Source organism: Pseudomonas sp. MC6 (assembly GCF_054790575.1).
The window spans coordinates 5330438-5557141 of sequence record NZ_CP186504.1 but is presented as its reverse complement, the minus strand read 5'-3'; the positions used below and the strand labels follow the sequence as shown (position 1 = coordinate 5557141).

Below are 226704 nucleotides of genomic sequence, written 5' to 3'. Positions count from 1 at the left end.
CGACATGGGTTTCTACGACGCCATCGAAGACATCATCATCAAGACCCCGGAGCGTCGTCAGACCCTGCTGTTCTCCGCGACTTATCCAGTGGGCATCAAGCAACTGGCGTCGAAGTTCATGCGTGATCCGCAAACGGTGAAAGCCGAAGCGTTCCACGATGACACGCAGATCGAGCAGCGCTTCTACGAGATCTCCCCGGAAGATCGTATGAGCGTGGTGACCAAAGTCCTGCACCACTTCCGCCCGGCTTCATGCGTGGCGTTCTGCTTCACCAAGCAGCAAGTGCAGGAAACCGTTGATCACCTGACCGCCAAAGGCATTTCCGCCGTCGGCCTGCACGGCGACCTGGAACAGCGTGATCGCGATCAGGTGCTGGCAATGTTCGCCAACCGCAGTACTTCGGTACTGGTTGCCACCGACGTCGCCGCACGCGGTCTGGACATTGATGCGCTGGACATGGTGATCAACGTCGAACTGGCGCGCGATTCGGAAATCCACATTCACCGCGTTGGCCGTACCGGTCGTGCTGGCGAGAAAGGCATCGCGATCAGCCTGGTTGCTCCGGGCGAAGCGCACCGCGCGCAAGCCATCGAACAACTGCAGAAATCGCCGCTGAACTGGGATCAGGTCGATAACCTCAAGTCCCAGGGTCTCGCCCCGCTGCAACCGCCGATGACTACGCTGTGCATCGGTGCTGGCCGTAAAGACAAGGTTCGTCCGGGTGACATTCTGGGTGCATTGACTGGCGATGCCGGTATTCCAGGTGCACAGGTTGGCAAGATCGCGATTTTCGACTTCCAGGCTTATGTAGCCGTTGACCGCACCGTGGCCATGCAGGCCTTGCAGCGCCTGAATGACGGCAAAATCAAAGGCCGTTCGTTGCGCGTCCGCATCCTGTAAACGATCTTCCATTTAACGAAGATCCCTTGTGGGAGCGAGCCTGCTCGCGAAGGCAATCTGTCAGTCGACATCAATGTTGAATGACACACCGCTTTCGCGAGCAGGCTCGCTCCCACAGTTTGTTTTGTAGCGACCCACCATGAGGACACCGTTTTGCGCTCTACCGAAGTCGTGATCATTGGCGCTGGCGCCGCTGGGTTGATGTGTGCACTGACCGCCGCCGGGCGTGGGCGTCAGGTGTTGCTGCTCGACCACGCGAACAAGGCCGGCAAGAAAATCCTGATGTCGGGCGGTGGCCGCTGCAATTTCACCAATATGTACACCGAGCCGAGCAATTTCCTCTCGCAGAACCCACATTTCTGCAAATCCGCTCTGGCGCGCTACACACAGTGGGATTTCATCGGCATGGTCGGCAAACACGCCGTGCCCTATCACGAGAAAAAACTCGGCCAGTTGTTCTGCGATAACAAATCCAGCGACATCCTCGAAATACTCCTCACCGAGTGCGATCAGGCCGGCGTCGAGCTGCATCTGGACACGTCGATTCAGACCATCGAGAAGGTCGAAATCGGTTACCTGCTCGACACCACCCTCGGCCAGATTCAGTGCCAGTCGCTGGTAATCGCCACCGGCGGTCTGTCGATCCCGACGCTGGGCGCCACCGGTTTCGGTTACCAAGTGGCCAAGCAGTTCGGCCACGAATTGCTGCCGACCCGTGCCGGGCTGGTGCCATTCACCATCACCGATCAGCTCAAGGAACTCTGCACCGAGCTGTCCGGCACTTCGGTGGATTGTCTGGTCAGCTGCAACGACCAGAGCTTTCGCGAGAACATCCTGTTCACTCACCGTGGCCTCAGTGGCCCGGCGATTTTGCAGATTTCCTCGTTCTGGGAATCCGGCGACACGGTGGAGATCAACCTGCTGCCGGATCATGACGCGGCGAGCTGGCTGCAACAGCAAGTGGCCGAGCGTCCGAACAGTGAATTGAAAACTCTGCTGGGTGAGATTTTCACCAAGAAGATGGCCAATCTGCTGGCGGACAACTGGTTCGTATCCAAGCCGATGAAGCAGTACACCCACGCCGAACTGGCGGAAATCGCCGAGAAGCTCGGCAGCTGGAAAGTCGTGCCGGCCGGGACTGAAGGTTATCGCACGGCCGAAGTGACCCTCGGCGGCGTCGACACCCGCGAAGTGTCGTCGAAAACCATGGAATCGCTGAAAAGCCCGGGCCTGTACTTTATCGGTGAAGTGCTCGATGTCACCGGCCACCTGGGCGGCTTCAACTTCCAGTGGGCCTGGGCCTCCGGTTACGCTGCCGCGCAGTACGCTTAACTGAAGGCCAAATACAAAACCCTGTAGGAGTGAGCCTGCTCGCGATAGCGGTGAATCAGTCGATGAATGCATTGGCTGACACACCGCTATCGCGAGCAGGCTCACTCCTACAGTTGTTATGTGTGATGCAGTAAGGAACACTTTTTGCTGTCAGATGTGATCGGCGCCATTGCGTCGGCGTCATTACTGGCTCAATTTAGCGGCATCGCCTCGGAAGGCCTTCGCACTTCATGTCCTCGACCTCGTTTCGTCAGTCTTTGCGGCGCCTGTGGGCGCTGGATAAATTCAGCTACAGCGTGCGGGTGTTCATCGCCCTGACCGGCAGCATGGCGCTGTGTTGGTATCAGGATGAAATGGGCCTGCTGATCCCGTTGTTCCTGGGGATTATCGCCAGCGCCCTGGCCGAAACCGACGACAGTTGGCAAGGCCGCCTTAACGCCCTTGCCGTAACGCTGGTGTGTTTCAGCATCGCCGCGCTGTCGGTGGAATTGCTCTTCCCCTACCCCATCGTGTTTGCCATTGCTTTGGCGCTGGCGAGTTTCGGCCTGACCATGCTCGGTGCGCTCGGCGAGCGTTATGGGGCGATTGCCTCGGCGACGTTGATTCTGTCGGTGTACACGATGATCGGCGTTGATCAGCGCGGCGGTGCGGTCACCGATTTCTGGCACGAACCGATGCTGCTGGTCGCCGGTGCGGCGTGGTACGGCTTGCTCTCGGTGGTGTGGCAGGCGCTGTTTTCCAACCAGCCGGTGCAGCAGAGTCTGGCGCGCTTGTTCCGTGAACTGGGCTTTTACCTGAAGCTGAAATCCTCGCTGTTCGAGCCGATCCGGCAGATGGACGTCGAAGCGCGGCGCCTGGAGCTGGCCCAACAAAACGGTCGCGTGGTGGCAGCGCTGAACAGTGCCAAGGAAATCATCCTGCACCGCGTCGGCAACGGCCGTCCCGGTTCGAAAGTCAGCCGCTATCTGAAGCTGTACTTCCTCGCTCAAGACATCCACGAACGCGCCAGCTCCTCGCACTATCCGTACAACGCGCTGGCCGAAGCGTTCTTCCACAGTGACGTGCTGTTCCGCTGCCAACGCCTGTTGCGCCAGCAAGGCAAGGCCTGCCGCGCCTTGGCCGAATCGATCCAGATGCGTCAGCCGTTCATTTACGACGCGAGTTTCGCCGAAGCCCTGAGCGATCTCGATGCGTCCCTCGAACACTTGCGTATTCAGAGCAATCCGGCCTGGCGCGGACTGCTGCGTTCACTGCGCGCACTGGCCGCCAACCTCGGCACCCTCGATCGTTTACTCAGCGACGCGAGTAATCCCGATGCCTTGGCCGATGCGACCGATAGCAGCCTGCTCGACCGCTCGCCGCGCAACCTCAAGGATGTGTGGATTCGCCTGCGCACGCAGCTGACGCCGACCTCTTTGTTGTTCCGCCACGCTCTGCGACTGCCCTTGGCGCTGAGTATCGGCTATGGCATGGTGCATCTGATTCACCCGTCCCAGGGTTATTGGATCATCCTCACCACTCTTTTCGTCTGCCAGCCGAACTACGGCGCGACCCGGCGCAAGCTCGGTCAGCGGATCTTCGGCACCGCCATTGGCCTGACCGTGGCGTGGGCGCTGTTCGATCTGTTCCCGAGCCCGTTGGTGCAGTCCTGTTTCGCCATCGCTGCCGGCGTGGTGTTCTTTACCAACCGCACCACCCGCTACACCTTGGCGACGGCAGCGATAACCATCATGGTGCTGTTCTGCTTCAACCAGGTCGGCGACGGCTACGGGCTGTTCCTGCCACGGTTGTTCGATACGCTGCTGGGCAGCCTGATTGCCGGCCTGACGGTGTTCCTGTTCCTGCCGGACTGGCAGGGTCGACGCCTGAACAAAGTGCTGGCCAACACCCTGACCTGCAACAGCATCTACCTGCGCCAGATCATGCAGCAGTACGCCGCCGGCAAAAGTGACGACCTCGCCTATCGGCTGGCCCGACGCAACGCGCACAACGCCGATGCGGCGCTGTCGACGACGTTGGCGAACATGCTCATGGAGCCGGGGCATTTCCGTAAGGAAGCGGATGTCGGTTTTCGCTTTCTGGTGTTGTCGCACACGTTGTTGAGTTATCTGTCGGGGTTGGGCGCGCATCGGGAAACTCAGTTACCCGCTGATGTGCGCGAGCATTTGATCGATGGCGCCGGAGTGAAACTGGCGACGAGCATCGACGAAATTGCCCAGGGGCTAGCCAACAAGCAGCCGGTGGCGATTCAGAGTGATGAAGAAGAAGCGCTGGCCAATGAGCTGGAGCAGATGGCTGATGAGATCGATGAAGGGCAGCGGTTGGTGCAGACGCAACTCGCGTTGATTTGCCGGCAACTCGGACCGTTGCGCACGTTGGCGGCGCACTTGATCAAGGACAGCTCAGAAATCAGCGGCGGCTGACAGGGCGTCATCGCGAGCAGGCTCACTCCTACAGGGGAACGCATTTCAAATTGTAGGCCTTCGCCTGCTCGCGATAGGGACATCAGCCACACAGAGGATTCTGGATCAGCCTTCACATCCCATGCTGCCTCAACAACTTGTCATAACTCCCGTCCGCCTTCATCGCCGCAATCGCCTTATCAAACCCCGCGACAATCTGCTCATGCTGCGGATTCTTCAGGCTGACCAAAATATGCAGGCTGTTCTCACTCAACGGCTTGGGCAAAAACTCCACTGAATTGCGCACCTTGGCCGATTCGCGCGCCAGGTAATACTTCGCCACATACTCGTCTTCCAGCGTCAGCTTGACCCGATCCGCCGCGAGCATGCGCACGGCCATGGCGAAGTTATGCACAGGGACTTTCTGCAACGCCGTGTCGGCATCGAACGGCGCCGAATAGGCGTAGCCGCGCACCACCGCAATCGGATAAGTGTGCAGTTGCTGCAGATTGGAATAATCAAGTGGCGTGTCTTTGCGCTTGAGAAAGCGGATGCGGTTGAGCAGGTATTCACCGGAAAACTGGCCGAGCTTGGTCCGTTCGTCGTTGTACCAAGCGTTGACCAATACATCGTAGCGGCCCTCGCCAACGCCAAGCAGTGCCCGTGCCCAAGGTACCTGCTCGTAACCGCTGGCATAACCGGACCGGGCCAGCGCAGTTGTGACGATGTCGGTGGCCAGTCCGCCGTTGACCAGCGTGTCGTCGGTAAAGGGTGGCCAGATATCAAACACCAGCCGCAGCTTGTCCGCTGCAGCGGTCTGAGCCAGCAAGAGCAGTCCGGTCAAAGCAAAGGCTCGATGCAAACGCGGCATGCTTGAAAATCCTTAGCGGGCGAGTTGCCCAGCATGTTTTCAGTCAAAACCCCAAGGCCCCTTACCGGCAAAACCCAGGCCCTAACATTAGCTCATTGCAGCCAGTGCACAGGGCTCTCCAGCAGATTACACAAAGTCGCCGAGGCTGCGAGAAAGGAATGATGGCATTTTGACCTTTGTCACAGACTCTTACGCCATAAAGACATCTTTGCCGCAGGCGCTTAGTATCGGGCGACACGTTCAAGGAATCGGCAAATGACAATCGAATGGGTCTGCAAACATCACAGTGATCTGGGCAAGGAACAGCTGTACGCGCTGTTGAAGCTGCGCTCGGACGTGTTCGTGGTTGAACAGAAATGCGCTTATCCGGACCTCGACGGTCAGGATCTGGAAGGCGATACCTATCACCTGATGGGTTGGGAAGATGACCAGTTGATGGCGTACCTGCGCCTGCTGGATCCGGAATCCCAGGGCGGAGACGTGGTGATCGGCCGCGTGATTACCGCACCACAGGGACGCGGCAAAGGGCTGGGTCACGAGATGATGGAGCAGGCGCTGAAGCAGGCCGAGAAGCATTGGCCGCAAGTGCCGATCTATCTGTCGGCGCAGGCGCATTTGCAGGGGTATTACGGTCGGTACGGGTTTGTTGTGGCGGGCGAGGAGTATCTGGAGGATGACATTCCACATATCGGGATGCGTCGTGCCTGAAGAGCCCCTCACCCTAGCCCTCTCCCAGGGGGAGAGGGGACTGACCTTATTGTCTTGCGGCAGACATCGACCTGAAAAACCGAGTCGATTATGGATTCACAGCAACACTTTCAGTTCGGCGTACCTCTCCAATATCCCCCAATCGGCCCCCTCTCCCTCCAGGAGAGGGCTGGGGTGAGGGCATTTAGGGATACTCAAGCACTGCCTTGATCTGCCGCAAATTACGCTCGATCCACCCGCGATCAATCGCCCCCCACTCACGAATCCGATAGCGCCCGGCGTGATTGCGCGCGCCCTCTTCCTGCTCGAACTCACAAACGATATCCAGATCCGCCAACGCCGCAATCGTGTCCTGCGCCGTGCGCCGGGGCATGCCGGTCACTTCGGTCAGCGTCGGCACACTCGGCGCCAGACCGCTGTCGATCAGGTACGCCACATACAAGCGACGGTAGAAACTGCTTTTGGTCTTGCTGACGTCCATCCACACCTTCCTGGTTGCGTACTGTTAAGCCTACAGATCCCGCCACGTCAGGTACACGCGCAGATCAAACTCGACCTGGTGATACCCCGGCAGCATGTGCTCGCACAATTTATAGAACGCCTTGTTGTGATCCGATTCCTTGAAGTGCGCCAGTTCATGCACGACGATCATTTTCAGAAAGTCCGGCGCGGCGTCCTTGAACAACGAGGCGATACGAATCTCTTTCTTGGCCTTGAGCTTGCCGCCCTGCACCCGTGAAACCGTGGTGTGCAGACCGAGGGCGCGGTGGGTCAGGTCGAGGCGGTTATCAAACAGCACCTTGTCGATGGCCGGGGCGTTGCGCAGGTATTCCTGCTTCAAGTCCAGCGCGTAGCTGTACAAGGCTTTGTCGCTCTGCACATCGTGCCGCCCTGAATAGCGTTGATTCAGGTATTCACCCAGACGCTCTTCGGCGATCAGTTGGCGCACCTGGTCCTGCAATTGCGCGGGATAGGCCTGGAGGTACTTCAACACAGTCATGGACGAGCAACACGGTTCGAAAAAGGTGCGCCAGTGTAGCGAATTCAACCGGGCAGCGCGCTCCAGTCAAACGGTTCGGCGAAGCTGGCCGCATCCTCGGCGATCAATGGCCGCGCGACGAGGAAGCCCTGCACATATTCACAGCCGTGGGCTTGCAGCCATTGGTATTGCTCGATGGTTTCCACCCCTTCGGCAATCACCAGCAAACCGTATTGCTTGCACAGACTGATCACCGTGCTGACCAGTGAGGCGTCGCGTTTCGAGTCAGGCAATCGCGCAATGAGATGGCGATCAAGCTTGAGCGTATCCAGCTCCAGATCGCGCAGATGCGCCAGCGAACACGGCCCGGAGCCAAAATCGTCCAACGCAACGCGCACGCCGAGATGACGCAGCAAACGCAGCTGTTTGCGGGTTTCGTCAGGGTTTTGCATCAGTGCTTCTTCGGTGACCTCGACCTCCAGTTGCCGGGGTTGCAAGGCATGTCGCTCCATGACCTGGCGCAATTCGGTGACCAGATTCGGCAGGCTGAACTGGGTGTTGCTCAAACTCACGCCGAGCACCAGATCCTCGGCAAACAGGGTTTCCCAGGCTTTGCGCTGACCGGCGCCGCGATGATAAATCCAGCTGCCGAGGCGGCTGATCAGCCGCGCCTCTTCCAGCAGCGGCAGGAACAAACCCGGCGGCACATCGCCGACACTCGGATGCTGCCAACGCAACAACGCTTCGAAACCGCGAATCTGGCCAGTGTCGATGGCCACTTGCGGCTGATACACCAGATTGAAATCGCGGTTCTCGATGGCGGCCCGCACGCTTTCCTCGAGCATCAGCCGCGAACGGGCCCGGCCGTTCATTTCATGATCATAGAAACGATATTGCTGACGCCCGGCGCGCTTGGCTTCGTACATGGCGATGTCCGATGCGCGCAGCAGTCCGTCGAGGTTGGAGCCGCAATCCGGATAAGTGGCGATGCCGATGCTGGCGCCGAGGGCGATGTCCAGCCCTTCGATCTGCTGACAGATCGACACCCGCTCAATGAGTTTCTCGGCAATCTTCGCCGCTTGCTCGGGGAATTCCAGATCGAGCAACGCGGTGAATTCGTCGCCGCCCATGCGCGCGAGAATGTCGAACGGCCGCAGACAGGCTTTCAATTGCTCGGAGACCCAACGCAACACCCGATCGCCGGCATCGTGACCGAGTGAATCGTTGACCCGTTTGAAGCCATCAAGATCCAGATACAGCAACACCCAACTGCTATCACTGCGTTCACCACGCAACAGCAAGTTTTCAACGGTCTGGTAAAAGCCGCGACGGTTGAGCAAACCGGTCAGTGGATCGGTGACCGCTTGAAATTCGAGCTGCTGGTGCAAGTGACGCACCACCGACATGTCCAGCACAGTCACCACCATTGCGTGCTGCTCGGCGGGCAACGCCGCGCAGGACAGGGCCACCGGCACCTGCTGGCCGGGCGCGGTGCGCAGCAAGGCGTCGTGCAATCTTAATGTTTCGCCACGCTTGTAGCCGGCATAAAACTCGGAATCAGCCCACAGCGGAATGTGCGGCTTCTGCAGATAATCGAGAAATTCTTTACCTTCCAACTCCTTCACCGGCGCATTCAGCAACCGCGAAATCGCCGGATTGGCAAAGCGGATCAAACCGTCCTCGCCCACCACCAATATCCCCTCGGCGGCGTTATCCAGCACCGAGGCATTGAAGGCGCGCGCCACTTCCAGGTCATGACTCAGGCGCTGCAAGGCGCGGCGATTGCGCTGGTGTTCCAGCAACGCCTGCACCTTGGGTTTGAGGATCTGCGGGTCGAACGGCTTGAACAGGTAATCCACCGCGCCACTGGCGTAGCCCTTGATCACGGCGTCCTGGGACTGTTCATTGGCGGTCAGAAAGATGATCGGCGTCAGGCGCGTGCGCTGGCTGCCGCGCATCAGCCGCGCCACCTCAAAGCCGTCCATGCCCGGCATCTGCACATCCAGCAGCACCAGGTCGACGTCATGCGAGAGCAAAATATTGAGCGCTTCGAAGCCGGAAGCCGCAGTGAGGACGTGCCAATCCTGACGCTGCAGCAACGCGCGCATGCTGATCAGATTTTCAGGGTAATCATCAACGATCAAAAGGACAGAGCTGCCTTCACTTGGCGGGGGTTGCGCGCATTCCATGCTGCTTCTCTTGTCGGGACTTTCGGTCGGTTTCCGGTAAAAACCGCACACATACTGAGCCTTCACTCTAGTACTGGATCCAAGAAAGCAGAAGCTGTCATCAGGCCATCATTTAACCAAAGCGTGAATTTGCCGACTAACGGTCACCGCTGAAGCCCCCGGAAACCGGCAGAGATGGCATTTCGACAGGATGTTGACGTCAATCATCTGCCAAACGGGCGTTAACAAATTTCCCCTCTACGCTTATAAAGGCCGCCCCAAAACGTGCGGGCTAGAGCTTCTGGCACGTACGTGCAGTGAACTTTGAGTGGAAGAACCGACATGATCGATCTCGCAACCTGGAACCTCAGCGTTCCCGTTGGCAGCCCGCCATACACCGTCGAAACCTCAAAACTGGTGAACGGCTTCAAAGATCAGTACTTCCATTCCGACACCGGCACCTTGTTCTTCTGGTCACCGGTTACCGGGTCAAAAACCGAAAACGCCATCTACCCCCGCACCGAACTGCGCGAAACCTACAGCAACGGCACCTTGCGCAACTGGTATTACCCGGACGCCGACAACCTGCTGCGCGCGACCCTCACGGTGAACAAAGTGCCCAGCTCCGGCAAGATCGTCATCGGCCAGATTCATGCTTATGAAAGCCAGAAGCCGATGGTCAAACTTGAATATCAGTACAAGACAAAAACCGAAACCGGCAACCTGGTGATCAAAGTGCGAATGCACCCCGATGACGACGAAAGCCGTGTCATCACCCTTGCCACCGGGGTCAAACTGGATCGCGAATTCAACTACCTCATCCACTTGAGCCCCGGCGGCGCGTTGGGTGTGAGTGCGGCGGGATATCAGTGGGATTCACAGATCAGTGCAACGTGGCGGAATAAGCCGTTGTACTTCAAGGCTGGGGTTTATGTGCAGGACAACACCGGGTATACGAGTGAGGGGGGGCAGGTGACTTTCAGCAAGCTAGATATCGATCACGACAAATAAATCTCCTAGTTCGCACTAACAGGTGATAACACCGATAAACCGGCAGACTATATGAGTCTGCCGTACGGCATCAGACCAATGTCAGCTGCGGTTTTCTTAGAACTCAAAATCACCTTTTACTTCAAAGACCCCTTCCTCAGAGAGATTAAAAACTCCTTTGGGACGGTCCCCGCCTCTGGTCAAACGAAAAGTACCACTAGCATTTTTATCACCGCTCACCCAATCAAATTCTAAATGAGCCCAAATCGGGCCATGATCATTTCCCTCTAGCTTATATTCCTCACCAACGACAAGACCTCTTTTAAATTTAACCCCCATATAATATTCATGACCATCAAAAGTCCTATACTTTGGATTAAGATAAAAAAATTCTTTATCAGCGTACAAACCTTCATTGTTAAGTTTGAGCGGGTGAGAACCATACTCTGGATGTTTGTAAGTGATATTCAGGTCACCGGCAACTTGTGTTTCAACTTCCAATTCGATTTTCATTTCTTCGCCCTACAAAATAAGTAAGTTCAAAGCTTAATTTTCCGACTGGCCCGACACACCTGTCATATCTGACAGGTTTTTATATCAATAAGAAATATATTCAATACTTTTAATACCCAAAATCTCCGCTGATCTACTATTGCCCGCCAACTCACTGCGCTCAGTCAAGTGCAGAAAAACCATTTTACGGTGGAATATTCGTTCAGTTGAAACGCTCGGTGCTGGGTTGACCTGTTCTCCAAAACCTTTACTGAAAGTCACAGAACCCAACTGTGGGAGCTGCCGAAGGCTGCGATATTTTGACTTTGTCTGTTCAAGATCAAAAGATCGCAGCCTTCGGCAGCTCCTACATTTAAACGTGGTTGTTTAGATCGGCCGGCGGTTACTTCCGGATGCCTACAACAGCTTGCGTCGTTGCCTACGGGTAGGCCAGAATCCGCCGGCTTGTGCGCCTGGCGAGCCATCGGTAACTTGATTCGCGTCACTGATTTCCAGTGATCGGGTTTAGTAGCCCGTGGTGTTTTTCAGTTATGTGCAAAGCGCATCCGTCGGTCATTGCTGTCCGACTTGATGGTGGCTGTGTGCAGGGCGCTTCGGCGCGCCGGTCAATGCTGAATACTCCCCGGTCTACTAACCTGCGCACAGCTGCCACCCTTCTTTTAGTAGAGAAGACGAAGCGGCTCCATCAGGAGTTTTCAGCTAATGATTAAATCAACGCCACACCCGCCAGAAACAGATCCCGCATCCCCCTACGAATCCCTCGATTCCAAAAAACTCAACGACGCCGCCGAACGCGCCCTAGACCATTACCTCAAACCCTCCGCCTTCATCATGGCCAGCACCCATAAACCCGAGCCCATGTACCTCGCCAACCCGAAGTACAACACCGAATCCCTGCTGGCCAACGCCAGCGAAACCCTGGGTTCAGCCAGCGAAATGCTCAACAACTTCGCCGCCATGCTCGACACCTCACACCGCAAGACTGCGCTGGGAATTGCGCAGGTCGTCATGCTCGGTGAACTGGCGGTGAATCAGGCACTGGATCATGTCGAATTAAAGGAATAACCGCCCACAAAAAAACCCGCCTCATGGCGGGTTTCTTATGCAAAATGGATTAAATGTTCCGCATACGCTACATTGACATAAAGATGTTACGGTAGCGCAACATGGATTACTCTCTATTGATCACCCGTCTCGGCATTCAATTACGTGAAAGACGTGTAAATCGTGGCCTGACGCAGGCGCAGCTTGCCGATCTGGCGGGACTGACGCGATACAAGGTCATCGCGGTGGAGAAAGGCACCCTTTCTGTCGGCATGATCGCTTACGCGCGCGTTTTGGCTGCTTTGGACTGCGAACTCTCGGTGGTTCCAGCAACGATGCCAACCCTTGAAGAGATTGGAGATTTATTCGAATGAAAATGGCCTCTCTTCAAGTCAGTACCCCTGAAGGTAACAGCGGCAGACTTTTCAGCGATGCCGAGGATTTCACTTTTCGTTATCACGAAGATGCATCGCCACAACTAGCGATCAGCCTCTTGATGCCTGTACGGCATGACGAGTTTCGTCGGCGTGAGTTGCACCCAGTTTTTCAGATGAACCTGCCAGAAGGCTACGTACTGGAGCAGTTACGCAACCGCTTGGACAAGACTGTGAACGTCGACCCAATGCTGCTACTGGCGCTTTCCGGAAGTACATCGCCCATTGGCAGGGTTCACGTACGCTCTGAAACCGTTGATGCCTTGTTGCAGGCGCAAGAATTTCCGGGAGAAAAACTCGAAGAGATTCTCACGTGGGACGGCACGGAAGATATCTTCGCTGACATGCTTGATCGTTACATCCTGCGGGCAGGCATTTCAGGTGTTCAACCCAAATTGCTGGTGCCGGAGCGGCAAGAAATAGCGTTGCCGAGAGTGACATCCAAAACCTCGGATCTGATCATCAAGAGTGGCAGAGACGAATTCCCGGGCCTGGCGATCAACGAATTCCTTTGCATGTCCATGGCGAAAGAGGCGGGGATTCCCGTTCCACCGTTTTACCTTTCCGACAACGCCAAGCTGTTTGTCATGCGTCGATTTGACCGCGACGACCAACTCAAGCCGATTGGGTTTGAAGACATGGCGGTGCTGATGGGGCTGTCGGCTAATCAGAAGTACAGCAAAAGTTATGCGGCAATCGCTAAGGCTGTTCGAGTGTTTTGCCCGGCGAAACACTTGCGTACGTCGCTTGATCAACTCTTCGATAGCGTCGCCCTGAGCTGCATCGTCGGAAACGGCGACGCTCATTTGAAAAACTTCGGATTGCTCTATTCAGAACCGACGCAACGGGATGCGCATCTGGCGCCGGCTTACGACATCGTCAACACCACGGCCTATATTCCAGAAGATGTTTTGGCATTGGATCTGGCGGGCAACAAGTCAATGTTCGCCTCACGACAAGGGCTTCTGGAATTTGCCCACACCTGTGAAATCGACCAACCCAAGGAGCGCATTCAGCATCTGCTCGCCTCGGTTGAAGCCGTACTCGAGCGCTATCCTCAATATCGCGAACAGGCGCCTCATGTAATCAACGCCATTGAGCACGCGGCAGCGCCATTTTCTTTGACTTTTGGATAGCTTCGTTACTGCGAGCCCCCCCACAAATAACCCGCCTCCTGGCGGGTTATTTATCAGAACGATTTAAAACATCAACATGCCCCCTTCGACGCGCCCCTGAATTCAGCATAAAAGTAATAACCCAGAACAAATCTATCGCCAATAAACATTAAAACCTGTCAGTTATTACAGGTTCGCTTTATAAAATAACCGCCTAACATCCCTCAAGCCAAGAGTAAACACAGAAATACAACTGGCTGAACTTGCCTCATTCAGAAATCAGGCAAGATCCCATAAACATTACAAGGAGTAATAAATATGGCTAACGAAACACGTATCACAACCATCCGAAAAGACGTAAACGCCTTTTTCATTACCGGAACATCCGTTCCTAACCGCAGGATCTACGTCACACTATCTCCACACGGCGCGACTCAGTTAGGAGAAGGAGATTCTAACGGAAACGGAAATTTTGGATTTTTAATTAGTTTCCCAAAGAAAGGCTCACAAGATGTTGTTGCAACAGCCTTGGTAAATGGGCTCGCTGACAACACAAAATGGTCAGACGTATATAAGTTCACGGTTGAATAGTTTAAAAACTTTTGAAACCTATACTATCTGCTTTAACCAACTGTAAAAAACCGCCTTTCAGGCGGTTTTTTATTTATGCAGTTAAAAAACAGCCCGAGCTGAAGCCAAATGTTCGACTCCCCTCCAATAAAACTGAAATATAGAACGCCGCCACCTGATGAGCACCCGATCCTGGCAAACTTCACTTCGAGCGTTTCTTCCTCGCATCCAATACAGGCTTAAGCTTCAACCCCGATCCAACCGAATTATTCAAGGCAACTGTACGCCCGGCATCCCATTCGCGTTGCATCCCCACAAACAATTCAGTATCCACTCGCGACCGATGAGCAGTCAGTGCCTGACTCATTGCCTCAGCTATCCGGTCGATGATCAATGCCGGCCTATCAACCGCGCAGTGTTTGCGACCGAACTCGATCAGTTGCTGGCGATCGGGATAGTCTTTGGTTTTATTCATTTTGATTGCCAGGGTCCGGCCAACCAGTGACCGCCCGGACTTCGGGTTGTAGTTTTCATAGACCGTGGTGGTCGTAACATCGTAAATCGGGGCTAACTGCACGGTTTCTGGAGCCGCGGGCTGCGTGTATATCACGCCGAAGTTCTTCAAATGTGCATCGCCATTGCGCACCATCACCGAAAGGCAGACTGACGAAAAGTATCGCTCCAGCTCTCGTATCGGTTCGGCATGGCGACATACCTGGCGGATGACAGCCGCGAGGATTTCATAGCTCTGCGAATACTTGTAATTGTCGTGAGGATCTTTGTTCAGACCCAACAGTACCGCCATGTCTTCGAAGCCGAGCCGGCCGGACGCCGTCAGGTCAAACCGCTCCATGACAAACAGCTCGCCGCTCTCGGAAAGCCAGAACGGTGGCGTTTCCAATCCTGCCAGCCTCGCCGCCTCCAGACACAGAAACTCGTTCTGGGCCAAGTGCTCATACTCCTCGGCTCCTGATTTAACGATGAGATCGGAACTGAGCATGGTTTTTCGGCCGCCAGTGAGCTTGTCCAGGTCAGGCACCAGTACCTTGGGCTGCACTCCGGAAATACCCGACTCAAAGTAGGTTTCAACCAGAAAGTTGAAAACACCCTGAGAGGCGTCGGCAGACAGAATGTCTTGTAAACCGACTTGGGCATGCACGGCGCTAGGTGGCTCAGTCGGATTCTCATAGGTGAGGCGACCAATCTGATTGCCGCCAATGACCGAAAGCAGGCGCATTTCATCGACCTGCATATGCTTGGCCATCCGACGTTTGATCTGATCGGCCAGAAAACCTTCCGGCACATTCATATCGAAGATCGGGTGCAGCACATTGCTCACCGCGGGCGTCGGGTCATAGGGCATGACCAACGAGACTTCTCGAGACGCTTCTGCCGCCTGGTAGGCAAACGAGAACTGCGAACCTTTGGACAGCTCACCCGCGCAGCCTTGCGGCGTCATGACGTTGAGTCGTTTGACCTTACTCATCATGCTCTACCAGATCGGCAAGCGACTTGAGATCGATTCGGTTGTCGACAATTTCGAGCGCCATGCCCAACGCGGCAATCACCCGGAACACAGTATAAAAAGCGACGTTTTCACCGGCCTCAAGATCGATGATGGTCTTGCGACTGCATTTAGCCTTGTGCGCTAGTATTAGCTGACTGTAGCCCTTGGCTTTTCGCAGCTGACGAATGCGTTCGGCGAAAATCGCAGGATTATTCAGGATCAAAATGTCACCTATATGGGACTTTAAGCTGATAAAAATCATTAAAGTTCACTATAGGTGACATTTCAAGTGCGGATTTCCAAGTATCGCTACCAAAAATTTCACCCACAAAAAAACCCGCCTCACCGGCGGGTTTCTTATCGAAGCAGTTTAACGCTCAGGCTTAGTTAACCTTAGCGTTCAACTCCCCCTTCAGATAACGCTGGTACATCGCTTCCAGCGAGATCGGTTTGATCTTCGAAGCATTACCGGCAGTACCAAACGCTTCATAACGAGCGATACACACATCACGCATCGCCGTCACAGTCGCGCCGAAGAATTTACGCGGGTCGAATTCGCTCGGGTTGGTGGCCATCAGGCGACGCATCGCACCGGTGGATGCCAGGCGCAGGTCGGTGTCGATGTTGACCTTGCGCACGCCGTGCTTGATGCCTTCGACGATTTCTTCAACCGGTACGCCGTAGGTTTCTTTGATGTCGCCGCCGTACTGGTTGATGATCGCCAGCCACTCTTGTGGCACCGAGGACGAACCGTGCATCACCAGGTGGGTGTTCGGGATGCGCTTGTGGATTTCCTTGATGCGGTCGATCGCCAGCACGTCGCCGGTAGGTGGCTTGGTGAACTTGTAGGCGCCGTGGCTGGTGCCGATGGCGATGGCCAGGGCATCGACCTGAGTGCGTTTGACGAAGTCAGCGGCTTCTTCCGGGTCGGTCAGCATTTGGCTGTGATCCAGAACGCCTTCGGCGCCGATGCCGTCTTCTTCACCGGCCATGCCGGTTTCCAGCGAACCCAGGCAGCCCAGCTCGCCTTCTACCGAAACGCCGCAGGCGTGCGCCATGGCCACGGTTTGTTGGGTAACACGGACGTTGTAGTCGTAGTCGGTCGGGGTCTTGCCGTCTTCGCCCAGCGAGCCGTCCATCATTACCGAGCTGAAGCCCAGTTGGATCGAGCGCTGGCAGACGTCAGGGCTGGTGCCGTGATCCTGGTGCATGCACACCGGGATGTGCGGGAATTCTTCGATCGCGGCCAGGATCAGGTGACGCAGGAATGGCGCGCCGGCGTATTTGCGAGCGCCGGCCGAAGCCTGGACGATCACCGGGGAGTCAGTCTTGTCAGCGGCTTCCATGATGGCGCGCATCTGCTCAAGGTTGTTGACGTTGAAAGCTGGAACGCCGTAGCCGAATTCGGCTGCGTGGTCCAACATCTGGCGCATGCTGATAAGTGCCATTGTGTGTGTCTCTCCCGGTTGAGGGTCGTTAATCGTGCCAGCCTGCCGGAGCGGCGGCGGCTATTCAAGTGATTGCAGATCGGGGGTTGAGGCCCGGTCTGGTGATTCGATAAAGCCAATTCTTCAGAACTGCGCAGAACCCCTGTAGGAGTGAGCCTGCTCGCGATAGCAATCTTTCAGTCAATATTGCAGCGACTGTCAGGCCGCTATCGCGAGCAGGCTCACTCCTACAATGGGCCTGCGGTGTTGCAATTATTCAGCCTTGCAGCCGCGGCCGATCAGGTCATTGGTGGCGACCCAGTACACCAGGCCTTCCTCTCCCTTGACGTGAAACGCCAGCATGCCGTCGCTGTACAGCGTGCCCGAGGCGCCTGGCTCTTCTTTCAGGCGATAGACCTGATCACCGCCACCCAGTCGAACGTCGACTTCCTTCTGGCCGGCATCGACGTAGCGCCACAGCACTTTGGCCTGGCTGTCGCAGGTCCAGGTGGTCCAGTTGTCCGCCGGAGTAGACGACTGAAACAGGTTCAACTGCGCGCAACCGCCCAACAATGCCAACGCCGCAATGGCGATCAAGCCTTTCATCCGTGTTCCTCGACTGACGGCACACGCCGCCAGCCCTGAGTTAAAGAGTCAGACCCGTCAAGGACAACCATGTTCCTTGGCCGGGGTTTGCGTCTCGTATTTGTCCAGACCGTCCGGCCCCGAGCGCTTGTTCAGCACCGGGTTGGTTTCGGCCTGCCAGTCGGCCTGATAACAGCCCTTCTGCGACTCGCTCGGCGCCGGCGTGGCTTCGGCCTTCGGGTTACTCCCGCAGGCCACCAGCGTACCGGTCAGCAACAACAGCGCTAACGACTTGACCATGTAAACACTCCTTTGCCTGGCCAAACGGGCGGCCTCAGGCCTTGGCCCGGCTTTCCAGGACTTCAACGGCTGGCAGCACTTTGCCTTCGACGAATTCGAGGAACGCGCCGCCACCGGTGGAAATGTAGGAGATTTGCTCAGCCACGCCATATTTATCGATCGCAGCCAGAGTGTCGCCACCGCCGGCAATCGAGAACGCAGCGCTGTCGGCAATGGCCTGAGCCAGCACTTTGGTGCCGTTGCCGAACTGGTCGAACTCGAACACGCCGACCGGGCCGTTCCACAGAATGGTTTTCGACGATTTCAGCAGTTCGGCGAAGTTGGCCGCGGTTTGCGGGCCGATGTCCAGAATCATGTCGTCAGCCGCGACGTCAGCGATCAGCTTGACGGTGGCTTCTGCGCTTTCGGCGAATTCTTTGGCAACCACTACGTCAACCGGCAGCGGCACGCTGACTTTCGCAGCGATGGCGCGTGCGGTGTCGAGCAGGTCCGGCTCGTACAGCGACTTGCCGACCGGGTGACCAGCAGCAGCGAGGAAGGTGTTGGCGATGCCGCCGCCGACGATCAATTGGTTGCAGATCTGGCTCAGGCTGTTCAGCACGTCGAGTTTGGTCGAGACCTTGGAGCCGGCAACAATGGCCGCCATTGGCTGAGCCGGTGCGCCAAGGGCTTTGCCCAGTGCGTCCAGTTCAGCGGCCAGCAGTGGGCCAGCGGCGGCGACTTTGGCGAACTTGGCCACGCCGTGGGTCGAACCTTCGGCGCGGTGAGCGGTGCCGAAAGCGTCCATCACGAACACGTCGCACAGGGCCGCGTATTGCTGGGCCAGTTCGTCAGCGTTCTTTTTCTCGCCCTTGTTGAAGCGCACGTTTTCGAACAGCACGATGTCGCCAGCCTTGACGTCCACGCCGCCCAGGTAATCAGCCACCAGTGGCACTTCACGGCCCAGCGCCTTGCTCAGGTAGTCAGCAACAGGCTTGAGGCTGTTCTCGGCGGAGAACTCGCCTTCGGTCGGCCGGCCAAGGTGCGAGCAGACCATCACGGCCGCGCCTTTTTCCAGGGCCAGCTTGATGGTCGGCAGCGAAGCCAGGATACGCGCATCGCTGGTGACAACACCGTCCTTGACTGGGACGTTGAGGTCTTCGCGGATCAATACGCGCTTACCTTGCAGATCGAGGTCGGACATCTTCAACACGGTCATGGGTCGCACTTCCTACGGTTTTTTTGAAGTTGCTGTTTGCAGATAGTGTTCTGCAACGTCCAGCATTCGGTTGGCAAAACCCCATTCGTTGTCGAACCAGGCCAGGATGTTCACCAGCTTGGGGCCGGAAACACGGGTCTGACTGGCATCGACGATGGCCGAATGTGGGTCATGGTTGAAATCACAGCTGGCGTGCGGCAACTCGGTGTAAGCCAGCAGACCTTTGAGCGGGCCATTGGTGGCGGCTTCGCGCAGGATCCGGTTGACCTCATTGGCGTCAGTCGCGGTGGCGGTCTGCATCGTGATGTCGAGGCAGGACACGTTGACCGTCGGCACGCGTACGGCTTTGGCCTGAATTCGCCCGGCAAGTTCCGGCAGCAGACGCTCGATACCGCGCGCCAGACCAGTGGACACCGGGATCACCGACTGGAACGCCGAACGGGTGCGGCGCAGGTCTTCGTGGTGATAAGCGTCGATCACCGGCTGATCGTTCATCGCCGAGTGAATGGTGGTGATCGACACGTAATCGAGGCCGATCGCCTTGTCGAGCAAGCGCAACAGCGGCACGCCGCAATTGGTCGTACAGGAGGCGTTGGACACCAACAGTTCGTCGCCGGTCAGGCAATCCTGATTGACGCCATAAACGATGGTGGCGTCGACATCCGCCTCGCTGGCCATCGGCTGCGAGAACAACACGCGTGGCGCGCCGGCGTCGAGAAAGCGCTGGCCGTCTTCACGGGTGTTGTAGGCACCGGAGCATTCCAGCACCAGATCGACGCCCAGCGACGCCCAATCGATGCCTTCGGGAGTAGCACTGCGCAGGACCTTCACGCAGTCGCCATTAATATGCAGACAATCGCCTTCTACTCGCACTTCGCCCGGAAAACGGCCGTGGGTGGAGTCAAAGCGTGTCAGGTATTCGATGCTGGCCATGTCCGCCAGATCGTTGATCGCGACAATTTCAAACCCGGCTTTCTCGCCTCGCTCAAACAACGCACGCAAGACGCAACGACCAATCCGGCCGTAGCCGTTGAGTGCAACTTTGTAGGGACGCGGTTGAGGCATGGGGTTCTCGATTACCGTGGTGAATCAGAAAGCTCTTTATTGTCTGAACCGACGCTATCGCGAGCAGGCTCACTCCTACACGGGCAACGTAAAACCCTGTAGGAGTGAGCCTGCTCGCGATGGCGTCAGCCCGGACAACACAACTGTCTGACTTAGTCTTCCAGCAGCTCTTCCGCCTGACCCAGGATGTTTTCCAGGGTGAAGCCGAACTCTTCGAACAGTGCCGAAGCCGGAGCCGATTCGCCGTAAGTGGTCATGCCGATCACGCGACCTTCCAGACCCACGTACTTGAACCAGAAGTCGGCGTGAGCCGCTTCGATCGCGATACGCGCGCTGACCTGCAACGGTAGTACCGCCTGCTTGTAGCCCGCGTCCTGAGCATCGAACACGCTGGTGCAAGGCATGGAAACCACACGCACCTTGCGGCCCTGCTCGGTCAGTTTGTCGTAAGCCTGAACCGCCAGACCCACTTCCGAACCGGTCGAAATCAGGATCAGCTCAGGCTCGCCTGCGCAGTCCTTCAGCACGTAACCGCCACGGCTGATATCGGCAATCTGGCCGGCATCACGTTCCTGGTGCTGCAGGTTCTGACGCGAGAAAATCAGCGCCGAAGGGCCGTCCTTACGCTCCAGAGCGTTTTTCCACGCCACGGCCGATTCAACGGCATCGGCTGGACGCCAGGTGTCGAGGTTCGGTGTGGTACGCAGGCTGGTCAGCTGTTCGATCGGCTGGTGAGTCGGGCCGTCTTCGCCCAGACCGATGGAGTCGTGGGTGTAGACGTGGATCACTTGCTTCTTCATCAGCGCCGACATGCGTACGGCGTTGCGCGCATATTCCATGAACATCAGGAAGGTCGCGCCGTAAGGCACCAGGCCGCCGTGCAGGGTCACGCCGTTCATGATCGCGGTCATGCCGAATTCGCGCACGCCGTAGTACATGTAGTTGCCGCTGGCATCTTCAGCGCTGACACCTTTGCAACCTTTCCACAGGGTCAGGTTGGAACCGGCCAGGTCAGCCGAACCGCCGAGCAGTTCCGGCAGCAGCGGGCCGAACGCGTTCAGGGTGTTCTGGCTGGCTTTACGGCTGGCGATGGTTTCGCCTTTGGCCGCAACTTCAGCGATGTAAGCCGAAGCTTTTTCCGAGAAGTCAGCTGGCAGCTCACCGCTCAGACGACGCACCAGTTCGTTGGCTTCGGTCGGGAATGCAGCGGAGTAGGCAGCGAAACGCTGATCCCACTCGGCTTCGGCCGCGCGACCTTTTTCCTTGGCATCCCACTCGGCATAGATATCGGCCGGGATTTCGAACGGGCCGTGGTTCCAGTTCAGCGCCTGACGGGTCAGCGCGATTTCCGCGTCGCCCAGTGGAGCGCCGTGGCAGTCTTCTTTGCCCTGCTTGTTCGGCGAGCCGAAACCGATGGTGGTCTTGCAGCAGATCAGGGTCGGCAGCGGGCTCTTGCGCGCGGTTTCGATGGCAGTCTTGATCTCTTCCGGATCGTGACCGTCAACGTTGCGGATCACCTGCCAGTTGTAGGCTTCGAAACGCTTCGGGGTGTCATCGGTGAACCAGCCTTCGACTTCGCCGTCGATGGAGATGCCATTGTCATCGTAGAACGCGATCAGCTTGCCCAGGCCCAAAGTGCCGGCCAGCGAAGCGACTTCGTGGGAAATGCCTTCCATCATGCAGCCATCACCCAGGAACACGTAGGTGTGGTGGTCGACGATGTCGTGGCCTGGACGGTTGAACTGCGCGCCCAGTACTTTTTCAGCCAAGGCGAAACCGACGGCGTTGGCCAGACCCTGACCCAGCGGGCCGGTGGTGGTTTCAACACCCGGGGTGTAACCGAATTCCGGGTGGCCCGGGGTGCGGCTGTGCAGTTGACGGAATTGCTTGAGGTCGTCGATCGACAGGTCATAACCGGTCAGGTGCAACAGCGAGTAGATCAACATCGAGCCGTGGCCGTTGGACAGCACGAAGCGGTCACGGTCGGCGAACGATGGATTGCTCGGGTTGTGCTTGAGGTAGTCGCGCCAAAGCACTTCGGCGATATCTGCCATACCCATAGGGGCACCGGGATGGCCGCTGTTGGCTTTTTGCACGGCATCCATGCTGAGGGCACGAATGGCGTTGGCACGCTCACGACGGCTAGGCATCGCTGATCTCCTGGGTTCTGGTAAGTCGAAACGGAAAAAAGGAGGGCATTTTCCCTCACCGGGGCGCCTCGGGGCAATGACAGATAGTCATCGGGGGGCGTTTTTCCAATGGATAGCGGCGCTTTCTGTTGGTGAAACCTTTCCGCTACTCGTTTGTAGAGTTAACCGGTTGGAGAGAAGTGCCATTTATCGAGCAATATCAAAACTTTTTGATATTGGCCTTGCGATGAATTCCCCCCGTCTCTAGACTGCGGCCCTATGAATTTACGCGTGCCTTCCATTCGCCATGACGATTGCGACGAGCTGGCGGCCCTGTGCAAGGCCGGCGGCGATCCGTTGCGGCTGAATGTCTTGCGCGCGCTGGCCAACGATTCGTTCGGTGTTCTGGAGTTGGCGCAGATTTTCGGCATTGGCCAGTCCGGCATGAGTCATCACCTCAAGGTACTGGCACAAGCCGACCTGGTGGCGACCCGCCGTGAAGGCAACGCTATTTTCTATCGCCGCGCCCTGCCCCACAGCGAACTGCTCGGCGGCAAGTTGCACGCGGCATTGTTAGAAGAAGTCGACAATCTGGATCTGCCCGACGATGTGCAAGCGCGCATCGAGCAGGTTCACGGCCAACGTGCCGCCGCCAGCCAGGACTTTTTCGCCCGGGTGGCGGAGAAATTCCGTGCCCAGCAAGACTTGATCGCAGGCCTGCCGCAGTACCGTGACAGTGTGCTGGCCCTGCTCGACAAACTGAACTTCAATGGTGCAGCCACGGCCATTGAAGTCGGCCCCGGCGATGGTGCTTTTCTGCCGGAGCTGGCCCGTCGCTTCGGCACCGTAACCGCGCTGGACAACAGCCCGGCGATGCTCGAACTGGCGCGTCAGGTATGTGAACGTGAACAGCTGGCTAACGTCAGCCTGCAATTGGCCGATGCATTGAACGGTACAAGCCTTCAGGCCGATTGTGTGGTGTTGAACATGGTGTTGCACCATTTCGCCGCGCCGGCCGATGCGCTCAAGCACATGGCCGACCTGCTGCAACCGGGCGGTAGTCTGCTCGTGACAGAGTTATGTAGCCACAACCAGAGTTGGGCCAGGGAGGCCTGCGGTGATCTGTGGTTGGGGTTTGAACAGGACGATTTGGCCCGTTGGGCCACCGCTGCGGGACTCGTTCCCGGGGAAAGCCTCTATGTAGGCTTACGTAATGGTTTCCAGATCCAGGTCCGCCACTTTCAGCGACCGACTGGCGACACTCACCATCGGTAAATTCAGGAAAACATCGAGATGAGCGAATACTCCCTCTTCACCTCCGAGTCCGTGTCCGAAGGGCATCCGGACAAAATCGCCGACCAGATTTCCGATGCGGTGCTGGACGCCATCATTACCCAGGACAAACACGCACGCGTTGCCGTGGAAACCCTGGTCAAGACTGGCGTGGCAATCGTTGCCGGTGAAGTGACCACCAGCGCCTGGGTCGATCTGGAAGAGATCGTGCGTAACGTGATTCTCGACATCGGCTATAACAGCTCCGACGTCGGCTTCGACGGCGCGACCTGCGGCGTGATGAACATCATCGGCAAGCAGTCCCCAGACATCAACCAGGGTGTTGACCGTGCCAAGCCTGAAGATCAGGGCGCCGGCGACCAGGGCCTGATGTTCGGCTACGCCAGCAACGAAACCGACGTTTTGATGCCAGCACCGATTACCTTCTCGCACCAGTTGGTACAGCGCCAGGCCGAAGCCCGTAAATCGGGTCTGCTGCCTTGGCTGCGTCCAGACGCCAAGTCGCAAGTGACTTGCCGTTACGAAGGCGGCAAGGTTGTCGGTATCGACGCTGTTGTTCTGTCGACCCAGCACAACCCTGAAGTGTCGTACAAAGACCTGCGCGAAGGCGTGATGGAGCTGATCGTCAAGCACGTGCTGCCTGCCGAACTGCTGAGCAAAGACACCCAGTTCCACATCAACCCGACCGGCCAGTTCATCATTGGCGGCCCGGTAGGTGACTGCGGCCTGACCGGTCGCAAAATCATCGTCGACAGCTACGGCGGCATGGCCCGTCACGGCGGCGGCGCGTTCTCCGGTAAGGATCCATCGAAGGTTGACCGTTCGGCTGCCTACGCTGGCCGTTATGTTGCCAAGAACATCGTCGCGGCCGGCCTGGCCGAGCGTTGCGAGATTCAGGTTTCCTACGCGATCGGCGTGGCTCAGCCAACTTCGATCTCGCTGAACACCTTCGGCACCGGCAAGATCAGCGATGACAAGATCGTCAAACTGGTCCGTGAAGTGTTCGACCTGCGTCCATACGCAATCACCACCATGCTCGATCTGCTGCACCCGATGTACCAGGAAACTGCAGCGTACGGCCACTTCGGTCGCACGCCAGAGACCAAGACTGTTGGCGAAGACACTTTCACCACCTTCACCTGGGAAAAAACCGATCGCGCCGACGCCCTGCGTTCTGCTGCTGGCCTGTAAGCCTCCCCGGCGGTACAAAAAGCCCCGCACGGCTCACGCCCTGCGGGGCTTTTTCATGCCTCGAAAAGAGCAAAAGATCGCAGCCTTCGGCAGCTCCTACAAGTGAAACGCACGCCTCCTGTAGGAGCTGCCGAAGGCCGCGATCTTTTGATCTTCATAACTGAAACACGATGCAAAACACCCAGCCGTTGCTGCTCTGAATCCTGACTAATCTTCAAGCATTCCCCTGAGCAAGGACGCTCAACATGCTTGCCACGCTGCGCCTTTTTTCAATTCTTCTGCTGAGCTTCACCCACCTGATCGCTTACGCCGCTTGCCCTGACTGGCCTGTCCGCACCGCGCAAAACGAAATCGCCACCCTGCAAAAAAAGATCAACCAATGGGACGACGCCTATCACCGCGAAGGTCGTTCACTGATTGCCGATGAGCTCTACGACCAATCCCTTGCGCAACTGAACGAGTGGCGAGCGTGCTTCAAACTCCCCTCTCCACCCGCCCCCTTACGCACAGCCTCAGGTTCGATCGCCCACCCCATCGCCCATACCGGCCTGGATAAACTGCATAAAGCCGAGGCGGTGGAAACGTGGCTACGCGATCGCAAGGATGTCTGGGTACAACCCAAAGTCGACGGCGTTGCGGTGACGCTGATTTATCGCGCAGGCGTTCTGCATCAGGCCATCAGTCGCGGTGATGGGGTTCGTGGCCAGGACTGGACGCCATCAGCGCAGAAGATCGGCGCCATTCCTCAACGCCTGACACAACCGCTGGATCTGCTGGTGCAGGGCGAACTCTACTGGCGCTTGAACGAGCACGTGCAAGCGCGATCCGGCAGCGTTAACGCCCGTTCCACCGTCGCGGGCCTGATGGGACGGAAAACCCTGGATGCCGAGCAAGCCTCCGGCATCGGACTGTTCGTCTGGGACTGGCCACAAGGCCCAGCGCAATTGCCCGAGCGAGTCGCCACGTTGGCGACGCTGGGTTTCGCCACGATTGAACCGTACAGTCATCTTGTCCCCGACTTTACTGCCGCACAGAAATGGCGCGATCACTGGTATCGCTCGCCCCTGCCGTTTGCCACTGATGGCGTGGTATTGCGCCAGAGTCAGCGCCCACCCGCAGAACGTTGGCAGGCGCGCGCTCCATTTTGGGCAGTTGCTTGGAAGTATCCCTTTGCTCAAGCGCTGGCCGAAGTGCGCAAGGTCAACTTCAAGATCGGGCGCACCGGGCGTATCACGCCAGTACTCGAACTCAAACCCGTCATGCTCGATGACCGGGAGATCAAACGGGTTAGCGCCAGTTCCTTCAAACGCTGGCAAGACCTGGATATCCGCCCCGGTGATCAAGTGGCAATCAGCCTCGCCGGCCTGACCATTCCACGACTTGACAGTGTTGTGCTGCAAGCCGCCGAACGCACAGACCTCAACATCCCCAACGCCGACGACTTCCACAGCTTGAGCTGCTGGCAACCCACCACCGGCTGCGAAAGCCAGTTTCTCGCCCGCTTGACCTGGCTCAGTGGCAAGCAGGGGCTGGCGATGCAGCATGTCGGACGCGGCACTTGGGAGAAACTTCTGGAAACACGCCGCGTGAACAACCTGCTCGATTGGTTGACCCTCGACGCGCCAGAGCTTGCTAACATTGCCGGCTTCGGCGAGCGCAGCAGCCAACGCCTGATGAACAGCTTTCACAGCGCTCGCCTGCAGCCGTTCGCCCAGTGGCTCAAGGCCTTGGGCTTGCCGCCAACCGGTCAGGCACAACTGCCTGACTCATGGCAGGCGCTGGCACAACGTGACACCGAACAATGGCAGGCCGAAGCCGGTATCGGCCCGGGACGTGCGGCGCAACTGAGCGCATTCTTTCGCGATCCGCAGGTACTGGCTTTGAGCGAAACCTTACATGCCGCCGGAATCGACGGTTTCTGACCACGCAATCCCGGCGCGCCGGGAACCCATCGGCCACTGAGGCGCTCCAACAGCGCAGTGCCCGACCGACCCGATTGCCTATGCACATGGAGCTTTTATGAAATTTCTCGCACCGCTCGCCATGCTGACCCTTTGCGGCGTAATGGCCGCCCCCGTCATGGCCGAAGAAGACGCCCCGGGCCTGACCGGTTGCGCCGCCAAGAAGCAGGGCATCATGAATCAGATCGAACAAGCCAAGTCGCGCGGCAACACCGATCAACAGGCCGGCCTGCAAACGGCGCTGGATGAGGTTACAAAAAACTGCACCGACGCGGGTCTGAAGAAAGAACGCGAAAACAAGGTGCTCGAAGCCAAGCACGAAGTGAGCAAGCGTCAGGCTGATCTCGACAAGGCCATGAAAAAAGGCGATCCGGAGAAGATCAACAAGCGCAAAGACAAGCTAGCCGAGTCGCGCAAAGAACTGCAGGACGCGCTGGACGAAATCGACAAGTAAAAATCAACAGATCGCAGCCTGCGGCAGCTCCTACCCTGATCAATGCAGGAGCTGCCGCAGGCTGCGATCTTTTAAAGATCAATGATCGCGAAACTGTTTATGGCAAGCGCTGCAGGCATCTTCAACTTTCTGCACCGCAGGCCCGAGATTGCTGGCCTTGTACGGCTGAACCTGACTGGCGATCACCAATTCACCGGTGGCGGCTTCCAGGGTGCGGGCCATTTCCTGAAACTGCGCCTGTTTCTGCCAGACATCATCCTTGGCGCTGGTGTGATCTTCTTCACGAACCTGCGGAAAATGCTTCCACGGTTCATGGGACAACGCATCGAGCTTGACCGCGCCTTCGGCGAACTTCGGTCCGTCGAACGGAATGCGTCCACGCAACATGCCGCCCAGATCTTCGCCGGTCTTAAGCATCTGCTTGAAGATCGCCTTACGTTGGCCCAGCGGGGAATTCGGATCGACGCCGCCACAGGCGGAAAGGGTCAGACAGGCCAGCAATACAACAGAAATGCTTTTAAGAGTCATGGTGGCTTCAGGTCACGGAATTCGGCGGCCAGTATCCTCGCGTCACCGCCAAACACCAATAGCCCTATTAAAAATACGGGTTGCTCGAGCGCATGGAGCACTCGGCCAACCGGCACAGGAATCACTCCATGAACAGCCGCTTCCAGGCCTGGCGTCAACCGCTCATCGCCACCCTTCCACTGCTGGCGATCCTCGCCGGCTGCACCGGTGGCGAAACCGCCAAGCCAAAAACCCACGCGCTGGCTACTTATTCCAGCGCCACCTGGGAAGCCTTGCCGGCGGTATCCGATAGCGATCTGGTCGCCGGTTTCGGTTCGTGGCGCAGCGCCTGCACCCGACTCAAAGCTGATGCGGTCTGGGGCACAACCTGCGCGGCAGCGGCCAATGTTCCGCAGAGCGCCACAGAGATTCGTGCGTTCCTCAAACAGAATCTCGATGTCTACGGCCTGCGCGCTGAAAACGACAACCCCAACGGGTTGATCACCGGCTACTACGAACCGGTCTACCCCGGCAGCCTCACGCCCACCGACACGGCCAATGTGCCGGTGTATGGTGTGCCCGAAGACATGATCATCGTCTCGCTGGAAAGCATTTACCCAGAGCTAAAGGGCAAGCGCCTGCGCGGTCGCCTTGAGGGTCGAGTACTCAAACCTTACGACGACGCAGCCACCATCGAATCCAAAGGTGTGAAAGCCCCGGTGGTTGCCTACCTGACCGACCCGATGAATCTGCAATTTCTACAGATCCAGGGCTCCGGACGCATTCAGACAGAAGACGGCAAACAGCTGCGCATCGCCTACGCAGACCAGAACGGCCATCCGTACCGCCCAATTGGCCGCTGGCTGATCGAGCAAGGCGAGCTGAAGAAAGAAGACGTGACCATGAGCGCGATCAGCAACTGGGCCAAGGCCAATCCGTCGCGCATCCCCGAACTGTTGGGTAGCAACCCGAGCTATGTGTTTTTCACCCGCAACCCGGACAGCAATGAAGGCCCACGCGGTTCGCTGAACGTGCCGCTGACGGCTGGTTACAGCGCAGCGGTGGATCGCAAAGTGATTCCGTTGGGCAGTCTGTTGTGGCTATCAACCACTAAACCGGATGGCACTGCACTGGTGCGCCCGGTGGCAGCGCAGGATACCGGCGGCGCGATTGCCGGTGAGGTTCGTGCAGATCTGTTCTGGGGCACCGGTGATGCGGCCGGGCAACTGGCCGGGGACATGAAGCAGCAGGGGCAGATCTGGATGCTTTGGCCTAAAGGCGCGGCGTTGCCGCAAGTGCCGCAGGTGGCCGACAAACCTTAAAAAGCAAAAGATCGCAGCCTGCGGCAGCTCCTTGTATGTTGCCCTCACACCAGTCAATTGAGATCTAAGCTCGCTGGTGCGGACATACGAAGATGTGTTTCTGGGGGAGACCGATCGCTCCTAAAGGCAGGACTTGCTCCTGACCTTGTCTGTAGAGAGGTCCCCCCGCCTCATTGCCCACCACGAAGAGTATCGAGAAGCCGACAAGTCGGACTTCGCATTACAAGGTTGCAGTGGCATGAAGTTCGAGGTCAGGGGAACCAGGATGCATTTCTAACCCAGTTCACTCGGAGTTGAAAGCATGAGCATGCATGTCGGTTTGGATGTGGGGTCTCGCACGACCGCCATGGGCTGGCGCAACGACGGCCGTTTTGCAGGGGCCTGCAACATCGACCAAACACCCGCCGGGCGCAAAGCAGCGGTCAACAGGTTGCTCGAGCTCAAGCCTTTATCCGTAGTGATGGAGGCCACCGGCATCTATTACCTGGATTTGGCCATGGAGCTCACCGCGGCGGGTTTGCCCGTTTCGGTTATCAACCCGAAGAGCTTTCATAACTTTGCCAAGCTGATGCTGAAAAACAGCAAAACCGATGCGATCGATGCCCAGTTGCTAGCCGAATACGGCGAACGCATGAGCCCAAAATTGTGGACGCCGCCCACGACCATACAGTTGGAACTGCGGGCTATCGGAAGGCATATCAATCGTTTGACGTGTCATCGCACCCGAGCCAAGAACGAGCTGCATGCGCTGAAAGCTACTCAAACAACCGTGAAAATGCTGATTGAAGACGAAGAAGAAGCCATTGAAGCTTTTGACAAGCGAATCGAGCGTTTCAGGCTCGCAGGTCGGGCGCTGATCGACAACTGCCCGACGCTAAGCGCCCAGTTTGGGCACATGATCGCAGCGCCGGGCATGGGCGAAATTTCAGTATTTGCGGCACTGGCTGAATTGACGACCTTGCCAGTGACACTTAAGTCCGCGCAGGTCAGCCGACATGCAGGACTCGATGTGCGGCTTACGCAATCAGGTACCAGCATCGATAAACCTGGGCGGATAAGTAAGGGCGGAAACGCCTACCTACGTTCAGCGATGTACATGCCAGCGCTGACTGCCATACGTTGCGACAGCAACGTGAAAGCCTTTTACGAAGCGTTGATCGGGCGAGGGAAGAGAAAGATGCAGGCTATCGTCGCCGTCATGCGCAAATACCTGACCGGCTTGTGGGCCTGCATGCGAGCCGGCGAAGATTTCAATACGGCCAAGCTTTTTTGCGCAAAAGATCTCGCAAAAGCTTGACCGTGAACAGAGTATCTACAGGAGTACGTATTCCTCTGTAGGAGCTGCCGCAGGCTGCGATCTTTTGATCTTGCTCTTTTTACACCGACACAAAGAAGAACGAAGCAATCAACCCCATCCCCACAAACCACACCAGCGAGCGCAAGATCGCCCAGTCCGCCAGGTAGCAAATGATGTACAGCAGGCGACTGGTAATAAACATCACCGCCAGCACATTGACCGTCACCAACTGCGCGGTTCCCACCAAGTGCGCAACGATCACCGCCGCTGCAAACGCCGGCATCACTTCAAAGCTGTTCAGTTGCGCCGCGTGCGCCCGACGGGCCACACCGTTGAGACTTTCGAGAAAATCACGCGGATCGTGGTTATCACTCAGCCGGTAGCCACCCACGGCTTTCGCCACGCCAGTGCAGACATACGGCAGAAAAATCGCAATCAACACACACCACAGAGCCACCGTCATAACGCCGTCCTTTTTTCGAGTTATAGAATTCGCGGGCCGTTAGAACTTCATCACCAGCATGCCGATCAGCACCAGCCCACAGGCTAAGAGCCGCGGGCGGCCAAAAGGTTCTTTCAAGTAGCGCATGCCGAACAGCACCACCAGAATCACGCTGATCTCACGCAATGCCGCCGCCTCCGCAATCGAGCCCAACTGCATCGCCCACAGCACCAGAGCGTAGCTGGCCAGTACGCAGAAACCCACCGCCAACCCCAGCTTCCATTGCTCACGCCAGAACAGCATGAACGCCGGACGCTTGGCGACCCACGCCAGCAAGGGAAACGGCCAGGCGCTGAGCAGCGTGACCCAGACCAGGTAATCCAGTGGATGCGACCAGCGACGCAGTGCCTGGCCGTCGATGTAGGTGTAGCAACCGATGCACAGGCCGATCAGCGCCACTACCGGCAACATCGACCATGGCAAATGCTTGCCACCGCCGCCCTGCCACAGCAGACAAACCATACCGAACGGGATCAGCATGATGCCGAAGATTTGCTGCGTGGTGAGCACTTCACCGGCGAAGATCAGCGTCAGCGCCAGCACTATCAGCGGCGACAAACCGCGCATCAGTGGATAGACCAACCCGAGATCGCCGACCCGATACGCCTGAATAAGCAGATAGCGATACAGCAATTCAAACGCTGCCGACGCCAGAATCCACGGCCAGATTTCCATGGGCGGCAAGCTCACGAATGGAAACGCGATGGCAACGACCAGCAGCGCCACGGTGTCCATGCACGCCACCACCAGCAGTCGCTCGGCGCTGAACTTGATTAACGTATTCCACGTCGCATGCAACAGCGCCGCCATCAGTACCAACCCTGTCGCCAGCACGTTCCACTCCTTATTGTTGTTAGCGAGCCAATTAGTCAGATTATTGATTCGCGATGTGTCAGCAGCTGTTTATACTGCAAGCGACCACGCCGCACTCAGTTGCGCACAGAAAAATACCAATAATTCCCGCCTGCACCGCCCTCCTTCGAGATCGGTCGTCGGCCTGCGTATGCCTGATCAAAGCGTCAAGACTACCGACAGAGACCTTGCGCATGCCACTCGCCTTGCTTGCCCTCGCTGTTGCCGCGTTCGGCATCGGCACCACTGAATTCGTCATCATGGGCCTGCTGCCCGATGTTGCCCGCGATCTTGCCGTGAGCATTCCCCACGCGGGTCTGCTGATCACCGGTTACGCGCTGGGCGTGGTGTTCGGCGCGCCGATCCTGGCGATCGGCACCGCAAACATGCCGCGCAAAGCGACGCTGCTGGGCATGACGCTGATGTTTATCCTCGGCAACGTGCTCTGCGCCCTGGCGCCGAACTATGCGACGCTGATGGCCGCTCGCGTGGTCACTGCACTGTGCCACGGCGCGTTTTTCGGTATCGGCTCGGTGGTCGCCGCCGGACTGGTCGCGCCGAACAAACGCGCACAGGCGATTGCGATGATGTTCACCGGCCTGACCTTGGCCAACGTCCTAGGCGTGCCGCTGGGCACGGCGCTCGGGCAATACGCCGGTTGGCGTTCTACCTTCTGGGCGGTCTCGGTGATAGGAGTGATTGCGGCCCTCGCGCAGTGGTTCTGGTTGCCGAAACACATCCCGATGGACAAGGCCAACCTCGCCAGCGAATTCAAGGTGCTGGGCAAGGTCAACGTGTTGCTGGCACTGGGCATGAGCGTGTTGGCGTCGACCAGCCTGTTCAGCGTGTTCACCTACATCGCACCAATCCTGCAGGACATCACCGGCGTCAGCCCGCATGGCGTAACGGTGATGCTGCTGTTGTTCGGTGTTGGTCTGACCGGTGGCAGTATGCTCGGCGGGCGTCTGGCTGATAGCCGTTTGCTGCCGTCGCTGGTCGGCGTGGCGCTGGCCGTTGTGGTGATTCTGGCGGCGTTCAGTCAGACCAGCCGTTCGGTGGTGCCGGCGGCGATCACGCTGGTGCTGTGGGGGATTTTTGCTTTTGCGCTGTGTCCGATCTTGCAACTGCTGATCATCGATCAGGCGCATGAAGCGCCGAATCTGGGCTCGACGTTGAACCAGAGTGCATTCAACCTTGGCAACGCGGCGGGTGCGTGGATCGGCGGGCTGGTGGTGGCCAGTGGCGCGGATCTGGCGGACTTGCCGTGGACCGGTGCGCTTGTTGGCGTATTGACGGTGCTGACAGCGCTGTTTTTCATCTATCTGCAACGTCGCGGCGCGGCTGCGGTCAATGTGTCCGGCTAATCGTGTTGTGCCAGAAAGTGCCCTCACCCTAGCCCTCTCCCAGAGGGAGAGGGGACTGACCGTGTTGAATGTTCGAGTTGCATCGACCTGAAATTTCGAGCCGAACTCAGGCCCTGAAAGACTTGAAGATCTGCTCCCTTTCCCCCTCTCCCTAAGGGAGAGGGCTGGGGTGAGGGGGCTCTTGATCTCATCACACCATCAACTGTGTCCCGATCCTGACTCAACCCATCCAACCCCTGCACCAAAGATTCGGTGCGCTATCTTTCACCCCTCATCCAAAGGACCCCGGATGCTTGAACTTGTCGCCGCTTTCATCTGCCTCACCACCCTCCTCACCTTCGTCAACTTCCGCTTCATCGGCCTGCCGCCGACCATCGGCGTGATGGTTACCGCACTGCTGTTCTCGCTGATCCTGCAAGGCCTGAGCGTGCTCGGCTACCCCGACCTCGAAGAACGCGTGCAGCAGCTGATCGGTCAGATCGACTTCGCCGATCTGCTGATGAACTGGATGCTGTCGTTCCTGCTGTTCGCCGGCGCCCTGCACGTCAACCTCAACGATCTGCGCAGCTACCGCTGGCCCATCGGCCTGTTGGCGACCTTCGGCGTGTTGATTGCCACTGCGGTGATCGGCAGCCTCGCCTATTACATCTTTGCCCTGTTCGGCTGGCACGTGAGCTTCTTGTATTGCCTGCTGTTCGGCGCGCTGATTTCGCCGACCGACCCGATCGCGGTGCTCGGCGTGCTGCGCACCGCCAACGCCTCGAAACCGCTGAAAACCACCATCGTCGGCGAGTCACTGTTCAACGATGGCACGGCTGTAGTGGTGTTCACCGTACTGCTGGGCATCGCCCAACTCGGCGAAACCCCGACCATCAACGCCACCGCGATGCTGTTTGTTCACGAAGCGATTGGCGGTGTGCTGTTCGGCGGGCTGATCGGTTATCTGGTCTATCGAATGATCAAGAGCGTCGAGCAGCATCAGATCACTGTGATGCTGACCTTGGCGCTGGTCATCGGCGGTTCGGCGATGAGCACCGAGATTCACGTTTCCGCACCGATCGCGATGGTGGTGGCCGGTCTGATCATCGGCAACCTCGGGCGCAATCTGGCGATGAACGACATGACCCGCCGTTATCTGGACGGTTTTTGGGAGTTACTCGATGACATGCTTAACGCGCTGCTGTTCGCGCTGATCGGCATGGAGCTGTTGCTGCTGCCGTTCAACTGGCTGCACGTGGCGGCGGCGAGTGTGTTGGCGGTGGCCATTCTGCTCTCGCGCCTGCTCACGGTGGCCCCGGCGATTCTGCTGCTGCGCCGCTGGCGGACAGTGCCCGCCGGCACCATCCGCATTTTGACCTGGGGCGGTTTACGCGGCGGTGTCTCGGTGGCACTGGCGCTGGCCCTGCCGCTGGGCCCGGAGCGCGATCTGCTGCTGAGCATCACTTACATCGTGGTGCTGTCGTCGATCCTGTTGCAGGGGCTGACCATCGGCAAACTGGTCAAGCACGCGACTCGCAACGAACCCGCGACCACCAGCGAACCTGCTCACCACTGATCATTTTTTGATCTCCTGCGGATCCGGTTTCTCGGCCTGATCCGCAGACTCCTTCGGCGCCCCGCTCTCACTGCGAATCTGCGCATGGCTGATCAGCGCAAAGATAAAGCTGCCACCAATGATGTTGCCCGCCAGCGTCGGCCCCGCGAAGACCATCCAGAAATCACTCCACGGCAACTCGCCGGCAAACACCAGATACGACACCTCCGCCGAACCCACCACGATGTGGGTGAAATCGCCGAGCGCCATCAAATAGGTGATGAGGATGATGATCCACATCTTCGCGCTCTCCATGGACGGAATCATCCAGACCATGGTGGCGATCATCCAGCCAGACACGATGCCTTTGGCGAACATCTGGCTGGCGTGGTTTTCCATGACCTTGCGGCCGATTTCAAGGAAGGCAACGTCGGTCTTGCTGTCGAAGATCGGCAGTTCGAGCATCACGTACGCGACCAGAATCGTGCCGCACAGGTTGCCGACCAACACCACCGTCCACAGGCGGATCAGCCGGCCGAAGTTTTGCAGGGTCGGCTTGGTCATGACCGGTAGCACTGCAGTCAGGGTGTTTTCGGTGAACAGTTGCTGACGGGCGAGGATCACCGCGAGAAAACCTGCGCAATAGCCGAAACTGGCGATCACTTTGAATTCGTCACCGTCGGGCAGGCGCGAATTGAGCAGGCCCATGCCCATCAGCGACAGGCCCATGGTCAGCCCGGCCGCCAGCGCCGACCACCAGAGTGCGGCGATGCTGCGCTCCAGTTCCTGATCGCCCTGAGAGCGAATAATTTCATGCAGAACGGCCGCGCGGGGCGGCTGGTTTTTCTCGACTTCGTGCTGTTCTTTGGCCGAGAGGTCGGGGGTTTTGCCGTCGGTGGGAGTGGTCATGGCGTGGGAACCGTGGGGGTGGTGTTTACCTACGACCCCGGCGGTTCATGGCTGTTCAGTGGCCAGATGATTCTTCGCTGACTTTGAAACCGTCATCGCGAGCAGGCTCACTCCTACATGGACTGCGCTGTACCTGTAGGAGTGAGCCTGCTCGCGATGAAGCCGACGCTGATGTCACTTGGTAACTAATTCATCTTCCTGAAACTGATCTTTCACATATTTGATTTCAGTGCGGCCATGCGGTGCCGGCAAGCCGTCTTCACCGAGGTTCACAAACACCATCTTCTCGACGGTCAGAATGCTCTTGCGGGTGATCTTGTTGCGCACTTCACAAGTAAGTGTGATCGAGGTGCGGCCGAACTCGGTGGCGGTGATGCCCAGTTCGATGATGTCGCCCTGGCGCGAGGCGCTGACGAAGTTGATTTCGGAAATGTACTTGGTCACCACGCGCTGATTGCCCAACTGCACGATGGCGTAAATCGCCGCTTCTTCGTCGATCCAGCGCAACAGGCTGCCACCGAACAGGGTGCCGTTGGGGTTGAGGTCTTCGGGTTTTACCCATTTGCGGGTGTGGAAATTCATCTTCACTCCTGAGTGTCTTGCCGAACGATGGACGGTATCTTGGCAGACTGAGCGGTCAGGCTCCATGCGGCTTCGACTATGGTCGTCATTAACGATCTTCATCTGGCCGACAGAAACCCTTTGGAAGATCAGTCTAGACGGCTATAATCGCCACCGTTTCAAAACGGTAACGTTCACTTGCTACCGTTTTCCCGCCACCTGTCCGAGGGGCGCTGCAGCAGGTTCAACCTGTCAGGCTCGGATGGGGCGTTGACCGGCCTCAGGCTGGACACTAAACGCACAACGGCGCCCATTCGCATACATTACGAATGGAGGCTCTTCATGAGCGCTGTTATCACGCCTGCAGATTTTAACGATTACAAAGTTGCCGACATGTCCCTGGCTGCCTGGGGCCGTCGCGAAACCATCATCGCCGAATCGGAAATGCCGGCTCTGATGGGTCTGCGTCGCAAGTACTCCGGCGAACAGCCGTTGAAAGGCGCCAAGATCCTCGGCTGCATCCACATGACCATTCAGACTGCCGTGCTGATCGAAACCCTGGTTGCCCTGGGTGCCGAAGTGCGCTGGTCGTCGTGCAACATTTTCTCGACTCAGGATCAGGCTGCTGCCGCTATCGCTGCTGCCGGCATCCCGGTTTTCGCCTGGAAAGGCGAAACTGAAGAAGAGTATGAGTGGTGCCTGGAACAAACCATCCTGAAGGATGGCGCGCCATGGGACGCCAACATGATCCTCGACGACGGCGGCGACCTGACTCAGCTGCTGCACGACAAGTACCCACAAGTACTGGATCGCGTTCACGGCGTGACCGAAGAAACCACCACCGGCGTACACCGTCTGCTGGACATGCTGGCCAAGGGCGAGCTGAAAATCCCGGCCATCAACGTCAACGACTCGGTGACCAAGTCCAAGAACGACAACAAGTACGGCTGCCGTCACAGCCTGAACGATGCGATCAAGCGCGGTACCGACCACCTGCTGTCCGGCAAGCAAGCGCTGGTCATCGGTTACGGTGACGTGGGCAAGGGCTCGGCTCAGTCCCTGCGTCAGGAAGGCATGATCGTTAAGGTTTCCGAAGTTGACCCGATCTGCGCCATGCAAGCGTGCATGGACGGTTTCGAACTGGTTTCGCCGTTCATCGACGGTATCAACGACGGTTCCGAAGCGAGCATCGACAAAGCGCTGCTGGGCAAGATCGACCTGATCGTGACCACCACCGGTAACGTCAATGTTTGCGACGCGAACATGCTCAAAGCCCTGAAGAAGCGCGCTGTGGTCTGCAACATCGGTCACTTCGACAACGAAATCGACACCGCTTTCATGCGCAAGAACTGGGCATGGGAAGAAGTGAAGCCACAGGTACACAAGATCCACCGTACCGGCCCGGGCGCTTTCGACGCGCAGAACGACGACTACCTGATCCTGCTGGCCGAAGGCCGTCTGGTCAACCTGGGTAACGCCACTGGTCACCCAAGCCGCATCATGGACGGTTCGTTCGCCAACCAGGTGCTGGCGCAGATCTTCCTGTTCGGTCAGAAGTACGCCGACCTGTCGCCAGCCCAGAAAGCCGAGCGTCTGACCGTTGAAGTACTGCCGAAGAAACTCGACGAAGAAGTGGCCCTGGAAATGGTTCGCGGCTTCGGCGGCGTGGTCACGCAACTGACCAAGCAACAGGCTGACTACATCGGCGTGACCGTCGAAGGCCCGTTCAAGCCGCACGCTTACCGCTACTAAGACAAGAGCAGCTGCGAGCTTCTAGCTTCAAGCGGCAAGTAAGGTCAAAAGCCGGACTTGTCGTGCGAAGCCTGAGGCTCTGCCATCATTTCAAAACAGCGTCAGGCTACAGGCTACTTGCACAAGAGATCAGCGCACCTCCGCTCCTCTTGCAGCTCGTAGCTTGCAGCTTGTGGCTGGAGGTCCCCTCCGATGTCTCAAGACCGTCGCTACAGCTTCGAGTTCTTCCCGACCAAGACCGATGCTGGGCATGAAAAACTGCTCGCCACTGCGCGTCAGCTGGCCACTTACAACCCCGACTTCTTTTCCTGCACCTATGGCGCTGGTGGTTCGACCCGTGATCGCACCCTCAACACCGTTCTGCAACTGGAAAGCGAAGTCAAAGTACCGGCCGCACCGCACCTGTCGTGCGTCGGCGACAGCAAGGACGACCTGCGCGGCCTGCTGAACGAGTACAAGGCGGCCGGCATCAAGCGCATCGTCGCCCTGCGTGGTGACCTGCCGTCTGGCATGGGCATGACCAGCGGTGAGCTGCGTCACGCCAATGAACTGGTGGAATTCATTCGTGAAGAAACCGGTGACCATTTCCACATCGAAGTTGCCGCTTACCCGGAGATGCATCCGCAAGCACGCAACTACGAAGACGATCTGGCCAACTTCGTGCGCAAGGCTCGCGCCGGCGCCGACAGCGCGATCACCCAGTACTTCTTCAACGCCGACAGCTACTTCTACTTTGTCGACCGTTTGCAGGCGCAGGGTGTCGATCTGCCGATCGTGCCGGGGATCATGCCGATCACCAACTACAGCAAACTCGCGCGCTTCTCCGATGCCTGCGGTGCGGAAATCCCGCGCTGGATCCGCAAGCAACTGGAAGCCTACGGCGATGACACTCAGAGCATTCAGCGCTTTGGTGAGCAAGTCGTCAGCGAGATGTGCGAACGCCTGTTGCAGGGCGGCGCACCGGGGCTGCATTTCTATTCCATGAACCAGGCTGAGCCTAGTCTGGCGATCTGGAATAACCTGAAGTTGCCTCGTTAAGCATCAAAGAAAAATCAAAAGATCGCAGCCTTCGGCAGCTCCTACAGGGGTGTCGCAGCTGCGATCTTTTGCTTTTAAAGGCCCGAAACAGAGCTTGTGCAGCCACTTTCTGGCTCTTTCGCATTTCTCGTCGTAATCTCAAGCCATGCCTTTGATCACGCAGTTATTCGCCGTGCTGGTTTTTGCTTGCCTGAGCTTCGCCGCTCGAGGCGAGAAACTCCGTATTGTCACCGAGCCATGGGCGCCTTACGTCTATGAAGAGAACGGTAAGAACCTCGGACTGGATTACGAAACCACAGCCATCGTCTTCAAACGGCTGGGCATAGAAGTCGAATGGCAATTCCTGCCGTGGAAGCGTTGCCTGTCGATGCTTGAAACCGGTCAGGCCGATGGTGCTCTGGATATCTTTCACAGCGCTGAGCGCGACGCCACCCTGCTCTACCCGAGCGAACCGCTGTCGGACGTCGAGTTCGTGATGTTCTACGCCAACGACCGGCCGCACCCGTTCAGCAAACTCGAAGAACTCAAAGGCCTGACCATCGGCACTTCGCCCGGCTATCTTTATAGCCCCGACTTCCGCGAATCGACTTTATTTACACGCGAACCCGCACCGACCCACGAAGCCAACTTCGGTAAATTGGTGCGCGGTCGAATCGACTTGCTGATCACAGATCGCCGCGTTGGCCAGCATTTGCTCGATGAGCTGAACATTCGCGATCAGATCACTGAGAACCCCACAGTTATTAGCCGTCAGAGCCAGTTTCTCGCAGTTCGGCGCAATGCCGGCATGGATTTATTGGTGCAGCGGTTTGGCGCCGAGCTCAAGCGCTTCAAGCGCGAACCGGCCTATGCGGAGCTGAGCGCACGCTACGGCGCCGCCCCCACCAGCAGCCCTTCAATGAATTCAGCCACCGCCAACAGCAAAACCGTTGAGCAGCAGGAAAGCGGCGCGCAGTGATTGCTCTGTTATACTCCGGCGTTCCCGCCAGGCTCACGCCCGGACGCCCGGAACCGTAACAGGCCTCTCGACCCGCTACAGCGCAGCTTTGCAGCCCGCGCGAGCGCTCCAGACGTGCCTTCGGAACCGCAGCAGGACCGGACGGGATTGCGTCCTCTTAAACGTGATTCGCGCCAGGCAAGACTCCCATTGGGCCAAGCCCTAACTAAAACAGGATTACTCATGTCCTTTGCTTCCCTCGGTCTCTCCGAGGCTTTAGTCCGCGCCATCGAAGATGCGGGCTATACCGAGCCTACTCCGGTGCAACAGCGGGCCATTCCCGCCGTGTTGCAAGGTCGCGACCTGATGGTTGCGGCACAGACAGGTACCGGTAAAACCGGCGGTTTCGCCCTTCCGATCCTGGAGCGGTTGTTCCCCAACGGTCACCCGGACAAATCCCAGCGTCATGGCCCGCGCCAACCGCGCGTACTGGTCCTGACCCCGACCCGCGAACTCGCGGCCCAGGTACACGAGAGCTTTAAGATCTACGCCCGTGACCTGAAATTCGTCAGCGCCTGCATCTTCGGCGGCGTCGGCATGAACCCGCAGGTTCAGGCCATGTCCCGTGGCGTCGATGTACTAGTTGCCTGCCCGGGTCGCTTGCTCGACCTCTGTGGCCAGGGCAGCGTTGATCTGTCCCACGTGGAAATCCTCGTCCTCGACGAAGCCGACCGCATGCTCGACATGGGTTTCGTGCACGACGTGAAGAAAGTCCTCGCGCGCCTGCCGTCCAAGCGTCAGAACCTGCTGTTCTCGGCGACCTTCTCCAAAGACATCACCGACCTCGCCGGCAAGCTGCTGCACAACCCGGAACGCATCGAAGTGACGCCGCCGAACACCACGGTCGAGCGCATCGAACAACGCGTGTTCCGTCTGCCGGCCAGCCACAAGCGTGCGCTGCTGGCGCACCTGATCACCGCCGGCGCGTGGGAACAGGTGCTGGTGTTCACCCGCACCAAGCACGGCGCCAACCGTCTGGCCGAGTACCTGGACAAGCACGGCCTGCCGGCTGTGGCGATCCACGGTAACAAGAGCCAGAACGCGCGCACCAAAGCGCTGGCCGACTTCAAGGCCAACCAGGTGCGCATCCTGGTTGCCACCGACATCGCCGCACGCGGTCTCGACATCGATCAGTTGCCACACGTGGTCAACTTCGAACTGCCGAACGTCGATGAAGACTACGTGCACCGTATCGGCCGTACTGGCCGTGCCGGTCGTTCGGGCGAGGCGATCTCGCTGGTCGCGCCGGACGAAGAAAAACTGCTGAAAAGCATCGAACGCATGACCAAACAGAAAATCGCCGACGGCGACCTGATGGGCTTCGATTCGAGCACCATTGAAGCCGAGAAGCCGGAAGTGCGCGAGCGTCCGGACGTGCGCAACCCGCGCAATCCACGTGGCCCACGCGGCGACGGGCCGAATGGCGGCGGCGGTGGTGGCGGTCGTAAAGACAAAGGCAAGGACAAGGGCAAAGAGAAGCCGGCCGGTGAACGTGGCGAGCGTCCTGCCCGTCAGCAGAAACCGCGCGAAGGCACTCCGAGCCGCGAACAGCGTCCGAGCCAGCCGCCGCGTGCAGCGGCTGATCGTGCGCCGGACGAGTTCCTCGACGACGATGTGGATAACTTCGGTAACCGCGTTGACTACGTGCCGAAGCCTGCTCCTGCCGGCGGCCGTGGTCGTCGTCCTGGCGCACCGGCTCAGGGCGCAGGCGCAGGTTCGGGCGCACCACGCGGCGGTCAGTCGCAGGGTCGTCAGAATGGTCCCCGCAACAGCAACGGTTCGAGCACTGGTACCCCGCCAGCCAAACGCAGCGGCGGCCCGCGCAACGGCGCACCGCGTGATGGTCAGTCGGGTCGTCGCGACGATTCCGCTTCGTCCTCGCGCAACCGCCGTCCAGCCCGTGACGATCAGCCACGCAGCGAGCCAGCCGTGCAGAACCCGCGCAGCAACGGCCCGAAGATCATGCACAAGGAATCGAAAGCCGACCGTTTCCCGACGCCTGAGCAACTCGATCAACTGCCAAGCCGTCCGCGTGGTGAAAAACCAGCCTTGCTGACCCGCAATCGCTGAGTTAACACCGCCATAAAAGATGCCCCGCCTCGCAAGAGCCGGGGCATTTTTTATGCCGCAACAAATACCCCTGAATCACCGCATATCCCCTGTGGGAGCGAGCCTGCTCGCGAAAGCGGTCATTCAGCCAACATCATTGCTGACTGACCCGCCGCCTTCGCGAGCAGGCTCGCTCCCACAGGGGATGTGTGTGTGGCGGACAATAAAAAACGCCCCCGGCCTTTCGACCGGGGGCGTTTTTCTGTGGCGGGGGAAAGTTATTTAACTTTCACGCCTTCCAGCGAGATGTCCAGATCCGCAGTTTGCGAGGTAGGACCTGGGCCCTTGATCCCGAAATCGTTCAGGTTGAGGGTGGTCTTGGCGTTGAAGCCAGCACGCTCGCCGCCCCATGGATCCTTGCCTTCGCCGTTGAACGTAGCCTTGAAGGTCACAGGCTTGGTCACGCCGTGCAGGGTCAGGTCGCCGGTCACGTCAGCCGTCTTTTCACCGGTCGATTTAACGGCGGTGGAGACGAACTTGGCATCAGCAAACTTGCCCACGTCCAGGAAGTCTTTGCTGGCGATGTGCTTGTCACGTTCAGCGTGGTTCGACCACAGGCTGGCGGTTTTAACATCAACCGAGATCTTGCTGGCTTCAGGCTTGGCCGAATCCCACGAGAAAGTACCGTCGAAATCTTTGAAAGTACCGTGGATGAAGCTGTAACCCAGGTGGCTGATTTTCCAGTCAACGAAGGCGTGCTGACCTTCCTTGTCGATTTTGTAGTCCGCTGCCATGGCCTGGACCGAGAGCAGTGCAGAACCGATTGCCAGAGCGGCCAGAGTCTTTTTCAACATGCTTTCTTTTCCTTTGAGTCGAGGTTGAATTTCAGGCTTTGCGACCGAGCATTCGCGTCAGGGTCGCATCACGATCAATAAAGTGGTGCTTCAATGCTGCCAACGCATGGAGACCGGAAAAAATTACCAGCGCCCACGCCAGCCAGAGATGAATCACCCCAGCGGTATCTGCCTGATCCGGTAGCCCGGAAACCAGTGCAGGAACTTCAAACAGGCCAAACACCGGGATCCCGACACCGTCTGCGGTGGAAATCAGGTAACCGGCAAGCATTACAGCGAACAGCGCCAGATACAGGAACCCGTGGCCGAACTTGGCGCCGATACGGGTCATGCGGCTGTAGCTTTGCAGCGTCGGCGGCGGTGGGCTGATAAAACGCCACAACACCCGCAACACCATCACACCCAACAGCACCAGGCCGATGCTCTTGTGCAGATCCGGCGCGTCTTTGCGCCAGCTGCTGTAGTAATCCAGCCCGACCATCCACAGGCCCAGCGCAAACAGCCCGAAGACCACCAGCGCCACGCCCCAGTGCATGAAGATGCTGACCCAACCATAGCGCGAAGAAGAGTTACGTAGCTGCATTGCCCAAATCCTGTGAGAACTGCGAACCAAGACTAGCGAGATATCTATCGAATTAAAGCGGAAAATTTCGCTTTGAAATATCGAGAAATACGATCAAGAGTCTGGAAGTGACGTGTTAAGGAAAGATTAAAGGCGATTTTGTCGCGCAATACGCAGCTCAGGGCGGCCGATTCTCGCTGCTCGCTCACCGCTCCCCGGAGAAGACGCCGCTCAGGAAAATGCCGCAGACCGATAGTTTCCACTCAATAACTATGTATCGCTAATTGCTCCCCTGCACCTGATCAAATGAAAACTCAATCATTCATTGAATAGGTGAACAACATGGCGCTTCGTTACACCGCCTTTCAAGCAAGTGGCACTTCCGAGCTACCACCAAACCAGACAATGTCTCCGGGCCAATACTTGCAGTCCGAAAACGGTCGATACCGTTTGTTATTGCAGAGCGATGGCAACCTGGTGATGAAAGAAGGTGAAGCCGTAGTCTGGATCGCCGATAACAAGCAGCCTTACAGTGCAACTTTGCATCCAAAGAAGATGCGTGAGCCATTGCAATTTGTTGTCAGTAATAACGGTTTCCTCTTCGACCCTTCCCGACGGCGGCTATGGATTGCGGAAAGCACTCATAGCCTCGAAAAGTCCCTGTGGTACAACACGTACATGTCCATCCAGGACGACGGTAATCTGGTCATCTACGACCAGCGTAACGGCAACCTGCGTTGGGCTCGCTTCGGTTTTGTCCCCGGGCGGATTCGAAAACCCAAGCAACGCTGGCTCAGAAAGTTACCGAGCGGCACCGAGTTTTTCAAATGGGAGTTTTAACAGGCCCGAGTTTTTTGATTGATCAGTTCGTGAAAACCGGCGGCGGCTGCAAGCAGTCCGCGCTATATGGATCTATCTTGCATTGATGGGCAAGTTCAGCGCTATATCCACCAGGAAAGAAATGCCCATTAGCACAGCCGGAAAGTGTCATTAACAGAAGTATTGCCGTAAGTCTTTTCATCGAGCGCCTCCAATTTTTTCAAGCATAAATTTGGAGATCAGGCAGCCGCTATCATTTCGTTCTGATTATTTTGTGGGAACTGTCCTGCGCAGCGGTAAGCCCTGAGACTGCTTAGAGAAGGACTTAAGTGCATGCTTCATGGCAAAAAAAACGCGGCCCTCATGGCCGCGTTTTATTGGAACAAAGGCTTATTGCGCCTTGGTCTCGGTCGTTGCAGCAGGCTTGGCAGCTGGCTTCTTCGTCGGCTCAGCCTTCTTCGCTGCCGGTTTCGCTGCAGACTTTTTCGCCTCGGTTTTAGCCGCAGGCTTCTTCACCGCTGGCTTGGCCGCTGCTTTCTTCGCCGGTTCAGCTTTAACCGGCGCAGCAGGCTTCGGTGCTTCCACCGGAGCTGGCGCAGGTGCCGGGGTCGGCGCAGGTGCTGGAGCAACCGGCGCTGGAGTCGGCTCTGGAGCCTTCACTGGCTCAGGCTTCTTCTCTTCATCCGAACCGCCGAACAGGTTGCTGAAGAAGTTGCCCTTCTTCGCCGCCACGGCACCCGCCGCGCCTGCCGCTGCTGCAGCCGGAACCACTTTCGCCGGTTCAAACGATTTGCCCGCCGCCAAATCTTCAACCTGACTGGCTGCACGCTGACCGGTGCGCAGTGCGCCCTCCAGCGTGCCCGGGTACAAGGTGTCGGTGTGTTCGCCGGCGAACGTCACGCGTTGCAGCGGACGTTCCCACAGGCGCCAGAACTTGCTGATCTGGCCCGGGCCGTAAGCCAGGTACGCGCCGCCCATCGACGGGTCGGTGCTGTAGCGACGGATTTCATACCCGGTGAACGAGCCACGGGCCTGTGGATAAAACGCGTGCAGACGGATCAGCACCTGATCGACCATCTGCTTGTCGCCGAAGGCCTGCATCACGCGGGCATTGTCGCCGGACAGGTTGATCACCACGTTGGCGCCGCCCTTCAGAGCAGGCTCGATCCACAACATGCCCAGACCAGTGTTGCTATAGATCTCGCCGGACATGCGCGCCTTGCTTTCCCACACTGGCGTCTTGAACTTCAACATGATCTGGTCGCGCCAGCCGTAGTTGGTGCCCTTGATCGCCGCCAGATGCTGAGCATCCAGCGCTGGGGTCAGGGCAATCTTGTTCAGCGCACGCAATGGCACAGCCAGCACAACGTAGTCAGCCTGATAGCCAACGCTGCCGACCTTGACGGTCACGCCATCCTTGTCCTGAACGATCGCGGAAACTGGCGAGTTGGTCTTGATGGTTTTGATCTGTTTGACGAACGCCTGCGCCAGCACCTGGCTGCCGCCGACTAGACGCGAAGCACGCAGGTCACGGTCGGAGATGCCGCGATAGACGCGGTTCTGCTGGGCGAAATACAGCAGCGACAGACGCGAAGGTTCGTCGTAGTGGGTGCGGATGTCCTGGTTGATCAACTGGCGCGCAGTGGCCGGCAGATTCTGCTTGTCGAGCCAGCTCGATACGGTGATCTGGTCCAACGCGTGCAGGGTGCTGGTCGCCGCCGGATTTTGCGGATCGTCGATCGAACGTGCCAGATCGTCGAGGGTTTTCTGATAGCGCTTCAAGGCGTCGGCGGTGGCCGGTTGCTTGGTTGCCAGATCGGCGGCGGAGAAATACTCGCCGTCGATCAGGTAGCCCGGGGTACGCACGAATTCCGGGGCCGGCGTGGTGCCGAGCTTGAAGGTCGAGACGTACTTGTTCAGCACCGGCTGGGTCTTGTCGTTGCCGATCCACTCGCTGGTGGCCATGCCCGAGCGCCCGCCCAGGCTCGGCTTGGCTTCCAGCAGGGTGACCTGCCAGCCTTTGTTTTGCAGCTCGTAAGCAGCGGTCAGGCCCGACAGGCCGCCGCCGATCACGATTGCAGTTTTATCCTTGGCCAGCGCTGTAACGCTGAACAGCCCCAACATCACTAGCGCACAGGCGCGCAGCCAACCGACAGACATTCAGCGAACTCCGGAAATACACGTAGGAAAAAGCACTTTTGCGGGTCAGACGCCCCAAAGAACCGCGAAGAATACGTTAGCCATCAAAACGCCGCCAGCGACGTCTATCGGCTCATACAAAGTAGCTCAATCGACACAATGGGTTGTCCCCGCGCGACGCATTGCATAGGCTTGCGCGATTGTTTGCCCGCGCCTGACGCGAGCCGCCTCGAGGAGACTGTAAATGGGCCTGAATAACCAGTGGATGCAACGCGACCTCGCGGTGTTGTGGCATCCCTGCACCCAGATGAAAGACCACGAACAGCTGCCGCTGATCCCGATCAAGCGCGGCGAAGGCGTCTGGCTCGAAGACTTCGAAGGAAAGCGCTACCTCGACGCCGTCAGCTCGTGGTGGGTCAACGTGTTCGGGCACGCCAACCCGCGGATCAACCAGCGCATCAAGGATCAGGTCGATCAGTTGGAACACGTGATTCTGGCCGGTTTCAGCCATCAACCGGTGATCGAGCTGTCCGAGCGTCTGGTGAAGATGACCCCGGAAGGCCTGAACCGGGTGTTCTACGCCGATAACGGTTCGTCCTGCATCGAAGTCGCGCTGAAAATGAGCTTTCACTATTGGCTCAATCGCGGCCAGCCAAACAAGAAACGCTTCGTCACCCTGACCAACAGCTACCACGGTGAAACCATGGCAGCGATGGCGGTCGGTGACGTGCCGCTGTTCACCGAAACCTACAAAGCGCTGCTGATGGACACCATCAAGGTGCCGAGCCCGGATTGCTACGGACGCCCGCAAGGCATGAGCTGGGAAGAGCATTCGCGCAGCATGTTCGCCGCCATGGAACAGACTTTGGCTGAGAATCATGACAGCGTCGCGGCAGTGATCGTCGAGCCGCTGATTCAGGGCGCTGGCGGCATGCGCATGTATCACCCGGTTTATCTGAAGCTGCTGCGCGAGGCATGCGACCGTTATGGCGTGCATTTGATCCTCGACGAAATCGCCGTTGGCTTTGGTCGCACCGGGACGATGTTTGCTTGTGAACAGGCTGGCATTCGCCCGGACTTCCTCTGCCTGTCGAAAGCCCTGACCGGCGGCTATCTGCCGCTGGCCGCGTGCCTGACCACCGACGAGGTCTACAGCGCTTTCTACGACGACTATCCAACCCTGCGCGCCTTCCTCCATTCGCACAGCTACACCGGCAATCCGCTGGCGTGCGCGGCGGCACTGGCGACGCTGGATATCTTCGAGCAGGACAACGTCATCGAGAACAACAAGGCCCTGGCCCAGCGCATGGCCTCGGCGACGGCACACCTGGTCGATCACCCGAACGTCTCCGAAGTGCGCCAGACCGGCATGGTCCTGGCCATCGAAATGGTCAAGGATAAAGCCACGAAAGAGGCCTACCCTTGGCAGGAGCGTCGTGGTTTGAAGGTGTTCCAGCATGCGCTGGAGCGTGGCGCGTTGCTGCGCCCGCTCGGTAGCGTGGTGTATTTCCTGCCGCCGTACGTGATCACCCCGGAGCAAATCGACTTCCTCGCTGAAGTGGCTAGCGAAGGCATCGACATTGCCACCCGTGACAGCGTCAGTGTGGCCGTGCCAAAAGATTTCCACCCGGGGTTCCGCGATCCGGGCTGATTCAAAATTTTTGGCGCCTGAGCTACCGCTTTCGCGAGCAGGCTCGCTCCCACAGGGGAATGCATTTCAAATGTGGGAGCGAGCCTGCTCGCGAATGAAGTCGACACCGATCCAACTGATTCACATCTTTCCAGAGACCCGAAATGAGACTGTCCCGCTTCTTTATCGACGCCCCCCTGAGCACCGGCGAACACGAATTGCCGGAGGCCCAGGCGCATTACATCAGCCGCGTGCTGCGCATGGCCGAGGGCGATGCGGTGCAATTGTTCGACGGTTCTGGCCATGAGTTTCGCGGCGCCCTGCTGGAAGTCGGCAAGAAGCGCGTGACCGTGCAAATCGACGAGCAATTCGCTGGTCAGGTCGAATCGCCGCTGCACATCCACCTCGGCCAGGGCTTGTCCCGAGGCGAGCGCATGGATTGGGCAATTCAGAAAGCCACCGAGCTGGGCGTGAATGAAATCACCCCGATCTTCAGTGATCGCTGCGAAGTCCGCCTGAAAGACGAACGTGCCGACAAACGCCTGCTGCACTGGCGTCAGGTGGCGATCAGTGCGTGTGAGCAATGTGGTCGTTCGCGAGTGCCGGTGATTCATCCGCCGGTGTTGCTGGCGGACTGGATCAAGCAGACTGAAGCCGAGTTGAAGCTGGTGTTGCACCCGGTGGCCGAGCCGTTGGTGAGTCATGCCAAACCGGCGACGCTAGCGTTCCTGATCGGGCCTGAAGGCGGTTTGACTGACGCCGAAGTCGAGCAGGCCAAAGGCAACGGTTTCCACGCCGCCCGCCTCGGCCCGCGGGTGTTGCGCACCGAGACGGCGCCAGTGGTTGCACTGGCAGTGGCCCAACAACTCTGGGGTGATTTCTAAATCCACAATTGGAATACGTTCCCCTGTAGGAGTGAGCCTGCTCGCGATAGCGGTCTATCAGTCAAAAACACTGTTGACTGACCGGACGCAATCGCGAGCAGGCTCACTCCTACAGGGGGATGGTGGCGTCTCTAGAGGACATAAAACAGAATCGCGACAAAGTGCAGCAAACTCCCCGCGATCACGAACAAATGCCAGATCCCGTGCGCATGCCGCAACCGGTGATCCAAAGCAAAAAAGATAATCCCCACCGTGTACAAAACCCCGCCCGACGCCAGCCAGGCAAAACCTGTCGTGCCCAGCGCCGCAATCAACGGCTTCACCGCCACCAATACAATCCAGCCCATCACCGCATAAATCACGATCGACAGAATCCGCGCTTCCGAACGCGGTTTGATCTCTTGCAGGATGCCGATCAACGCCAGCCCCCAGACAATCCCGAACAACGTCCAGCCCCACGGCCCGCGCAGGGTCACCAGGCAGAACGGCGTGTAACTGCCGGCAATCAACAGGTAGATCGAAAAGTGATCAACCTTCTTCATGATCGCTTTCTTGCGCCCGCGCACGCTGTGGTACACGGTCGAGGCGCTGTAGAGCACCAGCAAGGTAAACGCGTAAATCGCCACACTGACAATCTTCCACGGGCTGCCATCGAGGCTCGCAATCACCAGCATCCAGACGCCGCCGATAAACGCTGCCACTGCCCCGACCAGATGGGTCCAGGCGTTGAGTTTTTCTCCGTGATACATGTATTGCTCACCTCACATTCGTTACCGCAGCGCGCAAGGCTCGGGCCTTGAGCGTAAAAGCGCAATGTTTCTGTTGAACACGATCCCCTGGAGGAGCTGCCGAAGGCTGCGATCTCTTGATCTTCCGTGCACAATCGGCCGATACCAAAAAGAGTCCGCGCCATGCTGATCGACGAAGAATTGACCCTGAAAAAACTCGAGGTGTTCCTCGCTTTCATGCGCACCGGCAACCTCGCCCGCGCCGCTGCCGAGTTGCAGACCAGCAACGTCAGCGTGCACCGCGCCATTCATTCGCTGGAAAGTGCCCTGCGCTGCCCACTGTTCAAACATGAAGGCCGCAACCTGACGCCGCTGGAAAGTGCTTACGTGCTGGAAGAACGCGCGCAGAAGCTGATCAATGACGTGGTCGAAAGCGTGCGCCTGACCCGCGAAGCCGCCGGGTTCTCGGCTGAACGCTTCAAACTCGGCTCGCTGTACTCACTGACCGTGAAAACCGTGCCGCAACTGATCATGGGCCTGAAGATCCGCCGCAGCGAACTCAACATCGACCTGATCCTCGGCTCGAACATCGATCTGCTGTACAAGCTGAAAAACATGGAAGTCGACGCGATTCTGGTGTCGCTGGATGACAGCATCAACGACCCGGATTGCGAGCAGATTGCGCTGTTTTCCGACGACATCTTCCTCGCCACACCGGCAGATTCAAAGTTCGCCCAGCGCAGTGAAGTGGATCTGGCTGAGGTGCGCGATGAAACGTTCATCACCCTGACCCAGGGCTTTGCTACGCATCAGGACGGTAACCGGGTGTTCAAGCAGGCGGGGTTCGAGCCGAAGGTGGCGATGCAGGTGAATGACATCTTCACGCTGCTGAGCATGGTCAGTTCGGGGGTGGGTTATGCGTTGCTGCCGGGGCGGATTGCGGCGGTGTATGAGAATCGGGTGAAGCTGATTCCGCTGCAGGAGAAGTACCGGTTGCAGCAGCACATTGGTGTGGTGTTTTTGAAGGCCAAGGAAAGGGACCCGAATTTGCTGGCGTTGTTGGCGGAGTGTCGGATGTATGCCAATCGGCAGTTAGTGGATTAACAGCAGATCAAGAGCTTACCCCCTCACCCCAGCCCTCTCCCCCAAGGGGTAGAGGGGGAAAGGGAGCAGATCGGGGAGATTTCAAGACCTGAGTTCGACTCGGAAATTTCAGGTCGGCGTACCTCCAACATCCAACGCGGTCAGTCCCCTCTCCCTCCGGGAGAGGGCTAGGGTGAGGGGCTTTTGATTTTCAGCCCACAATCCCGCGAACAATGAAGAACAACAACGATGGCCCCAGCAAGCAGCCAAGTCCGGTATGAAACGTAGCCGTCAACGCCCCATAAGGCACCAACCGCCGATCCGTCGCCGCCAGCCCCGCCGTCACCCCACTCACCGTCCCGGCCAATCCACCAAACACCATCGCCGAACGCGGGTTATCCAGGCCCATCCAGCGCGCCGCGACCGGCGTGCCGACCATCACCAGAATCGCCTTGATCAACCCGGTGGCAATCGACAGCGCCATCACATCCGAGGTCGCACCAATCGCCGCGCCGGTCACTGGCCCAACGATGTAAGTCACCGCCCCGGCGCCAATGGTGGTCATGCTCACCGCATCACGATAACCAAACGCCCAGGCCATGCACGCGCCGACAATGAACGGCAGAATCGTGCCCAGCAGCAGCGCAACTACACCAATCATTCCGGCCTTCTTCGCCTCGGTCGCCTGCACTTCAAACGCCGTGGCCACAATCGCAAAGTCACGCAGCATCGCCCCGCCCATCAGGCCGATGCCGGAGAATAACGTCAGGTCCGCCAGGCCCTTCTGCCCGCCGGTCATGGTGCCGCCGACCCAGGCCAGTACCAGACCAATAACGATGGCAATCGCCGAGCCGTGAATACGCCCGAACGTCAGGCGCTTAGAGAGCACCACCGACACCCACATGATCACGCCGACAAAGGCGAATGCAGTAACCAGCCCGTTGTGTTCCAGACCTTTCTCGATGAGATCCCACATATCAGCGACCTCCTACTGGCGTGCCGACCGGGGAGATTTCCGCCGGCTCGTCAGGCAATGGCTCGCCTTTATGCGTGCGGCTGATCAAGGCAATCGTGCAGCCACAGACCACCACCGAACCAATCGCCGCCAACACCGCCACCGGCCCACCGTGCAGCGCAGTGACAACGTTTTGTTGCGCAGCCATCGCCACCACCACAGGAATGTACATCGCGCCCCAGAAGCCGACGCCCATCTCGCATTCCTTGGTCATGCCGCCGCGCTTCTGCATCCACAACCGCGCGCAGATCAACAGGATCATGGCGATGCCGACCCCGCCGACGTTGGATTTGACACCCAACAACACGCCGAGCATGTCACCCATGATCACCCCTGCCAGCGTACAGATCGCGAGCAGCGCCACACCGTAAATAATCATTGTTGTAGTCCTCAAAGTGCATCGTCGAATGTTGTTTTTGTTGTTCGAAGCTTGAGTCGGCGGTTTTAGAGTTGGCGGCCACCCTCCTCTCGTAACAGCGCCTGCAAGGTGTCGAGGCGCGCACTGTCAAAGGCAGTCACGGTGCCCTGCTCGAACACCCGGCGCGCCAGCCCGGTCAGCACCGCACCGGGCGGCATTTCGATCTGTAAACGCACGCCGCGCTCGTAGGCGCTTTGCACGGTGCCGCGCCAATCCACCACGCGGCACATGTTGAAAGCGAGGTCGTCGCGCAGCGCTTCGACGTTGATCACCGGACGCGCGCGGCTGCCGCTCAGGTAAGCGATTTTCGGAGTCCTCAATTCAACTTTGGCGAAGGCCTCGGCGAGGGTTTGTGCAGGTGCCTCCAGCAGCGGACAGTGCGACGGCACGCTCACCGCCAGACGTTTCGCCAGACCAGCGCCACGACTGCGCGCCAGTTCGGCTACGGTTTGCATCGCCTCATCACTGCCGGCAATCACCACTTGGTTGTCGGCGTTGATGTTGGCCAGATACACCGGCGTATCCTCGCTGTGCACCTGCGCCAGCAGCGTTTCGACTGTAGATAACTGCAGGCCGATAATCGCGGTCATGCCGTAGCCTTGTGGATAAGCCTGCTGCATCAACTCACCGCGCAGGCTGACCAGATGCAACGTATCGCTGAAGCTCAAAGCGCCGGCAACCACTGCTGCCGGGTAAGCGCCGATGGACAGGCCGGCGACGTAGTCCGCCGTCAGTCCGCCTTGCAACAACTGCCGCGAAGCAGCGACTCCGGCGATCAGCAGGCAGAGCTGAACCGCCCTTGTCGTGCGCAATGCTTCGCTGGAATCGAGCAGCAAAACATCCTCACCAAGCACATCGCTGGCCTCGACCAAGGTCTCGCGGGGCAAACGCTGAAGCATTCCCGCCTGCTGCGCGCCCTGGCCGGGGAACACCAGCAAACTGCTCACGCTGCCTGCTCCTGCGGATTCCACGGATCGATCACCAGGCAAGCCTGATGGGCATTTTTCAGCAGCACGCGTGCCGAACCGCTGGCCCATTCACGCAAAGCCACAGCACCAAACGGCGTCTGCAATTGCAGGTCGACCCGGCACACAGCTTGATCGAAAAGCTCCACGAGTTTGCATGCCTGATTACGAGTGATCAGTTGCGGTGTACGCAGAATCAAATCGAGGTCACTGGCCGTGTGCATTGCGGTAAAACCACTGGCCAATTCAAACCCGACACTGCCGCTGACACCCCAGACCCAACCGCAATCGTCGAGCATCGGCCGCAGTTGTTTGAGTGCCTGAATCACTGGCAAATCGCGCTCGCTGTCGACATGACAAAGCGCTTCCGGACTGACGCGACAGGCAATCGAATCGACCGCCATAAACGCCGCCAGCCGCTGCTCGCGCGACACACCGCGAACGCCGACCGCGACAAAACCTTCAGCGCTCAACGCCCGCCGCACCACCACCGGTTGCCCGGTGGCCAATGACTCGACTGCCCACAGCGGCGCATCCGCCGGCAACTGCGCCGGGGTCATACCCCAGAGCAGATCGTGGGCCAGAGGCGTGTTCACCACTGCGCCCTCAGCAGTTCGCGTACACGGCTGGAAGCAGCACGATTCTTCGCGCCGAGACGATTGCTCAAGTCAGTGCTGGAAATATCGCCGATGGCTTGCTTGAGGCATTCCTTCACCCGTGCCAGATCCTCCGCCGTCGGCTGTTCAATCTGCTCAACCGACAGGGTTTCCCAAAGCAATCCGAGGCTCGCGTAACTGTCGATGTCATAAGCCATCGGCGGCACACTGGCGGCCAGCGCTTCCAGCTCTTCAACACTGCGCAACGTCACCCGCGCCGCCGACGCCTTGCCCATCGCATGCACCATCACGCCGGGATCGCGCAGCGCGATCAAACGATTGGCCTGATAACCGTGCGCCAGAAACGCCCCGGACATCGCCTTACCGATCAGCAACGCAATCACCGGATGCCCAGCCAGACGCGCGCGGGCATAACTGTCTGCCGCACCGGCCAGCGCCTGATGAATACCGAGGGCTTCTTCACGCCGACCATAAGCCTGGCTCGGCACATCGACGATGGCGATGATCGGGCGTTTCTGCGCTTTATCACGATCAGCAGTGATCGCGTCATCCACAGCCTTGGCCAGACCCCAACCTTCGAGCAATCCGACCTCGCCATTGCGAGCGCGAGGAAAACGATTGTCCGGGTCAGCGACCACAGCGATAAAACGCCCCAGCTCACCGTCAGCAACTTTCAACGAGGGCGGCAGCCCTTCGACACTTTCAGCGCCCGCGCTCAACGCGTTGAACCAGTTCAAACCGCGCAATGAATAACCGCTCATGAGCGCTCTCCTTGATACAGATCGCGAACCACCGACGGTTCGATTTGCGGGTCAGTGTTCAGACTGCTCAGGCGTTGCAGGAACCATTCGGCGCGTTGGCTGCGTGGTTGTGTCGGCAAACCTTGCTGCAGCAATTCGCCGACCTCCTGACGAATCTTCGCCACGTCATCGGCGACATACCGATCCACCAGACCACTGGCGAAACGCTGCTCACCGCCAGTCAAACTCCAAATGAAAGGCCGGTCGCGGGAGTCGTATTCTTCGATCCCCGCTTCCTGCTCAATCACTTGCGGGCCGTTCAAACCAAGGCGCGCTTCCTGAGTCACCAATAGATAGCTGCACAGCGCCGCCGCAATCGACATACCGCCGAAACACCCGACGCTGCCCGCGACCACACCGACCACCGGTTGGTACTGCTGCAAATCGACAATCGCCGCATGAACATCGGCAATCGCCGCCAACCCGAGATTGGCCTCCTGCAAGCGCACGCCGCCGGTTTCCAGCAGCAACACCGCGCGCGTCGGAATGCCTTTACGGTTGTCTTCAGCCGCCAGCTCCAGCGCTCCGGCAATCTTCGCCCCGCCGACTTCGCCAAGGCTGCCGCCCTGAAATGCACCTTCAATCGCGGCAATGACCACCGGCAAACCATCGAGGCTGCCCTTTGCGATTACCACGCCGTCATCGGCCTGCGGCACCACGCCCTGACGTTCCAGCCACGGCGACATCACCCGTTGAAACGGATCGAGCAATTCGCGAAAGCTGCCGGCATCGAGCAAGGCTTTCGCCCGTTGCCGCGCGCCGAGTTCGACGAAGCTGTGTTTGTTGAGCAACGCTGCGCTGTCAGTCATGGCCGATCTCCTCGAAACCTTGTTCCAGACGCAAGCGCACCACCCCCGGCGTCGCGCCGAAATCGTGGATATCGATGGCCATCGCCGGCGGCGTGGTGCCGTCGAACATCCGTGCAAACAGGTGCTGCCAGCGCAGCTGCGCGCCGTTGACCGAGGTCTGCACATTGATCGTCAGCTTGCCGGCCAGACCCGGCTCGATCAGCACTTCCAGATCACCCGAGCCGACACAACCGACCAGCGCGCGACCGCGTGGCGGCTGCCCGGCGGGGAATTCAAACGATAGGGTTTCCATCAAAACGCTCCCTGAAGGATGCCGTCGCGCTCGATTCGGTCGAGCAGCAGCGTGGCGGCGAGCAAGTCAGCGGCGCCACCGGGCGAGGCATTCAATGCGATGAGTTGTTGATCGAGTTTATGCAGGCGGCGACGACCAGTGAGGCTAGCGCTGCCACCAGCGTCGAGCACCGCTTGCGCGCCGAGTTGCATGGCGTGCAGACCCTCTTCGCCGGCGCGGTAAAGCACGCAGGTGTCGGCGAGGTTGGTCATGATTGCGAGCAAGGCGTCGAGCCGGGCGTTCTGTTCGCCGTGGCTCTTGGCGCGGCTGCGTTTGAGTTGTGGCAGGCCGCGTTGCAGCACCGAAGGGAAGCCGAGTTGCGCTTCTTCGCGAGCGCCACGGGCGCCGTAACGCAGGGCGACTTGGGCGCCGTGGCTCAGTGGTTTGGGTGCGTAACGGTCATCCAGCAAGGCCAGACGTGCGGCACGCAGGGTTACGGCGTTGGCGCTGGAGGATTGCGGTTCCAGTGCAGCAGCGGTCACCAACAATCCCAGCGCCCAAATTGCACCGCGATGTGTGTTCACACCGTTGGTGGTGGCGAGCATGGCTTGCTCGCCTTCACGGCCGATGCGGCCAATCGCTTCGCGCAACGTTGAATCGACTTCGCCGATTGCAACCGCCGCTTCGGCCATTTCCTTGAACGCCGGCCACAACGACAGCGCCGAAGCGTGCATCAGGCCCAGGTGCAAATCGGTGTGCGCGCCATTGCCGCGACGGTCGACCAGCGCCGGTTTCGGCGACAGATCGGCTTCGTCGATCAGCGCGTCTACCGCCAGATCAGCCAATCGATCAGCCAGAGAAAGCGGTCTCACTTGCAGGTTAAGTGCGTGCATTACCAGCTCCTGAATTTCGCGGGCGGGTTGTACAGGCCGCCGGACCACTCGACCAGATCGGCCACGCTCTTCGCTGCGAGCAGTTCGCGAGTGGCGTCGGTGCGGCGGATGCCGAGATCTTCGGGCAAAGCGATCAGGCCTTCGCGGCGCATGCGTTCGGTGTCTTTCGGGTTGTGGCGCAGGCCGATGGCGGTGACGCCGGCAACCGCGGCGATCATCGCCTGACGTTCTTCCAGCGAGCGCGCCTTGTACAGGTAGGCGATGCCTTCTTCGGTGAGCAGGTGGGTGACGTCGTCGCCGTAAATCATGATCGGCGCCAGCGGCATGCCGCTTTTCTTCGCCACTTCGACCGCGTCGAGGGTTTCGACGAAGGTCGGTTTGCCGCCCTCCTGGAAGGTCTCGACCATTTGCACCACGAGTTTCTTGCCGCGTTCGAGCATCGGTTGCTGCGAATCGTCATGACGCATATCGAGCCACGCCGGGGTGCCGTGACGGCGACCGCGCGGGTCATGGCCCATGTTCGGCGCACCACCGAAACCGGCGAGACGGCCACGGGTGACGGTCGAGGAATGGCCATCGCCATCGACCTGCAACGTCGCGCCGATAAACAGATCCACCGCGTATTGCCCGGCGAGTTGGCAGAACATCCGGTTGGAACGCAGCGAGCCGTCGCGGCCGGTGAAGAACACGTCGGGGCGCGCGGCGATATAGTTTTCCATGCCCAGTTCGGTGCCGAAGCAATGCACGCTTTCGACCCAGCCGCTCTCGATCGCTGGGATCAAAGTCGGGTGCGGGTTGAGCGTCCAGTTACGGCAGATCTTGCCTTTGAGGCCGAGAGATTCGCCGTAGGTCGGCAGGATCAGCTCAATGGCAGCGGTGTTGAAACCGATGCCGTGGTTGAGCGACTGCACGTTGTGTTTTTCGTAGATGCCACGGATCGCCATCATCGCCATCAACACGTGCACAGGTTTGATGTGGCGTGGGTCGCGGGTGAATAGCGGTTCGATGTAGAACGGCTTGTCGGCGACCACGACGAAATCGACCCACGACGCCGGGATATCCACGCGCGGCAGTTCGCTGACGTCGTCGACCAATTGGTTGACCTGGACGATGACGATGCCGTCGCTGAACGCGGCGGGTTCGATCAGTGCCGGCGTGTCTTCGGTGCTCGGGCCGGTGTAGATGTTGCCGGCGCGGTCGGCCATGAACCCGGCCGAGAGCACGACGTTGGGAATCAGATCCACTACCAACCGGGCGTAGAGTTCGATGTAGGTGTGGATCGCGCCGATTTCCAGCAAGCCGTCTTCGAGCAACTGGCTGATGCGCAGGCTCTGGGTGCCGGCGAAGGAGAAATCGAGCTTGCGGGCGATACCGCGTTCGAACAGGTCGAGGTGCTCGGAGCGGCCGACGCTGGGCATGATCATGTGCAGGTCGTGGAGCTTTTCCGGGTCGGCCTTGGCCAGCGAGCGCGAAAGAAAATCCGCCTGCTTCTGGTTGTTGCCCTCGAGTACCACACGGTCGCCGGGATGAATCAGCGCTTCGAGCGCGGCGACGATCTTGTCGGTGGGCAACACCACACCGTCGGCCAGCCCACGCACCTTGTCGAGGCGGCGCTGCTTCTCATCGCGCCGCCGCGTCCAGCGCGAGTCGGGGGAAATTGTTGTTGTCATGCTCACTCCACGGGGTTCGCTGTCGTGGAGCTAAGGTAGGCGTGTGGGGTGGGGGCATCAATCAAGCGCGGTGGTGAATCGTTACGCTCAGGGTAATGATCAAGAGCCGCCCTCACCCTAGCCCTCTCCCGGAGGGAGAGGGGACCGATTGGGAGATATTCGGGAATCGCGCCGACCTGGGAATGTTGTACTGAATCCAGAATTTACCAAATTCACCAGATCCATAATCGACTCGGTTTTTCAGGTCGATGTATGACGCCAGACACCTCGGTCGGCCCCCTCTCCCTCCGGGAGAGGGCTGGGGTGAGGGTCAGCTTTTTCGCTACTCCGTCGGCACCAACCTATCCAACAAACGATTGACGGCCATCTCCGCCACCATCACCACCTGCGCAATACCCTGCACAGTTTTGCGGTGCGTACCTTCAACCATTGCCGCATGGTTGTTGAGCATCACCGTGGCCGAGCCGAGGGTTTCACTGGCGTCGGCGAGCAGGGATTCGGTGTCGGCATTGGGATTGGCCATATACAACGTGTTGGGGGTGTAGGGCGTGGCCATCAGGTCGGCGTTGGTCGGGCCGAGGTAATGGTCGAGGGCGCGCTCGGCGGCTTCGTGGAATTTCTTCGAGTCGGGGGATTCGTAGGGGGATGCGGGATCTGCGAGCGGGGGGTTAGGCGTTGGTTTAATCATCTTCAGGTTCCGAAATTAAGCTGGAACCGCTTCTCTGCTAAAAGAAGGGGTGGCAGCTGAACGCAGGTTAGCAGACCGGGGAACCTAAGGAAGCCGGCGCGCCGAAGCGCCCTGCGCACAGCCGCCATCGAATGCAGGCGCTGAGCCTGACGATGATGCATGTGCACCCTTAGATTAACCACGGGCTGCTAAACCCGATCACTGGGAATCAGTGACGGAATCAAGTTACGCAGCATGCCCAAGGCGCACAAGCCGGCGGATTCTGGTGCATGCGTAGGCAGCGGCGCAAGGATTTGTAGGCTAGGGAGCCGTAACACCGGGTGTCTTTAAACAACGCGACTAGAAGGCGTTTATTGCGCACAGAGATTGAGGATTTGTCTGTCGGATTTTGGTGGATGCCTGCTCGCGATGAGGCCAGTCAGGCCAATGCAAACTCCGGATCAGAAGACCAGCCCCGCCTCCACCAACAACTTCTCCAGCCCAAGCAAGTCAGGCACCTTCGCCACCTGTTCACCCACTTGCACCGCCGCCTGCTCCAGCGCACACAACGGCACATCGACATAACTCAACTGGCTATCAAGCTTGTACGAACGCGGAATCCCCTGCACCAGGAGCGCAATGAACTTCAGCTCCGGCAACCCGCCGAGGGCATTGAGGATGACAATCCGCGCGCGCTCGCCAATGACGATTTTCTGCCCGCACGCCGATTCAAAACTGAGCAACGGAATCTGCCGCTCACGCCACTTCACGCGCCCCAGATACCACGGCGGCGTATCCAGATCGAAGGCGCTGGCCTGGTAATCAATCAGCTCAGCGACAGCGACGTTAGGCAGGATCAAGTTGCGATCCGCCAGCGGCAGCAGCAACCCGGTCAGTTGGCTGCTGCGCTGATTGTGTCGGCGTTCATGCATGTTTCTTGCTCCATTGGGCAATGCTTTCGAGCAGCACCGATTCCTGGTACGGCTTGCCGAGGTAGTCGTTGACGCCAATCGCCATCGCGCGGTCGCGGTGTTTCTGCCCGGTGCGCGAGGTGATCATGATGATCGGCAGGTGTTGCAGGCGTTCGTCGTTGCGCACCTGGGTAGCGACTTCGAAACCGTCCATGCGCGGCATTTCGATGTCGAGCAGCATCAGGTCGGGCATGTGCTCTTCGAGCAACAGCATGGCGTCGACCCCGTCCTTGGCGGTCAGCACGTTCATGCCGTGGCGTTCGAGCAAACGGCTGGTGACCTTGCGCACGGTGACCGAGTCGTCGACCACCATCACCAGCAGCGGTTTCTGCGGTTCGCTGTCGATCTCCGGCAGCGTCGGTGGCTGCGCAACCCGCGCTTGCATCGCCCGAATCGGTGCGAGCAGATCGAGAATCAGCACCACTCGACCATCGCCGAGAATCGTCGCCCCGGACACGCCCTGCACTGCCGCAAATTGGGCGCCGAGGCTCTTGACCACGATCTCGCGGGTGCCGGCCATGGTATCGACCAGCACCGCGATGCGCCGGTCGTTGTAGTGCACCAGCAGCACCGGCAATGGCAGATTCTGGCCGAGCAGTTTCGGCCGTGGCGCGGTTTTCAGTAGTTCGCCGAGGTAGCACAGTTCATAGGTCTGGCCGCCGTACTGGTAGCGCGGCGGATCAACCCGGAAGTGAGCCTCCAGATCATTCGGCAACACGCGAACAATGCCTTCGATGGTGTTCAGCGGGATCGCGTATTGATCCTCGCCACACTGCACCATCAGCGCACGGTTGACCGACACGGTGAACGGCAGCCGAATGCGGAAATGCACGCCCTGCCCCGGCACCGAATCGATGCTCATGCTGCCGCCCAGTTGCCGCACCTCTTCATGCACCACGTCCATGCCGACGCCACGCCCGGAAATCTGCGTGATCTTTTCCGCTGTGGAAAACCCCGGCTGAAGGATGAACTGCAACACGTCGCGGTCGCTGATCTCGGCTTCCGGCGCGAGCATGCCGCGCTTGATTGCCTTCTTGCGCACCGCTTCCAATGGCACCCCGGCGCCGTCATCGCGAATGTCGAAAACGATGTCGCCGCCCTCGCGGGACAGGTCGAGGCTGATCTGCCCTTGCGCCGGCTTACCCGCTGCCAGCCGTACCTCGGCGGACTCCAGACCATGATCGACGGCGTTGCGCAGCATGTGCTCCAGCGGTGCCGCCATACGCTCCAGCACGTTGCGATCCATCTCGCCTTCAGCGTTGCCGACGACAAACGCGACGTCTTTGTTCAGCTCTTCGGCGACCTGGCGGACGATGCGCTTCAAGCGCGGCAACATGCGCTCGAACGGCACCATGCGCGTGCGCATCAGGCCCTCCTGCAATTCGGTGTTGATGCGGCCCTGTTGCTGCAACAGGTTCTCGGCGTCGTGATTGCGCCGATCGAGGGTTTCCTTGAGGTCGAGCAAGTCGGAGGCGGATTCGAACAGCGCCCGTGACAGTTGCTGCAACTGCGAATGGCGATCCATTTCCAGCGGATCGAATTCCTCGTAGCCGAGGTGTTCGGCGTCGACTTGCTGGCGGCTGAGAATTCGCCCCTGGGTTTCGGTGTCGAGCCGGCGTAACTGATCGCGCATCCGTTCGATGGTGGTTTCCATCTCGTTCAGAGCGATCTGTGCGTCGTTGACCTGCTGTTCGATACGGCCACGGAAGATCGAGGTTTCCCCGGCCAGATTGACCAGCTCATCGAGCAGTTCGGCGGAGACCTTGACCATGTCCGCGCCCGCTTCGGCAGTCGGTGGCGCGGGCTCGGTCTTGGCTGGCAACGGTAACGCTGGCGGCGTTTCAACGGTCACCGGATGGCTGAAATTCTGAATCGCATTGATCAGCCGATCGGCCGGAGGACACGGCTGCCCGGCGCGCACGCCATCAAGCATTTGCGCCAAACGATCATGCCCACGCTGCACCAGTGCGAACAGCTCCGCCGACGGCTGCAAAGCGCCGCTGGAAAGACTTTCGTAAAGGTATTCCAGCTCATGGGCGAGGTCGCCGATCGGGCCGATCTCGACCATCCGCGCGCCCCCCTTGAGGGTGTGCAGATCGCGCAGCAGGGTTTCCACTTCCTGACGATTACCCGGCTCCGCCTGCCAGCGCAGCAGCGCGGCGCCGGAGTTTTCGATGATGTCGAAACCTTCTTCGAGGAAGATCTCCAGCAGTTCGGGATCGTGGCCAGCGCTGTCGTGCTCGGCTATTGCGGGCGGCGCTTCGGCGACGCTGTGGCCCTGACGTAGCTGACGAATCGTGTCGATCAGATCCTGCGCCGGGGTCAGCGGCTGATGGTTTTGCAGCTGATCAAGCAACAACGCCAAGCGGTCATGGCTCTTGAGCAGCAAGCGCCCCAAGCTTTCGCTGTAGTGGTAGCGACGATCCACCAAGCCTTCGTAAAAGCTTTCCAACTCCTGAGCCAGATCGCCAATAGCCTCGACTTCAGCCATCCGCGCGCCACCCTTGAGCGTGTGCAAATCGCGCTGCAACGAGGACAGCGGCGCAACGTTGTCCGGGTCGTTCAGCCAGCGCTGCAGGGCTTGGCCTGAGCTGTCGAGAATGTCGACCGCCTCTTCGAGGAAGATCTCGACAATCTCGTCATCGGGTTCAAGCGCCGTTGCCTTTTGCTGCAACTCAGCGGTGGCGCTGCCCAGTTCACGGATGCTCAGGGTGCGGCTGCCATCGCTGCGAATCAGGCCCATCGACGAAGGATCGAGGCTCTCATCAAGCAGATCATGCAGCGCCCGAATACGTTCGGGCTGCGGCGTGACTTCCTGGCCGGCAGCCAGTTCGTCGAGCATGTTGATCAGCGCTTCGTGAGCGTTTTGCGCTTCCTGGAAAAACCGTTCACTGACCGCCAGGCTGCTTTCTTCGACCGCACCATACAGGTCGAGCAAGGCTTCACACAGCACGTCGACCGGCAGCAGATCGGCCATGTGCGCGCCTTCGCCGAGGGTGGTCAGTTCATCCAGCAAGGCGCTGAGTTCCTGACGCTCGCCGGGGTGTTGCTGCCAGCGTTGTAGCAGGCTCTCAGCATCCAGCAGGATATCCATGCCTTTAGCGAGGAAGTTATTGATCAGTTGCGGATCGCGCTTGATCCGCAGGCCGGTATTGGGCGCATCGAGGATCGACGCCAGACGCTCGGCGAGCAGGGTTTCCGAGCGTTTGATCAGCGACTGCGCACCGACAATCGGTGCCAGCGGATCATGCTTGAGCTGACGCAGGCCGACGCGGAACAGGCCCTCGGCTTCGAGGAGCAATTCCACTTCGTCGAGGTCCAGCGGCAACTGGTGCGCCTTGAACTCGCGGGCCAGTTGATCGAGCGGTGCAGCGAGTTCGGCAATCGGCAATACGCCAGCCATCGAGGCGCTGCCCTTGAGCGTATGCAAGGCGCGCTGCAACTCGTCGCTGGCTTGCAACGGCACGTGTTCGGCGGCCTGATCAAGAAAACGATTGAGACTGGCTAGGTGGGTCTCGGCTTCTTTGCGGAAGATTTCCAGCAACAGCGGATCGAGCGCCGCGACATCGTCGACGTCTTCGGCAGCCAGCGGTTCATCACCCTTGGCCAAGGCGTGAGCACGGGCAGCGAGTTGGTCGACATCGCTGCGCTGCCGTTGGCTGTTAGTGGCGAATTCGCTGATCAACTCGGGCAGCAACAGCACGGTGTCGGTAAGCAGTTGCTGCACCACCGAGCCGGGTTCGACGCTTTGTTCGAGCACGCGGTTGAGCAGGTTTTCCACTGCCCACGCCAGCTCACCGAGGATCAGCGCGCGGACCATGCGCCCGCTGCCCTTGAGGGTGTGGAAGGCGCGGCGCAGTTCAGTCAGCGCGTCACGATCCTGCGGATTGGCGGTCCAGCGCGGCAGGTATTCGTGGAGGACTTCGAGGACCTCGTCGGTCTCCTCAAGGAACACCTCGCGCAGCTCATCGTCGACCGGTTCTTCATCGGCCGGCGGCGGCATCAGGTTGCCGGGTGTAATCAGTGCAGGCGGATTGACCGCTGACACCGGGCTGGCCAGAACATCGGCCAGCGACTGCACGATTTCCGGGTCATCAAGCGCCTGCATGCCCTGCATCACCAGCGCTTCGCTGGGGCTGAGCACGTCGTCGAGTACCGGCACATGCTGTGCGCCGGGCTGCTCATCGGGAAAAAAGCCCAGACTGGCGAGGGATTTCTGCGCCACATCCAGCAGTTGTTCGCCCGCTGCCTGTGGGTCATCGCTCAAGCGTTCGAGGTAGTACTCAAGGCTGCTGATGACATCCGCCAGACGATCGAGTTGTTCCCAACCCGGCTCATGCGGATCGAGCAGCAAATGTTCGCGGATAAACCCGGTGCACGCCTCGACCAGACTCGCCGCCCGGCTCAGCGGAATCATCGCCAGTGCCCCACGCACCTGAGTCAGCAACGCCGGCAACGGTTGCAGGTGCTGGCGATCCCAATCGGCGTCGATGTAGTCGACGATCATGTCCTTGGCCTGTTGCAGGCAGATGCGTGCTTCCTTGATGACGATGTGATGGATCTGCGTCAGGTCGGTGGTCGGCAGGCGCGAATCTTCCGGGCTTTCCGGCTCGACGGTGCCGACCATTCCGGCCAGCGTTGCTTCGACATAAAGCAGCGCACCGGCAACGTCCATCAGGATCGCGTCATTCGGTTCGCGCTGGCCTTGGGCAAGGCTGAGCACCACGGCCAATTGATCGATGATCACTTTGCGCGGCTGGCCAAAACCGAGCACGGCGAGGGTGTCGGCAATCTGTCGCAGCGGTGCGAGCAGGCTTTCCAGATCCGAGGTGTGCTGGCGGTCGCTGCGCACGAACAGATCGAGGCGCTCCTTGACCCGCACCAGTTCTTCACACAAGGCAGCCAGCACCGAGCGCATCGCATCGCGGTCGGGGCCGGCCAGGCGCGCGCGTTCTTCGTCGACCATCGCGCTGTCGGGCAACGCGTCGTCCAGCGAGTAGCGATCTTTCATGGTCAGCATCTGCCCGGTGGGATGTTCGGCTTTGGCAATATAGAACAACAGGCTTTTCAGCAGCTCCGCAGGCGCCGGCTGATTGAGCCCGGTCATGCCCTGCTCGAGCAGGCGTTTGAGTTCTTTGTCGGCGTCCTTGAACAGGCTGCGCAGCGCCGGGCTGTTGGCGATCACGCCTTCGCGCATGCCTTCGACCAGCGCCGAGGCGACTTGCCACAGCGGGCTCAGCGGCGAATCACCGCTCAGCGCTTCGAGGCGGGTGAAGACTTTGGCCAGATAACCGAGGTGGGTCTGGTCATCCTGCTCGCGCAGCAAACCGACCAAAGCCATTTGCAGCATCTGGCGCAGTTTGCGCAGCACATTCGGCAGTTCCGCCGGTTCCAGCAGTGCCAACGTCTCTACGCTGAGCGGCGGTAATTCGGGTAATTGCGGGCTGAACAGGCTGGTTTCCGAGAGCAGGCTTTCGCCCCGGGCGCTGCGCAGATCGTTGATCAACGGCAACACCACCAGCGGCAAATCTCGGCGGGCGCTCTGCACACGGTCGAGGTAGATCGGCAATTGCCCAAGGGCTTGCAGCAACAGATGCAGCGCTTCGTCGCGATAGCTGACGCGTTCGTGCTGCAGGGCTTCGACCAGATGTTCCATTTCTTCGGCGAGCAAGGCTGCGCCGTAGAACTCGACCATCTGCAGGCTGCCATGGACCTGATGGATGTAATCCAGGCACTCGTCCAGCCCGGGAAAAACCTGCGGATCATCGAGCACGGCTTCAATCGCCTGATGCGCCTGCTTCAGCGTTTCGGCAATTTCGCCTTTGACCCATTCGAGGGCCACATAGTCGTGCCGATCACCCATAACCACTCCACTCACGCTTTATCTGTCGCCGCCGGCAAGGTGAAGCCGGACACCGAACGCCGTAGCTGACTGGCCATTTTCGTCAGGTTGCCGATGCTCTCGGCGGTGGCCGTGGAGCCGGACGAGGTCTGCGAGGTGATCTGCTGGATCACGTTCATCGTCAGCGAGATCTGCCCGGCCGAAGTCGTCTGCTGCTGCGCTGCGTTGGAGATGCTTTGAATCAGCGCCGCAAGGGTCTTCGATACGCCTTCGATTTCTTCCAGGGCCACACCGGCATCCTGCGCCAGTCGCGCGCCGCGCACCACTTCAGTGGTGGTTTGCTCCATGGAAATCACGGCTTCATTGGTGTCGGTCTGAATCGCCCGCACCAGGGTTTCGATCTGCCGGGTAGCAGCGGACGAACGTTCGGCGAGGCGCTGCACTTCGTCAGCGACCACAGCAAAACCGCGCCCGGCGTCACCGGCCATCGACGCCTGAATCGCCGCGTTAAGGGCGAGGATGTTGGTCTGGTCGGCAATGTCGTCGATCAGGCTGACGATGTCGCCGATTTCCTGCGACGACTCGCCGAGACGCTTGATGCGTTTGGCGGTGTCCTGAATCTGTTCGCGAATATTGTCCATGCCGTGGATGGTGTTGTGCACCACCTCGTTGCCCTTGTTGGCGATCTCCACGGAACGCTCGGCGACCGCTGAAGACTCGGCGGCGTTGGCCGAGACCTGATCGATGGATTCGGCCATGTCACTGATCGCCGTCGACGCTTCGGAAATCTGTTGAGCCTGATGCTCCGAGGCTTGGGCCAGGTGCATGGCGGTGGCCTGGGTTTCCTGCACCGCTGCGGCGACCTGACCGGCAGTGAGGTTGATCGTCGCGACGAGATCGCGCAGTTGGTCGACGGAATAGTTGATCGAGTCGGCGATAGTGCCGGTGAAGTCTTCGGTCACCGAAGCGGTCACGGTAAGATCGCCGTCGGCGAGGTCTTCGATCTCGTCGAGCAGACGCATGATCGCGTTCTGGTTGCGCTCGTTCTTCTCGGCGGTTTCGCGCAGTTGCCGGTTGGTTTCACGGACCATCACCAGACCGATAAGGATGATCGACGCCAGCGCCAGCAAACCGAGGACGTAACCGCCGATGGTGTCGGTGTTGCGCCCGCCGGCAAGGTTCTCGAAGCGAGTGGCCAGGTGCGAGGCTTCGTCGAGCAGGGTTTGCGAGAGGCTGAAGATATTGCTCGCCGATTCACGCACCTTGAACAGCTCCGGCGAGGTTTCGAGGATTTCATCCACCGAGCCGGAAACGAACTGGAACAGTTCGGAGATTTCGCTCAAACGCGCGCGGGCATCACGGTCTTCGACCTGGCTGATTTTCAGCGCTGCGTTGCCTTGCAACATGCCGTTGAGCACCTGGCCAAAACGGGTGGCGTCGCGGCCAAAGGCATCGGCGGCTTGCTGGGAGTTTTCGTCGCCGGCGAGCACAGTGTTGACCGCGCCGAGGATACGTTCGGCGAGCAGCGATTGGCGCTGGGCCATCGCCACTTGCGCCGCCGGAGCACCGCGCTGGAGGAGGATTTCGACGACTTTTTCGTATTCGATCTGCAACTGCGGCACGGTTTCGGCCAAAGTCGCGGCGACCTGATGCAGCGACAGCACAGTCTGCTCGCTGGAAAGAATCGCGTCGGTGTTTTTCAGCAGGCGCTCCCAGTCGAGCTGCACGGCGCGCATTTCCGGGCGCACAGTGGCCGGGGCGGGAGGCAGGCCGGTGGCCGGGTCGCCCTTTTTCAGGTAACCCCAGCGCTGAGCGAAATCGTTGCGCGCATCGCTGAGCAACTTGAACGCGGCAGCCTTGCCAGCGGCGGCTTCGGTGGCGTTCTTGGCAATGCGTTGCGAGAGCACGCGCAGCTCACCGGCGTGGCCGATGTACTGTTTGTCGTAGTTCGCTTGGGTGTTGAGGTACGCGAAGTTGGCGAACAGCAGCATGATGAACACGATCAGTGCGATGAACAGCACGATGATCTGCGAGCGACTGCGCGATCCTTCCGCCGGCTTGCCTGTTTTTGCTTTTGTCATCGGTCCTCGCCTGTTTGAAGCTCACCGGTAGAACCTGTAGGAGTGAGCCTGCTCGCGATTGAACGATAACGCGGTGTACTTGATACACCGCGGTGCCTGAATCGCGAGCAGGCTCACTCCTACAAGGGATCTTTGTTGTAACGGCTATATCGCAACGCTCATGAACACCGGGGATTTCGCCAACGCGAACAAGCTGAACACCCGCCAGTTCTGCTCGCGGCGGAAATAGCCTTTGACGAACTCGGCCTTGGAGCCCTGGCGCTTGCTGATCGAGATCGGTTCGAAACTGTCCTGCTCGAAATGCTGCAGACCAATAACCTCATCGACCATCAACCCGGCAAACACATCGCCATGCTCTACCACCAAGACCCGCCGCTGTTTACGCAACGGCGACAGTTCATGCCCGAAGAAGCCGCACAGATCCATGATCGGCAGCAGCCGCCCGCGCAGGTTAGCCACACCCTTGACCCACGGCTTGACGCCGGGCAACTGAGTGAAACGCGGCTCGTGCAGCACTTCGCTGACTTCGCCCATCGGCGCCACATACCAATGCTCGCCAAGGCGAAAGCCGATGCCGCTCCAGCGATCCTGGCGCGCCGGTTGCGACGGCAGGTCCGCCGCCAGCAAGCGGCAACGCTGGTCGATTTGCCAGAGCAGTTCGAACGCGGTCAGCGATTCGCTCATGGTCGCGCGATCAGCCTTCGAGCACGTTGTTCAGGGTCTTGATCAGGGTGTCTTCGTCGACCGGTTTGGTCAGGTAGTCCTTGGCGCCCTGGCGGGTGCCCCAGACCTTGTCGGTTTCCTGATCCTTGGTGGTGATGATGATCACCGGGATGTGTCCGGTTTCCGGATCTTTGGTCAGTTGACGAGTCGCCTGAAAACCATTGAGGCCGGGCATGACGATGTCCATCAATACCGCGTCGGGTTTTTCCTGACGGGCCAGGGCCACGCCGTCGGCGCCGTTTTCGGCTTTGAGCACTTCATGGCCGTGCTTTTCGAGCATGCCGGTGAGTTTGTACATTTCAGTCGGCGAATCATCGACGATCAGGATACGTGCCATGGTTTTCCCCATTTTTCTTGTCGACGCGCGGCCCGCTGGCCGCGTGTCTCTGTACGTGTCTTACTGCGGCAAAACGGCGGCGAAGCCCGGAACATGGGCCTGGATCGCGTTGAGCAGTTCTTCCTTGCTGAAAGGCTTGGTCAAAAATTGATCAGAGCCGACAATCCGCCCCTTGGCCTTGTCGAACAGCCCGTCACGCGATGACAGCATGATCACCGGCGTCGCCTTGAACGCACTGTTGTTCTTGATTAAAGCGCAGGTCTGATAACCATCCAGACGCGGCATCATGATGTCGACAAAAATGATCCCGGGATGGTTGTCGGCGATCTTCGCCAACGCGTCGAAACCGTCGATCGCCGTGATCACTTCGCAGCCGACATTCTTCAATAAGGTTTCGGCGGTGCGACGAATCGTTTTCGAGTCGTCGATCACCATGACCTTCAAGGCGCTGGACTGCTGTTCCATAAGAGGGCTCTACCGTCGCCTTTGCGAATCAAATTGTCCGTTTTGCGGTTATGAATGGCTCGAAACCCTTGATGCTCAAGGGTTAGCACGCTACGCCAGCCTTTTTAGCACAGTCTCCAGATGCAATCTATCGACGGGTTTTCCCTTGACCGAAAACCCGCCCGGCGCCACTCTGGCGGCACTTTTTCAATACCGATCCGGTAGCCAATTTTCGAGGAAAACCCAATGAGCGTTCGCGTCGGGATTGTCATGGACCCTATCGCCAGCATCTCCTATAAAAAGGATAGCTCGCTGGCCATGCTGCTGGCCGCGCAGAAGCGTGGCTGGGAACTGTTCTATATGGAACAGCGTGACCTGTATCAGGGTGAAGGTCAGGCCCGGGCGCGCATGAAGCCGCTGAAAGTCTTCGCCAACCCGGAAAAATGGTTCGAACTGGACGCCGAGCAGGACAACCTGCTGAGCGATCTGGACGTGATCCTGATGCGCAAGGATCCGCCGTTCGACATGGAGTTCGTTTACTCCACTTACCTGCTCGAACAGGCCGAAACCGCTGGCGTGCTGGTGGTGAACAAGCCGCAGAGCCTGCGCGACTGCAATGAAAAGCTGTTCGCCACGCTGTTCCCGCAGTGCACGCCGCCAACCATCGTCAGCCGCCGCGCCGACGTGCTGCGTGAATTCGCCGCCAAGCACGGCGACGTGATCCTCAAGCCGCTGGACGGCATGGGCGGTACTTCGATCTTCCGCCACCGCGCAGGCGACCCGAACCTGTCGGTGATTCTGGAAACCCTGACCGCCCTCGGTGGCCAGCAGATCATGGGCCAGGCCTACCTGCCAGCGATCAAGGACGGTGACAAACGCATTCTGATGATCGACGGCGAGCCGGTGGATTACTGCCTGGCGCGGATTCCGGCGCAGGGCGAAACCCGTGGCAACCTGGCGGCCGGTGGCCGTGGCGAAGCGCGTCCGCTGACCGACAAGGATCGCTGGATTGCTGCACAGGTCGGTCCGACCCTGCGTGAGAAAGGTCTGCTGTTCGTTGGTCTCGATGTCATCGGTGAAAGCCTGACCGAAATCAACGTCACCAGCCCGACTTGCATCCGTGAGATCGACAACGCCTTCGGCACCGACATTGGCGGCCTGCTGATGGACGCGATCGAGAAGAAGCTGCAAGCCTCGAGCCGCAAGCAGCAAGCTTGAAGCCAGTGGTGTGCAGCTTGTCGCTTGAAGCTAGTCGCTTGCAGCTAAAAACCAACATTGCGTTATCATGCCGAGCCCGTAAAAACGCGATGTTGGTTTTTCTGTTATGACCCTCCCGTCCGATCTGCCCGCAGAACTCGCCCACCGTGGCGTGCGCCCAGCCGATCGCCTCGGATTTACCCTATTCCTCGCGGCGCTGATCCATTTGGCGCTGCTGCTCGGCGTCGGCTTCACGATGGTCGAGCCCAAGCAAATCAGCAAAACCCTGGAAATCACCCTCGCCACCTTCAAGAGCGAAAAGAAGCCGCAGAAGGCTGACTTTCTCGCACAGGAGAATCAGGAAGGCAGCGGCACGCTGGACAAGAAGGCGATCCCGAAGACCACTGAGGTCGCGCCGTTCCAGGACAATCAGGTCAAAAAAGTCACCCCGCCCCCGGCCGCCAAGCCGGAAGTGCAGGAGGCCGCGCCCAAGGCTGCGGTGACCACCGTCGCGCCGAAGCCGAAAAAGGCGCCGACCAAGAAAGAAGAAAGCAAAACCGAGGTCAAACCGACGGTTGATGCGCCAGAATTCGACAGCTCGCAGCTGTCCAGCGACATCGCCAGCCTCGAAGCCGAACTGGCCAAGGAACAACAGCTGTACGCCAAGCGTCCGCGTATTCACCGCTTGAGCGCGGCGTCGACCATGCGTGACAAGGGCGCCTGGTACAAGGATGACTGGCGCAAAAAGGTCGAGCGCATCGGCAACCTCAATTACCCCGAGGAAGCACGGCGCAAGCAGATCTACGGCAATTTGCGCCTGATGGTCTCGATCAATCGCGACGGTTCGCTGTATGAAGTGCTGGTGCTGGAATCTTCCGGCCAGCCGCTGCTGGATCAGGCCGCGCAGCGCATTGTTCGACTGGCGGCACCGTTTGCCCCGTTTACCGGGGACTTGTCGGATATCGACCGTCTGGAAATCATTCGTACCTGGAAATTCGCCCGGGGCGACAAGCTCTCGAGCAACTGACACAGCACAGACCCCCTGTAGGAGTGAGCCTGCTCGCGATAGCGGTATGTCAGAACCTGAACATTTGACTGACACACCGCTATCGCGAGCAGGCTCACTCCTACAGTTGATCGGTGTGTTGCATACATCTCCAGCTTGTCAGTTTGCCCCCCGAACGCCACACTAGCGCACATGAAAAACGTCAGCCCCAGCTACCTCAAGCATCAATTCCTGATCGCCATGCCACACATGGCCGACCCGAACTTTGCCCACACCTTGACCTACATCGTCGAGCACACGGCCAATGGCGCTATGGGGATTGTGGTCAACCGGCCGCAAGAGCTGAATCTGGCCGACATTCTTGAGCAACTGCGCCCGGACATCGACCCGCCAGCACTCTGCCAGCACGTACCGATCTTTATCGGCGGCCCGGTGCAGACCGATCGCGGTTTCGTCCTTCACCCGGCGGGCAAGACCTTCCAGGCCACCGCGCAGCTGGACGGCGATCTGGCCCTCTCGACCTCGCAGGACGTGCTGTTCGCCATCGCTGACGGCGTCGGCCCGGCAAAAAGCCTGATTGCCCTCGGTTACGCCGGTTGGGAAGCCGGGCAGCTGGAAGCGGAACTTGCCGACAACGCCTGGCTGAACTGCCCGTACGACGCCGACATCCTGTTCAACACCAGCAGCGAACTGCGCCTCGAAGCGGCAGCCAGGCACTTGGGGATCAACCTCAGCCTGCTGACCAGCCAGGCAGGTCACGCCTGATGGCGCTGCGTCTGATTCTCGGCTTCGACTACGGCACCAAACAGATCGGCGTCGCAGTCGGCCAGGTGATTACCGGCCAGGCCCGCGAGCTGTGCACCCTGAAAGCGCAAAACGGCATTCCCGACTGGAATCAGGTTGAAGCGCTGTTCAAGGAATGGAAACCCGACGCCGTGGTCGTCGGCCTGCCGCTGAACATGGACGGCACACCCAGCGAAATGTGCCTGCGCGCGGAGAAATTCGCCCGCCGCCTCAATGGCCGCTTCAACGTGCCTTTCTATACCCACGACGAGCGCCTGACCACCTTCGAGGCCAAAGGCGAGCGGCTGGTTCGCGGCGGCCAAAAAGGCAGTTACCGCGACAACCCGGTGGACGCCATCGCCGCCGCTCTGCTGTTGCAGGGCTGGCTCGATGAAAACACCGCATTGTTTGAATCCTGACAAGCGCTTCGGCGCTTTTCTTTTGAGTGAAAAACCGAGTCGCGTCCAAGGACTGACTCGCCCCCAACAAGGAGCAACCATGAGCCTGCCAAATCCCGCCGATCTGATCAGCCAGATGGCGACCCGCCTCAAGGCGCACCTTGCCCAGCGTGACATCACTGAAACGCGTTACATCGGCATCCGCACTGGCGGCATCTGGGTCGCGCAGGCCTTGCTCAAGGAATTGGGCAGCGACGCGCCACTGGGCACGCTGGATGTTTCCTTCTACCGCGACGACTTCAGCCAGAACGGCCTGCACCCGCAAGTGCGCCCGTCCGCCCTGCCCTTCGAGATCGAAGGCCAGCATCTGGTGCTGATCGACGACGTATTGATGAGCGGCCGTACCATCCGCGCCGCCATGAACGAATTGTTCGACTACGGCCGCCCGGCCAGCGTGACCCTGGTCTGCCTGCTGGACCTGGATGCCGGCGAGCTGCCGATCCGCCCCAACGTGGTCGGCGCGACCTTGTCGCTGGCGGCTCACGAACGGGTAAAGCTGTCCGGCCCCGAGCCGTTGACGCTCGAACTGCAAGACATGTCCCTTTAATCCGCCCTATTGAGAGTCCCCTTCGCGATGACGCCTCTAGATACCAAGCGCCCGCTGCAGCTCAATGATCAGGGCCAGCTGCGCCACTTCCTCTCGCTCGACGGCCTGCGCCGCGAGTTGCTGACGGAAATCCTCGACACTGCCGACTCGTTTCTCGAAGTCGGAGCCCGGGCGGTGAAGAAAGTCCCGTTGCTGCGCGGCAAGACCGTGTGCAACGTGTTCTTCGAAAACTCCACGCGCACCCGCACCACCTTTGAACTGGCGGCCCAGCGGCTGTCGGCGGACGTGATCACCCTGAATGTGTCGACCTCGTCGGCAAGCAAGGGCGAAACGCTGCTCGACACCTTGCGCAACCTTGAAGCCATGGCCGCCGACATGTTCGTCGTACGCCACGGTGATTCCGGCGCCGCGCACTTCATCGCCGAACATGTCTGCCCGCAAGTGGCGATCATCAACGGCGGCGACGGCCGTCACGCCCACCCGACGCAGGGCATGCTCGACATGCTCACCATCCGTCGGCACAAGGGCGGTTTCGAAAACCTCTCGGTGGCCATTGTCGGCGACATCCTGCACTCGCGGGTTGCGCGCTCGAACATGCTCGCGCTGAAGACCCTCGGTTGCCCGGACATCCGCGTAATCGCGCCAAAAACCCTGCTGCCGATCGGAATCGAGCAATACGGCGTGAAGGTCTACACCGACATGACCGAAGGCCTGAAAGACGTCGACGTGGTGATCATGCTGCGCCTGCAGCGTGAACGCATGACCGGCGGCCTGCTGCCGAGCGAAGGCGAGTTCTACCGCCTGTTCGGCCTGACCACCGCGCGTCTGGCCGGGGCCAAACCGGATTGCATCGTCATGCACCCGGGGCCGATCAACCGCGGGGTGGAGATTGAGTCGGCAGTGGCCGACGGTCCGCACTCGGTAATTCTCAACCAGGTCACTTACGGCATCGCGATTCGTATGGCTGTGCTGTCCATGGCCATGAGCGGGCAAACCGCGCAGCGTCAATTCGAGCAGGAGAACGCCCAGTGAAGCTCAGCATTCTCGGCGCACGCGTCATCGATCCAAGCAGCGGCCTGGATCAAATCACCGACATTCACGTTGAAGCCTGCAAGATCGTCGCCCTCGGCGCGGCCCCAGCGGGCTTCACGGCAGTAGAAACCATCGATGCCCAAGGCCTTATCGCCGCTCCAGGCCTCGTCGATCTGAACGTGGCCCTACGCGAGCCGGGTTACAGCCGCAAAGGCTCGATCATCAGCGAAACCCGCGCTGCTGCCGCCGGTGGTGTGACCAGCCTGTGCTGCCCGCCGAAAACCAAACCGGTGCTCGACACCTCCGCTGTGGCTGAGCTGATCCTTGATCGCGCTCGTGAGGCCGGCAACACCAAAGTCTTCCCGATTGGCGCGCTGAGCAAAGGTCTGGATGGCGAGCAACTGGCTGAGCTGGTTGCGCTGCGCGACGCCGGTTGTGTGGCGTTCGGCAACGGTCTCGAGAGCTTCCGCAACACCCGCACCCTGTGCCGGGCGCTGGAATACGCAGCAACCTTCGACCTGACGGTGATTTTCAACTCGCAGGATCATGATTTGGCTGAAGGCGGCTTGGCCCACGAAGGCGCCGTCGCCAGTTTCCTCGGCTTGCCAGGTATTCCGGAAACCGCTGAAACCGTGGCCCTTGCCCGCGACCTGTTGCTGGTCGAGCAGACCGGCGTGCGTGCGCATTTCAGCCAGTTGACCAGTGCTCGCGGTGTTGCCCTGATCGCTCAGGCGCAGGCCCGTGGCTTGAAGGTGACGGCGGATGTCGCGCTGTATCAGCTGATTCTGACTGACGAAGCGCTGATCGACTTCAGCAGCCTGTACCACGTGCAACCGCCGCTGCGTACGCGTGCGGATCGCGATGGTTTGCGTGAAGCGGTGAAGTCCGGTGTGGTCTCGGCGATCTCCAGCCATCACCAGCCGCACGAACGCGATGCCAAACTGGCACCGTTCGGCGCGACCGAGCCGGGCATCAGCAGTGTTGAACTGTTGCTGCCGCTGGCAATGACGCTGGTTGAGGATGGTTTGCTGGATCTGCCAACGCTGCTGGCGCGACTGAGCGCGGGCCCGGCTGAAGCGCTGCGTCTACCGGCTGGCAAACTGGCGGTGGGTGGGGCGGCGGATATCGTGCTGTTCGATCCGCAGGCTTCGACGGTGGCTGGTGAGAACTGGTTGTCGAAGGGTGAGAACTGCCCGTTCATTGGGCACACTTTGCCGGGTGTGGTTCGCTATACGCTGGTGGATGGGCGGATCAGTCACCAGGCGTAAACTCTAATGATCGCAGCCTGTAGTGGGCTGCGATCTGTTGGACTTCGGTTAGTAATACCAAATTGTCTAATTACTAAAATTCCGCTCAGCTCCCTTCCTGAACCAGCACATACACTCGTTTAATACCCGCTATTTGCTCCCATCAACAGGTGTAGGAAAAGGCACGCGAGCCACAAAGAAATTTCCGACACCTTTCTTTCCTACGAAAATAACTTCGGCACAACCAGAAACAGACTACAAAATTTCCATATCCAAGTTTAATACGCCACCCCTAATATAAAACCTGCAAAAAGGACGACAATCACCAACAAGGATGAACATATGAAAAACGGACTTACGCCTCCACCTATCGTCACCAGGGGCACAACAGGGAATTCTGGCGGCTTTACAGTTAACCATGGTTTTAGCTGGGGAACCTACGCCACGGCAGATTGGCAGGGCGCTGGAGAAGCCATTATCAACCATGATGGTCAAACCTACTCACTCCCCTTAAGCGATGGGCCTGTGTTGTCTTCAGCGGAAATGGATATGTTCCATTCCTGGCTGGAAATAAAATCTGGCATCAAAGCTTTCACCTATGAGCTCCAAATGGTGAACAAGGCAATAAATAACGATGCTCTAGGAGGCATTCGTGACCTGTGGAGAATCACTGAAAGCGATAACTACCTACTCAACAGCGCCGCTGTTATTAGCCACGGCTACTTTAAGAACAAGATTATAAACTTCAGTTTGGCTGATGCATTTGCTGCGCAGCAGAAACTAAGCCCGATAGAAGCACTGATCAAAGTTTCGGCTACAGCTCCATACAATTTAAATTACGAAACATTGACTACCGAGTTGTCGGGAGGCACTTTCAGCCCAATTAAAGCTTTCGCCCACTACCTGTGGGGGAACGGGGAGAGGATGAGAGTGAGCATTAACAATATCGGCCTGAACGTCAGGGCCAACGAACTGCCGCTACTGGCCAATTCAATTGCCAGCACCCGAGAGGCCGGTACCTATTATTTATCTGATCCGAAGATCCCTTACGCAACCATCAATGACAGCAACGTCACCGGAGCTTACCTAGGAAGAATAACGTTGAGCATGGAAGGAAGTTTCACGCGAGATGTACAAGGATCCTGGATTTTCGATGGCGTCGTCAGAGCCTATACCGATACTTATGATTTCGACGCCAGCAACAGATCAACAGCGCTTGAAGTCTTAACAACAGCCGGTAGAGTATTCTCCGGAACGCATTAGGAGATCGATATCTTCGGCGAGCAAAAAATACGGCTCACCGGAGCTGGCTTTCAACCGACCCCGTAGATTTTAATAATATCTTCCATGCCCACTCAGTGGAGCTCAAATGAAGAGACTCTATAAATTTTCGAGTTGTACGTATCTCATTTTGCTCGCAGTCACATTTTGCACCGGCGTATTCATACTCACTAAAAATCTCGAGGCGCAAATATACGATGCCAAACAAGATTCAATCGGCCTCCCCTTTAGCGTAATGTTTGCTATATGGTTGACACTGACACTTAACCACCTAATGCAGATTTTATTATTGCAAAAGTCACGCACTCGCTTCTCTGCAAGTCCAATCCGAAAAATACCAGCATATTTGCTTGCCACAGTGTCACTGGTGATTCTTGTGGAGAGTACTGTTTATTGGTCGATACCGAACCATGCAGTCATCGCAATATTTTACGTTGCTAGCACAATCACGTTTATCGCTTTTCAGGTAAGCACATTTGCCCAATTGAAATAATACATTAGCAAAACAACTCTTTGAGGAACTTGCCAAACCGTTCGTCTAAGCGGTCTGGCAAGTCTCTCATGTTTACTGGAACGCACCGCGATTCTGCGCGTTGCGCACCGACACCTGATCATTCAGCGTCCAGAAGTCATACAGCACACCCAGAAAGAACAACCCACCCGTCAGCAGATAGATCAGTCCGCTGATCCACTTGCCTTGGTACATCCGGTGCACACCGAGCGCGCCAAGGAACGTCAGCAGAATCCACGCCACGTTGTACTCGATCGGCCCGGCGGTAAAACGCAGATCCGCTTCGCGATCCATTGCCGGGATCAGAAACACGTCGATCAGCCAGCCAATGCCGAGCAAACCGAAGGTGAAGAACCAGATCGTCCCGGTCACCGGCTTGCCGTAATAGAAGCGGTGGGCGCCAGTAAATCCGAAAATCCACAGCAGATAACCGATGATTTTGCTGTGTGTATCTTGCTGCTGAACAACTTGTTGATAGGGGTTCATGAAGACCTCGATTCACACGATAGATAAATATTCTTGAATTCTTTGTGACTTTTTTACAGGTAGCCGACGTACGGCAAGTGTTACCGTTGCTACCGTCAAAGCCTTATAGCACCTGACTTCTGTCCGACAATTGCGTCCATTTGCCGCTTATTTGGTTCCGTTGGCTGCCAACTGAATCGACCAACGGACTCAGAATGAAAAAAAACTCTGTTATAAAGTTGCGCGCTATCACTGAAGAGCCACGCCTAATGCGACCATTTTTCAAGACATGGCTAACCATCTGCCTATTAATGCCACTGGCCGCCCACGCCACCAATCGTGAGCAACGTCTTCCTAACGTTAACGGCTTTACCCCTAAATCCCATGCTTCGGCTCCCTCGAGCAAAAGCAGCAAAAGCAAAACCACCACGCTGAGCAGCAAGAGCCACAGCAAGCTGGTGCCACCGATGGCGAGCAAGGAAAGCAGCAACGTGCTGAGCCGTGCGGTCAACGTCCTCGGTACCCCTTATCGTTGGGGCGGCAGCAGCCCAAGTAAAGGTTTTGATTGCAGCGGTCTGGTGAAATACGCGTTCAACGACGCTACGTTCGACCTGCCACGCACCTCGAATGCCATGGCCAGCGGCCACGGCGAGAAAGTCGAGCGCAAGGATCTGAAGCCGGGCGACCTGATTTTCTTCAATATCAAGAGCCGTCGGGTCAACCACGTTGCCATCTACCTGGGCAACGACCGCTTCATCCACGCGCCTCGTCGTGGCAAAGCGGTGAGCATCGATACGCTGAACAAGCCGTACTGGCAGCAGCATTACGTGGTTGCCAAGCGTGTGTTGCCGAAAGAACAAAGCCAGATGCGCGTGGTTCAGCGCTAAGTCTTCGAAGCAAGATCAAAAGATCGCAGCCTGCGGCAGCTCCTACATCGGGATCAGCGTTTCCCTGTAGGAGCTGCCGCAGGCTGCGATCTTTTGCTTCTGACCTCAGAAATTATCCGGCGTACGCGCCTTCTCCCGCGCATGCTCACGGCTGATCAAGCCCTTGGTCACCAGATCTTTCAGGCACATGTCCAGTGTCTGCATCCCCAACGACCCACCCGTTTGAATCGCCGAATACATCTGCGCGACCTTGTCCTCGCGGATCAGGTTACGGATCGCCGACGTGCCCAGCATGATCTCGTGCGCCGCCACCCGCCCGCCGCCGATCTTCTTGATCAGCGTCTGCGAGACCACCGCCAGCAACGACTCCGACAGCATCGAGCGCACCATCGACTTCTCGTCACCCGGGAATACGTCGACCACACGGTCGATGGTTTTCGCCGCTGACGTGGTGTGCAGCGTGCCGAACACCAGATGCCCGGTTTCGGCGGCGGTCAGCGCCAGGCGAATGGTTTCCAGATCGCGCATCTCGCCGACCAGTATCACGTCCGGGTCCTCGCGCAGCGCCGAGCGCAGTGCGGTGGCGAAACTGCGGGTATCGCGGTGAACTTCACGCTGATTGATCAGGCATTTACGCGATTCGTGAACGAATTCGATCGGGTCTTCAATGGTCAGGATGTGATGATGGCGATGGGTGTTGAGGTAATCGATCATCGCCGCCAGTGTGGTCGATTTTCCCGAACCGGTCGGCCCGGTGACCAGCACCAGCCCGCGCGGGGCATCGGTGATCTTTCGGAAGACGTCGCCCATGGCGAGGTCTTCCATGCTCAGCACTTTCGACGGAATCGTACGGAATACAGCGCCGGCGCCACGGTTCTGGTTGAAGGCATTGACCCGAAAGCGCGCGACACCGGGGACTTCGAAGGAAAAGTCGGTTTCCAGGTGTTTCTCGAAGTCGACCCGCTGGGTGTCGTTCATGATGTCGTAGATCAATTCGTGCACTTGCTTGTGATCCAGCGCCGGCAGATTGATCCGCCGCACATCGCCATCGACACGGATCATCGGCGGCAGACCGGCCGACAGGTGCAGGTCGGAAGCGCCTTGTTTGGCGCTGAAGGCCAGCAGTTCAGTGATATCCATAGCGCTCCTCAATTCCAGTAGAATGCCGCGAACCTTCAGACCGCCGGCGCCTCTTGATGTCCACGATAGCAGACAACATTTTCCACGTTGGTTCGCGCATCCAGACCGCGACCCAGGCCGCACACCGTCCTGAAAACAGCGTCCAGTTGCTCGCCGTGAGCAAGACCAAACCCGCCCAGGCCCTGCGCGAGGCATATGCCGCCGGCCTGCGTGACTTTGGCGAGAACTACCTGCAGGAAGCCTTGGGTAAACAGCTCGAACTGGCCGACCTGCCCTTGATCTGGCACTTCATCGGCCCCATTCAATCGAACAAGACTCGCGCGATTGCCGAGCATTTCGACTGGGTGCACTCCGTGGATCGCCTGAAAATCGCTCAACGTCTGTCCGAACAGCGCCCGGCCGAGCTGCCGTCGCTGAACATCTGCATTCAGGTCAATGTCAGCGGCGAAGCCAGTAAATCCGGCTGCACTCCGGCTGACCTGCCGGCATTGGCCGCCGCGATCAGCGCACTGCCGCGCCTGAAACTGCGCGGACTGATGGCGATTCCCGAGCCAACCGACGACCGCGCCGAGCAAGACGCGGCCTTCGCCGCCGTGCAGAAATTGCAGGCGAGCCTTGATCTGCCGCTCGACACACTTTCCATGGGCATGAGCCACGACCTTGAGTCGGCCATCGCCCAAGGCGCCACTTGGGTTCGTATCGGTACGGCCCTGTTTGGCGCCCGCGACTATTCCCAATCTTGAACGTTTCCAGATAAGGACCACACATGAGCAACACACGTATTGCGTTTATCGGTGCGGGCAACATGGCGGCCAGTTTGATCGGCGGCCTGCGCGCCAAAGGTCTGGAAGCTGCACACATCCGTGCTAGCGATCCAGGCGAAGAAACCCGCGCCAAGGTCAGCGCTGAGCACGGCATCGAAACGTTTGCCGACAACGCTCAAGCCATCGATGGCGTCGACGTGATCGTGCTGGCGGTCAAGCCGCAAGCCATGAAGGCTGTGTGCGAGGCGATTCGCCCGAGTCTGAAACCCAATCAACTGGTGGTGTCGATTGCCGCTGGCATCACTTGCGCGAGCATGACTGCGTGGCTTGGCGAGCAGCCGATCGTGCGCTGCATGCCAAACACCCCGGCGCTGCTGCGCCAAGGCGTCAGCGGTTTGTACGCGACCAGTGAAGTGACCGCCGAGCAACGTCAGCATGCTGAAGAGCTGCTGTCCGCCGTCGGTATCGCCCTGTGGCTGAAAGAAGAACAACAACTGGACGCCGTGACCGCTGTGTCCGGTTCCGGCCCGGCGTATTTTTTCCTGCTGATCGAAGCCATGACCGCCGCCGGCGTCAAACTCGGTCTGCCGAAGGACATCGCTGAACAGCTAACCCTGCAGACCGCGCTGGGCGCCGCGCACATGGCTGTGTCCAGCGATGTTGACGCCGCCGAACTGCGCCGCCGTGTGACCTCGCCAAACGGCACCACGGAAGCTGCAATCAAATCATTCCAGGCCAATGGCTTCGAAGCCCTGGTCGAAACCGCACTCGGCGCCGCCGCGCACCGCTCGGCCGAAATGGCCGAACAACTGGGCAAATAAGGAGCCTTACATGATTGGATTGAACACCGCAGCGGTTTACGTGCTGCAAACCCTCGGCAGTCTGTACCTGCTGATCGTGCTGCTGCGCTTCGTGCTGCAACTGGTACGGGCGAATTTCTACAATCCGCTGTGCCAGTTCATCGTCAAAGCCACCCAGCCACTGCTCAAGCCACTGCGTCGGATCATTCCGAGCCTGTTCGGCCTCGACATGTCGTCGCTGGTTTTGGCGATTCTGGTGCAACTGGCACTGATGGCGCTGACCCTGCTGCTGACTTACGGCACCACCGGTAACCCGCTGCAACTGGTGATCTGGTCGCTGATCGGCGTGACCGCGCTGTTCCTGAAGATCTTCTTCTTCGCCTTGATCATCAGCGTGATCCTCTCGTGGGTTGCACCGGGCAGCCACAATCCCGGCGCTGAACTGGTCAACCAGATCTGCGAGCCTGCATTGGCGCCGTTCCGCCGATTTCTGCCGAATCTCGGCGGCCTGGACCTGTCGCCGATCTTCGCCTTCCTCGCGTTGAAGCTGATCGACATGCTGGTGATCAACAATCTGGCGGCAATGACGATGATGCCGGAAATCCTCCGTCTGCTGATGTGAGCTGGTTTCGATGGGACGGTGACGACTTGATCCTCGAGTGTCACCTGCAACCGGCAGCCCGCAGCGATGACTTCGCCGGGCTGCACGGTGATCGTTTGAAAATTCGCCTGACCGCGCCGCCGGTCGAGGGCAAGGCCAATGCTTGTCTGATGGGCTTTCTGGCCAAGGCGTTTGGGGTTTCCAAGAGCCAGGTCAGTTTGCTCAGCGGTGAGTTGAATCGGCAGAAGCGGGTGAGGATTTGCTCGCCGAAGAAGTTGCCGGATTTGCCGGGGTTGGTTGGGCGCTTGTCTTGAGTTTTGCGGCGCCTGCGCCCCTCACCCCAGCCCTCTCCCCCTGGAGAGGGAGCTGATCCATGGTGTTTTCGAAACCTGAGTTCAACTCGTTATCCCTCGTCGGCGTATCTCGAACATCCACCCCAGTCAGTCCCCTCTTCCTCCGGGAGAGGGAGCCGATTTGGGTGGTTTGCAAAACCTGAGTTCAACTCGATAGATCAGGTCGGCGTAGCTCAAAAGAACATCTCGGTCGGTCCCCTCTACCTCTGGGAGAGGGCTAGGGTGAGGGCCGCTTGCCGCTAACCCCCCCGGTCTTTAGACTTACGCCTCATTTCAACGAGAGCAGGGTCGATGCCAACTGCCTTTCCCCCCGATTCTGTTGGTCTGGTGACGCCGCAAACCGCGCACTTCAGCGAACCGCTGGCCTTGGCCTGTGGTCGTTCGCTGGCCGCCTATGACCTGATCTACGAAACCTACGGCACGCTGAACGCGCAAGCGAGCAACGCCGTGCTGATTTGCCACGCCTTGTCCGGCCATCACCACGCCGCCGGTTATCACAGCGTCGACGACCGCAAACCCGGTTGGTGGGACAGCTGCATCGGCCCCGGCAAACCGATCGACACCAACAAGTTCTTCGTGGTCAGCCTGAACAACCTCGGCGGCTGCAACGGCTCCACCGGCCCGAGCAGCATCAACCCGGAGACCGGCAAACCGTTCGGCGCCGACTTCCCGGTACTCACCGTGGAAGACTGGGTGCACAGCCAGGCGCGTCTTGCTGACCTGCTCGGCATCGGCCAGTGGGCGGCGGTGATCGGCGGCAGCCTCGGCGGTATGCAGGCGTTGCAATGGACCATCACCTATCCGGATCGCGTGCGGCACTGTCTGGCCATCGCCTCGGCACCGAAGCTGTCGGCGCAGAACATCGCCTTCAACGAAGTCGCGCGTCAGGCGATCCTCACGGACCCGGAATTCCACGGCGGTTCGTTCCAGGAAGCCGGCGTAATCCCCAAGCGCGGGCTGATGCTGGCGCGGATGGTCGGGCACATTACTTACCTGTCCGACGATTCGATGGGCGAGAAATTCGGCCGTGGCCTGAAGAGCGAAAAGCTCAACTACGACTTCCACAGCGTCGAATTCCAGGTCGAAAGCTACCTGCGCTATCAGGGCGAAGAATTCTCCGGACGCTTCGACGCCAACACCTATCTGTTGATGACCAAGGCGCTGGATTACTTCGATCCGGCAGCGAACTTCGACGATAACCTGGCGAAAACCTTTGAGAACGCCACGGCCAGGTTCTGCGTAATGTCGTTCACCACCGACTGGCGCTTCTCCCCGGCCCGCTCGCGCGAGCTGGTGGATGCCTTGATGGCGGCGCGCAAAGACGTCAGCTATCTGGAAATCGACGCACCGCAGGGCCACGACGCCTTCCTGATTCCGATCCCGCGCTACTTGCAGGCGTTCGGCAATTACATGAACCGCATCACGCTGTGAGAAAGCCATGAGAGCTGATCTGGAAATCATCCAGGAATGGATCCCCGCCGGCAGCCGCGTCCTCGACCTCGGTTGCGGTGACGGCGAGTTGCTGACCTGGCTGCGCGACAACAAGAATGTCACCGGTTATGGCCTGGAGAACGACGCCGACAACATCGCCGCGTGCGTGGCCAAAGGCGTCAACGTCATTGAGCAGGATCTGGACAAGGGGCTGGGCAATTTTGCCAGCAACAGTTTCGACATCGTCGTGATGACTCAGGCCCTGCAAGCGGTGCACTACCCGGACAAGATCCTCGACGAAATGCTCCGCGTCGGTCGCCAGTGCATCATCACCTTCCCGAATTTCGGTCATTGGCGCTGCCGCTGGTACCTGGCGAGCAAGGGCCGCATGCCGGTCTCCGAGTTCCTGCCGTACACCTGGTACAACACGCCGAACATCCACTTCTGCACCTTCGAAGACTTTGAAGAACTTTGCCGCGAACGTGATGCGAAGGTCATTGATCGGCTTGCCGTGGATCAACAGCACCGTCACGGGTGGGCCAGTAAGCTATGGCCTAATCTGTTAGGTGAGATCGGTATCTACCGCGTCAGCAGCCCGCAGCTTGCAGACCACAAAGTCGCGGTCTGAATCCCGGCATTTCGAGGAGCACGATCATGAGTCGTTTAGCGTTGTTGTTATTGACTGCCTGCCTGAGCGCCAGTGCTCTGGCGGCGGACGTCATCAAAGGTGAACGCAAGGAAACCTTTGGCGACGTCACGGTGCACTACAACACCTTCAACTCGACGTTCCTGCAACCGGACATCGCCAAGGCCGCGGAGCTAATCCGCAGCAAGAACCAGGGCGTGATCAATGTCTCGGTGATCAAGGACGGCAAACCGCTGATCGCCAACGTCACCGGCACGGTCAAAGACCTGACCAGCCAGAGCGTGCCGTTGAATTTCCGCCAGATCACCGAACAGGGCGCGATCTACTACATCGCCCAGTATCCGGTTGAGCAGCAGGAAACCCGCACCTTTGAGATCAAGGTGCAGAACGGCGACAAGATCAACACCATCAATTTCAACCAAGAACTCTTTCCCGGCGAATGATGAACATCAAGCAGCTCGTACTGGCCAGCCATAACGCCGGCAAACTCAAAGAACTTCAGGCCATGCTCGGCGAATCGGTGCAACTGCGCTCGATTGGCGAGTGGAGCAAGGTCGAGCCGGAAGAAACCGGTCTGTCGTTCGTCGAGAACGCTATTCTCAAGGCACGTAACGCCGCACGCATTTCCGGGCTGCCGGCGCTGGCCGACGATTCCGGGCTGGCAGTGGATTTTCTTGGCGGTGCGCCGGGCATCTATTCGGCGCGTTATGCCGACGGCAAGGGCGATGCGGCGAACAACGCCAAACTGCTCGACGCCTTGAAGGACGTGCCGGAAGCTGAACGCGGTGCGCAGTTCGTGTGCGTGCTGGCGCTGGTGCGTCATGCGGATGATCCTTTGCCGATCCTCTGCGAAGGCTTGTGGCACGGGCGCATCCTCACCGCCGCCAGCGGCGAGCACGGTTTCGGTTATGACCCGCTGTTCTGGGTGCCGGAACGTGACGTCTCCAGCGCCGAATTGAGCCCGGCGGACAAGAACCAGATTAGCCACCGCGCCCGTGCAATGGATCTGCTGCGCCAGCGTCTGGGCGTGAAATGACCCGAGACTCTTCTGCGTCGTCGCTGATTGTCGGCGGCGCCGCTTCTTCGCCTCGGGCGCCGCTGCCAACGCTGCCGCCCTTGGCGCTGTACATCCACATCCCGTGGTGTGTGCGCAAATGCCCGTATTGCGATTTCAACTCGCACACTGCCAGCCCGGTGTTGCCGGAGCAGGAATACGTCGACGCCTTGCTGGCCGATCTCGATCAGGATCTGCACGCCGTTTACGGTCGTGAAATCAGCTCGATCTTTTTTGGTGGCGGCACGCCAAGCCTGTTCAGCGCCGAAGCGCTTGGGCGGTTGCTTGCAGGCGTCGAACAGCGCATTCCGTTTGCTGACGACATCGAAATTACCCTGGAAGCCAACCCGGGCACCTTCGAGCAAGAGAAGTTCGTCGCCTACCGCAAGTTGGGGATCAATCGCCTGTCGATCGGTATCCAGAGCTTCCAGCAGGAAAAGCTCAAGGCGCTGGGGCGGATTCACAACGGTGACGAAGCAGTGCGCGCGGCTGGGATGGCGCGGCAGGCCGGGTTCGATAACTTCAACCTCGACTTGATGCACGGCTTGCCCGATCAGTCGCTGGACGATGCCTTGAGCGATCTGCGCCAGGCCATCGCATTGAATCCGACGCACATCTCCTGGTATCAGCTGACGCTGGAGCCGAATACGGTGTTCTGGAACCAGCCACCGGTGCTGCCGGAAGATGACACGCTGTGGGACATTCAAGAGGCCGGGCAGGCGCTGCTGGCCGAGCACGGTTACGCACAATACGAAGTTTCGGCTTATGCCCAGGCCGGGCGCCCGGCGCGGCATAACCTCAATTACTGGAGTTTTGGCGACTTCATCGGTATTGGCGCGGGTGCGCATGGCAAGTTGAGCCATCCGGACGGGCGCATTGTGCGTACGTGGAAGACGCGGCTGCCGAAGGACTATCTCAATCCGGCGAAAAGCTTTCAGGCTGGTGAAAAAGCGCTGACCAACGACGAGATGCCGTTCGAGTTTCTGATGAACGCTTTGCGCCTGACCGCAGGCGTCGAATCGCGACTGTATCCTGAGCGCACCGGGCTATCGCTGGAAAGCCTCGCTGAGGGCCGGGCCGCGGCAGAACAAAGCGGTCTGTTGCAGGTCGAACCGTCACGTCTGGCGGCCACCGAGCGCGGACAGCTGTTTCTCAACGACTTGCTGCAACAATTTCTGACCTGAGCCCAACCCTCAACTTCTGTCCCAAGGGAAACCGCATGGATTTGATACTCGACCTGCTCGCCACCGTCTCCCGCTGGAGCCGCAGCAACCTATCGGAAATCGCTCTGGCCTTGGTGGGCTGCCTGCTGGTGCTGTTCGGCGCCGACTTCAAAGGCTGGGTCGAGCAACGTCTGGGCAGCATCGCCGGCGCCCTGCGCATACCGCTGATGTCGCTGCTGTGCGTGATCGGCAGCGGCGCGGCGCTGATCTACGCCACGCCATGGGTGATCAAGGGTTTGAGCCAGTTCAACAACTACAGCCTCGCGCCGGTGTTGTTGGTGGTGCTGGTGCTGATCGGCGTAGTCGCCGACCGCCGCTGACTCCGCAAATACCCCAAAACAACTGTGGGAGCGAGCCTGCTCGCGAAGGCGTCATTTCAGCCAACATCACTGCTGAATGACCGATCGCTTTCGCGAGCAGGCTCGCTCCCACAGTTGATCGCAATGACAGGGAAGCTCATGAGTAAAAAACTGCTGGATGAGACGAGCAAATTTCTTAGTTACGTACTGCGCCACGAGCCTCAGGCGATTGGCCTGACGCTGGACTCTGAAGGCTGGACGAATATCGAAACGCTGATCAGCGGCGCGGCGCGCGACGGTCGCACTCTCGATCGCGCACTGATCGAAACCGTCGTGGCGAGCAGTGACAAGAAGCGCTTTTCGATTTCCGCAGACGGCCAGCAGATTCGCGCCGTACAAGGCCACTCGACCCAGAGCGTGGATCTGCAGCTTGAGGAAAAGCAGCCGCCAGAGACGCTATATCACGGTACGGCGACGCGCTTCATGGACTCTATCAGCCAGCAAGGCTTGATCCCGGGATCGCGTCATCACGTGCATCTATCGGAAGAATCCGCCACTGCCTCAGCCGTAGGGCAACGCTACGGAACCGTGGCAATCCTGAAAATCGCCGCGCAGCAAATGCAGGAGCAAGGCTTCAAGTTTTATCAGGCCGAAAATGGCGTCTGGCTGACAGAGCAAGTGCCAGTGCGCTTCATCTCCACCCTGTAACTTCTGACGAACCCGAAAACAACTGTGGGAGCGAGCCTGCTCGCGAATACGGTGTGTCAGTCAACATCAGTGTTGAATGAACATCCGCTTTCGCGAGCAGGCTCGCTCCCACAGGTTTTGTTGCGTGATGCTCTTAAGCGAGTTTTTCGAACTTCAGGTCCCACACGCCATGGCCCAGTCGTTCGCCGCGGCGTTCGAACTTGGTGATCGGGCGTTCGGCCGGGCGTGGTACGCACTTGCCGTCTTCGGCGAGGTTGCGGTAGCCCGGGGCGACGTTCATCACTTCCAGCATGTATTCGGCGTACGGTTCCCAGTCGGTGGCCATGTGCAGAATGCCGCCAACCTTCAACTTGCTGCGCACCAGTTCAGCGAACGACGCCTGAACGATGCGACGCTTGTGGTGACGGCTCTTGTGCCACGGATCCGGGAAAAACAGCATCAGGCGATCGAGGCTGTTGTCGGCGATGCAGCGGTTGAGCACCTCGATCGCGTCGCAATCGTAGACCCGCAGGTTGGTCAGGCCCTGTGTCAGCACACCATTGAGCAGAGCGCCGACACCCGGACGGTGCACTTCAACGCCGATGAAATCCTGCTCCGGCGCCGCCGCGGCCATTTCCAGCAACGAATGGCCCATGCCGAAACCGATCTCCAGCGAGCGCGGTGCCGAACGGCCGAACACTTGATCGTAATCCACCGGCGCGTCGGCCAGCGGCAGCACGTACAGCGGCGCGCCCTGGTCCAGACCGCGTTGCTGGCCTTCGGTCATGCGCCCGGCGCGCATCACGAAACTCTTGATGCGGCGGTGTTGGCGCTCGTCGCCTTCTTCCGTCTGGATAGGCGTGTCGTTCGATTCAGTCATCAATGGCTCTTACTTGATCAGACCATCCAGCGGCGAAGAGGCGCTGGCATAGAGTTTTTTCGGCATACGGCCAGCGAGATAGGCCAGACGGCCTGCAACGATGGCGTGTTTCATGGCTTCAGCCATCATGACTGGCTGTTGGGCGTGGGCGATGGCCGAGTTCATCAGCACCGCATCGCAACCCAGTTCCATGGCGATGGTTGCGTCGGACGCAGTGCCGACACCGGCATCGACCAACACAGGAATTTTCGCTTCTTCGAGGATGATCTGCAGGTTGTACGGGTTGCAGATCCCCAGACCGGAACCGATCAGACCGGCCAGCGGCATCACCGCAATGCAGCCGATTTCCGCCAGTTGCCGGGCGATGATCGGGTCATCGCTGGTGTAAACCATCACGTCGAAACCTTCCTTGACCAGCGTTTCGGCGGCTTTGAGGGTTTCGATGACGTTAGGGAACAGAGTCTTCTGATCAGCCAGTACTTCCAGCTTCACCAGGTTGTGGCCATCGAGCAGCTCACGGGCCAGGCGGCAGGTGCGCACGGCTTCGATGGCGTCGTAGCAACCGGCGGTGTTCGGCAGGAAGGTGTAGCGCTCTGGCGACAGCACGTCGAGCAGGTTCGGCTCGCCTTCGATCTGGCCCAGGTTGGTGCGGCGCACGGCGAAGGTGACGATCTCGGCACCCGAGGCTTCGATGGCCTGACGGGTTTCTTCCATGTCACGGTACTTGCCGGTACCGACCAGCAAACGCGACTGGTAAGTACGACCGGCCAACACAAAAGGCTTGTCGCTACGAACGATGCTCATGGGGAATCCTCTTTAGGAGTGAGGGTCTTGCAGAATTCTGTGCCCTCGCGGGGCGGGCGATCAGCCGCCGCCGATGGCGTGCACCACTTCAACGTTGTCGCCGTCATTGAGCGTGGTGTCGGCATGCTGGCTGCGCGGGACGATATCCAGATTGAGTTCGACTGCCACCCGGCGTCCGGTCAGATCCAGACGGGTGATCAGGGCCGCAACGGTCTCGCCGTCGGGCAGTTCAAGGGACTCGCCGTTCAACTGAATGCGCATGCGTAACGCCGCCATCATTTTTAGGGGCTGGCATTCTAGCCCGATCATGACCTAAAGGTCAGTACCAAGCGTCAAGCGGTTGGTTGCAGGCGCCAGGCGGCGAGCCCCAGGCAAACCCATCCGGCCAGAAATGCCAGGCCACCGAATGGGGTGATGATGCCGAGCTTGCTGATGCCGGTGGTGGTCAGCACGTAAAGGCTGCCGGAGAACAGCAGGATGCCGACGGTGAACGACACGCCGGCCCAAGCAACCAGCCGACCCTGAATCTGCGTGGCCAACAGCGCCACACCGAACAGCGCCAGGGTGTGCACCAATTGATAGGTGACGCCGGTGTGGAAAATTGCCAGATACTCGGGTGTCAGGCGGTTTTTCAGGCCGTGGGCTGCGAATGCGCCCAAAGCGACCCCGGTAAAACCAAAAAAAGCGGCCAGCATCAAAAAGCTACGCAGCATTGGGAACTCCAGTCAGACGCAATCGGCAGGGTCTGTATAATGGCCCGCTCCACCGGTTCGGCCAAGCCATCTCTATGCTGCGTACTATTTTCCGTCGTCTCACGAAGGCCCTGCTCTGGTTCGCGGGCGGCAGCATTTTGCTGGTGCTGGTGTTTCGCTTCGTGCCGCCGCCGGGCACGGCGTTGATGGTCGAGCGCAAAGTCGAATCCTGGGTCGATGGCGAGCCGATTGACCTGCAACGTACCTGGAAGCCATGGGACGAGATCTCCGACGACCTCAAAGTCGCGGTCATGGCCGGTGAGGATCAGAAATTTCCCGAGCATTGGGGCTTTGACTTCAGTGCGATTCAGGCCGCGTTGGCGCACAACGAACTGGGCGGCTCGATTCGCGGCGCCAGCACTTTGAGCCAGCAAGTGTCGAAAAACCTGTTTCTGTGGGCCGGGCGCAGCTATCTGCGTAAAGGCCTGGAGGCGTGGTTTACCGCGCTGATCGAGGTGTTCTGGCCCAAGCAGCGGATTCTTGAGGTGTATCTGAACAGTGTCGAGTGGGATGACGGGGTGTTTGGCGCCGAAGCCGCAGCCCGCCATCACTTTGGCGTGAGCGCGAAGTCGCTGTCACGGCAACAGGCGAGTTATCTGGCCGCCGTTCTACCGAATCCTCGCGTCTGGAGTGCCAGCCATCCGACCGCTTATGTGTCGCGGCGGGCCGGGTGGATTCGGCAGCAAATGAGTCAGTTGGGTGGGGATAGCTATTTGCTGGGGCTGAATGATTCGCGGCGGGCACCGTGGTCTGAATAACGCTGAAGATTCCCTGTGGGAGCGAGCTTGCTCGCGAATGCGGTGGATCATTCAGCGGTGGCGGTGACTGGCATTCCGCCTTCGCGAACAAGCTCGCTCCCACATGGGTTTTGTGTGAAGCCTGAAATGAAAAACGCCCCGATCATCGCTGATCGGGGCGTTTTTTATTGCCTGCTCGCCGGTTATGCGGCGATCGACAACTTGAGCTTGTTCATCGCGCTCTTCTCGAGCTGACGGATCCGCTCGGCCGACACGTTGTACTTCTGCGCCAGATCGTGCAGCGTGGCCTTCTCTTCTGCCAGCCAGCGCTGGTAGAGGATGTCGCGGCTACGTTCGTCCAGCACTTCCAGCGCTTCGTGCAGGTTGCTGTTGGAGTTGTCGCTCCAGTCGGCATCTTCCAGTTGACGCGCCGGGTCGTACCGGTGGTCTTCCAGATAGTTGGCCGGCGACTGGAAAGCGCTGTCGTCGTCGGCTTCAGCAGCCGGGTCGAAGGCCATGTCATGGCCGGTCAGGCGACTTTCCATCTCGCGCACTTCACGCGGTTCAACGCCAAGGCTTTCCGCCACGCGGTGGACTTCCTCGTTGTTCAGCCACGCCAGACGTTTCTTCTGGCTGCGCAGGTTGAAGAACAGCTTGCGCTGGGCCTTGGTGGTCGCGACTTTCACAATGCGCCAGTTGCGCAGGATGAACTCGTGAATTTCCGCCTTGATCCAGTGCACGGCGAACGACACCAGACGCACACCCATTTCCGGGTTGAAGCGCTTTACGGCTTTCATCAGGCCGACGTTACCTTCCTGGATCAGGTCAGCCTGAGCCAGACCGTAACCGGAATAGCTACGGGCGATATGTACGACAAAACGCAGGTGGGCGAGCACCATCTGCCGAGCCGCCCCCAAATCCTGCTCATAGTAGAGACTCTCGGCCAGTTCACGCTCCTGCTCCGGCGTCAGCAATGGAATGCTGTTGACGGTGTGCACGTAGGCTTCCAGGTTCGCACCCGGAACCAACGCATACGCAGGCTGCAAAGAATTGGTCATACGAAAAAACCTCCCACTTACATACTCGTGCCTCTCGGCACTGCGAAAAATTGACCGGAAACTCAAGTACAAGTTCCCAAAAAACCGTAAGGCCAATCACGCGCAAAAAAGATTCTACTTCGGCGCCAGCTCCCTGAGATGGCGTGCGACTGCAATCCATGCACCGATATAACCCAACAGCACCGCGCCAAGCAAGAGCGACAGACCGTCGGCAACTGGCACTCCGGCCAGCGCGAAATCACTGCCGTACAAGCCGGCCAGTCCAACCACCGCGTCGTTCAGCCAGTTCAGGCCGAACGCCAATACACCCCAGGACAACAGCCCCGCACCGAAGCCATACAACGCCCCCATATAAAGGAAGGGGCGTCGCACATAGCTGTCAGTGCCGCCGACGAGTTTAATCACTTCTATCTCGGTGCGGCGGTTTTCAATATGAAGACGAATGGTATTGCCTATCACCAAAAGTAATGCAGAAACCAAAAGCACCGTCAGACCGAAAACAAAACGGTCCCCAAGCTTGAGGATGGCAGCCAGACGCTCGACCCAGACTAGATCAAGTTGCGCCTGTTGTACCTTGGGCAGCTCGGAAAGTTTTTGTCTTAATGCTTCCAGGGTCGGCTTGTCGACTTCGTTCGGGGTGACCAGCACCACGCCCGGCAACGGGTTCTCCGGCAGCTCGCGCAGGGCTTCGCCCAGTCCGGACTGTTGCTGGAACTCTTCCAGCGCCTGATCGCGGCCGACATATTCAGCATCAGCTACGCCGGGCATGCCTTTGATCTGTTCACGCAACGACTCGCCCTGCTCCGGGCTGGCATCGAGTTGCAGATACAAGGATATCTGCGCCGCCCGCTGCCACGAACCACCGAGACGCTCGACGTTGTTAAGCAACAGCGAAAGCCCCATCGGCAGGCTCAGCGCGACCGCCATCACCATGCAGGTGAAGAAACTGCCGATCGGCTGTTTGCCGAGACGGCGCAGGCTGTCGAGCAGGCTGGCGCGATGGCTTTCGACCCAGGCACGGAACAGCGTGGCGAAATCCGGACCGTCGTCCTCGTCGTGCTTTTTCTTCTTTGGCGGCTGCGGGTCGGCGGCTTTCGGGGCCACGCGCTCGGAAACCTTCGGACTGCGTGTTGCACTCATACCCCGGCCTCCCCGTCGCCGATCAATCGGCCGCGTTGCAGGGTCAGCATGCGGTGCCGCATGCGTGCGATCAGCGCCAGGTCGTGACTGGCGATCAGCACGCTGGTGCCCAAACGATTGATGTCTTCGAACACGCCCATGATTTCCGCCGCCAGACGCGGGTCGAGGTTACCGGTCGGTTCGTCCGCGAGCAGCAAGGCCGGACGGTGAACGATGGCGCGGGCAATGCCGACGCGCTGTTGCTGACCGGTGGACAGGTCGCCCGGGTACAGATCGGTTTTATCCGACAGCGCCACGCGCTCCAGCGCCGAATCGACACGCTTGGCGATTTCGGCCTTGGACAGCCCGAGAATCTGTAGCGGCAAGGCGACGTTGTTGAACACCGTACGATCGAACAGCAACTGGTGATTCTGGAACACCACGCCGATCTGCCGGCGCAGGAACGGTATCTGCGCGTTGCTGATGGTGCTCAGGTCTTGCCCGGCCAGCAGCAGTTTGCCGCTGGTCGGACGTTCCATCGCCAGCAACAGGCGCAACAACGTGGATTTACCGGCACCGGAGTGGCCGGTGACAAACAAGAACTCGCCACGACGGACTCGAAAGCTCAGCTCATGCAAGCCGACGTGACCGTTCGGGTAGCGTTTACCGACCTGTTCGAAACGAATCATGAACGCTCCCGCTCGGCAAACAGTGCCTGGACAAAGGGTTCGGCTTCAAAGGTACGCAAGTCGTCGATGCCTTCACCGACGCCGATGTAGCGGATCGGCAGACCAAACTGCTTGGCCAGGGCGAAGATCACCCCGCCTTTAGCGGTACCGTCGAGCTTGGTCAGCGCCAGGCCGGTCAGTTCGACGGTCTGGTTGAATTGCTTGGCCTGATTGATGGCGTTCTGACCAGTACCGGCGTCGAGCACCAGCAGCACTTCGTGCGGCGCGTCGGCGTCGAGCTTGCCGATGACCCGGCGAACCTTTTTCAGTTCTTCCATCAGGTTGTCTTTGGTGTGCAGACGACCAGCAGTGTCTGCGATCAACACGTCAATGCCACGGGCCTTGGCGGCTTGCACGGCGTCGAAGATCACCGAAGCCGAGTCGGCGCCGGTGTGCTGAGCGATGACCGGGATCTTGTTGCGCTCGCCCCAGACCTGCAATTGCTCCACGGCAGCAGCGCGGAAGGTGTCACCGGCGGCGAGCATGACTTTCTTGCCTTCCAGTTGCAGCTTCTTCGCCAATTTACCGATGGTGGTGGTTTTGCCGGCGCCGTTGACGCCAACCACCAGAATCACAAATGGCTTGTTCTGCGAGACGATCTTCAGCGGTTGTTCGACCGGTTTGAGCATCGCGGCCAGTTCGGCCTGCAGGGATTTGTACAGCGCGTCGGCGTCGGCCAGCTCTTTGCGGGCGACCTTCTGGGTCAGGCGCTGGATGATCTGCGTGGTAGCTTCGACACCGACGTCGGCGGTGAGCAGACGGGTTTCGAGGTCATCGAGCAGATCGTCGTCAATGGTTTTGCGGCCGAGGAACAGGCTGGCCATGCCCTCGCCGATGCTGGCGCTGGTTTTCGACAGGCCTTGCTTGAGGCGGGCGAAGAAACCGGCTTTGGTTTCTTCGGTGCGTGGGGCTTCGACTGGGGTCTCGGCAACCACCTCGACTGGCACGACTGCAGCAACCGCTACAGGTGCAGGTGCAGGTGCAGGCTCGGGTTGTTGAATGACCGGGGCAACGGGGGCGACAACCACCGGAGCAACAGGCTCAGGCGCAATAATTTCAGGAGCAGCTTCAGCCACAACCGGCACAGGCTCGATAATCGGCTCAACCACTGGCGCCGGCGCCACTTCAGGCACAAACGCAGCAGCCGCAGGAATCACTGGCGTAACGTGCGGCGCAGCCTCTTCAACCAACGCCACCGGCTCTTCCGCCACAGGCAAGGTCAGCCATGGCTCAGCCGCCAGGGTCAGCGGCAGTTCAGCCGCCACAGGCGCTTCGGGCTCTGGCTCTGGCTCAACCGGTTGCAACACCGGCTCGGCAATCGGCAGAACGATCGGTGCCGGCTCTTCTTCTATCACCGGAGCAGGTTCCGGCGCAGGCTCAGGAATCGCAGGCGGCTGTTCGACAACGGGTTCCTGCGGTTTCTTACGCAGCCATCCGAACAGGCTTTTCTTCTCGCCAGCCGCAGCTGGGGTCTTCTTGTCGTCGTTGGAACCAAACATGGAGGACGGCTATCTCACGGTAGCGACGCGCCATAAGGGCGCCCCGGCAAATAAATATTCGATGCAGAACAGACTGTGTTTCATCCAGCTTGTTCACGCGCAACATTTTGTCGAGGCGCCACGGGCACCCCAAAGGTCGATTAATACGAAGGACTGGAACGGCATCGTCGGCGAAAACGCAGAGTTTAACTGACAAACTCAAAGCTTCTGCCGGGAACCCATACAACCTATCGACCGATCAGTGGCTTGATAGGCGTGGCCGCCAGTAAAACGGATCAGTATCCTAGCACCCTCTCGCCCGCCGACGCTAAGACCAAGCGGGCAGCCCAACAGGTTAAAAAACGAATGAATGCTCTAGCCCGCCGCGCTGCAGGCCTGCTGCTCAGCACAGTCTGCCTGCCCCTTTCGGCCCTGGCGGCCGACCCGCAACCGACTCACGAATTCACCCTCGACAACGGCCTCAAGGTCGTCGTGCGCGAAGACCATCGCGCGCCGGTGGTGGTCTCGCAGGTCTGGTACAAGGTCGGTTCCAGCTACGAAACCCCGGGCCAGACCGGTCTGTCTCACGCGCTTGAGCACATGATGTTCAAGGGCAGCGAGAAAGTCGGCCCCGGCGAAGCCTCGCTGATCCTGCGTGATCTGGGCGCTGAAGAGAACGCCTTCACCAGCGACGACTTCACCGCCTATTACCAGGTGCTGGCCCGCGACCGTCTGGGCGTAGCCTTCGAACTGGAAGCCGACCGCATGGCCAATCTGCGCCTGCCGGCCGACGAGTTCGCCAAGGAAATCGAAGTCATCAAGGAAGAGCGCCGCTTGCGCACCGATGACAAGCCGATGTCCAAGGCCTACGAGCGCTACAAGGCCATGGCCTACCCGGCCAGCGGTTACCACACGCCGACCATCGGCTGGATGGCCGACCTCGACCGCATGAAAGTCGAAGAGCTGCGCCACTGGTACCAATCCTGGTACGTGCCGAACAACGCCACGCTGGTCGTAGTCGGTGACGTTACTCCGGACGAAGTGAAAACCCTCGCCCAGCGCTATTTCGGCCCGATCGCCAAGCGCGACGTGCCACCGGCGAAAAAACCACTGGAACTGGCCGAACCCGGCGAACGCCAGATCACCCTGCACGTGCAGACGCAGTTGCCTAGCCTGATGCTCGGCTTCAACGTGCCAAGCATCGCCACCGCTGAAGACAAGCGCTCGGTCAACGCCCTGCGACTGATCTCGGCGCTGCTCGACGGCGGTTACAGCGGTCGTATCCCGACGCAACTGGAGCGCGGTGAAGAGCTGGTTTCCGGCGGATCGTCGAGCTACGACGCCTACACCCGTGGCGACAGCCTGTTCACCCTGTCGGCAACCCCGAACACGCAGAAGAAAAAGACCATCGCGCAAGCCGAGGCCGGTTTGTGGACACTGCTCGAACAACTGAAAACCACCGCGCCGTCCGCTGAAGAACTGGAGCGCGTGCGAGCACAAGTGATTGCCGGTCTGGTCTTCGAACGTGATTCGATCACCAGCCAGGCCACCGCCATCGGCCAACTGGAAACCGTCGGCCTGTCGTGGAAACTGATGGACACTGAACTGGCCGATCTGGAAAGCGTGACCCCGCAAGACATCCAGAACGCCGCCAAGCTGTATTTCACCCGCGAACGTCTCAGCGTCGCCCACGTCCTGCCACTGGAGACGACTCATGAGTAAGCGCAAATCCCCACGCCTGCTGCTCGGCCTGATCGCCGTGGCGGTGATCGGCTCTGCCGCGTTCTACCTGTCGCCGGGCGCTGACAGCAATGCCAGCGAAGCCCTCGACAACGCCAAGTCCAGCCAGAAGCTGCAATCGCTCACCGAACTCGACGGCAAGGCCCCGGCCAGCCGCAAGCTCGACGTGCAAACCTGGAACACCGCCGAGGGCGCGAAGGTGCTGTTCGTCGAAGCCCACGAACTGCCAATGTTCGACATGCGCCTGATCTTCGCCGCCGGCAGCAGCCAGGACGGCAATGCGTCGGGACTGGCGGTGTTGACTAACGCAATGCTCAACGAAGGTGTCGCCGGCAAAGACGTCGGCGCCATCGCGCAAGGCTTCGAAGGCCTCGGTGCGGATTTCGGCAACGGTGCGTTCAAGGACATGGCGCTGGCCTCGCTGCGCAGCCTGAGTGCTGCCGACAAGCGTGAGCCTGCTTTGAAGCTGTTCTCGGAAGTCATCGGCAAACCGACCTTCCCGGCCGACTCGTTCGCGCGCATCAAGAACCAGATGCTCGCCGGTTTCGAATACCAGAAACAGAACCCCGGCAAACTCGCCAGCCTCGAGCTGATGAAGCGTCTGTATGGCGATCACCCGTACGCGCATTCGAGTGATGGCAATCCACAGAGCGTGCCGAAAATTACCCTTGCGCAGTTGCGTGAGTTCCACGCCAAGGCTTACGCCGCTGGCAACGTGGTCATCGCGCTGGTCGGCGACCTGTCGCGTGCGGAGGCCGAGTCGATTGCCAATCAGGTTTCCAGCGCACTGCCCAAAGGCCCGGCACTGGCGAAGATCGCTCAGCCGCAGGAGCCGAAGGCCAGCACTGGCCATATCGAATTCCCGTCGAAGCAAACCAACCTGATGCTCGCGCAACTGGGCATCGACCGTGACGATCCGGATTACGCGGCGCTGTCGATGGGCAACCAGATCCTCGGTGGCGGCGGTTTCGGTACGCGCCTGATGAGCGAAGTGCGTGAGAAACGTGGCCTGACCTACGGCGTGTACTCCGCGTTTAGCCCGATGCAGGCGCGCGGCCCGTTCATGATCAACCTGCAAACCCGCGCGGAAATGAGCGAAGGCACCCTGAAACTGGTGCAGGACGTGCTCGCCGACTATCTGAAACCCGGGCCGACGCAGAAAGAGCTCGACGATGCCAAACGCGAACTGGCCGGCAGCTTCCCGCTGTCCACCGCGAGCAATGCCGATATCGTCGGCCAACTCGGCGCGATGGGCTTCTATAATCTGCCGCTGAGCTACCTGGACGATTTCATGCGTCAGTCGCAAAGCCTGACCGTGGAACAAGTCCGCGACGCCCTGAACAAACACCTGAGCACGGACAAAATGGTCATCGTCACCGCTGGCCCGACCGTGCCGCAAAAGCCGTTACCGGCCCCATCTGATAAACCTGCCGAGCAACCGCTCGGGGTTCCGGAGCATTAATGGCAACTCGTACCCCTAAAAAGCCTGCGCATAACGTCCACAACGGTGTGAATCAGTTGCGCATCATTGGCGGCCAATGGCGCAGCCGCAAGCTGAGTTTCCCCGACGCGCCGGGCCTGCGCCCGACGCCGGATCGCGTGCGTGAAACCCTGTTCAACTGGCTCGCACCGTACGTTGAAGGGGCCAAGGTGCTTGATCCGTTCGCCGGCAGCGGCGCGCTGTTTCTCGAAGCACTGTCCCGTGGCGCGGCCATGGGTCAGGCGCTGGATGCCAGCAACATTGCGGTGTCCAGCCTGAAAGAACACCTCGGCACCCTGCGCTGCACCAACGGTCAGGTACAAACGGCTGATGCCCTGCGTTATCTGGAAACCCAGACCGCCAGCGCGTTCGACCTGGTATTCCTCGACCCGCCGTTCAACCAGAACCTGCTGCCGACCGTTTGCGCCTTGCTCGAAGAGCGTCAGTGGCTGGCGCCCGACTCGTGGATCTACACTGAAAGCGAAACGGCGCCATCGACGCTGGGCCTGCCGGGCAACTGGCGCCTGCACCGCGAACAGAAATCCGGCCGGGTTTACTACGCGCTGTGGCAACGTACGGCAGAGATCGCCGGTTAACCGACCGGCCTGAATATGCGGCGCCCCTTCCAACAGGGTCGCCGCTCTGCATCGAGAACCATCGTGTCCGCCTCTTCAGAACGCTTCAACCCCGCCTTCGGCCTCGGCAATCCGCACCTGCAAACCCTGTGGGGGCCGCTGTGGCGCAAAACCGTGCATATCGAGCGTGAACGCGAACGCCTGTGGCTGGAGGATGGCGACTTCCTCGACCTCGACTGGCACGGCCCGCACACCGCCGATGCACCACTGGTGCTGGTGCTGCATGGGCTGACCGGCTCTTCCAATTCGCCTTATGTAGCGGGTATCCAAAAGGCCTTGGCCGCTCAAGGCTGGGCAAGTGTCGCGTTGAACTGGCGCGGCTGCTCGGGCGAGCCGAATCTGCTGCCGCGCAGCTATCACTCCGGCGCCAGCGAAGACCTCGGCGAAACCATCAAACACCTGCGGGCGAAACGACCGCTGGCACCGCTGTACGCCGTCGGCTACTCCTTGGGCGGCAACGTGCTGCTCAAACATCTTGGGGAAACCGGCAGCGCCAGCGGTGTACTCGGCGCGGTGGCGGTGTCGGTGCCGTTTCGCCTCGATCAATGCGCCGACCGCATCGGCCAAGGATTTTCCAAGGTCTATCAAGCGCACTTCATGCGCGAGATGGTCGCCTATATCAAGAACAAGCAACGGCAGTTTCAGCATGACGGGCGCGAAGACGGACTCGCCGCGCTGGCCGCCCTCGGTTCGCTGGAGAACATGCGCACCTTCTGGGATTTCGATGGCCGGGTGACCGCGCCGTTGCACGGCTTCAATGATGCCGAGGATTATTATCGTCGCGCCTCAAGCCGCTATTTCCTCGGTGAGATCCGCACGCCGACCCTGATCATTCAAGCGGCGGACGATCCGTTCGTGTTCCCGCACAGTTTGCCGCAAGCCAGCGAGCTGTCGGCCTCAACGGCATTTGAGTTGCAGCCACGCGGCGGTCACGTCGGTTTTGTCGACGGCTCAGTGCGCCAACCCGGCTACTATCTCGAACGCCGCATCCCGCAATGGCTGGCCAGCCTGCCCGCGTGAGCGATCAGGGCGAGTCGATCCGTTTCTGGCAAACCGCGCCGCTGGCCGGGGTCGAGTTGCTGTCGGCGCGCTACATCGAGCATCGTTTCGCCCCGCATGTGCACGATGGATTCGTGATCGGCATGATCATGGCCGGAGCTCAGCGTTATCGCTATCGCGGCGCCGAACATCTGGCCGGCAGCGGCACACTGGTGTTGATCAATCCGGACGAGCTGCACACCGGGCACAAAGGCACCGAGGACGGCTGGCTGTACCGGGCGTTTTATCCCGATACCGCGCAAATCGTCTCGCTGCTGGATGAGCTGGAACTGTCCACCAGCAACCTGCCGGCGTTCGGCGCCACGTTGTATCGCGATGCGGATCTGGTCAACGGCTTTGCGCAGTTGCACCGATTACTCGAAAGCCCGGCCAGCGCACTGCAACAGCAAACGCTGTGGCGCGAGATGATGTTGCTGCTGTTGCAGCGCCATGCGGCAGTGCCGGTGCCCGGTCGAGCCGGCAAGGAACACCGCGCGGTGCTGTTGGGCAAAGAACTGTTGCACGCGCAACTGGCAGCGCCACCGTCACTGGAAGAACTGGCGGCGGCGGTCAATCTGTCGCCGTTCCATTTCGCCCGGGTGTTCCGCCGCGCCACCGGCATGCCGCCGCACACCTGGCTGATGCAGCAACGCATCGCCCAGGCGCGGGCGCTGTTGCAGCACGGTTGCCTGCCAGTGGAGGTCGCCACGCAATTGGGTTTTGCCGACCAGAGCCATTTGAGTCGGCAATTCAAACAGGCTTATGGCGTCGGACCCGCCGCGTACCGCAGCGCCCGGATGGAAAGCTAAAAGATCGCAGCCTTCGGCAGCCCCTACAGAGAAATGCATTCCAATGTAGGAGCTGCCGAAGGCTGCGATCTTTTGATCTTATTCGCCGGTGGCGATGCCGCGAGCCGGTTCGTTGATCCACTCGCTCCACGATCCGGCATACAACGAACCCAACGGATAACCCGCCAGGCACAACGCAAACAGGTTGTGACACGCCGTCACGCCAGAACCGCAATAGGCAACCAGATCCGCTGGCGAGCGTTCACCGATCTTGGCGGCAAAACGCTGTTTGAGCTGTTCCGCTGACAGGAATCGCCCATCGCTGCCGAGGTTATCGGTGAACGCCGCGCATTGCGCACCCGGAATATGCCCGGCAATCGGATCGATCGGCTCGACCTCGCCTTTGAAACGCGGCAAGCCCCGGGCATCGATCAACGTCAGCGTCGGTTGGCCGAGGCGCTGTTGCAGTTGCTCGGCGCTGAGGAGCAGGCTCATATCCGGCTGACCACTGAAATTGCCACGGGTAACCGTCGGCGCATCCAGGCTCAGCGGCAGCCCCGCCGCATGCCACGCCTTGAGCCCGCCATCGAGAATGAACACGCCATCGCGCTTGCCCAGCCACGCCAGCAACCACCACGCCCGCGCCGCGTAGGCACCGGGACCGTCGTCGTACAAAACCACCTCGCTGTCGTTGTTGATGCCCCACGCCTGCAGCCGCTCGATCAACGCCGCCGGCTCGGGCAACGGATGACGGCCAGTCACGCCTTTGACCACAGTGCCGCTGAGGTCACGCTCAAGGTCGGCGAAGCTCGCCCCGTCAATGTGCCCTTCGGCATAGCTGCGCTGCCCGTAGTCCGGGTCTTCGAGGGCAAAACGACAATCGAGAATCACCAGCCGCGGCTGCGCCTTGCGGGCATCCAGTGCTTCGGGGCTGATCAGTTGCGCAATCGGCATAGCGGGCTCCTGGGGGATTTCAACAGAACGGTTTATTTCACGTCTTCGAGGGCCTGGGCCAGCGGCACGTAGAACTCCTCGAACAACGCATTGACCTCGTCACGCGCCTGCTCAGTGACAAACCCGGCTTCCAGCACCAGCACCTGATAGACGCCACGTTTAATGGCTTGCTCACTGAGGTGGTTGGAGTTTTCCCGGGTGGTGCACAGGAAGCGCACCCACGACGTCAGGATGATCCAGGCATTGAGGGTCAGGGATTCGATCTGCACGCGATCCATATCGAGGATCCCGGCGGCGACAAAACCTTCGTAGATCGCCGCGCCTTGAATCACGCAGCGCTGGGAAAAGCGTCGATAGCGGGCAGCCAGCTCCGGATCGCTGTCGAGCAGATGCTCGAGATCGCGGTGCAGAAAGCGGTAGCGCCACATCGCCGAGAGCAGTTCCTTGAGATAGAAACGCTTGTCCTCGACCGTCGCCGCACGCCCCTGCGGCGGGCGCAGAAAGCTGTCCACGAGGCTTTCGTACTCACTGAACAACACGGCGATGATCGCCTGCTTGTTGGGGAAGTGGTAGTACAGGTTGCCCGGAGAAATCTCCATATGGGCGGCAATGTGATTGGTGCTGATGCTGCGCTCGCCCTGCTGATTGAACAGCTCAAGGCTGTTCAGCACGATACGCTCGCTGGTTTTTATTCGTGGGGCCATGGCTTGAGCTTTAATTCAGAGTGCGTTGGGGGGCATCTTACGACCTAACCGGAAATGGATAAAACAATGCTGTGCAAGGAAGTCATTTGACTTTCTAGAGCATAGACTCTAAAAAGTTCGTCACTACAATAAATCCGGAGCAGACCATGACTGCCGACATTGCTTACCTGCAAACGCTGCAACAACCGCTGGCCGAGCTGGACCGGTTGTTCGAGGCGCAGCGGGCCGCGTATGCCGCCAATCCGATGCCGCCCGCCGCTCAGCGCCAGCAATGGCTCAAAGCGCTGAGTGATTTGCTCAGCCGTGAGCGGCAAGCATTGATCGCGGCGATCAGCTCCGACTTCAGCCATCGTAGCGCCGATGAAACCCTGCTCGCCGAACTGATGCCGAGCCTGCACGGCATTCATTACGCCAGCCGTCATCTCAAGGGCTGGATGAAAGCCTCGCGGCGCAAGGTCGGCATGGCATTCCAGCCGGCGTCGGCGAAAGTCGTGTATCAGCCCTTGGGTGTGGTCGGCGTCATCGTGCCGTGGAATTACCCGTTGTATCTGGCCGTCGGCCCGCTGGTCGGCGCCTTGGCGGCGGGCAATCGAGTGATGCTCAAACTCAGCGAATCGACCCCGGCCACCGGCTTGTTGCTCAAAGAATTGCTGGCGCGGATCTTCCCCGAAGATCTGGTCTGCGTGGTGCTCGGTGAAGCCGACATCGGCGTAGCGTTCTCCCGTCTGCGCTTTGATCACTTGCTGTTTACCGGCGCCACCAGCATCGGCAAACACGTGATGCGCGCCGCCGCCGAAAACCTCACCCCGGTGACACTGGAACTGGGCGGCAAGTCGCCAGCTATCGTCTCCCGCGATGTGCCGCTCAAGGATGCCGCCGAGCGCATCGCTTTCGGCAAAACCCTCAACGCCGGGCAGACCTGCGTCGCACCGGATTACGTGCTGGTCCCGGAAGACCGGGTCGGTGGCTTCGTCGAAGCCTATCGCCAGGCCGTGCAGGGTTTTTATCCGACGCTCACCGACAACCCGGACTACACGGCGATCATCAACGAACGTCAATTGGCGCGACTCAACGGCTACGTCAGCGATGCCACCAGCAAGGGCGCGCTGTTGATTCCGCTGTTCGAGCAGGGCCAGGGCCGACGCATGCCGCACAGTGTGCTGCTGAATGTCAGCGACGAGATGACGGTGATGCAGGACGAAATCTTCGGCCCGCTGCTGCCGATCGTGCCGTATCAGGATCTGGAGCAGGCATTTGCTTACATCAATCAGCGGCCACGTCCTCTGGCTCTTTACTACTTTGGCTACGACAAACGCGAACAGAACCGTGTGCTGCACGAAACCCATTCCGGCGGCGTGTGCCTGAACGACACGTTGCTGCATGTGGCGCAGGACGATATGCCGTTCGGCGGCATCGGCGCTTCGGGCATGGGTCACTACCACGGTCACGAAGGCTTTCTGACCTTCAGCAAAGCTAAGGGCGTGCTGATTAAACAACGCTTCAACGCAGCCCGACTGATCTACCCGCCCTACGGCAAATCGATTCAGAAGCTGATCCAGAAGTTGTTCATTCGCTAAACCTTCGTCATCGCCGGGTAATAAAAATAATGCACCCAAGCCTGACCGAAACACCTGCCCTGTCCCGCCGCGGCCTGCTGAAATTCAGCCTCGGCGCCACGGCGTTGCTTGCCACCGCCGGACTCGGCGCCAGCCTCAGTGGCTGTTCGTCGAGCGTCGCGGCCAACGGCTTTGTCTCGTTGCGTGACGGCGATCTGCTTTTTCTGCGCGCACTGATCCCGGTGATGCTCGACGGCGCGGTGGCAGCCGAGAGGATGCCGAGCGCGGTTGATGGCACGCTCAAGTCGCTGGACTACAGCCTCGACCACCTGTCGCCGGAAATGCTCAAGCTCACACGACAACTGTTCGATGTACTCGGCATGGCCGTGACGCGCGGACCACTCACCGGGATCTGGGGCAGTTGGGAGAACGCCAGTGCCGAGGCCATGCGGCATTTCCTTGATCGCTGGGAAAACAGTTCGCTGAACCTACTGCGCATGGGGCATAGCTCGTTGCAGCAGATGGTGATGATGGCCTGGTATACCCGCGCGGAGTCGTGGGCGCATTGCGGTTATCCAGGGCCGCCTAGCGTCTGAAACCGTGTCGCTCCCTTCGCGAGCAGGCTCGCTCCCACAGGGGGCGGCCGCCACATCGCCGCATCCAAAAATAATAAAGAGAACCTGATCGATGCCCGTACCCGACCCGTTCCGCGAAGGCCTCGCCCGAGGCTGGAAAACCTACAACGGCGCACAGCTGAGCGATGACCTCACCCTTGAAGCAGACGTAGCGATCATCGGCAGCGGCGCTGGTGGCGGCACCAGCGCGGAAATCCTCAGCGCTGCCGGATACAAAGTGCTGCTGATCGAAGAAGGCCCGCTGAAAACCAGTTCCGATTTCAAAATGCTTGAAGACAAGGCTTACAGCAGCCTCTATCAGGAGGGCATCGGCCGCATGAGCAAGGACGGCGCGATCACCATCCTCCAGGGCCGCGCAGTTGGCGGCACCACGCTGATCAACTGGACCTCGAGTTTTCGCACGCCGGAGCCGACCCTCGAACACTGGGCCAAAGAGCATAACGTCAAAGGCCACAGCCCCGCCGAGATGGCGCCGTGGTTCGAAAAAATGGAACAGCGCCTCGGCGTCGCCCCTTGGATGGTTCCGCCCAATGCCAACAACGACGTGATCCGCAAAGGCTGTGAGCAACTCGGCTACAGCTGGCACGTGATCCCGCGCAACGTGCGCGGCTGCTGGAACCTCGGTTACTGCGGCATGGGCTGCCCGACCAACGCCAAGCAATCGATGATGGTCACGACCATTCCGGCGACGCTGGAAAAGGGCGGCGAGCTGCTTTATCTGGCCCGCGCAGAGAAGCTGCTGATCGATGGCGACAAAGTCACTGGCCTGCAATGCGTGGCGATGGATGAGCGCTGTGTTGAACCGACCGGGCGCAAGATCAGCGTCAAGGCGCGGCATTACGTATTGGCCGGAGGCGGCATCAACAGCCCGGCCCTGTTGCTGCGTTCGGACGCGCCGGATCCGCATAAAACCCTGGGAAAACGCACCTTCCTGCACCCGGTGAACATGTCCGCAGCGCGTTTCGACGAAGTCATCAATCCGTTCTACGGGGCGCCGCAGTCGATCTATTCCGATCATTTCCAATGGAAGGATGGCACCACCGGGCCAATGGCCTTCAAACTTGAAGTGCCGCCGCTGCACCCGGCGCTGGCGGCCACCCTGCTCGGTGGCTTTGGTGAGGAAAGTGCGCAACACATGGCTGACCTGCCACACACCCACGCCATGCTGGCCTTGCTGCGCGACGGTTTTCACCCGGACAGCACGGGCGGTGCAGTCGAGTTGCGGAGCGATGGTTCGCCGGTGCTCGACTATCAGGTTTCGCCCTACGCCTGGGAAGGCCTGCGCCGGTCCTTTCTTGTCATGGCCGAAATCCAGTTCGCCGGCGGCGCCAAAGCGGTGATGCCGATGCACGCCGACGCCCGTTACGTGAAGACCCTGGCCGAGGCACGCACGCTGATCGATGGTTTGAGCCTCGAGTTGTATCGCACGCGTCTGGGCAGCGCGCATGTCATGGGCGGCTGCGCGATGGGTGAAGACCCGAAAAGCGCGGTCACCGACAGTCTCGGCCGGCATCATCAACTGGCTAATCTGTCGATTCACGACGGCTCGCTGTTCCCCACCAGCATCGGTGCCAACCCGCAATTGTCGGTGTATGGCCTGACCGCGCAACTGGCGACATCCCTCGCCGATCGGCTGAGAAACCCGTGAAAAAACCGATTATTGCCATCGTCTATAGTGCTTTCTTACCCAACAGGCGACTTGGCCGACCGGGACGGCTGCGATACCATCCGACTCCCCAACGGACTCCCGCCAGGACGACGCGATGAACCGAGTGTTGTACCCAGGTACCTTCGACCCTATTACCAAGGGCCATGGCGATCTGGTCGAACGCGCCTCGCGCCTGTTCGATCACGTGATTATTGCGGTCGCTGCCAGCCCGAAGAAAAACCCGCTGTTCCCGCTGGAACAACGGGTCGAACTGGCTCGCGAGGTCACCAAACACCTGCCGAACGTGGAAGTGGTCGGCTTCTCGACGCTGCTGGCGCACTTCGCCAAAGAGCAGAATGCCAACGTGTTCCTGCGTGGTTTGCGCGCGGTGTCGGACTTCGAATACGAATTCCAGCTGGCCAATATGAACCGCCAGTTGGCCCCGGATGTGGAGAGTCTGTTTCTCACCCCGTCCGAGCGTTATTCGTTCATTTCCTCGACGCTGGTACGGGAAATTGCCGCGTTGGGTGGCGATATCAGCAAGTTCGTCCACCCCGCTGTGGCCGATGCGCTGACCCTGCGCTTCAAAAAGTAGGAGCTGCCGCAGGCTCGGGCTGCGATCCTGGCTGTTGATTACAGCCCTTGATCGCAGCTGCGTGCACTGCGCTCGCCAATGCGGCACAATTGCGCGCATTGATTTATAGCGCCCGGGCCTGCCGCCCCGGCTGGAGTTAGCATGTCCCTGATCATCACCGACGATTGCATCAACTGCGACGTCTGCGAACCCGAGTGCCCGAACGCCGCCATCTCCCAAGGCGAAGAGATCTACGTGATCGACCCGAACCTGTGCACCCAGTGCGTCGGCCACTACGACGAACCACAGTGCCAGCAGGTTTGCCCGGTGGATTGCATTCCGCTGGACGAGGCTCATCCGGAGACTGAAGAACAGTTGATGGAGAAGTACCGGAAGATTACCGGCAAGGCCTGATCCGCCGGATTTGTAGCGCTTTCTCGGGCCTCTTCGCGAGCAGGCTCGCTCCCACATTGGAATGCATTTCAAATTGTGGGAGCGAGCCTGCTCGCGAAAGGGCAATCAGCAGCTCCGCAAATCACTGGATCAGCTCACTCGCGCTGCTCAAACCCCTCCCCGATGCACCCCAGGCACCGCACAAAAGCGGCTTTCGCCGGATCGACCACCAACGCCTGCCCGGCATCGCCAATCCCGCCGCCCAGCGCGGTAAACGGCAATGACACGACAAACGCCCCCGCACCAATCACCGTCGCCACCACCAATAAAGGTCGGGCAATCAGCAAATCGCCGAGCATGGCGTACGCCGGGGGATTCTGGATGGTGTAGCGCGGGTCACCGCTGCCGTTTTCCGTGGCCTGAACAGCCAGACTGGAACACAGCAGCAGCGTAACAAAGAGGACTTGCAAGGATTTCATGGCACGATCCTTCGGGCTGAACAGTGAGACAACTCACTATAGACCGTAGGACTTTTTCAGCTTTTTACCTCAGCTCTGGCAGCGCGGGCAGAACACACTGGCACGCTGGCCTAGCTTCACTTCACGCAAGCCAGTGCCACAGACCTTGCAGTGTTCACCGCCACGGCCATAGACAAACAGCTCCTGCTGGAAATACCCCGGCTGACCGTCACCGCCAATGAAATCACGCAACGTTGTCCCGCCACGCTCGATGGCAGCGGCCAGAATGCGTTTGATCTCGATCGCCAGCTTCAGATAGCGCCCCCGGGAAATCCCACCGGCCTCGCGGCGCGGGTCGATCCCGGCAGCAAACAGCGCTTCGGTCGCATAGATATTGCCGACGCCCACGACCACCGCGTTGTCCATGATGAACGGTTTGACCGCCATCGAACGTCCCCGCGACAGCTGAAACAAACGCTCGCCATCGAACAGATCAGTCAGAGGCTCCGGGCCGAGGCGAATCAGCAGTTCATGATTGAGTGGATCATTGCTCCACAACATCGCGCCGAACCGTCGCGGGTCGGTGTAACGCAGCGCCAGACCTGACTCCAGCTCGATGTCGACGTGTTCGTGCTTGAGCGCCGGCAAACCGGCTTCGACCAGACGCAAATTGCCCGACATGCCCAAATGACTGATCAACGTGCCGACCTCGGCGTTGATCAGCAAATACTTGGCGCGGCGCTCGACCAGCACGATGCGCTGCCCCGACAGGCGCACATCGAGGTCTTCCGGGATCGGCCAGCGCAACCTCCGGTCGCGAACAATCACCCGACTGACACGTTGGCCTTCCAGATGCGGAGCAATCCCGCGACGAGTGGTTTCGACTTCCGGCAGTTCAGGCATAGCGTCCTCGAATCAATGCGCGCCGAGGTCGCGGATCGTTTGTTTGAGGGTTTCGAAGTCGTAATCCGACAGCCCTACATAGTCGAGTACCAACGGCCCGACGGCGTTCCATTCGAAATCTTCGGTCTGGTTGCCCAGTACCCGGTAAGACGCACAGATATGCTCGGCCATTTTCAGGATCGCCAAAAGATTTTTCAGTTGGCTGTTCTTTGACGACTCATCGCTGAATATCGCCAACGCGTTGTGGTGGTTGGCGATGGCGGCGCTGACATGCTCCGGCAGGCGCCAGGACTTGGCGGTGTAGTAGCCGACCACGGCGTGGTTGGTGTTGAACTCGCTGTTCTCGGTGTCGACCACCCGACATTCGGCGCTGGCATTGGCGTAAGCCTTTTCCAGCACCGTCATGTAAGTGGGGAACCGTTGCAGCATCAACGGCACGCCGCAATCGTGGAACAGACCCAAGGCGTATGCCTCGTCACCGGCTTGAGTACCGATACGTTTGGCCAGCGTCAGGCACGTCATCGCCACGTCCTGAGCGGTGTCCCAAAAACGGTTGAGGGTGACGATGGTGTCGTCGTTCATCTCGCCCTTGATCGACTGCGCGTTGATCAGGTTGATGATCGAGCGGCTACCCAACAGGTTCACCGCGCGCTGAATCGAGGTGATCTTGTTGCTCAGACCGTAATACGGCGAGTTGACGATTTTCAGCAGCGAGCCGGACAAACCCGGATCCTGAGCGATCAGTTTGGCGATCACCTCCAGGTCGGGGTCGGGCATGTACTGCTCCATTTGCAGATCCACCATGATCTGCGGTTGCGCCGGCACACTGATGCCTTGCAGCGATTGTTGAATCTGTTCGGTGGTCAGCTCTTGGGACATAAGTACACACTCTGGGACAGGCGGCGATTCTAACCTCTAAAAACCGCGAGACGACACACCAGTGGGCAATTGTCAGGAACTTTCATTCAGGCCACGGCTTCGGAATCTGTAATGCCCAACGGATCACTCCGACCCCTTGCGGCGGCAAACTCCCACAGACTCAGGAGCTTATCGATGGCCACTTCCCTCAACGGCAAACGTGTCGCCTTTTTGGTAACAGACGGTTTCGAGCAGGTCGAACTGACCGGTCCCAAGCAAGCATTGGAACAAGCCGGCGCTCAGGTCGATATCCTTTCCACCGAGGAAGGCAAGGTCAAAGGCTGGAACCACGACAAACCGGCGGATGATTTCAAGGTCGATCAGACCTTCCAGAGCGCCAGCAGTGAGCAGTACGACGCGATCGTCTTGCCGGGCGGCGTGCAGAACTCCGACACCATCCGCATCGATCAGGACGCCCAGCACTTGGTCAAGACCGGCGCCTCTGCCGGCAAACCGATTGCGGTGATCTGCCATGGCGGCTGGTTGCTCATCTCGGCAGGGCTGGTCAACGGTAAAACCATGACCAGTTACAAGACGCTCAAGGACGACCTGGTCAATGCCGGGGCCAATTGGGTCGATAAAGAAGTGGTCAAGGACGGTCACCTGATCAGCAGCCGTCAGCCGGATGATATTCCGGCGTTCAGCAAGGAGTTGATCAACGCACTGTCGGCGTAGCATTGGGGACCGCATTCGCGAGCAGGCTCGCTCCCACATTGGTCTTGTGTCGGTCACAAGCCCTTTGTGGGAGCGAGCTTGCTCGCGAAGGGACCATAGCGTTCATCGCTCATCAAACCCGACACAAGTCGCAACACGCTATACTCCCGCTCTTTTTTCCGGAGCGACGTCATGTCCCTGCCTAGCTTGCGCCTCAAAGCCAACGCCGACCGTCGCCTGCGCGCCGGTCACCTGTGGGTCTACAGCAACGAAATCGATGTAGCCGCCACCCCGTTGCACGGCTTCAATGCCGGCGATCAGGCCATCCTCGAAGCCGCCGGTGGCAAGCCATTGGGCATCGTGGCGATGAGCCCGAACAACCTGATCTGCGCCCGCCTGCTGTCGCGCGACACCAAAGTTGCGCTGGACAAATCGTTGCTGGTGCACCGCCTGAACGTGGCCCTGTCGCTGCGCGAGCGCCTGTTCGACAAACCGTTCTATCGCCTGGTTTACGGTGATTCCGACCTGTTGCCAGGTCTGGTGGTCGACCGTTTCGGCGACATCGTAGTCGTACAGATCGCCTCGGCGACCATGGAAGCGCATAAAGATGACGTGATCGCCGCGCTGACCCAAGTGCTCAAGCCAAGCGGCATCCTGTTCAAGAACGACTCCGCCGCGCGCGACGCCGAAGGCCTTAACCGCTACGTCGAAACCGTGTTCGGCCTGGTGCCGGAATGGGTGGCACTGGAAGAGAACGGCGTGAAGTTCGAAGCCCCGGTCATTCAGGGTCAGAAAACCGGCTGGTTCTACGACCACCGCATGAACCGCGCCCGCCTGGCCCCTTACGCCAAAGGCAAACGCGTTCTCGACCTCTATAGCTACATCGGTGGCTGGGGTGTGCAGGCTGCTGCGTTCGGCGCCAGCGAAGTGTTCTGCGTCGATGCTTCGGCTTTCGCTCTCGACGGTGTTGAGCGCAACGCTGCGCTGAACGGTTTCGCCGACAAGATGACCTGCATCGAAGGCGACGTCTTCGAAGCCTTGAAGGAGCTGAAAGCCAGCGAAGAACGCTTCGACGTGATCGTTGCCGATCCGCCGGCGTTCATCAAACGCAAGAAAGACATGAAAAACGGCGAAGGCGCCTACCGTCGCCTGAACGAGCAAGCCATGCGCCTGCTCAACAAGGACGGCATTCTGGTCAGCGCATCGTGCTCGATGCACCTGCCGGAAGATGACCTGCAGAACATCCTGCTGACCAGTGCCCGTCATCTGGACCGCAATATCCAGTTGCTCGAGCGTGGCGGTCAGGGTCCGGATCACCCGGTGCACCCAGCCATCGCTGAAACGCGCTACATCAAGAGCATCACCTGCCGCTTGCTACCCAACAGCTGATCCATGCGGATAACGGGGGAGCCAGCAGGCTCCCCTTTTTTTTGCGCGCATCCCTTTCTCCTCGCTACCCCCAGTACTTCCTACAATTTTTTTCTCGCTGACGTGCAGGATATTTCCTTACGTCTTTTAATTATTGAATATTACCCTACAAGTTTATTTTCGGCTAAAGACTGCTCCGACAAAATTACTGGAAATTTCCTACTTAATATCCTCTTGCCAATAATCCATTACAAACTATTATGAAGTTATCACCACGAGGTGACTTCAACTATCAATGAACAAGGAGTTCACATCATGAAACGTATTTCTCTGGAAAGTAAAAAAATCGCAAATCTGGCTTTTCTGGTTGCCCCTAAAGCCCGCTAAGTAAGTCAGGACGCTGGGGAGTGCCGGCAACCCGGCGTCCTTTTGACTTTTTCCAGAGTGAACTGACAGACATGTACATCAACCCTTACTTATTTATATTGCCGCGCTCACCCGGGCAAATCGTGTGGAACTATAAAAACCATACACAGCATGAACTCGATCTGAATTATGCCAATCGACTTGCACAGCTAATCTACAACCCGGAACTTTTCGACACCCACAACTTAATAGACACACAACTATTAAGCGCGGGCATTCTAACCATTTCAAAGATAGACAGTCCGCAATGGGGTTGGGATGAACTGTCGAAGATTTATCACATCGGCACGCAAAACATTCCCTGCGAACATACCCCACAGAATATTCACGAGTGGTCCAGACAATATCTGGCGCACTGCAACGAAGTACTGGCCACCCCACAGCCCGCTACAGACCGCCCGACGCCCGCACCGGAGCAGCGTATCGCGCTGCCAGCGCCGTGCGCTTTGAATGACGATCGCCTGGGAAATGTTCTGCTCCAGCGCAAAACCTGCCGTTCCTATACAGGTGCCGCGATAACGCTGAATGACGTTGGCACCCTGCTCTACCTTGCCCTCGGTTATCTCCACGAACGTGACAACGATCGCGACGACAGCATCGCCCAAGGGCTCAGCGCACGCCGGAGCAGTCCTTCCGCTGGTGGCCTGAACGCTTGCGAGGGCTTTCTTCTGGTGCAGAACGTCGATGGCCTGGAGCCTGGCATCTATGCCTATCATCCGACCGACCACACCCTGAGCCGGGTTAATCCATTGCCTGAGCCCGAGTTAGGCCAATTGCTCGGCGGTCAGCATTTCATCAACAACCTGCCGTTGGGTTTGTTTATCACCGCCCGTTTCGACCGGCTCTGGTGGAAGTACGAACACTCGCGGGCCTATCGCATGGCATTCGTTGAAGCGGGCCACTTGTCGCAGACCTTTCAACTGGTCGCCACGGCATTGGGCCTCAACACCTGGCTGACCGGTGCGTTTGCCGACCAGCAGGTTGAAGCACTCCTCAAGCTCGAGGCCAGTGCTGAACAACCGCTGTTCTTCGTTGGTTGCGGACAAAGCGACGGGCAAGTGATGTGTCACGAAATGCGCGAGCTGTTGCGTGAGGGGCAAGCATGACCCTGTCGATTGCCGACCCGGATCAAGCGCCGGTGTCCTGGGCGCTCAAATTTACCTTGGGAGACTGGGACAGCCGTGCCTCGGTGCGCAGCAGTACCCATGACTACCAATTGCCCGACGATGTGCCGCTGCAGCTGCAAACCCGCCATTGGTTTCCACCGGCGTTTCTGCCTTATCTGGCACACCCGGCTATCCAGACGGCGGGGCGTGATGTGTTGCACCGACTGTCAGCCAACCACTTGGTGCACTTTCTCGATTACACCACCCTGCTCGAACACCGCATCGTCAACCGTGCCGTGGAAGTCATCGTGCACCGCGAACTGCCCATTTACGTGCCTCTGGCGATGAAACATGCGGCCCTGCAGCTCTACACCGACGAAGGTTATCACGCGCTGTTCTCCAACCATCTCGCAGAACAGATCGCCGCGTTTTACGGGTTCACCGGACGTCCGGTGATTGCGAAGCGCATCACCCGCATGAACGCTCTGATTACCCGCACTCCGGAAAAGAACCGCCCACTGGCATGGTTTCTGCTGGGTTTCGTCTCGGAAACCATCATTGCCCGGGAGCTGCTGGACATCTGCCGCGACAGTCTGGTGTCCAGCGTCAACGACATGCTGCGTGACCATCTGGCCGACGAAGCCCGCCACAGTCGCTACTTCGCCGAAGCGTTCCATTACTTCTGGCTGTCGATGAACAGCCGCCAACGCACGTTTGCGAGCAGAACACTGCTGGAAATCATCGGGATTTTTTTCGAGGCGGATGAACGCTGGCTGCAACAGAGTCTGCGAGGAGCCGGCATCGCCGACAGTGACGTGATGGAAATCGTCGGCGGCATGGCCACGGTGCAGGCCAATCGCGCGCGTGCACGATCAGGTTCCATCGCCACGCTGGATGCACTACGCAAGGCTGGTTTTTTCGCACTTCCCCATAACCAGAAGCTCTTTGCCAAGGCAGGACTGATCGATGGATAAAGGAAAATCCGAAGCAACCACCCGGCAACGCCGCGCCGCTGTCAGCCTGTTGCTGGCCATGGTGCTGTTGGGCGTATTTCCGCTGGATGTTTTGCTTCCTTCATTTCCAGCTCTCGCGGCGCATTTTCTCAGATCACCGGCAGACATCGCGCTGTCCATCAGTCTGTTTGCTGTGGGGATCGCATTTGCTCAGGTTCTGATCGGCCCCCTCTCGGACGTGATCGGACGCAAGGGCTTGTTACTCGCCGGCATGAGCGTATCGATACTGGGTGCGCTCGGTTGCGTGATGACCTCCGATTACCCGCTATTTCTCATATTCCGGGTGATGCAGGCCCTGGGATGTGGATGTTTCGTACTGTCCCAGGCGCTTGTGCAGGATCTGTTCGAAGGTGAGGAACGCGACCGTTTGCGTATCCTGATGGTCACGGCCACCGGGATCTTTATCTCGGTGTCGCCGTTGGCCGGCACCTTTCTTCAGGCCTCACTCGGTTGGCGCGGCAGCTTCTGGGTGTTTACCGCGCTGTCCGCAACGGTGCTGATCAAGGCCTGGCTGTTTTTACCGAACAGCCGACCGGCCTACAGCGGCACACGGCTCGGTTTCATTCAGTCCTACCGCCGCGTGCTGGGGGATTTCGAGTTTGTCGGCTACTGGCTGATTTCAGCGTTCGCTTTCGCCTGCCACTTCTCGTTCATCGTGATTTCGCCGCTGATTTTCATGGATCAATTGGAGCTGGCGCCCTATGACTTTTCACTGATCCTGCTGGTTTACGGCGCTGCCTATGTAGTCGGTGGCATCCTTGCCGCCGTACTCAATCGACGCATCACGCCGGTTCAGCAAATCCTCACCGGGCTGAGCCTGATACTGCTGTCGGGGCTGGCGATGCTGTACCTGGCGGCCAATCATGCGCTGGCGCCGGCCACTGTGTTGATCCCGATGCTGATCTGCACGGCGGGCACCACCATTGCCCGCCCCGCCGCCACCTCTCGGGCCATGGGCCTGTTTCCTGAGAGCGCCGGGACGTCGGCCTCGGCGGGCAGTACGATCATCTTTATTTGTGGCGGGCTTATCAGCGCATTGATCAGCCTCAGCCCAGCCAATCTGCAATCGACGCTGGGCTACAGCTTTGTGTTGCTGAGCGCGACAGCGCTGGTGCTGAACAACAGGCTCAGCCGCCGCGCAAGAAACGTTGAAGCCAATGTCGTTGCACAGACCGGCGGTGATTAAACCCGCCGGTCGTCATCCCACACACGCCGTCTGCACTGGAACAATGCTTTGCGCCATTCCCTCCAGACGCCAGCGGTGTAGAATCGACTGATTCATCGCCATTCATCCCCCGGCGGGTTTATGAGCTCAGGCTGAGACCAGCGGCGATCCCGCAACGTCATCGGCAACTTCACGGACACACGGTCATTTCTGAGTGTTCCAGACGTCAATAGAAGCTCACTCCCCTTTTGCACCTGTTAGTAAGTGATTAGCCGCCCGGAGTGTTCCATGCCAGATTACCGTTCGAAAACATCCACCCACGGCCGCAACATGGCCGGTGCCCGCGCATTGTGGCGCGCCACGGGGATGAAAGATGACGACTTCAAAAAGCCGATCATCGCCATTGCCAACTCGTTCACCCAGTTCGTACCGGGCCACGTGCACCTGAAGGATCTGGGCCAACTGGTCGCCCGTGAAATCGAACGCGCCGGTGGCGTAGCGAAAGAATTCAACACCATTGCCGTGGATGACGGCATCGCCATGGGCCACGACGGCATGCTGTATTCGCTGCCGAGCCGCGAGATCATCGCTGACTCCGTCGAGTACATGGTCAACGCCCACTGCGCCGACGCCATCGTCTGCATCTCCAACTGCGACAAGATCACCCCGGGCATGCTGATGGCTGCCTTGCGCCTGAACATACCGGTGATCTTCGTTTCCGGCGGCCCGATGGAAGCCGGCAAGACCAAACTCGCCTCCCACGGCCTCGACCTCGTCGATGCCATGGTGATCGCCGCCGACGAAAGCGCTTCTGACGAGAAAGTCGCTGAGTACGAGCGTAGCGCATGCCCGACTTGCGGCTCGTGCTCCGGCATGTTCACCGCCAACTCGATGAACTGCCTGACCGAAGCACTGGGTCTGGCACTGCCGGGCAACGGTTCGACCCTCGCCACCCACAGCGATCGCGAACAACTGTTCCTGCAGGCCGGCCGTACCATCGTTGAGCTGTGCAAACGCTACTACGGCGAAAACGACGAATCGGTATTGCCGCGCAACATTGCCAACTTCAAGGCGTTCGAGAACGCGATGATGCTCGACATCGCCATGGGCGGTTCGACCAACACCATCCTGCACTTGCTCGCTGCTGCCCAAGAGGCGGAAATCGAGTTCGACCTGCGCGACATCGACCGTCTTTCGCGCACCGTTCCACAGCTGTGCAAGGTTGCGCCGAACATCCAGAAGTACCACATGGAAGACGTGCACCGCGCCGGCGGTATCTTCAGCATCCTCGGTTCACTGGCCCGTGGCGGTCTGCTGCACACCGACCTGCCGACCGTGCACAGCCGCAGCATGGAAGAAGCCATCGCCAAGTGGGACATCACCCAGACCACCGATGAAGCGGTGCATCACTTCTTCAAGGCCGGCCCTGCCGGTATCCCGACGCAGACGGCGTTCAGCCAGTCGACCCGCTGGGAAACTTTGGATGACGACCGTGAAAACGGCTGCATCCGCAGCTTCGAGCACGCCTATTCGCAAGAAGGTGGCCTGGCCGTACTGTACGGCAACATCGCGCTCGATGGCTGCGTGGTGAAAACCGCCGGTGTTGACGAGTCGATTCACGTTTTCGAAGGCAACGCGAAAATCTTCGAAAGCCAGGACAGCGCCGTACGCGGCATCCTCGCTGACGAAGTGAAGGCGGGCGACATCGTCATCATTCGCTACGAAGGCCCGAAAGGCGGCCCGGGCATGCAGGAAATGCTCTACCCGACGTCGTACCTGAAATCCAAAGGTCTTGGCAAAGCCTGCGCGCTGCTCACCGACGGGCGTTTCTCTGGTGGTACATCCGGTCTGTCGATCGGTCACGCTTCACCAGAAGCAGCAGCCGGCGGCGCGATCGGCCTGGTGCAGGACGGCGACAAAGTGCTGATCGACATTCCGAACCGCTCGATCAACCTGTTGGTCAGCGACGAAGAACTGGCCGCACGCCGCGCCGAGCAGGACAAGAAAGGCTGGAAACCGGTCGAGATTCGTCCACGCAAAGTAACCACCGCCCTCAAGGCTTACGCCTTGCTGGCGACCAGCGCCGACAAAGGTGCTGTGCGTAACAAAGCGATGCTCGACGGGCTGTAAGCGTCAAATCGCCGAAACAAAAATGCCCCGCCAAGTGCGGGGCATTTTTTTGTCTGACCGAAATCCCAACGTCACTGCAGATCAAACTGTGGGAGCGAGCCTGCTCGCGAATGCGGTATGTCAGAAACACAGATGGCGACTGACACTACGCTTTCGCGAGCAGGCTCGCTCCCACATTGGATCGGTGTGGCTTACTGAATTTCCTCAGGCTTGACGATCACCCAGTTCTTGTCCGCCGTCACCGGCAACCCTTCCTTGGCCTGCGCCGCTGCATGCTTGGCCATCATGCCGTTGAGCTGGGTCATGTATTTGTCTTTGCGGTTGATCCACAAGTGAATGCCGCCCTTGGCCACGTCGACATCGTGGAACAGCATGTAGCCGTCGCTGGTCGGGGTATCGCCACCCACCAATACCGGTTTTTTCCATTCATCGATGTAGGTGAGGATCGCCGCATGCTTGCCGGCCATCCACGTCGCCGGGGTCCACAGATACGGGGTCAGTTCGAGGCCGAGGTTGGCCTTCTCGTCATATTTGCCGGCGGTAATCTGCTTGCGTGCCGTGGTCAGTTCGTTGGTCTCGCGGTTCTTCAGCAGGGTGGTCACGCCGATGACGTTCTGCGGTTTGACATTGTAGCCGTACTTCGGATCCGCCGCGACCATGCGCACCAGTTCTTCAGAGGCGGCGGTCATCACGTAGACCTCGATGCCGTTCTCCATCAGCTTGTTGTACAGCTCTTGCTGGCCAGTGAAGATCTTCGGCGGATTGACGTCGAGCTTCTTCACCACATCGCCTTCGTAATAAGTCGCCGGCACCGGTTTGCCCGAGGCCATCAGCTCATCGACGTAGCCTTTGAGTTCCTTGAGAGTGAAGCCGGAGAACACCTGCGCCACCCACGGGTAACAGACCATGTCGTCGACTTCGCAGAGCCGGTAGTAGTAACTGAACAGGCTTTCCTTGTGGTCGGCGGTGTCCTTGAACGGCATCAGTTTCAGCGAAGGGTCGAGTTTGTCGCGGGTGATCAGGCCCTTGTTTTCCATGAACGGCAACAACGACTCTTCGAGGTCGTAGCGGTAACTGGTGTTGTCCATGTCGAACACCGCGTAGTTACCCTTGTTGGCATTGGCGGCGATCATCGCGTCCAGCGCCTTGGCCTGATCCGCCGGCCAGTGTTTCAGGTCAGTAGCGAACGCCTGAGTGGCCAGGCCCATGCCCACTGTCAGCGCGACAGCCAGAAATTTCGGTGCGAACTTCATAAGCCTCTTCTCCCTGATTCAAAGAGATCGACGCTAACAAATATGTGTGACAGTCCTCGTCTGTCAGCGACCGCCCTCGTCCCTGTTTGCGCCAGATGCATTGCCGAGAGCGACACGGGCTTATTCCAAAAACGACGGACGCCCTAAGATTTCGGTATTAAATCATTGCAAATCAAGCTGTTAGGCTTGCCGGTTCGCAGCAGCCCCGGAAGGCTGTTGGCACAGTCTTTCCTGGAGATCTCATGAATCTACCGTTGATTCTCAACCTGCTGGTGTTCCTCGCCCTGCTTTTCGGTCTGGCACAAACCCGCCACACCACGTGGAGCCTGGCGAAAAAAGTCCTGCTCGCGCTGGTGCTGGGTGTTGCGTTCGGCGTGGCCCTGCACACCGTTTACGGTGCCGGCAACCCGGTGCTGAAAGCGTCGATCGGCTGGTTCGATCTGGTCGGCAACGGCTACGTGCAGTTGCTGCAAATGATCGTCATCCCGTTGGTGTTCGCCTCGATCCTCAGCGCCGTGGCACGCCTGCACAATGCTTCGTCGCTGGGCAAGATCAGCTTCCTGACCATCGGCACCCTGCTGTTCACCACCGCGATCGCGGCGCTGATCGGCATCGGCCTGACCAACCTGTTCGGCCTCACCGCTGAAGGTCTGGTCGCCGGCACCCAGGAAATGGCCCGTCTGCAAACCATTCAGACCGACTACGCCGGCAAGGTCGCCGACCTGAATGTGCCGCAACTGCTACTGTCGTTCATCCCGCAAAACCCGTTTGCCGATCTGGCGCGGGCCAAGCCAACCTCGATCATCAGCGTGGTGATTTTCGCCGCGTTCCTCGGGGTCGCAGCGCTGCAACTGCTCAAGGATGACGTCGAGAAAGGTCAGAAAGTGATCAACGCCATCGACACCCTGCAAGCCTGGGTGATGCGCCTGGTGCGTCTGGTGATGAAACTGACCCCATACGGCGTGCTGGCGCTGATGACCAAAGTGGTCGCCGGTTCCAACCTGCAAGACATCATCAAACTAGGCAGTTTTGTGGTGGTGTCGTACCTCGGTCTGGGCCTGATGTTCGTGGTGCACGGCTTGCTGGTATCGGCGGCCGGGATCAACCCGCTGCGTTTCTTCCGCAAGATCTGGCCGGTGCTGACGTTCGCGTTCACCAGCCGCTCCAGCGCCGCGAGCATTCCGCTGAGCATTGAAGCGCAGACCCGGCGTCTGGGGATTCCGCAGTCAGTGGCGAGTTTTGCTGCGTCGTTCGGTGCGACGATTGGCCAGAACGGTTGCGCGGGCCTGTACCCGGCGATGTTGGCGGTGATGGTTGCGCCAACCGTGGGTATCAACCCGCTGGATCCGCTGTGGATCGCGACGCTGGTGGCGATTGTGACGTTGAGTTCGGCGGGTGTGGCCGGGGTCGGTGGCGGCGCGACGTTCGCGGCACTGATCGTGCTGCCGGCGATGGGCTTGCCGGTGTCACTGGTGGCGTTGCTGATTTCGGTTGAGCCGCTGATCGACATGGGTCGCACGGCGTTGAACGTGAGTGGTTCGATTACGGCTGGCGCAATTACCAGTCAGGTGATGCAGCAGACGGATAAAGCGTTGCTGGATGCTGATGAGCATGCGGAGTTGGCGCAGGCTTAAGCTCTTTTTTGCCTGATCCGGCCTCTTCGCAAGCAGGCTCGCTCCCACATAGGAATGCGTTTCCCCTGTGGGAGCGAGCTTGCTCCGGGCGGCGTTCCGACGAAGCTCTTAGGCTTTCTCCCAAACCTCAAAGCTGTACGCGGGTTTGTCGCCCTCAGCTGGATTCGGCACATTCGACACCAGCTTCCACTGGTTCAGATCAAACTCCGGAAACCACGCATCCCCTTCCGGGCTCAGCGCCACGCGAGTCAGATACAGTCGATCCGCCTGCGCCAGCCCTTGCGCGTACAACTGCGCGCCGCCAATCAGCATCAGCTCATCAACGCCCTGTTCCTTTGCCCATTCCTCGGCGCGAACCACCGCGGCTTCCAGCGACGGATAAACCTCGGCACCTTCGAGCACCAGATCGGCCTGACGGCTGACCACGATGTTCAAACGCCCGGGCAACGGCCGACCAAGCGAATCCCAGGTCTTGCGGCCCATGATGATCGGCTTACCCAAGGTCGTGGCCTTGAAGTATTTGAAGTCCCCCGGCAGGTGCCAGGGCATGCTGTTGTCGACGCCGATCACGCGGTTTTCACCGAGGGCTGCGATCAGGCTGAGAGGGAGTGATTTAGTCATGCCGGCGAGGATACCAGAGCCACGCTTACCCCGATAAGCGCCACAGCGGTTATGCTCAGCGCTCAATTAAGCGACGAGACGCTGCGTGACTGAACTGACTCCACTGCAAAACCTCTGGCTCACCGAGACCGTGCGTCTGCGCGAAGAACATGCCGGTCCCCTGGATGATGTTGAAGCCAATCGACTGGCGCGCACGGCCGGCGGTGATCTGTCGGGCCGTATTCAGCGCCGAGCGTTGTGGCTGGCCGAGCGTGACGGGCTGACGGACGCACTCAAACACTGGCTGCAAGGCGCGCGTCTGGCGCTGGTGTTGCTGATGATCTTCGCGGTCCTGAGCGGCGCTGGTCTGGCCTTCGCTGCGCTGGGGCAAACGCCGGTCAACGTGTTTTGGGCCTTGGGCAGTCTGCTCGGGCTGAACCTGATTCTGCTGCTGAGCTGGTTGCTGGGCTTGATCTTCGCCGGCGAACACGGCGCCACCCTTGGACGATTGTGGCTGTGGCTAAGCGAAAAGATGGCCCGCGACGCCAAAGCCGCGCAACTGGCGCCGGCACTGTTACTAATGCTGCAACGCAAGAAACTCAATCGCTGGGCACTCGGTACGCTGGTCAACGGCTTGTGGCTGTTGGCGATGCTCAGCGCATTGATTCTGCTGCTGACGCTGATGGCGACCCGGCGCTACGGCTTCGTCTGGGAAACCACGATTCTCAGCGCCGACACGTTTATCCACGTCACCCACGCGCTCGGTTATCTGCCGTCGCTGCTCGGTTTCAATGTGCCAACCGTGGAAATGATCCGCGCCAGCGGCGACGGCGCGCTCGACATCGAAAGCGCCCGTCAGGCCTGGGCGACATGGCTGGTTGGCGTGTTGGTCGTGTACGGAGTGCTGCCGCGTCTGCTGCTGACGCTGTTGTGCTTCTGGCGCTGGAACAGCGGCAAAGCTGCGCTGCGTCTGGACCTTAACCTGCCCGGCTACGCGCAATTGCGTGAACGTCTGATGCCGACCAGCGAACGCCTCGGCGTCAATGATCCGGAGCCTGCGCAGTTGCATCGCGTCGAAAGCAGCGTCGGCGAACTGGTGAGCGAAGGCGCGTTGCTGGTCGCCATCGAACTCGACGAACAACGCCCATGGCCGCCCGCGCTGCCGAAAAACGTCAGCAACGCTGGCATTCTCGACAGCCGCGAATCGCGGCACAAACTTCTCGAACAATTGAGCCGCTTCCCGCCATCACGTCTGGCCATTGCCTGCGACCCGCGACGCTCGCCGGATCGCGGCAGCCTCGCCTTGATCGCTGAACTGGCGCGCAGTGCCGGGGAGACGCGCGTCTGGCTGCTGCAAGCGCCGCCCGGCGAAGCACTGGATGCCGAACGCCTCGGCGACTGGCATGTCGCCCTGCAACAGCTTGACCTGAAGTTCGCCGATTGCGCGCCGTTGAACTGGCTGGAGACTGGCCATGACTGATGCCTGGAAAGCGCCGCTGAAACTCGCAGTGGTCGGCCATACCAACGTCGGCAAGACCTCGCTACTGCGCACGCTGACCCGCGATGTCGGCTTCGGCGAAGTCTCCCATCGTCCGAGCACTACCCGGCATGTCGAGGGCGCGCGGTTGTCGGTGGACGGCGAACCGTTGCTCGACCTCTACGACACACCGGGACTGGAAGACGCCATCGCCCTGCTGGATTTTCTCGAACGCCTGGAGCGCCCCGGTGAACGCCTCGACGGCCCGGCGCGACTGGCGCGGTTTCTCGACGGCAGCGAGGCACGCCAGCGCTTTGAGCAGGAAGCTAAAGTACTGCGGCAATTACTCGCTTCCGACGCCGGTTTGTATGTGATCGATGCGCGCGAGCCGGTGCTGGCCAAGTACCGCGACGAACTGGAAGTACTCGCCAGTTGTGGCAAACCGCTGCTGCCGGTGCTGAATTTCGTCAGCAGTGCCAATCATCGTGAGCCGGATTGGCGCGAGGCACTGGCACGGCTCGGGCTGCATGCGCTGGTGCGCTTCGACAGCGTCGCGCCGCCCGAGGATGGCGAGCGGCGGCTGTATGAAAGCCTTGCGCTGCTGCTGGAAAATGCTCGGCCACAACTGGAACGGTTGATTGCCGATCAACAGGCTCAGCGCCTCGCCCGCCAGCAAAGTGCGGCGCGATTGATTGCTGAATTGTTGATCGACTGCGCCGCGTGCCGGCGCAGTGTGGTCAGTGAAGCTGCGCAGGAACAGCAAGCCATCAGCGAACTGCGCAAGGCTGTGCGTCAGCGTGAGCAGAAGTGTGTCGAGGCGTTGCTCAAGCTCTATGCGTTTCGTCCGCAGGATGCGACGGCGAGTGATTTGCCGTTGCTGGACGGGCGTTGGGGCGATGACTTGTTCAACCCGGAAACCTTGAAGCAACTCGGCGTGCGCGTGGGCGGCGGTATTGCTGCCGGTGCGGCGGCAGGGGCTGGCGTGGATTTGCTGGTTGGCGGGATTACCCTCGGCGCGGCAGCTTTGGCAGGGGCGATTGCCGGGGGTGCGCTGCAGACGGCGCGTAGTTATGGCAGTCGCTTGCTCGGCAAGATCAAAGGGCAGCGTGAGCTGACGGTGGATGACGGGGTGTTGCGGCTGTTGGCGTTGCGCCAGCGGCAGTTGGTGTTGGCGCTGGATCAGCGTGGGCATGCGGCGATGGATGCGGTTCAGGTGGCGACTCCGCAGGATAAGACTTGGCGCGAGGGCAAGTTGCCGGAAGCGCTGAACAAGGCGCGGGCGCATCCGCAGTGGTCGTCGCTCAATCCGCAGGCGAAGTTGAATCAGGCTGAGCGGCAGGAGCAGATTGAGGGGTTGGTTGCTCGGGTGCTTGAGCTTTAGATCGCTACCCCCTCACCCCAGCCCTCTCCCCCAAGGGGTAGAGGGGGAAAGGGAGCAGATCTGCATGCTGTCCAAACCTGAGTTCGGCTGGATATTTCAGGTCGATGTATGACCCAAGAACAACACGGTCAGCTCCCTCTCCCTCCGGGAGAGGGCTGGGGTGAGGGTTGCAATCACCCGGCCGACAACAAAACCTCAGCCTTGCGCTTGAGAACCGCCAAATCCATCACCGGCACCGCCCTCTCCTTGGCCAGCTCATCCCACTGCCGCATCCGCAGACTGACCGCACACAACGGATCGCGCTCAAACACATCCGCCTCAGCCTCGGTCATCACCCCACCCTGATACGCCAGGGTCCGCCGACTCGCCTCACTTAATCGATCAAAATACCCCGGCTCACGCAACGTCAGATACCGCTTGGCCTGCACGTGATATTCCACCAGCCGCGCCATCCGCTCACTGAAACCGGCCTCACGCAAATAATGCGCACCCAGCCGTTCATGGCTGACCACACCATAGCCGCCCATGTTCTCCGCGCCCTCGGCACACAAATGGCCGATGTCATGGAAGAACGCCGCGAGCACCACTTCGTCATCAAAACCTTCGGCGATCGCGAGTTCGGCAGACTGGGACATGTGCTCGATCTGCGATACCGGTTCGCCGATGTAATCGCTGGTGCCGAAGCGCTCATACAACCCGAATACCCGCGCGACGACTTGCTCGTGACCTGTCATCAAACTTCCTCCAACAACTGCGCAATGTTGCGCTCGGCCATGGCCGGGCCGACGCTCATGCCGACACCCGTGTGCATCAGCGCCACACTCAACCCTGCTGCCGGGCGCAGGAATGAAAATGGCCCCGGCCCCCGGGAACCATAGACGCCCTGCCAGCGCTCGACCACTTGCACCTTGCAGCCCAGCGTCTGCTCGGCCAGTTCGAGCATCCAGTTATCCACTTGCTCGGCATTGAACGGTGAAGGGTCGCTGCCGTAATGGTGCGAGTCACCGATGATCAATTCGCCGTACGGCGTCGGGCTGATCAGCAGGTGGATGCCGTTGTCGTGCAGGTGCGGTTGCTCACGGATGATTTGCGCCTGCACCGCCGCCGCTTCCGGCAGATCGGCGAAAGCGCCGTAGTGCACGCAGCTCAGGCCGGTGAGCAAGGCGTGTTGCAGATTCAGATCGACCTGCGGTTTGGCGCGGAGCATTTGCAGGCGGCAGATTTGCGGGTCGAGCGCGGCGATCGGCTCGGACCAGCAAGGTCTGATAATCGTGGCCGGAGCAGACGATGATCTGCTTCGCGGTAAAACTGCCGGCGGTGCTGTGCAAGTGACCGGGCTCTACATCGCGCACCAGCGTGGAGAAGTGGAACTCGACGCCGAAGTCTCGGCGCAGGTAATCGATCAGCGCTGGAATTGCTTCACGCGAGTACAGCTGTTGATCGTCGATACCGTGGAGTGCGGCGCGGTGGTGGCCGAACTGGCCGTTGTACAGATCGCGCAGGGAGGCGCCGCGCAGGAGGTCGACGTTGTAGCCGCGTTCAACGGCTCGACCGTTGCAGAAGGCTTCGAGCAGATGTTCTTCGGCTTCGGTGCGGGCAAACAAGTAGGAGCCGTTGCGTTTGATTTGCAGCCCGGCGAGTTGCGCCCAGTCGCCCCAGATCTCGCGGCTGGCTTTGGCCAGTTCGAGCATTTGGCCCGGCGGTTGGCCGGTGACCAGGGCCTGGCCGAAGTTGCGCACCGAGGCGCCGAGGGGGGTGGCGGTGCGTTCGAAAACGGCGACCTTGAGGCCGCGTTTGGCGGCGGCGTAGGCGTGGGACAGGCCGAGGATGCCAGCGCCGACGATGAGTAGGTCTTGGTGTTGTGTCATTTAGAAATGTCCTGCATGAGAGACCGCTTTCGCGAGCAGGCTCGCTCCCACAGGGGATTTTTAGTGCCCACAGAATTTGCGTTCACTGGAGATCCAATGTGTCAGCCCCCTCAGAGAATTGTGTTGTGAACACGGTCCAATGTGGGAGCGAGCCTGCTCGCGAAGGGGCCCTTTCAGTCGATAAAGATCTTACTTGGCCGCAACTTTCTCGGACTTGCCGTCATAACGCTTGCGCCACTCGGTGAGGATCTCGTCACGATTCTTCGAGGCCCAGGCAAAGTCGTTCTTGATCAAACGCTGCTCATAATCCGCCGGCAGTTCGGTCTGCGGCTTGGCGATCCCCGGCTGCGCGAGGACAGCGAAGTTCTCCTTGTACAGATCCATCGCCTCAGCACTCGCCGAGAAGTCCGCGAGTTTCTTGGCCGCCTCTTCATGCGGCGTGCCTTTGATCACCGCAGTCGCTTCGATCTCCCAGCCCAGACCTTCCTTCGGCAGGATGATGTCCAGTGGCGCGCCCTGACGCTTCAGCTGTACGGCTGGATATTCAAAGGAAATACCAATCGGGAATTCCCCCGCCGCTGCCAGTTTGCAAGGCTTGGAACCGGAGTGAACGTATTGCCCGATGTTCTGGTGCAGACCGTCCATGTAGGCCCAGCCCTGCTTCTCGCCAAAGGTTTGCAGCCAGGCGCTGACGTCGAGGAAACCGGTGCCGGACGACGCCGGGTTGGGCATGACAATCTTGCCCTTGTACTCAGGCTTGGTCAGGTCCTGCCAGCTCACGGGTTTAGTCAGGCCCTGCTTCTCGGCTTCGACGGTGTTGAAGCAAATGGTCGCGGCCCACACATCCATGCCGACCCAGGCTGGCGGGTTGGCGGCGTCGCGGTAGTTCGCGCCGATCTTGCCGAGATCCTTCGGTGCATAGCTTTGCAACATGCCTTGCTGATCGAGGATCGCCAGACTCGAAGCCGCCAGCCCCCACACCGCGTCAGCCTGCGGACGAGCCTTTTCGGCGAGCAGTTTGGCGGTGATGATCCCGGTGGAATCGCGTACCCATTTGATCTCGACGTCCGGGTTGGCCTTTTCGAAGGCTTCTTTGTAGGACTTCAGTTGCTCGGCTTCGAGGGCGGTGTACACCGTCAACTCGGTTTTTGCCGCGAAGGCATTCAGGCTGAAAGAAGCGAGCACAGCAGCGGCCAGGGCCATAGGCTTGAACATGATCGTTTTCCTGTAGGTGAGTTGAATCAGTGACCGGGCGCGGTTTGCCGCCAAGCTTGAGAACGGCGCAGCAAGCCGCGCGAAGCCCACGCCAGCAGCAAGGACACGCCCGCCGAAGTGAACAGAATCAGGGTCGACATCGCCGCCGCGCCGCCAACGTTGCCGGCGTCATCCATGTTCAGCACCGCGACTGCCGCGAGGATGGTGTCGGGGCTGTAGAGGAAGATCGCTGCGGAAACCGTGGTCATCGCCGAGACGAACAGGTAGCGCACGATGTCGAGCAGCGCCGGCAGGCAGATCGGCACGGTGACGCGCAGGTAGTGGCGATACAGCGGCGCCTTAAGCGACAGCGCGGCGGCTTCGAACTCGGCGTCGAGTTGGCGCAGCGCGGTGGTCGCGGTCATTTGGGCGGTGGTCAGGTAGTGCGCGATGGTGCAGACGATCAGCAGCGTCATCGTCCCGTACAGCACATGCAGCGGGTTACCGGTGAGGTTGAAAAAGAAGACGTAACCGAGACCGAGCACCAGCCCCGGCACCGCCATCGGCACAAAACTGAGCATGCGCAGGGCTAGATTGAGGCCGCGTTGGCTGCGGGTTTTCTCCATCAGATAAGCGCCGGTGAAGATCAGCACGCTGCCGATCAACGCCGTGCCCAAGGCCATTTTCAAACTGTTGCTGTAAGCCAGCCAGCCACCGCCGGCGGTTTCGTTGAACTGGTAATGGTTGAGCGACAGCGACAGGTTGTATGGCCAGAACTTCACCAGTGAGGAAAACACCGCCATGCCGAACACCAGAATCAACGCGGCGCTGATCAGCAAGACAATCGCCAGGTAACAGCCGTCGCGCAGTTTCGACGGCGCCGGTTTGAACACCTGCGCCCGACCGCTCATGGAGTCGCCATGGCGGCGACGCAGCCAGGCATCGACGCCGAAGCTGAACAGCGCCGGCAGCAACAGCACCATGCCGATCAACGCGCCGCGACCGAACTGCTGTTGGCCGACCACGGCTTTGTAGGCTTCCAGCGCCAGCACTTGGTAGTCGCCACCGACCACCACCGGCACCCCGAAATCGGTGATGGTCAGGGTGAACACCAGACAGAACGCGGCGAACACGGCCTGTCGCGTTGCCGGCCAAGTGATGCTGCGAAACGCCTTGGCCGGACTGGCGCCCATGCTCGACGCAGCATCGAACAGCCGCGCATCGGCCAACGACAACGCCGAGAGCAAAATCATCAGCGCATGCGGGAAGGTGTAAATCACCTCGCCCAGCACAATCCCCCAGAAGCCATAAATGTTGTCCGAGAGCAGCCCGCGCAACATGCCTTGGTTGCCGAACAGATAGACCAACGCAATCCCCGGCAACATCGACGGTGCCATCAGCGGCAGCAACGAAATGCCGCGCCAGATGCCCTTCACCGGAATCATTGTGCGTTGCAGCGCGTAGGCAAACAGGTAGGTCCAGCGGTACGACGATGGCCGCGACGCTGAGAGAAACTTTCAGGCTGTTGCCGAGCAGCCAGTGGAAATTCTCGCTGCTCACCAGCTCCTTCGCCGCGACCCAGCCACCGCCCTGCCCGGCTTCACTGCTGAAACCACGCCAGAAGATTGCCAACAACGGCAGCAATACCGCGACGCCGAGTAACAGCAGCAGTAGGACTTTGCCGCCGACGACAAAAATGCGATCGCCGATCTCGGCTTTAGAAGTCTGGCGCACCTGCTTGTGCGGTAGCGGCAGCGCGAGGTTGCTGTTCATCAGGCAAACACCTGCAGGCTGCGCGGCGGCAAGGCGACCATGATTTGCTGGGCGCCGAGGCGCGGCATGGCTTCCGGGGCGAGTTCAGCGAGCAGCGCGTGGCCGGGCAACTGATCGAGTTCGAAGCTCATGCGGCAGCGGTTGCCGAGGAAGGTGATCTCGCGGACTTTGGCCGGGAACAGGTTTTCTTCGTGCACCGGTGGATTGACGTTGATGGCTTCCGGGCGGCAAAACAAACGGCCCGAGGCGCGCTGAATGCTGCCATCGCTGAGGCGCAGATTCATCCCGCCGACCTGCGCGTGAGTGTCGCTGCTGCGCTGGAACGGCAGCCAGTTGCCCTGGCCGACAAACTCGGCCACGAACGGCGTGGCTGGGCGGTTGTAGATTTCCTGCGGGGTGGCGTACTGCTCGACGCGGCCGTTGTTCATCACCGCGATACGGTCGGCCATCAGCATGGCTTCGTCCTGATTGTGCGTGACCATCAGGGTGGTGATGCCGAGGTTGCGTTGCAGTTGGCGCAGCTCGGTGCACAGATGCTCGCGGACGCGGGCGTCGAGGGCCGACATCGGTTCGTCGAGCAATAGCAGCGACGGTGCCGGCGCCAGAGCGCGGGCCAGCGCGACACGCTGTTGCTGACCGCCGGACAATTGGCCGGGATATTTTTTCTCGCTGCCGGTGAGGCCGACCAGTTCGAGCATCTGTCCGACGCGCTGGCGCACTTCATCGCGACCGCTGCCAGCAAGGCCGTAGGCAATATTCGCCTCGACGGTCAGATTGGGGAACAGCGCGTAGGACTGGAACAGAATCCCGTAGTCGCGAGCCTGTGGGGCGAGATGCGAGACGTCGCGGTCGCCAAGGTACAGCTCGCCGCTGTCCTGCTTCTCGAGTCCGGCGATACAGCGCAGCAATGTGGTCTTGCCGCAGCCCGAGGGGCCGAGCAGACACACTAGTTCACCGGCGGCGACGTCGAGAGAAACGTTATCCAGTGCGGTGAACGCGCCGAAGCGTTTCTGCACGCCGCGCACTTTCATCGGCGCACCGGGGTTGGTCAGGGCAGTTGCGATGGCAGGATTCATGGACAGACCTCATCAAGCAGATGGGGCCAATCCTAGAGTTGTAATGCGTCCGTCATATGGCAACGAGGCAAAAACGGCCGATAGTGGTATTCGGGGATTTTGGTTGGAGATCAAAAGATCGCAGCCTTCGGCAGCTCCTACATTGGAATGCGTCCCCCTGTAGGAGCTGCCGAAGGCTGCGATCTTTTGATCTTCAAGCCGGGGACATTTCCTGTGCCAAGCCGAGGAACGCCGCCGGCAACCGCGCGCCCTTCCTTTCTTTGAGGCAGTAAAGGTACTCGGGAATCTGCGGCGCATTCTCGATCGTCAGCACGCGCAACTGCGGATCATGCGGCACTTCCTGCCGGGCAATGATGCTGATGCCGATATTGCGCAACACCGCCTCACGAATCGACTCACGGCTGCCGATCTCCAGCAGCGGCCCGAAACTCACCCCGGCACTGGCGAGCAACTCCTCCGTCAACCGCCGCGTGGTCGAACCCGACTCACGCATCAACAACGTATGCCCGGCCAGCGCACTCAACGCCACATGTTCCTGCGTTGCCAGCGGATGATTGCGATGCACCGCCAGCACCAGAGGATCCGTGCCCAATACCCGACGAATCAACCGCGCGTCATCAAGCAATTGCGACGACGCGGCGATATCCACGCGGTAATCCTCCAGCGCCTCCAGCACCTGCTGTGAATTGCCGATTTCCACCGACACTTCCACTTGCGGCAGACGCTCGCGAAAGGTCTTCACCAGATCGAGAATGTAATACGGTGCGGTCGCTGCGATGCGCAACGTGCCTTGCACCTGACCGCTGTTGCGCAGGAAAAACTCGATGTCGGCTTCCTGCTGCAACAGCGTCTTGACCATCGGCAGCAGCCGCGCGCCTTCGTCGCTGACGCTCAGACGCCGACCGCCACGGTAGAACAGCTCCACAGAGTAATGACTTTCCAGATTGCGGATCTGCGTGGTCACGGTCGGTTGGCTGAGGCCGAGTTTTTTCGCCGCCAGCGTGATGCTGCCCAGGCGAGCGACCATGTAAAACGCTTTCAGCTCGGCACTCAGCACAACCTTTCCTCATCTATTTGCGCAGCAGGCGCAAACCGTTGAACACCACCAACAGGCTCACGCCCATGTCAGCGAACACCGCCATCCACATGGTGGCGAGCCCGGCGAAGGTTACCGCAAGAAAGATCGCCTTGATCACCAGAGCCAGCGCGATGTTCTGTTTCAGGATGCTCGCGGTATTGCGCGACAGGCTGATGAACGCCGGGATTTTGCGCAGATCGTCGTCCATCAGGGCGACATCGGCGGTTTCAATCGCCGTATCGGTGCCGGCAGCGGCCATGGCGAAACCGATCTCGGCGCGGGCCAGTGCCGGTGCATCGTTGATGCCGTCGCCGACCATGCCGACCCGCCGACCCTGTGCATAAAGGTCTTCGATGGCTTGCAGTTTGTCGGTTGGCAGCAAATCACCGCGAGCCTCGTCGATGCCGACCTGCGCGGCAATCGCCTGAGCGGTGTGGACGTTGTCGCCCGTGAGCATCAGGGTTTTCACGCCGAGCTCATGCAACTGACGGATCGCTTCGCGGCTGGTTTCCTTGACGGTGTCGGCCACGGCGAACAGCGCCAGCGGGCCAGAGCTATCGAGCAGCAGCACCACGGATTTGCCCTGTTTCTCCAGCGCGAAGAGTTTTTCTTCCAGCGCTGGCGAGCACAGGCCGAGTTCTTCGACCAGACGATGGTTGCCCAAATGATAAGTCTGACCGTTGATTTCGCCTTTGACGCCCCGCCCGCCTAGCGCTTCGAAGTTATCCACAATCAGCGCTGTGAAGTTTTTATCCACAGCAGCGTTGGCGATGGCCAGCGACACCGGATGGTCGGAACGACCGGCCAATGCAGCAGCGATGGCCGGTGCCGTGGCATCGGCGGCTGGATCGAGTGACAAGTAATCGGTCTGCACCGGTTTGCCGTGGGTGATCGTCCCGGTTTTATCCAGCGCCAGATAATCCAGTTTGAAACCGCCCTCCAGGTACACGCCGCCCTTGACCAGAATGCCTTTGCGCGCCGCTGCCGCAAGGCCGCTGACGATGGTCACCGGGGTGGAAATCACCAGTGCGCATGGGCAAGCGACCACCAGCAACACCAGCGCGCGGTAGATCCAGTCGAACCACACTGCGCCCATGAACAGCGGCGGAATGATCGCCACGGCCAAGGCAAACACGAACACCACCGGCGTGTAGATTTTCGAGAACTGATCGACGAAGCGCTGGGTCGGGGCGCGCGCACCTTGGGCCTGTTCGACGGCGTGGATGATTCGCGCCAGCGTCGAGTTGTTCGCCGCTGCGCTGACCGCGTATTCCAGCGAACCGGCCTGGTTGATGGTGCCGGCGAAGACTTTATCGCCGACGGTTTTCTCTATCGGCAGGCTCTCACCGGTGATCGGCGCCTGGTCGATGGTCGAACTGCCGCTGAGCACTTCGCCGTCCAGCGCGATGCGCTCGCCGGGCTTCACGCGCACGCGGGCGCCGAGTTCGACGCTTTTCACGTCCTGCTCAATCCACGAACCGTCAGCCTGCAACACCGTGGCTTGCTCCGGCGTCATCTGCATCAAGCCGCTGATCGCGTTGCGCGCACGGTCCAGCGAGCGCGCTTCGATCAGCTCGGCGACAGTGAACAGGAACATCACCATCGCCGCTTCCGGCCACTGGCCGATGAGGATGGCACCGGTGACGGCGATGCTCATCAGCGCGTTGATGTTGAGGTTGCGGTTCTTCAGGGCGATCCAGCCCTTTTTGTAAGTGGTCAGGCCACCGCTGAGGATTGACACCAGCGCGATGATCGCCACCACCCAGGTGGGCGCGGCGTTGGTGAAATGAATGACTTCAGCAGCGAGCGCGCCGACGCCGGACAACGCCAGCGGCCACCAGTGTTTTTTCACTGGCGCCGGGGCTGGCGCTTCGACGCCCGCCTCCAACGGTTCGGCGTGCATGCCAAGGGATTTGATCGCCTCGGTGATGGGCTCGGTACCCGGCAAATTGTGGGTCACGCCGAGCACGCGGTTGATCAGGTTGAATTCCAGTTGCTGCACGCCGGCGAGTTTGCCGAGTTTGTTCTGGATCAGCGTCTGCTCGGTCGGGCAGTCCATCGCCTCGATACGGAAACTGCTCAGCCGCGCGTCGGCGCTGGTCTTTTCGCTCAATTGCACCAACGCAGGCGCAGCAGCCGTCGACGAGCAGCAGGAATCTTCGTGCGCATGAACCGGTGCCGGTGCTGCGACTTTCGACCCACAGCAGGAATCGCCGCCATGGGCATGTTTATGCACAGGCTGCAATTTATGACTGTGGTCGTGTCCATCGCCGGGCTTGTGGGTGTGCTGGGAATCGCTCATTGGTCGCGTCCATGAAGGTGCCTGTTGCCAAGTAAAGACCCTGTAGCCACTATAGGGTCAAGCACCCTTTTGGAGATTGCCGTCATGAAGATCGGAGAACTGGCCAAACTGACCGACTGCGCCGTGGAAACCATCCGCTATTACGAGCGCGAAAACCTGCTGCCAGAGCCGGCTCGCAGCGACGGCAACTACCGCGTCTACACCCAGGCCCACGCCGAACGCCTGACTTTCATCCGCAACTGCCGCACCCTCGACATGACTCTCGAAGAAATCCGCAGCCTTCTCGCCTTGCGCGACAGTCCGCAGGATCAGTGCGAAAGCGTCAATGCGTTGATCGACGAGCACATACAGCATGTGAAGGCGCGGATTGATGGGTTATTGGCGTTGCAGACACAGTTGCTCGACCTGCGCCAACGTTGTGGCGAAGGGCCAATGGCCGATCAATGCGGGATTTTGCAGCGGCTGGAAGTGAGTGGCGGGGTTGTCGCAACCGAGGTCGAACACTCCCACGTGGGCCGCAGCCACGGCCATTAAGACTCACGCAAAACCAAATGTGGGAGCGAGCCTGCTCGCGAAAGCGGTGTATCAGTCGACATCTCTATGACTGACACGCCCTCTTCGCGAGCAGGCTCGCTCCCACAGGGGGTTTGTGCAATGGCTTAGACCGCCATTGGTGCAGTCATTGGCGCGTGGTGTTCGTAGCCTTCCAGCGAGAAATCGCTCGGCTCGACCAGCTCCAGCCATTCCGGCTGGTACACGCCAGTCTTGGCAAACTCCGGCACACGATCCGAAATTTTCAGCTTCGGCATGGCGAACGGCTCGCGCTTGAGCTGTTCGTTGAGCATGTCCAGATGGTTCTCGTAGACGTGCGCATCGCCGATGAAATAGGTGAACCAGCGTGGCGTGTAACCGGTCAGGCGACCGATCAGGCTCAGCAGCGCGGCGCCTTCGGTGAGGTTGAACGGTGTGCCCAGACCCAGATCGTTGGAGCGGATGTAGAGGGTCAGGGAGATTTCCCTGGTCTCGACATTCGGATGGAACTGGTACAGCAGATGGCACGGCGGCAGGGCCATTTCATCCAGCTGAGCGACGTTCCAGCCGTGGAACAGGATGCGGCGGCTGCCCGGATCCTTGATGATCGTGTCGACGCACTGGCGCACCTGATCGATGGCTTTGTACAACACCACATAGGCCTGGCCGTCTTCTTCGCCTTGGGCGATCTGCTTGTAGCCATTGCTTAAGGTTTGTTCGATGGCCGCGGTGTTGCTCAGCGGGATCTGCTTGTACGCCGGCCATTTACGCCATTGCACGCCGTAGATTTCGCCGAGGTCGTCGTCGCCCTGACGGAACGGGTTGGCCAGCCACTGCGCGTTTTCGTTGGCGTTCTGGTCCCAGACCTTGCAGCCCAGCGCACGGAATTCAGCGGCGTTGTTGACGCCACGGAGAAATCCGCACATCTCGCCGATGGCCGATTTGAAGGCCATTTTGCGCGTGGTGATCGCCGGAAAACCTTCCTGCAGATCGAAACGCAGCATCGCACCCGGGAAGCTGATGGTGTTGATGCCGGTGCGGTTGGCTTGTTTAGTGCCGTTCTGAATGACGTGCGAGACCAGTTCGAGATATTGCTTCATGAGTTACCTGTGTCCTTTGAGCCCCGGCGTCGCGCGCCGGGGTTCGTAGTTTAAGCCGTCGGCGCGAGCGGTGCTGCAGGTGCGCGACGATAGGCCAGCCAGATCAGGAACAGCCCGCCGACGATCATCGGCACGCAGAGCACTTGCCCCATGGTCAGCCAGTTCCAGGCCAAGTAGCCGAGTTGCGCATCCGGTACGCGAACAAATTCGACGATGAACCGGAAGATGCCGTAAAACAGCGCGAACATGCCGGAAACAGCCATGGTCGGACGCGGCTTGCGCGAGAAAATCCACAGGATCAGGAACAGCGCCACGCCTTCGAGCGCGAACTGATACAGCTGCGACGGGTGACGCGGCAGTTGCGCCGGGTCGCTGAATGGCGGGAAGACCATGGCCCATGGCACGTCGGTTGCCTTGCCCCACAATTCGGCGTTGATGAAGTTACCGATGCGCCCGGCGCCCAGACCGATTGGCACCATCGGCGCGACGAAGTCCATCAACTGGAAGAAAGACTTGCCGTTGCGCTTGCCGAACCACAATGCAGCCAGCATTACGCCGATAAATCCGCCGTGGAACGACATACCGCCCTTCCACACCTCGAAAATAAGCGTCGGGTTGGCCAGATACGCGCTCAGATCGTAGAACAGCACATAGCCCAGACGACCGCCGACGATCACGCCCATCGACAGCCAGAAGATCAGATCGGAGAGCTTCTCCTTGCTCCAGGTCGGGTCGAAACGGTTGAGCCGGCGCGACGCCAGCAGCCACGCACCGCCGATGCCGATCAGGTACATCAGACCGTACCAGTGGATTTTCAGCGGACCGATGGCCAGGGCCACCGGGTCGATCTGCGGGTAAGGCAGCATTGCGACTCCTCGTTAGAGTTGAAACCAGAATTCCCGGGCGACGCTGCCACCTCAGGATTAAGCCAGGATTGCGACGGTTAAAGCAGGAAGCTCAGACCCACGCTGAACAGCAAAGCGGCGAACAGCCGTTTCAGCAAGCGCGGCGACAGCCGATGCGCCAAACGCGCGCCGATGCGGGCGAAAACCATGCTGGTCAGGGCGATGCCCAACAACGCCGGCAAATACACAAAACCGAGACTATGCGGTGGCAACAACGGATCGTGCCACCCCAGAATCATGAAACTTAATGCACTGACCAGCGCGATTGGCAGCCCGCAGGCCGACGAAGTCGCCACCGCTTGCTGCATCGGCACACTGCGCCAGGTCAGAAACGGCACGGTCAGCGAGCCGCCACCGACGCCAAAAATCGCCGAGGCCCAGCCGATCACACTGCCGGCCACGGTCAGACCGAGTTTACCCGGCACGGTTCGGCTGGCCTTGGGTTTGATGTCCAGCGCCAGTTGCACCGAGATGATCAAGGCAAACACGCCGATGATCTTTTGCAGGTGCGGCCCGGAAATCGCTTCCGCAGTCAGCGCGCCGAAACCTGCACCGAGCAGAATGCCGACGGCCATCCACATGAAGATCGGCCAGCGCACCGCGCCGCGTCGATGATGCTCACGCACGGCGTTGACCGAGGTGAAGATGATTGTCGCTAGCGAAGTGCCGACCGCCAGATGCGTGAGGATCGACTGATCAAAGCCCTGCAAGGTGAAACTGAACACCAGCACCGGCACGATGATGATCCCGCCGCCGACGCCAAACAGCCCGGCCAGCACGCCCGCACAGGCGCCCAGCGCCAGATAGAGCAGAAATTCCATGACCGTCTCCCCAGACCGCATCCGCAAAACCGGAGCGGCATGGTAACGGATGCACACCCTTTGGCTCCACTGGCGATGGATGCACGGACGCCGGATGCGTAGAGTGAGCAAAAAACACACAAGGACCACCTTATGTGCCTGATTGTTTTCGCCTGGCGGCCGGGCCATGACCAGCCGCTGATCGTCGCGGCCAACCGTGACGAGTTCTACGCCCGGCCAAGCCTGCCACTGGCGCCATGGCCAGAAGCGCCGCATGTGCATGCCGGACGTGATCTTGAGGCCGGCGGAACTTGGCTGGGGATCGGTGCTAACGGACGCTTTGCTGCGTTGACCAATATTCGCGATCCGCTGCAGGCGCCAGCGCGCAAGTCACGGGGTGAGCTGGTGGCGCGATTTCTGACCGGTGATGCGTCGATTGATGATTATTTGAGCGATGTGGTCGGGCGTTCGGCGGAATATGCCGGGTTCAATCTACTGCTCGGCAATAGTCATGAGCTGTGGCATTTCAATGCGCGGATGTCGGAGCCGGTGATGCTGGAATCGGGCGTCTATGGGTTATCGAATGCCGGGCTGGATACGCCGTGGCCGAAGTTGCTCAAGGCCAAGGCTGGGTTGAGTGGGGTGCTGGATGATCCGCAGCCTGAGCGATTGTTGGGGTTGTTGAGTGATGCGCAGACGGCGCCGTTTGCCGAGCTGCCGGATACCGGGGTGGGTTTGGCGACGGAGTCATTGTTGTCGAGCGTGTTTATTGCCAGTCAAAGTTATGGGACGCGGGCGAGTACGGCGTTGATTGTGCAGGCGGACGGGACTCGGCGGATGGTGGAGCGGAGTTTTGGGCCGTATGGCGGGCATTTGGGCGAAGTGGAAATAACAGCTTAAGAGCCAACCCTCACCCCAGCCCTCTCCCAGAGGGAGAGGGGCCGACCGAGGTGTCTTGAGCCGTACATCGACCTGAAAAACCGAGTCGATTATGGACTCAGCAGCACCTTCACTCGGTGCGGGTCGAGCATGGATTCAGCACAGCACTTTCAGGTCGGCGGAGTTTTACAGCATCCCCGGATCAGTCCCCTCTCCCTCTGGGAGAGGGTTAGGGTGAGGGGCTCTTGATCTTCACAGGGCCTTGATCACCGCCGGCGGATGCATCTTCGACAACCCAAGGTTCTTCAGCGCTAATTGCAACGAGCTGTGGATAACTTGCGGGTTGTCGATGGTCATCAACTCAGCCAGCAACTCCTTGGCTTTGCTCAGATTGACCTGACGCAACATCCACTTCACCTTCGGCAAGTTGGTGGCGTTCATCGACAGGCTGTCGAAACCCATCGCCATCAACAGCACTGCCGCCGCCGGATCACCAGCCATCTCGCCGCAAATGCTCACCGGTTTGCCTTCGGCATGGGCATCGCGCACCACGGTCTGCAAAGCTTGCAGCACCGCCGGATGCAGGTAATCGTAAAGATCGGCCACACGCGGGTTGTTACGGTCGACCGCCAGCAAATACTGGGTCAAGTCGTTGGAACCGACGGACAGAAAATCGACCATCCGCGCCAGTTCCTTGGTCTGGTACACCGCAGCCGGGATCTCGATCATCACGCCAATCGGCGGCATCGGCACGTCGGTGCCTTCGTCGCGCACTTCGCCCCAGGCCCGGTGGATCAAGTGCAGGGCCTCTTCGAGTTCGTGGGTGCCAGAGATCATCGGCAGCAGAATCCGCAGATTGTTCAGGCCTTCGCTGGCCTTGAGCATCGCGCGGGTCTGCACCAGGAAGATTTCCGGGTGGTCGAGGGTGACGCGAATGCCGCGCCAGCCGAGGAACGGGTTGTCTTCCTTGATCGGGAAATACGACAGCGACTTGTCACCGCCGATGTCGAGGCTGCGCATGGTCACCGGTTGCGGGTGGAACGCGGCGAGCTGCTCGCGGTAGATCGCCAGTTGTTCCTTCTCGCTCGGGAAGCGCTGGTTGATCATGAACGGCACTTCGGTGCGGTACAGGCCGACACCTTCGGCGCCACGCTTTTGCGCCCGCGCCACGTCCGCCAGCAAACCGGTGTTGACCCACAGCGGCATGCGATGACCGTCGAGGGTCACGCACGGCAGGTCGCGCAGGGTGTCGAGGCCCAGCGCCAGTTGTTTCTCTTCTTCGACGATTTCGGCGAACTGCTTGCGCAGCACTTCGCTCGGGTTGGTGTAAACCTCGCCGCGCGTGCCGTCGACGATCATCTCGATGCCGTCGACCTTGGCGTACGGCAGGTCGACCAGCCCCATCACCGTCGGAATGCCCATGGCCCGGGCGAGGATCGCCACGTGGGAGTTACCCGAACCAAGTACCGAAACCAGACCGACCAGCGTGCCTTCCGGCACCTCGCCGAGCATGGCCGGCGTCAGCTCTTCGCTGACCAGAATGGTTTTTTCCGGGTAGACCAGATTCTGCTGACGCTCTTCCTGCAAATAGGCGAGCAGGCGGCGGCCGAGGTCTTTGACGTCCGACGCACGCTCACGCAGGTAGGCGTCGTCCATCAGTTCGAAACGGTTGACGTGTTCCGTGACCACCTGACGCAGCGCGCCCTGGGCCCACTGGCCGGTCTTGATCACCGTGGTGATTTCGCTGCCCAGCGAGGCATCGTCGAGCATCATCAGATAAACGTCGAACAGCGCACGCTCTTCCGGGCGCAACTGCGTCGCCAGTTTGGCGGACAACGCGCGCATGTCGGCGCGCACGCCTTCGATGGCGGTCTTGAACAGCGCCAGCTCAGCGTCGATGTCGGTGATGTTCTTGTCCGGCACCACGTCGAGATCGGCCGGTGGCAGCATGACTACTGCAGTACCGACCGCCGCACCCGGCGAACCCGGCACGCCGACAAACTTGGCTTCCTGAATGCCTTTGCCCTGACGGCCCAGACCCCGGATCGAACCGGTAGCCTCGGCGTGGGCGATAACCCCGGCGAGCTGCGCGCTCATGGTCACGAGGAAGGCTTCTTCACCTTCGTCGAACTGGCGGCGTTCTTTTTGCTGGATGACCAACACGCCGACGACGCGGCGGTGGTGAATGATCGGTGCACCGAGGAACGAGGCGTAACGCTCTTCACCGGTTTCGGCGAAGTAGCGATAACGCGGGTGAACCGAAGCGTTTTCGAGGTTCAGGGGTTCTTCACGCGTGCCGACCAGACCGACCAGACCTTCGTTGGGTGCCATGCTGACCTTGCCGATCGAGCGCTTGTTCAAGCCCTCTGTGGCCATCAGGACGAAGCGGTTGGTCTCGGGATCAAGCAGGTAGACCGAGCAGACCTGGCTGCCCATGGCCTCTTTGACGCGCAACACAATAATCCCCAACGCCGCCTTGAGATCCTTGGCGGAGTTAACTTCCTGGACGATCTTGCGCAGCGTATTGAGCATGGCTCGGGGTCGAACTCCGTCGTCAGTCGCGCGCTAAAAGGCGCGGGGCAAGCTCTTTGAGGGCGCGGCGATACACCTCGCGCTTGAATGTCACCACCTGGCCCAACGGATACCAATAGCTGACCCAGCGCCAGCCATCGAACTCCGGTTTACCGGTCAAATCCATCCGCACCCGCTGCTCGTTGGAGATCAGGCGCAGGAGAAACCATTTCTGTTTCTGGCCGATGCACAGCGGTTGGCTGTGGGTACGCACCAGACGTTGCGGCAAACGATAGCGCAACCAGCCCCGAGTACAGGCCAGTATTTCAACATCTTCACGTTCCAGGCCAACTTCTTCGTTCAGCTCGCGGTACAAGGCGTCTTCCGGCGTCTCTTCAGGGTTGATTCCCCCTTGCGGAAACTGCCAGGCATCTTGATTGATACGGCGAGCCCATAGCACCTGGCCGGCGTCATTCGTCAGAATGATCCCGACATTGGGGCGGAAACCATCGGGGTCGATCACGGCAACAACCTCGCAAACGCATGTCGCCGCATTGTTCCACAAAGGTTGATAAGGCGGCAACGAAGCTTCCTACCTTATGTGCACTCTTGTGAAAAGACCGTATTCTTGTCGCCTTTTTACAGACTTATCAGCGGGTAACTGCAATGCGCCTGGCACTCTTCGATTTGGACAACACCCTTCTGGGCGGCGACAGCGATCACGCTTGGGGCGACTATCTGTGTGAACGCGGCTTCCTCGACCCGATTGCGTACAAAGCGCGCAACGACGAGTTCTATCAGGACTACTTGGCCGGCAAACTGGATAACGCCGCGTACCTGAACTTCTGCCTGGAGATCCTCGGCCGCACCGAAATGGCCGTGCTCGATCAATGGCACCGCGATTACATGCGCGACTGCATCGAGCCGATCGTGTTGCCGCAGGCGCTGGAATTGCTGAAAAAACACCGCGATGCCGGCGACAAACTGGTGATCATCACCGCGACCAATCGCTTCGTGACCGCGCCGATCGCTGTGCGTCTGGGCGTTGAAACCCTGATTGCCACTGAATGTGAAATGATCGATGGCCGTTACAGCGGGCGCAGCACTGATATTCCGTGCTTTCGCGAGGGCAAGGTGACGCGCCTGAACCGCTGGCTGAAAGAGACCGGGCATTCGCTGGACGACAGCTATTTCTATAGCGATTCGATGAATGACTTGCCGTTGCTGGAGCAGGTGGCGAATCCGGTCGCGGTGGATCCGGATCCGAATCTGCGTGCCGAGGCGGAAAAGCGTGGCTGGCCGGTCATTACTCTGCGCGACTGATATCGCTTTCGCGAGCAGGCTCGCTCCCACATTGGATCTGTGTCGCTCACAAATCCCCTGTGGGAGCGAGCCTGCTCGCGAATGGGGTCGACACGGTCTCAAGCCTTAAACAGGCTTGGCCCCCATCAACCCGGCAATGGCGAGAAACCCGACGCCGCTGACAATCGCCAGGGCCAGATTGAATTTCCAGTTGCCAACCCCCGTTGTCCACAGCCGATTAAGCCGCACCAACAACCACACTGCACTCAACGTGGCCACGGCATAAATCACGCTGGACCCCAGAATCCACAACTGCCCCAATGGCCAGCCAATCAGGTGCACCAGCCACCAGCCGGTGAAAGGCATGCTAAGCATACCGATCAGCATCAAACACCAGATAAACAGCCAGGGACGCTGCATCGTGCTGGCCGGCCCTTCGCTGCGATTACGCCAGGTCAGGGCGGCAAGCCCCAGCCCGCTCGCGAGTATGACCACGGTCGCCGCGACGTGAAGGACTTTCAGGGTGGTCAGGGTTTCCATGTAATTCTCTTCCTTGGGCCATGCCCATCAGCGTAGCCGCTCAGCCAAGAAACAGCTGATAGGCCGGGTTCTCGCTTTCATCCCAGTACGGGTAACCGATCTCCTCAAGCGCCGCCGGCACCAGATGACGCTCGTCGTGCGGCACCTGCAGGCCCGCGACCACGCGACCGTCAGCGGCGCCATGGTTACGGTAGTGGAACATCGAAATGTTCCAGCGCCCACCGAGCTTATTAAGGAAGTTGAACAGCGCGCCCGGACGCTCCGGGAATTCGAAGCGGAACACCACTTCATCAATCACATGCGCGGCGTGCCCGCCGACCATGTGGCGGATGTGCAGCTTGGCCAGCTCGTTGTCGGTCAGGTCGACAACTGGGAAACCCTGCTCGGTCAGACTCGCCAGCAGTGCGCTGCGCGGGTCGTTTTCCGGGTGAGTCTGCACGCCAACAAAGATGTGCGCTTCGCTGCCGGTGTTGTAGCGGTAATTGAATTCGGTGATCTGACGCTTGCCGATGGCCTCGCAGAAATTTTTGAAGCTGCCGGCCTTCTCGGGGATGGTCACGGCGATGATCGCTTCGCGGCCTTCACCCAGTTCGGCGCGCTCGGCGACGTGGCGCAAGCGGTCAAAATTGACGTTGGCGCCGGAGTCGATGGCGACGAAAGTCTGGCCACTGACGCCGCGCAACTCGACGTACTTCTTGATCCCGGCCACGCCCAATGCGCCGGCAGGTTCGGTGATCGAGCGGGTATCGTCGTAGATATCCTTGATCGCCGCACAGATTTCGTCAGTGCTGACGGTGATCACTTCGTCGACGTAGTCTTTGCAGATATCGAAGGTGTGCTGGCCAATCTGCGCCACCGCGACGCCATCGGCGAAGATGCCCACGGTCGGCAACACCACGCGCTCACCGGCGGCCATCGCCGCTTGCAGGCAGTTGGAATCGTCCGGCTCGACGCCGATGACTTTGATGTCCGGACGCAGGTATTTGACGTACGCGGCGATACCGGCGATCAGGCCGCCGCCACCGACCGGCACGAAGATCGCGTCCAGCGGCTGCGGGTGCTGGCGCAGAATTTCCATCGCCACGGTGCCCTGCCCGGCGATGGTGTGCGGATCGTCGTACGGGTGGATATAGACGTAGCCTTTTTCATCAACCAGTTTCAGCGAGTAGGCCAACGCTTCCGGGAACGAATCACCGTGCAGCACCACTTTGCCGCCGCGCGAACGCACGCCTTCGACTTTGATCTCGGGGGTGGTCTTGGGCATGACGATGGTGGCTTTGACGCCCAGCACTTTCGCCGCCAGGGCCAGACCTTGCGCGTGGTTGCCCGCCGACGCGGTGACTACGCCACGGGCGCGCTCTTCATCGCTCAGTTGCGTCAGCTTGTTGTAGGCGCCGCGAATCTTGAACGAGAACACCGGCTGCAAGTCTTCACGCTTGAGCCAAATGTCATTGCCCAGCCGCTCGGAGAGCTGGCGAGCGTTCTGCAGCGGGGTTTCTACGGCAACGTCATAAACGCGCGAGGTGAGGATCTTTTTGACGTACTGTTCGAGCATCGGAAAGCATCACTGAGCGGTTGAGCGGGACCGAGGAGTCTAACCCGGCTTTTGCCCGCACGACCACACGAATCCAGAGGTTTTAGCCGCGCTTGCGGCTATAATGCCGGCCTTTCCGTTCTCACCTTGCCCGCTTCCGGAGCCCGCATGACCCAGGATCAACTCAAACAGGCAGTGGCTCAGGCCGCCGTCGACTTCATCCTTCCGAAACTCGACGACAAGAGCATCGTCGGGGTCGGCACCGGCTCCACCGCCAACTGCTTCATCGATGCTTTGGCCCAGCACAAGGGTGCGTTCGATGGCGCCGTCGCCAGCTCCGAAGCCACTGCCGCGCGCCTCAAGGACCACGGGATTCCGGTGTATGAGCTGAACACTGTCAGCGACCTGGAGTTCTACGTCGACGGCGCCGACGAAAGCGACGCACACCTGAACCTGATCAAGGGCGGCGGCGCCGCACTGACCCGCGAGAAGATCGTTGCCGCCGTGGCCAAGACCTTCATCTGCATCGCCGACGCCAGCAAACTGGTGCCGGTGCTGGGCGAGTTCCCGCTGCCAGTCGAAGTGATCCCGATGGCGCGCAGCCACGTCGCCCGTCAGTTGGTGAAACTGGGCGGTGACCCGGTTTATCGCGAAGGCGTGCTGACCGACAATGGCAACATCATTCTGGATGTGTTCAACCTGCAGATCACCAACCCGATGGAGCTGGAAGCGCAGATAAATGCGATCGTCGGCGTGGTCACCAATGGCTTGTTCGCGGCGCGTCCGGCAGACCTGTTGTTGCTGGGTACTAGCGAAGGTGTGAAAACCCTCAAGGCTGAGTAAGCCCAGACTGCCCGAAATTTATGGGTAGACGAATAAACCTGTGGGAGCGAGCCTGCTCGCGAAAGCGCCAGTTCAGCCAACATTTTCATTGGCTGACACGACGCCTTCGCGAGCAGGCTCGCTCCCACAGTGTTTTGTGGTGTTGGTCAGGGCTGTGCTGGTTTTTTGAAGACGTAGAACAGGTTCGGCTCACTCACCAGATACAACGTCCCATCATCATCCATCGCGATGCCTTCCGCCTGCGGCACGGTCTTCTTCAAACCCTGCCGACCGCCACTGATGGACATCGTGCTCAACGGTCGTCCACCGACATCCAGTTCCAGAATCAGCCGTGACTCATCCGACAGCGCCAATAAATGACCGCTGCGCTCGTCGTATTGCAGGCTCGACAGATCGCGCACAAACATCCCGGCGTCACGCTTGGGATCGTTGATCACATGCACCGCGTAGGACTTTTCCGGATTGAAATGCGGGAAACCGTGCACTTCGTAGATCAGCATCGGGTTACGTTCCTTCGCAACAAACAAGCGCTTGCCTACCGAGTCATACGCCAGGCCTTCAAAACCTTTGTTGCTGGCCATATGCACGCCGAGGGTCATCTGCTCGGCGTCCGCCGCGTCGAGGAATGTGGTGTCTGCCTCCAGGTGAATCTTGATCAACCGCTGCTGACGCTCATCAGTGATCACATAGGTATCGGCGCTGATGTACTCGACGGCTTCCGGATCGCCAAATCCGATCAGCGCGATGCGCCGCAGGATCTTGCCTTCGAGCGACAGCTCGACCAGTTCGGAATTCTTGTTGGTCACGGTGAACAGGCTTTTGCGCACCGGATCGAAGGTCAGCGCCGAAACATCGTCGTCCAGCCCGTCAATCACTCGCGCTTCAATCTCGACGCGATACTGATCCAAGCCAATCGACTCGCTACTTTGCGGTTGCCACAGCGTGTGCAGGTTGAACCAGGCGCGTTCAAACAGGCGCATGTATTGGCCGAGCGCGATCAATGCGATCAGGGCAATCACCGACAGGATAATCATCAGAGGTTTGGGACGGGCAAGTCGACGCATTCGGGCGGGCTCGGGATCAAAACAGGCGGATGAAATATCACGCCCGTCTGAACTGAAGCTTAATGGCCACTTGCCCGCAACTACAAGAGAGTCGATGTAGGAGCTGCCGAAGGCTGCGATCTTTTGATGTTGCGGTTCAGAAGATCAAGAGATCGCAGCCTTCGGCAACTCCTACATTGGAATCGGTAAAGGCTGTTATTGCTGTTTTTCGAAGCGATAGAACAGGTTCGGCTCGCTGACCATGTACAGCGTGCCGGCCTCGTCCATGGTCACGCCTTCGGCGCGGGGAATGGTGTTTTTCAGGCCATTGAAGCCACCCAGCAGGGTCATGAAGCTGACTTGCTCGCCCTTCTCGTCCAGCTCCAGCAGCAGGTGCGAATCGGCGGACAGCACCAGTGTGTGCTGAGTGCGCGGGTCAATCGCCAAGGCCGAGAGGTTGCGAATATCCAGTTCATCACTGGCGAGTTTCTGCTTGTCGCCCTTGAGGGTCTGGCTGCCATCGCTTTTCCAGGTGAACAACGCCGGTGGACGCTCCTCACCGAGTAGCAATTGCTGATTGTGGGAATCCCAGGTAATGGCTTCGAAGGCTTTATTCTGGTCTTTCGACGGGCCGAGGTCGTATTTCGGGAAATCGGCGATGTTCAATTCGCGGGTATCGGCGTCGACCTTGACGATCGACAGCATGTGCTGGCGCTCATCGACAATCGCCATCAAGCCGTTTTCCATGACGGTCAGGCCTTCCGGATTGCTCCAGCCCACCAGCGGCATTTTGCGCAGCACATCGCCCTGCAGAGTCAGCTCGGCGAGAAACGGGTTTTTACCCATCACTGAAAACAGCGTTTTGGTCTGCGGGTTGTACGACAGATCCGAGGCTTCGTCCTTTTCCATATCCTTCAGCGGTTTGGCGTCAATCACCACCCGATAGTCCGGCAGCCAGATGCTGTCTTTCTGCTCGGCCTGGCTTTCGAAGCGCTCCTGCAGCCAAAGCACACCGCGATCATCCCAATGCATGGCAAACGCCAAAGCGTAAGCAGCGGCAATCACCAGCACTAGCCAGACATACCAACGCAGGGCAAAACGTGAACGGCGAGTGGGTTTGAGCTGAGTTTGAGATGACATCGAGGGACGCGTTCCGAAAATTCAGGCTAAGGGTAATAGCACAAAGAGGCCGGCTCAGACGCCAGAATGAGAGGAATTATCCGTACAGGATGTGAAAAAAACGGCAAATGGCGGGATTGCCCTGCACGTTTGCAAGGTGGATCACATAACAAATGTGGGAGCGAGCCTGCTCGCGAAGACGGAGTGTCAGGCAACGATGATGTCGACTGACCTGGCGCCTTCGCGAGCAGGCTCGCTCCCACAGGAGATTTCAGTGTGGCGATCAGCGCACGCTGCTGTTGAAGCTGCTCGCGCCGACCAGTTCGAGGACGATGTCATCGCCGACGTTCAGCGGGCCAACGCCGACTGGCGTACCGGTGAGGATCACGTCACCGGCCTGCAGCGAGAAGCAGCCGGCCATGTGCTGGATCATCGGCACGATCGGGTTGAGCATCGCGCTGCTGTTGCCGTCCTGACGCACTTCGCCGTTGATGGTCAGGCGAATGCCGATGTCAGTCAGGTCAGCGAAGGTGCTGCCGACCACGAACGGGGCGATCACCGCCGCGCCGTCGAACGACTTGGCGATTTCCCACGGCAGCCCCTTGGCTTTCAGCTCGGCCTGCTTGTCGCGCAGGGTCAGGTCCAGCGCCGGGGCGAAACCGGAGATTGCGTCGAGGACTTCTTCACGGCTCGGCTTGGTCGACAACGGCTTGCCGATCAACACGGCGATTTCCGCTTCGTAGTGCACCGAACCGCGCTCGGTCGGAATGGCGAAACCGCCTTCCAGCTCAACCACGCAACTGCCCGGCTTGATGAACAGCAACGGCTCGGTAGGTACCGGGTTGTCCAGTTCCTTGGCGTGTTCGGCGTAATTGCGGCCAATGCACACGACTTTCCCGATCGGGAAGTGGATGCGCGTGCCGTCGACGTACTGGTGCTGATAGCTCATTTACCGACTCCTGCCTTCATTGATTCATCAAAGATTGCCGATCAAACCGCAAAAATCTTGCCCGGGTTCATGATGCCGTTCGGGTCGAACACCGCTTTCACCGCTTTCATGTACTCGATCTCAACCGGCGAACGGCTGTAGGTCAAGTAATCGCGCTTGGTCATTCCCACGCCGTGTTCGGCGGAAATCGAGCCGTTGTACTTCTCGACGGTTTCGAACACCCACTTGTTGACGGTCGCGCACTTGGCGAAGAACTCGTCCTTGCTCAAGTTATCCGGTTTGAGGATGTTCAGGTGCAGGTTGCCGTCGCCGATGTGGCCGAACCAGACGATTTCGAAGTCGGGGTAGTGTTCACCGACGATCGCATCGATTTCCTTGAGGAACGCCGGCACTTTCGAAACCGTGACCGAGATGTCGTTCTTGTATGGCGTCCAGTGCGAGATGGTTTCGGAGATGTACTCGCGCAGTTTCCACAGATTGTGCAGTTGGGTTTCGCTCTGGCTCATCACGCCGTCCAGCACCCAGCCCTGCTCGACGCAATGCTCGAAGGTTTCCAGTGCGCTGTTGGCCACTTCTTCAGTAGTCGCTTCAAATTCCAGCAGCGCGTAGAACGGGCAGTCGGTTTCGAAAGGTGCCGGCACGTCACCACGGCCGATGACCTTGGCCAGGGCTTTGTCGGAGAAGAATTCAAACGCGGTCAAGTCGAGCTTGCCCTGGAAAGCGTGCAGCACCGGCATGATCGAGTCGAAATCGGCGGTGCCAAGGACCATCGCGGTGAGGTTTTTCGGCGCACGATCGAGGCGCATAGTCGCTTCGACGACGAAACCCAGCGTGCCTTCAGCGCCGATGAACAGCTGGCGCAGGTCGTAACCCGTGGCGTTCTTGATCAGGTCTTTGTTCAGTTCGAGTACGTCGCCCTTGCCGGTGACGACTTTCATGCCGGCCACCCAGTTGCGGGTCATGCCGTAGCGAATCACCTTGATCCCGCCGGCATTTGTGCCGATGTTGCCGCCAATCTGGCTGGAACCTGCCGAAGCGAAATCGACCGGGTAATACAGGCCTTTTTCTTCGGCGACGTTCTGCAAATGTTCGGTGACCACGCCCGGCTGACAAACGGCGGTGCGGTCGGTGAGGTTCACGTCGAGAATCTGATTCATGTAGTCGAACGACACGACCACTTCGCCATTGGCGGCCACTGCGGCGGCTGAAAGTCCGGTGCGCCCGCCCGACGGCACCAGCGCGACCTTGTGTTCATTGGCCCAACGGACAACGGCTTGCACCTGCTCAATGGTTTTGGGAAACACGATGGCGCTGGGCGCCGGGGCGAAGTGCTTGGTCCAGTCCTTGCCGTACGCATTCAGGGAGTCGGCGTCGGTCAGGACCTTGCCAGGCTCGACCAGGGTCTTCAGTTCATCAATCAGGGCAGGACTGGTCATCGACAGAACTCTCGAACAATTCATGGTCATCCTGAGAACGCTTCACGTCGCAGGAATGAGTGTTTAGCGGGGAGGCTATGCTAGCATATCGACCCCGCAGGACAGTGCCCAAGGCCAGATCCGCGGAGACGACTTTCTTGTCGTCCGGGTCAGCGTCTGTTGACCATTTCCTGCCATTTTTCTCCGGGATACAGGTTTACGCAGATGAGCAAGACTTCTCTCGATAAGAGCAAGATCAAGTTCCTTCTTCTCGAAGGCGTCCACCAATCGGCTGTCGACGTCCTCAAGGCGGCGGGCTACACCAGCATCGAATACCTGACAGGTTCCTTGCCGGAAGCCCAGCTCAAGGAAAAGATCGCTGACGCTCACTTCATCGGCATTCGTTCGCGCACCCAACTGACCGAAGAGATCTTCGATCACGCGAAGAAGCTGGTTGCGGTCGGCTGTTTCTGCATCGGCACCAACCAGGTTGACCTGAGTGCTGCCCGTGAGCGCGGTATTGCCGTGTTCAACGCGCCGTACTCCAACACCCGCTCCGTTGCCGAGCTGGTGCTGGCCGAAGCGATCCTGCTGCTGCGCGGCATCCCGGAGAAAAACGCTTCCTGCCACCGTGGCGGCTGGATCAAGTCCGCAGCCAACTCCTTCGAGATCCGTGGCAAGAAACTCGGCATCGTCGGCTACGGCTCGATCGGTACGCAGCTGTCGGTTCTGGCTGAGGGCTTGGGCATGCAGGTGTACTTCTACGACACCGTGACCAAGCTGCCACTGGGCAACGCTACGCAGATCGGCAGCCTGACCGAACTGCTGGGCATGTCCGACATCGTCACCCTGCACGTTCCGGAAACCGCTGCGACCCAGTGGATGATCGGCGAGAAGGAAATCCGCGCCATCAAGAAGGGCGGCATCCTGATCAACGCCGCGCGCGGCACCGTGGTTGAACTGGACGCCCTGGCGGACGCGATCAAGGACAAGCACCTGATCGGCGCGGCCATCGACGTATTCCCGGTGGAGCCACGCTCCAACGACGAAGAGTTCGAAAGCCCGCTACGTGGCCTCGACAACGTGATCCTGACTCCGCACATCGGTGGTTCGACCGCCGAAGCGCAAGCCAACATCGGTCTGGAAGTGGCAGAGAAACTGGTCAAGTACAGCGACAACGGCACCTCCGTTTCGTCGGTGAACTTCCCGGAAGTGGCCCTGCCGGCTCACCCTGGCAAGCACCGCCTGCTGCACATCCACGAGAACATCCCGGGTGTGATGAGCGAGATCAACAAGGTCTTCGCCGAAAACGGCATCAACATCTCCGGTCAGTTCCTGCAGACCAACGAGAAGGTGGGCTACGTGGTGATCGACGTCGACGCCGAGTACTCGGAGCTGGCGCAAGAGAAGCTGCAACACGTCAACGGCACTATCCGTAGCCGGGTTCTTTTCTAAGAACAGCTACAAGCCGCGAGCTACAAGCGGCAAGTGATGTTCGCTTGTGCTTTTGCTTGAAGCTCGTAGCTTGCAACTCGCCGCTGATAAAAAAGGGAGCCCCGAAAGGGCTCCCTTTTTTATTTCACGTTGATGGTGATTTTCTTCGAGACGATTGGTGGATCGAATGCCATGTGACCGCTGTCGCCAAGTTCCAGCTGCAAGGTGTGTTTGCCCGGGGCGAGTTTGATGTCAGCCTGGGTCTGCGCCTTGCCGAAGTGCATGTGGTTGGCATCGGTAGGGACGACCGAACCGGCAGGAACAATTTCCTTGGCGTCGATCAGCAGGTGATGGTGACCAGTATTCTTGGTGACGTCACCGGCCGGTGCCAGTGCGACGCCCTTGGTTCCGAACTTGACGGTGAAGGTCTGCGAAACCGTGGCCCCGTCCTCGGGAGAAACGATGAACACTTCGGCGCCTTTGGGGGCCGGTGTGGCGGCACTGGCCAGCACCGAAACGCCCATCAGCACACCCGCGAACGCTGCACGTGACATAAAGCTTTTCATTTTCTTCTCCAGTTTTTCCGTAAAATCCGCACGGTCATGACAACTTCATGACCATTCGTTGTCGAAGGCACTCGACAACCATAGCAAAGCGAGCCTGAATCAGAGCGTCGCGATAATGATTTCAAAGGAGTGACCATGCGTTTTCTGCCTGGCCTGATCTGCCTGCTACCCCTTTTGAGCCCTTTGGCTCACGCCGAACTGATTGATGACGTCAACGACCGTGGCGAGCTGCGTATTGCCCTTGAGGCTAATACACCGCCCTTCAATTTCAAGGAAGGCGACACACTCACGGGGTTCGAGGTCGAGCTTGGGCAACTGCTGGCCCGGGAGCTGGATGTACGCGCCGATTTCATCGTCACCGACGAGGCCGACCTGTTCCAGGGCGTTGAAAGCGGCAAGTACGACGTCGCCCTCAACCACATAGCACTGACACCCGAACTCAAGGATCGTTTCGACTTCAGCGAGTCTTACGGCAAGGTCGATTCGCAGTTGTTAGCGAAGAAGGATGAGCAGCCACGGCCGATGGTGCTGGTGCAGGCATTGACTGAAGAGAAGCCGAAAGCGGCAGAGCCGGTGGAGTTGGCGATTCCGTTTCAGAAGGGTAATCCGGCGTTTCAGGCCAGTCTTGCGAGCGCGATGGAGCGGATCAAGGCGGATGGGCGTTTGGCGGCGTTGACCGAGAAGTGGTTGAAGCCTTAAAAGCCCCTCACCCTAGCCCTCTCCCAGAGGTAGAGGGGACTGATCTGGGGATGCTTTAGAGGTACGCCGACCTGAACCTACTTTGCCGAATCCATAATCGACAAGGTCTTTCAAGTCGATGAATAGCGCCAGACACCTCGGTCGGCCCCCTCTCCCTACGGGCGGTCCGACGTTTCGGGAGCGCTGGGGTGAGGGTAACGATTGCGGATCAGTCCAAAGCAGCCAGTGCCAGCGCGGCCTGCGGCAATTCCAGTTCACTGAAAACCTGCACACCATGGCGCTTGAGCAACGCGGCCGTCACCCCTTCGCCACTCACCTTCACGCCACTGAACGTCCCGTCATACGTCAGCAGATTCCCGCAAGATGGACTGTTGGCCTTGAGCACCGCCACGCGAATTCCGTGCTTCTGCACCAGCGCCAGCGCCTGCCGCGCGCCATCCAGAAATTGCGCACTGACTTCCTCACCCTCAGTGGTAATCACCGCCGCAACACCATCCAGCACTTCACCACCCTGCCCGCCCGGAATCTCCGCCGCCGCCCGTGGCGTCGGCAAACCGCCCGCGACCTCCGGACACAACGGCACCACCCGCCCTTCGGCAATCCACTGCTCAAGCAGATCAAACGGCCCGCTCGCACCACCGTCGTAACGTACGCGGTGGCCCAACAGACAGCGGCTGACCAGAATTTTCTCCATCAGAACGGCTCGTTGCCACGGCGGCGAAACCAACCGGTCAGCGACAAGCGCTCGCGGTTCGCCGGCAGCACTTCGTGGGGCACTTCGCCGGAGAGAAACACCACCAGACACCCGCCAGTAGGCTGCACGTCATGCACACGCTCTTCGTTCAGGTACATGCGCAACTGACCGCCATCTTCCGGCAGCCATGCATCATTGAGGTAAACCACCACCGACACCATGCGCTTGTCGTCGTCGCGAAAACGGTCGACATGTCGGCGATAAAACGCACCCGGCGGATACAGCGCGAAATGGCATTCAAAGTCTTCAAGGCCGAGGAACAAGCCACGGTTGAGTGCCTCGCGCAGGCTCTCCATCAGGTTCAGATAACGGTCGCTGGCCTCGGCCTGCCCCGGATCGATCCACTGAATGTGATCGCCACGAATACCCTCGCGGATCTCCGAAAACGGCCCACGCCCCACCGCCGCCGGCGCCAGCTCACCCTCGGCCTCACGTTTGCGGCACTCGGCCGCCAGCTCGCGGGTCAAACCGGCGGGCAGGAAAATGTTCTGCTGCGACCAGCCGTGGTCGGCCAGGTCATCGACAATGCGTAACAGCAGTGGGTGTTCAGAGGATATTTGCATGGCGCGCATAGTATGTCGGCGGCAAGAAATCCGACAGAGCCACGCGGCGGCTTGCTACGAATTCTCGACAAGTACCGGCACCGCACGGAGAATAGTCCGCTGCTGACAGGAGTCCCTATGCGCCGTTTGCTTTTTTCACTGTTGATGTTCTGCGTGTTGCCCGCCTGGGCGGACGGCCACGATCAGTTGTACAAGGTCGCCGGCTGGCCAGATCAACGTGCGCATTTCAACGATGCCCTGACGGCCGCACAGCAGCGCTATCAGAACAGCCTGCCGCCGGCGGTGTTTCAAGCATTGGTGAACAACAGCAATCAGCGCTTCGCCCCGCAGGCCGTGGATCAACGCGCCGAAGCGCAACTGCGGCAGAAGCTCGCCGATCCGAAACCGGCGCTGACTTTCTTTCAATCGCCACTGGGCAAGAAGATCGTCGCCGCTGAATTGCTCGCGACCCGCCGTGATCAACTGGCGAAAAACGCCAAGGGCCTGCCGAAGATGCAGGCCAGCGACAGCCGCCTGCTGATCATCGGTCACCTCGCCCAAGCCTTGCCGGCCCGTGAAGCCGGCGCCGAAGTCAGCCTGGCGATTGCTGGTGTGGCGGCGGACAGCTTGAGTTCGATGATTCCGGGGCTGCTCGGTGGCGGTCAAGCGCAGGGCATGCTCAATGGTCAGCGCCAGCGCTTGATGGATCAGATTGGCGCGGACATCAACAACACGCTGCTCTATGTCTATCGCGATCTGTCGGATGAAGAGCTGGAAGAGTTTGCGACGTTTGCTGAATCGACTGAGGGCAAGGCCTACTATCAGGCGGCGCTGGCGGCGATTCGGGCGGGGTTGGCGGTCGGGCAATGATCTTCGTCGTCTCTTAGACCGCTATCGCGAGCAGGCTCACTCCTACAGAGGTACGCATTCCAAATGTAGGAGTGAGCCTGCTCGCGATAGGCCCTCACAAGCGCTAAAGATTCCGGCCTCTGATCCGCTTGCTCAGAAACTCGAAATACTCCTCACGCATCTCCACCGTCTCATTCGCCAGATGATGCCGTGCCTCGGCCAGCAGCAGAATCTGCGGTCGATCAAACTTCCATTTCAATACCTGCAAATTGTGCTGCCAGTCCACCGTCATGTCCGCCTGCCCCTGAATGATCAGTGGCCGCCGCGGACTTTTTTTCGCGTGCTCGACGCGAATGATCCAGCGTGACAGCGCCCCGACCCATTTCGTCGGCAAGCGTCGCGGCTGCAACGGATCGGCCTGCAGAAACGGCAGAAAATCCGGATCGTTGGAGTTCTCGCTGAAGCGCCGCGTGACCCCTCTGACAAAAGGTCTGAGCAGGTAATAACTCAGCTGCGACCAGCCCCACGCCCGTGGACGCACCAGCGGCGCCATCAAAATCACCTGCCCTTGCGCCGGGCTGTTTTCGCCGTGGTTGAGCAGGTGATCGACAACAATCGCCCCGCCGGTGCTCTGCCCGCACAAATGCCACGGCTGCGGCAGCGCGATCGACTGGGCCTCGGCGAACAAGGCCTGCAGGACGTCCTGGTATTCAGAGAAGTCGCGGATGCTCGCACGCGGCCCGCTCGAAAGGCCATGCCCCGGCAAGTCGCAGGCGATCACCGCAAAATCCTGATCCAGCGCCCACTCGATCACATGCCGGTAGAGCCCGACGTGATCGTAATAACCGTGCAGCAGAAACAGTGTCGCCTTGACCTTCTCCGGCCACCAGCAATGGCTGACCAGCTCATAACCGTCGACGTCGAAACGGCCCATGCCACGCCAGACATCGCGATGGGGAAAATCGGTTTTATAAAATTGCTGGTACGCCTTCGCTTCGTCCGACAACGGCTGCCATTCGGCCAATGGCTTGAGGCTGGCGCGGATTTGATCGGGATCGAAAGTGGCAGGCATGCAGGAATTCCAAAGCGGTAAACAGACTTTATCGGCCTGCGATATTCATCTGTAGTGACAGACATGGCAAGCTAGCCGACCTTTCGAGGATCGAAAACCATGCGCTCGCCCTACCGCACCGCACTGTTTGCCAGCCTGCTCGCGCTGATTTGCGCCGGGGTGCTGTGGGCGGCGTATGACTGGTTTCAGGGGCGTTATCTGCGTGCGTTCAGCGAACACACGGCGGTATTTTCCGGTGATCCGCTGCGCCTGCCGGACAATCTCGCCGGTCCCGGCAAGATCCGCCTGGTGCATTTCTGGGACCCGGCTTGCCCGTGCAATGTCGGCAACCAACAGCATCTGACCGAGATGGTCGAGCAGTTCGGCGCCAAAGGCGTTGAGTTCTTCGCCGTGCAGAAGGCTGGCAGCCACGGCCAGTTGCCCGCGACCCTCAGCAGCCTGAAAACCATCACCATTTTGCCCGGTTCCGAGCAGGTGCCCGCCAGCCCGGCCGTGGCGATCTGGGACCGCAGCGGCAAACTGGCGTACTTCGGCCCGTACAGCGAAGGCCTGACCTGCAACTCTAGCAACAGCTTTATCGAACCGATTTTGAATGCCCTGACGCAAGATCGTCCGGTCAATGCCACGCACACCCTGGCAGTCGGTTGCTACTGCCCGTGGCCAGTGGAGACGCAGTAAGGCATTCCGGACTTTTCAAGGACAGCGCTGCACGGCACAGAAGGTCTGTGCTAATTGTTTGCAGCCCGACGGGCGGCAATCCCGCCTGCACAAGGAGTCACCATGAAGCGCGTGTTCACCGTACTTGGCTTGTTCATCGTTGTTCTGCTTGCCGGCGCAGGCTGGTACGTCTACAGCAAACAACCGACGCGCCAGGGCCAGGTCGAACTGCGCAACCTGCAAGGTTCGGTGACCGTGCGCTACGACGAGCGCGGCGTGCCGCACATCCGTGCCGAGAACGAAACCGACCTCTACCGCGCCCTCGGCTATGTGCATGCCCAGGATCGCCTGTTCCAGATGGAAGCCATGCGCCGCCTCGCCCGTGGTGAGCTGGCGGAAGTACTCGGGCCGAAGCTGCTCGACACCGACAAACTGTTCCGCAGCCTGCGCATCCGCGAGCGCGCCGCCAGTTACGTCGCCAGTCTCGATAAACAGTCGCCGGCGTGGAAGGGCCTGCAAGCCTATCTGGATGGCATCAACCAATATCAGGACAGCCACGCCGCGCCGATCGAGTTCGACGTGCTGGGCATCCCCAAACGGCCGTTCACAGCAGAAGACAGCATCAGCGTCGCTGGTTACATGGCCTACAGCTTTGCCGCCGCATTTCGCACTGAGCCGCTGCTGACCTATGTGCGCGATCAGCTCGGTGCCGATTACCTCAAGGTCTTCGACCTCGACTGGCAGCCCAAAGGTGTGCTGGTCAACGGTCACGCCAAGCCTGCGCCGGCCCTCGCCGCCGGCGACTGGAAAGACCTCAATGCCCTCGCCCGCCTCAGCGAACTGGCACTGATCGATAATGGTCTGCCGCAGTTCGAAGGCAGCAACGCCTGGGTCATCGCGGGCAGCCGCAGCCAGAGCGGCAAACCGCTGCTGACCGGTGACCCGCACATTCGCTTCTCGGTGCCGTCGGTATGGTACGAGGCGCAACTGTCGGCGCCGGGCTTCGAGTTGTACGGTCATCATCAGGCGCTGGTGCCTTTCGCCTTCCTCGGCCACAACCTCGATTTCGGCTGGAGCCTGACCATGTTCCAGAACGATGATCTGGATCTGATCGCCGAGAAGGTCAATCCGGATAACCCGAATCAGGTCTGGTATCGCGGCCAGTGGACCGACATGGTCGTCACGCAGCAGCAGATCAATGTGAAGGGCCAGCCGCCAGTGCCCCTCACCCTGCGCCAATCGCCCCACGGTCCGATCGTCAACGATGCGCTGGGAACTGCTGCCGGAAAAACGCCGATTGCGATGTGGTGGGCCTTCCTCGAAACGCCAAACCCGATCCTCGAAGGCTTCTACCAGCTCAACCGCGCCGACACCCTGGCCAAGGCCCGCGGCGCTGCCGCGAAAGTCCAGGCACCGGGACTGAATCTCGTCTATGCCAACGCCAAGGGTGATATCGCCTGGTGGGCCTCGGCGTTGCTGCCCAAGCGCCCGGCCGGGGTGCGGCCGGAATTCATTCTTGACGGCAGCAGCAATCAGGCCGACAAGGACGGCTTCTACCCGTTCAGCGCCAACCCGCAGGAAGAGAACCCGGCGCGCGGCTACATCGTCTCGGCCAACTTCCAGCCGCTGTCGCCGACCGGCATGGAGATTCCCGGTTACTACAACCTCGCCGATCGCGGCCAGAAACTGAATCGTCAGCTCAGCGACAAGAGCGTGAAGTGGACCAACGAGGCCAATCAGAAACTGCAATTAGGCACCGCCACCGGTTACGGCCCGCGCTTGCTGGCGCCATTGCTGCCGGTACTGCGTGAGGTGGTGAGTGATCCGGCGCAACTGAAACTGGTCGGGCAACTGGCGCAGTGGCCGGGCGACTATCCGCTGGATTCGGTCAGTGCAACGGTGTTCAACCAGTTCCTCTACGACCTCGCCGATGCAGCGATGCGGGATGAGTTGGGCAATGACTTTTTCGACACGCTGCTGTCGACGCGAGTAATTGATGCGGCGCTGCCGAAACTGGCGGCGAATGCCGATTCACCGTGGTGGGATAACCGCAGTACACCGACCAAGGAGACCCGCGCTGATATCGTGCGCGCAGCGTGGCAGGCGAGCATGCAGCACTTGAAGCTGACCCTTGGCGACAACACTACCGAGTGGAAATGGGGCGCGGCGCACACGCTGACTCACGGGCATCCGCTGGGGCAGCAGAAGCCACTGGATCGGATTTTCAATGTCGGGCCGTTTGCGGCGCCGGGCAGTCACGAAGTGCCGAACAACCTGTCGGCGAGGATCGGACCGGCACCGTGGCCGGTGACCTACGGGCCGTCGACACGGCGCTTGGTGGATTTTGCCGATCCGGCGCATGGGTTGACGATCAACCCGGTCGGGCAGAGTGGTGTGCCGTTTGACAGTCACTATGACGATCAGGCTGAGGCGTATGTCGACGGGATGTATGTGCAGGCGCATTTCAATGCCGAAGAGGTGACGGCGAATACGCGCAGTACCTTGAAGTTGTTGCCGGCGCGGGCAGCGCCTTAAAAGCCCCTCACCCTAGCCCTCTCCCGGGGGGAGAGGGGACTGATTGGGGGATGCTCAAGGCTTACAGCGACCTGACACTGCTTTACCGAATCCATAATCGCTAAGGTCTTTCAGGTCGATGTATCACGCCAGACACTGCGGTCGGCTCCCTCTCCCTCTGGGAGAGGGCTGGGGTGAGGGTATGGGTCAAACCATCACCGCAAAGTTCAGCCGAAACTGCTGCGGCGTAACCCCCAACCGCCGGTTAAACACCCCGCGCATATGTTGCGCGTCACGAAACCCACACTGATACGCCACCGTCTTCAACGGCGCCGCCGTGCTCTCCAGCATCACCCGCGCCGCATCCACCCGCGCCCGCTCGACGAACTCCGCCGGCGTCACCTTCGCCTCCCGAGCAAACACCCGCGAAAAATTGCGCGCACTCATGTTCGCCGCAGTTGCCAGATCGGCAATCGTCAGATCGCCCGTCAGATTAGCCAATACATAAAGCTGCACCATCGCTACCGCCGACGTCGGCTCCGCATGCGGCGTGAGGAACGGGCTGAACTGCGACTGCCCACCGGAGCGCTGAGTAAACACCACCAGCCGCTTGGCCACGCTCAGCGCCACCTCAGCGCCGTGATCCCGCGCCAGCAGATACAGCGACAGATCGATCCCCGCCGTCACCCCGGCAGAGGTGTAGAGCGTGCCGTCCTCGACATATAAACGATCCGCGTCGACCTGCGTCGTCGGACACAACTGCGCCAACGCCTCGGCATCGTTCCAATGCGTGGTGACGGTGCGCCCTTCCAGCAATCCGGCCCGCGCCAGCATAAACGCGCCGTTGCAGATCGAGCCGAAACGCTGTGCCCGCGCGCAGGCTTCACGCAGCCAATCATCGAACGTCGCGCCAAAAACCATGAACGGCAATTGTGGGCCACCGGCGACCAGCAGCAGGTCGTAGGCATCCAGCGCTTCGCTGAAATGCCGATGGGCGTTCAGGTTCAAACCGTTGGAACAGGCCATCGGGCCGTGTTCGACGCCGATCACATCGAGCCGATAGTGATCCTCGGGCGCCAGGAAGCGATTGGCCTCGGCGAACACATCCATAGGGCCGCTGACGTCCAGCGACTGCACGCCTGCGAACACGACGATGGCGACGGTTTTGCTCATGGCTGTGGATTCCCCCTTTAAGAGCAAAAGATCGCAGCCTGCGGCCGCTCCTACAGGTGTCCGCTTTCCCATGTAGGAGCTGCCGCAGGCTGCGATCTTTTTAGCTTGGCACGATTTGCGCGTCGAATGGCAAGGATCGCAGCCATGCATCGATTGTTCGCTTCCCGCGCCGGGAACAGACTTTCCCCATCAGCGCCACGACGGCGTTTTCGACGAGGAAATCGTTATGAGCACCACCATTGCCGGCATCAAAATCCCCGACAGCACCCTCGCCCGGGCCACCACCGAGTACATCCGCGACATCGAGTCCGACCTGCTCTACCACCATTCGCGTCGGGTATTTCTGTTCGGCGCGCTGAGTGGTGAGCGCCAGCAACTGGCCTACGATCCGGAACTGTTGTACGTCGGCGCGATGTTCCACGACCTCGGTCTGGTCGAAGGCCACCGCAGTGATGACGAGCGTTTTGAAGTCGACGGCGCGAACGCGGCAGCAGCGTTTCTCAAACCGTACGGGTTGAGCGATGACGACATCGAACAGGTGTGGCTGTCGATTGCCCTGCACACCACGCCAGGCGTGCCGAAGCATCTGCGCCCGACCGTGGCGCTGGTAACGGCTGGTGTGGAAATGGATGTGCTGGGCATGGATTACGCGGCGTTCAGCACTGTGCAGCGCGAGGCGGTGGTGCATGCGCACCCGCGTGGGGAAGGTTTCAAGGAGTGCATCATCTGCGCGTTTGCCAATGGTTTGCGCCATCGTCCGCAGACGACGTTTGGCAATGTGAAGACCGATGTGCTGAAGGATCAGCAGCCGGGGTTCAAGCCGATGAACTTTGTCGAGGTCATCCGCAACTCTCCCTGGACTGCATAAAACCCATGTAGGAGTGAGCCTGCTCGCGATGGCGGTGTGTCAGCCAGGTAGTTTTCAGCTGACACACCGCCATCGCGAGCAGGCTCACTCCTACATGGGGATTTGGGTTGGTCTTGAGAAAGGGACCAACCCGATATTGCCTACGCCGCTTCCGGCGCTGGTGCGCGACGCACGTCCGGCTGTTTCCACGAATCGGCTGCGCTTTCTTCGATGGCTTGCTGGATGGCTTTCTTGCGCGCTTCTTCGGCACGGCGGCTGAAGAACCAGACCATGAAGGTCACGATCGATACCGCCAGCAGGATCAGACTGGCCACGGCGTTGATCTCAGGCTTCACACCCAGACGCACCGCCGAGAACACTTCCATCGGCAGGGTCGTCGAACCCGGCCCCGAGACGAAGCTCGCCAGCACCAGATCATCCAGCGACAGCGCGAACGACATCATGCCGCCCGCCGCCAGCGATGGCGCGATCATCGGGATGGTGATCAGGAAGAACACCTTCCACGGCCGCGCACCGAGGTCCATCGCCGCTTCTTCGATCGACAGGTCCAGCTCACGCAGGCGCGCCGACACCACCACCGCCACATACGCCGCACAGAACGTGGTGTGGGCGATCCAGATGGTGACGATGCCACGTTCCTGCGGCCAGCCGATCATCTGCGCCATGGCTACGAACAACAACAGCAGCGACAGACCGGTGATCACTTCCGGCATCACCAACGGCGCTGTCACCAGGCCGCCGAACAGCGTGCGGCCCTTGAAGCGCGTGATGCGCGTCAGCACGAACGCCGCCAGCGTCCCCAGCGCCACCGCGGCAACTGCGGTGTAGCAGGCGATTTCCAGCGAGCGCAGCACCGAGCCCATCAGTTGCGTGTTGTCGAGCAGGCCGACGTACCACTTGATCGACCAGCCGCCCCACACCGTCACCAGCTTCGAGGCGTTGAACGAGTAGATCACCAGGATCAGCATCGGCAGGTAGATAAACAGCAAACCCAGAACCAGCATCAGGCTGGAGAAACGGAAGCGCTTCATTCTTTACCCTCCATTTCCTTGGCCTGACTGCGGTTGAACAGGATGATCGGCACAATCAGGATCGCCAGCATCACCACCGCCAGCGCGGACGCCACCGGCCAGTCACGGTTGTTGAAGAACTCTTGCCACAGCACCTTGCCGATCATCAGGGTTTCCGGACCGCCAAGCAGTTCCGGGATCACGAACTCGCCGACCACCGGGATGAATACCAGCATGCAGCCGGCAATGATGCCGTTCTTGGACAGCGGAATAGTGATTTTCCAGAAGCTGTTGAAGGTGCTCGAACCGAGGTCGGATGCCGCTTCCAGCAGACTGTGATCGTGCTTCACCAGGTTGGCGTACAGCGGCAGGATCATGAACGGCAGGTACGAGTAAACGACGCCGATGTACACCGCAAGATTGGTGTTGAGGATCTGCAAAGGTTCGTCGATGAAACCCATGCTCATCAGGAAACCGTTGAGCAAACCGTTGTTGCTGAGGATGCCCATCCACGCGTAAACGCGGATCAGGATCGCCGTCCAGGTCGGCATCATGATCAGCAGCACCAGCACCGTTTGCAGCTCTTTACGGGCGGTGGCGATGGCGTAGGCCATCGGGTAGCCGATCACCAGACAGAGGACAGTGCTGATCAGCGCCATCTTCAACGAGCCGAGGTACGCGGCGATGTACAACTCGTCGCCCGCCAGCATTGCGTAGTTGCCCAGGTTCAGCAGTAGTTGCAGCTTCTGCTCGGCGTACGTGTAGATCTCGGTGTACGGCGGGATGGCCACGTCGGCTTCGGCGAAGCTGATCTTCAGGACGATGAAGAACGGCAACATGAAGAACAGAAACAGCCAGATGAACGGGACCCCGATGACCAGTTGCCGGCCATTGGGGATTATTCGGTTGATGCGGCGTTTGAATTTGCGCATGTTCATGAGCGGAGTACCACGCCGCTGTCGTCTTCCCACCACACGTAGACCTGATCGCCCCAGGTCGGACGCGCGCCGCGACGTTCGGCGTTGGCGACGAACGACTGCACCAGTTTGCCGCTTGGCAATTCGACGTAGAACACCGAGTGCCCGCCGAGGTAGGCAATGTCGTGGACCTTGCCGCTCGACCAGTTGTATTCGCAGGTCGGTTGGTCGGCGGTGACCAGCAGCTTCTCCGGGCGGATCGCGTAGGTGACCGACTTGTCCTGCACCGAAGTACTGATGCCGTGGCCAACGTAGATCTGCCGATCAAGATCTTTGCAGGTGATGGTTGCGTGGCCTTCGGCGTCGTCGATCACTTCGCCTTCGAAGATATTGACGTTGCCGATGAATTCGCAGACCAGACGGCTGGTCGGGGTTTCGTAGATGTCGATCGGGCTGCCGATCTGGGCGATCCAGCCCAGGTGCATGATCGCGATGCGCTCGGCCATGGTCATGGCCTCTTCCTGGTCGTGGGTCACCATCACGCAAGTCACGCCGACGCGCTCGATGATTTCCACCAGCTCCAGTTGCATCTGCGAGCGCAGTTTCTTGTCCAGTGCGCCCATCGGCTCATCGAGCAACAGCAGCTTCGGCCGCTTGGCCAGTGAACGGGCCAGCGCCACGCGCTGACGCTGACCGCCCGACAATTGATGCGGCTTGCGCTTGGCGTACTGGCTCATCTGTACGAGCTTGAGCATCTCGGCCACGCGAGCGTCGACTTCAGCCGCCGGGATCTTGTCCTGCTTGAGGCCGAAGGCGATGTTCTGCGCCACGGTCATGTGCGGGAACAAGGCGTACGACTGGAACATCATGTTGATCGGACGTTCGTACGGCGGCATGTCGGTGATGTCGACGCCGTCGAGGAAAATGCGCCCCTCCGTGGGCCGTTCGAACCCTGCCAGCATCCGCAGCAGAGTGGATTTGCCCGATCCCGAACCGCCGAGCAGGGCGAAGATTTCGCCTTTCTTGATTTCCAGGGACACATCGTCCACGGCAATCGTCTCGTCGAACTTCTTCGTGACCCGGTCGATTTTGACCAGCACCTGTTTCGGTGTCTGGTCGCCCTCGAGGGCTTTCTTATAGGCGCCGGAGGCAACTGCCATTTACGAAACTCCCAGAAAAAAACAGTGCAGTTCGCCCCGCAAGGCGAACCCAGGATAGTGTGTGCCTTACATCCCCGACTTGACCTTGGTCCAGCTGCGGGTCATCAGGCGCTGAATGTTCGGTGGTAACTCGGTCGATACGTAGGCCTTGTCGATAACGGCCTGCGGCGGATACACCGACGCATCGGTACGGATGGATTGTTCCATCAGCTTGTCCGCCCCCGGGTTGGGGTTGGCGTAACCGACGTAATCACTGACCTGAGCGATCACCTCAGGTTTCAGCAGATAGTTGATGAAGGCATGGGCCTGCTTCACGTTCGACGAATCCTTGGGGATTGCCAGCATGTCGAACCACAAGGCACCGCCCTCTTTCGGCACCGCGTAGGCGATGTTCACGCCCTTCTTGGCTTCGGCTGCGCGGTTTTTCGCTTGGAAGATATCGCCGGAGAAACCGATGGCCACGCAGATGTCACCGTTAGCCAGATCACCGATGTATTTCGAGGAATGGAAGTAGGTCACGTAAGGACGCACCGCGAGCAACTTGTCGGTGGCTTTTTCGTAGTCCTTGGGATTGGTGCTGTTGGCATTCAGGCCCAGATAGTTGAGCACAGTCGGCATCATTTCATCCGCCGAATCGAGGAACGCCACGCCGCAGCTTTGCAGCTTCTTGATGTTCTCAGGCTCGAACAAAACGCCCCACGAATCGATCTTGTCGACACCCAGCACAGCTTTCACTTTATCGACGTTGTAGCCGATGCCGTTGGTTCCCCACAGATACGGCACGGCGTACAGGTTGCCCGGATCGTTCTGCTCCAGACGCTTGAGCAGCGCCGGGTCGAGATTGGAATAATTCGGCAGCTGCGACTTGTCGAGCTTCTGGAACGCGCCGGCCTTGATCTGCTTGCCGAGGAAGTGGTTCGACGGTACGACCACGTCGTAGCCGGTACGCCCGGCGAGCAGCTTGCCTTCCAGGGTTTCGTTGGAGTCGAAGACGTCGTAGACCGGTTTTATCCCGGTGGCTTTCTGGAAGTCGGCCAGGGTGGTCTCGCCGATGTAATCGGACCAGTTATAAATATGCACCGTACCGGCGGCCTGGGCTCCGACAGCAATCGTCAGGCCGGCAGTGGCCAGCAGGGCTTTGCGCAAAGAAGAAAAAATAGGCAAGTGGAGGTCCTCTAAATTAGTTGGGCCCAAGTTGCCCCGCGCTGCATGACAGCCGTGGCTGCCCGGCAACAAAACCGGCGCGCAACTTACCCTCGAAAAACCGTTCCTGCAAAACTTCCTGTCATTTAATTGATCCGCTGGCCGCCCGCGCGGGGCATGACGGCCAGCGGTTGTTGCGTCAAACCGGCTTATTTACCGGATTTGATCTTGGTCCAGCTGCGAGTGATCAGGCGCAGGGTCGCTGCGTCCAGATCGCTGATCGCGTAGAGCTGCTTCTTCACTTCAGCCGACGGGTAGATGCTCGGATCGCTGGTGATGTCCTTGTCCACCAGTGGCGTGGCAGCTTTGTTGCCGTTCGGGAAACGCACGGCATTGGTGATGCCGGCCATCACTTGCGGCTCAAGCAGGTAGTTCATGAACTTGTAGGCGGCTTCGACGTTTTCGGCATCCTTGGGAATGGCGACCATGTCGTAGAACGTGCCAGCACCTTCTTTTGGAATGGTGTAGGCCAGCTTGACCTTGTCACCGGCTTCCTGGGCGCGGGTCTTGGATTGTTCCAGGTCACCCGAGTAACCGACGGCGACGCAGATGTTGCCGTTGGCCAGGTCGGAGATGTACTTGGAGGAATGGAAGTAGGCAACCGAAGGACGAATCTTCAGGAACAGGTCTTCGGCGGCCTTCAGGTCAGCCTTGTCCTTGCTGTTGGTCGGCTTGCCCAGATAGTGCAACGCCGCCGGAATCATTTCGGTCGGGGCGTCGAGGAAGCTTACGCCGCAGCTTTTGAGCTTCTCGATGTTTTCAGGCTTGAACACCACGTCCCAGGAATCGATCTTGTCGATGCCCAGCGCAGCCTTGACCTTGGCCGGGTTGTAGCCGATGCCGATCGAGCCCCACATGTACGGGAACGCGTGCTTGTTGCCTTGGTCGCTGGCATCGCCAACAGCCTTGAGCAGGTCTTCGTCGAGGTTCTTCCAGTTCGGCAGCTTGGACTTGTCCAGCTCCTGGTAAACACCGGCCTTGATCTGCTTGGCGAGGAAGTTATTGGAAGGCACCACGATGTCGTAACCGGACTTGCCGGCCAGCAGCTTGGCTTCGAGGGTTTCGTTGCTGTCGAAGACGTCATAGACGACTTTGATCCCGGTGGCTTTTTCGAAGTTGGCCACAGTGTCCGGGGCGATGTAGTCGGACCAGTTGTAGACGTGCAACACCTTGTCGTCCGCCTGAGCCGCAGTCGCCATGACTCCCATCAGGGACATGGCGAGCAGAGTCTTGCCAGCGAGCTTTTTGCCTAATGCCTTCATGCGTTAATGCTCCAAATTTTTCTTTTTTGAACCACTTTGTTCAGCGGCCGAACCCGGACAACTGGAACCGCGGATAGTCTGGCAAGATCCGAGGCGGTCTTTCAAGAAAAGACCAGCCTTTCTGACAGCTTTGAGCGAGCGCGCCGCAGCTCCCCCGCTCAAAGCCTAGCACTTAGCCCTGCAACGCACTGAGGGTCAGGTCCAGGCATTTACGTGCCTTTGTAACCAGTTCATCGATCTCGGCTTTGCTGATCACCAGCGGCGGCGCGATGATCATGGTGTCGCCCACAGCGCGCATGATCAGGCCGTTGTCGAAGCAGAACTGGCGGCAGATCATGCCGACGCCCTTGCCTTCGTAACGCTTGCGCGTGGCCTTGTCCTGCACCAGCTCGATCGCGCCCAACAGACCGACTCCGCGAACTTCACCCACCAACGGGTGATCGTTCAGTTCCCGCAGACGTTTCTGCAAATACGGTGCCGTTTCGTTGTGCGCGTTCTCGATAATTTTCTCATCGCGCAGGATACGGATGTTTTCCAGGCCCACCGCTGCCGCCACCGGGTGACCGGAGTAAGTGAAGCCGTGGTTGAAATCGCCACCTTCGTTGAGCACCGCAACAACGGAGTCACGGACGATCAGGCCACCCATCGGGATGTAGCCGGAAGTCAGGCCTTTGGCGATGGTCATCATGTCAGGCTTGAGATCGTAGAAATCGCTACCGAACCACTCACCGGTACGGCCGAAACCGCAAATCACTTCGTCCGCGACGAAGAGGATGTCGTACTTGGCGAGGATTTCCTTGATGCGCGGCCAGTAGCTGTCGGGCGGAATGATCACACCGCCGGCGCCCTGAATCGGCTCGGCAATAAAGGCACCGACGTTGTCGACGCCGACTTCGAGAATCTTCTCTTCCAGCTGATTGGCCGCCCAGATACCGAACTCTTCCGGCGACATCTCGCCACCCTCGGCGAACCAGTACGGCTGGGCGATGTGGACGATGCCCGGGATCGGCAAGTCGCCTTGTTCGTGCATATAAGTCATGCCACCGAGGCTCGCGCCGGCCACGGTCGAACCGTGATAACCGTTCTTGCGGCTGATGATGACTTTTTTGTTCGGCTGACCCTTGATCGCCCAATAGTGGCGGACCATGCGCAGCATGGTGTCGTTGCCTTCGGAGCCGGAACCGGTGAAGAACACGTGGTTCATGCCTTCCGGCGCCACGTCGGCAATGGCCTTGGCCAGCTCCAGTGCCGGCGGGTGCGCGGTCTGGAAGAACAGGTTGTAATACGGCAGTTCGCGCATCTGTTTGGCGGCCGCGTCGGCCAGTTCATCGCGACCGTAACCGATGGCCACGCACCACAGACCGGCCATGCCGTCGAGAATCTTGTTGCCTTCGCTGTCCCACAGGTAAACGCCCTTGGCGTTGGTGATGATCCGCGGGCCCTTCTCTTTCAGCTGCTTGAAGTCGCTGAACGGGGCCAGGTGGTGATCATTGCTAAGTGCTTGCCACTCGCGGGTTTGCGGGTTGTTGCTGGTCATGCCAATTCTCCTTGTTATCGGTGAAGACGCGGCCGCTGAGGACCGCGCCCGGCGTATCAGACGGCGAAGAGCAGGTATTCACGCTCCCAGGAACTGATCACGCGCTTGAAGTTTTCATGCTCGGCCCGTTTTACCGCGACGTAGCCAGTGATGAAGGTTTTGCCCAGGTACTTCTCGATGGTGGCGCTGTTTTCCATACGCTCCAGCGCGTCTTCGATGGTCAGCGGCAGGCGCAGGTTGCGGCGCTCGTAACCACGGCCCACCACTGGTGCGCTCGGGTTGAGGCCTTCGACCATGCCGATGTAACCGCAGAGCAGGCTCGCGGCGATCGCCAGGTACGGGTTGGCGTCGGCGCCCGGCAGACGGTTTTCCACACGGCGGTTCTGCGGGCCGGCATCCGGTACGCGCAGGCCCACGGTGCGGTTCTCTTCGCCCCACTCGACGTTCACCGGTGCCGAGGTGTCCGGCAGGAAGCGGCGGAACGAGTTGACGTTGGGGGCGAACAGCGGCAGCAATTCCGGAATCAGCTTCTGCAAGCCACCGATGTGGTGCAGGAACAACTGGCTCATGGTTCCGTCTTCATTGGAGAAGACGTTCTTGCCGGTCTCGATGTCGATGATGCTCTGGTGCAAGTGCATCGCACTGCCCGGCTCACCGGTCATTGGCTTGGCCATGAAAGTCGCAGCCACGTCGTGCTTGAGTGCGGCTTCGCGCATGGTGCGCTTGAACACCAGAATCTGGTCGGCCAGCGACAGCGCGTCGCCGTGACGGAAGTTGATTTCCATCTGCGCCGTGCCGTCTTCGTGGATCAGCGTGTCGAGGTCCAGTTCCTGCAGTTCGCACCAGTCGTAGACGTCTTCGAACAGCGGGTCGAATTCGTTCGCCGCTTCGATGGAGAACGACTGGCGACCGATTTCCGGACGGCCCGAACGGCCGATTGGCGGCTGCAACGGATAGTCAGGGTCGTCACTGCGCTTGGTCAGGTAGAACTCCATTTCCGGCGCCACAATCGGCTGCCAGCCTTTGTCGGCATAGAGTTTGAGGACCTTCTTGAGGACGTTGCGCGGCGACAGCTCGATCGGGTTGCCTTGCTTGTCGTAGGTGTCGTGGATCACCTGCGCAGTGGGCTCGATGGCCCACGGCACCAGGTACACGGCGTTCTGGTCGGGGCGGCAGATCATGTCGATGTCGGCTGGGTCGAGCAGTTCGTAATAGATGTCGTCTTCGACGTAGTCGCCGGTCACGGTCTGCAACAGCACGCTTTCCGGCAGACGCATGCCTTTTTCGGCAATGAACTTGTTGGTCGGCGAAATCTTGCCCCGGGTGATACCGGTCAAGTCGGCGATCATGCATTCGACTTCTGTGATCTTGTGGTCTTTCAACCAATCGGTGAGCTGGTCGAGGTTGTTACTCATAAATGCCTCTGGGCTGAGTCTCCTGACATGATGTCAGGCAAAGTTTGACGCTATGGGCGTCGCGTTAAAGGGGGCTTGCTCGCGCAGTGCCGGCTTATGCCTGGCACCGCGCATAGACAATGAAAGAGGAGCTTACCTGCCCTTTACGCTGGCGTTGCATTTCCTGTGCACAGTCCAGGCGTGCAGAATCATGAGCACGGCTGGGCAAGCGGCACAGGCTTTGAGGGTGAAAGCGATCTATATTGGAAGGGGACGCCATAAACAGGATGCTTTCCCGTACGTCCAGAATATCGGACGCTGACGCTTGAACGGCCATGGACGGGAACATCGTCGCTAACGGGCGAGCCATGCTGGCTGCGCTAAGGACGGATTTGTCGCCACTGATGTGATGAGCATGCAGACCGGACTGTTGCGAGCAATCGGTGATGCCGATTAACGGCAGGCGAGACATGAAGCACCCCGGTATTATTGCTGTTATGGGTTTGATCGGAGCTTAGCCTTGTTCATTTTTTTACACAACACCCCCGTAAAAAATACAACACGGCCTGCTCAAGCCTGCGGGTGCGCAGTGTCCCAAGGGCCAAAAATCGCCCGAAAGTGCCCCATAAATGCCCTCGCAGCGCTTTTTTAGGGCAAAAAAGGCCTCGCTTGACTTCGGCAAGCCGTTCGGGTTGACTGAAACCAGAAAAGATCAATGATTGATATTTTTAACAACAAAGGTGTTGCATCATGTCGGTACCCCCGCGTGCCGTTCAGCTTAACGAAGCGAACGCGTTCCTTAAGGAACATCCTGAGGTTCTGTACGTTGACCTTCTGATTGCGGATATGAATGGTGTGGTGCGCGGCAAGCGCATTGAACGCACCAGTCTCCACAAGGTTTACGAGAAAGGCATCAACCTGCCGGCCTCTCTATTTGCTCTGGATATCAATGGTTCGACGGTGGAAAGCACCGGCCTGGGCCTGGACATCGGCGACGCCGATCGTATCTGCTATCCAATCCCCGACACCCTGTGCAATGAGCCATGGCAGAAGCGCCCGACCGCGCAACTGTTGATGACCATGCACGAACTCGAAGGCGACCCATTCTTCGCCGATCCGCGCGAAGTGCTCCGTCAAGTTGTTGCAAAGTTTGACGAGCTGGGCCTGACCATCTGCGCCGCATTCGAACTCGAGTTTTACCTGATCGACCAGGAAAACGTGAACGGCCGCCCTCAGCCGCCACGCTCGCCGATCTCCGGCAAACGTCCGCACTCGACGCAGGTCTATCTGATCGACGACCTCGACGAATACGTCGATTGCCTCCAGGACATTCTGGAAGGTGCCAAAGAGCAAGGCATCCCGGCCGACGCCATCGTCAAGGAAAGTGCCCCGGCGCAGTTCGAAGTGAACCTGCACCACGTCGCCGACCCGATCAAGGCATGCGACTACGCGGTACTGCTCAAGCGTCTGATCAAGAACATCGCCTACGACCATGAAATGGACACCACCTTCATGGCCAAACCGTATCCGGGCCAGGCAGGCAATGGTCTGCACGTACACATTTCGATTCTGGATAAAGAAGGCAAAAACATTTTTGCCAGCGAGGATCCCGAGCAGAACGCCGCGCTGCGTCACGCGATCGGCGGTGTGCTCGAGACCCTGCCCGCGCAGATGGCTTTCCTCTGCCCGAACGTCAACTCCTACCGTCGTTTCGGCGCGCAGTTCTATGTACCGAACTCGCCGTGCTGGGGTCTGGACAACCGCACCGTGGCGATTCGCGTACCGACCGGCTCGTCCGATGCCGTGCGTATCGAACACCGCGTCGCCGGTGCCGACGCCAACCCGTACCTGCTGATGGCTTCGGTACTGGCCGGCGTGCACCACGGTCTGACCAACAAGATCGAGCCGGGCGCGCCAGTCGAAGGCAACAGCTACGAGCAGAACGAACAAAGCCTGCCGAACAACTTGCGCGATGCCCTGCGCGAGCTGGACGACAGCGAGGTGATGGCCAAGTACATCGATCCGAAGTACATCGATATCTTCGTCGCCTGCAAGGAAAGCGAGCTGGAGGAGTTCGAACACTCCATCTCCGACCTTGAGTACAACTGGTATCTGCATACCGTTTAAGCGGTTGTAGCACCAAACAGAACGCCGTCGGCTCTCGCAGCCAACGGCGTTTTTTTATGGCCGCCTGCGGCGGATCGCGAGCAAGCTCGCTCCCACAGGGGATCTCCTATGCACACAAATTTTCTTCTCACTGGAGATCTCTGTGGGAGGGGGCTTGCTCCCGAAGGCGGTCGACAAGACAACACAAGAGCCGGCTCGTACAATGCCCGCTGCCCCGCAGGAGACTTCCATGACGCGACCCGCCCCCGTCCGCAAACCCCGTGCCCGCAGCCAGGCGCGCATCGATTCGATACTCGACGCCGCGCGCGCATTGCTGGCGGCCGAGGGTGTGGCGAGTCTGTCGATCTACAGCGTCGCCAAGCGCGCGCAGATTCCGCCCTCCTCCGTGTACCACTTTTTCGCCAGCGTCCCGGCATTGCTCGAAGCGCTGACGGCGGATGTCCACGCTGCGTTCCGCGCCTGCCTGCAAGCACCGATCGATCACGAAGCCCTGCGTGACTGGCGTGATCTGTCGCGGCTGGTCGAGCAGCGAATGCTGGAGATCTACGACGAAGACGCCGCCGCACGGCAGTTGATCCTCGCGCAACATGGTCTGACCGAAGTGACTCAGGCAGATCGTCAGCACGACATAGAACTGGGCGATCTGATGCACAAGCTGTTCGATCATCACTTCGAATTGCCGAGGTTGCCGGCAGATGTCGATGTGTTTGCCTTGGCGATGGAGTTGGGCGACCGGGTGTATGCGCGCTCGGTGCAGCAGCATGGGCAGATCACCCCGCGCATGGCCGAGGAAGGGATGCGCGTGTTTGATGCCTATATCGGGCTGTATCTGCCACCTTATCTGCCCAAAAGATCTCTAGTGGTCTGACTGGCCTCTTCGCGAGCAGGCTCGCTCCCGCATTTGGAATGCGATCCCCTGTGGGAGCGAGCCTGCTCGCGAAGGCCGCGCCGCCGATTTCAAGCCAGGCACAAAAAACCCCGAAGGGCTCACGCCCTCCGGTTTTGTTTTTTACTCACCGGCTTACAACTTGGCGATCGACACCTCGGTGGATTTCACAAAGGCGATCACTTCGCTGCCGACCACCAGTTCCAGCTCTTTGACCGAGCGGGTGGTGATCACCGAAGTGACGATGCCGGAAGCGGTCTGCACGTCGATTTCCGACAGCACGTCACCGAGGACGATTTCCTTGATCGAGCCTTTGAACTGGTTACGGACGTTGATGGCTTTGATAGTCATGGCAATGATTCCTGTCGTTTGCTTGAGTTATTGAGCCCAACGCAGTTGCGTAGGCAGTGGTGAAACAGGTTCCGGCGCCGGCGGTTCGCCGGGCAGGGAGAGAACACGGTTAAGCACTTCGGTTTCCAGCGCTGCGAGTCTGTGCGAACCACGCACTCGCGGCCGCGGCAGTTCGACATGCAGATCGAGGCCGACTTCGCCGTCCTCGATCAGAATCACCCGGTCGGCAATCGCCACCGCTTCACTGACATCGTGGGTCACCAGCAGCACGGTGAAGCCGTGTTGCTGCCAGAGACGTTCGATCAGTTGCTGCATTTCAATTCGGGTCAGCGCATCCAGCGCGCCGAGCGGTTCGTCGAGCAACAGCAGGCGCGGTTGATGGATCAGCGCCCGCGCCAGCGCAACGCGCTGCTTCTGTCCGCCAGACAGCGCCGCCGGCCACTCATTGGCACGATCCGCCAGACCCACCGCTTCCAGTGCATCCAGCGCTTGCGGGCGCCAGTTGCCCTTAAGGCCGAGGCCAACGTTGTCGATGATCTTTTTCCACGGCAGCAGGCGTGCTTCCTGGAACATCAATCGGGTGTCTTCCCGCGCATCGCTGAGTGGCGCAGAACCGGCGAGCAAGTCGCCGCCAGTCGGTTTATCGAGGCCGGCGAGCAAGCGCAGCAAGGTACTTTTGCCGCAGCCACTGCGCCCGACCACGGCGACGAATTGCCCCGCCGGAATGTGCAGATCGATGTCACGCAGCACCTGCCGCGCGCCGAAGGTTTTCTGCAGGTTGCGCACCGCCAGCGGAATCCCGCGCAGCAGGCGTGGAGGTTGTTGAGCAGTCATGCCGCACCTCCTTTGGCAACCTGATAAGCCGGGTGCCAGCGCAACCACACACGCTCAAGTCCTCGGGCCGCGAGGTCGGCGAGTTTGCCCAGCACCGCGTAAAGCAGGATCGCCAGCACCACCACGTCGGTCTGCAAAAACTCGCGGGCGTTCATCGCCAGGTAGCCGATGCCGGAGCTGGCCGAGATGGTTTCCGCCACAATCAACGTCAGCCACATAAAGCCCAGGGCGAAACGCACACCGACCAGAATCGAAGGTAGCGCGCCCGGCAGGATCACCTGCCAGAACAGGCTGAAACCGCTCAAGCCATAGCTGCGCGCCATCTCCACCAGCGCCGGATCGACGTTGCGGATGCCGTGATAAGTGTTGAGGTAGATCGGGAACAACGTGCCCAACGCCACCAGAAAGATCTTCGCCGACTCGTCGATGCCGAACCAGAGGATCACCAGCGGAATCAGCGCCAGGTGCGGCACGTTGCGGATCATCTGCACCGAGCTGTCGAGCAGGCGTTCGCCCCACTTCGACAGGCCGGTGATGAAACCCAAGACCAGACCGATGCTGCCACCGATGGTGAAACCGAGGGCCGCACGCCAGCCGCTGATCGCCAGATGCGTCCAGATTTCACCGCTGCGCACCAGGCTCACGCCGGCTTCGATCACCGCCACCGGTGCCGGCAAAATCCGTGTCGACAACCAACCGGCCGACACCGACAGCTGCCACACCGCCAGCAACAACACCGGCAACGCCCAGGGCGCGAGGCTGTGGATGATTTTCTTCATGGCGCGCCTCAGCTCTGCGACGCGGCTTTGGGAAGAATGTCGTTGGCGACCATCTCGCCGAACGGGCTGACATAACCGGCGCTTTTCGGCAGTTCCGGACGCTCGATGTCGAGGTGCGGGAAGAGCAGTTCAGCGACGCGATAAGACTCTTCGAGGTGTGGATAACCGGAGAAGATGAAGGTGTCGATGCCCAGATCCGCGTATTCCTTCACACGTGCGGCCACGGTCGGGCCATCGCCGACCAGCGCCGTACCGGCACCACCGCGCACGAGGCCAACGCCGGCCCAGAGGTTCGGGCTGACTTCGAGGTTGTCGCGGCTGCCGCCGTGCAGCGCGGCCATGCGTTGCTGGCCAACCGAATCGAAACGCGCCAGCGACGCTTGAGCGCGAGCGATGGTGTCGTCGTCCAGGTGCGAGATCAGCCGATCTGCCGCTTGCCACGCTTCAGCGTTGGTTTCACGGACGATCACATGCAGACGAATACCGAAGCGTACGGTGCGGCCGAGCTTGGCGGCTTTGGCTCGGACTTGGGCAATCTTCTCGGCCACTGCTGTTGGCGGCTCACCCCAGGTCAGGACCATTTCCACTTGTTCAGCAGCCAGGTCCTGCGCCGCTTCCGAGGAGCCGCCGAAGTACAGCGGCGGACGCGGTTGCTGGATCGGCGGATAGAGCAACTTCGCACCCTTCACGCTGATGTGCTGACCGTCGTAATCGACGGTTTCGCCTTCGAGCACACGACGCCAGATGCGGGTGAATTCCACCGAGGCTTGATAGCGTTCTTCGTGGCTGAGAAACAGACCGTCGCCAGCCAATTCTTCCGGGTCACCGCCAGTCACCAGATTGAACAGCGCACGGCCGCCGGACAGGCGATCAAGGGTGGCTGCCTGCCGCGCCGCGACCGTCGGGGAAATGATCCCGGGGCGCAGGGCAACGAGAAACTTCAGACGCTGGGTCACCGGGATCAGCGACGCCGCCACCAGCCACGAGTCTTCGCAGGAGCGGCCGGTGGGAATCAGCACACCGCCGAAACCCAGACGATCAGCCGCTTGCGCAACCTGTTGCAGATAACCGTGGTCGACGGCGCGAGCGCCTTCGGCGGTGCCAAGGTAATGGCCGTCGCCGTGGGTAGGCAGGAACCAGAAGATATTGAGGCTCATGGAGTGGTCTCCTTGGGGATTCGAATTACTGCGCTTTAGCCACAGCGGCCGGTGGTGTCCAGATCACATCCTTGATGCTCAGCGGCTTGGGAATCAGCTTGAGCTGGAAGAACGTGTCAGCGATTTTCTGCTGCGCGGCGACCACTTCCGGGGTCAGGAACAGCGCGCCGTAGCCCTGGCGTTGCACCGAAGTCAGGGTGATATCCGCCGGCAGACCGAGCAGTGGCGCGACTTGTTGGGTCACGTCTTCAGGATTGGCTTTCGACCACTCGCCGACCGCGCGCACTTCTTCCACGAGGGTCTTGATCACCTCGGGATTTTTCTGTGCGTAAGGCTTGGTCGCGAGATAGAACTGGTGGTTGTCGACAATGCCTTTGCCGTCGCGCAGGGTGTGCGCTTGCAGTTGTTTCTCGGCGGCAGCCTGGTACGGATCCCAGATGACCCAGGCGTCGACGCTGCCACGTTCGAACGCAGCGCGAGCATCGGCCGGCGGCAGGAATACGGTCTGGATGTCGCTGTATTTCAGACCGGCGTCTTCCAGTGCACGCACCAGCAGGTAGTGAACGTTGGAGCCTTTGTTCAGGGCGACTTTCTTGCCCTTGAGATCGGCCACCGATTTGATCGGCGAGTCTTTCGGCACAAGGATCGCTTCGCTGTTCGGCGCTGGCGGTTCATAAGCGACGTAAAGCAGATCGGCGCCGGCCGCCTGAGCGAACACCGGTGGAGTTTCGCCAGTGACACCGAAGTCGATCGAGCCGACGTTCAGGCCTTCGAGCAGTTGCGGGCCACCGGGAAATTCAGTCCATTGCACGTCGACGCCTTGGGCGGCCAGACGTTTTTCCAGAGTGCCCTTGGCTTTGAGCAGCACCAGCGTGCCGTACTTCTGATAACCGATCCGCAATGTCTCGGCTTGAGCTTGAGTGATGGCGCCGAAGGTGACAGCCGCAGCAAACAGAGCGACCAGACCACGACGCAAAAATACAGTGCGCATAGCGCTCTCCTTTTTGCTGTTGGGTTTTGGCTGCACCTGCTTGCCCGTTAGCGGGCGAGTAAGGCGAGTACTTCAAATTTCGATGAGGCTTAAATGCTCCAGCGAGCACTCAACAAACGTTCGTTCAACAGACCCGGTTCCAGCGGTTTCGGCCGACGGGCCATGGCGCCGACAAACTGATCCAGCGCTTCGTGCAGTCGCTGCTCCAGCGCTGGAGCCAGTTGCGCCGCAGCACTGCCTTCGCCGTAAGCGATCTGGCTGTCCTCGGCGAAAATCCCCTGGAGCATTTCCTGGGCTTTCAGCGCCGACAAAACAGGCTTGAGGGCGTAGTCGACCACCAGCATGTGGGCAATGCTGCCGCCCGTGGCCATCGGCAAGACAATCTTGTGGTTCAGGGCGCGCTCGGGCAGCAGATCCAGCAGGGTCTTCAGGGCGCCGGAAAACGACGCTTTGTAAACCGGTGTGGCGATCAGCAGACCGTCGGCGTTTTCAATCTGTTGCAGCAGGTCGAGCACCTTCGGGCTGTCGAAGCGGGCGTGGAGCAAATCCTCGGCCGGGAAGTCCCGCACCTGATAACTCACCACTTCCACCCCTTGCGCCTGCAACCAGCGTTGCGAGCGTTCCAGCAGCACCCCGGAACGGGAGCGCAGGCTGGGACTGCCACCGAGTGAGACGACCAGCATTGAGACGATTCCTTAAGCGTTACAGGCGATTCGCGGGTTGCGATCTCGCTTCGATGGGAGTGACCTTACCAGCTGATTTATATATCCATAAATCATATTTATTCATTTGGTTATGCTTTTTGGAGATATGAGATTCGCTTTGTTTCAGGCGAAAAAAAAGGCCGTCGAAACGGCCTGAAATCCCCTGCTTAGTAGTTCCGTGGTAACTGGACTAACGCCTTCGCGAGCAGGCTCGCTCCCACATTTGGAATGCGATCACCTGTGGGAGCGAGCCTGCTCCGGGCGGCGTTCCGACGAAAGCGGTGGTGGCTACACCGCAAATCTCACTTATTCGGCTGTGGCGTCAGGCGCAAGTACGGCTTCACCGCGCGATAGCCCTTCGGAAAGCGCTTTTTGATCTCATCTTCATCCTTGAGCGAAGGCACGATCACCACCTCTTCACCGTCCTGCCAGTTGGCCGGGGTGGCCACCTTGTAGTTGTCGGTGAGCTGCAGCGAATCGATCACCCGCAGAATCTCGTGGAAGTTGCGCCCGGTGCTCGCCGGGTAAGTGATGGTCAGACGAATCTTCTTGTTCGGGTCGATCACGAACAGCGAACGCACGGTCAGCGTGTCGTTGGCATTCGGGTGGATCAGATCATAGAGATCGGAGACCTTGCGATCGGCATCAGCCAGGATCGGGAAGTTGACGACAGTGTTCTGGGTCTCGTTGATGTCTTCGATCCACTTGTGGTGCGAGTCCACCGGATCGACCGACAGCGCGATGGCCTTGACGCCGCGCTTGCTGAACTCATCCTTGAGCTTGGCGGTGAAGCCCAGCTCGGTGGTGCACACGGGGGTGAAGTCCGCCGGGTGGGAGAACAGCACGCCCCAGCTATCGCCCAGCCATTCGTGGAAACGAATCTTGCCGGCGCTGGAATCCTGTTCGAAATCGGGGGCGATGTCGCCGAGTCTGAGGCTCATGGTGCTGCTCCTGATAAGTTGTTCGAGACCTCAACTGTAGCCCGGGATTTGCCATCATGAAAAAGAATAAATAATGAGATATCTAGATCATAAGTGAATATTAAACATCTGTTCACTGGACGCCGAACGGCATCCCGACGAACATCGGTCGCAAGGTTCGAGAAGGCCTTGAGTTGCTGTAAAGAGGGGAATTTCGGGGGAGGGCTTACGGGGGTGGGCCTGACTCGAAAACGCAAAAGCCCCGTCCGGCGCGATGCCGGACGGGGCTTTTTTTACATCAGGTGCAGGAACTCGCTATTACAGCAGCGGGATCGAGTAGCTGACGATCAGGCGGTTTTCGTCCTGCGAACGGGTGTTCGGCAGGTCGGTGCGCCATACAGCGTTTTTCCACATCAGGCCGACGTTTTTGAACGGGCCTTCCGGCACTACGTAGCCGATGGTGAAATCGCGTTCCCACTCGGAACGGTTCGACGCGCTTTCGCGACCATTGGCACCCACGGTGTCGATCGAATCGCCTTTCAGGTAAACCACACCAGCGGTCAGGCCAGGTACACCAACTTTAGCGAAGTCATACGAGTAGCGAGCCTGCCAGGTTTTCTCGCCGGCACGACCGAACTTCTGGATCTGCATGTCGGTGATGGTGTAGTTCGACGAGCCGTCGCCCTGGTTCAGCCAAGGGAAGTCGCTGCTGCCATTGGAAACCTGGTAGCCGCCACCGAAGGTGTGACCTTCAACGGTGTACAGGAACAGGCCGCTGTACAGGTTGTTATCAACTTCACCACGACCGTTACGGAAACCGGTGTAGTTGCCGCTGCTGTAGTAAGCCGAATCAGTGCCGTTCTTGCCGTCGTCGGAGCTGTTGAAGTAACGGAAGTCGGACTTCAATACGCCCGGGCCGATTGCCCAGTTGTGAACCAGACCCAGGAAGTGCTGTTTGTAGAAGTCTTCCAGGTTGCCGTAGTAGTACTGGGCAGTCAGGTCTTTGGTGATCTTGTAGTCACCACCGGCGTAGATGAACTTGTTGCTGTCACGGAACGCAGTACCACGGGTGTTGGCGCCACCGATCGACAGGTTTTCGTTGTTGCTGGAGTTACGACCTTTCACGGCTTCGATCTGACCACCGACCAGGGTCAGGTCCTTGATTTCGCCGGAAGTGATCTGGCCACCCTGCCAGGTTTGTGGCAGCAGACGACCGTCGTTGGTCACGATGACCGGATTCTTCGGCTGCAGAGTACCCAGCTTCAGTTCAGTCTGGGAGATCTTGGCTTTGGCAGTCAGGCCCAGGCTGGAGAAGTTGTCCACCGCTTTGCCGTTGGACTCGCTCGGGAACACAGTGCCGCCGTAAGCGGTACCGCTGTTGCCGTTAGTACCGCCGCCCGAATCCAGACGTACGCCCAGCAGGCCGATGGCATCGATACCGAAACCAACGGTGCCTTGGGTGTAACCGGAGATGAAACGCAGATCGAAGCCTTGGCCCCACTCTTCGTTCTTGTTGGCGCCAGCGCCGTCACGGTTATCGGTGTTGATGTAGAAGTTACGCAGCCCCAAAGTAGCTTTGCTGTCTTCGATGAAACCGGCGGCGCCTGCCTGCTGCGCCATAACCCCTACGGCCACAGCCAGGGCCAAGGTGGACTTGTTCATGTAAAGCTCCTCTCGTTTCTAATTCTTGTGTTCCTGGCCCTGGGTCTGATGCCCCGGGTCCTAAGATGCGCGATTAGCGCCAGACCGTGACTGACAAGTCAATCGTAACCTTGTGTGTCTACGACCAAGGTCTAATCGCAGTGATTTGGTCCGTGCAGAGTAAAGATTTCCTGATAAACCCAAAAAGAATTTATTCATTCTTTTTCATATCATTTCGGAATATGGCCAGTATCTTGCCACCTCCGCCGGGAAACAGCGTATCGGCGACTAAGCTCATTCCTAAATGGTATTTGTTAGCCTTTTTTTATATCGATTAGCTTTGGCGTAACCCCGAATCGTCAAACCCTATCGAAAAGGCGACGCCATGATGGCCAAACGCGCACTATCCAGTCAATTTGTTACAGTTTGTGTGTCAGCGCTGATTTCTTTTTCGGCCCATGCCGCCAACCTCACCGTGGGTTATCAGACCGGTATCGACCCGAGCAAAGTCCCCCAGGCCGACGGCGTCTACGAGAAAACCATCGGCGAGAAAATCGACTGGCGCCGCTTCAACAGTGGCCCGGAAGTTGTGACAGCCATTGCTTCGGGTGACGTGCAGATCGGCAACCTCGGTTCCAGCCCATTGGCCGCTGCCGCTTCGCGTAATCTGCCGATTGTGGCGTTCATCGTTTCGGCGCAGATCAATGCCGCCGAAGCGTTGGTGGTGCGCAATGGCAGCGGCATCAACACCCCCCAGGACCTGGTCGGCAAAACCATCGCCACACCTTTCGTTTCGACCTCACACTACAGCCTGCTCGGCGCCCTCAAGCACTGGGGCCTGGACGCCTCGAAAGTCAAAGTGGTGAACCTGCAACCAGCAGAGATCGCAGCGGCGTGGAAGCGTGGCGATATCGATGGCGCATTTGTCTGGTCGCCTGCGCTGGGGGAAATTCGCAAGACCGGCAAGACCCTGACCGATGCTGCGCAGGTCGGCCAGTGGGGTGCGCCAACCTTCGAGGTTTGGGTCGCGCGCAAGGATTTTGCCGAGAAGCATCCTGACGTTGTCGCGAAGTTCGCCAAGGTTACGCTGGATTCATTTGCCGATTACGCGGCGCATAAAGACAGCTGGACGGCTGACTCGGTGCCGGTACAGAAAATCGCCAAACTGACCGGTGCCAATGCCGCTGATGTGCCGGAATTGCTCGCAGGGTCGGCGTTCCCGGACGCTAAGGCGCAGCAAACCACGGCGCTGCTGGACGGCGGCACGGCGAAAGCGATTGGCGAGACGGCGAAGTTTTTGAAGGAACAGGGCAAGGTTGAAACGGTGCTGCCGGATTATTCGCCGTATGTCAGCGCGAAGTTTGTGGCGCAATAAAAGCTTCGCGAGCAGGCTCGCTCCCACATGGGTTCATTGAACAAATGTGGGAGCGAGCCTGCTCGCGAATGGAGCGCCTCAGTTACAGAGTCTTTTCGAAGATTTTCGAATTACGCTGAAAGTTGTACAGCGAAGCCCGCGCCGCCGGCAGGCGCTCGACGCTGCTCGGCTCGAACCCACGCTCACGGAACCAGTGCGCGGTGCGCGTGGTGAGGACGAACAAGGTCTTCAAACCCTGCGCCCGTGCTCGGGTTTCGATGCGCTCCAGCAATTCATCACCGCGACCGCCATGGCGGTACTCCGGGTTCACTGCCAGACACGCCAGTTCACCGGCATCGGAATCGGCAATCTGATACAGCGCCGCACAGGCGATGATCATGCCCTCACGCTCGACCACGCTGAACTGCTCGATCTCGCGCTCCAGCACTTCGCGCGAGCGACGCACCAGAATCCCCTGCTCTTCCAGCGGACTGATCAAGTCGAGCAAGCCGCCGACATCTTCAATCGCCGCCTCGCGGACCAGTTCGAACTGCTCTTGAGCGACCAGCGTACCGCCACCGTCACGAGTGAACAGCTCTGTCAGCAGCGCGCCATCTTCGGCGTAACTGACGATATGGCTGCGCGCCACGCCGCCACGACAGGCTTCGGCAGCGGCATCGAGCAGTTCTGCCTGATAGTTGCTGCCCAGACGCTGCAAATGCGCCGGCACTTGCTGTGGACGCAGCTCACGCACCAGTTTGCCGTTCTCGTCGATAAGACCGAGGTCGGCGCCAAACAATAGCAATTTATCTGCGCCCAGATCGATGGCAGCGCGGGTGGCGACGTCTTCACAGGCGAGGTTGAAAATTTCACCGGTCGGCGAATAGCCCAGCGGCGACAACAGCACGATCGAACGCTCATCGAGCAGACGATTGATGCCCTTGCGGTCGACCCGGCGCACTTCGCCGGTGTGGTGATAGTCGACGCCTTCGAGCACGCCGATCGGCCGCGCGGTGACGAGGTTGCCGCTGGCCACGCGCAGACGCGAGCCCTGCATTGGCGACGAAGCCATGTCCATCGACAAACGCGCTTCGATGGCAATGCGCAATTGGCCGACCGCGTCGATTACACATTCCAGCGTTGCCGCATCGGTGATACGCATGCCGTGGTGGTAATGCGGGGTCAGGCCGCGCGCAGCGAGGCGGGTTTCGATCTGCGGGCGCGAACCGTGCACCAGCACCAAGCGCACGCCGAGGCTGTGCAGCAAGACGATGTCGTGGACGATATTGCCAAAATTCGGATGCTCGACGCCATCGCCGGGCAGCATGACGACGAAGGTGCAGTCGCGGTGGGCATTGATGTAAGGGGACGCGTGACGAAGCCAGTTAACGTATTCGGGCATGAACCTGGGCCTGTAATAAATAGCAGCCTAAAAAGGGGCGAAACGGAAAACGCACAGCGGGCTGATGGTTATCGTCGGAACAGGCTTGGCGACACGCGCGCTCTCCTCATGAATACGGGTTGGATTCCTACTAATTTAACGACTTGCCCCTGTAGGAGCTGCCGCAGGCTGCGATCTTTTGATCTTCTGAAACAAAAGCAAAAGATCGCAGCCTTCGGCAGCTCCTACAAGGGATGCGTTCAATTCTTCAGGCAGTAATGTTCAATCAGTTGCCGTAATAGATGCACGGTAGGCTGCAAACGTGACATTTCAAGGTACTCGCCGGGCTGATGTGCGCAGGCGATGTCGCCGGGGCCGAGCACGATGGTTTCGCAGCCAAGGCGCTGAAGATAAGGCGCTTCGGTGCCGAACGCTACTGCTTCGGCGCTGTGACCGGTGAGCTTTTCGGCGATGCGCACCAGTTCGGCGTCTTCCGACTGCTCAAACGGTGGCACTTCCGGGAACAACGGTTTGTAATCGATCTTCACCTGATGCCGCTCGGCGACCGGGTTGAGCTTACGCAGAATCTCCGCGCGCAGGACTTTCGGGTCCATGCCGGGCAGCGGTCGCAGGTCAAACTCCAGCGAACACTGGCCGCAGATACGGTTGGGATTGTCGCCGCCATGGATGCAACCGAAGTTCATCGTCGGCTGCGGCACGCTGAACTGCGGATTATTGAATTCACGCTGCCACAACAGACGCAGGCCGCGCAGTTCGCCGATCGCATCGTGCATGGCTTCGAGGGCACTGTGGCCCAGGCGCGGATCCGACGAATGGCCGCTCTGCCCGAGGATATCGATGCGTTCCATCATGATGCCTTTGTGCATGCGAATCGGCTTGAGCCCGGTCGGCTCGCCGATCACTGCCGCACGGCCCAGCGGACGCCCGGCCTCGGCCAGCGCGCGGGCGCCGGACATCGAACTTTCTTCATCGCAGGTGGCGAGGATCAGCAACGGCTGCTTGAACGGCTGATCGAGCAGCGGCAGCACGGCTTCGATGATCAGCGCGAAAAATCCCTTCATGTCGCAACTACCCAGCCCGACCCAGCGGCCATCGACTTCGGTGAGCTTCAGCGGATCGGTCTGCCACAACGCATCGTCGTACGGCACCGTGTCGCTGTGCCCGGCCAGCACCAGCCCGCCGGGGCCGCTGCCGAAACTGGCAAGCAGGTTGAATTTGCCGGGGCTGACCTGCTGGATATCGCAGCTGAAACCCAGGTCACCCAGCCACCCGGCGAGCAAATCGATCACCGCGCGATTGGACTGATCGAGGTTCGGTTGGGTACAGCTGACCGACGGCGCGGCGATCAGCGCCGCGAACTGGTCTTGCATGGATGGCAAAGGCATCGCTGACTCCAACTCCCGAATTGAGGTCCATCATAGAACCATCCGGCGCTCGGAATAAACCGTCGCAGGGCGTAGGAAGTTTGAGTCCTGTACACTGCACGGCCTTGGCAGCCACACATTCCCCCGGCTGCGCTCCCGATCCTGGATTTTCCGGCCATGCAGAAAGAAACCGAAATCAAACTCCGCGTCAGCCGCGAAACCCTCGCCGCTCTGCGCGAGCATCCGCTACTGAAAAAACGCAACAAAAATGGCTGGGAACGCCGTGAGTTGATGAACCAGTACTTCGACACCCCCGAGCGCGATCTGGCGCAGGCCAAAGTCGCCCTGCGCCTGCGCAAGGACGGTGACGAAGTGATTCAGACCCTCAAGACCCGTGGCCAGAGCGTCGCCGGTCTGTCCGAGCGTAATGAATACGACTGGAAGTTGCCGAAAGCCAAGCTCGACGTGAAGAAACTCGACGGCGAATGCTGGCCCGAGTCGCTGGCCGAGCTGGACAAGAAAACCCTCAAGCCGATCTTCACCACCGATTTCGTCCGCGAGCGCGCCGAAATCGCCTGGGGCCGTGGCAAATCCAAAGTGGTTATCGAAGCCGCGCTGGACCTCGGTCACGTGGTAGTCGGCAAGCAGAAAGAAGAAATCTGCGAGCTGGAACTGGAACTGCGCGAAGGCGAGCCTGCCGCGCTGCTGGAACTGGCCGCTGAACTGGCGGAAACCCTGGCGCTGATGCCGTGCGACATCAGCAAGGCTGAACGCGGCTACCGCTTGTACGACGCCAACAGCTACTCGCTAAGCCTGCCGGCACCGGAGCTGACCGCGGAAACCCAACTCGACGACGCCTTCGCCGCGCTGAGCTGGCATTTGCTCGGCAGCAGCCAGCGTCTGGCTGAACAATATCGCTTCAACGGCCACTGGCGCCTGTTGCTCGATTGGGTCGAAAACCTTGCAGAAATGCGCGCCCTGCTCAGCAGCCTCGGCCAGGCCGCACCGCGTCAGTCGACCCATGATCTGCGCGTTGCCCTGGATGCCTTGCTGGAAGACTGGCGCCCGCTGGTGCAGGCCGGTATCGAAGACGAAGACGTGCGCAAAGCCGCACCGGAGCAGTTCCTCGAAGAACTCGAAGACCCGCGCTGGGGCCTGTTCTCGCTGAACACTTCGCGTTGGTTGCTGGCCCGCACCTGGACCGCCGAGCGCAATGTGCGTGGCAATCGTCAGGGCGGCGCGCAGTTGCACAGCTGGCTGCCGCGTACCTTGGGCGAAGAAGCCACGGCCCTGCAATTGCAGCGTTATCAACAGCAGCCGGAAGATCTGGCTGAGCAACTGCCGCGTATCGAGCGCATTCAGGTATGGCTGCACCACGCCCGTAACGTGCTGGACATCGCGGAAATGGATCGTCTGTACGGCGAGCTGAACAAGCTGGCGCAACTGGCCAACGAACCTACGATCACTGACGAACTGCTCGACGCACGCAAGCAACAGGCGATTGCGGTTTACCAGAATCGCGCGTGGAAAATGCTCCTGCGCATGTAACACCGCTAAAAGATCGCAGCCTTCGGCAGCTCCTACCTTTGGAATGCATTTCCCCTGTAGTAGCTGCCGAAGGCTGCGATCTTTTGCTTTATCGCAAGACAGGCAAACTGGTGGTGGACTTGATCTCCGACAACGCCACAATCGAATTCACTTCCTGTATCCCCGGAACCAGCGACAGCTTCTCGAAGAAGAACCGCTCATACGCCTCAATGTCCGCCGCGACAATCCGCAGCAAAAAATCCACCGAGCCCATCAGCACATAACACTCCAGCACTTCCGGAAAGCCACGAATCGCCTCGGTAAACTCAGTGAAGTTCGAACGCCCGTGGGCGTTAAGTTTGATCTCGGCAAAGATCTGCGTGTTCAGGCCGATCTTCTTGCGATCGAGCAAGGTCACTTGGCCGCGAATGATGCCCTCCTCCTTCATCCGCTGAATCCGCCGCCAGCACGGCGATTGCGACAGGCCGACCTGCTCGGCGATCTGCGCGCTCGACAGTGAAGCGTCCTCTTGCAGCAGGGCGAGAATCTTGCGGTCGTAGCTGTCCAGCTCGCTGTGCATAGAAAAACCTCCAATCGAAAATCTTGCGAATTGATCAATTCGATCGACCGCCAATAACGCCGATCATAGCCAAGAAATACCCCGCGACGAATGTAAAAATTCCTCCAGAAATTTTGGAGACTCGCCATGCCGCACCTCGAAGCCGTAACCACCGCGCCAACCCGCGCCGATGTCTGGAACGTCAGCAACGCCCATTGCCTGGCGCAATATCAAATCCTCGCCGAGGCCGAGCCGGATTTGCTGGTGCGGGTGCTCAACCTGTTCGCCCTGCAATTCCTCACACCCGAGCAGGTCAACGTGCAGCGAATGGATGACTTGATGTCGATCGACATCGTCATGGGCGGTTTCAGTTGGCATCGCGCGCAAGTGATCGCGGAAAAACTTCGCAACCTGATCAGCGTCTGCTCGGTGAATCTGCAAAACGCCGATAGCGTTTGGGATGCGCCGGCACAAGCAGCCGGCTGACAAATCCGGCAACGGCTTCGTCGGGTAGTGGCCCAACGGTCTGCAGGGTCACGACTATTCTTTTGCGCACTGTCGCTCAAAAGGAAGCCCGCATGTCCGTTCAACTTGCCACTCAGGACCGCTGGCTGGAACTCAACGAGGTGCTGCGTGAACTGGTCGCCCAAGGCTTTATTTGCCAGGACTCGGCGGAGCAGGCACTGAATGCCCGCCGCCGCCACGCCGCCCACGGCCAGATGCATCCGCTGGAGTTCATCGCCAGTCAGCAGCTCGACGACCTTAGCCGTCCAGGTAAACACCTCGACCTGGAAAGCCTGACCCTGTGGCTGGCGCAGCAGGCCGGCCAGCCGTATTTGCGCATCGACCCGCTGAAAATCAATGTCGCCGCGATCACGCCCTTGATGTCCTACGCCTTCGCACAACGGCACAAGATTCTCGCCGTGGCGGTCGACCGCGATACCGTCACCGTGGCCAGCGCTCAGCCCTACGTCACCGGTTGGGAAGCTGACCTGACTCACGTACTCAAGCTGCCGATCAAACGCGTAGTAGCCAACCCGGCGGACATCCAGCGCTTCAGTGTCGAGTTTTTCCGCTTGGCGAAATCGGTCAGCGGCGCCAGCAATGCCGACACCCAGAGCGGCAACCTCGGCAATTTCGAACAACTGCTCAACCTCGGCGCCAGCGATCAGGAGCCGGACGCCAACGACGCGCACATCGTCAACATCGTCGACTGGCTGTTCCAGTACGCCTTCCAGCAACGCGCCAGTGATATCCACATCGAGCCACGGCGTGAACAAGGCACAGTGCGTTTTCGCATCGATGGCGTGCTGCACAATGTTTATCAATTCCCACCGCAGGTGACCATGGCGATTGTCAGTCGCCTGAAGAGCCTCGGGCGGATGAACGTCGCCGAAAAGCGCAAACCCCAGGACGGCCGGGTCAAGACCAAGACCCCGGACGGCGGTGAAGTCGAGCTGCGCCTTTCGACCCTGCCTACAGCGTTCGGCGAAAAAATGGTCATGCGGATTTTCGACCCGGAAGTGCTGCTCAAGGATTTCGACCAGTTGGGTTTCAGCGCCGATGACCTGCGCCGTTGGCAGGACATGACCCGCCAGCCCAACGGCATCATTCTGGTCACCGGGCCGACCGGTTCGGGCAAGACCACCACGCTGTACACCACGCTGAAAAAACTGGCGACGCCGGAAGTGAACCTCTGCACCATCGAAGACCCGATCGAAATGGTCGAGCCGGCGTTCAACCAGATGCAGGTGCAGCACAACATCGACCTGAGCTTCGCCGCCGGGGTGCGCGCACTGATGCGGCAAGACCCGGACATCATCATGATCGGCGAGATCCGTGACCTGGAAACCGCTGAAATGGCGATTCAGGCGGCGCTCACCGGGCACCTGGTGTTATCGACCCTGCACACCAACGACGCACCCAGCGCGATCAGTCGTCTGCTCGAACTCGGCGTGCCGCACTACCTGATCAAAGCCACCGTGCTCGGGGTCATGGCCCAGCGTTTGGTGCGCACATTGTGTCCGCATTGCAAGGCGCCGCTGACGCTCGAAGAAGAAGACTGGCAAACCCTGACACGCCCGTGGCAGGCGCCGTTGCCGAGCAACGCGCAACGCGCCATTGGTTGCGTGGAATGCCGCGACACCGGCTATCGCGGACGCGCCGGGGTTTACGAAATCATGCAACTGAGCGACAGCCTCAAAGCCTTCATCACCCCGGATACCGATCTCACCGCCATTCGGCGGCAGGCGTTCAAGGAAGGCATGCGCAGTTTGCGTTTGTCCGGAGCGCAGAAAGTCGCCGCAGGACTGACGACGGTTGAGGAAGTGCTGCGGGTTACGCCGCAGAGCGAGCAGAAATAAGCCGCCACGGAACCGGATCGGGGAAATGGCGATCCAACGCCGTAGTTAACCCCCAGGAGTCATCTCATCATGCGTCTCAAACTTGCTGTTGCCACACTGGCCTTGCTGTCCCTTCCCGTTGGTTCGGCCATGGCGGACAGCTTTTGGCGTAACGTCATCTCGTCCGGTGCCACCACCGGTTCGACCTACCTGACCTTCAAGGATCACAAGCTGATCATCGCCGCTCAGGACGATGCCGGCAGTTTCGTTGCCAGTGACGGCGGCATTCGTGGTCCGTATCTGGAAGCCGCGATGCAAAAAGTCCGCGCCGACAATCCGGGCCTGCAGGCGACAGACATGGAACTGGCGAATGCGATTCTGGCGAAGAACGCCGTGGCTTCCGAGTAAGCCTTTCGCTAACAGAAATGCCGCTCATATGAGCGGCATTTTTTTGCCTGGATTTCAGGATCACCACAATCCCTTGTAGGAGTGAGCCTGCTCGCGATAGCGGTGTGTCAGGCAAATTCTCAGGTGACTGATTCACCGCTTTCGCGAGCAGGCTCGCTCCCACAGGGGAAGGTGTGCTTGCCGGGAAATCAGCGGTAATCATCCACCGGGACACAGGCGCAGAACAGGTTTCGATCGCCGTAAACATTGTCGACCCGGTTCACCGCCGGCCAATACTTGTGCGCCTTGGTGTGCGCATCCGGGGTAATTCCTTGCTCGATGCTGTACGGCCGCTCCCAAATCCCGGTGACATCCGCCAGGGTATGCGGCGCCCGTTTCAGCGGGTTGTCCTCGGCCGGCCAGTTGCCGTTCTGCACTTCGGTAATTTCTGCGCGAATGCTCAACATTGCACCGATAAACCGATCCAGTTCAGCCTTGGACTCACTCTCGGTCGGCTCGACCATCAAGGTGCCGGGCACGGGGAACGACATGGTCGGCGCGTGAAAGCCGTAATCCATCAGGCGCTTGGCGACGTCTTCCTCACTGATGCCGGTCTGCGCCTTCAACGGTCGCAGATCGAGAATGCATTCGTGGGCTACGCGCCCGTTGCGCCCGGTGTACAGCACCGGGAACGCGCCAGATAAATGCTGCGCCAGGTAATTCGCCGTCAGGATCGCCACTTCACTGGCATCGGCCAACTGCGGCCCCATCATGGCGATGTACATCCAGCTGATCGGCAAAATGCTCGCGCTGCCCCATGGCGCCGCGCTGACGGCGCCGTTCTGCGCCAGCGGCCCGTCAATCGGCACTACCGGGTGATTAGCGACAAACGGTGCCAGATGCGCGCGAATACCGATCGGCCCCATGCCCGGGCCGCCACCGCCGTGGGGGATGCAGAAGGTCTTGTGCAAATTCATGTGCGACACATCGGCGCCGATGTCGGCCGGCCGCGCCAACCCGACCTGCGCATTGAGGTTGGCGCCGTCCATGTACACCTGGCCGCCGTGTTTGTGGATAACTTCGCAGATCTCGCTGATGCCCTCTTCGTACACACCGTGAGTCGACGGATAGGTTGCCATCAGGCACGACAATTTATCCCCAGCCTCGGCGGCTTTCGACTTCAAATCTTCCAGATCGACGTTGCCCGCCTCGTCGCATTCGACGATCACCACGCGCATTCCAGCCATCTGCGCCGACGCCGGGTTGGTGCCATGGGCCGAGGAGGGAATCAGGCAGATTTCCCGCGCACCCTGCTGCCGGCTCTTGTGATACTTACGGATCGCCAGCAGCCCGGCGTATTCGCCCTGGGCGCCGGAGTTGGGCTGCATGCAGATCGCATCAAACCCGGTGATTGCGCACAGCCAGCGTTCCAGTTCTTCGATCATCAAGGTGTAACCGACCGCCTGCTCGCGGGGCACGAACGGATGCAGGTTGGCGAATTGCGGCCAGGTGATCGGGATCATTTCGCTGGTGGCGTTGAGTTTCATAGTGCAGGAGCCCAGCGGGATCATCGATTGGTTGAGCGCCAGATCCTTGTTCTCCAGTTGTTTGAGATAACGCAGCATCTCGGTTTCGCTGTGGTGAGCGTTGAACACCGGGTGGCGCAGGTACGGGGTTTTGCGCTGAAGGTTGTCGGGGATGCCCGAACTCAGGGCTTCAGCGTCAAGTTCATCGACGTTCAACCCATGATCGGCACCCAGCAATACATCGAACAGCTTGGCCACCGTGCTTTCATTGGTTGTCTCATCAAGACTCAGTCCCACACGGCCGCGACCAAGAATTCGCAGGTTGATCTGCGCAGCCTGAGCGCTTTCGATAATCGCGGTTTGCGCACCGCCGACGTCCAGCGTCAGCGTGTCGAAGAACTGCGCATTGACCCGACTGATGCCTTTGCGCTCAAGCCCGGCCGCCAGAATGCAGGTCAACCGATGCGTGCGCTGGGCGATGCGTTTCAAACCTTCCGGGCCGTGATACACCGCGTAGAAACTGGCGATGTTGGCCAACAGTACCTGCGCGGTGCAGATGTTCGAATTGGCCTTCTCACGGCGGATATGTTGTTCGCGGGTTTGCAGGGCCATGCGCAGCGCGACGTTGCCCCGGGCATCTTTCGACACACCGATGATCCGCCCCGGAATCGCCCGTTTGTATTCCTCGCGACTGGCAAAAAATGCGGCATGCGGGCCGCCGTAACCCATCGGCACGCCGAAGCGCTGGGACGAGCCGAACACCACATCGGCACCCAGTTCACCCGGTGGCGTCAGCAACAGCAAACTCAACAAATCGGTAGCGACACAGGCCAGCGCCTGCTGCGCATGCAAGTGATCGATCAGCGGACGCAGATCGCGAACCTCGCCATGGGTGTCCGGATACTGCAGCAGCGCGCCAAACACCTGGTGCTGATTCAAGTTATCCACAGCGTCGATTATCAGCTCGAAGCCAAAGCCTTCAGCGCGGGTTTCCATAACGGAAATAGTCTGTGGATGGCAATTCTCATCGACGAAAAACAGATTGCTCTTCGACTTGGCGACCCGTTTGGCCAAAGCCATGGCCTCGGCAGCCGCAGTAGCCTCATCGAGCAGAGACGCGTTGGCGAGCTCCAGACCGGTGAGATCGATAGTCAGTTGCTGGAAGTTTAGCAGTGCTTCGAGCCGACCTTGAGCGATCTCCGGTTGATACGGCGTGTACGCGGTGTACCAGCCGGGATTTTCCAGGACGTTGCGCAGGATGACGGTCGGCGTGAGCGTGCCGTGATAGCCCATGCCGATCAGGCTGGTCCAGACCTGATTCTGCTCGGCGTAACTGCGCAGTTTGGCCAGCGCGGCTTGTTCATCCAGCGCCGCTGGCAGGTCGAGCGCGCGATTGAAGCGAATGCCTGGCGGCACCGTTTGCTCGATCAGTTCGATTCGACTACCGAGGCCGAGGCTGTCGAGCATCGCCTGCTGTTCGGCGGCGTCGGGACCGAGGTGGCGGCGCAGGAAGGCATCGGGGTCGCGTAACTGGCTCAGGGACGGCAACTGGGACATGACGGGCTCTCTCTTGGCTGGCGCTCGGCGTCAATGCAACACGGTCAAACCAGCATAGCAGCCCACATCGCCACCAATTTTCAGAGCCCCCCCTTTCCCCTTGTGGGAGCGAGCCTGCTCGCGAAGGCGGTGTGTCAGTCAATTCAAATGTTTCTGACAAACCGCATTCGCGAGCAGGCTCGCTCCCACAAGGGGAAATCATCGCCCACAAAAAAGCCCCGACGGGTCGGGGCTTTGGGTATTGCTTAGCGCTTACTCGCCAATGGCAGCCCTATAAGCGGCAGCATCCAGCAGCTTGTCCAGCTCGGCCTTGTCGCTTGGCTTGAGCTTGAAGATCCACGCACCGTACGGGTCGGAGTTCAACAGCTCTGGCGAACCGCCCAGCTCTTCATTGATCGCGATGACTTCACCGCTGACCGGCGAATAGATGTCGGAAGCGGCTTTCACCGACTCGACCACACCGGCCTGATCTTGCGCAGCGAACACCTTGCCCAATTCGGTCAGCTCGACGAACACCACATCGCCCAGCGCTTCCTGCGCGTGATCGCTGATGCCCACGGTGACGGTTCCATCGGCTTCCAGACGTGCCCATTCGTGACTTTCGGCAAAACGCAGTTCGGCAGGGATATCGCTCATCTTCGGTGTCCTCGAGAAATTGTCAGCGGTCTGCCCGCCGGAAAAGGTTAGATCAAAGTTTTGCCATGGCGTACGAAGGTCGGTTTGACCACCCGTACCGGGTACCACTTGCCGCGGATTTCCACTTCGGCGCGGTCGGCGGTTGCCATCGGAACACGCGCCAGGGCAATCGATTTGCTCAGCGTAGGAGAGAAACTACCACTGGTGATCTCCCCTTCGCCAACATCGGCGATGCGAACCACCTGATGGGCACGCAAAACACCGCGCTCTTCCAGCACCAGACCGACCAGTTTGTGCGCAACACCAGCGGCTTTTTCCGCCTCCAGAGCGGCGCGGCCAATGAACTGGCGCGTGGCGGGTTCCCAGGCAATGCTCCAGGCCATGTTCGAAGCCAATGGCGAAACGTCCTGATGAATGTCCTGACCGTAGAGGTTCATACCGGCTTCGACACGCAGGGTGTCGCGGGCACCGAGGCCGATCGGGGAAATGCCGGCACCAACCAGATCGTTGAAAAAACCCGGCGCCTGACTGGCCGGCAGGCAGATTTCCAGGCCATCCTCACCGGTATAACCGGTACGGGCGATGAACCAGTCACCGTCGGTATAGCCTTCAAAGGGTTTGAGGTGCTGGATCAGCGTGGCGCGGGACTGGGTGACGAGTTCGGCAATCTTGTGCCGGGCCTGCGGGCCTTGAATGGCGAGCATCGCCAGTTCGGAGCGCTCGTGCAGTTGCACGTCGTACTTGCCGAGCTGCGCGTTCATCCAGGCCAGATCCTGATCGCGGGTAGAGGCGTTGAACACCAGGCGATAACAGTCATCGAGACGATAGACAATCATGTCATCGACGATGCCGCCACGCTCGTTGAGCATGGTGCTGTACAAGGCACGGCCGGGGCGGTGCAGGCGATCGACGTCATTGGCCAGCAAATGCTGCAGCCAGGCCTTGGCCTGGGGGCCGGTGACATCGATCACGGTCATGTGGGATACATCGAACACCCCGCAATCGCGGCGCACTTCGTGGTGCTCCTCGACCTGCGAGCCGTAATGCAGTGGCATGTCCCAACCGCCAAAATCGACCATCTTCGCGCCGAGGGCGAGATGCAGGTCATACAGAGGCGTACGCTGTCCCATGGGTTTCTCCTTCCGGGCGTGGCGAAGGTGCGGACAGTCGCTGCACAGCGTGAAAGCCTTGTAATAGAAGGCTTTCAGCCAATTTCAGCGAAAAGATCTGTCAGACGAACCGCACCGAATGCCGCGCATTGTAGCCGCATGATTCAGGACTCACTACTAAGTGTTTCGATGGGCGGAGCGGCGAATCAGGCCGATGACCGGTAACAATCCAACCAGAACCAGGGTCAGCGCCGGCAAAGAAGCCCGCGCCCATTCGCCTTCGCTGGTCATTTCAAAGATGCGTACAGCCAGCGTGTCCCAGCCAAACGGGCGCATCAGCAGGGTCGCGGGCATTTCCTTGAGCACATCGACGAACACCAGCAACGCCGCGCTCAGCGTGCCGGGCAGCAACAGCGGCAGATACACTTTGAAAAACAGTCGCGGCCCACTGACACCGAGGCTACGTGCCGCTTCGGGCAAAGACGGCCGTATACGCGCCAGACTGTTTTCCAGCGGGCCGTAGGCGACCGCGATAAAGCGCACCAGATACGCCGTCAACAATGCTGCGAGACTGCCGAGCAGCAATGGTTTGCCCGCGCCGCCGAGCCAACCGGAGAGCGGAATGACCAGTTCGCGATCCAGATAACTGAACGCGAGCATGATCGACACCGCCAGCACCGAACCCGGCAAGGCGTAACCGAGATTAGCCAGACCGACCCCGGAGTTGATCGCCGGTGTCGGCGCTAACCGGCGGGCGAAGGCCAGTAACAACGCAACGCTGACGGTGATCAGCGCCGCCATGCCACCTAAATAGAGGGTGTGCAGAATCAACCCGGCGTAGCGTTCATCAAGATCGAAACGCCCGCGCTGCCAGAACCAGACGATCAGTTGCAGCATCGGAATGACGAAGGCGCAGGCGAACACCAGGCCACACCAGCTCATCGCCGCGAAGGCCTTTAACCCTCGCAAGTGATACAGCGCCTTCACCCGTGGCCGCTCGTTGCTCGCCCGATTGGCGCCACGCGCACGACGCTCGCCATACAGCACCAGCATCACCACCAGCAGCAACAGACTCGCCAGTTGTGCCGCGCTCGGCAGGCTGAAAAAGCCGTACCAGGTCTTGTAGATGGCCGTGGTGAAGGTGTCGAAGTTGAACACCGACACTGCGCCGAAATCAGCGAGGGTTTCCATCAGCGCCAGCGCTACGCCGGCGCCAATCGCAGGACGCGCCATTGGCAGCGCCACTCGCCAGAAAGCTAGCCACGGCGACTGACCGAGTACTCGCGCGGCTTCCATCAGGCCTTTGCCCTGCGCGAGAAACGCGGTGCGCGCCAGCAGGTAAACGTAGGGATAGAAGACCAGCACCAGCACGATGATCACCCCGCCGGTGGAGCGCACGCGTGGCAGGCGCAGGCCTGTGCCGAACCATTCACGCAGCAGTGTTTGCACAGGACCGGCGAAGTCGAGCAGGCCGACGAAGACGAAGGCCAGTACGTACGCGGGGATGGCGAACGGCAGCATCAGCGCCCAGTCGAGCCAGCGTCGACCGGGGAATTCGCAGAGGCTGGTGAGCCAAGCCAGGCTGACACCGAGCAGGGTCACGCCGACACCAACGCCGACGACCAGCGTCAGAGTGTTGCCGAGCAGGCGTGGCATCTGGGTTTCCCACAGGTGCGACCAGATTTGCTGATCGATGGTCTGCCAGGAGAGCAGCAGAACGCTCAGGGGCAACAGCACCAGCGCGGCGATAGCGAAGACGATGGGGTACCAGCGGCGTTGGGCGGGGTGGGCCACTTTTGGGTCTCTGGGGGATTGGGGTGTTCTTGGTTTGGGTGTTGTTGCCCTCACCCTAGCCCTCTCCCAGAGGGAGAGGGGACTGACCGAGGTGCTTATGCAAGCTACATCGACCTGAAACATCGAGTCGAACTCAGGATTTGAATCCAACTCAGATCGGCTCCCTCTCCCTCCGGGAGAGGGCTGGGGTGAGGGGCTGGATCTTGAAGCAGACAAATTTATCGAAAAAGCCTCAATTCCAACCCGCCCGATCCATCATCCGGATCGCCTCAGCCTGACGCTTGCCCGCCACTTCCACCGGCAAAGTATCGGCAATGAACTTGCCCCACGCCGCCACTTCTTCCGAAGGTGCCACCGCCGGGTTGGCCGGGAACTCTTGGTTCACGTCAGCAAAGATCTTCTGCGCCTCAGGCGTGGTCATCCACTCGACCAAAGCCTTGGCCGCTTCCGGGTGCGGCGCATGCTTGGTCAGGCCAATGCCCGACAGGTTCACGTGCACGCCACGATCGGCCTGGTTCGGCCAGAACAATTTCACCGGCAGCTCCGGCTTCTGCTTGTGCAGGCGACCGTAGTAGTAAGTGTTGACGATGCCGACGTCGCACTGACCGGCGTTGATCGCTTCGAGCACCGCAACGTCGTCAGAGAATACGTCAGTGGACAGGTTGTTCACCCAGCCCTTGAGGATCTTCTCGGTCTTCTCGGCACCATGGACTTCGATCATGGTCGCGGTCAGCGACTGGTTGTAGACCTTCTTCGCCGTACGCAGACACAGGCGCCCTTCCCAATTCTTGTCAGCCAGTGCTTCGTAGGTGGTCAGTTCGCCCGGTTTCACCCGTTCGGTGGAGTAGGCGATGGTCCGCGCACGCAGGCTCAGGCCAGTCCAGGCATGGCTGGACGAGCGATATTGCAGCGGGATGTTGGCGTCGATGGTTTTCGAAGTGAACGGCTGCAGGATGCCCATCTGCTCGGCTTGCCAGAGGTTGCCGGCATCGACGGTCAGCAGCAGGTCGGCGGTAGCATTTTCACCCTCGGCCTTGATGCGCTGCATCAGCGGCGCTTCCTTGTCGGTGATGAACTTGATCCTCACCCCGGTCTTGGCGGTGTAGGCATCGAAGACCGGTTTGATCAGTTCATCGATGCGCGACGAGTAAACCACCACCTCATCAGCGGCCTGGGCCGTGGTGCTACCGATCAGGGTCAGGGCCAGTGCGGTCAGAAGACGCTTGGGTGCCAACATGGGAGCGGTCTCTCGGTCGGGAAATGTGGGCCAAATGATAAGGACTCACATTTACCACCTCAATCGAACTCTTTTTGAAGGAGTTACCAGATGTTGCACAGGCTGAATGTTGCGGTGACTGGACTGACGCTTCGCGAGCAGGCTCGCGCCTACACTGGAATGCATTTCAACTGTGGGAGCGAGCCTGCTCGCGAAGAGGCCATCAGCCTCAATGGAGATGTCAGGGTTTGGCGAGGGCCGGAAGATCCCCGGTCAACCCGAGGGCTTCACGCACAAACAGCGCTTTCGCCTCCGGCATCTGCTCCACCAGCTTCAACCCGGCATTCCTTAACCAACGCACCGGCAACGGATCGGCCTGAAACAACCGCTCAAACCCTTCCATCGCCGCCATCAGCGCGAGGTTGTGTGGCATGCGCCGACGCTCGTAACGACTCAGCACTTTCACATCGGCCAAATGCTCACCGCGCTCCGCCGCCTGCAACAGCACTTCCGCCAGCACCGCCGCATCAAGGAAGCCCAGGTTCACACCCTGCCCCGCCAACGGGTGAATGGTGTGCGCCGCGTCGCCGATCAACGCCAGGCCTTCAGCCACATAACGCTTGGCATGGCGCTGACGCAGCGGCACGCACAGTCGCGGATCGGCACTGATCACTTCGCCGAGTCGCCCCTCAAAGGCGCGCTCCAACTCACGACAGAAATCCGCTTCATCCAGCGCCATCAATCGCTCGGCCTCACTCGGCGTGGTCGACCAGACGATCGAACACCAATCCTGCTGCCCGTCACGTTCCAGCGGCAGAAACGCCAACGGCCCGTGATCGGTAAAGCGCTGCCACGCGGTCATCTGGTGCGGTTTGCTGCTGCGCACGCTGGTAACGATGGCGTGATGCAGATAATCCCACTCACGCGTCGCCACACCGGTCAGACGTCGCACTGCCGAGTTGGCACCGTCAGCGGCAATCACCAACGGCGCACGTAACTGACGACCGTCAGCCAGCGTCAGCAGCCAGTCATCACCCGAGCGACGCATCTGTTCCAGCCGCGCATTGGCCAGCATGCCCAGATCACAATCGTGCAAGCGATCGAGCAAGGCATCCTGCACCACACGGTTTTCGACGATATGGCCAAGCACCTCGGCGTGCACACTGCTCGCCGAGAAATGGATCTGCCCGGTGCCGCTGCCGTCCCAGACATGCATGTCGGTGTACGGGCTGCGGCGGCGTTTGGCGATGCCTTCCCAGACGCCGAGGCGTTCAAGAATGCGCTGGCTGGCTGCCGACAAGGCACTCACTCGCGGTTCAAACGCGGCTTCGGCGTCGAAGGGTTTGACGCTCAGCGGGCTGCCGTCGAGCAGCAGGACTTCGAGTCCGCTGTCCTGCAACGCCAACGCCAAAGCGCTGCCGACCATTCCGGCTCCGACAATCAGCAGATCTGCGCGCATTTCCATGCTTTAAGCCTGTCTCGCTTGCGGCTTGAGCCGCACGTAAAGGGTTTTACCGACCCGCGCCACCAGATTGCCGGCGCCGTCATGAATGTCGACCTGCAACTGTGGCAGGTATTTCTCGCCATTGGCGGTTTGCCGGCGAATCTCGGCGAGCAGTGTCTCGTCGATGCTGAACCGGGCGAACACCGGGCCTTTGCCCGGCGCGATGAAATCGATGTCGGCTGCCTTGTCCCAAACGATGTAGCGCGAGCCAAGGTTCTCCATGAGCATCAGCATGAAAAACGGATCGACCATCGAATACAGGCTGCCGCCGAACTGGGTACCGACGTAATTGCGGTTGTACCAGCCGAGGCCCATCGACACCTGCACATCGCGAAAGTCATCGCTGATGTGCCGAACCCGCACACCGGCGCCGAGGTACGGCGGGTAGAACGTCATCACCCAGCGCATCAATCGCGCTTTGCCGAATTTAGCGGTCAGCCACTTAAGCATCCGGACGCGTTCCCAAGCCCATGGCCTGACGCGCAAACCAGCGCTTGGCCGGTGGCAGCAGATCGAGGCCGAGCAGGCCGATATTACGGCCCAGCGAAACCAGCGGCTGCGTACTGCCGAACAGGCGCGTGACCTGATCGGAGAAACCGACGGTGAGATCCTGATCGAGACGCTGACGCTCGCGATAAGCCTGCAATGTGGCGAAGTCGCCCAAAGGTTTGTCACTCGCCAGCAATGCAGCGGCCAAGGCATCGGCATCGCGCAGCGACAGGTTGAAACCCTGCCCGGCAATCGGGTGCAGGCTGTGCGCCGCGTTGCCGAGTACAGCCAGATGCGAGCGCACTTGTTCTTCGGCTTCGACCAACGTCAGCGGATAAAGATGTCGTGCGCCAACCTGTTTCAACGTGCCGAGGCGGTAACCGAACACGCCCTGCAATTCGCTGAGGAAATCGCGCTCGCTCAGATCGGCCAAGCGCTGCGCGTCCATGCCCAAACGGGTCCAGACCAGAGCGCAGCGGTTTTCCGGCAGTGGCAGCAGCGCCATCGGCCCTTCGTCAGTAAAGCGCTCGAAGGCCATGCCGTTGTGCGCTTCGCTCGGGGTGATGTTGGCGATCAGCGCGCTCTGGTTGTACGGACGCTGGCGCACGTTGATGCCCAACTGCTCGCGCAGACCGGAGCGACCGCCATCGGCGAGCACCGCGAGGTCGCACTCAAGGGTGGTTTCATCATTGAGGGTCAGGCGATAGCCATCGGGCAGCGGCTCCATGCGCGTGACTTCCGCCGGGCAACGCCAGCTGATCACGTCTTTGTCGACGTGCTGCCACAGGCATTGGCCGAGCCAGGCGTTTTCCACCACGTAACCCAGCGCCGGCACACCCTCTTCCATCGCCGACAAGCGCGCGGTGGAGAAACGACCACGGTCGGAGACGTGAATCTGTTTGATCGGCTCGGCGCGGCGGGAGATTTCCTGCCACACGCCCAAGCGTTGATAAATCTGCCGCGAACCGAAGGACAACGCCGACGAGCGTGCGTCGTAGCTCGGCTGCCAGCTGTCGCCGGGAGCGAACGGTTCGATCAGCACGATCTTCCAGCCACGCGCCTTGGCCCCGGCCTGCAAGGCCAACGCCAGACTGGCGCCGACCAGACCGCCACCGATGATTGCCAGATTGACTCGACTCATGCCGCGTGTGTCCTTGCTTGTGCCATCAGCGCTTCGATTTCTGCGACGGTTTTCGGTACGCCGCTGGTGAGGATTTCACAGCCCGTTTTGGTCACCACCACGTCGTCCTCGATGCGCACGCCAATGCCGCGCCATTTCTTCGCAACGTTCTGATTGTCCGGAGCGATGTAGATGCCCGGCTCCACGGTCAGCGCCATGCCGACTTCCAGCACGCGCCATTCGCCGCCGACCTTGTACTCGCCGACGTCATGCACATCCATACCCAGCCAGTGGCCAGCGCGGTGCATGTAAAACGCTTTATAGGCTTCGCTGGCGATCAATTCGTCGACCTCGCCTTGCAGCAAACCGAGTTTCACCAACCCTGTGGTGATCACCCGAACCGTGGCTTCGTGCGCCTGATTCCAATGTTTGTTCGGGGCGATTTCGGCGAATGCGGCTTCCTGCGAGGCCAATACCAATTCGTAGATCGCTTTCTGCTCGGGCGAAAACTTGCCGTTGACCGGCCAGGTACGAGTGATGTCACTGGCGTAGCAATCGATCTCGCAGCCAGCGTCGATCAGCACCAGATCACCGTCCTTGAGCAGCGCATCATTCTGCTGGTAATGCAGGATGCAGCTGTTGCGCCCGGCGGCGACGATCGAACCGTAAGCCGGCATTTTCGCTCCGCCCTTGCGGAATTCGTAATCGAGCTCGGCTTCGAGGCTGTACTCGTAAAGCCCGGCCCGACTGGCCTGCATCGCGCGGATATGCGCCTGCGCCGAGATCCGTGCGGCTTCGCGCATCACCTTCACTTCTGCCGCCGATTTATACAGGCGCATGTCGTGCAGCAGATGATCCAGGGCAACGAATTCGTTCGGCGGCTGGGCGCCGAGGTGCGCCTTGGAGCGGATGACGTTGATCCAGTCCATCAGGTGGCGATCGAATTCAGGGTTGCTGCCCATCGCTGAATACACCCGGTCACGGCCTTCGATCAGGCCGGGGAGGATGTCGTCGATGTCGGTGATCGGGAAAGCGTCGTCGGCACCGAAGTCGCGGATCGCGCCCTCTTGCCCGGCGCGCAAGCCGTCCCACAGTTCGCGTTCGGCGTTGCGCTCACGGCAGAACAGCACGTACTCGCCATGCTCGCGGCCGGGCATCAAGACGATGACGGCTTGCGGCTCGGGAAAGCCACTGAGGTACTGGAAGTCGCTGTCCTGGCGGTAGACGTGCTCGACGTCGCGGTTGCGAATCGCCACCGCGGCGGCGGGCAAAATCGCAATGCTGTTGGGCTCCATCTGCGCCATCAGGGCCTTGCGGCGACGGCTGTATTCCGCTTTCGGGATATGGGTCATGGGCAGATGGCGTTCCCTGGCACGCGATTAATGCAGCGACGGCTTGGCGGCTGGCGTCACGTCGGCTTTCTTGGTTTCCGAGAACAGCAGCAGCGGCGCAACGCGCAGGTATTCCATGACTTCCATGTAGTCGGTTTCGCCGTCTTCGGATTCTTCCAGGGCGTCTTGCACTTGGGAAATGGCAGCCAGATCCTGCAGCACCTCGGTGGCCTCAGTGCTGAGCATGCTGCTGTCGCGGCAGTTCAGGCCAAACCCGCTGAGGAAGCCCTGGCACCACTCGCCCAGTGCAGCGGCGCGGTCGGCCAGCGGTGCGTCATCGGTCGGCAGCAGCAGAACGACAGTGACGTCGTCGCCGGTCAGCTCGCCTTTGACCATCTCTTGCAGGCCGATCAGGGCGTTGCGGACGTTGTCCTGGATGTCGCCTTCGAGCAGTTCGGCGGCGTCGATCAGCCAGCCTTCGTTATCGAAGCCGGCACCGGCGCAACTGCGCCCGAGCAGCACGCCGTGCAGTTCGGCAGGCGAGACGTTATGGCCGCTGGCAGTCAGCAGGGTGGCAAAGGCTTGGTACGGGGAATTCGCAATGGTCATGGGCAGCTAGGCGCCAGACGGCGCTATGTCTAGAATGAAGGCCTTGTATCCTACATCGACAGACTCGCCAAGACTATTAAAGGCTGTCCGCCAGCTACCACCCATCAGACGAACACGTGGACACAATGGAAGACACCGACCTGCAAGCGCTGATGGCCAGACTCGAACTGCTGATTGGCCGAGTCGAGCAACTAAAGAGTCAAAATGCACTCTTACTAGCTCAGGAAAAGACCTGGCGCGAGGAACGCGCTCACCTCATTGAAAAAAACGAAATCGCCCGGCGTAAAGTCGAATCGATGATTTCGCGCCTCAAGGCCTTGGAGCAAGACTCATGAGTTCAAGCAATAGCGTTACCGTGCAGATCCTCGACAAAGAGTATTCGATCATCTGCCCGCAGGAAGAACGCAGCAATCTGGTCAGCGCCGCGCGCTACCTGGATGGCAAGATGCGCGAAATCCGCAGCAGCGGCAAAGTCATCGGTGCCGATCGCATTGCTGTGATGGCCGCGCTGAACATCACCCATGACCTCTTGCACAAAGAAGAGCGCCCGGATATCCAGGCCAGCGGTTCGACCCGAGAACAGGTGCGTGACTTGCTCGATCGTGTCGATCTGGTGCTGGCCGACGATCAGAACACCACCAAGGGCTGATTCGACTGGCCGCTTGCGGTATACTCGTGGCACTCCCTGGGGTGCTTGCCAGTTGACGATGTCCCTGAGCCGATTCGCACTACCCTGGAAGTTGCACGTTGGGCTGGTGTGCATGTCCGCTAGACGGAAAGCCTTAAAGTCTACTGCATCTTCCACCTTGAACTTTCGGGTTCAAGGGCTAAGTTGACAGCGGTTCATCCGGGGAGCCTGATTCGAATCCGATGTCGGTGAAAACCGCCATCGGATTTTTTATGCGTACGTTTTCGTCCAACCTGCCGAAGCCGAACCATGACCGAACCCGCGCTGCTGCCCCGCCCGCAACTCCGCCGCCTGCTGCGCAAGGCGCGCCGTTCGCTGAGCAAAAGCGAACAACGCGAGGCCGCCAAAGGCCTGTACCGGCAATTGGCGCAAGACCCGCATTTTCGCCGGGCCAGACATATCTCTCTGTATTTACCCACCGACGGTGAAATCGATCCGCGCCTGCTGCTGCGTGAGGCTCAACGTCGGGGCAAAGCTACCTATCTGCCGGTACTCAGCGCTTGGCCACGAACCAAAATGGTCTTTCAGCGCATTCGTCCCGGCGAAAAACTCAAACCCAATCGCTTCCGCATTCTCGAGCCGCGCGCCAATCTGGCGCAGCAACGCAAGGTCTGGGCACTGGATCTGGTGTTGTTGCCGTTGGTAGGGTTTGACGATGTCGGCGGACGCCTGGGGATGGGCGGCGGTTTCTATGATCGCAGTCTGGCCTATCTGGCCCGCCGTAAAAACTGGCGCAAGCCGACGTTGCTGGGGCTGGCCCATGAGTGTCAGAAGGTCGAGCGATTGGCGCAGGCGAGCTGGGATGTACCGTTACAAGGCACGGTCAGCGACAAGGCGTGGTATTTCGCAGGATAGGACGCCGCGCAGATCAGCGGCGTCGGGAAAGCAGTTTCAGCGTTTGAAGGCTGTCGACTGTTGTACTTGCTGTGCAACTTCTATCGGCGCGTCGGCCTTGTTCGCCCACAGGCTTTGTGCGTAACCCGTGGTCACGACGCCCAGGCCAAACAAAATTACCAAAGTCCATAGTAAATCCGGTTTGCGTTTCATCGATTGCCCCCCTCAAGGCACATCATCACGATGACAGCAGCGGTTTCCGTTTGTAGGCCGTGCAGCAGCGTCAAGCTTTAAAGGCCGGCATTTTGCGACAACGTGAACCTGCGCGCAAACGCTGACGTCAACCGACTGTCGGTTTGTCATAAAATTGCCCGACAACCTGCCCAATGACCGTTTCAGGAGCAAAAAACCATGGCCTATTGGCTGATGAAGTCCGAGCCCGACGAACTCTCGATCAAAGGTCTGGAAAAACTCGGCAAGGCACGCTGGGACGGGGTTCGCAACTATCAGGCACGCAACTTCCTGCGCGCGATGGCGGTGGGCGATGAGTTCTTTTTCTATCATTCCAGCTGCCCGGAGCCGGGGATTGCAGGGATTGGCAAGATAATCAAGGCGGCGTACCCGGACCCCACCGCACTGGAGCCGGAGAGTCATTACTTCGACCCGAAGGCGACGCCGGAGAAGAATGCCTGGAGTGCGATTGACGTTGAACACGTCGAGACGTTTGCGCGGGTGTTGAAGCTGGATTATCTGAAGCAGCAGACGGCGCTGGCGGAGATGCCGTTGGTGCAGAAGGGCTCACGATTGTCGGTGATGCCGGTGACGGCGGAGCAATGGGCTGCAGTGATGGCGTTGAAACCTTGAATCATCCTTCGCCTTAGAGATTGCCTTCGCGAGCAAGCTCGCTCCCACAGTGGATTTGTGATGATGCACATTTTTGCATCCACCGAAGAACCTGTGGGAGCGAGCCTGCTCGCGAAGAGGCCCGCCCGGACAGCAGAAGTCTTACTGAATGATCAGGTTGTTGAACAACAGGTCCTCAACCACCGGCTTGCCGGTCTCGTCATTCATCACTTGCTGAGTCTGCTTCAACGCTTCCTGACGCAGCTTCTCTTTACCTTCGATGCTGCCCATCGCCTCGGTGGTCTGCTGCGTAAACAGCGCCACCAGTTGATTGCGGATCAACGGTTCGTTGGCCTTGACCAGTTTCGCCGACTCTTCGCCCGTCACACGCAGCGCCACGTCAGCCTTGTAGACCTTGAGCTTCGGTGTGCCATCCAGCCCGTAGTTACCCACAAACGGCGGGCTCAGGGTGATGTAGCTTACCTTCGGCGCCTCGCCTTCTTTGGCTTCTTCGGCCAGCGCTGCCACAGGCAGAGACAGGGCCAGCAACAACATGATCCACGCTTTCACAATTCGCTCCTTATCCGGTTTGCGGCCTAGCATAACGACCCGCCGCGCAAGCACAAGCTTATGGCTGACTATCAGGGCCGGGTATGCTCGTTGACCCGTTGACTGACACACCTACACTTATCGGCCATCACTCCCAAAGGAATAGCCCTGATGAAAGCCGTGCTGTGCAAAGCCTTCGGCCCTGCCGAATCGCTGGCGCTGGAAGAGGTCGCCAGCCCCGCCCCGAAGAAGAATGAAATCCTGCTGGACGTGCACGCCGCCGGGGTCAACTTCCCGGACACGCTGATCATCGAGGGCAAGTACCAGTTCAAGCCGCCCTTCCCGTTCTCGCCGGGTGGCGAAGCAGCGGGCGTGGTCCGCGAAGTCGGGGAAAAGGTCAGCCACCTCAAGGTCGGTGACCGGGTCATGGCCCTGACCGGTTGGGGCAGCTTCGCCGAACAGGTCGCGGTGCCAGGCTACAACGTGCTGCCGATTCCGCCGTCGATGGACTTCAACATCGCCGCGGCCTTCAGCATGACCTACGGCACTTCGATGCACGCGCTCAAGCAGCGCGCCAACCTGCAACCGGGCGAAACCCTGCTGGTGCTCGGTGCCTCCGGCGGTGTCGGCCTGGCTGCCGTGGAAATCGGCAAAGCCATGGGCGCCCGGGTGATTGCTGCCGCCAGCAGTGCCGAGAAACTCGCGGTGGCCAAAGCTGCCGGCGCTGATGAGCTGATCAATTACAGCGAAACCAGCCTCAAGGATGAAATCAAACGCCTTACCGACGGCCAGGGCGCCGATGTGATCTACGACCCAGTCGGCGGCGATCTGTTCGATCAAGCTATCCGCGCCATCGCCTGGAACGGTCGTCTGCTGGTGGTCGGCTTCGCCAGCGGACGCATACCGGAACTGCCGGTCAACCTCGCCCTGCTCAAAGGCGCAGCGGTGCTCGGGGTGTTCTGGGGCTCCTTCGCCCAGCGCCAACCGCAGGATAACGCGGCGAACTTTCAGCAGTTGTTCGGCTGGTTCGCCGAGGGCAAGTTGAAACCGCTGGTGTCGCAGGTGTACCCGTTGAGCAATGCGGCGCAGGCGATCAATGACCTTGGCCAGCGCAAGGCGGTGGGCAAGGTGGTGGTGCAGGTGCGCTGAAGGACTCTCACCAGTAAGGCCGGGTTTATCCGGCCGTTTTTTTTTAAAACTTTCGTTACCACTAATAACTAATAACCGGTAGTAACTATATACCGCAGTCGTTACAGCAGATCACAGTAGTTTGATCACATACAGACACAAGGAGTAACTGTATGAGTGATCAAAACTGGCAACCGGGCCAGCCCCTACCTTTAGGCCTAACAGAAATCAACCCTTACAAAACGCCAACTTACTCACCGAATGCGGGCGGGGGATACGACCGCACTGGGCGAACGAGAAATAGAAGCCGAACCGGCTCAGACTTATTCAGCCAGTTATCTCACCAAGACATCGCCGACATCAATGAAGCCATCATCATTTCGCAAACGATTCAAAAAATTGAAGCCAGCAAGGCAACTATCGCTAATGATCACCAGATAAAATCCAGTCAGCTTGCTGCCACTCTTCAATCCGAGATCATTACAATCACTGCCAACTTGGGTGGTGTGCACGGCATTACGCCTGTCGAAGCACTTACCCGCCAACAAACAGCATTAACCTACTTGATACATAAAAAAACCCTTGAGCAAAACAATAACCAGGCAAGAGCAAATGCAGGTGGTTGGCAACAATTGGTTGGGTAGCGCGGCACAAGCAAGTGGCTCGCCGGTTCCTGCACAGATTGCCGATCAGTTGCGTGGTCAGGAGTTTAGGAATTTTGATAGATTCAGGGAAAGCTTCTGGAAAGCGGTTGCAGCGGATGGGTCACTAAGGCGACAGTTCGGTAAAGTTGATTTGGAGCAAATGGCCAACGGCGCAGCACCTTATGCGGAGCCTTTGGACACCGTCGGCGGCAGAGAAAAAATTGAAATACACCACAAGCACCGAATTGCTGATGGCGGAGAAGTATACGGTCTGGAAAACCTAAGCATCCTAACTCCAAAAGCGCACGTAGAATTGCATAAAAAAGGTAATCCACAATGAATTTCAAAGATAAGTTAGAGGATTACACAGAGGTAGAATTCTTAACTTTTTTAAGAGGCTTCTTCGAGAATGACAGTGGTCTTTCGGGCGATGCCTATAGTGAGTATTCCTCCAGGCGGATGCGGCATTTTGAAAAAGTAACAGAACATCCAAGGAAACGGCTGGTTTTAACTCGTCCAATAGGACGCGAAGATAGCCCAGAAGGAGCGCTCGAAGAAATCAAAGAATGGCGCCTAGCAAACGGCAAACCTGGCTTTAAACCAGAGTAATAAAAAATAGCGCCACACTCTGTGGCGCTGTCTAGCTAAGAATCAAAGCAACTCACGAATTTCCACAGGCAGCAGACTCACAAATTTGCGCGTTGGACTCTCTCGACAACTCCTCACAATCATCGAAACTCGCTTGTTCATCTTCGCAATCATCGCCAGACGCTGTTCATCCGGCAGCTGAGTCTTGTGGAAGACGTTCGTAAGATAGGCTCGGGTTTGTACGAACGCCGCCGAATCGATCCATGAATACTCAGCAATATTCGCCAGATTCTCGTTAACCGAACGGCATCGCAAAACTTTCAGTTGCTGATTGACATGAATGGGCTGATCCAGATCGAGCCGAAAGACCATCGGCGCGACGACTTCCTGCTTTTCGGGTTTGTCCTCCTCAACGGCCCAAGGCTTGAAACGCCACTGCGCCAGCGCAACTCTGACCGCTTCAGCCAGATCGGGGTGGTCACTTTTCAGAATGCTGATTTCGCTGACAGAGCCGTCCGCCCTGACGACGAAACGGGCTTTCACCTCTCCCGTAACCCCCGCCCGGAACAATGCCAATGGATAAATGGGTCGTGGGTTGTCTTCGGGAATCAACAGCGCTCCCGCCGCTTGCACCACACCGCTGACCGACAACAAAAACAACGCCACAATCCACCGCATGCCCCACCCCCTAGCGCTCGAATGCCAATCCCGGCAACAGCACAAAGGTTACGGAGCAATGACGCTTAACTGAATGGCGCAACTTCTGCGTTGGGTGCAGGACATTTCCCAACGCACGACGGTAAATCGGGCGATCACGCCACGCGAATGCTCAAAGGTAACTTTTCTGACGGATCCTCTTACCGCTTCAGCCTGCAACATCGCCGGGCATCAGTTGTTCCTGAACCTTCTCGCTTCGCGACTGGATCAAATGCCCCTTGTCATCGAAGCGCAGAACAACCAGCCAGTCGTAAACATCCACCGGCCATTTCGGTTGGCCGATCAGCATCGGGCCATCACCGCCGAAGGCGGCAATCAGTTTGTTGATATGGCTGTGGTGCCAGGCAATCAGCACGGTTTTCGCCTGATTGCTCTTGCGCAGAGAGCTGACCAGTTTGTCGACGTCGTTATTGGCAAACGGCTGTTCAATCGGCAGTTGCAGGCGCTGCGACAGCGGAATCAGGGTCTGCCGGGGGCGGATGCTTTGCGCGCTGTCAGCGGTCGCGATCAGACGGTGGGGCGTGAGTATCTGGTCGTCCAGCTGCAGCGAGGTGAAATAGTCGGCGTAGGCAGCGGCGCGCTGTTCGCCCCGGGCATTGAGTTCACGACCCACCTCAGGCTTTTCCGCATGGCGAATGATCAGCACAGTGACATTGCGTAAACCTGGCGCCGCAGAATCCTGCGCATAACTCAGCGCCAGCACTGCAACAGTGAGCGCTACCGCAACCAGCAATCTGGGCAGCAACATGCGAACTTTCACGGCCATCATTTTTCTCTGCGATCAGTCGGTCGATTGATCGCGAGTCTAAGTCACAACGTCTCGACCGCCACAAAAACGCCCTGTTCTTACAGCTGAGCGACAGGTTCGTAAAAGAACATGCGACTTCCAACATTTTCCGCTATTTGCTCGATGCGAACCGGTGCTATTTTCGGTAACGAAACTGTAACATTCGCATCCGCAGTCAAAACAAGAAATCTGGAGCTCTTGAATGTTTGCTTTCTTTCGTCCTGCCGCACATCAGGCTCCATTGCCTGAAGAAAAAATAGACAGCACGTACCGACGCCTGCGCTGGCAGATCTTCGCCGGTATTTTCTTCGGCTACGCGGGTTATTACCTGCTGCGCAAAAACTTCTCGCTGGCCATGCCGTACCTGATCGACGAAGGCTACAGCCGCGGCGACCTGGGTCTGGCGATGTCGGCGATCGCCATTGCTTATGGCTTGTCGAAATTCCTCATGGGCCTGGTGTCCGACCGTTCCAACCCGCGTTACTTCCTGCCGTTCGGCCTGCTGGTGTCGGCTGGGGTGATGTTCATTTTCGGTTTCGCGCCGTGGGCAACGTCCAGCGTGACCATGATGTTCATTCTGCTGTTCATCAATGGTTGGGCCCAGGGCATGGGTTGGCCGCCAAGTGGCCGGACCATGGTGCATTGGTGGTCGCAAAAGGAACGCGGCGGCGTGGTTTCCGTGTGGAACGTGGCGCATAACGTTGGCGGCGGCCTGATCGGCCCGTTGTTCCTGCTCGGCATGGGCCTGTTCAACGACTGGCACGCGGCGTTCTACGTACCGGCAGCCGTGGCGCTGGGCGTGGCCGTGTTCGCGTTCATCACCATGCGCGACACCCCGCAATCGGTCGGCCTGCCGCCGATCGAGAAGTACAAGAACGATTACCCGGAAGGCTACGACGCCAGCCACGAAGACGAATTCAGCGCGAAAGAGATCTTCGTCAAATACGTGCTGCGCAACAAAATGCTCTGGTACATCGCCATGGCCAACGTCTTCGTCTACTTGCTGCGTTATGGCGTGCTGGACTGGGCACCGACCTACCTGAAGGAAGCCAAGGGTTTCACCGTGGATAAAACCTCGTGGGCCTATTTCTTCTACGAGTGGGCGGGTATCCCGGGCACGCTGCTGTGCGGCTGGATGTCGGACAAGATCTTCCGTGGCAACCGTGGCCTGACCGGCATGGTGTTCATGGCACTGGTGACTGTCGCGACCCTGGTTTACTGGCTGAACCCGGCCGGCAACCCGACCGTCGACATGATCGCGCTGTTCTCGATCGGCTTCCTGATCTACGGCCCGGTGATGCTGATCGGCCTGCAGGCGCTGGAGCTGGCACCGAAGAAAGCCGCTGGCACTGCGGCGGGCTTCACTGGTCTGTTCGGTTATCTGGGCGGTTCGGTCGCGGCCAGTGCCGCGATGGGCTACACCGTTGACCATTTCGGCTGGGACGGTGGTTTCGTGCTGCTGGTCGGCGCTTGCCTGCTGGCGATGGCCTTCCTGGCCCCGACGCTATGGCACAAGCAAGTCGCCAGTCAGAGTCGCGAAGCCGTCGCCTGATCGGACTGTGATTGACAGCGCTTGAGCCGCGCCTCCAGATTGCGGTCTGGCATGGCGTGGCTGCGCAGGGCGTGGGCGGTCTGCTCGACATAATCGCGAGTGGTGCCGTAACGCCCGCTGGCGCTTTCGAACACCTGGCTCAGCACGTGATCCGGCAAGTTGCCGGCATAGCTGGGCAGGTGTCGCTCCAATACAAATCCCAAGGCCTGCACCTGGCTACCGTCGGCAAGACGGCAGTTGAGCCAGTGTGGCCGATAGGATGGCACCGGCATCTCGCGTTTCCATAGCGCATACAGCGCCGCATCCAGATTGTCTTCCGGCAAGCGATAGGCAAAGCCGCTGCACGAACCGCCGCGATCCAGACCAAATACCAGACCGGGCATTTCCGGCGTACCGCGGTGCTCGTGCGACCACAGATACAAACCGCGATGGTAGCCATGTACGCGCCCGCGAACCCGCTCCACCGCCGAACATTCCGGCCGCCAGATCAGCGAACCGTAGGCGAACAGCCACACCGGCCCGCCCTTGTGGCGCGCCATGGTCGATTGCATGGAAGCGAGAAGTTGTTCGTGCGTCAGCTGCGGCCCAAGATCGAGCCGCGGAGGGTAATTCAGATTCAGAAAAGCGTTTTCAATGGCGCTCATGGCGAATAGCGTTCAGCTCCCCGCGGGTGAAGAATTACTTAATAGAACGCACCGCTGTAACAATAAGGCACATATGTTTTAAGGCAATTTGAGTGCCATGGCACAGTTCTTAATTGATTGCCTGATTGATATATAACCTAGCGGTATTTATGCAATTAGATAAATACCGATCGGCTATATAGAGAGTTATAACGGATTCAGGAGCGAGGGGCGTAAGCGAACACGTCTGCGCGCATTTGATGAGCGTCCATCCCCGCTTCAACCAACGCGTCCAGCGTGCCGTAGACCATGGCTGGCGAGCCACTGGCGTAGACGTGCAAAGGTTTCAGGTCGGGAAAGTCTTCACAGACCGCCTCATGCAGCATGCCGCAGCGCCCTTCCCAACCGCATTGATCGCTGACGACTTTGTGCAGGAACAGGTTGGGCAATTTCAGCCATTCGTCCCAATGTTCGATCTGATAGAAATCTTCCGGACGGCGCACGCCCCAGTACAGATGCACCGGATGTTTGAAGCCGTTGGCGCGGCAATGCTCGATCAGCGCGTGAATCTGGCCCATGCCGGTACCGGCGGCGACCAGCACCAGCGGCCCGTCGGGCAATTCAGCCAGATGCGTATCACCGAACGGCAGCTCGACGCGCACCATAGCGTTGCGTTGCAGCTGTTCGATCAGGCTCAATGCACTGGCTTCGCGCGCCAGCACATGGATTTCCAGATCACGTCCGCCGTGCGGCGCCGAGGCCATGGAGAATGCTGATTTCTCACCGTTCTCGCGCTCGATCATCAAATACTGCCCGGCGTGATAGCGCGGTGGCTTGCCGGCCGGCGCGCGCAAACGCACACGCCAGGTGTCACCACCCACGTCGCGGCACTCGATGACCTGACACGACAGGCTGCGCACCGGCAGTTCTCCCGGCGCGAGCACGCCATCCCACAGCAGGATGCAGTCTTCCAGCGGCTCGGCTATGCAAGTGTAGAACTCGCCGTGGTCGTGGACCTTGCCCTCCTGGGCGACGCGGCCTTCAACCAGCAACGCCGCACACACATGACAATTACCGTTGCGGCAGCTTTGCGGGCATTCGTAGCCCAGACGCCGCGCGCCGTCGAGAATCCGCTCACCGGGCTGTATCTCAAGCACTGCTCCGGAGGGCTGCAGGGTTACACGCATCAATCTATTCCTAACTGATTCCAGATGGCATCGATCCGTTGGGTGACGGCGTCGTCCTTGACGATCACGCGGCCCCACTCGCGAGTGGTTTCGCCCGGCCACTTGTGGGTGGCATCGAGGCCCATTTTCGAACCCAGGCCGGAGATCGGCGAGGCGAAGTCGAGGTAGTCGATCGGCGTGTTATCGATCATCACCGTGTCGCGCTTGGGGTCCATGCGCGTGGTGATGGCCCAGATCACGTCGTTCCAGTCGCGGGCGTTGATATCGTCGTCGGTAACGATAACGAACTTGGTGTACATGAACTGTCGCAAAAACGACCATACACCGAGCATCACGCGCTTGGCATGCCCCGGATACGACTTCTTCATGGTCACGATGGCCATGCGATAAGAGCAGCCTTCGGGCGGCAGGTAGAAGTCGGTGATTTCCGGGAACTGCTTCTGCAGGATCGGCACAAACACTTCGTTCAGCGCCACGCCAAGGATCGCCGGCTCATCAGGCGGACGGCCGGTGTAGGTGCTGTGGTAGATCGGTTTGATCCGGTGGGTGATGCGCTCGACGGTGAACACAGGGAAGCTGTCGACTTCGTTGTAGTAACCGGTGTGATCGCCGTACGGGCCTTCATCGGCCATTTCGCCCGGATGGATCACGCCTTCGAGGATGATCTCGGCAGTGGCCGGCACTTGCAGGTCGTTACCACGGCACTTGACCAGCTCGGTGCGATTGCCGCGCAAGAGCCCTGCGAAAGCGTATTCGGACAGGCTGTCCGGTACTGGCGTCACCGCGCCGAGGATGGTCGCCGGGTCCGCGCCCAATGCAACGGACACCGGGAACGGCTGGCCCGGATGCTTCTCGCACCACTCGCGGAAGTCGAGAGCGCCGCCACGATGGCTGAGCCAGCGCATGATCACCTTGTTGCGGCCGATCACTTGCTGACGGTAGATACCGAGGTTCTGGCGTTCCTTGTTCGGGCCTTTGGTGACGGTCAGGCCCCAGGTGATCAGTGGGCCGACGTCGCCGGGCCAGCAGGTCTGCACCGGCAGCATCGCCAGATCGACATCGTCGCCTTCGATGACCACTTCCTGGCACACCGCGTCTTTGACGACTTTCGGCGCCATCGAGATGATCTTGCGGAAGATCGGCAGCTTCGACCACGCGTCCTTCAAGCCCTTCGGCGGCTCGGGTTCCTTGAGGAAGGCCAGCAGTTTGCCGATTTCGCGCAGCTCGCTGACCGACTCGGCGCCCATGCCCATGGCCACCCGCTCTGGGGTGCCGAACAGGTTGCCGAGTACCGGGATGTCGTAGCCGGTGGGCTTTTCGAACAGCAACGCCGGGCCCTTGGCCCGCAGCGTGCGGTCGCACACCTCGGTCATTTCCAGCACCGGCGAGACGGGAATCTGGATGCGTTTCAACTCTCCGCGCTGCTCAAGCTGCTGCACGAAATCCCGAAGATCCTTGAATTTCATTGACGATGGCACCCTCAAAATAGGCGTACATCCTACCTGCTCTGACGGGCAAACAGCAGCCCGTCAGAGCCTGGCATCATTCAATTGTCGCTGGTGCCCAGCATCAATGGCGCAAACAACGGGCTCAGTCTGGCGCTGCCAACGTCCGAAAGATGATCGGCATCCTTGTACTGCGAGTGGCCGTCGACATCGATAGCGCACAAGCCGTCCTTGCACATCAACGGCGTCGGATCGATGACATGAATGCCGGAATCAGCGGCGCTCATCGAGCCGAACAACGACGTGAAAAACTGCTGGCGAGCCAAGTGTTCGTTGAGCGGGCGACCGAGACCTTCTGCCGAACGGCCGATGCGCGCCAGACTGGTCAGACGGTCGATGAAGCTCTTGTGTTGCAGCGGCACTTCCTTGAACAGCCAGACTTGCACTCCCGCTTCACGCAGCTCGGCCACTTGCGCCTTGAGGGCGGCGGCCATGCGCTGCTCTGCCTGGCGTGGGTTGTCCTTGCGATCAAGCAGGAACTGTAGATCGCCATCGCCGTCTTCACGACCATAAACGTACAGGCTCCAGTTCGCCGCCAGCACCACGTCCTTGATCCCCAGACTCGTGACGCGGTCCATGTTGCGCTGGTTGAAGTCCTTGCACTGCGGGCGCAAGTGGTCATCGATGATCGGCGGGCACCCGGTCAAACTGTACAGCCACACCGGCTGCACGTTGCGTCCGGCATTGCCTTCGATGGCTGGCAACAACGCTGCGGCGTGACTGTCGCCCCAGAACATTTTGGTCGCCGTAATATGTTGATCACCGCCCACAAGGCAGGTCTTGGTCAGTGCCTTGTCCGTGCTCAAGTGCATGCACTTCGACTGCCCGGCGTTCCACTCGCGCGATTGCGCATATTCCAGCGCCTTGCCGGTCAGACGCTGCGGAACGCCGTCTGCCGAGCGAATCGCCGAGCCGGTGATCGCCAGCACGGTGATCGACACCAGACCGCCGACCAACACCGAGTTACGACTGGCGAATACACGTTTCTCACGAAACGGCAGCTCGATGTAACGCAGGCTCAGCCAGGCCAGCGCCAACGCAAGTGCCATCCAGCCGAGCGCCTCCAGCGGTTGGATGCCATCGATGGAGATCGCATTGGCGTACACGTAAACCGGCCAGTGCCACAGGTACAGCGAGTAGGACAGCAGGCCGATCCAAACCAGAACGCGGACACTCAACAACCGGCCCGCCCACGTTGGGCCCTGTGCGCCAGACCAGATCAGCGCCGTCGTGCCCAATACCGGCAGCAATGCTGCCCAGCCCGGGAACACCGTGGACTTGTCGAATGTGAACACCGCCACCAGCACCGCCGCCAGGCCGGCCAGGCCAACACACTGACGCAGCCACGGCCGCGCGACATGCTTGGGCACGGGCATCACCGCCAGCATGGCCCCGCACAGCAGCTCCCACGCGCGGGTCGGCAACGAGAAAAAGGCAAACTCCGGACGGCGCTCGATGTAGATGATGTTCAAGCCGAACGACACCAGCAGCACGGCAAACAACATCCAGCGCCAATGGCGGACATAGCGCATCAGCAACACCATCATCAACGGGAAGAAGATGTAGTACTGCTCTTCCACCGCCAGCGACCAGGTATGCAGCAGTGGTTTGAGCTCCGACGCCGGCGCAAAGTAGCCGTCTTCACGCATGAACAGGATGTTGGAAATGAACAGCGACTGGTAACGAATCGTTCGCCCCAGTTCGGCAAGGTCCTTGGCCGTCAGCAGCAGCCAGCCCAATGCCAGCGTCACGATAACCACGACGGTCAATGCCGGCAGGATACGCCGGGCACGACGGCCCCAGAAATCCAGAAAACTGAAACGCTGTGCGCTGATTTCGCGGAACAGAATCGAGGTGATCAGAAAGCCGGAAATGACGAAGAACACATCAACGCCGACAAAACCGCCGCTGAATGTAGTGAATCCGAAATGAAACAGTACGACGGGAATAACCGCCAGTGCCCGTAATCCGTCGATATCACGGCGATTGCCAAACGTGTGCATGAAAAAACCTTACCTGTTCTGGATACAAAATCCCTTGAAGGCGCGAAGTTATCAGCCGCGCAAACTTCAATCCAGATACAAATAATCCAAGGCAAAAAAAAAGCGCCCTTTCGGGCGCTCCTTTTCAAACGTGTTTCGTATTACTTGCGCTTCATCGACAAGAAGAACTCGTCGTTGGTCTTGGTCGTCTTCAGCTTGTCGACCAGGAACTCGATGGCAGCCACTTCGTCCATCGGGTGCAGCAGCTTGCGCAGGATCCACATACGCTGCAGTTCGTCGTCGGCGGTCAGCAACTCTTCGCGGCGGGTGCCGGAACGGTTGATGTTGATCGCAGGGAACACACGCTTCTCGGCGATCTTGCGATCCAGAGGCAGTTCCATGTTGCCGGTACCCTTGAACTCTTCGTAGATCACTTCGTCCATCTTCGAGCCGGTTTCAACCAGCGCGGTGGCGATAATGGTCAGCGAGCCGCCTTCTTCGATGTTACGCGCAGCACCGAAGAAACGCTTTGGCTTCTCGAGGGCGTGGGCATCGACACCACCGGTCAATACCTTGCCGGAGCTCGGGATCACGGTGTTGTAGGCACGGGCCAGACGGGTGATGGAGTCGAGCAGGATCACCACGTCTTTCTTGTGTTCGACCAGGCGCTTGGCCTTCTCGATCACCATTTCAGCTACCTGTACGTGACGGGTCGGCGGCTCGTCGAAGGTCGACGCAACCACTTCACCGCGCACGGTGCGCTGCATTTCGGTTACTTCTTCCGGACGCTCGTCGATCAGCAGCACGATCAGGTGAACTTCAGGGTTGTTACGAGCGATGTTCGCTGCGATGTTTTGCAGCATGATCGTTTTACCGGCTTTCGGCGGTGCGACGATCAGACCACGCTGGCCTTTGCCGATCGGAGCGCACAGGTCGATCACACGACCGGTCAAGTCTTCAGTGGAACCGTTACCGGCTTCCATCTTCATGCGCACGGTCGGGAACAGCGGGGTCAGGTTCTCGAAGAGAATCTTGTTTTTCGCGTTCTCCGGGCGATCGAAGTTGATCGTGTCGACCTTGAGCAGAGCGAAATACCGCTCGCCTTCCTTCGGAGGGCGGATCTTGCCAACGATGGTGTCACCGGTGCGCAAGTTGAAGCGGCGGATCTGGCTTGGCGAAACGTAGATATCGTCCGGGCCGGCCAGATAGGAAGCGTCAGCGGAGCGCAGGAAGCCGAAGCCGTCCTGGAGAATCTCCAGCACGCCATCACCGGAGATTTCCTCGCCGCTTTTCGCGTGCTTTTTCAGCAGGGAGAAAATCACGTCCTGCTTGCGCGAACGGGCCATATTTTCTATGCCCATCTGTTCGGCCAATTCGAGCAGTTCGGTAATCGGCTTTTGCTTGAGTTCAGTCAGATTCATATAGGAATGACGTAATCATTTATGGAGGGGGGGAAATTAAGCTTTTGGCTTAATGAGGCCGCGCCGCAGAGAAGGCGACAGGATCGCGAACTAATTCGAAAAGGAGTGCGTCGGCGACGGCTAGCAGGGGGCAATGGAGAAACCAGTGCGGGGCCGAATGTACCACCTGAGTTTCGGAGCGTCTAGCCCTGAATACGCAAAAAGCCCCGCTAATTGCGGGGCTTTTTTTCAGGCACTTTACAGCGACGCTTAGATGTTGGCGTCGAGGAAAGCCGCCAGTTGCGACTTCGACAGGGCGCCGACTTTGGTCGCTTCAACGTTGCCGTTCTTGAACAGCATCAGCGTCGGGATACCACGCACGCCGTGCTTGGCCGGGGTTTCCTGGTTTTCGTCGATGTTCAGTTTGGCAACGGTCAGCTTGCCTTTGTAAGTCTCGGCAATCTCGTCCAGAACCGGAGCGATCATTTTGCAAGGACCGCACCATTCAGCCCAGTAATCGACCAGGACAGCGCCTTCGGCCTTGAGTACGTCGGCTTCGAAGCTAGCGTCGCTAACGTGTTTGATAAGATCGCTGCTCATGGAATTCTCCAGGTTGTAAGCAAAAAAACGTGGCCCATCATAGCCGCCCTTCCCCTGTTCAGGAAGCCGCAGTTGATTGAGTCTTGCTATGGCACTCGATGAGTTTGGGTATAGCTCAAGTCACGCCGTGGCGGGGGCGATGAAGGAAATTCCGGTGCGCAGTGCGGCGTTGCGCACGTGTTCCTGCATGGCTTTTTGCGCCGCAGCGGACGCCCGGCGTGCGAGGGCCCGCAGAATCTTGCGGTGTTCCTGCCAGGTCTCCATGGCGCGCTCGGCGCGGATGAACGGTAGTTTCTGGCTTTCCAGGAACATCTCGGCGCTGGCCGTGAGGATGTTCAGCATCGCCTGATTGCCGCTGGCCAACAGTATGCGCCGGTGGAATTCGAAGTCGAGTTTCGCGGCGGCGTCGAAGTCGCCGGCCTTCAACTGGTCACGCATGGCCGCAACATTGTCTTCCAGCGCATCCAGATCGAACGTGCTCAAGGTCACCGCCGCCAGTCCCGCCGCAAAACCTTCCAGCGCATAGCGCAACTGAAAGATATCCAGCGGCGACGCCTGCGCTGCAAACGACCAACCCGGTGCATTTTCGCCGCGCGACAGCTCCACCGGCGACTGCACGAACACGCCTTTGCCCGGCTGAATACTGACCACGCCCAGCGCACTCAACGATGACAGTGCCTCGCGCAACGACGCCCGGCTGACGCCCAGTTGCAGCGCCAGATCCCGTTGCGACGGCAAGGCATCGCCCGCGCCGAAACCCTGCTCGGTGATCAGTTTGCGGATCGCTTGCAGCGCCACTTCGGGTACTGCACGGGAAATCGAATTCATGGTTTTTCAGACGCGCCAGGCCAATGTGCGGCTAGTTGTAAAGCTATTCGCCGAGTCCGGCAAGTCGTGCCCCAGCGGGGTTCGGTGCTGCGGAGCGATGCGCGATAGCGGTGCGAAAAACAACCTGACTGTTCAGACCAGTAAGACCGAACAAACCCGCTGAAACCGCGGCCTGCCACGACGAAAGCCACGTATTGGCACGGCCCATGCTCTGTCCGAACGCAGAAATCACTTCCCGCCGATCCGGAGATTGTTCATGACCAAGCGTTACAGCGCCCTCCTCGCCGCTCTGTTCTCCTCTCTGTTGCTCAGCCAGGCTCCCGCTCACGCCGACGGTCTCGACGACGTGGTCAAACGCGGCACGCTGAAAGTCGCCGTGCCTCAGGACTTCCCGCCGTTCGGCTCGGTCGGCCCGGACATGAAGCCGCGCGGTCTGGACATCGACACGGCGAAACTGCTGGCTGATCAACTCAAGGTCAAACTCGAACTGACCCCGGTCAACAGCACCAACCGCATCCCGTTCCTCACCACTGGCAAAGTCGATCTGGTGATTTCCAGCCTCGGCAAAAACCCCGAGCGCGAGAAAGTCATCGACTTCTCCCGCGCCTACGCCCCCTTCTACCTCGCCGTGTTCGGCCCGCCAGACTCTGCGATCGCCAGCCTCGACGACCTCAAGGGCAAGACCATCAGCGTCACCCGTGGCGCCATCGAAGACATCGAACTGAGCAAAGTTGCCCCCGAAGGCGTGACCATCAAGCGCTTCGAAGACAACAACTCGACCATCGCCGCTTACCTCGCAGGGCAAGTTGACCTAATCGCCAGCGGCAACGTGGTGATGGTCGCAATCAGCGAAAAGAACCCGAAACGCGTTCCAGCCCTGAAAGTGAAGCTCAAGGATTCGCCGGTCTACGTCGGCGTGAACAAGAACGAAGCGGCGCTGCTGGCCAAGGTCAACGACATCCTGACCACCGCCAAGGCTGACGGCGCACTGGAAAAGAATTCGCAGACCTGGCTGAAAGAGCCGCTGCCGGCCGATCTCTGATCGACTGCGCGGGAGACCTTCATGGCTTATCAGTTCGATTTCATGCCGGTGGTGGAAAACACCGACCTGTTGCTGCGCGGGGCGCTGTTCACCCTTGAGCTGACCGCCATCGGTTCGTTGCTCGGGGTCGGCGCCGGAATTGTCGGGGCGTTGGTGCGGGCGTGGAACATCCGCCCGTTCTCGGCAATCTTCGGCGTCTACGTCGAGTTGATCCGCAACACGCCGTTTCTGGTGCAGTTGTTCTTCATCTTCTTCGGTTTGCCGTCGCTTGGCGTGCAGATTTCCGAATGGCAAGCGGCGGTGCTGGCGATGGTGATCAACCTCGGCGCCTATTCGACCGAGATCATTCGCGCCGGCATTCAGGCGATTCCTCGCGGGCAACTGGAAGCCGCAGCGGCGCTGGCGATGACGCGTTTCGAGGCGTTCCGTCATGTAGTTTTGCTGCCAGCGCTGGGCAAGGTCTGGCCGGCGCTGAGCAGCCAGATCATCATCGTCATGCTCGGCTCGGCGGTGTGTTCGCAGATCGCCACGGAAGAGCTGAGCTTCGCCGCCAACTTCATTCAATCGCGCAACTTCCGCGCCTTTGAAACCTACGCGCTGACCACGCTGATCTACCTGTGCATGGCGCTGCTGATTCGCCAGTTGCTCAATTGGATCGGTCGCCGCTACATCAGCAGGAGCCGCGCATGAGCGATTTCACTTTCTGGGACATCCTGCGCAACCTGCTCGTCGGCCTGCAATGGACGCTGGCGCTGTCGCTGGTGGCGTTCATTGGCGGCGGGATCGTCGGCCTGCTGATATTGATCATGCGCATTTCGAAAAACCCTGTGTCGAGCAGCATCGCCCGCACCTGGATTGAGCTGTTCCAGGGCACGCCACTGTTGATGCAGCTGTTTCTGGTGTTCTTCGGCGTGGCGCTGGCCGGGATCGAAATCTCGCCGTGGATGGCCGCAGCGATTGCTCTGACCTTGTTCACCAGCGCCTATCTGGCAGAGATCTGGCGTGGCTGCGTCGAGTCGATCGCCAACGGTCAGTGGGAAGCCTCGGCGAGTCTGGCGCTCAATCCACTGGAACAGCTGCGCTACGTGATCCTGCCGCAGGCGCTGCGCATTGCTGTGGCGCCGACCGTGGGCTTCTCTGTGCAAGTGGTCAAGGGCACCGCGGTGACCTCGATTATCGGTTTCACCGAGCTGACCAAGACTGGCGGCATGCTTGCCAACGCCACGTTTGAACCGTTCATGGTCTACGGCCTCGTCGCCCTCGGCTACTTCCTGCTCTGCTACCCCTTGTCCCTCAGTGCGCGCTACCTGGAAAGGAGACTGCATGCCTCTGCTTAGAATTTCCGCCCTGCATAAATACTACGGCGATCACCACGTGCTCAAAGGCATCGACCTCAGCGTCGAGGAAGGTCAGGTGGTCGCGATCATCGGCCGCAGCGGCTCGGGCAAATCCACCTTGCTGCGTACGCTCAATGGTCTGGAGTCGATCAACGACGGCGTGATCGAAGTCGACGGCGAATACCTCGACGCCGCCCGCGCCGATCTGCGCAGCCTGCGGCAGAAGGTCGGCATGGTCTTTCAGCAGTTCAATCTGTTCCCGCACCTGACCGTGGGCGAAAACGTCATGCTCGCGCCGCAAGTGGTGCAGAAAGTGCCAAAGGCCAAAGCGGCGGAGTTGGCGCGGGAGATGCTTGAGCGCGTGGGTCTTGGGGAAAAATTCGATGCCTTCCCCGATCGGTTGTCCGGCGGTCAGCAGCAGCGCGTGGCGATTGCCCGGGCATTGGCGATGTCGCCGAAGGTTTTGCTGTGCGACGAGATCACCTCGGCGCTCGACCCGGAACTGGTCAATGAAGTGCTCAGCGTCGTGCGGCAGCTGGCCAAGGACGGCATGACGCTGATCATGGTCACCCACGAAATGCGCTTCGCCCGCGAGGTCGGCGACAAACTGGTGTTCATGCACCATGGCAAGGTGCATGAGGTGGGGGATCCGAAGGTGTTGTTTGCCAATCCGCAGACGGCGGAACTGGCGAACTTTATTGGTACGGTGGAAGCGACAGCCTGAAGATCTTCTGAAGCAGTGATGCCCTCTTCGCGAGCAAGCTCGCTCCCACATTGGAATGCGGTCACCTATGGGAGCGAGCCTGCTCGCGAATGGCCGCGCCGCGATCTCCAGACTTTCTGCGCTGAATCAACGGTTTGAACCATGCGCGTTGGCGCCAGCCTTTGATCGTGGCACGATGTCGGGGTTATCGACCGAGACCCCCTGATCATGCCGCAATCCCAAGCCAAGAATCTGTCCCTGATCGCCGCAATCGACCTGGGCTCCAACAGCTTTCACATGGTCGTGGCCAAGGCCCAGAACGGCGAAATCCGCATTCTCGAACGTCTAGGCGAAAAGGTTCAGCTCGCCGCCGGCATCGACGATGAGCGCAAGCTCAACGAAGAATCGATGCAGCGCGGCCTCGATTGCCTCAAACGCTTTGCCCAACTGATCAACGGTATGCCGCTGGGCGCCGTACGCATCGTCGGCACCAACGCCCTGCGTGAAGCGCGCAACCGCCTCGAATTCATCCACCGCGCCGAAGAAATCCTCGGCCACCCGGTGGAAGTCATCTCTGGCCGTGAAGAGGCGCGTCTGATCTACCTCGGCGTGTCGCACACCCTTGCCGACACCCCCGGCAAACGCTTGGTCGCCGACATCGGCGGCGGCAGTACCGAATTCATCATTGGGCAACGCTTCGAGCCATTGTTGCGCGAAAGCCTGCAAATGGGCTGCGTCAGCTTCACCCAGCGCTACTTCAAGGACGGCAAGATCACCCCGGCCCGCTACGCCCAGGCGTACACGGCGGCGCGGCTGGAGATCATGAGCATCGAACACGCCCTGCACCGCCTGACCTGGGATGAAGCCATTGGCTCCTCGGGCACCATCCGCGCCATCGGTCTGGCGCTGAAAGCCGGCGGCCATGGCACAGGCGAGGTGAATGCCGAAGGTCTGGCCTGGCTCAAGCGTCGCCTGTTCAAGCTCGGTGACGTCGACAAGATCGATTTTGAAGGCATCAAGCCGGATCGCCGGACTATTTTCCCGGCAGGTCTGGCGATTCTCGAAGCGATTTTCGACGCCCTCGAACTGCAACGCATGGATCACTGTGACGGTGCGCTGCGTGAAGGCGTGCTCTACGACCTGCTCGGCCGTCATCACCATGAGGACGTGCGCGAGCGCACCCTGACCTCGCTGATGGAGCGTTATCACGTCGACCTCGAACAAGCGGCGCGAGTTGAGCGCAAAGCCTTGCACGCGTTCGATCAAGTGGCTGTGGACTGGGAGCTGGATGACGGTATATGGCGCGAACTCCTCGGCTGGGCGGCGAAAGTGCACGAAGTCGGCCTCGATATTGCGCACTATCACTACCACAAGCACGGCGCCTACTTGATCGAGCATTCGGACCTCGCCGGCTTTTCCCGCGAAGACCAGCAGATGCTCGCGTTGCTGGTGCGTGGCCATCGCCGCAATATTCCGAAAGACAAGTTTGCCGACTTCGGTGACGACGGTGACAAGCTGATTCGCCTGTGTGTGCTGCTGCGCTTTGCGATCCTGTTCCACCACATTCGTGGCACGCAGACGATGCCGCAGGTGGTGTTGCACGCGAAGGGCAACACCCTGGATGTGGAGTTCCCGGAGAACTGGCTGGATGAAAATCAGCTGACTCAGGCGGATTTCGGCCTTGAGGCAGATTGGCTGACGCGGGTGGGGATTGTGCTCACGGTCCACTGAGCCTCGATTGGGCATAAAAAAGGCGATCCTTCTGGATCGCCTTTTTTATTGGGTGTTCGGCTGGGATTTAGTGGTGTGCGTGAGATCGATGCCCCTCACCCCAGCCCTCTCCCGAGGGAGAGGGAGCCGATCTCCGTTGGCTTCGAAGCCTGAGTTCGACTCGGTATTGCAAGTCGACGTAACCCTGACATCACCTCGGTCAGTCCCCTCTCCCTCCGGGAGAGGGTTAGGGTGAGGGGCTCTGGCTCTTGGCTTTAGCTGCTCACCGGCAAAATCGGGCTACCCAACCGCTCCAGCAACGTCGCCTGCGCACTGCGCGGGTTCTGGTTGCCGGTAGGCGTGTTGCGAATGTAACGACCATCCGACTGCAAGCTCCAGCTGTGGGTGTTGTCGGTCAGATACAGTTCCAGCTCTTTCTTCACCCGGGTCAGCAGTTTTTTGCCTTCGACCGGGAAGCAAGTCTCAACGCGCTTGTCGAGGTTGCGCTCCATCCAGTCGGCGCTGGAGAGGAACATCTGCTCGTCGCCGCCATTGAGGAAGTAGAACACGCGGGTATGTTCGAGGAAGCGGCCGATGATCGAGCGCACATGGATATTGTGCGAAACCCCGGCAATCCCCGGACGCAGGCAGCACATGCCGCGCACCACCAGATCGATGCGCACACCGGACTGGCTGGCCTTGTACAACGCGCGGATGATCTTCGGATCGGTCAGCGAGTTGAACTTGGCGATGATGTGCGCGGGTTTGCCGTCGAGCGCAAATTGCGTCTCGCGGGTGATCATGTCGAGCATGCCCTTCTTCAGGGTGAACGGCGCATGCAGCAGCTTCTTCATGCGCAGGGTTTTACCCATGCCGATCAACTGGCTGAACAGTTTGCCGACGTCTTCGCACAAAGCGTCGTCGGAAGTCAGCAAGCTGTAGTCGGTGTACAGCTTGGCGTTGCCGGCGTGGTAGTTACCGGTGCCGAGGTGCGCGTAACGGACGATCTCGCCCGCCTCGCGACGCAGGATCAGCATCATCTTGGCGTGAGTCTTGAAGCCGACCACGCCGTAGATCACCACCGCACCGGCCGCTTGCAGACGGCTGGCCAGTTGCAGGTTGGATTCTTCGTCAAACCGCGCACGCAGCTCGATGACCGCTGTCACTTCCTTGCCGTTACGCGCGGCATCCACCAGCGCATCGACGATCTCGGAGTTGGCGCCGGAGCGGTACAGGGTCTGACGCACAGCGAGAACGTGCGGGTCTTTGGCGGCCTGACGCAGCAGGTCGACCACCGGGGTGAACGACTCGAACGGGTGCAGCAAGAGAATGTCCTGCTTGCTGACCACGCTGAAGATGTTTTCGCTGTTCTGCAGCAGTTTCGGGATCTGCGGGGTGAACGGCGTGTATTGCAGCTCTGGATGACTGTCCAGGCCGGTGATGCTGAACAGGCGTGTCAGGTTGACCGGGCCGTTGACCTGATACAACTCGCTCTCGCTCAGGTTGAACTGCTTTAGCAGGTAATCCGAGAGGTGTTTTGGGCAGGTATCAGCGACTTCCAGACGCACCGCATCGCCGTAACGACGTGAGAACAACTCGCCACGCAGGGCGCGGGCCAGGTCTTCGACGTCTTCGGAGTCGAGCGCCAGGTCGGCGTTTCGGGTCAGACGGAACTGGTAGCAGCCTTTTACCTTCATGCCTTGGAACAGGTCATCGGCGTGAGCGTGGATCATCGACGACAGGAACACATAGTTGTCGCCCGGGCCACCGACTTCTTCCGGCACCTTGATGATCCGTGGCAGCAAGCGCGGCGCCGGGATGATCGCCAGACCGGAGTCGCGACCAAAGGCGTCGATACCTTCGAGCTCGACGATAAAGTTCAGGCTCTTGTTCACCAGCAACGGGAACGGGTGCGTCGGGTCGAGGCCGATCGGGGTGATGATCGGCGCGATCTCGTCGCGGAAGTAGCGGCGCACCCAGGTCTTCAGCTTGACCGTCCAGTTGCGGCGCCGGATGAAGCGCACTTGGTGCTTTTCCAGCTCCGGCAACAGGATGTCGTTGAGGATCGCGTACTGACGATCAACGTGACCGTGCACCAGCTCGCTGATCCGCGCCAGCGCTTGATGCGGTTGCAGGCCGTCGGCACCGGCCTGTTCACGAGCGAAGGTGATCTGCTTCTTCAGGCCGGCGACGCGGATTTCAAAGAATTCGTCGAGGTTGCTGGAAAAGATCAGCAGGAACTTCAAGCGTTCCAGTAACGGATAGGACTCGTCCAGCGCCTGCTCCAGCACGCGGATGTTGAATTGCAGTTGCGAGAGCTCGCGGTGGATGTACAGGCTGCTGTCATCCAGGCCCGGTATCGCAATCACTGGCGCCGCCGCGACAGGTTCGGTGACTGGCGCGGGTGGCGCAGGCTCCAGTTCCGGCGGGGTCTCGGTGATTTGCTCGACCACCGGCTGAGCTTCTTTTACTGCAACTTCCGTGAGTCCTTCGGTATTCATTGAATGTTCCTGGGAGGGCTATTTCTGCTCTCGTAACAATTGAGCGGCGCGGACAGCAAAGTAAGTCAGGATGCCATCAGCGCCGGCACGTTTAAAGGCGGTCAGTGATTCGACAATCACCGCCTCGCTCAACCAGCCATTCTGGATCGCCGCCATGTGCATGGCGTATTCGCCGCTAACCTGATAGACGAAGGTCGGCACTTTGAAGGCATCTTTTACCCGGAAAAGAATGTCCAGGTAGGGCATGCCCGGTTTGACCATGACCATGTCCGCGCCTTCAGACAAGTCCGCACCGACTTCGTGCAGCGCTTCGTCGCTGTTGGCCGGGTCCATCTGATAGGAGGCCTTGTTGGCCTTGCCGAGGTTCGACGCCGAACCGACCGCATCGCGGAACGGGCCGTAATAGGCGCTGGCGTACTTGGCGGAATAAGCCATGATTCGCACATTGACGTGACCGGCAATCTCCAGCGCTTCGCGAATCGCCTGAATGCGACCGTCCATCATGTCCGACGGTGCGACAACCTGCGCGCCGGCTTCGGCGTGGGACAGCGCCTGACGCACCAGTGCGTCGACGGTGATGTCGTTCTGCACGTAGCCTTCTTCGTCGAGAATGCCGTCCTGGCCGTGGGTGGTGAACGGATCAAGCGCAACGTCGGTGATCACCCCCAGCTCCGGGAAACGCTCACGCAGGGCGCGGGTGGCGCGCTGGGCAATGCCTTCCGGGTTCCAGGCTTCGCCGGCGTCGAGGGATTTCAGTTCAGGAGGGGTAACCGGGAATAGCGCCAGCGCCGGGATACCCAGCTCGACCCACTTCGCCGCTTCTTCTAGCAGCAAATCGATAGTCAACCGCTCTACCCCGGGCATCGAGGCCACGGCTTCGCGACGGTTTTCACCGTCTAGCACGAACACCGGCAGGATCAGGTCATCGACCGTCAGCACATTTTCCCGCACCAGCCGACGCGAAAAATCATCACGACGATTGCGGCGCAGGCGCGTGGCAGGGAACAGACGGTTGGCGGGGGTAAAGCTCACGGCGGACTCCTGAGCCCGCGCAAACGGGCGAGCGTGACAGTTATAGACGGCCATTATGACCAACAGATGACAGTTGTGTGAGACCTGTGTCACGTAGCCGCATTCCATTCTCAGTGTAGGAATTGTTCACGTCGAGACACATTTGGACACTTTCATGAATGTGTCCGAAGGGTTAGGCTGCGCGTTCATTTCGCCAGCACCCAGACAATGCTCCAACAATTTCTGCATGACTTTGGCTACTTTGCCTTGTTCCTCGGCACGTTTTTCGAAGGCGAAACCATTCTGGTGCTCGCGGGCTTCCTCGCGTTCCGTGGATACATGGACATCAACCTGGTGGTGGTTGTGGCGTTCTGCGGCAGCTATGCCGGCGATCAGCTGTGGTACTTCCTGGGGCGCAAGCACGGGCGCAAATTACTCGCGCGCAAACCGCGCTGGCAGCTGATGGGCGACCGCGCGCTGGAGCACATTCGCAAGCATCCGGACATATGGGTGCTGAGTTTCCGTTTCGTTTACGGTCTGCGCACGGTGATGCCGGTGGCGATCGGTCTGTCGGGTTATCCGCCGGGCCGTTATCTGCTGCTCAACGGCATCGGTGCGGCGATCTGGGCGACCGCGCTGGCGGCGGCGGCTTACCACTTCGGCGCGGTGCTTGAAGGCATGCTCGGCAGCATCAAGAAGTACGAGCTGTGGGTACTCGGCGCGCTGCTGATTCTTGGCGTTGGCCTGTGGCTGCGCCGCCGCTTCAAGAATGCGCGGCTGGCCAAACAGGTCTACGCCGACGAGCAAGCCGCGAAAGCTGCACTGCTGAATCAAGCCGAAGAGTCCAAGCCCGCCGAACCGAAGACGCCAGCCGAGTAACTCGTTGGCGACTTGCTGCAAGCCCGCCGGCACTGAGCGGGCTGGCCGCCCCTCTCAGTCAGATACGTCACTTTTATCCTCGCTGCTCTGGCGCATTCACGTTCGCCAGCGGCGTTCTCACGCCAAAAATCCCCCGCTCGTTAAGCAGCAGGCAACCCCAAATAATGAACACCCCGGCGTTGTTGCGATCCATGTAGAAAGCGTTCCATGCAGGTGCAGCCACCACTTGAGCCTATGGCAACGCGCGATAATTTAGTGGACATTTAGCGCCATGAATCTGGAGAGAAACCCATGAGCAAAAAAGTTGCAGTGATCCTGTCCGGCAGTGGCGTGTACGACGGCGCCGAAATCCATGAAAGCGTGATCACCCTGCTGCGCCTCGACCAACGTGGCGCGCAGGTACAGTGCTTCGCCCCGAACATCGCGCAATTGCACGTGATCAACCACCTGACCGGCGAAGAAATGCCCGAGTCGCGCAACGTCCTGGTGGAATCCGCGCGCATTGCCCGCGGCAACATCAAGGATATCCGCGATGCTGACGTCGATGATTTCGATGCGCTGATCGTGCCGGGCGGTTTTGGTGCGGCGAAGAATCTTTCGAACTTCGCCGTCGAAGGCGCTGGCTGCAGCGTGCAGCCGGAAGTGCTGGCGCTGGCCGAGGCATTTGCCGAAGCGGGCAAACCCGTCGGCCTGATGTGCATCTCGCCGGCACTCGCGGCGAAGATCTACGGCCCGGGCGTGACCTGCACCATCGGTAACGACACCGACACCGCCACGGCGATGAACAAGATGGGCGCCACCCATGAGGATTGTGCGGTAACGGAAATCATCGAAG

General features: G+C 59.5%; 216 protein-coding genes, 1 other RNA gene, 2 pseudogenes and 1 riboswitch (2 of these 220 only partly in view). Of the genes and pseudogenes, 99 read left to right on the top strand and 120 right to left on the bottom strand.

From position 1 onward, the window contains the following. The 3 genes from dbpA to yccS form a co-directional block, all read left to right on the top strand. Window positions 1–901, top strand: the 3' portion of a protein-coding gene (gene dbpA / locus ACOYXE_RS24905) for an ATP-dependent RNA helicase DbpA (RefSeq protein ID WP_077574844.1). It extends 485 nt beyond the left edge of the window; only the last 901 of its 1386 coding nucleotides appear in the window; the start codon falls outside the window, past its left edge; the stop codon is at window positions 899–901. A gap of 153 nt (window positions 902–1054) precedes the next feature. Continuing rightward, the gene (locus ACOYXE_RS24900; protein ID WP_460926784.1) at window positions 1055–2233 is read left to right on the top strand and encodes a BaiN/RdsA family NAD(P)/FAD-dependent oxidoreductase; all 1179 of its coding nucleotides are present in this window, start codon (window positions 1055–1057) and stop codon (window positions 2231–2233) included. A 230-nt stretch (window positions 2234–2463) separates the two neighbouring features. Then, window positions 2464–4656, top strand: a complete 2193-nt coding sequence (yccS, locus tag ACOYXE_RS24895) for a YccS family putative transporter (protein ID WP_460926783.1) — start codon at window positions 2464–2466, stop codon at window positions 4654–4656. Between the two features lie 112 nt (window positions 4657–4768). Here yccS and ACOYXE_RS24890 read toward each other — a convergent pair whose 3' ends face one another. Beyond that, window positions 4769–5506 (bottom strand): substrate-binding periplasmic protein, encoded by a 738-nt coding sequence (locus tag ACOYXE_RS24890; protein WP_160059724.1) that lies wholly within the window; start codon window positions 5504–5506, stop codon window positions 4769–4771. A 255-nt stretch (window positions 5507–5761) separates the two neighbouring features. Between ACOYXE_RS24890 and ACOYXE_RS24885 the strand changes: the two genes are divergently transcribed. Beyond that, entirely contained in the window at window positions 5762–6214 is a 453-nt protein-coding gene (locus ACOYXE_RS24885; RefSeq protein ID WP_034153611.1) for a GNAT family N-acetyltransferase, read from the top strand. Window positions 6215–6398: 184 nt separating this feature from the next. Here the strand turns inward: ACOYXE_RS24885 and ACOYXE_RS24880 are convergent, their stop codons facing one another. From ACOYXE_RS24880 to ACOYXE_RS24870, 3 genes are read right to left on the bottom strand one after another with little or no spacing between them, the layout of a single operon-like run. After that, entirely contained in the window at window positions 6399–6695 is a 297-nt protein-coding gene (locus tag ACOYXE_RS24880) for a winged helix-turn-helix domain-containing protein (protein ID WP_007913779.1), read from the bottom strand. Window positions 6696–6725: 30 nt separating this feature from the next. Continuing rightward, window positions 6726–7214 (bottom strand): M48 metallopeptidase family protein, encoded by a 489-nt coding sequence (locus tag ACOYXE_RS24875; protein ID WP_460926782.1) that lies wholly within the window; start codon window positions 7212–7214, stop codon window positions 6726–6728. Between the two features lie 44 nt (window positions 7215–7258). After that, a complete protein-coding gene (locus ACOYXE_RS24870; RefSeq protein WP_460926781.1) occupies window positions 7259–9382 on the bottom strand; it encodes a putative bifunctional diguanylate cyclase/phosphodiesterase in 2124 nt (707 codons plus the stop codon). Window positions 9383–9703: 321 nt separating this feature from the next. Here ACOYXE_RS24870 and ACOYXE_RS24865 point away from each other — a divergent pair, with 321 nt between their 5' ends. Next, complete coding sequence (locus ACOYXE_RS24865) at window positions 9704–10372, top strand: polysaccharide lyase family 7 protein (RefSeq protein ID WP_007913770.1); 669 nt, start codon at window positions 9704–9706, stop codon at window positions 10370–10372. Window positions 10373–10468: 96 nt separating this feature from the next. On the opposite strand, the gene ACOYXE_RS24860 is transcribed toward ACOYXE_RS24865, so the two are convergent. Beyond that, the gene (locus ACOYXE_RS24860) at window positions 10469–10864 is read right to left on the bottom strand and encodes a hypothetical protein (protein ID WP_460926780.1); all 396 of its coding nucleotides are present in this window, start codon (window positions 10862–10864) and stop codon (window positions 10469–10471) included. Between the two features lie 702 nt (window positions 10865–11566). Here ACOYXE_RS24860 and ACOYXE_RS24855 point away from each other — a divergent pair. The 4 genes from ACOYXE_RS24855 (at window position 11567) to ACOYXE_RS24840 (ending at window position 14048) form a co-directional block, all read left to right on the top strand. Then, window positions 11567–11929, top strand: coding sequence for a DUF6124 family protein (locus tag ACOYXE_RS24855; protein ID WP_034153614.1), 363 nt, complete (start codon window positions 11567–11569; stop codon window positions 11927–11929). Between the two features lie 101 nt (window positions 11930–12030). Further along, window positions 12031–12282, top strand: coding sequence for a helix-turn-helix domain-containing protein (locus ACOYXE_RS24850; RefSeq protein ID WP_460926779.1), 252 nt, complete (start codon window positions 12031–12033; stop codon window positions 12280–12282). After that, window positions 12279–13478: a type II toxin-antitoxin system HipA family toxin gene (locus tag ACOYXE_RS24845; protein WP_460926778.1), complete on the top strand. Its 1200-nt coding sequence runs from the start codon at window positions 12279–12281 to the stop codon at window positions 13476–13478. The genes ACOYXE_RS24850 and ACOYXE_RS24845 overlap by 4 nt, the downstream gene beginning before the upstream one ends. A gap of 297 nt (window positions 13479–13775) precedes the next feature. Beyond that, window positions 13776–14048 (top strand): hypothetical protein, encoded by a 273-nt coding sequence (locus ACOYXE_RS24840; protein WP_460926777.1) that lies wholly within the window; start codon window positions 13776–13778, stop codon window positions 14046–14048. A gap of 181 nt (window positions 14049–14229) precedes the next feature. Here ACOYXE_RS24840 and ACOYXE_RS24835 read toward each other — a convergent pair whose 3' ends face one another. The 8 genes from ACOYXE_RS24835 to tkt all read right to left on the bottom strand — a co-directional run bounded on the left by ACOYXE_RS24835 (window position 14230) and on the right by tkt (window position 22259). After that, entirely contained in the window at window positions 14230–15513 is a 1284-nt protein-coding gene (locus tag ACOYXE_RS24835) for a type II toxin-antitoxin system HipA family toxin (RefSeq protein WP_460926776.1), read from the bottom strand. Continuing rightward, complete coding sequence (locus ACOYXE_RS24830) at window positions 15506–15796, bottom strand: helix-turn-helix transcriptional regulator (protein ID WP_238785176.1); 291 nt, start codon at window positions 15794–15796, stop codon at window positions 15506–15508. The genes ACOYXE_RS24835 and ACOYXE_RS24830 overlap by 8 nt, the downstream gene beginning before the upstream one ends. A 121-nt stretch (window positions 15797–15917) precedes the next feature. Continuing rightward, a complete protein-coding gene (fba, locus tag ACOYXE_RS24825; RefSeq protein ID WP_008081027.1) occupies window positions 15918–16982 on the bottom strand; it encodes a class II fructose-bisphosphate aldolase in 1065 nt (354 codons plus the stop codon). Between the two features lie 252 nt (window positions 16983–17234). After that, window positions 17235–17567 (bottom strand): MliC family protein, encoded by a 333-nt coding sequence (locus ACOYXE_RS24820; RefSeq protein WP_405122730.1) that lies wholly within the window; start codon window positions 17565–17567, stop codon window positions 17235–17237. A gap of 57 nt (window positions 17568–17624) precedes the next feature. Beyond that, entirely contained in the window at window positions 17625–17846 is a 222-nt protein-coding gene (locus ACOYXE_RS24815) for a hypothetical protein (RefSeq protein ID WP_150749724.1), read from the bottom strand. Window positions 17847–17880: 34 nt separating this feature from the next. After that, window positions 17881–19044, bottom strand: a complete 1164-nt coding sequence (locus ACOYXE_RS24810) for a phosphoglycerate kinase (RefSeq protein WP_405122729.1) — start codon at window positions 19042–19044, stop codon at window positions 17881–17883. A gap of 12 nt (window positions 19045–19056) precedes the next feature. Continuing rightward, window positions 19057–20109: an erythrose-4-phosphate dehydrogenase gene (gene epd / locus ACOYXE_RS24805; protein ID WP_095121452.1), complete on the bottom strand. Its 1053-nt coding sequence runs from the start codon at window positions 20107–20109 to the stop codon at window positions 19057–19059. Between the two features lie 152 nt (window positions 20110–20261). Beyond that, on the bottom strand, window positions 20262–22259 hold the full coding sequence (tkt, locus tag ACOYXE_RS24800; protein ID WP_160059731.1) for a transketolase: 1998 nt from the start codon (window positions 22257–22259) through the stop codon (window positions 20262–20264). A 258-nt stretch (window positions 22260–22517) separates the two neighbouring features. Between tkt and ACOYXE_RS24795 the strand changes: the two genes are divergently transcribed. The 4 genes from ACOYXE_RS24795 to ACOYXE_RS24780 all read left to right on the top strand — a co-directional run bounded on the left by ACOYXE_RS24795 (window position 22518) and on the right by ACOYXE_RS24780 (window position 27137). After that, the gene (locus ACOYXE_RS24795; protein WP_460926775.1) at window positions 22518–23513 is read left to right on the top strand and encodes an ArsR/SmtB family transcription factor; all 996 of its coding nucleotides are present in this window, start codon (window positions 22518–22520) and stop codon (window positions 23511–23513) included. Between the two features lie 18 nt (window positions 23514–23531). Continuing rightward, on the top strand, window positions 23532–24722 hold the full coding sequence (metK, locus tag ACOYXE_RS24790; RefSeq protein WP_016987231.1) for a methionine adenosyltransferase: 1191 nt from the start codon (window positions 23532–23534) through the stop codon (window positions 24720–24722). A gap of 245 nt (window positions 24723–24967) precedes the next feature. Then, window positions 24968–26644, top strand: a complete 1677-nt coding sequence (ligB, locus tag ACOYXE_RS24785) for an NAD-dependent DNA ligase LigB (RefSeq protein ID WP_460926774.1) — start codon at window positions 24968–24970, stop codon at window positions 26642–26644. 97 nt (window positions 26645–26741) lie between these two features. Then, on the top strand, window positions 26742–27137 hold the full coding sequence (locus ACOYXE_RS24780; RefSeq protein WP_160059733.1) for a DUF1090 domain-containing protein: 396 nt from the start codon (window positions 26742–26744) through the stop codon (window positions 27135–27137). 78 nt (window positions 27138–27215) lie between these two features. Here ACOYXE_RS24780 and ACOYXE_RS24775 read toward each other — a convergent pair whose 3' ends face one another. After that, window positions 27216–27665 carry a c-type cytochrome gene (locus ACOYXE_RS24775; RefSeq protein WP_016987228.1) on the bottom strand — a complete coding sequence of 150 codons (450 nt, stop codon included), beginning with the start codon at window positions 27663–27665 and terminating at the stop codon, window positions 27216–27218. A gap of 128 nt (window positions 27666–27793) precedes the next feature. Between ACOYXE_RS24775 and mltA the strand changes: the two genes are divergently transcribed. Beyond that, window positions 27794–28966 carry a murein transglycosylase A gene (mltA, locus tag ACOYXE_RS24770; RefSeq protein WP_460926773.1) on the top strand — a complete coding sequence of 391 codons (1173 nt, stop codon included), beginning with the start codon at window positions 27794–27796 and terminating at the stop codon, window positions 28964–28966. Window positions 28967–29267: 301 nt separating this feature from the next. Further along, a complete protein-coding gene (locus ACOYXE_RS24765) occupies window positions 29268–30263 on the top strand; it encodes an IS110 family RNA-guided transposase (protein WP_460926376.1) in 996 nt (331 codons plus the stop codon). 79 nt (window positions 30264–30342) lie between these two features. Here ACOYXE_RS24765 and ACOYXE_RS24760 read toward each other — a convergent pair whose 3' ends face one another. Continuing rightward, window positions 30343–30726: an MAPEG family protein gene (locus ACOYXE_RS24760; protein ID WP_077574861.1), complete on the bottom strand. Its 384-nt coding sequence runs from the start codon at window positions 30724–30726 to the stop codon at window positions 30343–30345. Between the two features lie 39 nt (window positions 30727–30765). Continuing rightward, window positions 30766–31599 carry an EamA family transporter gene (locus ACOYXE_RS24755; RefSeq protein ID WP_160059736.1) on the bottom strand — a complete coding sequence of 278 codons (834 nt, stop codon included), beginning with the start codon at window positions 31597–31599 and terminating at the stop codon, window positions 30766–30768. Between the two features lie 212 nt (window positions 31600–31811). Between ACOYXE_RS24755 and ACOYXE_RS24750 the strand changes: the two genes are divergently transcribed. Both ACOYXE_RS24750 and ACOYXE_RS24745 read left to right on the top strand, forming a co-directional pair. Then, complete coding sequence (locus ACOYXE_RS24750) at window positions 31812–32981, top strand: MFS transporter (RefSeq protein ID WP_038358752.1); 1170 nt, start codon at window positions 31812–31814, stop codon at window positions 32979–32981. Between the two features lie 289 nt (window positions 32982–33270). Continuing rightward, window positions 33271–34536 (top strand): cation:proton antiporter, encoded by a 1266-nt coding sequence (locus ACOYXE_RS24745; protein WP_460926772.1) that lies wholly within the window; start codon window positions 33271–33273, stop codon window positions 34534–34536. Here the strand turns inward: ACOYXE_RS24745 and ACOYXE_RS24740 are convergent, their stop codons facing one another. Then, window positions 34537–35424 carry a formate/nitrite transporter family protein gene (locus ACOYXE_RS24740; RefSeq protein ID WP_405122725.1) on the bottom strand — a complete coding sequence of 296 codons (888 nt, stop codon included), beginning with the start codon at window positions 35422–35424 and terminating at the stop codon, window positions 34537–34539. Window positions 35425–35598: 174 nt separating this feature from the next. Beyond that, window positions 35599–36006, bottom strand: a complete 408-nt coding sequence (locus ACOYXE_RS24735; protein ID WP_016984776.1) for an acyl-CoA thioesterase — start codon at window positions 36004–36006, stop codon at window positions 35599–35601. Window positions 36007–36204: 198 nt separating this feature from the next. Beyond that, window positions 36205–36304, top strand: a riboswitch (S-adenosyl-L-homocysteine riboswitch). A gap of 23 nt (window positions 36305–36327) precedes the next feature. Here ACOYXE_RS24735 and ahcY point away from each other — a divergent pair. From ahcY to ACOYXE_RS24715, 4 genes are all read left to right on the top strand, one after another. After that, on the top strand, window positions 36328–37737 hold the full coding sequence (gene ahcY / locus ACOYXE_RS24730; protein WP_116028382.1) for an adenosylhomocysteinase: 1410 nt from the start codon (window positions 36328–36330) through the stop codon (window positions 37735–37737). Window positions 37738–37929: 192 nt separating this feature from the next. Beyond that, complete coding sequence (gene metF / locus ACOYXE_RS24725; protein WP_064388104.1) at window positions 37930–38775, top strand: methylenetetrahydrofolate reductase [NAD(P)H]; 846 nt, start codon at window positions 37930–37932, stop codon at window positions 38773–38775. A 145-nt stretch (window positions 38776–38920) separates the two neighbouring features. Next, window positions 38921–39733 carry a substrate-binding periplasmic protein gene (locus ACOYXE_RS24720; RefSeq protein ID WP_460926771.1) on the top strand — a complete coding sequence of 271 codons (813 nt, stop codon included), beginning with the start codon at window positions 38921–38923 and terminating at the stop codon, window positions 39731–39733. Window positions 39734–39955: 222 nt separating this feature from the next. Continuing rightward, a complete protein-coding gene (locus tag ACOYXE_RS24715) occupies window positions 39956–41842 on the top strand; it encodes a DEAD/DEAH box helicase (RefSeq protein WP_122596560.1) in 1887 nt (628 codons plus the stop codon). A gap of 257 nt (window positions 41843–42099) precedes the next feature. On the opposite strand, the gene ACOYXE_RS24710 is transcribed toward ACOYXE_RS24715, so the two are convergent. Together ACOYXE_RS24710 and ACOYXE_RS24705 are read right to left on the bottom strand one after the other, a co-directional pair. Next, on the bottom strand, window positions 42100–42675 hold the full coding sequence (locus ACOYXE_RS24710) for a YceI family protein (protein WP_460926770.1): 576 nt from the start codon (window positions 42673–42675) through the stop codon (window positions 42100–42102). 31 nt (window positions 42676–42706) lie between these two features. Beyond that, the gene (locus ACOYXE_RS24705; protein ID WP_160059742.1) at window positions 42707–43258 is read right to left on the bottom strand and encodes a cytochrome b; all 552 of its coding nucleotides are present in this window, start codon (window positions 43256–43258) and stop codon (window positions 42707–42709) included. Window positions 43259–43579: 321 nt separating this feature from the next. Here ACOYXE_RS24705 and ACOYXE_RS24700 point away from each other — a divergent pair, with 321 nt between their 5' ends. Continuing rightward, on the top strand, window positions 43580–44077 hold the full coding sequence (locus tag ACOYXE_RS24700) for a hypothetical protein (RefSeq protein WP_160059743.1): 498 nt from the start codon (window positions 43580–43582) through the stop codon (window positions 44075–44077). A 369-nt stretch (window positions 44078–44446) separates the two neighbouring features. On the opposite strand, the gene ACOYXE_RS24695 is transcribed toward ACOYXE_RS24700, so the two are convergent. Next, window positions 44447–46216 carry a flavin monoamine oxidase family protein gene (locus ACOYXE_RS24695; protein WP_405122724.1) on the bottom strand — a complete coding sequence of 590 codons (1770 nt, stop codon included), beginning with the start codon at window positions 46214–46216 and terminating at the stop codon, window positions 44447–44449. A 223-nt stretch (window positions 46217–46439) separates the two neighbouring features. Between ACOYXE_RS24695 and ACOYXE_RS24690 the strand changes: the two genes are divergently transcribed. Further along, on the top strand, window positions 46440–47846 hold the full coding sequence (locus tag ACOYXE_RS24690; protein WP_460926769.1) for an adenosylmethionine--8-amino-7-oxononanoate transaminase: 1407 nt from the start codon (window positions 46440–46442) through the stop codon (window positions 47844–47846). 143 nt (window positions 47847–47989) lie between these two features. Next, window positions 47990–48709, top strand: coding sequence for a 16S rRNA (uracil(1498)-N(3))-methyltransferase (locus tag ACOYXE_RS24685; RefSeq protein WP_007913710.1), 720 nt, complete (start codon window positions 47990–47992; stop codon window positions 48707–48709). A 131-nt stretch (window positions 48710–48840) separates the two neighbouring features. Here the strand turns inward: ACOYXE_RS24685 and trhA are convergent, their stop codons facing one another. Then, window positions 48841–49458 (bottom strand): PAQR family membrane homeostasis protein TrhA, encoded by a 618-nt coding sequence (gene trhA / locus ACOYXE_RS24680; RefSeq protein WP_047596560.1) that lies wholly within the window; start codon window positions 49456–49458, stop codon window positions 48841–48843. Between the two features lie 162 nt (window positions 49459–49620). On the opposite strand from trhA, the gene ACOYXE_RS24675 reads away from it, so the two are divergent. Next, window positions 49621–50541, top strand: a complete 921-nt coding sequence (locus ACOYXE_RS24675; protein WP_405122723.1) for a LysR family transcriptional regulator — start codon at window positions 49621–49623, stop codon at window positions 50539–50541. Window positions 50542–50731: 190 nt separating this feature from the next. Here the strand turns inward: ACOYXE_RS24675 and madM are convergent, their stop codons facing one another. The 16 genes from madM to pilG form a co-directional block, all read right to left on the bottom strand. Continuing rightward, window positions 50732–51496, bottom strand: coding sequence for a malonate transporter subunit MadM (gene madM / locus ACOYXE_RS24670; RefSeq protein ID WP_077574887.1), 765 nt, complete (start codon window positions 51494–51496; stop codon window positions 50732–50734). A 1-nt stretch (window position 51497) separates the two neighbouring features. Continuing rightward, window positions 51498–51914 (bottom strand): malonate transporter subunit MadL, encoded by a 417-nt coding sequence (madL, locus tag ACOYXE_RS24665; protein ID WP_038358777.1) that lies wholly within the window; start codon window positions 51912–51914, stop codon window positions 51498–51500. A 65-nt stretch (window positions 51915–51979) separates the two neighbouring features. After that, window positions 51980–52900: a malonate decarboxylase subunit epsilon gene (gene mdcH, locus ACOYXE_RS24660; RefSeq protein WP_460926768.1), complete on the bottom strand. Its 921-nt coding sequence runs from the start codon at window positions 52898–52900 to the stop codon at window positions 51980–51982. Beyond that, window positions 52897–53517: a malonate decarboxylase holo-ACP synthase gene (locus ACOYXE_RS24655; protein ID WP_460926767.1), complete on the bottom strand. Its 621-nt coding sequence runs from the start codon at window positions 53515–53517 to the stop codon at window positions 52897–52899. The genes mdcH and ACOYXE_RS24655 overlap by 4 nt, the downstream gene beginning before the upstream one ends. Further along, on the bottom strand, window positions 53511–54296 hold the full coding sequence (mdcE, locus tag ACOYXE_RS24650; RefSeq protein ID WP_460926766.1) for a biotin-independent malonate decarboxylase subunit gamma: 786 nt from the start codon (window positions 54294–54296) through the stop codon (window positions 53511–53513). The genes ACOYXE_RS24655 and mdcE overlap by 7 nt, the downstream gene beginning before the upstream one ends. Next, on the bottom strand, window positions 54293–55144 hold the full coding sequence (locus ACOYXE_RS24645; protein WP_460926765.1) for a biotin-independent malonate decarboxylase subunit beta: 852 nt from the start codon (window positions 55142–55144) through the stop codon (window positions 54293–54295). Before ACOYXE_RS24645 ends, mdcE begins: the two co-directional genes overlap by 4 nt. Continuing rightward, window positions 55137–55436 carry a malonate decarboxylase subunit delta gene (locus tag ACOYXE_RS24640; RefSeq protein ID WP_007913697.1) on the bottom strand — a complete coding sequence of 100 codons (300 nt, stop codon included), beginning with the start codon at window positions 55434–55436 and terminating at the stop codon, window positions 55137–55139. Before ACOYXE_RS24640 ends, ACOYXE_RS24645 begins: the two co-directional genes overlap by 8 nt. After that, complete coding sequence (locus ACOYXE_RS24635) at window positions 55436–56308, bottom strand: triphosphoribosyl-dephospho-CoA synthase (RefSeq protein ID WP_460926764.1); 873 nt, start codon at window positions 56306–56308, stop codon at window positions 55436–55438. The genes ACOYXE_RS24640 and ACOYXE_RS24635 overlap by 1 nt, the downstream gene beginning before the upstream one ends. After that, complete coding sequence (mdcA, locus tag ACOYXE_RS24630; protein WP_093429846.1) at window positions 56308–57978, bottom strand: malonate decarboxylase subunit alpha; 1671 nt, start codon at window positions 57976–57978, stop codon at window positions 56308–56310. The genes ACOYXE_RS24635 and mdcA overlap by 1 nt, the downstream gene beginning before the upstream one ends. A gap of 322 nt (window positions 57979–58300) precedes the next feature. Further along, a complete protein-coding gene (locus tag ACOYXE_RS24625; protein ID WP_077574893.1) occupies window positions 58301–58666 on the bottom strand; it encodes a DUF6124 family protein in 366 nt (121 codons plus the stop codon). A 440-nt stretch (window positions 58667–59106) separates the two neighbouring features. Further along, window positions 59107–59577, bottom strand: coding sequence for a chemotaxis protein CheW (locus ACOYXE_RS24620; RefSeq protein ID WP_158833525.1), 471 nt, complete (start codon window positions 59575–59577; stop codon window positions 59107–59109). Further along, entirely contained in the window at window positions 59570–65479 is a 5910-nt protein-coding gene (locus tag ACOYXE_RS24615; RefSeq protein ID WP_460926763.1) for a hybrid sensor histidine kinase/response regulator, read from the bottom strand. The genes ACOYXE_RS24620 and ACOYXE_RS24615 overlap by 8 nt, the downstream gene beginning before the upstream one ends. 11 nt (window positions 65480–65490) lie before the next feature. Further along, the gene (locus ACOYXE_RS24610) at window positions 65491–67539 is read right to left on the bottom strand and encodes a methyl-accepting chemotaxis protein (RefSeq protein WP_405122719.1); all 2049 of its coding nucleotides are present in this window, start codon (window positions 67537–67539) and stop codon (window positions 65491–65493) included. 144 nt (window positions 67540–67683) lie between these two features. Then, window positions 67684–68223: a chemotaxis protein CheW gene (locus ACOYXE_RS24605; protein ID WP_007913675.1), complete on the bottom strand. Its 540-nt coding sequence runs from the start codon at window positions 68221–68223 to the stop codon at window positions 67684–67686. Window positions 68224–68233: 10 nt separating this feature from the next. Beyond that, complete coding sequence (gene pilH / locus ACOYXE_RS24600) at window positions 68234–68599, bottom strand: twitching motility response regulator PilH (RefSeq protein WP_095125845.1); 366 nt, start codon at window positions 68597–68599, stop codon at window positions 68234–68236. Between the two features lie 60 nt (window positions 68600–68659). Continuing rightward, entirely contained in the window at window positions 68660–69064 is a 405-nt protein-coding gene (gene pilG, locus ACOYXE_RS24595; protein WP_007913673.1) for a twitching motility response regulator PilG, read from the bottom strand. A gap of 225 nt (window positions 69065–69289) precedes the next feature. Here pilG and gshB point away from each other — a divergent pair, with 225 nt between their 5' ends. From gshB to ACOYXE_RS24555, 8 genes are all read left to right on the top strand, one after another. Beyond that, entirely contained in the window at window positions 69290–70261 is a 972-nt protein-coding gene (gene gshB, locus ACOYXE_RS24590; protein ID WP_160059754.1) for a glutathione synthase, read from the top strand. 106 nt (window positions 70262–70367) lie between these two features. After that, entirely contained in the window at window positions 70368–71267 is a 900-nt protein-coding gene (locus tag ACOYXE_RS24585) for an energy transducer TonB (protein WP_460926762.1), read from the top strand. A 171-nt stretch (window positions 71268–71438) separates the two neighbouring features. Then, window positions 71439–72011, top strand: coding sequence for a YqgE/AlgH family protein (locus tag ACOYXE_RS24580; RefSeq protein WP_016985971.1), 573 nt, complete (start codon window positions 71439–71441; stop codon window positions 72009–72011). Continuing rightward, a complete protein-coding gene (ruvX, locus tag ACOYXE_RS24575) occupies window positions 72011–72448 on the top strand; it encodes a Holliday junction resolvase RuvX (RefSeq protein ID WP_007913667.1) in 438 nt (145 codons plus the stop codon). Before ACOYXE_RS24580 ends, ruvX begins: the two co-directional genes overlap by 1 nt. A 79-nt stretch (window positions 72449–72527) precedes the next feature. Further along, window positions 72528–73034: a bifunctional pyr operon transcriptional regulator/uracil phosphoribosyltransferase PyrR gene (gene pyrR, locus ACOYXE_RS24570; RefSeq protein ID WP_460926761.1), complete on the top strand. Its 507-nt coding sequence runs from the start codon at window positions 72528–72530 to the stop codon at window positions 73032–73034. Between the two features lie 27 nt (window positions 73035–73061). After that, window positions 73062–74066, top strand: a complete 1005-nt coding sequence (locus tag ACOYXE_RS24565; protein WP_007913665.1) for an aspartate carbamoyltransferase catalytic subunit — start codon at window positions 73062–73064, stop codon at window positions 74064–74066. Continuing rightward, window positions 74063–75334 carry a dihydroorotase gene (locus ACOYXE_RS24560; RefSeq protein ID WP_460926760.1) on the top strand — a complete coding sequence of 424 codons (1272 nt, stop codon included), beginning with the start codon at window positions 74063–74065 and terminating at the stop codon, window positions 75332–75334. Before ACOYXE_RS24565 ends, ACOYXE_RS24560 begins: the two co-directional genes overlap by 4 nt. A gap of 321 nt (window positions 75335–75655) precedes the next feature. Further along, window positions 75656–76576 (top strand): lipid II-degrading bacteriocin, encoded by a 921-nt coding sequence (locus ACOYXE_RS24555; RefSeq protein ID WP_460926759.1) that lies wholly within the window; start codon window positions 75656–75658, stop codon window positions 76574–76576. A gap of 583 nt (window positions 76577–77159) precedes the next feature. Here the strand turns inward: ACOYXE_RS24555 and ACOYXE_RS24550 are convergent. Continuing rightward, window positions 77160–77591, bottom strand: coding sequence for an NINE protein (locus ACOYXE_RS24550; protein ID WP_460926758.1), 432 nt, complete (start codon window positions 77589–77591; stop codon window positions 77160–77162). 248 nt (window positions 77592–77839) lie between these two features. On the opposite strand from ACOYXE_RS24550, the gene ACOYXE_RS24545 reads away from it, so the two are divergent. After that, window positions 77840–78457 (top strand): C40 family peptidase, encoded by a 618-nt coding sequence (locus tag ACOYXE_RS24545; protein ID WP_016985978.1) that lies wholly within the window; start codon window positions 77840–77842, stop codon window positions 78455–78457. 105 nt (window positions 78458–78562) lie between these two features. Here the strand turns inward: ACOYXE_RS24545 and ACOYXE_RS24540 are convergent, their stop codons facing one another. Beyond that, window positions 78563–79597 (bottom strand): type IV pilus twitching motility protein PilT, encoded by a 1035-nt coding sequence (locus tag ACOYXE_RS24540; protein ID WP_007953348.1) that lies wholly within the window; start codon window positions 79595–79597, stop codon window positions 78563–78565. 56 nt (window positions 79598–79653) lie between these two features. Here ACOYXE_RS24540 and ACOYXE_RS24535 point away from each other — a divergent pair, with 56 nt between their 5' ends. The 11 genes from ACOYXE_RS24535 to ACOYXE_RS24485 all read left to right on the top strand — a co-directional run bounded on the left by ACOYXE_RS24535 (window position 79654) and on the right by ACOYXE_RS24485 (window position 87476). Beyond that, window positions 79654–80340 carry a YggS family pyridoxal phosphate-dependent enzyme gene (locus tag ACOYXE_RS24535; RefSeq protein WP_160059758.1) on the top strand — a complete coding sequence of 229 codons (687 nt, stop codon included), beginning with the start codon at window positions 79654–79656 and terminating at the stop codon, window positions 80338–80340. A gap of 23 nt (window positions 80341–80363) precedes the next feature. Further along, entirely contained in the window at window positions 80364–81182 is an 819-nt protein-coding gene (proC, locus tag ACOYXE_RS24530) for a pyrroline-5-carboxylate reductase (protein WP_160059759.1), read from the top strand. Between the two features lie 10 nt (window positions 81183–81192). Continuing rightward, on the top strand, window positions 81193–81783 hold the full coding sequence (locus ACOYXE_RS24525) for a YggT family protein (protein ID WP_038358826.1): 591 nt from the start codon (window positions 81193–81195) through the stop codon (window positions 81781–81783). Next, window positions 81780–82076, top strand: coding sequence for a DUF167 domain-containing protein (locus ACOYXE_RS24520; RefSeq protein ID WP_160059760.1), 297 nt, complete (start codon window positions 81780–81782; stop codon window positions 82074–82076). Before ACOYXE_RS24525 ends, ACOYXE_RS24520 begins: the two co-directional genes overlap by 4 nt. Window positions 82077–82406: 330 nt before the next feature. Beyond that, window positions 82407–83546, top strand: a complete 1140-nt coding sequence (gene metX, locus ACOYXE_RS24515) for a homoserine O-succinyltransferase MetX (protein ID WP_123593598.1) — start codon at window positions 82407–82409, stop codon at window positions 83544–83546. A 7-nt stretch (window positions 83547–83553) separates the two neighbouring features. Next, window positions 83554–84174: a methionine biosynthesis protein MetW gene (gene metW, locus ACOYXE_RS24510; RefSeq protein WP_160059761.1), complete on the top strand. Its 621-nt coding sequence runs from the start codon at window positions 83554–83556 to the stop codon at window positions 84172–84174. Between the two features lie 26 nt (window positions 84175–84200). Further along, the gene (locus tag ACOYXE_RS24505) at window positions 84201–84635 is read left to right on the top strand and encodes a DUF4426 domain-containing protein (protein ID WP_405122715.1); all 435 of its coding nucleotides are present in this window, start codon (window positions 84201–84203) and stop codon (window positions 84633–84635) included. Continuing rightward, a complete protein-coding gene (gene rdgB, locus ACOYXE_RS24500) occupies window positions 84632–85228 on the top strand; it encodes an RdgB/HAM1 family non-canonical purine NTP pyrophosphatase (RefSeq protein ID WP_405122714.1) in 597 nt (198 codons plus the stop codon). Before ACOYXE_RS24505 ends, rdgB begins: the two co-directional genes overlap by 4 nt. Next, the gene (gene hemW, locus ACOYXE_RS24495) at window positions 85225–86430 is read left to right on the top strand and encodes a radical SAM family heme chaperone HemW (RefSeq protein ID WP_460926757.1); all 1206 of its coding nucleotides are present in this window, start codon (window positions 85225–85227) and stop codon (window positions 86428–86430) included. Before rdgB ends, hemW begins: the two co-directional genes overlap by 4 nt. 35 nt (window positions 86431–86465) lie before the next feature. Further along, window positions 86466–86789 carry a DUF3392 domain-containing protein gene (locus ACOYXE_RS24490; protein ID WP_034153666.1) on the top strand — a complete coding sequence of 108 codons (324 nt, stop codon included), beginning with the start codon at window positions 86466–86468 and terminating at the stop codon, window positions 86787–86789. Between the two features lie 138 nt (window positions 86790–86927). Continuing rightward, window positions 86928–87476, top strand: coding sequence for an RNA 2'-phosphotransferase (locus tag ACOYXE_RS24485; protein WP_160059764.1), 549 nt, complete (start codon window positions 86928–86930; stop codon window positions 87474–87476). A 133-nt stretch (window positions 87477–87609) separates the two neighbouring features. Here the strand turns inward: ACOYXE_RS24485 and trmB are convergent, their stop codons facing one another. The 4 genes from trmB to ACOYXE_RS24465 all read right to left on the bottom strand — a co-directional run bounded on the left by trmB (window position 87610) and on the right by ACOYXE_RS24465 (window position 89852). After that, window positions 87610–88335 carry a tRNA (guanosine(46)-N7)-methyltransferase TrmB gene (trmB, locus tag ACOYXE_RS24480; RefSeq protein WP_007913622.1) on the bottom strand — a complete coding sequence of 242 codons (726 nt, stop codon included), beginning with the start codon at window positions 88333–88335 and terminating at the stop codon, window positions 87610–87612. Between the two features lie 9 nt (window positions 88336–88344). Continuing rightward, window positions 88345–89139: a thiazole synthase gene (locus ACOYXE_RS24475; RefSeq protein WP_007913621.1), complete on the bottom strand. Its 795-nt coding sequence runs from the start codon at window positions 89137–89139 to the stop codon at window positions 88345–88347. Between the two features lie 60 nt (window positions 89140–89199). After that, a complete protein-coding gene (thiS, locus tag ACOYXE_RS24470; protein ID WP_191629818.1) occupies window positions 89200–89400 on the bottom strand; it encodes a sulfur carrier protein ThiS in 201 nt (66 codons plus the stop codon). A 71-nt stretch (window positions 89401–89471) separates the two neighbouring features. Further along, on the bottom strand, window positions 89472–89852 hold the full coding sequence (locus ACOYXE_RS24465; RefSeq protein ID WP_460926756.1) for a DUF423 domain-containing protein: 381 nt from the start codon (window positions 89850–89852) through the stop codon (window positions 89472–89474). A gap of 74 nt (window positions 89853–89926) precedes the next feature. On the opposite strand from ACOYXE_RS24465, the gene mtgA reads away from it, so the two are divergent. Next, window positions 89927–90649: a monofunctional biosynthetic peptidoglycan transglycosylase gene (gene mtgA, locus ACOYXE_RS24460; RefSeq protein ID WP_422610240.1), complete on the top strand. Its 723-nt coding sequence runs from the start codon at window positions 89927–89929 to the stop codon at window positions 90647–90649. Between the two features lie 182 nt (window positions 90650–90831). Here the strand turns inward: mtgA and rpoH are convergent, their stop codons facing one another. The 4 genes from rpoH to ftsY form a co-directional block, all read right to left on the bottom strand. Continuing rightward, a complete protein-coding gene (gene rpoH / locus ACOYXE_RS24455; protein ID WP_007913617.1) occupies window positions 90832–91686 on the bottom strand; it encodes an RNA polymerase sigma factor RpoH in 855 nt (284 codons plus the stop codon). 114 nt (window positions 91687–91800) lie between these two features. After that, window positions 91801–92826, bottom strand: a complete 1026-nt coding sequence (ftsX, locus tag ACOYXE_RS24450; protein ID WP_077574909.1) for a permease-like cell division protein FtsX — start codon at window positions 92824–92826, stop codon at window positions 91801–91803. Beyond that, on the bottom strand, window positions 92823–93494 hold the full coding sequence (gene ftsE / locus ACOYXE_RS24445) for a cell division ATP-binding protein FtsE (RefSeq protein ID WP_003229148.1): 672 nt from the start codon (window positions 93492–93494) through the stop codon (window positions 92823–92825). The genes ftsX and ftsE overlap by 4 nt, the downstream gene beginning before the upstream one ends. Continuing rightward, window positions 93491–95032 (bottom strand): signal recognition particle-docking protein FtsY, encoded by a 1542-nt coding sequence (gene ftsY / locus ACOYXE_RS24440; RefSeq protein WP_460926755.1) that lies wholly within the window; start codon window positions 95030–95032, stop codon window positions 93491–93493. Before ftsY ends, ftsE begins: the two co-directional genes overlap by 4 nt. Window positions 95033–95377: 345 nt before the next feature. Here ftsY and ACOYXE_RS24435 point away from each other — a divergent pair, with 345 nt between their 5' ends. The 5 genes from ACOYXE_RS24435 to ACOYXE_RS24415 all read left to right on the top strand — a co-directional run bounded on the left by ACOYXE_RS24435 (window position 95378) and on the right by ACOYXE_RS24415 (window position 100713). Next, on the top strand, window positions 95378–96733 hold the full coding sequence (locus ACOYXE_RS24435; protein WP_460926754.1) for a M16 family metallopeptidase: 1356 nt from the start codon (window positions 95378–95380) through the stop codon (window positions 96731–96733). Next, on the top strand, window positions 96726–98213 hold the full coding sequence (locus ACOYXE_RS24430; protein ID WP_460926753.1) for a M16 family metallopeptidase: 1488 nt from the start codon (window positions 96726–96728) through the stop codon (window positions 98211–98213). The genes ACOYXE_RS24435 and ACOYXE_RS24430 overlap by 8 nt, the downstream gene beginning before the upstream one ends. Beyond that, complete coding sequence (gene rsmD, locus ACOYXE_RS24425) at window positions 98213–98827, top strand: 16S rRNA (guanine(966)-N(2))-methyltransferase RsmD (RefSeq protein WP_160059770.1); 615 nt, start codon at window positions 98213–98215, stop codon at window positions 98825–98827. The genes ACOYXE_RS24430 and rsmD overlap by 1 nt, the downstream gene beginning before the upstream one ends. A 63-nt stretch (window positions 98828–98890) precedes the next feature. Then, window positions 98891–99886, top strand: coding sequence for a hydrolase (locus tag ACOYXE_RS24420; RefSeq protein ID WP_160059771.1), 996 nt, complete (start codon window positions 98891–98893; stop codon window positions 99884–99886). After that, entirely contained in the window at window positions 99862–100713 is an 852-nt protein-coding gene (locus ACOYXE_RS24415; protein ID WP_405122707.1) for an AraC family transcriptional regulator, read from the top strand. Before ACOYXE_RS24420 ends, ACOYXE_RS24415 begins: the two co-directional genes overlap by 25 nt. A 78-nt stretch (window positions 100714–100791) precedes the next feature. Here the strand turns inward: ACOYXE_RS24415 and ACOYXE_RS24410 are convergent, their stop codons facing one another. Together ACOYXE_RS24410 and ACOYXE_RS24405 are read right to left on the bottom strand one after the other, a co-directional pair. Continuing rightward, the gene (locus tag ACOYXE_RS24410) at window positions 100792–101646 is read right to left on the bottom strand and encodes a sulfurtransferase (protein WP_160059772.1); all 855 of its coding nucleotides are present in this window, start codon (window positions 101644–101646) and stop codon (window positions 100792–100794) included. A 32-nt stretch (window positions 101647–101678) separates the two neighbouring features. Then, window positions 101679–102350 (bottom strand): TetR/AcrR family transcriptional regulator, encoded by a 672-nt coding sequence (locus ACOYXE_RS24405; protein WP_007913599.1) that lies wholly within the window; start codon window positions 102348–102350, stop codon window positions 101679–101681. Between the two features lie 146 nt (window positions 102351–102496). Here ACOYXE_RS24405 and ACOYXE_RS24400 point away from each other — a divergent pair, with 146 nt between their 5' ends. From ACOYXE_RS24400 to ACOYXE_RS24380, 5 genes are all read left to right on the top strand, one after another. After that, window positions 102497–103927, top strand: a complete 1431-nt coding sequence (locus tag ACOYXE_RS24400; protein ID WP_160059773.1) for a coniferyl aldehyde dehydrogenase — start codon at window positions 102497–102499, stop codon at window positions 103925–103927. Window positions 103928–103956: 29 nt separating this feature from the next. Next, window positions 103957–104502 (top strand): twin-arginine translocation pathway signal protein, encoded by a 546-nt coding sequence (locus ACOYXE_RS24395; protein ID WP_160059774.1) that lies wholly within the window; start codon window positions 103957–103959, stop codon window positions 104500–104502. 91 nt (window positions 104503–104593) lie between these two features. Continuing rightward, window positions 104594–106189, top strand: a complete 1596-nt coding sequence (locus ACOYXE_RS24390) for a GMC family oxidoreductase (RefSeq protein WP_460926752.1) — start codon at window positions 104594–104596, stop codon at window positions 106187–106189. 115 nt (window positions 106190–106304) lie between these two features. After that, window positions 106305–106784 carry a pantetheine-phosphate adenylyltransferase gene (gene coaD, locus ACOYXE_RS24385; RefSeq protein ID WP_003229157.1) on the top strand — a complete coding sequence of 160 codons (480 nt, stop codon included), beginning with the start codon at window positions 106305–106307 and terminating at the stop codon, window positions 106782–106784. Between the two features lie 141 nt (window positions 106785–106925). Beyond that, window positions 106926–107177 (top strand): YfhL family 4Fe-4S dicluster ferredoxin, encoded by a 252-nt coding sequence (locus ACOYXE_RS24380; protein ID WP_003195146.1) that lies wholly within the window; start codon window positions 106926–106928, stop codon window positions 107175–107177. Between the two features lie 134 nt (window positions 107178–107311). Here ACOYXE_RS24380 and ACOYXE_RS24375 read toward each other — a convergent pair whose 3' ends face one another. The 3 genes from ACOYXE_RS24375 to ACOYXE_RS24365 form a co-directional block, all read right to left on the bottom strand. Continuing rightward, window positions 107312–107635, bottom strand: a complete 324-nt coding sequence (locus ACOYXE_RS24375) for a multidrug transporter (RefSeq protein ID WP_160059776.1) — start codon at window positions 107633–107635, stop codon at window positions 107312–107314. Between the two features lie 69 nt (window positions 107636–107704). Next, a complete protein-coding gene (gene mutM / locus ACOYXE_RS24370; protein ID WP_102901348.1) occupies window positions 107705–108517 on the bottom strand; it encodes a bifunctional DNA-formamidopyrimidine glycosylase/DNA-(apurinic or apyrimidinic site) lyase in 813 nt (270 codons plus the stop codon). A gap of 12 nt (window positions 108518–108529) precedes the next feature. Continuing rightward, window positions 108530–109342 (bottom strand): HDOD domain-containing protein, encoded by an 813-nt coding sequence (locus ACOYXE_RS24365; RefSeq protein ID WP_174244536.1) that lies wholly within the window; start codon window positions 109340–109342, stop codon window positions 108530–108532. A gap of 228 nt (window positions 109343–109570) precedes the next feature. Between ACOYXE_RS24365 and ACOYXE_RS24360 the strand changes: the two genes are divergently transcribed. From ACOYXE_RS24360 to ilvD, 6 genes are all read left to right on the top strand, one after another. After that, window positions 109571–110110 carry a type 1 glutamine amidotransferase domain-containing protein gene (locus ACOYXE_RS24360; protein ID WP_160059778.1) on the top strand — a complete coding sequence of 180 codons (540 nt, stop codon included), beginning with the start codon at window positions 109571–109573 and terminating at the stop codon, window positions 110108–110110. 171 nt (window positions 110111–110281) lie between these two features. Next, a complete protein-coding gene (locus ACOYXE_RS24355; RefSeq protein WP_160059779.1) occupies window positions 110282–111478 on the top strand; it encodes a class I SAM-dependent rRNA methyltransferase in 1197 nt (398 codons plus the stop codon). 437 nt (window positions 111479–111915) lie between these two features. Then, window positions 111916–112989: a SagB family peptide dehydrogenase gene (locus ACOYXE_RS24350; RefSeq protein WP_160059780.1), complete on the top strand. Its 1074-nt coding sequence runs from the start codon at window positions 111916–111918 to the stop codon at window positions 112987–112989. Next, window positions 112986–113963: a diiron oxygenase gene (locus ACOYXE_RS24345; protein WP_160059781.1), complete on the top strand. Its 978-nt coding sequence runs from the start codon at window positions 112986–112988 to the stop codon at window positions 113961–113963. The genes ACOYXE_RS24350 and ACOYXE_RS24345 overlap by 4 nt, the downstream gene beginning before the upstream one ends. Beyond that, window positions 113956–115188, top strand: a complete 1233-nt coding sequence (locus ACOYXE_RS24340; protein ID WP_160059782.1) for an MFS transporter — start codon at window positions 113956–113958, stop codon at window positions 115186–115188. The genes ACOYXE_RS24345 and ACOYXE_RS24340 overlap by 8 nt, the downstream gene beginning before the upstream one ends. A 267-nt stretch (window positions 115189–115455) precedes the next feature. Then, complete coding sequence (gene ilvD / locus ACOYXE_RS24335) at window positions 115456–117297, top strand: dihydroxy-acid dehydratase (protein ID WP_160059783.1); 1842 nt, start codon at window positions 115456–115458, stop codon at window positions 117295–117297. 191 nt (window positions 117298–117488) lie between these two features. Here ilvD and ACOYXE_RS24330 read toward each other — a convergent pair whose 3' ends face one another. Beyond that, window positions 117489–118550 carry an HAD family hydrolase gene (locus tag ACOYXE_RS24330; protein ID WP_064116295.1) on the bottom strand — a complete coding sequence of 354 codons (1062 nt, stop codon included), beginning with the start codon at window positions 118548–118550 and terminating at the stop codon, window positions 117489–117491. A 242-nt stretch (window positions 118551–118792) separates the two neighbouring features. Between ACOYXE_RS24330 and ACOYXE_RS24325 the strand changes: the two genes are divergently transcribed. Next, on the top strand, window positions 118793–120184 hold the full coding sequence (locus ACOYXE_RS24325; RefSeq protein WP_041063642.1) for an L-cystine transporter: 1392 nt from the start codon (window positions 118793–118795) through the stop codon (window positions 120182–120184). A gap of 108 nt (window positions 120185–120292) precedes the next feature. On the opposite strand, the gene ACOYXE_RS24320 is transcribed toward ACOYXE_RS24325, so the two are convergent. Continuing rightward, a complete protein-coding gene (locus ACOYXE_RS24320; protein ID WP_160059786.1) occupies window positions 120293–120805 on the bottom strand; it encodes a dihydrofolate reductase in 513 nt (170 codons plus the stop codon). Window positions 120806–120890: 85 nt separating this feature from the next. On the opposite strand from ACOYXE_RS24320, the gene ACOYXE_RS24315 reads away from it, so the two are divergent. Next, window positions 120891–122264: a DUF2868 domain-containing protein gene (locus ACOYXE_RS24315; protein ID WP_160059787.1), complete on the top strand. Its 1374-nt coding sequence runs from the start codon at window positions 120891–120893 to the stop codon at window positions 122262–122264. Then, window positions 122257–123642, top strand: a complete 1386-nt coding sequence (locus tag ACOYXE_RS24310; RefSeq protein ID WP_160059788.1) for a GTPase/DUF3482 domain-containing protein — start codon at window positions 122257–122259, stop codon at window positions 123640–123642. Before ACOYXE_RS24315 ends, ACOYXE_RS24310 begins: the two co-directional genes overlap by 8 nt. 173 nt (window positions 123643–123815) lie before the next feature. On the opposite strand, the gene ACOYXE_RS24305 is transcribed toward ACOYXE_RS24310, so the two are convergent. The 7 genes and pseudogenes from ACOYXE_RS24305 to ACOYXE_RS24275 all read right to left on the bottom strand — a co-directional run bounded on the left by ACOYXE_RS24305 (window position 123816) and on the right by ACOYXE_RS24275 (window position 132933). Further along, window positions 123816–124376 (bottom strand): phosphonate degradation HD-domain oxygenase, encoded by a 561-nt coding sequence (locus tag ACOYXE_RS24305; RefSeq protein ID WP_160059789.1) that lies wholly within the window; start codon window positions 124374–124376, stop codon window positions 123816–123818. Then, window positions 124376–125510 (bottom strand): annotated as a pseudogene (locus tag ACOYXE_RS24300) (TIGR03364 family FAD-dependent oxidoreductase). The gene ACOYXE_RS24305 and the pseudogene ACOYXE_RS24300 overlap by 1 nt, the downstream one beginning before the upstream one ends. Window positions 125511–125699: 189 nt before the next feature. Next, on the bottom strand, window positions 125700–126725 hold the full coding sequence (locus ACOYXE_RS24295; RefSeq protein WP_093097383.1) for a putative 2-aminoethylphosphonate ABC transporter substrate-binding protein: 1026 nt from the start codon (window positions 126723–126725) through the stop codon (window positions 125700–125702). A gap of 26 nt (window positions 126726–126751) precedes the next feature. Continuing rightward, window positions 126752–128477 (bottom strand): annotated as a pseudogene (locus tag ACOYXE_RS24290) (putative 2-aminoethylphosphonate ABC transporter permease subunit). Then, complete coding sequence (locus ACOYXE_RS24285; protein ID WP_122842270.1) at window positions 128477–129553, bottom strand: putative 2-aminoethylphosphonate ABC transporter ATP-binding protein; 1077 nt, start codon at window positions 129551–129553, stop codon at window positions 128477–128479. The pseudogene ACOYXE_RS24290 and the gene ACOYXE_RS24285 overlap by 1 nt, the downstream one beginning before the upstream one ends. A gap of 193 nt (window positions 129554–129746) precedes the next feature. After that, entirely contained in the window at window positions 129747–130610 is an 864-nt protein-coding gene (locus ACOYXE_RS24280; protein ID WP_160059792.1) for a LysR family transcriptional regulator, read from the bottom strand. Window positions 130611–130623: 13 nt separating this feature from the next. After that, window positions 130624–132933 carry a heavy metal translocating P-type ATPase gene (locus tag ACOYXE_RS24275; RefSeq protein ID WP_160059793.1) on the bottom strand — a complete coding sequence of 770 codons (2310 nt, stop codon included), beginning with the start codon at window positions 132931–132933 and terminating at the stop codon, window positions 130624–130626. An 84-nt stretch (window positions 132934–133017) separates the two neighbouring features. Between ACOYXE_RS24275 and cadR the strand changes: the two genes are divergently transcribed. Continuing rightward, window positions 133018–133467: a Cd(II)/Pb(II)-responsive transcriptional regulator gene (gene cadR, locus ACOYXE_RS24270; protein WP_007912999.1), complete on the top strand. Its 450-nt coding sequence runs from the start codon at window positions 133018–133020 to the stop codon at window positions 133465–133467. Between the two features lie 125 nt (window positions 133468–133592). Here cadR and ACOYXE_RS24265 read toward each other — a convergent pair whose 3' ends face one another. The 3 genes from ACOYXE_RS24265 to ACOYXE_RS24255 all read right to left on the bottom strand — a co-directional run bounded on the left by ACOYXE_RS24265 (window position 133593) and on the right by ACOYXE_RS24255 (window position 136290). Then, a complete protein-coding gene (locus tag ACOYXE_RS24265; RefSeq protein ID WP_160059794.1) occupies window positions 133593–134564 on the bottom strand; it encodes a thymidylate synthase in 972 nt (323 codons plus the stop codon). A gap of 50 nt (window positions 134565–134614) precedes the next feature. Continuing rightward, the gene (gene lgt, locus ACOYXE_RS24260; RefSeq protein ID WP_150706345.1) at window positions 134615–135430 is read right to left on the bottom strand and encodes a prolipoprotein diacylglyceryl transferase; all 816 of its coding nucleotides are present in this window, start codon (window positions 135428–135430) and stop codon (window positions 134615–134617) included. Window positions 135431–135507: 77 nt separating this feature from the next. Next, the gene (locus ACOYXE_RS24255; RefSeq protein ID WP_016983201.1) at window positions 135508–136290 is read right to left on the bottom strand and encodes a sulfite exporter TauE/SafE family protein; all 783 of its coding nucleotides are present in this window, start codon (window positions 136288–136290) and stop codon (window positions 135508–135510) included. A 132-nt stretch (window positions 136291–136422) separates the two neighbouring features. Here ACOYXE_RS24255 and ACOYXE_RS24250 point away from each other — a divergent pair, with 132 nt between their 5' ends. Continuing rightward, window positions 136423–137169, top strand: coding sequence for an NRDE family protein (locus ACOYXE_RS24250; protein ID WP_460926751.1), 747 nt, complete (start codon window positions 136423–136425; stop codon window positions 137167–137169). A gap of 231 nt (window positions 137170–137400) precedes the next feature. On the opposite strand, the gene ptsP is transcribed toward ACOYXE_RS24250, so the two are convergent. Both ptsP and ACOYXE_RS24240 read right to left on the bottom strand, forming a co-directional pair. Next, entirely contained in the window at window positions 137401–139680 is a 2280-nt protein-coding gene (gene ptsP, locus ACOYXE_RS24245) for a phosphoenolpyruvate--protein phosphotransferase (protein WP_405122700.1), read from the bottom strand. A gap of 22 nt (window positions 139681–139702) precedes the next feature. Continuing rightward, a complete protein-coding gene (locus ACOYXE_RS24240) occupies window positions 139703–140182 on the bottom strand; it encodes an RNA pyrophosphohydrolase (RefSeq protein WP_003229203.1) in 480 nt (159 codons plus the stop codon). A gap of 143 nt (window positions 140183–140325) precedes the next feature. Here ACOYXE_RS24240 and ACOYXE_RS24235 point away from each other — a divergent pair, with 143 nt between their 5' ends. Further along, window positions 140326–140982: a histidinol-phosphatase gene (locus tag ACOYXE_RS24235; RefSeq protein WP_160059797.1), complete on the top strand. Its 657-nt coding sequence runs from the start codon at window positions 140326–140328 to the stop codon at window positions 140980–140982. 105 nt (window positions 140983–141087) lie between these two features. Here the strand turns inward: ACOYXE_RS24235 and ACOYXE_RS24230 are convergent, their stop codons facing one another. Next, entirely contained in the window at window positions 141088–141501 is a 414-nt protein-coding gene (locus ACOYXE_RS24230) for a DUF2269 family protein (RefSeq protein WP_093429794.1), read from the bottom strand. A gap of 40 nt (window positions 141502–141541) precedes the next feature. Next, complete coding sequence (ilvA, locus tag ACOYXE_RS24225) at window positions 141542–143056, bottom strand: threonine ammonia-lyase, biosynthetic (protein ID WP_160059798.1); 1515 nt, start codon at window positions 143054–143056, stop codon at window positions 141542–141544. 147 nt (window positions 143057–143203) lie between these two features. On the opposite strand from ilvA, the gene rpiA reads away from it, so the two are divergent. Beyond that, window positions 143204–143878: a ribose-5-phosphate isomerase RpiA gene (rpiA, locus tag ACOYXE_RS24220; RefSeq protein ID WP_160059799.1), complete on the top strand. Its 675-nt coding sequence runs from the start codon at window positions 143204–143206 to the stop codon at window positions 143876–143878. 146 nt (window positions 143879–144024) lie between these two features. Here the strand turns inward: rpiA and ACOYXE_RS24215 are convergent, their stop codons facing one another. The 4 genes from ACOYXE_RS24215 to ACOYXE_RS24200 form a co-directional block, all read right to left on the bottom strand. Next, window positions 144025–144942 (bottom strand): SdiA-regulated domain-containing protein, encoded by a 918-nt coding sequence (locus ACOYXE_RS24215; RefSeq protein ID WP_160059800.1) that lies wholly within the window; start codon window positions 144940–144942, stop codon window positions 144025–144027. A gap of 195 nt (window positions 144943–145137) precedes the next feature. Further along, on the bottom strand, window positions 145138–146061 hold the full coding sequence (locus tag ACOYXE_RS24210) for an SdiA-regulated domain-containing protein (protein ID WP_160059801.1): 924 nt from the start codon (window positions 146059–146061) through the stop codon (window positions 145138–145140). 262 nt (window positions 146062–146323) lie between these two features. Beyond that, on the bottom strand, window positions 146324–146989 hold the full coding sequence (locus tag ACOYXE_RS24205; RefSeq protein ID WP_053124802.1) for a fumarylacetoacetate hydrolase family protein: 666 nt from the start codon (window positions 146987–146989) through the stop codon (window positions 146324–146326). A 41-nt stretch (window positions 146990–147030) separates the two neighbouring features. Continuing rightward, window positions 147031–148425, bottom strand: coding sequence for an FAD-binding oxidoreductase (locus ACOYXE_RS24200; RefSeq protein WP_160059802.1), 1395 nt, complete (start codon window positions 148423–148425; stop codon window positions 147031–147033). 204 nt (window positions 148426–148629) lie between these two features. On the opposite strand from ACOYXE_RS24200, the gene serA reads away from it, so the two are divergent. Further along, window positions 148630–149859 carry a phosphoglycerate dehydrogenase gene (gene serA, locus ACOYXE_RS24195; protein WP_095121592.1) on the top strand — a complete coding sequence of 410 codons (1230 nt, stop codon included), beginning with the start codon at window positions 148630–148632 and terminating at the stop codon, window positions 149857–149859. 119 nt (window positions 149860–149978) lie between these two features. Here the strand turns inward: serA and ACOYXE_RS24190 are convergent, their stop codons facing one another. Beyond that, a complete protein-coding gene (locus ACOYXE_RS24190) occupies window positions 149979–150404 on the bottom strand; it encodes a DUF4399 domain-containing protein (RefSeq protein ID WP_460926750.1) in 426 nt (141 codons plus the stop codon). A gap of 135 nt (window positions 150405–150539) precedes the next feature. On the opposite strand from ACOYXE_RS24190, the gene ACOYXE_RS24185 reads away from it, so the two are divergent. After that, on the top strand, window positions 150540–151103 hold the full coding sequence (locus ACOYXE_RS24185; RefSeq protein ID WP_460926749.1) for a transporter substrate-binding domain-containing protein: 564 nt from the start codon (window positions 150540–150542) through the stop codon (window positions 151101–151103). 208 nt (window positions 151104–151311) lie between these two features. Here ACOYXE_RS24185 and ACOYXE_RS24180 read toward each other — a convergent pair whose 3' ends face one another. Continuing rightward, the gene (locus ACOYXE_RS24180) at window positions 151312–151797 is read right to left on the bottom strand and encodes a 2-thiouracil desulfurase family protein (protein ID WP_460926748.1); all 486 of its coding nucleotides are present in this window, start codon (window positions 151795–151797) and stop codon (window positions 151312–151314) included. After that, a complete protein-coding gene (locus ACOYXE_RS24175) occupies window positions 151797–152429 on the bottom strand; it encodes a 2OG-Fe(II) oxygenase (RefSeq protein WP_405122695.1) in 633 nt (210 codons plus the stop codon). The genes ACOYXE_RS24180 and ACOYXE_RS24175 overlap by 1 nt, the downstream gene beginning before the upstream one ends. 108 nt (window positions 152430–152537) lie before the next feature. Here ACOYXE_RS24175 and ACOYXE_RS24170 point away from each other — a divergent pair, with 108 nt between their 5' ends. Further along, window positions 152538–153269, top strand: a complete 732-nt coding sequence (locus ACOYXE_RS24170; RefSeq protein WP_093429786.1) for a DUF2059 domain-containing protein — start codon at window positions 152538–152540, stop codon at window positions 153267–153269. A gap of 103 nt (window positions 153270–153372) precedes the next feature. On the opposite strand, the gene bipL is transcribed toward ACOYXE_RS24170, so the two are convergent. After that, window positions 153373–154320: a phospholipase BipL gene (gene bipL, locus ACOYXE_RS24165; RefSeq protein ID WP_460926747.1), complete on the bottom strand. Its 948-nt coding sequence runs from the start codon at window positions 154318–154320 to the stop codon at window positions 153373–153375. Window positions 154321–154419: 99 nt separating this feature from the next. Here bipL and ACOYXE_RS24160 point away from each other — a divergent pair, with 99 nt between their 5' ends. Together ACOYXE_RS24160 and ACOYXE_RS24155 are read left to right on the top strand one after the other, a co-directional pair. Next, window positions 154420–154998 carry a DUF6436 domain-containing protein gene (locus ACOYXE_RS24160; protein WP_460926746.1) on the top strand — a complete coding sequence of 193 codons (579 nt, stop codon included), beginning with the start codon at window positions 154420–154422 and terminating at the stop codon, window positions 154996–154998. 102 nt (window positions 154999–155100) lie between these two features. Next, entirely contained in the window at window positions 155101–157512 is a 2412-nt protein-coding gene (locus tag ACOYXE_RS24155; RefSeq protein WP_460926745.1) for a penicillin acylase family protein, read from the top strand. Window positions 157513–157698: 186 nt separating this feature from the next. Here ACOYXE_RS24155 and ACOYXE_RS24150 read toward each other — a convergent pair whose 3' ends face one another. Beyond that, window positions 157699–158664, bottom strand: a complete 966-nt coding sequence (locus tag ACOYXE_RS24150; protein WP_160059811.1) for a GlxA family transcriptional regulator — start codon at window positions 158662–158664, stop codon at window positions 157699–157701. A gap of 226 nt (window positions 158665–158890) precedes the next feature. Between ACOYXE_RS24150 and ACOYXE_RS24145 the strand changes: the two genes are divergently transcribed. Then, window positions 158891–159532, top strand: a complete 642-nt coding sequence (locus ACOYXE_RS24145; RefSeq protein ID WP_460926744.1) for an HD domain-containing protein — start codon at window positions 158891–158893, stop codon at window positions 159530–159532. A 140-nt stretch (window positions 159533–159672) separates the two neighbouring features. Here the strand turns inward: ACOYXE_RS24145 and ACOYXE_RS24140 are convergent, their stop codons facing one another. From ACOYXE_RS24140 to ACOYXE_RS24110, 7 genes are all read right to left on the bottom strand, one after another. Next, window positions 159673–160563 (bottom strand): ABC transporter permease subunit, encoded by an 891-nt coding sequence (locus tag ACOYXE_RS24140; RefSeq protein WP_093429780.1) that lies wholly within the window; start codon window positions 160561–160563, stop codon window positions 159673–159675. Then, entirely contained in the window at window positions 160560–161441 is an 882-nt protein-coding gene (locus tag ACOYXE_RS24135; RefSeq protein WP_174244537.1) for an ABC transporter permease subunit, read from the bottom strand. The genes ACOYXE_RS24140 and ACOYXE_RS24135 overlap by 4 nt, the downstream gene beginning before the upstream one ends. A gap of 35 nt (window positions 161442–161476) precedes the next feature. Further along, window positions 161477–162619, bottom strand: coding sequence for an ABC transporter ATP-binding protein (locus ACOYXE_RS24130; RefSeq protein WP_007913856.1), 1143 nt, complete (start codon window positions 162617–162619; stop codon window positions 161477–161479). A gap of 66 nt (window positions 162620–162685) precedes the next feature. Beyond that, window positions 162686–163783, bottom strand: coding sequence for a polyamine ABC transporter substrate-binding protein (locus tag ACOYXE_RS24125; RefSeq protein ID WP_160059814.1), 1098 nt, complete (start codon window positions 163781–163783; stop codon window positions 162686–162688). 188 nt (window positions 163784–163971) lie between these two features. Further along, a complete protein-coding gene (locus ACOYXE_RS24120; RefSeq protein ID WP_460926743.1) occupies window positions 163972–165084 on the bottom strand; it encodes a polyamine ABC transporter substrate-binding protein in 1113 nt (370 codons plus the stop codon). A 172-nt stretch (window positions 165085–165256) separates the two neighbouring features. After that, the gene (locus ACOYXE_RS24115; protein WP_077574959.1) at window positions 165257–166621 is read right to left on the bottom strand and encodes an aspartate aminotransferase family protein; all 1365 of its coding nucleotides are present in this window, start codon (window positions 166619–166621) and stop codon (window positions 165257–165259) included. A 56-nt stretch (window positions 166622–166677) separates the two neighbouring features. Next, window positions 166678–168036 (bottom strand): glutamine synthetase family protein, encoded by a 1359-nt coding sequence (locus ACOYXE_RS24110; protein WP_034151968.1) that lies wholly within the window; start codon window positions 168034–168036, stop codon window positions 166678–166680. A gap of 729 nt (window positions 168037–168765) precedes the next feature. On the opposite strand from ACOYXE_RS24110, the gene ACOYXE_RS24105 reads away from it, so the two are divergent. Together ACOYXE_RS24105 and ACOYXE_RS24100 are read left to right on the top strand one after the other, a co-directional pair. Beyond that, window positions 168766–170142: a glutamine synthetase family protein gene (locus tag ACOYXE_RS24105; RefSeq protein WP_007913842.1), complete on the top strand. Its 1377-nt coding sequence runs from the start codon at window positions 168766–168768 to the stop codon at window positions 170140–170142. A gap of 229 nt (window positions 170143–170371) precedes the next feature. After that, the gene (locus tag ACOYXE_RS24100; protein ID WP_460926742.1) at window positions 170372–171010 is read left to right on the top strand and encodes a TetR/AcrR family transcriptional regulator; all 639 of its coding nucleotides are present in this window, start codon (window positions 170372–170374) and stop codon (window positions 171008–171010) included. Window positions 171011–171163: 153 nt separating this feature from the next. Here ACOYXE_RS24100 and ACOYXE_RS24095 read toward each other — a convergent pair whose 3' ends face one another. The 8 genes from ACOYXE_RS24095 to ACOYXE_RS24060 all read right to left on the bottom strand — a co-directional run bounded on the left by ACOYXE_RS24095 (window position 171164) and on the right by ACOYXE_RS24060 (window position 178426). Beyond that, entirely contained in the window at window positions 171164–171379 is a 216-nt protein-coding gene (locus tag ACOYXE_RS24095; protein ID WP_003229256.1) for a TOBE domain-containing protein, read from the bottom strand. A 27-nt stretch (window positions 171380–171406) separates the two neighbouring features. Further along, window positions 171407–172213, bottom strand: coding sequence for an aliphatic sulfonates ABC transporter ATP-binding protein (ssuB, locus tag ACOYXE_RS24090; protein ID WP_460926741.1), 807 nt, complete (start codon window positions 172211–172213; stop codon window positions 171407–171409). Further along, window positions 172210–172992, bottom strand: a complete 783-nt coding sequence (ssuC, locus tag ACOYXE_RS24085) for an aliphatic sulfonate ABC transporter permease SsuC (RefSeq protein ID WP_003229260.1) — start codon at window positions 172990–172992, stop codon at window positions 172210–172212. The genes ssuB and ssuC overlap by 4 nt, the downstream gene beginning before the upstream one ends. 8 nt (window positions 172993–173000) lie before the next feature. Beyond that, window positions 173001–174149: an FMNH2-dependent alkanesulfonate monooxygenase gene (gene ssuD / locus ACOYXE_RS24080; protein WP_405122685.1), complete on the bottom strand. Its 1149-nt coding sequence runs from the start codon at window positions 174147–174149 to the stop codon at window positions 173001–173003. A 25-nt stretch (window positions 174150–174174) separates the two neighbouring features. Beyond that, entirely contained in the window at window positions 174175–175140 is a 966-nt protein-coding gene (locus ACOYXE_RS24075; RefSeq protein WP_160059818.1) for a sulfonate ABC transporter substrate-binding protein, read from the bottom strand. A gap of 89 nt (window positions 175141–175229) precedes the next feature. Continuing rightward, complete coding sequence (gene ssuE / locus ACOYXE_RS24070; RefSeq protein WP_007913832.1) at window positions 175230–175823, bottom strand: NADPH-dependent FMN reductase; 594 nt, start codon at window positions 175821–175823, stop codon at window positions 175230–175232. 323 nt (window positions 175824–176146) lie between these two features. Then, window positions 176147–176785, bottom strand: coding sequence for a peroxiredoxin (locus tag ACOYXE_RS24065; RefSeq protein ID WP_034151974.1), 639 nt, complete (start codon window positions 176783–176785; stop codon window positions 176147–176149). Window positions 176786–177082: 297 nt separating this feature from the next. Then, window positions 177083–178426 (bottom strand): OprD family porin, encoded by a 1344-nt coding sequence (locus ACOYXE_RS24060; protein ID WP_160059820.1) that lies wholly within the window; start codon window positions 178424–178426, stop codon window positions 177083–177085. 364 nt (window positions 178427–178790) lie between these two features. Here ACOYXE_RS24060 and tauA point away from each other — a divergent pair, with 364 nt between their 5' ends. After that, window positions 178791–179780 (top strand): taurine ABC transporter substrate-binding protein, encoded by a 990-nt coding sequence (tauA, locus tag ACOYXE_RS24055; RefSeq protein WP_405122684.1) that lies wholly within the window; start codon window positions 178791–178793, stop codon window positions 179778–179780. Between the two features lie 82 nt (window positions 179781–179862). Here tauA and argA read toward each other — a convergent pair whose 3' ends face one another. Together argA and argE are read right to left on the bottom strand one after the other, a co-directional pair. Then, complete coding sequence (gene argA, locus ACOYXE_RS24050) at window positions 179863–181161, bottom strand: amino-acid N-acetyltransferase (protein ID WP_007913824.1); 1299 nt, start codon at window positions 181159–181161, stop codon at window positions 179863–179865. 239 nt (window positions 181162–181400) lie between these two features. After that, window positions 181401–182546, bottom strand: coding sequence for an acetylornithine deacetylase (argE, locus tag ACOYXE_RS24045; protein ID WP_160059822.1), 1146 nt, complete (start codon window positions 182544–182546; stop codon window positions 181401–181403). Between the two features lie 156 nt (window positions 182547–182702). Between argE and ACOYXE_RS24040 the strand changes: the two genes are divergently transcribed. Further along, window positions 182703–184073, top strand: a complete 1371-nt coding sequence (locus ACOYXE_RS24040; RefSeq protein WP_160059823.1) for a CYTH domain-containing protein — start codon at window positions 182703–182705, stop codon at window positions 184071–184073. 88 nt (window positions 184074–184161) lie between these two features. On the opposite strand, the gene ACOYXE_RS24035 is transcribed toward ACOYXE_RS24040, so the two are convergent. After that, on the bottom strand, window positions 184162–184632 hold the full coding sequence (locus tag ACOYXE_RS24035) for an Lrp/AsnC family transcriptional regulator (RefSeq protein WP_160059824.1): 471 nt from the start codon (window positions 184630–184632) through the stop codon (window positions 184162–184164). A 126-nt stretch (window positions 184633–184758) separates the two neighbouring features. Between ACOYXE_RS24035 and ACOYXE_RS24030 the strand changes: the two genes are divergently transcribed. From ACOYXE_RS24030 to ACOYXE_RS24020, 3 genes are all read left to right on the top strand, one after another. After that, window positions 184759–185097 (top strand): hypothetical protein, encoded by a 339-nt coding sequence (locus tag ACOYXE_RS24030; protein ID WP_160059825.1) that lies wholly within the window; start codon window positions 184759–184761, stop codon window positions 185095–185097. Window positions 185098–185189: 92 nt separating this feature from the next. Beyond that, entirely contained in the window at window positions 185190–186974 is a 1785-nt protein-coding gene (locus tag ACOYXE_RS24025) for a GspE/PulE family protein (protein ID WP_160059826.1), read from the top strand. Window positions 186975–187040: 66 nt separating this feature from the next. Further along, window positions 187041–187361, top strand: a complete 321-nt coding sequence (locus tag ACOYXE_RS24020) for a DUF2388 domain-containing protein (protein ID WP_171057234.1) — start codon at window positions 187041–187043, stop codon at window positions 187359–187361. 188 nt (window positions 187362–187549) lie between these two features. Here the strand turns inward: ACOYXE_RS24020 and gcvP are convergent, their stop codons facing one another. From gcvP to ACOYXE_RS23970, 10 genes are all read right to left on the bottom strand, one after another. After that, the gene (gene gcvP, locus ACOYXE_RS24015; RefSeq protein ID WP_460926740.1) at window positions 187550–190423 is read right to left on the bottom strand and encodes an aminomethyl-transferring glycine dehydrogenase; all 2874 of its coding nucleotides are present in this window, start codon (window positions 190421–190423) and stop codon (window positions 187550–187552) included. A gap of 252 nt (window positions 190424–190675) precedes the next feature. Beyond that, complete coding sequence (gene gcvH, locus ACOYXE_RS24010; RefSeq protein WP_160059828.1) at window positions 190676–191059, bottom strand: glycine cleavage system protein GcvH; 384 nt, start codon at window positions 191057–191059, stop codon at window positions 190676–190678. Between the two features lie 47 nt (window positions 191060–191106). After that, on the bottom strand, window positions 191107–192189 hold the full coding sequence (gene gcvT, locus ACOYXE_RS24005) for a glycine cleavage system aminomethyltransferase GcvT (RefSeq protein ID WP_038359018.1): 1083 nt from the start codon (window positions 192187–192189) through the stop codon (window positions 191107–191109). 156 nt (window positions 192190–192345) lie between these two features. Continuing rightward, window positions 192346–193962 carry an ABC transporter permease gene (locus ACOYXE_RS24000; RefSeq protein WP_460926739.1) on the bottom strand — a complete coding sequence of 539 codons (1617 nt, stop codon included), beginning with the start codon at window positions 193960–193962 and terminating at the stop codon, window positions 192346–192348. Window positions 193963–194194: 232 nt separating this feature from the next. Next, window positions 194195–195199 carry an extracellular solute-binding protein gene (locus ACOYXE_RS23995; protein WP_160059830.1) on the bottom strand — a complete coding sequence of 335 codons (1005 nt, stop codon included), beginning with the start codon at window positions 195197–195199 and terminating at the stop codon, window positions 194195–194197. A gap of 220 nt (window positions 195200–195419) precedes the next feature. Next, complete coding sequence (locus ACOYXE_RS23990; RefSeq protein WP_460929881.1) at window positions 195420–196637, bottom strand: 2-octaprenyl-3-methyl-6-methoxy-1,4-benzoquinol hydroxylase; 1218 nt, start codon at window positions 196635–196637, stop codon at window positions 195420–195422. A 9-nt stretch (window positions 196638–196646) separates the two neighbouring features. Next, window positions 196647–197132 (bottom strand): DUF4442 domain-containing protein, encoded by a 486-nt coding sequence (locus ACOYXE_RS23985; RefSeq protein WP_160059831.1) that lies wholly within the window; start codon window positions 197130–197132, stop codon window positions 196647–196649. Continuing rightward, window positions 197125–198312 (bottom strand): 2-octaprenyl-6-methoxyphenyl hydroxylase, encoded by a 1188-nt coding sequence (ubiH, locus tag ACOYXE_RS23980; protein ID WP_160059832.1) that lies wholly within the window; start codon window positions 198310–198312, stop codon window positions 197125–197127. Before ubiH ends, ACOYXE_RS23985 begins: the two co-directional genes overlap by 8 nt. Next, entirely contained in the window at window positions 198309–199643 is a 1335-nt protein-coding gene (gene pepP / locus ACOYXE_RS23975) for a Xaa-Pro aminopeptidase (protein WP_116028461.1), read from the bottom strand. The genes ubiH and pepP overlap by 4 nt, the downstream gene beginning before the upstream one ends. A gap of 27 nt (window positions 199644–199670) precedes the next feature. After that, window positions 199671–200231 carry a YecA/YgfB family protein gene (locus ACOYXE_RS23970; RefSeq protein ID WP_160059833.1) on the bottom strand — a complete coding sequence of 187 codons (561 nt, stop codon included), beginning with the start codon at window positions 200229–200231 and terminating at the stop codon, window positions 199671–199673. A 125-nt stretch (window positions 200232–200356) separates the two neighbouring features. Between ACOYXE_RS23970 and ACOYXE_RS23965 the strand changes: the two genes are divergently transcribed. The 3 genes from ACOYXE_RS23965 to ssrS all read left to right on the top strand — a co-directional run bounded on the left by ACOYXE_RS23965 (window position 200357) and on the right by ssrS (window position 201089). Continuing rightward, window positions 200357–200566 (top strand): TIGR02449 family protein, encoded by a 210-nt coding sequence (locus ACOYXE_RS23965; RefSeq protein ID WP_007911197.1) that lies wholly within the window; start codon window positions 200357–200359, stop codon window positions 200564–200566. Beyond that, a complete protein-coding gene (locus tag ACOYXE_RS23960) occupies window positions 200563–200880 on the top strand; it encodes a cell division protein ZapA (RefSeq protein WP_034151990.1) in 318 nt (105 codons plus the stop codon). Before ACOYXE_RS23965 ends, ACOYXE_RS23960 begins: the two co-directional genes overlap by 4 nt. Window positions 200881–200910: 30 nt before the next feature. Further along, a non-coding RNA gene (gene ssrS / locus ACOYXE_RS23955) (6S RNA) lies at window positions 200911–201089 on the top strand. A gap of 40 nt (window positions 201090–201129) precedes the next feature. On the opposite strand, the gene ACOYXE_RS23950 is transcribed toward ssrS, so the two are convergent. Then, window positions 201130–201252: a hypothetical protein gene (locus ACOYXE_RS23950; RefSeq protein ID WP_460926738.1), complete on the bottom strand. Its 123-nt coding sequence runs from the start codon at window positions 201250–201252 to the stop codon at window positions 201130–201132. Here ACOYXE_RS23950 and ACOYXE_RS23945 point away from each other — a divergent pair. Further along, window positions 201211–201774 carry a 5-formyltetrahydrofolate cyclo-ligase gene (locus ACOYXE_RS23945; protein ID WP_460929879.1) on the top strand — a complete coding sequence of 188 codons (564 nt, stop codon included), beginning with the start codon at window positions 201211–201213 and terminating at the stop codon, window positions 201772–201774. The two genes, ACOYXE_RS23950 and ACOYXE_RS23945, sit on opposite strands and share 42 nt — an antisense overlap. Before the next feature lie 36 nt (window positions 201775–201810). Here the strand turns inward: ACOYXE_RS23945 and ACOYXE_RS23940 are convergent, their stop codons facing one another. After that, a complete protein-coding gene (locus ACOYXE_RS23940; protein WP_007911192.1) occupies window positions 201811–201966 on the bottom strand; it encodes a hypothetical protein in 156 nt (51 codons plus the stop codon). Window positions 201967–202164: 198 nt separating this feature from the next. On the opposite strand from ACOYXE_RS23940, the gene ACOYXE_RS23935 reads away from it, so the two are divergent. After that, complete coding sequence (locus ACOYXE_RS23935) at window positions 202165–202617, top strand: EVE domain-containing protein (protein WP_160059835.1); 453 nt, start codon at window positions 202165–202167, stop codon at window positions 202615–202617. A 141-nt stretch (window positions 202618–202758) separates the two neighbouring features. On the opposite strand, the gene ACOYXE_RS23930 is transcribed toward ACOYXE_RS23935, so the two are convergent. Then, window positions 202759–203166: a flagellar basal body-associated protein FliL gene (locus ACOYXE_RS23930; RefSeq protein ID WP_034151993.1), complete on the bottom strand. Its 408-nt coding sequence runs from the start codon at window positions 203164–203166 to the stop codon at window positions 202759–202761. Between the two features lie 150 nt (window positions 203167–203316). Between ACOYXE_RS23930 and ACOYXE_RS23925 the strand changes: the two genes are divergently transcribed. The 4 genes from ACOYXE_RS23925 to ACOYXE_RS23910 all read left to right on the top strand — a co-directional run bounded on the left by ACOYXE_RS23925 (window position 203317) and on the right by ACOYXE_RS23910 (window position 205526). Beyond that, on the top strand, window positions 203317–204294 hold the full coding sequence (locus ACOYXE_RS23925; RefSeq protein WP_160059836.1) for an NADPH:quinone oxidoreductase family protein: 978 nt from the start codon (window positions 203317–203319) through the stop codon (window positions 204292–204294). Between the two features lie 152 nt (window positions 204295–204446). Next, window positions 204447–204917: a hypothetical protein gene (locus ACOYXE_RS23920; protein WP_405122681.1), complete on the top strand. Its 471-nt coding sequence runs from the start codon at window positions 204447–204449 to the stop codon at window positions 204915–204917. Further along, window positions 204886–205257 (top strand): HNH endonuclease signature motif containing protein, encoded by a 372-nt coding sequence (locus tag ACOYXE_RS23915; protein WP_405122680.1) that lies wholly within the window; start codon window positions 204886–204888, stop codon window positions 205255–205257. Before ACOYXE_RS23920 ends, ACOYXE_RS23915 begins: the two co-directional genes overlap by 32 nt. Next, a complete protein-coding gene (locus ACOYXE_RS23910) occupies window positions 205254–205526 on the top strand; it encodes a bacteriocin immunity protein (protein ID WP_160059838.1) in 273 nt (90 codons plus the stop codon). The genes ACOYXE_RS23915 and ACOYXE_RS23910 overlap by 4 nt, the downstream gene beginning before the upstream one ends. Before the next feature lie 42 nt (window positions 205527–205568). Here the strand turns inward: ACOYXE_RS23910 and ACOYXE_RS23905 are convergent, their stop codons facing one another. Next, window positions 205569–206183, bottom strand: a complete 615-nt coding sequence (locus tag ACOYXE_RS23905) for an energy transducer TonB (protein ID WP_460926737.1) — start codon at window positions 206181–206183, stop codon at window positions 205569–205571. Between the two features lie 187 nt (window positions 206184–206370). After that, complete coding sequence (locus ACOYXE_RS23900) at window positions 206371–206988, bottom strand: flagellar basal body-associated protein FliL (RefSeq protein WP_405122678.1); 618 nt, start codon at window positions 206986–206988, stop codon at window positions 206371–206373. Between the two features lie 223 nt (window positions 206989–207211). Between ACOYXE_RS23900 and glpT the strand changes: the two genes are divergently transcribed. Beyond that, entirely contained in the window at window positions 207212–208561 is a 1350-nt protein-coding gene (glpT, locus tag ACOYXE_RS23895; RefSeq protein WP_016985912.1) for a glycerol-3-phosphate transporter, read from the top strand. Here the strand turns inward: glpT and ACOYXE_RS23890 are convergent. The 7 genes from ACOYXE_RS23890 to ACOYXE_RS23860 all read right to left on the bottom strand — a co-directional run bounded on the left by ACOYXE_RS23890 (window position 208537) and on the right by ACOYXE_RS23860 (window position 216686). Beyond that, window positions 208537–209205, bottom strand: coding sequence for a gamma-glutamylcyclotransferase (locus ACOYXE_RS23890; RefSeq protein ID WP_160059841.1), 669 nt, complete (start codon window positions 209203–209205; stop codon window positions 208537–208539). The genes glpT and ACOYXE_RS23890 overlap by 25 nt on opposite strands. Window positions 209206–209402: 197 nt before the next feature. Next, window positions 209403–210371, bottom strand: a complete 969-nt coding sequence (locus tag ACOYXE_RS23885) for a CDP-6-deoxy-delta-3,4-glucoseen reductase (protein ID WP_160059842.1) — start codon at window positions 210369–210371, stop codon at window positions 209403–209405. After that, window positions 210371–211837, bottom strand: a complete 1467-nt coding sequence (gene ubiD, locus ACOYXE_RS23880) for a 4-hydroxy-3-polyprenylbenzoate decarboxylase (RefSeq protein ID WP_008081413.1) — start codon at window positions 211835–211837, stop codon at window positions 210371–210373. The genes ACOYXE_RS23885 and ubiD overlap by 1 nt, the downstream gene beginning before the upstream one ends. An 80-nt stretch (window positions 211838–211917) precedes the next feature. Continuing rightward, window positions 211918–213879 (bottom strand): acyltransferase family protein, encoded by a 1962-nt coding sequence (locus ACOYXE_RS23875; RefSeq protein WP_160059843.1) that lies wholly within the window; start codon window positions 213877–213879, stop codon window positions 211918–211920. 140 nt (window positions 213880–214019) lie between these two features. Next, window positions 214020–215279 carry a transcription termination factor Rho gene (gene rho / locus ACOYXE_RS23870; protein ID WP_003229334.1) on the bottom strand — a complete coding sequence of 420 codons (1260 nt, stop codon included), beginning with the start codon at window positions 215277–215279 and terminating at the stop codon, window positions 214020–214022. Between the two features lie 249 nt (window positions 215280–215528). Then, window positions 215529–215858, bottom strand: coding sequence for a thioredoxin TrxA (gene trxA / locus ACOYXE_RS23865; protein WP_003206727.1), 330 nt, complete (start codon window positions 215856–215858; stop codon window positions 215529–215531). 120 nt (window positions 215859–215978) lie between these two features. Further along, window positions 215979–216686, bottom strand: a complete 708-nt coding sequence (locus tag ACOYXE_RS23860; RefSeq protein WP_160059844.1) for a FadR/GntR family transcriptional regulator — start codon at window positions 216684–216686, stop codon at window positions 215979–215981. Between the two features lie 256 nt (window positions 216687–216942). Here ACOYXE_RS23860 and ACOYXE_RS23855 point away from each other — a divergent pair, with 256 nt between their 5' ends. The 5 genes from ACOYXE_RS23855 to ppx all read left to right on the top strand — a co-directional run bounded on the left by ACOYXE_RS23855 (window position 216943) and on the right by ppx (window position 221499). Further along, entirely contained in the window at window positions 216943–217728 is a 786-nt protein-coding gene (locus tag ACOYXE_RS23855; RefSeq protein WP_460926736.1) for a transporter substrate-binding domain-containing protein, read from the top strand. Between the two features lie 21 nt (window positions 217729–217749). Beyond that, complete coding sequence (locus ACOYXE_RS23850) at window positions 217750–218418, top strand: amino acid ABC transporter permease (protein WP_460926735.1); 669 nt, start codon at window positions 217750–217752, stop codon at window positions 218416–218418. Then, window positions 218415–219065 carry an amino acid ABC transporter permease gene (locus ACOYXE_RS23845; protein WP_160059847.1) on the top strand — a complete coding sequence of 217 codons (651 nt, stop codon included), beginning with the start codon at window positions 218415–218417 and terminating at the stop codon, window positions 219063–219065. The genes ACOYXE_RS23850 and ACOYXE_RS23845 overlap by 4 nt, the downstream gene beginning before the upstream one ends. Continuing rightward, entirely contained in the window at window positions 219052–219789 is a 738-nt protein-coding gene (locus tag ACOYXE_RS23840) for an amino acid ABC transporter ATP-binding protein (protein WP_160059848.1), read from the top strand. Before ACOYXE_RS23845 ends, ACOYXE_RS23840 begins: the two co-directional genes overlap by 14 nt. Window positions 219790–219996: 207 nt before the next feature. Then, the gene (gene ppx, locus ACOYXE_RS23835) at window positions 219997–221499 is read left to right on the top strand and encodes an exopolyphosphatase (RefSeq protein WP_008081406.1); all 1503 of its coding nucleotides are present in this window, start codon (window positions 219997–219999) and stop codon (window positions 221497–221499) included. 254 nt (window positions 221500–221753) lie between these two features. Here the strand turns inward: ppx and ppk1 are convergent, their stop codons facing one another. Both ppk1 and hemB read right to left on the bottom strand, forming a co-directional pair. Then, a complete protein-coding gene (ppk1, locus tag ACOYXE_RS23830; protein WP_160059849.1) occupies window positions 221754–223979 on the bottom strand; it encodes a polyphosphate kinase 1 in 2226 nt (741 codons plus the stop codon). Between the two features lie 18 nt (window positions 223980–223997). Further along, entirely contained in the window at window positions 223998–225011 is a 1014-nt protein-coding gene (hemB, locus tag ACOYXE_RS23825; protein WP_160059850.1) for a porphobilinogen synthase, read from the bottom strand. Window positions 225012–225218: 207 nt separating this feature from the next. Here hemB and ACOYXE_RS23820 point away from each other — a divergent pair, with 207 nt between their 5' ends. Both ACOYXE_RS23820 and elbB read left to right on the top strand, forming a co-directional pair. After that, window positions 225219–225869, top strand: a complete 651-nt coding sequence (locus tag ACOYXE_RS23820) for a DedA family protein (RefSeq protein WP_116028473.1) — start codon at window positions 225219–225221, stop codon at window positions 225867–225869. A gap of 291 nt (window positions 225870–226160) precedes the next feature. After that, on the top strand, window positions 226161–226704 hold the 5' portion of the coding sequence (gene elbB, locus ACOYXE_RS23815; RefSeq protein WP_160059851.1) for an isoprenoid biosynthesis glyoxalase ElbB. 125 nt of this gene lie beyond the right edge of the window; the window shows 544 of its 669 coding nt (coding positions 1–544); it begins with the start codon at window positions 226161–226163; its stop codon lies beyond the right edge, outside the window.

Coding starts and splice junctions, on each gene's coding strand:
- yccS (WP_460926783.1), top strand. CDS start 2,464: ATGTCCTCGACCTCGTTTCGTCAGTCTTTGCGGCGCCTGTGGGCGCTG.
- ACOYXE_RS24890 (WP_160059724.1), bottom strand. CDS start 5,506: ATGCCGCGTTTGCATCGAGCCTTTGCTTTGACCGGACTGCTCTTGCTG.
- ACOYXE_RS24885 (WP_034153611.1), top strand. CDS start 5,762: ATGACAATCGAATGGGTCTGCAAACATCACAGTGATCTGGGCAAGGAA.
- ACOYXE_RS24880 (WP_007913779.1), bottom strand. CDS start 6,695: ATGGACGTCAGCAAGACCAAAAGCAGTTTCTACCGTCGCTTGTATGTG.
- ACOYXE_RS24875 (WP_460926782.1), bottom strand. CDS start 7,214: ATGACTGTGTTGAAGTACCTCCAGGCCTATCCCGCGCAATTGCAGGAC.
- ACOYXE_RS24870 (WP_460926781.1), bottom strand. CDS start 9,382: ATGGAATGCGCGCAACCCCCGCCAAGTGAAGGCAGCTCTGTCCTTTTG.
- ACOYXE_RS24865 (WP_007913770.1), top strand. CDS start 9,704: ATGATCGATCTCGCAACCTGGAACCTCAGCGTTCCCGTTGGCAGCCCG.
- ACOYXE_RS24860 (WP_460926780.1), bottom strand. CDS start 10,864: ATGAAAATCGAATTGGAAGTTGAAACACAAGTTGCCGGTGACCTGAAT.
- ACOYXE_RS24855 (WP_034153614.1), top strand. CDS start 11,567: ATGATTAAATCAACGCCACACCCGCCAGAAACAGATCCCGCATCCCCC.
- ACOYXE_RS24850 (WP_460926779.1), top strand. CDS start 12,031: ATGGATTACTCTCTATTGATCACCCGTCTCGGCATTCAATTACGTGAA.
- ACOYXE_RS24845 (WP_460926778.1), top strand. CDS start 12,279: ATGAAAATGGCCTCTCTTCAAGTCAGTACCCCTGAAGGTAACAGCGGC.
- ACOYXE_RS24840 (WP_460926777.1), top strand. CDS start 13,776: ATGGCTAACGAAACACGTATCACAACCATCCGAAAAGACGTAAACGCC.
- ACOYXE_RS24835 (WP_460926776.1), bottom strand. CDS start 15,513: ATGAGTAAGGTCAAACGACTCAACGTCATGACGCCGCAAGGCTGCGCG.
- ACOYXE_RS24830 (WP_238785176.1), bottom strand. CDS start 15,796: ATGATTTTTATCAGCTTAAAGTCCCATATAGGTGACATTTTGATCCTG.
- fba (WP_008081027.1), bottom strand. CDS start 16,982: ATGGCACTTATCAGCATGCGCCAGATGTTGGACCACGCAGCCGAATTC.
- ACOYXE_RS24820 (WP_405122730.1), bottom strand. CDS start 17,567: ATGAAAGGCTTGATCGCCATTGCGGCGTTGGCATTGTTGGGCGGTTGC.
- ACOYXE_RS24815 (WP_150749724.1), bottom strand. CDS start 17,846: ATGGTCAAGTCGTTAGCGCTGTTGTTGCTGACCGGTACGCTGGTGGCC.
- ACOYXE_RS24810 (WP_405122729.1), bottom strand. CDS start 19,044: ATGACCGTGTTGAAGATGTCCGACCTCGATCTGCAAGGTAAGCGCGTA.
- epd (WP_095121452.1), bottom strand. CDS start 20,109: ATGCCTCAACCGCGTCCCTACAAAGTTGCACTCAACGGCTACGGCCGG.
- tkt (WP_160059731.1), bottom strand. CDS start 22,259: ATGCCTAGCCGTCGTGAGCGTGCCAACGCCATTCGTGCCCTCAGCATG.
- ACOYXE_RS24795 (WP_460926775.1), top strand. CDS start 22,518: ATGAATTTACGCGTGCCTTCCATTCGCCATGACGATTGCGACGAGCTG.
- metK (WP_016987231.1), top strand. CDS start 23,532: ATGAGCGAATACTCCCTCTTCACCTCCGAGTCCGTGTCCGAAGGGCAT.
- ligB (WP_460926774.1), top strand. CDS start 24,968: ATGCTTGCCACGCTGCGCCTTTTTTCAATTCTTCTGCTGAGCTTCACC.
- ACOYXE_RS24780 (WP_160059733.1), top strand. CDS start 26,742: ATGAAATTTCTCGCACCGCTCGCCATGCTGACCCTTTGCGGCGTAATG.
- ACOYXE_RS24775 (WP_016987228.1), bottom strand. CDS start 27,665: ATGACTCTTAAAAGCATTTCTGTTGTATTGCTGGCCTGTCTGACCCTT.
- mltA (WP_460926773.1), top strand. CDS start 27,794: ATGAACAGCCGCTTCCAGGCCTGGCGTCAACCGCTCATCGCCACCCTT.
- ACOYXE_RS24765 (WP_460926376.1), top strand. CDS start 29,268: ATGAGCATGCATGTCGGTTTGGATGTGGGGTCTCGCACGACCGCCATG.
- ACOYXE_RS24760 (WP_077574861.1), bottom strand. CDS start 30,726: ATGACGGTGGCTCTGTGGTGTGTGTTGATTGCGATTTTTCTGCCGTAT.
- ACOYXE_RS24750 (WP_038358752.1), top strand. CDS start 31,812: ATGCCACTCGCCTTGCTTGCCCTCGCTGTTGCCGCGTTCGGCATCGGC.
- ACOYXE_RS24745 (WP_460926772.1), top strand. CDS start 33,271: ATGCTTGAACTTGTCGCCGCTTTCATCTGCCTCACCACCCTCCTCACC.
- ACOYXE_RS24740 (WP_405122725.1), bottom strand. CDS start 35,424: ATGACCACTCCCACCGACGGCAAAACCCCCGACCTCTCGGCCAAAGAA.
- ACOYXE_RS24735 (WP_016984776.1), bottom strand. CDS start 36,006: ATGAATTTCCACACCCGCAAATGGGTAAAACCCGAAGACCTCAACCCC.
- ahcY (WP_116028382.1), top strand. CDS start 36,328: ATGAGCGCTGTTATCACGCCTGCAGATTTTAACGATTACAAAGTTGCC.
- metF (WP_064388104.1), top strand. CDS start 37,930: ATGTCTCAAGACCGTCGCTACAGCTTCGAGTTCTTCCCGACCAAGACC.
- ACOYXE_RS24720 (WP_460926771.1), top strand. CDS start 38,921: ATGCCTTTGATCACGCAGTTATTCGCCGTGCTGGTTTTTGCTTGCCTG.
- ACOYXE_RS24715 (WP_122596560.1), top strand. CDS start 39,956: ATGTCCTTTGCTTCCCTCGGTCTCTCCGAGGCTTTAGTCCGCGCCATC.
- ACOYXE_RS24710 (WP_460926770.1), bottom strand. CDS start 42,675: ATGTTGAAAAAGACTCTGGCCGCTCTGGCAATCGGTTCTGCACTGCTC.
- ACOYXE_RS24705 (WP_160059742.1), bottom strand. CDS start 43,258: ATGCAGCTACGTAACTCTTCTTCGCGCTATGGTTGGGTCAGCATCTTC.
- ACOYXE_RS24700 (WP_160059743.1), top strand. CDS start 43,580: ATGGCGCTTCGTTACACCGCCTTTCAAGCAAGTGGCACTTCCGAGCTA.
- ACOYXE_RS24695 (WP_405122724.1), bottom strand. CDS start 46,216: ATGTCTGTCGGTTGGCTGCGCGCCTGTGCGCTAGTGATGTTGGGGCTG.
- ACOYXE_RS24690 (WP_460926769.1), top strand. CDS start 46,440: ATGGGCCTGAATAACCAGTGGATGCAACGCGACCTCGCGGTGTTGTGG.
- ACOYXE_RS24685 (WP_007913710.1), top strand. CDS start 47,990: ATGAGACTGTCCCGCTTCTTTATCGACGCCCCCCTGAGCACCGGCGAA.
- trhA (WP_047596560.1), bottom strand. CDS start 49,458: ATGTATCACGGAGAAAAACTCAACGCCTGGACCCATCTGGTCGGGGCA.
- ACOYXE_RS24675 (WP_405122723.1), top strand. CDS start 49,621: ATGCTGATCGACGAAGAATTGACCCTGAAAAAACTCGAGGTGTTCCTC.
- madM (WP_077574887.1), bottom strand. CDS start 51,496: ATGTGGGATCTCATCGAGAAAGGTCTGGAACACAACGGGCTGGTTACT.
- madL (WP_038358777.1), bottom strand. CDS start 51,914: ATGATTATTTACGGTGTGGCGCTGCTCGCGATCTGTACGCTGGCAGGG.
- mdcE (WP_460926766.1), bottom strand. CDS start 54,296: ATGAGCGGTTATTCATTGCGCGGTTTGAACTGGTTCAACGCGTTGAGC.
- ACOYXE_RS24645 (WP_460926765.1), bottom strand. CDS start 55,144: ATGACTGACAGCGCAGCGTTGCTCAACAAACACAGCTTCGTCGAACTC.
- ACOYXE_RS24640 (WP_007913697.1), bottom strand. CDS start 55,436: ATGGAAACCCTATCGTTTGAATTCCCCGCCGGGCAGCCGCCACGCGGT.
- ACOYXE_RS24635 (WP_460926764.1), bottom strand. CDS start 56,308: ATGCACGCACTTAACCTGCAAGTGAGACCGCTTTCTCTGGCTGATCGA.
- mdcA (WP_093429846.1), bottom strand. CDS start 57,978: ATGACAACAACAATTTCCCCCGACTCGCGCTGGACGCGGCGGCGCGAT.
- ACOYXE_RS24625 (WP_077574893.1), bottom strand. CDS start 58,666: ATGATTAAACCAACGCCTAACCCCCCGCTCGCAGATCCCGCATCCCCC.
- ACOYXE_RS24620 (WP_158833525.1), bottom strand. CDS start 59,577: ATGCATGAACGCCGACACAATCAGCGCAGCAGCCAACTGACCGGGTTG.
- ACOYXE_RS24615 (WP_460926763.1), bottom strand. CDS start 65,479: ATGGGTGATCGGCACGACTATGTGGCCCTCGAATGGGTCAAAGGCGAA.
- ACOYXE_RS24610 (WP_405122719.1), bottom strand. CDS start 67,539: ATGACAAAAGCAAAAACAGGCAAGCCGGCGGAAGGATCGCGCAGTCGC.
- ACOYXE_RS24605 (WP_007913675.1), bottom strand. CDS start 68,223: ATGAGCGAATCGCTGACCGCGTTCGAACTGCTCTGGCAAATCGACCAG.
- pilH (WP_095125845.1), bottom strand. CDS start 68,599: ATGGCACGTATCCTGATCGTCGATGATTCGCCGACTGAAATGTACAAA.
- pilG (WP_007913673.1), bottom strand. CDS start 69,064: ATGGAACAGCAGTCCAGCGCCTTGAAGGTCATGGTGATCGACGACTCG.
- gshB (WP_160059754.1), top strand. CDS start 69,290: ATGAGCGTTCGCGTCGGGATTGTCATGGACCCTATCGCCAGCATCTCC.
- ACOYXE_RS24585 (WP_460926762.1), top strand. CDS start 70,368: ATGACCCTCCCGTCCGATCTGCCCGCAGAACTCGCCCACCGTGGCGTG.
- ACOYXE_RS24580 (WP_016985971.1), top strand. CDS start 71,439: ATGAAAAACGTCAGCCCCAGCTACCTCAAGCATCAATTCCTGATCGCC.
- ruvX (WP_007913667.1), top strand. CDS start 72,011: ATGGCGCTGCGTCTGATTCTCGGCTTCGACTACGGCACCAAACAGATC.
- pyrR (WP_460926761.1), top strand. CDS start 72,528: ATGAGCCTGCCAAATCCCGCCGATCTGATCAGCCAGATGGCGACCCGC.
- ACOYXE_RS24565 (WP_007913665.1), top strand. CDS start 73,062: ATGACGCCTCTAGATACCAAGCGCCCGCTGCAGCTCAATGATCAGGGC.
- ACOYXE_RS24555 (WP_460926759.1), top strand. CDS start 75,656: ATGAAAAACGGACTTACGCCTCCACCTATCGTCACCAGGGGCACAACA.
- ACOYXE_RS24550 (WP_460926758.1), bottom strand. CDS start 77,591: ATGAACCCCTATCAACAAGTTGTTCAGCAGCAAGATACACACAGCAAA.
- ACOYXE_RS24545 (WP_016985978.1), top strand. CDS start 77,840: ATGCGACCATTTTTCAAGACATGGCTAACCATCTGCCTATTAATGCCA.
- ACOYXE_RS24540 (WP_007953348.1), bottom strand. CDS start 79,597: ATGGATATCACTGAACTGCTGGCCTTCAGCGCCAAACAAGGCGCTTCC.
- ACOYXE_RS24535 (WP_160059758.1), top strand. CDS start 79,654: ATGTCCACGATAGCAGACAACATTTTCCACGTTGGTTCGCGCATCCAG.
- proC (WP_160059759.1), top strand. CDS start 80,364: ATGAGCAACACACGTATTGCGTTTATCGGTGCGGGCAACATGGCGGCC.
- ACOYXE_RS24525 (WP_038358826.1), top strand. CDS start 81,193: ATGATTGGATTGAACACCGCAGCGGTTTACGTGCTGCAAACCCTCGGC.
- metX (WP_123593598.1), top strand. CDS start 82,407: ATGCCAACTGCCTTTCCCCCCGATTCTGTTGGTCTGGTGACGCCGCAA.
- metW (WP_160059761.1), top strand. CDS start 83,554: ATGAGAGCTGATCTGGAAATCATCCAGGAATGGATCCCCGCCGGCAGC.
- ACOYXE_RS24505 (WP_405122715.1), top strand. CDS start 84,201: ATGAGTCGTTTAGCGTTGTTGTTATTGACTGCCTGCCTGAGCGCCAGT.
- rdgB (WP_405122714.1), top strand. CDS start 84,632: ATGATGAACATCAAGCAGCTCGTACTGGCCAGCCATAACGCCGGCAAA.
- hemW (WP_460926757.1), top strand. CDS start 85,225: ATGACCCGAGACTCTTCTGCGTCGTCGCTGATTGTCGGCGGCGCCGCT.
- ACOYXE_RS24490 (WP_034153666.1), top strand. CDS start 86,466: ATGGATTTGATACTCGACCTGCTCGCCACCGTCTCCCGCTGGAGCCGC.
- ACOYXE_RS24485 (WP_160059764.1), top strand. CDS start 86,928: ATGAGTAAAAAACTGCTGGATGAGACGAGCAAATTTCTTAGTTACGTA.
- trmB (WP_007913622.1), bottom strand. CDS start 88,335: ATGACTGAATCGAACGACACGCCTATCCAGACGGAAGAAGGCGACGAG.
- ACOYXE_RS24475 (WP_007913621.1), bottom strand. CDS start 89,139: ATGAGCATCGTTCGTAGCGACAAGCCTTTTGTGTTGGCCGGTCGTACT.
- thiS (WP_191629818.1), bottom strand. CDS start 89,400: ATGCGCATTCAGTTGAACGGCGAGTCCCTTGAACTGCCCGACGGCGAG.
- ACOYXE_RS24465 (WP_460926756.1), bottom strand. CDS start 89,852: ATGCTGCGTAGCTTTTTGATGCTGGCCGCTTTTTTTGGTTTTACCGGG.
- mtgA (WP_422610240.1), top strand. CDS start 89,927: ATGCTGCGTACTATTTTCCGTCGTCTCACGAAGGCCCTGCTCTGGTTC.
- rpoH (WP_007913617.1), bottom strand. CDS start 91,686: ATGACCAATTCTTTGCAGCCTGCGTATGCGTTGGTTCCGGGTGCGAAC.
- ftsX (WP_077574909.1), bottom strand. CDS start 92,826: ATGAGTGCAACACGCAGTCCGAAGGTTTCCGAGCGCGTGGCCCCGAAA.
- ftsE (WP_003229148.1), bottom strand. CDS start 93,494: ATGATTCGTTTCGAACAGGTCGGTAAACGCTACCCGAACGGTCACGTC.
- ftsY (WP_460926755.1), bottom strand. CDS start 95,032: ATGTTTGGTTCCAACGACGACAAGAAGACCCCAGCTGCGGCTGGCGAG.
- ACOYXE_RS24435 (WP_460926754.1), top strand. CDS start 95,378: ATGAATGCTCTAGCCCGCCGCGCTGCAGGCCTGCTGCTCAGCACAGTC.
- ACOYXE_RS24430 (WP_460926753.1), top strand. CDS start 96,726: ATGAGTAAGCGCAAATCCCCACGCCTGCTGCTCGGCCTGATCGCCGTG.
- rsmD (WP_160059770.1), top strand. CDS start 98,213: ATGGCAACTCGTACCCCTAAAAAGCCTGCGCATAACGTCCACAACGGT.
- ACOYXE_RS24415 (WP_405122707.1), top strand. CDS start 99,862: ATGGCTGGCCAGCCTGCCCGCGTGAGCGATCAGGGCGAGTCGATCCGT.
- ACOYXE_RS24410 (WP_160059772.1), bottom strand. CDS start 101,646: ATGCCGATTGCGCAACTGATCAGCCCCGAAGCACTGGATGCCCGCAAG.
- ACOYXE_RS24405 (WP_007913599.1), bottom strand. CDS start 102,350: ATGGCCCCACGAATAAAAACCAGCGAGCGTATCGTGCTGAACAGCCTT.
- ACOYXE_RS24400 (WP_160059773.1), top strand. CDS start 102,497: ATGACTGCCGACATTGCTTACCTGCAAACGCTGCAACAACCGCTGGCC.
- ACOYXE_RS24395 (WP_160059774.1), top strand. CDS start 103,957: ATGCACCCAAGCCTGACCGAAACACCTGCCCTGTCCCGCCGCGGCCTG.
- ACOYXE_RS24390 (WP_460926752.1), top strand. CDS start 104,594: ATGCCCGTACCCGACCCGTTCCGCGAAGGCCTCGCCCGAGGCTGGAAA.
- coaD (WP_003229157.1), top strand. CDS start 106,305: ATGAACCGAGTGTTGTACCCAGGTACCTTCGACCCTATTACCAAGGGC.
- ACOYXE_RS24380 (WP_003195146.1), top strand. CDS start 106,926: ATGTCCCTGATCATCACCGACGATTGCATCAACTGCGACGTCTGCGAA.
- ACOYXE_RS24375 (WP_160059776.1), bottom strand. CDS start 107,635: ATGAAATCCTTGCAAGTCCTCTTTGTTACGCTGCTGCTGTGTTCCAGT.
- mutM (WP_102901348.1), bottom strand. CDS start 108,517: ATGCCTGAACTGCCGGAAGTCGAAACCACTCGTCGCGGGATTGCTCCG.
- ACOYXE_RS24360 (WP_160059778.1), top strand. CDS start 109,571: ATGGCCACTTCCCTCAACGGCAAACGTGTCGCCTTTTTGGTAACAGAC.
- ACOYXE_RS24355 (WP_160059779.1), top strand. CDS start 110,282: ATGTCCCTGCCTAGCTTGCGCCTCAAAGCCAACGCCGACCGTCGCCTG.
- ACOYXE_RS24350 (WP_160059780.1), top strand. CDS start 111,916: ATGTACATCAACCCTTACTTATTTATATTGCCGCGCTCACCCGGGCAA.
- ACOYXE_RS24345 (WP_160059781.1), top strand. CDS start 112,986: ATGACCCTGTCGATTGCCGACCCGGATCAAGCGCCGGTGTCCTGGGCG.
- ACOYXE_RS24340 (WP_160059782.1), top strand. CDS start 113,956: ATGGATAAAGGAAAATCCGAAGCAACCACCCGGCAACGCCGCGCCGCT.
- ilvD (WP_160059783.1), top strand. CDS start 115,456: ATGCCAGATTACCGTTCGAAAACATCCACCCACGGCCGCAACATGGCC.
- ACOYXE_RS24330 (WP_064116295.1), bottom strand. CDS start 118,550: ATGAAGTTCGCACCGAAATTTCTGGCTGTCGCGCTGACAGTGGGCATG.
- ACOYXE_RS24325 (WP_041063642.1), top strand. CDS start 118,793: ATGAATCTACCGTTGATTCTCAACCTGCTGGTGTTCCTCGCCCTGCTT.
- ACOYXE_RS24320 (WP_160059786.1), bottom strand. CDS start 120,805: ATGACTAAATCACTCCCTCTCAGCCTGATCGCAGCCCTCGGTGAAAAC.
- ACOYXE_RS24310 (WP_160059788.1), top strand. CDS start 122,257: ATGACTGATGCCTGGAAAGCGCCGCTGAAACTCGCAGTGGTCGGCCAT.
- ACOYXE_RS24305 (WP_160059789.1), bottom strand. CDS start 124,376: ATGACAGGTCACGAGCAAGTCGTCGCGCGGGTATTCGGGTTGTATGAG.
- ACOYXE_RS24295 (WP_093097383.1), bottom strand. CDS start 126,725: ATGTTCAAGCCTATGGCCCTGGCCGCTGCTGTGCTCGCTTCTTTCAGC.
- ACOYXE_RS24285 (WP_122842270.1), bottom strand. CDS start 129,553: ATGAATCCTGCCATCGCAACTGCCCTGACCAACCCCGGTGCGCCGATG.
- ACOYXE_RS24275 (WP_160059793.1), bottom strand. CDS start 132,933: ATGAGCGATTCCCAGCACACCCACAAGCCCGGCGATGGACACGACCAC.
- cadR (WP_007912999.1), top strand. CDS start 133,018: ATGAAGATCGGAGAACTGGCCAAACTGACCGACTGCGCCGTGGAAACC.
- ACOYXE_RS24265 (WP_160059794.1), bottom strand. CDS start 134,564: ATGAAGCAATATCTCGAACTGGTCTCGCACGTCATTCAGAACGGCACT.
- lgt (WP_150706345.1), bottom strand. CDS start 135,430: ATGCTGCCTTACCCGCAGATCGACCCGGTGGCCCTGGCCATCGGTCCG.
- ACOYXE_RS24255 (WP_016983201.1), bottom strand. CDS start 136,290: ATGGAATTTCTGCTCTATCTGGCGCTGGGCGCCTGTGCGGGCGTGCTG.
- ACOYXE_RS24250 (WP_460926751.1), top strand. CDS start 136,423: ATGTGCCTGATTGTTTTCGCCTGGCGGCCGGGCCATGACCAGCCGCTG.
- ptsP (WP_405122700.1), bottom strand. CDS start 139,680: ATGCTCAATACGCTGCGCAAGATCGTCCAGGAAGTTAACTCCGCCAAG.
- ACOYXE_RS24235 (WP_160059797.1), top strand. CDS start 140,326: ATGCGCCTGGCACTCTTCGATTTGGACAACACCCTTCTGGGCGGCGAC.
- ACOYXE_RS24230 (WP_093429794.1), bottom strand. CDS start 141,501: ATGGAAACCCTGACCACCCTGAAAGTCCTTCACGTCGCGGCGACCGTG.
- ilvA (WP_160059798.1), bottom strand. CDS start 143,056: ATGCTCGAACAGTACGTCAAAAAGATCCTCACCTCGCGCGTTTATGAC.
- rpiA (WP_160059799.1), top strand. CDS start 143,204: ATGACCCAGGATCAACTCAAACAGGCAGTGGCTCAGGCCGCCGTCGAC.
- ACOYXE_RS24215 (WP_160059800.1), bottom strand. CDS start 144,942: ATGCGTCGACTTGCCCGTCCCAAACCTCTGATGATTATCCTGTCGGTG.
- ACOYXE_RS24210 (WP_160059801.1), bottom strand. CDS start 146,061: ATGTCATCTCAAACTCAGCTCAAACCCACTCGCCGTTCACGTTTTGCC.
- ACOYXE_RS24205 (WP_053124802.1), bottom strand. CDS start 146,989: ATGAGCTATCAGCACCAGTACGTCGACGGCACGCGCATCCACTTCCCG.
- ACOYXE_RS24200 (WP_160059802.1), bottom strand. CDS start 148,425: ATGACCAGTCCTGCCCTGATTGATGAACTGAAGACCCTGGTCGAGCCT.
- serA (WP_095121592.1), top strand. CDS start 148,630: ATGAGCAAGACTTCTCTCGATAAGAGCAAGATCAAGTTCCTTCTTCTC.
- ACOYXE_RS24190 (WP_460926750.1), bottom strand. CDS start 150,404: ATGAAAAGCTTTATGTCACGTGCAGCGTTCGCGGGTGTGCTGATGGGC.
- ACOYXE_RS24185 (WP_460926749.1), top strand. CDS start 150,540: ATGCGTTTTCTGCCTGGCCTGATCTGCCTGCTACCCCTTTTGAGCCCT.
- ACOYXE_RS24180 (WP_460926748.1), bottom strand. CDS start 151,797: ATGGAGAAAATTCTGGTCAGCCGCTGTCTGTTGGGCCACCGCGTACGT.
- ACOYXE_RS24175 (WP_405122695.1), bottom strand. CDS start 152,429: ATGCGCGCCATGCAAATATCCTCTGAACACCCACTGCTGTTACGCATT.
- ACOYXE_RS24170 (WP_093429786.1), top strand. CDS start 152,538: ATGCGCCGTTTGCTTTTTTCACTGTTGATGTTCTGCGTGTTGCCCGCC.
- bipL (WP_460926747.1), bottom strand. CDS start 154,320: ATGCCTGCCACTTTCGATCCCGATCAAATCCGCGCCAGCCTCAAGCCA.
- ACOYXE_RS24160 (WP_460926746.1), top strand. CDS start 154,420: ATGCGCTCGCCCTACCGCACCGCACTGTTTGCCAGCCTGCTCGCGCTG.
- ACOYXE_RS24155 (WP_460926745.1), top strand. CDS start 155,101: ATGAAGCGCGTGTTCACCGTACTTGGCTTGTTCATCGTTGTTCTGCTT.
- ACOYXE_RS24150 (WP_160059811.1), bottom strand. CDS start 158,664: ATGAGCAAAACCGTCGCCATCGTCGTGTTCGCAGGCGTGCAGTCGCTG.
- ACOYXE_RS24145 (WP_460926744.1), top strand. CDS start 158,891: ATGAGCACCACCATTGCCGGCATCAAAATCCCCGACAGCACCCTCGCC.
- ACOYXE_RS24140 (WP_093429780.1), bottom strand. CDS start 160,563: ATGAAGCGCTTCCGTTTCTCCAGCCTGATGCTGGTTCTGGGTTTGCTG.
- ACOYXE_RS24130 (WP_007913856.1), bottom strand. CDS start 162,619: ATGGCAGTTGCCTCCGGCGCCTATAAGAAAGCCCTCGAGGGCGACCAG.
- ACOYXE_RS24120 (WP_460926743.1), bottom strand. CDS start 165,084: ATGAAGGCATTAGGCAAAAAGCTCGCTGGCAAGACTCTGCTCGCCATG.
- ACOYXE_RS24115 (WP_077574959.1), bottom strand. CDS start 166,621: ATGACCAGCAACAACCCGCAAACCCGCGAGTGGCAAGCACTTAGCAAT.
- ACOYXE_RS24110 (WP_034151968.1), bottom strand. CDS start 168,036: ATGAGTAACAACCTCGACCAGCTCACCGATTGGTTGAAAGACCACAAG.
- ACOYXE_RS24105 (WP_007913842.1), top strand. CDS start 168,766: ATGTCGGTACCCCCGCGTGCCGTTCAGCTTAACGAAGCGAACGCGTTC.
- ACOYXE_RS24100 (WP_460926742.1), top strand. CDS start 170,372: ATGACGCGACCCGCCCCCGTCCGCAAACCCCGTGCCCGCAGCCAGGCG.
- ACOYXE_RS24095 (WP_003229256.1), bottom strand. CDS start 171,379: ATGACTATCAAAGCCATCAACGTCCGTAACCAGTTCAAAGGCTCGATC.
- ssuB (WP_460926741.1), bottom strand. CDS start 172,213: ATGACTGCTCAACAACCTCCACGCCTGCTGCGCGGGATTCCGCTGGCG.
- ssuC (WP_003229260.1), bottom strand. CDS start 172,992: ATGAAGAAAATCATCCACAGCCTCGCGCCCTGGGCGTTGCCGGTGTTG.
- ssuD (WP_405122685.1), bottom strand. CDS start 174,149: ATGAGCCTCAATATCTTCTGGTTCCTGCCTACCCACGGCGACGGCCAT.
- ACOYXE_RS24075 (WP_160059818.1), bottom strand. CDS start 175,140: ATGCGCACTGTATTTTTGCGTCGTGGTCTGGTCGCTCTGTTTGCTGCG.
- ssuE (WP_007913832.1), bottom strand. CDS start 175,823: ATGCTGGTCGTCTCACTCGGTGGCAGTCCCAGCCTGCGCTCCCGTTCC.
- ACOYXE_RS24065 (WP_034151974.1), bottom strand. CDS start 176,785: ATGAGCCTCAGACTCGGCGACATCGCCCCCGATTTCGAACAGGATTCC.
- ACOYXE_RS24060 (WP_160059820.1), bottom strand. CDS start 178,426: ATGAACAAGTCCACCTTGGCCCTGGCTGTGGCCGTAGGGGTTATGGCG.
- tauA (WP_405122684.1), top strand. CDS start 178,791: ATGATGGCCAAACGCGCACTATCCAGTCAATTTGTTACAGTTTGTGTG.
- argA (WP_007913824.1), bottom strand. CDS start 181,161: ATGCCCGAATACGTTAACTGGCTTCGTCACGCGTCCCCTTACATCAAT.
- argE (WP_160059822.1), bottom strand. CDS start 182,546: ATGCCTTTGCCATCCATGCAAGACCAGTTCGCGGCGCTGATCGCCGCG.
- ACOYXE_RS24040 (WP_160059823.1), top strand. CDS start 182,703: ATGCAGAAAGAAACCGAAATCAAACTCCGCGTCAGCCGCGAAACCCTC.
- ACOYXE_RS24035 (WP_160059824.1), bottom strand. CDS start 184,632: ATGCACAGCGAGCTGGACAGCTACGACCGCAAGATTCTCGCCCTGCTG.
- ACOYXE_RS24030 (WP_160059825.1), top strand. CDS start 184,759: ATGCCGCACCTCGAAGCCGTAACCACCGCGCCAACCCGCGCCGATGTC.
- ACOYXE_RS24025 (WP_160059826.1), top strand. CDS start 185,190: ATGTCCGTTCAACTTGCCACTCAGGACCGCTGGCTGGAACTCAACGAG.
- gcvP (WP_460926740.1), bottom strand. CDS start 190,423: ATGTCCCAGTTGCCGTCCCTGAGCCAGTTACGCGACCCCGATGCCTTC.
- gcvH (WP_160059828.1), bottom strand. CDS start 191,059: ATGAGCGATATCCCTGCCGAACTGCGTTTTGCCGAAAGTCACGAATGG.
- gcvT (WP_038359018.1), bottom strand. CDS start 192,189: ATGGGACAGCGTACGCCTCTGTATGACCTGCATCTCGCCCTCGGCGCG.
- ACOYXE_RS23995 (WP_160059830.1), bottom strand. CDS start 195,199: ATGTTGGCACCCAAGCGTCTTCTGACCGCACTGGCCCTGACCCTGATC.
- ACOYXE_RS23990 (WP_460929881.1), bottom strand. CDS start 196,637: ATGCGCGCAGATCTGCTGATTGTCGGAGCCGGAATGGTCGGCAGCGCT.
- ACOYXE_RS23985 (WP_160059831.1), bottom strand. CDS start 197,132: ATGCTTAAGTGGCTGACCGCTAAATTCGGCAAAGCGCGATTGATGCGC.
- ubiH (WP_160059832.1), bottom strand. CDS start 198,312: ATGAGTCGAGTCAATCTGGCAATCATCGGTGGCGGTCTGGTCGGCGCC.
- pepP (WP_116028461.1), bottom strand. CDS start 199,643: ATGACCCATATCCCGAAAGCGGAATACAGCCGTCGCCGCAAGGCCCTG.
- ACOYXE_RS23970 (WP_160059833.1), bottom strand. CDS start 200,231: ATGACCATTGCGAATTCCCCGTACCAAGCCTTTGCCACCCTGCTGACT.
- ACOYXE_RS23965 (WP_007911197.1), top strand. CDS start 200,357: ATGGAAGACACCGACCTGCAAGCGCTGATGGCCAGACTCGAACTGCTG.
- ACOYXE_RS23960 (WP_034151990.1), top strand. CDS start 200,563: ATGAGTTCAAGCAATAGCGTTACCGTGCAGATCCTCGACAAAGAGTAT.
- ACOYXE_RS23940 (WP_007911192.1), bottom strand. CDS start 201,966: ATGAAACGCAAACCGGATTTACTATGGACTTTGGTAATTTTGTTTGGC.
- ACOYXE_RS23935 (WP_160059835.1), top strand. CDS start 202,165: ATGGCCTATTGGCTGATGAAGTCCGAGCCCGACGAACTCTCGATCAAA.
- ACOYXE_RS23925 (WP_160059836.1), top strand. CDS start 203,317: ATGAAAGCCGTGCTGTGCAAAGCCTTCGGCCCTGCCGAATCGCTGGCG.
- ACOYXE_RS23920 (WP_405122681.1), top strand. CDS start 204,447: ATGAGTGATCAAAACTGGCAACCGGGCCAGCCCCTACCTTTAGGCCTA.
- ACOYXE_RS23915 (WP_405122680.1), top strand. CDS start 204,886: ATGCAGGTGGTTGGCAACAATTGGTTGGGTAGCGCGGCACAAGCAAGT.
- ACOYXE_RS23910 (WP_160059838.1), top strand. CDS start 205,254: ATGAATTTCAAAGATAAGTTAGAGGATTACACAGAGGTAGAATTCTTA.
- ACOYXE_RS23905 (WP_460926737.1), bottom strand. CDS start 206,183: ATGCGGTGGATTGTGGCGTTGTTTTTGTTGTCGGTCAGCGGTGTGGTG.
- ACOYXE_RS23900 (WP_405122678.1), bottom strand. CDS start 206,988: ATGGCCGTGAAAGTTCGCATGTTGCTGCCCAGATTGCTGGTTGCGGTA.
- glpT (WP_016985912.1), top strand. CDS start 207,212: ATGTTTGCTTTCTTTCGTCCTGCCGCACATCAGGCTCCATTGCCTGAA.
- ACOYXE_RS23890 (WP_160059841.1), bottom strand. CDS start 209,205: ATGAGCGCCATTGAAAACGCTTTTCTGAATCTGAATTACCCTCCGCGG.
- ACOYXE_RS23885 (WP_160059842.1), bottom strand. CDS start 210,371: ATGCGTGTAACCCTGCAGCCCTCCGGAGCAGTGCTTGAGATACAGCCC.
- ubiD (WP_008081413.1), bottom strand. CDS start 211,837: ATGAAATTCAAGGATCTTCGGGATTTCGTGCAGCAGCTTGAGCAGCGC.
- ACOYXE_RS23875 (WP_160059843.1), bottom strand. CDS start 213,879: ATGCACACGTTTGGCAATCGCCGTGATATCGACGGATTACGGGCACTG.
- rho (WP_003229334.1), bottom strand. CDS start 215,279: ATGAATCTGACTGAACTCAAGCAAAAGCCGATTACCGAACTGCTCGAA.
- trxA (WP_003206727.1), bottom strand. CDS start 215,858: ATGAGCAGCGATCTTATCAAACACGTTAGCGACGCTAGCTTCGAAGCC.
- ACOYXE_RS23860 (WP_160059844.1), bottom strand. CDS start 216,686: ATGAATTCGATTTCCCGTGCAGTACCCGAAGTGGCGCTGCAAGCGATC.
- ACOYXE_RS23855 (WP_460926736.1), top strand. CDS start 216,943: ATGACCAAGCGTTACAGCGCCCTCCTCGCCGCTCTGTTCTCCTCTCTG.
- ACOYXE_RS23850 (WP_460926735.1), top strand. CDS start 217,750: ATGGCTTATCAGTTCGATTTCATGCCGGTGGTGGAAAACACCGACCTG.
- ACOYXE_RS23845 (WP_160059847.1), top strand. CDS start 218,415: ATGAGCGATTTCACTTTCTGGGACATCCTGCGCAACCTGCTCGTCGGC.
- ACOYXE_RS23840 (WP_160059848.1), top strand. CDS start 219,052: ATGCCTCTGCTTAGAATTTCCGCCCTGCATAAATACTACGGCGATCAC.
- ppx (WP_008081406.1), top strand. CDS start 219,997: ATGCCGCAATCCCAAGCCAAGAATCTGTCCCTGATCGCCGCAATCGAC.
- ppk1 (WP_160059849.1), bottom strand. CDS start 223,979: ATGAATACCGAAGGACTCACGGAAGTTGCAGTAAAAGAAGCTCAGCCG.
- ACOYXE_RS23820 (WP_116028473.1), top strand. CDS start 225,219: ATGCTCCAACAATTTCTGCATGACTTTGGCTACTTTGCCTTGTTCCTC.